The sequence below is a fragment of the Micromonospora sp. C28SCA-DRY-2 genome (assembly GCF_030519475.1).
In the GTDB taxonomy this organism is placed as follows: Bacteria; Actinomycetota; Actinomycetes; order Mycobacteriales; family Micromonosporaceae; genus Micromonospora.
Genome location: NZ_JAUMKD010000002.1, coordinates 932164 through 1144606, shown reverse-complemented (window position 1 = coordinate 1144606; position 212443 = coordinate 932164). Strand labels below are relative to the sequence as shown.

Below are 212443 nucleotides of genomic sequence, written 5' to 3'. Positions count from 1 at the left end.
GTGAGGACGGCTAGGACTCGGCGGTGTTGTTCGGTGTCGGGGGGGAGGTTGAGCTTGGTGAAGATGTTGCGGACGTGCTTCTCCACCGCGCCGTCGCTGACCACCAGGGTCCGGGCGATGGCAGTGTTGGAGCGGCCCTCGGCCATCAGCCCGAGCACCTCCCGTTCCCGGGGGGTCAGCTCGCGCAGCGGGTCGTCGCGGCGGCGCCGGGCGAAGAGCTGGCCGACCACCTCCGGGTCGAGCACCGTGCCGCCGGCGGCCACCCGGTCCAGCGCGTCGAGGAACTCGTCGATCGCGGCCACCCGGTCCTTGAGCAGGTAGCCGATCCCGCCGCCGCCGGCCCCGGTGGTGGCGAGCAGGTCGTCGGCGTACGAGACCTCGACGTACTGGGAGAGCACCAGGATCGGCGTCCGCGGCACCAGCCGCCGGGCCTCCACCGCGGCGCGCAGCCCCTCGTCGGTGTGCGAGGGCGGCATCCGGACGTCGACGATCGACACGTCGGGCCGGTGGGCCACCACCGCCTCGACCAGCGCCTCGCCGTCGCCGACCGCGGCCACCACCACGTGCCCCCGCTCGCTGAGCAGCCGGATCAGCCCCTCCCGCAGGAGGACGGCGTCGTCCGCGATCACGATCCGCATGGTGTCGTTGTCTACCACGTGCGCCCCACCGTCCCGAGGAAGCACCGTGCGGCCGGCCGGTCCGCCACCCCCGACCTGCCGCACCCCGCCGACCGCGGCGGAAGGCACGGCGTACCCGGGGACGGAGCGACCGGGCTCACAGCGGGAGTTCCGCGCGGACCTCGGTGGGGCCGCCGGCCGGGCTGATCACGTCCAGCCGGCCGCCGGCGGCGCGGACCCGGTCGGCGATGCCGACCAGCCCGTGCCCCTTGGCCAGGTGCGCCCCGCCCTGGCCGTCGTCGCCCACGGCCACCACCAGCCGCTGGTCCTGCCGGGCCACCGTGACCTGGCACTCGGTGGCCCGGCTGTGCTTGGCGACGTTGGTCAGCGCCTCGGCCACCACGAAGTACGCCGTGCTCTCCATCGCCGGGTCGAGCCGGCCGTCCGCCGTGCCGAGGTCCCGGTCCACCCGCAGCTCGATCGGGATCAGCCCGCGCCCGGCCAGCGCGGCGAGGGCGCTGGGCAGCCCGCGGTCGACCAGGATCGGCGGCGCGATGCCCCGGGACAGCGCGCGTAGCTCGGCGAGCGTCTCGCGGGTCTGGGCGACCGCCTCGTCCAGCGTCCGCCCGGCCGCCTCCGGGTCGGAGGCGAGCTGCTGGCGGGCCCGGCTCAGGTCCATCGCCAGCCGGACCAGGCGTTGCTGCGGGCCGTCGTGGATGTCCCGCTCCAGCCGGCGCAGCGCGCTCGCCTCGGCCGACACGGCGGCCCGCTTCTGCTCCTCCAGCACGGTGATCCGGTTGCGCATCTCGGCCACCCCGGTGAGCATCGCCCGGCCGAAGCTGGCCTCCATCAGCGCGCAGCCGCGGACCACGATCGGCAGGGTGATCAGGAAGAACAGCCCGATCGCGGTGTGCAGGCCGATCCGGGCGGTGGTCGAGTCGCCGAGGCCGAGGAGCTGGGGGAGCTCGACGTCCTCCGGGTCGCCGTGCGGCAGCGCCCAGTCGTACGCCCAGTAGAGCGAGCCGGCGACCGCGCCGGCCCACCAGGTCAGCGTGACCACGAAGCCGATCACGGCGACCACCAGCTTGAGGATGCCGTGCGCCAGGTCGAGCCAGGACTGGGCGTCGCCCATCGGCACGAAGATCCGCCGCCAGGCGCTCGCGCCGGGCTCGGCGAGCCGGTACTGCGGCCGGATCCGCGCCTGTCGCAGCACGGCGGGCAGCCGCAGCCGCTCGATGTCGGCCAGCCCGCGGGCCGCGTAGAGGGTGCCGCTGAGGATGGGCAGGCCGATCACGGTCACCACCAGCCCGAGGCCGGCGGCGAGGCCCACGATGAGCACCACGAAGCTGGCCAGCGCGAGCGGGAGACCGAGCAGGACGTACCCGGAGTCGATGAAGAGCTGGCGGGAGATGGTCGGGGCCAGGGCCGGCTGGTCGGCGGCGGCGGGAACGGCGGTCATGGCACGAGGCTAGGCAGCGGGGTGGGTCTCCACCCATCCCGCGGGCCGCCGTTTCCGACGTAGGGCTGGCCCTACCCGCACCTCGGCGGGCGGTCGGCGAGCCGATCGGGTCGGCGACGCGCGCTCGCGCGATTGGTCAGAGAAGTCGTAATTGAGCAATAATCGCCGAGCGGCGCCGGCACGGTGGCCGGATCGATCTTGCGGAATGGAGGGCCTGGTGGAGCCGCGTCGCGAGCTTTCAAGATCGCGATTTGTGCGTGCGTTCACAAGCGCCTACTCTGTAATTCCGACGCGCCCTGCTAGCACAGCCGGCAACCTCGGTCGCCAGCGGGAGTCCCGAAACGGCCGGCCACTGGAGCTGGACGAGGATCGCACCGCACGGAGTCTCATGAGTCAGCACCGTCACCCTGGCGCGCCCGGTCGCGCCGGTGCCGTACCGGCGCTACCTGACCTGCCCGAGGCGACGGTCGCGCGGCTCCCCGAATACCTTCGTGCCCTGCACAATCTCGCCGAAACAGGTCACGAGACGGTGTCCAGCGAGGGGCTGGCCAGCGCCGCCGGGGTCAACTCCGCGAAGCTGCGCAAGGACCTGTCCCACCTCGGCTCGTACGGCACCCGCGGGGTCGGCTACGACGTGGCGCTGCTGATCGACCAGATCGAGTTCGTGCTCGGGCTCACCCAGCGCCGGGCGGTCGCCCTGGTCGGCGTGGGTAACCTCGGTCACGCCCTGGCCGGCTACGACGGCTTCGCCAGCCGCGGCTTCCGGATCGCCGCGCTCTTCGACGCGGACCCGGCGCGGGTCGGCGAGGAGATCAACGGCCTGGTCGTCCAGCACGTCGACGAGCTGCCCCGGGTCGCCGCCGCGGAGTCCATCGCGATCGGCGTGATCGCCACCCCCGCCGCGGCCGCCCAGCGGGTCGCCGACCAGCTCGTCGCGGTCGGTGTGACGAGCATCCTGAACTTCGCGCCGTGCGTACTCTCGGTGCCGGAGGGGGTCGACGTGCGCAAGGTCGACCTCGCCATCGAGCTGCAGATCCTGTCCTTCCACGAGCACCGCAAGGCGTCGCTGACCGCGCTTCCCGCCACCGGTGGGTCCGCCCTCACCGCCCTGCCGGGCGGGCTCGCGGTGACCGACACCCAGGAGGCGATCGGCACGTGAAACTGCTCGTCGTCGGCGCGTCGTACCGCACCGCTCCGGTCGCCACCCTGGAGCGGCTCGCGGTGGCTCCCGCCGAGCTCACCCGCACCCTGGACCGCCTGGTCGCGCAGCCGTACGTGACCGAGGCCGTGCTGGTCTCCACCTGCAACCGGGTGGAGGTCTACGCCGCGGTGTCCGGTTTCCACGGCGGCCTCGGTGACATCTGCGCCGTTCTGGCCGAGCAGGCCGGCAGCCCGCCCGCCACGCTCGCCAACCACCTCTACGTGCACTACGACGCCGCCGCCGTCGACCACGTCTTCCGGGTCGCCGCCGGGCTGGACTCGATGGTGGTGGGCGAGGCGCAGATCCTCGGCCAGCTCCGTGACGCCTACCACTGGGCGAGCGGGGCGGACACCGCCGGCCGGCTGCTGCACGAGCTGATGCAGCAGGCGCTGCGGGTGGGCAAGCGGGCCCACGCGGAGACCGGCATCGACCGGGCCGGCCAGAGCGTGGTCACCGCCGCGCTGGAGCTGGCCGCCGGCCACCTCGACGGCGCGCTGACCGGCCGCCCGGCGCTGGTGGTCGGGGCCGGCGCGATGGGGTCGCTCGGCGTGGCGACCCTCTCCCGGCTGGGCGCCGGGCCGCTCACCGTGACCAACCGGGGGGCCGACCGGGCCGTCCGGCTGGCCGAGTCGTACGGCGCCGCCGCCGCCCCGATGGCCGAGCTGACCGCCACGCTCTCCACAGTGGACATCGTAGTGGCCGCCACCGCGGCCACCGAACCGGTCCTCACCCGCGACGTGGTGACCCGGGCGCTGGCCGACCGCGACCCCGAGCGTGGCCCGCTGATCCTGCTCGACCTGGCCGTCCCGCGTGACGTCGAACCCGGCGTCGCGGAGCTGCCCGGCGTCGAGGTGATCGACATCGACCGGATGGCCGCGCTGCTCGCCGACGGGCCGGCCGCCGCCGACGCCGCCGCCGTGGAGCGGATCGTCGCCGCCGAGGTGGAGGGCTTCCTCACCTGGCTGCGCGGGGCGGACGTGGCGCCGACCGTGGCCGCCCTGCGCGGGCGCGCCGACGACGTGGTCACCGCCGAGCTGCGCCGGCTCGCCCAGCGCCGCCCCGACCTGACCGACGACCAGCGGGCCGAGGTGGCCCGGACGGTGCACCGGGTGGTCCAGCGGCTGCTGCACCAGCCCACCGTGCGGGTCCGCCAGCTGGCCGCGGAGCCGGGCGGCGACCAGTACGCGGCGCTGCTGCGCGAGCTGTTCGACCTCCAGGTGCCGCAGACCTCCCCGGTCGACACCGTCCCCGACGTCGTGGACTCCGACGTCACCCCGGCGTTCGGCGCCACCGACGCCCTCCCACCCGCCGGAGGTGAGCGATGAGCACGCCCCTGCGCCTCGGTACCCGGGGCAGCAAACTGGCGATGGCCCAGTCCGGCCACGTCGCCGAGGCCCTGACCGCCGCCACCGGGCGCCCGGTCGAGCTGGTCGAGGTGGTCACCGCCGGCGACCGCTCGGCCGCGCCGGTGCACCGGCTCGGGGTCGGTGTCTTCGTCTCCGCGCTGCGCGACGCGCTCGCCGCGCGGACCATCGACTTCGCCGTGCACTCCTACAAGGACCTGCCCAGCGCGGCGGCGCCCGGGCTGCACGTCGCCGCCGTACCGCCGCGGCAGGACCCGCGCGACGCGCTGGTCGCCCGCGACGGCCGGACGCTCACCGAGCTGCCGCCCGGCGCGGTCGTCGGCACCGGAGCGCTGCGCCGCATCGCCCAGCTGCACGCCCTCGGCATGCAGCTGGAGGTCACCCCGATCCGGGGCAACGTGGACACCCGCCTGGCGCGGGTCCTCGGCCCGGAGGCCGACCTGGACGCCGTCGTGCTGGCCCGGGCCGGCCTGGCCCGGCTGGGTCGTACCGACGTGGTCACCGAGACGCTCGACCCGATGCTGATGCTGCCCGCGCCCGCCCAGGGCGCGCTGGCGGTGGAGTGCCGGGTCGACGACCCGGACCTGGTCGAGCTGCTGGCCGTGCTCGACCACGCACCGTCGCGCGCCGCTGTCGTCGCGGAGCGGGCGTTCCTGGCCACCCTGGAGGCCGGGTGCAGCGCACCCGTCGCCGCCTACGCCGAGCTCGCCGAGGGCGACGCCGGCGAAGAGATCTACCTGCGCGGGGCGGTGATCAGCCCGGACGGTACCCGTGACCTCCGGCTGTCCCGCACCGGTACGCCCGCCGACGCGGCGGAGATCGGCAAGGCACTCGCCGCCGAACTCCTCGACCTCGGCGCCGACTCGATCCTCGGCCAAGCAGGACCCACCGGCCCGGGGACCCAGCAATTTGGGAGCACAGAATGACCCGCACCCGTAAGCCCGTAGGCCGCATCGCGTTCGTCGGGGCCGGTCCCGGCGACCCGGGCCTGCTGACCCGTCGGGCGCACGACGCCCTGGTCGACGCCGACCAGGTGGTGTACGACCGGGGAGTCCCCGAGTCGCTGCTCGACGCCGTCCGCGCCCAGGCCAAGACCGACGCCCAGTTCACGCCGGCCGAGGGCGCGCCGGGTGACGTGGCGAAGGTGCTGATCTCGGCCGCCCGCTCCGGGCTGAACGCCGTGCACCTGGTCGCCGGCGACCCGTTCGGGCACGACTCGGTGGTCAAGGAGGTGCAGGCGGTGGCGCGTACCGCCGCGCACTTCGAGGTGGTGCCGGGGGTCGGTCAGGCCGAGGGGGTGGCCACCTACGCCGGTGTGCCGCTGCCGGGCGTACGCACCGCGGCCGACGTCGAGGACGTCAGCACGCTGGACTTCGAGGCGCTGGCGGCGGCCGTCGGCCGGGGCTCGCTGGCGCTGGCCGTGGACGCCGGCGACCTCGCCGCGATCCGGGACGGCCTGCTCTCCGCCGGGGTGGACGGCGCCACCGCCGTCGGGGTGACCGGCGACGGCACCGGGGAGACGCAGTACACCACCACGTCGACCGTGGACAGCTTCGTCGCCGCGGCGCTCGGCTTCACCGGCCGGGTGGTGCTCACCGTCGGCGCCGGCGTCACCCAGCGGGACAAGCTCAGCTGGTGGGAGAACCGGCCGCTGTACGGCTGGAAGGTGCTGGTCCCGCGGACCAAGGAGCAGGCCGGCGTGATGAGCGCCCGGCTGCGCGCGTACGGGGCCATCCCGTGCGAGGTGCCGACCATCGCCGTGGAGCCGCCGCGCACCCCGGCCCAGATGGAGCGGGCGGTCAAGGGCCTGGTCGACGGCCGGTACGCCTGGGTGATCTTCACCTCCGTGAACGCGGTGCGCGCGGTCTGGGAGAAGTTCGCCGAGCACGGCCTGGACGCCCGGCACTTCGGGGGCGTCAAGATCGCCTGCATCGGCGACGCGACCGCCGACGCCGTCCGCGCGTTCGGCATCCAGCCGGAGCTGATCCCGTCCGGGGAGCAGTCCTCCGAGGGGCTGCTGGCCGAGTTCTCGCCGCACGACGAGGTGCTCGACCCGGTCGGCCGGGTGCTGCTGCCGCGCGCCGACATCGCCACCGAGACGCTCGCCGCCGGGCTCACCGAGCGCGGCTGGGAGGTCGACGACGTGACCGCCTACCGGACCGTCCGGGCCGCCCCGCCGCCGGCCGAGATCCGCGACGCGATCAAGTCGGGCGGCTTCGACGCGGTGCTCTTCACCTCGTCCTCCACGGTCCGGAACCTGGTCGGCATCGCCGGGAAGCCGCACGCGCGTACCGTTGTTGCCGTCATCGGGCCCAAGACGGCGGAGACCGCGACGGAGTTCGGCCTGCGGGTCGACGTCCAGCCGCCGCACGCCTCGGTGCCCGACCTGGTGGAGGCGCTCGCCGCCTACGCCGTCGAGCTGCGCGAGAAGCTCGCCGCCATGCCGGCGAAGCAGCGCCGGGGCTCGAAGGTGCAGGGGCCGACCGCCCTCCGCTTCCGGTAGTCGCAGCAGGAGGTCCGCATGCCGTACCCCGAGATCCGGCCCCGCCGGCTGCGCCGCACGGCGGCGCTGCGGCGGTTGGTCTCCGAGACCCGCCTCGACCCGGCCGAGCTGGTCGTGCCGATGTTCGTCAAGGAGGGGCTGACCGAGCCGCGGGCGATCGCCTCGCTGCCGGGCGTGCTCCAGCACTCCCGCGACTCGCTGCGCAAGGCGGCGGTCGAGGCGGTCCAGGCGGGCGTCGGCGGGATCATGCTGTTCGGGGTGCCGGCGCAGCGGGACCCGGAGGGCTCCGGCGGGATCGACCCGAACGGCATCCTCAACGTGGCCATCCGGGACGTGGTCTCCGAGGTGGGCGACGCCACCGTGGTGATGAGCGACCTCTGCCTGGACGAGTTCACCTCGCACGGGCACTGCGGCCTGCTCACCCAGGACGGCGAGGTGGACAACGACGCCACCCTGGCGGCGTACGCCGAGATGGCGGTGGCCCAGGCCGCCGCCGGGGTGGGCGTGGTCGGGCCGTCCGGGATGATGGACGGCCAGGTCGGGGTGGTCCGCAAGGCGCTCGACGCCGCCGGGCACACCGACGTCGCCGTGCTGGCGTACGCGGTCAAGTACGCCTCGGCGTTCTTCGGCCCGTTCCGTGACGCGGTGGAGTCGGCGCTGGAGGGCGACCGGCGTGCCTACCAGCAGGACCCGGCCAACCTGCGGGAGTCGCTGCGCGAGGTGGCGCTGGACGTCGCCGAGGGCGCCGACATGGTGATGGTCAAGCCGGCGCTGCCGTACCTCGACGTGGTCTCCGCGGTCCGCGCGGCGGTCGACGTCCCGGTCGCCGCCTACCAGGTCTCCGGCGAGTACGCGATGGTCGAGGCGGCCGCCGCGAACGGCTGGATCGACCGGGAGCGGGTGATGCTGGAGACGCTCACCTCGATCCGCCGCGCCGGCGCGCAGATCATCCTCAGCTACTGGGCGGTCGAGGCCGCCCAACTGCTCCGCCAGCGCTACTGAGCCGAGCCCGCGCCGCCCTTCTCACGCGGTAGTTCGCCACCATCGATGACGGCCCGCCGCCCAGGAGGCGGCGGGCCGTCGTCTGTCGGTGCGGGTGGGTCAGTCGTCGTTCGAGATGGTGCCGGTGGCGACCGGGTCGGCCAGCCGCAGCCCCGGCACGCCGCCCACCACCAGGGTGAGCTTCTCGTCCGGCTCCGCCTTCCGGTCGCCGCGTACGGTCACCGGGAAGGCCAGCGAGGTCTGCCCGGCGGCCAGCGTGCGGCAGCCGACGTACGGGTCGTAGTCCTGGCCGGACCGGGCGGTGAGGCCGATGGTCGCGGCGCAGAGCAGCACCGGCTCGGAGAGCGGCCGGGAGACGGTCACGGTGAAGGTGAGCGGGGTGGTGCCCTTGTCGCCCTCGGCCACCGCGACGTTCCCGACGCTCAGCGCGGCCCGGGAGCGGAACCGGGCCACCTGCGGGTCGTGGTCGCTGGAGCCGCGGGTGCCGTCACCGGGGTGCGCCGCCGGCCAGTCGGCGTTGATGTGCGCGGCCCGCATCTGCACCAGGTCCCGGTGCAGCGCCTCGTTGACGAAGAGGTGGTCCAGCGTCTGCGCCTGCCCCTCGAAGCTGTACGAGTAGGCCGACGACGGCGCCTCGGCGAGCAGGTCCTCCCAGAGGTTGCGCAGGCCCGCGTCGTAGAGCGGGGCGAGCTGGTCCGACGGGGTCGGCCGGTCAGCGGTGGCGATCGGGTCGTCCGGGCGGGGGAAGACGTTCAGGTCCCCGCCGTACACCACCCGGGCGTTCGGGTCCGCCGCCTCGATCGCGGTGACGATGGCGGCCCCGTACGCGGCCTGCTCCCGGCGCTGCCCGACCCGGCTGTCCGGGCCGGACGAGTAGTGGTTGCTGGCCGCCCAGAGGGTGAACCGCTCGGTCGAACCCGGCGCCGCGGCCACGGTGAACTTGCCGAGCTGCGGGGCGCGGGTGAAGACGTTGTTGCCGTCCCGCCCGGTGGAGGTGTCCACGTCGGCCGGCAGCACCGCGTTGAGCGCCTTCGGGTTCTGCACGTCCGCGTTGCTGGCCAGCCCCGGCGCGCGGTACCGCACGGTCGGCGCCGAGCCCAGCAGCGGGTCGGTGGCGGTGGCCTCGGCCAGCGCCACCCGGTCGGTGCGGTAGAGGAAGGCGGCGGTGATGCCCCGGGCGTCCGCGCCCGTCCGGTCGTACGCGGCGGCGTAGGCGGGACCGCCGGCCGCCGCGATGGTCAGCGCCAGGTCCTGCAGGCTGTCCGGCGCGCCGTCGGCGTTGTTCGTGCCGCCGCAGGCGAGCTGCCCGCCGGCCACCGCGCAGATGTCCTGGTCCTCGGCCTCCTGCACCAGGATCAGGTCCGGGCTGTGCAGGTCGGTGGTGATCTGGTCGGCGAGCGCGGCGAGCTGGTCGCGGTACTCCTGCTCGCTGGCGGGCACGTAGTCGAACGGCGGGCTCACCCCGGCGCAGCCGGCGTTGCCGGCGAAGTCGCAGCCGTCGAACGGGTCGTCCCGGAAGTCGTACAGGTTCTCCACGTTGTAGGTCGCGACGGCGACCTCCTCCGACCGGTTGGCCGGCTGCGGCGGGTGGTTCGTCGACGGGTCGGTGCCGCCGGCGAACTCGGCCCGCTCGACCTGCACGCCGTACTTCTCGAAGGAGTAGTAGAGGCCGCCCACCGCGTCGGCGCCGAGCGTGTCGAAGGTGTGCGCCGGCGGCAGCAGCGCGCCGCTGTCCCCGGTGCTGCCCTTCACGCCCATGCTGCCGAGCATGATCCGCTGGCCGTTGCCGTCGTCGAAGCGGCGGGCGGGGTCGTTGTCCAGCGGGTGGGCGTCGCGGAACACCCGGCGGGCGTACGGGTCGGCACGGTCGAGCAGCGGGTCGTCCCGGTCGACCACCCAGAGCTCGGCGTCGGCGGTGGAGGCGAAGACGTCCCGCCCGCTGACCGCGCCGCTGCCGGCGCGCACCCGTAGCCGGGCGCCCTCGTGCCGCTCCCAGAACCGGCCCGCGGCGGCCAGGTCGGCCGGGGGCACCGCGTCGGTGACCTCGACGGCGGTGTCCACGTCGACCCCGGTGGCGATCCGGCGTACCAGCGAGGCGCTGGAGAGCTGGGTCATGCTGAAGTACTCCGACACCCGGGCGCGGAGCACCACCTCGTCGCCCACGGTCGGCACGTAGCCGCCGATCAGCGAGGTGAACGAGCCCATGAACACGAAGATGCCGTCGGAGCTGGTCGGGTCGCCGTCGGCGGCGTCGGCCCGGCTCTGCAGGAAGAAGCCGTGCTGGTCGCGCCCGGCGGAGTCCCGGGCCAGGGTCAGCTGGGTGATCACGCCGCGCACGTCGTGGAGGGCGCTGCTGGTGCCGTTGCCGCTGGCCGGCGCGTACGGGGACCGGTCGGTCGGGCCGGACTCGCCGTCGGTGGTCGGGCCCTGCACCTCGCCGACCGTCAGCTCCCGGGTGACCTGCACGGAGAGCGTGCAGGTGGCGGAGCCGCCGTCGGCGTCGGTGGCGGTCAGCACGACGGTGTACGCCCCGGCGGCCAGGTCCGCGCTCGCCGTGACGGTGGCCCGGGCGGTGCCGCCGACCGCGTCGGCCGGGGTGACCGCGGTGCGGCTGATCGAGCCGGCGGTCGGGGTCGGGGTGACCGAGGTGACCGCCAGGTCGACGATCCGGTCGTCGGTGTCGGTCGCGGTGACCTCGCGGGTCGCCGCGGTGCCGGCCGGGGTGACCAGCGCCCCGCCGCAGGTCAGGGTGGCCGGTGCGTCGACCGGGCCGCCGCCCCCGGAGTGCCCGCCGAGCCCGTCGAACGTGTCGGTGGCGAAGCCGGCCCACTGGGCGGCCGGGTCGAAGGCGTCGGCCGGGTCGGTGTCGCCGGCGGTGACGTTCGCCAGCCGGCGCAGGGTGTTGTCGGCGGTGCTGGTCAGGCCGCTGCCCCACTCGGCGCCCGGGTCGACGCCGACCTGGCCGAGCGAGTCGAGCACGGTGCCGCCGCGGCTCAGCACGACGGCGTCGTCCCCGTTGTACAGCCCGGTGGTGGTGGTCTGGTCGGCCTGGGCGAGGATCGCCGCCGCGGCGGAGGCGTGGGCGAGGACGAAGACGTCACCGGCCGGCACGCTGCCGGTCAGCGGGATGTTCGTCGGCGTGGTGGAGCCGTTGAAGTAGAGCTGGAGCTGGTATCCGCCGGCGGCCAGGTCGATGGCGGCGCCGGTGCCGTTGTAGAGCTCGATCGCCTTGTTGTTGGACGAGCCCTCGACGTACTCGGAGATGAACAGGTCGGTGGGCGCGGCGCTGGCCGCGGTGGGTGCGACGCCGACGGCCGTGGCGGTGACGGCGGCAGCTGTCGCGAGCGCGGCGAAGGTGCGGCGCGGGCGCATGGGGCCTCCACGATGGGTGGACGGGAACTAACGCACGTTAAGGGGCGTCGCTGTCCAGCGTCCATCCCCCGGCGGACTGTTTCGTGAATTCCGGTCAGCGCGCGGCGTCGAGACGGTGCACCAGGTCGGCGACGTCGACACTGTATTCGCACCAGTCGCGGTCGGGACGGTAGCCCAGTTCCGCGTTGACCTTGAGCATCGCCTCGTTGGCCTGCGCGTTCCAGGTCTGCACCTCGGCCAGCTCCGGCTCGGCGGAGCGCAGCTCCAGCAGCATCCGCGCCTTGATCGCGCGGTCGATCCCGTAGCCCCGGTGGTCCTGCACCACGATGGTGTCGTACTGGTCGGCGCGGGTGGGGTGCTGCGCCGGCACCACCACCTCGGTCAGGCCGGCCACCTCGCCGCTCTGCTCGTGCAGGGCCAGCACGATGTACGGCTTCATGCCGCGCCGGTGCAGGCAGTCCAGGCTGTCCCGGAGCCGCTCCGGGTCGTACGAGCTGGGGCGCAGTTCGCCGTCGTCGACGTCGCGCACCTCGGCCTTGGCCCGCGCGTACGCCTCGATCAGGTCGTCCGGCGGCCCGCCCGGGCAGAACTCGAGGTGGTAGCCCGCGCCGACGCCGGTGGCCATCTCGGCCAGCTCGGCCCAGTCCACCGTGGACAGGTCGAGCACGCTGCGGGTCTCGACGTACTCCCGGGTGAAGCCGAGCGCCTCGTAGAACGCCACCGCCGGGGTGTCGCCCACCACCTCGACCCCGATCGACTGGAAGCCCTCCTGGTAGACCCGGCGGGCGGCGACGCGCACCAGGTCACGGCCCAGCCCGGAACGCCGGACCGACGGGTGCACCAGCACCTCCAGCACGCCGATGTCACCGAGCAGCAGCACCTGCACCTGGCCCAGGATGGCCCCCGGCGCCCCGTTGCCGCCCGGCTCGGCCTGGGCGACCCAGGAGATGCGCCGTTCGCCGGGCATCACCTCGGAGAGGTATTCACGCAGGGAACTCTCCCGCCACGGCGGATCCTGCGGCAGATCGGCCGCGAGGACCGCGTTCAGCGTGTCCAGCAGCGACGCGATCTCGGCGGACGACGCGGTCCTGGGGTCCCACTCGCGCACCATCACCCGTCTAGCTTGCCGCTAACGGCTGCCCGAAGGAAGTGTCCAGTTCTCCAAATGTATGCGGACGATCACTTCACGTACGGCTGGCCTGCCCGTAGCGGTTGGCGGTGTCGAAGACGTCCTGGGCGTAGCGGCGGACGTCGTTGTACGACAGGATCGCGTTCCACCAGTCGCCCGGGATGGTGAGGTTCCGGCCGCCCTTGCAGAGGTAGTTGCCGGCGGCCAGGGCGGCGTCGTCCAGGTCGTGCGGGTCCTTGCGGCCGTCGTTGTCCGCGTCGGCGCCGATCTCCTGCCAGGTGGTCGGGATGAACTGCATCGGCCCGATGGCCCGGTCGTAGGTGGTGTCCCGGTCCAACTGGCCCCGGTCGGTGTCGACGATCCGCATCCGGCCGCCCTGCCCGTCCAGCGGCAGCCCGATGATCTCGGGCAGCGCCCGGCCGTCCGGGCCGAGCTTGGCGTTGTTGGCCTGGCCGTGCCCGGACTCGACGAACCCGATCGCGGCGAGCGTGGTCCAGCTCAGGCCGCAGCTGCGGTTGGTCTCGGCGAGCACCAGCTCGGCGTAGCCGTACGCCTGCATGGCGACCGGCGAGATGCCGACCTTCGGGCCGACCTGCTGGGCCCAGGCGGCGAGCGCGTCGGCCGGCCGGCCGGTGGCCACCGCTCCCACCGCCGGCCCGGTGGGCAGCGTGCCGCCCGGCGGCAGCGTCCCGGTGGGCAGCGGCGTGCCGCCGGGCAGTCCCGGCTGCGCGGGTGGCGGGGTGGCGGTGGCGCTGTCGTCGGCGGCCACCGGACGGGGCGCGCGGACCGTCGCGGGCACCACCAGGGCGCCGGCCGCGGCGGTCGCCAGCACCAGGGCGAGCAGGAACACCCCGGGCAGGGTGAGCCGGCCGCTGGAGCGCCGCGACCAGTCCCGGGTGGCCCGGGCGGCGGTCAGCGCCATCCGGTGCGGCGGCTGCCGTACGGCGTGCGCGAACGGCACCCGGCGCCGCCGGGCTCCCGCCGGCCGCCCCGTCGTCGCGCCGCCCCCGGTGCCCTCGGACGTGCCCGCGCCGTCACCGGACCTGGCGGTGCCCTCGCCCGGCTGGGCGGCGGCGCTGCTGCCGTCCGCGTTGTCGCCCGGCTTGGTAGCGGTGGTGTCCGTGCCGCCGTCCGCCGTGGCGGCGCTGTCGGCGCTGCCGTCCGGCCTGGTCGCGGCCGTGTCCGGGCGGCCGTCCGGCCGAGCGGTGCTGGCGTCGGAGTCGCCCGGCCGGGCGGCGGTGGGGTCCGCGCCACCGTCCACCGTGGTGGCCGCGTCCGCGCGGTCGGTCGGCTTCGGCCCGGCAGCGGTGGCCGGGTCGCCGGCGGCGCCGGTGTCCGGCCCGTCGGTGGCGGCCGCCGGCCGGTCGTCGGCGGGCGGGGCGGTGTCACGCCCGCCGGCCTGCGTCTCGCCCGGCTTCACGGGGGCGGCCGCAGCCGGGGCGTCGGCCGGGGCCGCGGATCTCAGCCACGGACGACGCGGGCGGGGCAGCCGGGTCGCCGGCTCGTCCGGCGCGGCTCCCGAGCCGGCGAGCGGCCCGTCGAGCGGCGCGGCCGGGCGCAGGGGTCGATGGGTCGATCTGTCCTCGCCGTCCACCACCCGTCGAGTATCACCCATGTCCCGTCCAGAGTCAGGTCCGGTCGTACCCTGGTGCCATGCCCCGGTACGAGTTCCGTTGCCGCGCCTGCGGCGACACCTTCGAGGTCAACCGTCCGATGATCCGGGCCGGCGAGCCGGCCTCCTGCCCGCAGGGGCACGACGACACGGTCAAGCTGCTCTCGACGGTCGCGGTGACCGGTCGGGGCGGCGCCGGCGCGCCCGGCGGCGGGCCCGCCGCGGGTGGCGGCGGTGGCTGCTGCGGTGGTGCCTGCGGCTGCTGATTCCGTCCGCTCGGGCCGTGGCGCTTGCCCGCGTCGAGGTCCAGTGGCACCTTGGGTCGGAACCTGCCCGGCCGTTCTCACGATGCGTGACGGCTCGGTATCAGGCAGCATGAACCCGACGTCACGGGCGGAGGTTCCACGCATGTCGCCACGGATCCACCTCCCGACCGGGTGGGTGACCTTCGTCTTCACCGACATCGAAGGCTCGACCCGGCTGGCCCAGCTGCTCGGTCCGGACTACCGCCCGGTGCTGCGCGAGCATCGCCGGCTGCTGCGCCGGACGATCGCCGCGACCGAGGGCGCGGAGCTGCTGACCGAGGGCGATTCCTTCTTCCTGGCGTTCGGCGACGCCACCGCGGCGCTCACCGCGTGCCTGACCGCGCAGCGCGCGCTGGCCGACCACGAGTGGCCCACCGCGGAGGCCACCCCCCGGGTGCGGATGGGGCTGCACACCGGCTGGGCCGAGCCGCGCGACGGCGAGTACGCCAGCCCCGAGGTGCACCGGGCGGCCCGGGTCGCCGCCGCCGCGCACGGCGGTCAGGTGCTCTGCTCGGCCGCCACCGCCCGGCACGCCGACCCGCTGCCGACCGGCGCCTCCCTGCTCGACCTCGGGCTGCACCGGTTGCGCGGCTTCGACGACCGGGAGCGGTTGTTCCAGTTGGTGGCCCCGGGCCTGGAGCGGCAGTTCCCGCGGCCGCGTACCGCTGACGCGGTGGCGCACAACCTGCCCACCCAGGTCACCTCGTTCGTCGGCCGGCAGGCCGAGCGGGCCGAGCTGCGCCGGCTGGTCGAGGACCACCGCCTGGTCACCGTGCTGGGTGCCGGCGGGGCGGGCAAGACCCGGCTCGCGGTGGAACTCGCCACCGACCTGGTGGAGACCTACCCGGACGGGGTCTGGTTCGTCGACATCGCCACCGTCACCGACCCGGGGCTGGTGGCGTTCGCGATCGCCGCCGTGCTCGGGCTGCGCCCCGAACCCGGCCGGCCCATGGTGGAGACCCTTGTCGAGTACGCCGCCGCCCGCCGGATGCTGGTCGTGCTGGACACCTGCGACGCCCAGCCGGCCGCCTCGGCCGACGTGATCTCCCGGCTGCTCGCCGGGGGCGTGGGCGTGCGGGTGCTGGCGACCAGCCGGGAGTCCTTCGGGCTGCCCGGCGAGGTGGTCTGGCGGATCCCGCCGCTCTCGGTCGACCCGCCGGTAGACGGCGCGGAGAGCGACGCGGTCGCGCTGCTGCTGGACCGGACGGCGGCGGCCCGCGGCGGCCGGCAGCCGGACCCGGCCGAGTCGGCCGACCTGCGCCGGGTGGTGCAGCGGTTGGACGGGTTGCCGCTCGCCATCGAACTGGCCGCCGCGCGGCTGCGGGTGCTCTCGGTCGGGCAGCTCGCCGAGCGCCTCGACGACGTGCTCGGCACCCTCGACGCCGGCCGGGACGACCCGGAGCCGCCCCCGGTAGAGCGTGGCTGGACGGGCAACCAGCAGGACACGGTGGACCTGGTCGCGGCGGCGGCCGGCGCCACGCCGCCGACCCCGGCCAGCCGGGCGGTGCAGCGCTCGGCCACCGAGCGGCACCTCACCATGCAGGCCACGGTCACCTGGTCCTACCGGACGCTGGGGCCGCGGGCGGCCCGGCTGCTGCGCTGGCTGGCGGTCTTCGCCGGCCCGGTGGACCTGGCCACCGTGGAGTGGCTGCTCGGCGACGACCCGCTCGACCCGCTCTCGGTGCTGGTGGACAAGTCGATGGTGCTGGCCGAGCCGCGCGCCTCGGGCAGCACCTACCGGATGCTCGACCCGATCCGGGCGTACGCGGCACGCCGGCTGGCCGAGGCCGGTGAGGAGCAGGCCGCCCGGGACCGGCACGTGGCCTGGTCGACGCACGCGCTGGAGCGGGCCCACCTCGGCCCGGACGGCCGGCCGGTCACCCTCTCCCTCTACGCCCTCGACCCGCTCGCCGGCGAGCTGCGCGCCGCGCTGCGCTGGTGCGCCACCGGCGGCAGCGCCCGGGCCGGCCTGCGGCTGGCCGGTGGGCTGGACCAGTGGTGGCGGGAGCGGGGCCTGGCCCGGGAGGGGCGGCTCTGGCTGTTCCGGCTCTACGGCCGGATCGCGGAGACCGGCGAGGCGATCCCGGAGGAGGAGCTGGCGGCGGCCTACCACATGCACTCGCTGCACGCCGGCGCGGACGGCGAGTTCGCCGAGGAGCTGCGCTTCTCGCAGCGGGCCGAGGCGGCGGCCCGGCAGGCCGGGGACGCCGGCCTGCTGGCCCGGGTGCTCGCCGGCCGGGCCGCCCCGCTGGTCGACATGGGGCAGTTCGCCGAGGCCGAGCGGGTCTGCCGGGAGGTCATCGAGTGGGCGCACGGCCAGGACGTGCTGGGCGACGCGCTGTTCGCCGTGTTCGGGCTGGCCGAGCTGCTCTGGCGGCGGGGCGCGCTGGACGAGGCGGCGGAACTGCTCGGCGCCGCCCGCCCGGTCGAGGCGGCCCGCCCGGTGGAGCGGGGCCGCCGCTCGGTGGACATGCTGCTCGGCATGGTCGCCCTGGCCCGGGGTGACCTGATCGCCGCGCACGAGCACCTGCTGGTGGCGCTCCGGTCCCGGATGAGCCACGGCTTCCACGGCCGGGCCTGCGACACCCTGAACGCGGTGGCCGTGCGCTGCGCGGCCGGCGGCGAGCCGCTGACCGCCGCCCGGCTCTTCGGCGCGGCCCAGGCGACCCGGGCCAACCTCCGCGCCACCCCGGGCATCTACGGGCCGTACTGGGCGGAGCGGCAGGCGCAGCTGCGCGGGGAACTGGGCGACGCGGCCTTCGACGACGCGTACGGCGAGGGGGCCGAGCTGGGCCTGGAGGAGGCGGCGGCGCTCGCGCTCGGCGTGGAGCACCCCGACCTGGCGGCCGACTCGACCCGGTTCACCACCGGCACCCCGACCCCGGCTCCCCGTCGCCCCGCCACCGACCCGCACCGCCATCCCACCCCGCACACCGAACACGCCTGACCCCGCCTGCCCCCGGGCCCGGCCATGACGTGGTCGAGCAAGGGGCTCGCGTCGGATTCCGGCGGGATCCGGGCGCGAACCCCTCGCTCAACGAGACGTCACCGGGCGTCAGGAGCGGGCGGCGGCGCGGCGTTCGGCGTCGGCCTTCATCCGGGCGGCGCGGTCGATGTCGGCCTGCTGGACGGCGGCGACCGAGCCGAAGATGCTGACCGCCTGGTAGTACGTCCAGGCCAGGCTGTAGCAGGCGGGCCGGACGACCGAGTTGTACCGGGCGCAGACCCGCTTCAGGTCCTCGTAGAAGGCGCTGTCCAGCCGGGACTTGTTGGCCGGGAACTGGCCCATCGCCTTGTAGTTGCGGTACCCGAAGTCGTGCCGGTAGCAGGACAGGTTGAAGGTGAACCCGAGCGGGTTGTCCGGGCTGGACGAGCAGTAGTCGGTGGACCAGTCGAACGCGTAGTCGGCCCAGGCGTTCTTGTCCAGCCGGGCGGCGTTCCAGGAGTTGTAACTGGTGGCGCTGGTCTGGGTCCAGCTGGACAGCACGGAGAGCTTCTGCTGCGGCGTGACGGCGGCGGCCGGGCTGGCGATGCCGAGCACGACCAGCAGACCGAGCGCGCCCGAGGCGAGGAGCGTGGCGAGGCGACGGGGCATGGCGGACCTCCGCGAGGGTGTGCGGAACTCTTGTTACCGGCGGGTTACCGGGTGTCGATTAGTGTCGATGAGTCGTCCGCCCCGGATCTTGTATCGCTGTGAACTATTGGTGACATGAGTTGAAACAGACGAATGCCCCGGGCGTCGGTGACGCCCGGGGCATTCGGTCGGTGGGTCAGCGCACGAAGTGCGGCGGGCTGAGCGGGCTCTCGTTCGCCAGCCGGTCGAGCGCGGTCACGTAGTACGTGTAGCGCTTGCCGGGCTCGGCGGTGGTGTCCACCCAGGACTGCACAGCGCCGGGGGTGGCCCGGACGGTGTCCACCAGGTGCGCGGCGTCGGCGACGTCGCACTTCCCGGCCAGGTCGTAGCCGTCGAAGCGGTAGATCGCGTACGAGGTGGCGGTGCCGAGCGGGCCCATCCCGTCGGCCGGCTGCCGCCAGCGCAGCCGGACCCCGGCGTCCTCCCGGGCCGACCCGGTGACCACCGGCATGAGCAGGGGCTTGGCCGGCAGGTGCGACATGGTCGGGATCAGCGCCGGGCGGGAGTAGTGCTCGGCGGCGTAGATGTCGGTGGCGCCGAGCCGGTTCGCCCGGACCTGGACCGCCGAGAAGTGCACGTTACCCAGCACCTCCGGGTGCGACCGGTTCAGCGTCAGGTGGTTCGACAGCTCCTGCGGGTTCATCCAGAACGAGCCGTAGACCGGGTCGCCGCTCTTGTAGTCGGCCTGTCCGATGTAGAGCTGCACCTTCGTGCCGCGGACGGTCTCCGCCCACCACGGCACCAGCCGGGCGTAGTCGGCGGCCGGGTACTGGCCGATGTACCAGTACAGCTGCGGCACCACGTAGTCGATCCACTCCTCCTTGACCCACTTGCGGGTGTCCGCGGAGATGATGTCGTACGACTGGCTGCCGGTGGTGTCCGAGCCGAGCGGGTCGGCGGAGGCGTTGCGCCAGATGCCGAACGGGCTGACGCCGAACTTCACCCACGGCTTCTCGGCCTTGATCTTGGCGTTCATCTCCTGGATGAGCAGGTTGATGTTGTCCCGCCGCCAGTCGGCCTTGTTGGTGAAGCCACGGTTGTACGCCGCGAACGTCGCGTCGTCGGGCACCTGGTGGGTGCCGCTCGGGTACGGGTAGAAGTAGTCGTCGAAGTGCACGCCGTCGATGTCGTACCGCTTGACCGCGTCCATCATCGCGGTCTGCACGAACTCGCGGACCTCCGGGACGCCGGGGTTGTAGTAGAGCCGGCTGCCGGCGACGCCGGCCGGCGGGTACGCGAAGGTCCACTCCGGGTGCTGCCGCGCCGGGTGGTTCGGGGCGAGCTGGTTGATGTCCGCGCCGGCGCCGCTCGGGGCCGGCATGGAGACCCGGTACGGGTTGAACCAGGCGTGGAACTCCAGGTTGCGCTTGTGCGCCTCCGCCACCACGAAGGCCAGCGGGTCCCAGCCCGGGTCCTTGCCGCGCACCCCGGTCAGGTACTCCGACCAGGGCTCGTGCGGGGACGGCCAGAACGCGTCGGCGGTCGGGCGCACCTGGACCACGACGGCGTTGTGGTTCAGCCGCTCGGCCAGGTCCAGCCAGCCCAGGTATTCCGCCTTCTGGGCGGCGATCTGGTCCGGCGCGGTCCAGGACGCCTTGGTGGGCCAGTCGATGTTCGTGACGGACGCGATCCACATGGCCCGGAACTGCCGCTTCGGCGTGGCCGGGTCGGTGACGCAGGTGGTGGTGGCAGAGACGTCGGTCGCCGCCGCTTCGGTGGCGTGCGCGGGGGTGCCGGCGACGAGCGCGCCGAGCAGTGCCGCGGCCAGCCCGGCGGCTCCGAGCCGAGTTGCCTTCATGCGGTGTGTCCCTTCGTGGGAATCCCGTGGCAGGTTTCATCGCGGCGCCCTCGGCAAGATTCGCCGTCGGCTATCTACCGCTGGTAGGAAATTTTCACACCAGGAGTGCCGCGCGCAAGGGGTCCGGGCCGGTTCGGTCCGTCCGTCGGATAGGCGGCGCTCCGCCCCTCGGCGTCACGTTTCGCCTCGTGATCGGGGGCGCACCCAACGTGCTGACCGGATTGACCCGAAGGATGGCGGTTGGCGGGATCCGCTCTGGGTGCCGACGACGGTCTCATCAGCGGGCTCTACGCCGTCCGCAATCCGGAGAAGTTGTCCCGGGTTGAGCGGGAGATCGCGGTCAGCCGCTGACCCCGCCGGAGCGACGGCCGCGGCCCGGCACCCCACTGGGTGCCGGGCCGCGATGTTCGTGCGGGTCAGCGCTGGGCGCGGTACGCCTTGATGGCGCTGTCGACGGTGTCCCAGAGCGCGACCAGCGCCGTGCCGGCGACCACCACGGTGGCCACGGTGTTCAGGTTGTCGCCCTGGTTGAGCCACTCGAAGCGGTTCACGAGGTCGGGGTTGAGCAGCCGGTCGGTGGACATCAGCCAGATCACCGGCACTGCGAAGGCCAGGTTGAGCGCGGCGTTGACCGTGACCAGCGGCCAGGTCCATCGGCCGGTGCGGTACTTGGCGATCTCCAGCCCCACGGTGGCGACCAGCACGGTGATCAGGAACGGCAGCCAGAAGCTCCACAGCGCCGGGTCGAGGATCGGTAGGTTCTTCTCACCGTCGGTGGGGACGAACGACCGGAAGTGCTGTACCGGCAGGTAGGCGATGAACAGCGTCAGGAAGCCGATCGAGGCGGCGGTGTCGGTCAGGGTGATCTGCCGGTCGACCGGGCCTTCGGGGAGTTGGTCGACGCTCCAGCGGGGCAGGTGTAGTGGGGTTTTGGTGCGTTCCAGTACCGCGAAGACCAGGGTGACCCAGAAGGCGATGTGCAGCGCCACCGAGAGAGCCGTGGCGACGCCCTCGCCGATCGCCCCGCCGGGGTTGTCGCCGTCGGCGGCCGCGAGCAGCCCGACCAGGATGCCGACCGTGGCCGGTACGAAGCTGAGCAGCAGCTTCAGCAGCCGCTCCCAGGCCAGGTAGTAGGTCGGGCCGATGAGCTGCAACCGGCGGTCGGAGTAGCGGGCGGCCAGCTGTGCCGGGTCGCCCAGTTCGGTGAGGACCTCCCGCTCCGCTGTGGTGGCGTCCTGCCCGCCGGCCGTGCGGCCGTCGATCATGTCCTCGATCGAGCCGCGCAGTTCGGTGGCGATCTCCTCGCGGCGCGCGACCGGCACCGAGCGCAGGGTCGCGGCGAGGTAGCGGTCGGTCAGGGTGGTCATCGGTCGGCTCCTTCGATCAGTTGGGTCAGAGAGGTCTGTACGGCGGTCAGGTCGGTGAGGAGTCGGTCGAGCACCGACTCGCCCTCCGGGCTGGTCCGGTAGAACTTGCGCGGCCGGCTCTCCTCGGTGTTCCACTCGCTGGTCAGCAGCCCCTGCTCCTCCAGCCGCCGCAGCAGCGGGTAGAGCGTGTTGGCGTCGACCGGGAAGCCGTGGTCCGTGAGGCGTTGCAGCAGCGCGTAGCCGTAGTCGGGTCGGCGCAGGGCGACGAGGCTCGCCACCACGACCGTGCCCCGGCGCAATTCCTGGAGGTGGGTCCGCAGGATCTCATCGCTCACCATGCATCACACGATACTGTGTGACACACACTGTTGTCCACCACCATATCGTCGTGCTGATCACTCATGGTGTGACCGACGGGGAACATGTGCCGAGCCCACGTGGCGGGTTGCAGCTCCAGACGCCGACGGCGTGAGCCTGTCCGCCATCCGATCCCACCGGGCGCGACTGACCGCTCCGCCCCGCCGCGACAGGCCACATGCTGGCGACCCGCGCCGGCCGCGCTTCGAGAGCAGCGGAATGGCAGCGGTGCTGGTCAAGTGCCCGGTTGAGGTGGTGCCGCTGTTCGCCGCTGTGCCTAGCACGGCGGGGAAGACGTCCTCGACGGCGTGGATGGCGGTCAGCATCACGAAGGGGTCGTTGAACGTCTGAGTGGCGCCGTGGAGGCTGTCAATGTGCCGGTCACAAACCGGAAGCCATGCGGTCTGGCTTGATCGCTCCGCGGGCCGGGCTCCCCGAAACCCCTCGGTGGTCGCCCCGCCGCTGGTCGGTCACGCTTTCCCTGGCGTACGCGACAGCGCGGCGCCCGATCGGGTCGGGTGCCGCGCTGTCGACTTTCTCCGCTGACCGCTCTGCCTGCTGAGTCCTGCCTTCGCGGGGACCTCGGTCAGGGCTTCTGCTGCTCCGCCTGCTGGCTGCTCCGGCCTCGCGGGGTCCTGGTCAGGGCTTCTGCTGGGGCTCGGCGGTGGGGCCGTTGACCCGGGGTTTGCCGTCCTGCCAGGTGATCTCGTCGAGCCAGACCTGGCGGCCGGGGTCGGTGCTGCCCTCCTGGCCGGGCGGCCAGGCGTGGTAGAGCAGCCAGGTGCGGCCGTCCTTGACCACCATCGAGGCGTGCCCGGGGCCGGAGGCCACCTCGTTCGACTTCAGGATCGGGTTCTCCGGGGCCTTCACGCACGGGCCGGTGGGCGACTCGCAGACCGCGTAGCCCTCGGCGTACTCGGCGCGGTCGTAGGCGTTGGCGGCGAAGAAGAGGTACAGCCGGCCGTCCTGGCGGTGGAAGAACGGGCCCTCGATCAGGTTGCCCTCCCACGGCTCGGTCTGCTTGAGCAGCTTCGTCGGCTCGCCGACCAGGCGCAGCCCGTCGTCCGACAGGCGCTGCGACCAGAGCCAGGTGTCCACCCCGATGGCGTTGCCGTCGTTCTTCCAGAGCAGCCACAGGCTGCCGTCGGTGTCCCGGAACGGGCTCGCGTCGATCGAGCCGCCCTGCTCCGCCTGGCAGATCAGCGGCCCGGTCGAGTCGTCCCGGTACGGCCCCTGCGGCGTACTGGCGACCGCCCGCCCGACGCACTGCCGGCCCGACTCGCGCCCGGCCACCGTGTAGTAGAGCAGGAACCGGTCCGGCGCGAGTTGGATCGCCTCCGGGGCCCAGGTCTTCCCGGCGTCGGCCCAGCCGGGCAGGTCGGGCAGGGCGTCGCCGACCGGAGTCCAGTCCACCAGGTCGGGCGAGCTGAGCACCGGGACGTTCCGGCCGCCGGCGTTGGTGTGGAACAGGTACCAGGTGTCGCCCACCCGGATCGCCTGCGGGTCGGGCGCGTCGGTGCGTACGACCGGGTTGGTGAACATGCTCGGGTCGCTCCCGGTGCTCGTGGGGTTCGGGTCGTCGGCGCCGCCGCAGCCGGCGGCGAGCAGCGCGGCGGCGAGGACCGCCGCCGCGCCGCGCCCTCGGGCGATCATCCCTTCAGACCGCTGCGGGAGACACCCTGGATGATGTGCCGCTGGGCGAACACGAAGAGGATCAGCACCGGCACGCTGGCCAGCACCGCACCCGCCATGATCACCGGGTAGTCGGTCACGTAGGCGCCCTGGAGCAGGCCCAGGCCCGGCGGCAGGGTGAGCATCTCGGGGCTGAACAGCACGAAGATCGGCCAGAGGAAGTCGTTCCAGTTGGTCAGGAACGACAGCACCGCCAGGGTGGCCAGCGCCGGCTTGGACAGCGGCAGCACCACCCGGAGGAAGATCTGCCACTGGTTGGCGCCGTCCAGCACCGCGGCCTCCTCCAGCTCCCGGGGCAGGGAGAGGAAGAACTGCCGCAGGAAGAACACCCCGAACGCGCTGGCCGCGCCCGGCACGATCACCACCGTGAGGGTGTCGATCCAGTCCAGCGTGTCGACGATCAGGAAGTTCGGGATGATCAGCGAGGTCGGCGGGATGAACAGCGTCCCGACGATCAGCGCGAAGGTCACCCCGCGGCCGCGGAACCGCATCCGGGCCAGGGCGTACGCGGCCATCGAGGCGGTCACCAGCACCAGCAGCGCGTGCAGGGTGGCGGCCAGCATGCTGTTGAGGAACCAGCGCAGCACCGGGTTCGCCGAGTTGTTAACGATCTGCTCGTAGCCGTACCCGGAGACCGGATCGGGCAGCCAGGTGGGCGGGATCTGCTGGGCGCCGGCGTAGGTCTTCAGCGAGGTGATGACCATCCAGACCAGCGGGGTCAGGAAGACCAGGGCGAGCGCCACCAGGGTGGCGTAGAGCGCGGCGCGGCGCAGCCCGGTGCCCGGGGCGCGCGTGGCACCGGCGCGCCGGTCGACGGCGGTGCGCGTGGGTGTCGTCATGGCGGTCCCCTCAGTCTTCCCGGTAGCGGAAGAGGCGGAAGTTGGCGATGCTCACCACCGCCAGCATCAGGGCGAACACGATGCTCATCGCGGCGGCCCGACCGGCGTCGTTGTCCCGCAGCCCCTCCTCGACGATGAACCACACCACCGTGCGGGTCTCGGTGCCGGGCGCGCCCTGCGTGATGAGGAACGACTGGCCGAACACGTTCGCCGAGGCGAGCACGGTCGTGGTGATCACGAAGAGCAGCACCGGACGCAGCCCGGGGAGGGTGACGTGCCGGAACCGTTCCCAGGCGCTCGCGCCGTCCACCTTCGCCGCCTCGTACAGCTCGGCCGGGATGTCCTGGAGGCCGGCCAGGTAGATCACCGCGTTGAAGCCGGAGGTCCACCAGACGGTGACCCCGACCAGCGACACCCAGGCCCACGGCACGTCGGTCACCCACGGGGTGTCCGCGGGCAGGCCGACCGCGCCGAGCAGCCGGTTGACCAGACCCAGGTTGGCGTCCAGCAGGAACCGCCAGAGCAGGCCGATCACCGCCACACCCAGCACGTACGGCGCGAAGTAGATCGCCCGGAAGAAGGTCCGGCCGGGGAACGAGCGGTTCAGCAGCAGCGCCAGCCCCAGCGGGACCACCACCAGCAGCGGCACCGAGAACACGGTGAAGATGGCCGTGGCCCGTACGCTCTGCCACCAGTCGCCGTAGACGGCCGAGTCGCTGGAGAACAGCTCCTGGTAGTTGTCCAGCCCGACGAAGGGCCGGTTGGGCAGCTGGAAGTCCCACTGGTGCACGCTGAGCCAGACGCCGAGCAGGATCGGCAGCAGGCCGAAGACCCCGAACAGCACCAGGTACGGGGCGAGGAAGAGGTACGGCGTCAGCCGCCCGGTCCGGCGCGCCGAGGCGCCCCGGCGGGCGGTGCCGGCCGCCGGGGGCGGCGCGTCACCACGCGCCGCCCCGACCTCGAGCACGTCCGCCACGGGTGATCAGCTCCCGTACTTCTTGCGGTTGTCCTCGAGCTGCTTGTTCGCCTTGGCCGCACCGTCGTCCAGCGCCTGCTTGGGCGACTTCTTGCCCAGCGCGGCCTCGTTGAAGGAGTTGTAGAAGGTGGTCATGACCTCGCCGAGGCCCGGGGCCGCCGGCGGGAAGGCCGCGTACTCCAGCTCCGGGGCGAGCGCGTTGACCTCGGTGAGCGCCTTGAACTCGGCGCTGTCCCGGACCGTCTTGCGGGCCGGCACCTGGCCGCCCTTGGCCCAGTCGAGGGAGTGCTGGCTGAGCCAGTTGATGAAGACCTTCGCCGCGGAGACCTTGTTGGCGTCGTTGGCCCGCTGCTTGACGATGGTGAAGTTGTGCGAGTTGGCCCAGGCCGCCGGCTGGCTGCCGATCTGCGGCAGGGGCGCCACGCCCCACTGGATCTCCGGGCTCTTCTTCAGGTCGTTGATCTGCCAGATGCCGTTCCAGTTGAAGGCGTTCTTGCCGCTCTTGAAGGCCAGGTAGTCGGCGTCCTGGCCGACGTTGGCCGGGGAGTGGCCCTGCTTGATCAGGTCGACCAGCCAGGTGCACGCCTCGACGGCCTGGTCGGAGTTGAAGACCGCCTTGGTGGCCTCGGCGTCGAACACGCTGCCGCCCCACTGGTGCACCAGCGAGTAGAAGGTCATGCCGCCGGTGAACTGGAACGGGCTGACCCAGAAGCCCTGCACGCCCGACTTCTTCAGCTCGGTCAGCGCGGCGGTGTAGTCGTCCTTGGTGGTCGGCGGCTTGTTCGGGTCCAGGCCGGCCTTCTGCATGACCGCCTTGTTGTAGTAGAAGCCGAGCGGGTGCATGTCCAGCGGGATGCCGTACCGCTTGTTGTTGTAGAGGCCGCCCTGCCAGACGGTGGGGGCGAAGTCGCCCTCGGAGAGCTCCAGGGTCTTGGCCACGTCGTCCAGCTCGGTGATCACGCCGCGCGCGGCGAAGGTGGCGAGCTGGTCCATGTGCATGACCGCGATGTCCGGGCCGTTGCCGCTGGAGGCGGCGCCGGGCAGCTTGTTGTAGTAGTCGTCCCACTGGTAGGTGGCGATCGACACGGCGATGTTCTGGTGCTCGCTGTTGAACTGGTTCACCAGCGTCTTGAAGATGTCGCCGTCGCCGCCGGTGAAGCCGTTCCACAGCTTCAGGTCCACCTTCGGGCCGGTGTAGTCCTTGCCACCGTTGCCCGCCGCCGGGCCGGACTCGTCGCCGCCGCCGCAGCCGGCCAGCGTGAGCGTGGCCGCGGCGCCGAGCCCGAGCCCGAGGCCGAGCAGCCGCCGCCGGCTCATGTCGTTCTGCATCATGGCTGGTATCTCTCCTTGGGGGACGGGGTGAAATTGTGCCTGGTCAGGGCCGGTCCGGCGTCAGGTGCCGGCAGGGGCGAAACGCAGCACGTTCCAGGAGACGGCCGGCAGGCGCACGGAGCACCGGCCGCCGTCGATGGTGGGGGTGTTCAGCTGCCGGGGCGTCACCCGGTCGGGCTCGGCCTCGGTGTTCGTCGCCGTCGGGTCGTCCCCGGCGGCGAGGCTCAGGTGGGATGAAGCGGACAGTCCTGCCAGGCCGCGCAGGTCGAGCTGGAGTTCCAGGTCCGTGTCGTCCCGGTTGACGGCGAAGACCGTCAGCTCGCCGGTCTCCTCGTCCCGCACCGCGACGGTGTCCAGCACCGGGACGTCGCCGTACCGCTTGGTCTCGTAGTGGGGGGAGACCGGCTCGGTGCGCAGCACGGTGCCCCGGGCGTAGCGGGCGGTCAGCGCGAACGGGTGGAAGATGCTCTGCCGCCAGGCCGGCCCGCCGGTCCGGGTGCGGATCGGGGCGATCACGTTGGCCAACTGCGCCTGGCAGGCCACGCCGACCCGGTCGGCGTGCCGGAGCAGGGTGATCAGCAGGTCGCCGACCACCACCGCGTCGACAGCTGTGAAGTCGTCCTCGATCAGCGCGGGGGCCTCCACCCAGCCGCGCCGGTCCAGGTCGGCCTGGAGGCGGGACTGGTACCAGACGTTCCACTCGTCGAAGGAGATCTTGAGCTTGCGGGTGTGCCGCTGCTTGGCGGCCACGTGGTCGGCGGTGGCCACCACCTCGCGGATGAAGTGGTCCATGTCGACGGCGGAGGCGAGGATGCTCGCCCGGTCGCCGTCGGACGGGTCGTAGTAGGTGTGCGCGGAGATGTAGTCGACGTGCTCGTAGGTGTGTTCCAGCACGGTCGCCTCCCAGGAGGCGAAGGTCGGCATGGTCCGGTTGGAGCTGCCGCAGGCGACCAGGCTGATCGACGGGTCGATCATCTTCATCGCCCGGGCGGTCTCGGCGGCCAGCCGGCCGTACTCGTCGGCCGTCTTGTGGCCGACCTGCCACGGGCCGTCCAGCTCGTTGCCGAGGCACCAGAGCCGCACCCCGTACGGCTCCTCGGCGCCGTGCTTGCGGCGCAGGTCGGACAGCTGGGTGCCGCCCGGGTGGTTGGCGTACTCCAGCAGGTCGCACGCCTCCTGCACGCCGCGGGTGCCCAGGTTGACCGCCATCATCGGCTCGACGCCGGCCGCGGCGGCCCAGGTCATGAACTCGTCCAGGCCGAAGGCGTTGGTCTCGATGGTCTTCCAGGCCAGGTCGAGGCGGCGCGGCCGGTCGCCGACCGGGCCGATGCCGTCCTCCCAGCGGTAGCCGGAGACGAAGTTGCCGCCCGGGTAGCGGACCACGGAGACGCCCAGTTCGCGGGTCAGCTCCAGCACGTCGCCGCGCAGTCCGCGCGGGTCCGCGGTCGGGTGCCCGGGCTCGTAGACCCCGCCGTAGACGCACCGACCCATGTGCTCTACGAACGAGCCGAAGAGACGCCGGTCGGCCGGTCCGATCGCGAAGGCCGGGTCGATGGTGAGCTGCGCGGTCCGCAAGGGGGTGCCACCTTTCCTGTTGCCGGTTCCCAGTGACCGCGGTCACCGGGTGTCCCTGGTTTCTACAACGTTGTAAGCAACGTTGTAAAGGGGCTGTAATGCGGTCGTGACACGGTAAAGTGCGGTCAGCAACTCGGGGAGGAAGTCAGTGCGGCACAGGCTCAAGGACGTCGCGGAGCGGGCCGGCGTGTCGGTGAAGACTGTCTCGAACGTCGTCAACGGCTACGTGCACGTGCGGCCGGACACCCGGGCCCGGGTCGAGGAGGCCATCGCCGAGCTGAACTACCGGCCCAACCTCTCCGCCCGCAACCTGCGCAAGGGGCGTACCGGCGTGATCGCGCTGGCGGTGCCGGAGCTGGACATCCCGTACTTCGCCGAACTGGCCCGGCACGTGGTCACCGCCGCCGCCGAGCTGGGCTGGACGGTGCTGATCGACCAGACCGGCGGCGGCCGCGAGCAGGAACGGGTGGTCGCCTCGGGGATCACCGACCACCTGATCGACGGCCTGATCTTCAGCCCGCTGGCGCTCGCCGCCGAGGATCTCGCCGGCCTGGACGGCACCCCGATGGTGCTGCTCGGCGAGCGGGTCGACCACGGCCCCGCCGACCACGTGGTGATCGACAACGTGGCCGCGGCCCGGGAGATGACCGCCCACCTGATCGGGCTCGGCCGGCGCCGGATCGCCGCCATCGGCTCGCAGCGCACCCCGGAGGGCGCCAGCGCCCGGCTCCGGCTCGCCGGCTACACCGCCGCGCTCGCCGACGCCGGCATCGACTACGACGAGCGCCTGGTGGCGCCCGCGCCGGCCTGGCACCGCGCCGACGGCGCGGCCGCGATGCGCGGCCTGCTGGCCTCCGGCGTACGCCCCGACGCGGTCTTCTGCTTCAACGACACGCTGGCGCTCGGCGCCCTGCGCGCCCTGCACGAGGCCGGCCTGCGGGTGCCCGAGGACGTCGCGGTGGCCGGCTTCGACGACATCGAGGACGGCCGGTTCTCCATCCCCACCCTCAGCACCATCGCGCCGGACAAGGAACGCATCGCCCGCCTGGCGGTCGAACTCCTGGCCAACCGCCTGGACGCCGACCCCACCGCCCCACCCCAGGAACTCTCCGCCCCCTACCACCTGACCCCCCGAGAATCCACCTCGGCTCCCTAACCCCTCCTTTCCTCCCCACCCCGACTCCCTGTTGATCATAGCGAAGGCGGCGTTTCGATCCTCGAAAGCGCCGCTAACTTCATGATCAACCCGTGCGGGGGATGGGTGGGGGTGGGGGTGGGGGTGGGGGGTTAGGCGAAGAAGCGGGAGAGGTGGGTGGGGTGGGGGGTCGGCGTCGGGGGAGGGGGGGGGGTGAGGTCGGCGAAGATGGAGGCGCCGTCGCAGCCGGCGTGCAGCGGGTACCAGCGCGGGGTGCCCGGTGGGCGCTGGAGGCAGATCCCCTTGATCGTCTGTACGTCGAGCAGCCGGACGTGGGTCGGATCGGCGACCGCGTTCACGTGCCCCCACCACGGGCTCATCACGTGCAGCACGCCGCCCGGCCGGAGCACCCGGTGGCACTCGTCCACCAGCGGCAGGAAGTCGATCAGGTGCTCCAGGATGTGCACCGCGAAGAACACGTCCACCGAGTCGTCGGCCAGCGGCAGCGAGCCGGAGAGGTCGGCCACCGCGTCCACCCCACGTGCCGGGTAGATGTCCAGCCCCAGGTTGCCCGGCCACTGCTTGGTGGCGCCGCAGCCGAGGTCGACCACCACCGGGTCGCGGCCACCGACCCGCACCCGACACCAGACGGCGAACACCCCGGCCAGCCGACCGACCAGGTCCCGGACCAGGCGCAACTGGGCCGGCTCGGCGACCTCGCCGCTGAGATGCGCCACCCCGCGGTCGAAGCGCACCTCGACCGCCAGGTCCCGCAGCCGGACATCGTGCCGGACCTGCTCCGCCCACGCCTCGGCGAGGAAACCGTCGACCGCCCGCAGCCGCTCGGCCGAGGGCGGAGTCTGTGCCATCGCGACCATCGGCCCACCTCCGGCCGCCCGTTACCCGCATCTCCGTCCGGTATGCCTGGCCGCCGCTCCGCGACCAGTCCGGGATGGGGGCGGCCGGCGGGCCACGCGCGGTCCGAGGCGGACGGCAGAGGCCAACCGAGGCCGGGCCGATGGAACCGGAACCCGGCGGCTGGCGTGCTGCGGCGGAGGCTGGCGCGCTGGGACGGCGGCTGGCGCGCTGGGACGGCGGCTGGCGCGCTGGGACGGCGGCTGGCGTGCTGCGGCGGAGGCTGGCGCGCTGGGACGGCGGCTGGCGCGCTGGGACGGCGGCTGGCGTGCTGCGGCGGAGGCTGGCGCGGCGAGGGTCAGCCGGTGACGGTGCGGCGTTGCCGACCGCCGACGCGCATCCGCTGCCGGGGCGGCGGGGCGGCCGGCTTCGGCCGCTTGAGGTGGTAGCGGTGCAGCTCGTTGTTGCCGGGCAGGGACGGGTCCTCGCTCATCGCGACCAGCTCCCAGCCCTGGTCACCGGCCCGGTTCAGGTGGGCCAGCGCGGTGTCGCCGTAGGGCGTCACGTCGACCATGGAGCCGTCCGGGCCGTACCAGACGAAGACCACTTCCCAGCCGATGTCGTTGGTGGCGGCCTGGCGTCGCCGAACCAGCAGCGCGTACTCCCACTTGAGCATGGGGTCATTCTCGCCCCGCGGCGGCCGGCCGGCACGGATCAATCCTCGGCGATCCGTCCCGCGTCCACCCGCAGCCGCCGGTTGGTCGCCACCGCGGCGAGCATCCGCCGGTCGTGGGTCACCAGCAGCAGCGTGCCGGGGTAGCTGGCCAGCGCGGACTCAAGCTGTTCGATGGCGGGCAGGTCGAGGTGGTTGGTCGGCTCGTCCAGCACCAGCAGGTTGACCCCGCGGCCCTGCAACAGCGCCAGCGCCGCCCGGGTCCGCTCGCCGGGCGAGAGGGTGGCCGCCGGGCGGAGCACGTGCTGCGCGCGCAGGCCGAACTTGGCCAGCAGGGTCCGCGCGTCCGCCGGCGACAGCTCCGGTACGGCGGCCCGGAACGCGTCGATCAGCGGCGCGTCGCCGAGGAACAGCCCACGGGCCTGGTCCACCTCGCCGACCACCACGCCGGGGCCGAGGCTGGCCTGCCCGGAGTCCAGTGGCAGCCGGCCGAGCAGGGCGGCCAGCAGGGTGGACTTGCCGGAGCCGTTCGCCCCGGTCACCGCCACCCGGTCGGCCCAGTCGATCTGGAGGTTCACCGGCCCGAGGGTGAAGCTGCCCCGGCGTACCACCGCGTCGCGGAGCGTGGCCACGACGGCGCCGGCGCGGGGCGCGGCGGCGATCTCCATCCGCAGCTCCCACTCCTTGCGCGGCTCCTCGACCACCTCCAGCCGCTCGATCAGCCGCTCGGTCTGCTTGGCCTTCGCGGCCTGCTTCTCGGTCGCCTCGGCCCGGAACTTCCGGCCGATCTTGTCGTTGTCGGTGGCCTTGCGCCGGGCGTTCTTGACGCCCTTCTCCATCCAGGCCCGCTGGGTCCGGGCCCGCGCCTCCAGCGTCGCCCGGGTCTCGGCGTACTCCTCGAAGTCGGCCCGGGCGTGCCGGCGGGCCACCTCGCGCTCCTCCAGGTAGGCCGCGTAGCCGCCGCCGAAGTGGTTGACCTGCTGCTGGGCCAGGTCCAGCTCCAGCACCCGGGTCACCGTACGGGTGAGGAACTCCCGGTCGTGGCTGACCAGCACGGTGCCGGCCCGCAGCCCGGTGACGAACTGCTCCAGCCGCTCCAGCCCGGCCAGGTCCAGGTCGTTGGTCGGCTCGTCGAGGAGGAAGACGTCGTAGCGGCTGAGCAGCAGCGATGCCAGCCCGGCCCGGGCCGCCTGGCCGCCGGAAAGCCCGGTCATCGGGTGCTCCAGGTCGACCGCGAGGCCGAGCTCGGCGGCCACCTGCTCGGCCCGCTCGTCCAGGTCGGCGCCGCCGAGGGCGAGCCAGCGCTCCAGCGCCTCGGCGTACGTGTCGTCGGCGCCGGGGGTGCCCGCGCTGAGCGCCTCGGTCGCCGCGTCGAGGGCGACCTGCGCGTCGGCCACCCCGGTGCGCCGGGCCAGGAAGCCCCGGACCGTCTCGCCGGCGCGGCGCTCCGGCTCCTGCGGCAGGTGCCCGACGGTCGCGGTGGGCGGGCTGAGCGTCACGCTGCCGGCCTCCACCGGCAGCAATCCGGCGAGGGTACGCAGCAGCGTCGACTTGCCGGCCCCGTTCACCCCGACCAGGCCGACCACGTCCCCGGGCGCGACCACCAGGTCCAACCCCGAGAACAGCGCCCGGTCCCCGTGCCCCGCGGCCAGCCCCTTGACGATCATCGTCGCGCTCATCAGCCCGCCACCCTACCCCGCCCCGCCCCCCTCCCACCCCCGGCTTTCCCGCCCACTCCACTCGGCGATCTTGCAGTTCGTGCCCGGGCATGTCGGCCGGAAAGCCGCATATCGCGGGCACAAAGTGCAAGATCAGTGCGGAGATCCGGGGTGGAGCGGGCACACTGCTCGGCGTGGTGACCACTCTGGCGATCGACTGTGGGGGCGGCGGGATCAAGGCGTCCGTCCTCGACGAGGCGGGGACGATGCGGGCACGGCCGCTGCGGGTGCCCACGCCGTACCCGCTGCCGCCCGCGCTCTTCGTGAAGACGCTGCTCGGCCTGGGCGCCCGGCTGCCCGCGGCGGACCGGCTGACCGTCGGGATGCCCGGCATGATCCGGCACGGGGTGGTGGTGGCCACCCCGCACTACGTCACCCGGTCCGGCCCGCGCAGCAAGGTCCTGCCCGAACTGCTCGCCGAGTGGTCCGGGTACGACGCGCGGACCGCTCTCGCCGAGGCGTTCGGGGTGCCCGCGCTGGTGCTCAACGACGCCGAGGTGCACGGCGCCGGGGTGGTCGCCGGGACCGGCTGCGAGCTGGTGCTGACCCTGGGCACCGGGCTGGGCAGCGCGCTCTTCGACGGCGGGGTGCTCGCCCCGCACCTGGAGCTGTCGCACGCCCCGGTGCGCTGGGGCACCACCTACGACACGTACGTGGGGGAGCCGGAGCGGCGCCGGCTCGGCGACGCGTTCTGGTCGCGGCGGATCCGGCAGGTGGTGGACGGGCTGCGCCCGGTGTTCCGCTGGGACCGGCTCTACCTCGGCGGCGGCAACTCCCGGCTGATCCGGCCCGAGCAGCTGGCCCGGATGGGCGACGACGTGGTGGTGGTGCCCAACAGCGCCGGCATCGTCGGCGGCGTCCGCGCCTGGGAGCTGGCCGCCGGCCGGCACGACGCCACCGCCTGAGGCCCGGGCCCGTCGGGGAACAGTCGCGGTACGGCCGGTGTTGTGCCAGCGTCGGAGGAGTGGCGGCGTGACACGAGGGGGTGGGTGCGATGGATCTTCTGGCCGAGTACCGGCGGGCGAACCTGTTCTTCGAAGCCGGTGACCCGACCGGAGCGGCCCGGCTGCTCGAACCGATCGTCGAGGCCGAGCCGGGCAACGCCGCGGTCCGCCAGCTGCTGGCCCGGGCGTACTTCCAGTCGGCCCAGCTCGGCCGGGCCGAGGAGCAGCTGCGGGAACTGGTCGACCGGGACCCCAGCGACCATTACGCCCACCACGTGCTGGGCCGGACGCTGGAGCGGCTGAACCGGCCCGCCGACGCGCTGCGGCACCTGCGCATCGCGGCGGCGATGCACTCGGGCAACGACGACTACCGCACCGCCCTGCGCCGGGTCGAGACCCGGGTCGCCGGCGGTCGGTGACGCGGAGACCGGGCGACGCGCCCGGGGTGTGGTCGCATGGACGGGGCAGCTCGACAGGGCTGCCCCGACCTGTCTCCGCCGCCCGCCCGATCCGCACCCGGATCAGCCGAAGCGGGCGGCCTACCATCGAGTCCATGGGACCTGACCTGCCGGTGGGTGCGGCGTGAAGCTGAAGCTGGACCTGCACGACATCTTCAACAAGGGCCACGACATCGACCGCGCGCTGCGCGGGATCATGGACGAGGCGGTGGCGAAGAAGGCCACCCTCGTCGAGATCATCCCCGGCAAGGGCTCCGGCCAGCTGAAGAAGCGGGTGCTGCGGTTCCTCGACCAGAAGGACGTCAAGCAGCTCTACCACCGGGTCGAGAAGGATTCGAAGAACTTCGGCCGCCTCTTCGTCCACTTCCGCTGGAAGTAAGGGCCGCAGCTACCTAACCTCCTACGCCTCGCCGACATAGCCCCCGACCAGCAGAAACGCCTTCCGTCACTTTCCGGCATCTTCCGCCGCTACTCGCGCTCGGTTGTGCTGGATCTGTTCCCGGCCCTGAACCCAGGATTTCCGACGTGGCGGTTGTTGACAGCTCGGCACGGAGGTCGCCGGCCATCGACCGGGTCACCGAGGTTTGTTGGCTGGCCGACGGCTCGTCCCACTACGTGGGAAGCCGCTGAAAAAGTTCAGCAGGGCGTCCGCGTAGGGGGTCGCCGAAGCCAAGCTCGAGGAGCAGCAGCAGCCTGAGCTGGTGTTCGTTCCGTCTCCGCGAACCCGACCCCACGGAGCCCGGGGGTCCCCAGCGTGCACTTGAGTAGCGCTGGGGCCTACTCGAGTAGGCGGAAGTCCTTGAAGCTTGGCCCCGAGTTCTGGTCCAATAAGGAAGCCCCAGCCAGACCTGGCTGGGGCTTCCCTCGAGTCCTAGCGGGATTCGCCAAGCTCTCTCGTTGACACCCAGAGCGTACGGCACCGCGATCCGGACCGGAACCTGAAAGGGAGGTTTGGTCACAGGTGACCACGCCACAGGGGCAGAGCCCGCCCCCGTTCATCGATCCGAGCAAGGCATCGGCCATCCCGTGCTTGGTGGTGGACGACCACCAGGTCCTCGCCACCCTCGCGCTGGGGCACCTGCTGCAGCTGGTGCCCGACCCTATGCAGTTCGAGGATAAGCGAGCCCAGCACTCGCTGTTCACGAACCCGGCCCTGGTCGACCTCGCCGAAAAGAGGGAGACCATCCAGCGCTACTTCAATGGCGCGAAAAAGTCGAACTTGCCGAAGTACGCGGATTTTATTGCGGAGCGGGTCCAGAAGAGCAAGCATCGAGGCACGCCGCCGATTTGCCTGGGCACGACGTCGAAACTTACGGTCGTTCCAAACCCGAGTGACGGCACCGCTAGGGTCGCAATTCCTTATAGCCGCTACTTCCTTGCTGTGGACGGTGAGACGCAGCGCGCAGCCTGGCAGCTCGTAACCAACAAGGTTTGGGAGCTCAGTCGGGCCGGGCTGATTGAGGAAGAAATTCTTGAGAATGTTCGAGTGCCCGTTGAAATCCATCACGGCTTGACCGTTGATGACCTTCAGGCGTTGTTCTACGAGCGCAACGTGCTGGGCGCGAAGGTTAACGTGAACGAGGCAATCGCCAAGGACCAGCGCGATCCTGCAACGCAGATCGTCCGAGCGGTGATGGCCATGGCGATCCAGCACCCAAGCGGGCAGAGGACACCTACCTCAGCGGTGGTGATGCAGCAGAGCAGACAGGTCGGGAAGAACGCGCCAGAGTGGATCACGCTTTCCGCCCTTCGGACCTTGGTGGTCACGACGCTGTACGGCCGGGCCGGGTTGCAGTACGGTGCTAAGCCGGTGCCGATGCCGGATAACGTCGACTTCGAGTCGTTAAAGGCTGAAGTCGCTAACGTCGCGCACCTGGTCCTTCAGACCTTTGCTGCTCAGTTCGCTAACCGGGACAAGTTCTTGATTGGAAGCCCTGCTATCCTGGCTGGGATTGGGGTCGCTGCGAATCGCACACTCGGCAGCATGAAGCCCGCCTCGGATAAGCCCCGCCTCACCGTGAAGCAGCTCCTTGACATGCTCTCGGAGATCAGATGGGAGCGGGACGGATTCTGGGATGGTATCGGTACACGGAAGACGCCAAAGGGAGTGACGACGGTCGCCGGCCCGAAGGAGGTTGGCTACGCGGTGTCGGACGCGATCGACGGGACCAATCCAGTGAGCGCTGCCCAGATCCGAGGTCGCCCCAGTCCGCCTCCGGCTCAAGAGCCCATGCTGATGGGGGAACTGCAGTAGACCGAGGTGAGGCACCTGAGCTTAGGTGCCTCACCTCGTTTGCGTCACAGCAGGGCGACCAGACTCGAGAAGTTGGGACGATCTCTGTAAGCTCTGGCCTGTGACGTCGCACCGCTCGTCGCCGCTTCACCCACTCAGGACGGTAGAGCGGCCAGCTTTCGAGGAGGGCGACGGGCCTCTCCGCATTGTTGATCTCTTTTCGGGCTGCGGTGGTCTTACGCTGGGTGTTGCTCAAGCTGCTGCCAGTCACGGGCTCGCCCTAGATGTGAGGCTTGCAGTCGACTTCGACGAAGCAGCCGTTGGCGTGTACAGGGCGAACTTTCCCAAGGCCCACACACAGCTTGCTGCTGTGGAGACGCTCGTGGACGCTCCGCTGGGGTCAGACCTGTCTACAGCGGAGGAAGCTTTGGCGATCGCTGTAGGGAATCCAGTTCATGCCCTCGTCGCCGGTCCACCCTGCCAAGGCCATAGCGACCTCAATAATCACACGCGCCGGTCCGACCCGAAGAATGAGCTTTACCTCCGGGTAGCCCGAGCGGCCGAAGTCCTGAGGCCCAGGGCTGTGATGATCGAGAATGTACCCGCCGTTAAGCATGACCGGGCAAACGTTGTCTCCGCGACCATCTCTCAGCTTGAACAGCTGGGCTATCAGGTCCATGACTCGGTGGTAGGTCTCGACCGCCTGGGCGTTGCCCAGCGCCGCCGGCGCCATGTTCTCGTTGCCGTGACGTCAGACATGACGCCGCCCGCAGTGTTGCTAGGCGGCTTGGGCCAAGTCGACGCCAGAGACCTCCGCTGGGCCATCGGCGACCTAGCCGACATCGCCGAGCCGCAGGGCTGGGACAGGCCGTCCCGCGTCAGCGCGGATAACCTTGCGAGGATGCGGTGGTTGCTCGACCACGACGCCTTCGACCTCCCAAATGATCTCCGGCCCCGATGCCATCAAGGTAACCACTCTTACAAGTCCATGTATGGCAGGCTGCGCTGGGATCAGCCGGCGCAGACGGTGACCAGCGGGTTCGGCAGCATCGGTCAGGGGCGCTACATGCATCCCGACCAGCCCCGTGCCTTGACGCCTCACGAGGCAGCGAGGATCCAGGGGTTCCCTGACTATTTCCGGTTCGAGCAGGTTGCTTCAAGGGGGGCGCTCGCTACGATGATCGGCAATGCGGTGCCTCCAGCGCTCGGCCTAGCAATCTTTGATGCCCTTATACCGGAAATGGGCATAACAGCACGCTGAGCGTCGAGTGCGCCGCACCGTCGGAGCGAACGTGCACTAGGGGGCTGTCTTGGCGATCAACACAGAGCTTGTCAGGGTCGCGCTGGACCGAGTCGACGGATCAACGTTCGAGCGTTTCATCAATCAGTTTTACCCCAGTGTGGTCGGGGCTGACTTCTTTCCATTGGGCGGTGTGAAGGATGGCGGCGCCGATGCCTTCGGGGGGGACCGAGTCTACGAGAAGGGCGGCTCGGCTGAGATCTTCTACCAAGCAACGGTTCAAGAAGATTTCCGAGCAAAGATTCGGCACACTGTCGCTCGCCTGAAAGAGTTCGGCCGTAATCCGAGGAGTCTTTACTACCTCACCTCTCGCTCGATCCGTCATATTGACAGAGAGGAAGATACTCTAGGCGAGGAGCTTGGAGTAACCATCCGTATTCGTGACGCTTCATATATCGTCAATCATATCAACAGCGACAAGAACACCCGAAATGCTTTCGAAGAACACCTACGGCACCTTACGGATTTCCTGAGGCACGTTGGTTCCAGCACGCTCATCACACCAACCGCCAACGTTCGCTCTCCCGCGGTCTACGTTTTCCTTCGGCAGGAGCTGGACCGTCGGGGCGGGAACGAGTCTCTCGTCAACTCGGTCATCGACAGCCTCGTGCTCTGGGCTCTTGAGGGGACAGATCCGGAGCAAGATAAATTCATGACGGCAGAAGAGGTCGAGCAAAAGATTCTTTCGGAAATACCTGCGGCGAAAGCACTTGTAGCCGGGCGTGCGCAGGGCCGCCTGGAGTCTTTGGCGACTAAGGGTAGGCCTGGGGGTCGGAAGGTTACTTGGTATAGGAGAGATCGCAAATTCTGTCTCCCCTTCCATAGTCGGGAACTGATCGAGCAGCAAAACCTGAAGGACGAAGCCCTTCGCCTGCAAGTGCTTAACGACTTCTATGCTAGGGCAAGCAAGAACTACCCGGACATGCCCGAAAAAAGCCTGCGGGCGATAGCGCATATCACGCTACGAGCCTTTCAACTGGTATTTGAACGGGAAGGACTGGAGTTCTCTCATTTCATAAGCCAAGAAGCGCCGGCAGAATACCCGACCATGTCTGATGCGGTGCGGGATGCGTTAGCGGAAGCGCGAGTTTCTGGTGCACGTTCGATCGAACTAGGGGTGGCATGCCTAGCAACGGTACGCGGTTGCTTCTACGATTCGACCCCGGAAGAGCGATCCTACCTGGGGAAACTCGCTCGGACATACACGCTGCTATTCACGCTCAACACCGAACCCAAGCTGGTTCAGTACTTCCAAGATATGGCGGCAGACTTCCATCTTCTCGTGGGTAGCGATCTGTTGGTGCGAGCCTTAAGCGAGCGCTACCTTCCAGAACCCGACCGCCTCACCAGGAACGCGTTGATTCTTGCCGCAAGGGCAGGGGCGAAGCTGATACTTACGCAGCCCGTGCTAGAAGAGGTCGTAGGACATTTGCGGGCAAGCGACTTCGAGTACAAGAACCACATCCAGCCAATAGAACACCGGATAACACCGGAAATGGCCGCGGCTGCGCCGAAGATCCTCAATCGGACGTACCTGTACGCAAAGCTTGACCCCCTACTGAGCACAACCGCTCCGGATAGCTGGCGCTCCTTTGTTGAGCAGTTCTGTGATTACGGCGCCCTGCATCGGCCTGAGGCACTAGACGAGATCAGAAGGTATCTTCAATTCACCTTCAGCATGTCCTATCAAAGTACGGATGACTTAAAGAAGGTTGTGGAAGCTGCGACAGTTGATGAGCTTACCGAACGTCTCCTAGTGACCAAGCCGGATCTCCGTCTAGCCCAAAACGACGCTCTTCTGGCTTGTTCCGTTTACGGACGGCGTGAGCAAAATGGGGAGACCTCACAGCTCACTGAATTCGGCTATAACACATGGTGGCTGACAAGGGAAACCGCGATTTTGCGGCATACGCGGGAACTCGTTGCGGCCAACCACGGCGCTCGGTACATCATGCGTCCGGATTTCCTGCTGAACTTTCTGGCTTTCGCGCCAAGCGTTGATCAGGCACGCCAAACTTTCGGCAATGTTTTTCCAAGTTCCTTGGGCATTCAACTGTCACGAAATATGGGCGAAGCAGCCTTTCGTCAGATCATGGCAGGCGTGAGGGCCGCTGAAGCCCTGGACGATGGCCGGAGGAACGCCGCGATGGCTCGCTACGCTGATCAATTGAAGAGCGACTTCGCCCGGAAGTACCTGTTCGAGCTCCCTTGACCGCACGACGTCTTCTCGACTTGCTGACAGCGAATTTCACACCATCCCGATGCTCCTATGGAGGTCAAGGGGCGAGGGCGGCGAAGTCGGCTCGTAGGGCGGTGTAGACGTCGCGGACGATGTAGCGCTTGAGGCAGCGGAGGATCTCTTGCTTGCTGAGGCCTTCCGTGGTGCGTCGGTGCTGGTAGGCGCGGGTGCGTGGGTCGTAGCGCAGGCGGCAGAGGGCGATGGTGTGGAGGGCGTGGTTGGCGCCGCGGTCGCCTCCGCGGTGGAGGCGGTGGCGGCGCACTCGTCCGGAGCTGGCGGGGATGGGTGCTGCGCCGCAGAGGTGGGCCAGTGCTGCTTCCGAGCGCAGCCGGTCGGGGTTGTCGCCGGCGGTGGTGAGCAGTTGGGCGGCGACGTCGGTGCCGACGCCGAATAGGGCGCTGGTGCGTGGTGCTGCCTGGCGGACCAGCGGTGTCAGCTGTCGGTCGAGGGTGGTGATCTCCTCGGTCAGGGTGCTGACTCGTCGGGCGAGTCCGGCCAGCGCAGCAGTGGTGGCTTGTTCCGGGTCGTTGAGCCTGGTCGGGTCGACGGTCAGAGCGGTGCAGCGGCTGACCAGGACTGCGGCGCTGAGCTTTGTCAGCTGGGCTCGCAGACTTTCGGGGGCGGCGGTGACCAGGCCGCGCATCTGATTGATCGCAGCGGTGCGGGCCTTGACCGCCCCCTGGCGGGCCACTCGTAGGGCGCGGATGGCTTCCACGGCTCCGGTGCGGGTCTTCGGCGTGCCCATGGCGGTGCCGGCGAGAGTGGCCCGGGCAGCGGCGATGGCGTCGATGGGGTCGGACTTGCCCTTGGTCCGGCGGGTCCTGCGGTCAGGGCGGTCGACCTCAACGACGGTGACCTTGTGGCAGGCCAGGTGCCGGGCCAGGCCCGCCCCGTAGCTGCCGGTGCCCTCTACCCCGATCGCGACCAGGCGGCCGAAGGAGCGCATCCAGGCCAGCAAGTCCGCATAACCAGCGGCGGTGGCCGGGAACTCGTGGTCGGCCAGGAGCCCGCCGGTGCTGTCGATCACGGCGGCGTGGTGGGTATCGCGGTGGGTGTCGACACCACCGATGACCGATCGCTTCTTGGCTGCCATGCTGGTGAGGTCCGCCTTTCTCGTATGCGTCGAGAACACGTGGACACGTCACCGGTCAGGCGGTGCGGACAACACAGTGGTGGGCGCCTCTCGCACAGGCTCCTATCAGGTCACGACGCCTGACCGGTGACATGCAGCTGCCGGGGCCACCGGGCTGGCCGACGAATCGGGATGAGGACAGTATCCGTCGGTCTGCCGGTGAGTCAGACCAACCCGGCGACCTACCCCACCATCCTCACTGTCTGCCGCCGACCCGCCCTCCTGGGGAGCGGGCCGCCGCCCGGCCCGCCACGTCAAGCGGACCTTGACGCATGTTCGGACGCTGGCGGGTCGGGCGGTGGTCTGCTCGGCTTGCTCGGGTCGGTGGCAGGCGGGGTGGCCCTGCGTCACCGCCCACGGACCGTGACCCGCCAGCGGAGCCCCGGCCATCCTGGAGCCGGAGCGCCCCCGCCGGAGGCGCAGTAACCGCAACTCCGCGACCGCCGTCAGTTCGCCGTCGCGGCCGGCGTCCGCTCCCCTACGCCGCGCGGGCTCGTGGCCGCGCGGCCCGGCCGGCTGCCAGCACCACCACCCCACCGATCAACGGTCTGTCGTTCTGCGGCGGCCCTCCGGGCTTCCCGCTGTCCGCGCCAGCCGCCGGGCGTCAGGCGTGACGGCCGCAGAGCGACAGCGGCAGCGGCCGGCGCGCGCCCAGGCGGCGGCGCGTGCGGCCCGTTGCGGGCCGCCTTGATGAGACGAACCCACGCAAACCGGTGACTCGCACGGCGAAGCTGTTGTTCACGAGCGGCCGGAGCAACCCGATCCAGCGAACCGGGTGGGCATACCCGTGGAAGAAGGCCGTGGAAGCGGTCGATGGGGTGCCGGAGGGGTTCGGCTACCACGGTCTGCGGCACTACTTCGCCACGTTGCTGATCCACGGCGGGGCAAGCGTGAAGACGGTTCAGACGGCGTTGGGGCACGCAACGCCGATCATCACCCTGAACACGTATGCGGGGGAGTGGCCAGAAGCGGTCGATCGGACGCGGAACCTGGTCGACGCGGCGCTGTCTGGCGCTCGGCTGGCGGTGGCGCGGTGATGGGCCGAGTTGTGCCCGATCTGTTCCCGCGATCGTGGGTTGCCGTTGCGTCGCAGGTCAACGGGCTGGTCCGCTCCTGTTCACGCAGTTCCGCTGGAAGTAGCGCGCCGGTATGGCCCCTGACCTGCGTCTCTGAACGGTCCGGCGCCCACGGCGGTGCCGTGGGCGCCGGAGGCTGTCAGGGGGTCGGCGTGTGCAGCCGCAACGCGGTGTGGAGGGGGGCGTCGACGACGATCTGGGCGTTGCGGTTGACGTCCATGGCGGTTCCGGTCAGTCCCACAGCGAGACGGCGACGGCGGCGATGCCGACGGGCAGCAGCAGCCAGGGCTCGGCCAGGATGAACAGGGCGGCGACGATCAGGGCCGCGTACAGCAGGGCCTTCGCGATGCGGCGCTGCCGGCGGTGCCTGAGCTTCTTGACGGTCCTGTCCTCGGCGCCGGCCAGCTCGGGCGCGGCGTCCAGGCCGACTTCGGAAGCGGTGCTCAGTTCTTCCTCCTCGTTCACGAGTGGTTGATCACTCACTGGGCTGGTGTGGATTTCTCGTGGCGCGCGCGTTGGTGCCGATCACCGTCGGTCGGCCGCCTCGGCGGTCGCCTTGAGGGCGGCGAGCCAGGAGGTCAGTGATGCGGTGAGCGCGGCGCGCATGCCTTCGGGGTCGGCGGCGATGGGTGGGCCGTCCCAGGACTCGGTGGTGTGCACGACGACTCCGTGGTGGGTCGGGGTGAAGGTCCATACGTGGACGCCGTCGATCCCCAGCGCCGGCCCGCCCCACACGATGCGCCGCAGGGGGCGGACCTCGCGGATGGTAGAGACGATGGGCAGCCCATGGGTCTCCCAGGCGAACGAGCCACCCGGGCGCAGCGGGCCGGTCAGCTCGGCCCGGTTGATGTCCTGCTGCCAGGACGGCCACTGGTCGATAGCGGTGTGCAACTGCCACACGGCCGCCAGCGGGGCGTCGATGGTGATGGACAGGTCGACGATGACCTGGGCGTCGCGGTCAACGTCGACCTGGACCTGCCGCGCCGCGACCGCGTTGGTGGCCGGGGTGTGGTCGGGATGGGCCGCGGCGGGCTCGGCCAGGGCCGCGATCGTGGTGGCGGCAACGGTCCCGTACAGCAGACCCTTGACTGCCTGGCGGCGGTTGAGTGCCGTGTTCCTGTTCATGGCGGATCTCCTCCGATAGAGTGGTTGATTACTCACTTGCTGGACATTAAGAGGTCAGGCTGCTGCCTGGGCGCGGCTCTCGGACCCGGGTGTGGTGGCAGCGAACTGGCCGCCAGGGCGAGAGCCCCGGGAGACGATGGCGGTCAGCGCGACGGCTGCGGCGACGATTCCGGCGGCCACGAGCAGCCCCGCCTGGAAGCCCTCGTTGAGGGCGATGGCGGGTACGGCGCCGTTGAGGCTGCTGTCGGTGCGGCCGGCGGCCACGGCGGTCAGGGCGGCCAGACCGAGCGCGCCGCCGATCTGCTGGGTGGTGTTGATGAGCCCGCTGGCCAGTCCGGACTCGGCGTCGGTGATGCCTTCGACGGAGCTGACGGTGAGCGCGACGAACGTCGCCGCGAGGCCGACACCGACGACGAGCGAGGGCCCGAGCAGATCGGTGACGAACCCCGCGTCGGCGGGCATCCGAGAGAACCAGACCAGACCCGCGGCGAAGGCGGCGAGGCCCGCGAGGGTCACCGGCTTGCTGCCGATGCGGGTGACCAGCGGGGAGATCAGGCCGGCGGCCACCACCAGGGTGCCGGCAACGGGGAGCTGGGCGAGGCCGGTCTGCAGCGGCGTGTAGCCCAGGACCTGCTGCATCGACAGCGACAGGAAGTAGAACAGCCCGAACATCGCGGCTCCGACGAACAGCATCGTCACGTTCGCGCCGAGGACGGTGCGCAACCGGAAGATCGCAAACGGCAGCACGGGAGAGGTCGCGCGGCGCTCGATGATGACGAACGCGCCGAGCAGAACGGCGGCGGCCGCGAAGACCCCCAGTGTCGTCGGTGCGGCCCAGCCCGCCGACTCCGCCTCGACGATCCCGTACACGGCAGCGGTCAGGCCCCCGGTGACTGTGGCCGCCCCTGCGAGATCGAAGCCGTCGCGCCCGGCGTGCCCACGGCTTTCGGGGATGAGGCGCAGGCTCAGCAGTGCGGTGGCCGCCCCGATGGGGACGTTGATGAACAGCACCCATTCCCAGCCGAGCCCGTCGGTGAGGACCCCGCCCAGCAGGACGCCTGCCGCGGCGCCGGAACCGGCGACCGCACCCCAGACGCCGAGGGCCTTGTTGCGTTCGGCGCCCGCCGGGAAGATCGTGGTCAGGATCGACAGCGCGGCGGGCGCGAGCAGCGCCCCGCCGAGCCCTTGCACTGCCCGTGCGGCGATGAGCTGCCACGCCGCGGTGGCCAGCCCACCGACCAGCGAGGCCGCGGCGAACAGCACCAGGCCGGCCACGAACATGCGCCTGCGGCCCAACAGGTCGGCCAGCCGGCCACCGAGCAGCAGGAAGCCGCCGAAGGCCAGCACGTAGGCGTTGATGACCCAGGACAGGTTCTCCGGCGAGACCCGCAGCTCGTCGCCGATCGACGGCAGGGCGATGTTCATGATCGATGAGTCGAGCACGACCGCGAACTGCGCGACGGCCAGCAACGCCAGGACGGCCCAGCGCCGCCGCCCGGCGCTGCCGACGACCGCCAGCCCGGCGGCCGGGGCGGCGACGGTGGCGCCGCTCGTCTCGGTGATGGTCTTCACTTCTCAACTCCTTGAATAGAGTGGTTGATTACTCACTACCGACGCCGAAGCGGCGCGGCGGTCAGTGGCGACCGCCGCGCCGGTCAGTGGCGCAGTCCGCTCGACAGCGTCCTGGCCCAAGGTGCGTCGACGTCGTCGGCGCCCATGGTCACCACCACGTTGCACAGCGCGCCCATGGCGATGAACTCCTGCAACTGCTCGTCCGAGGCGCCCGAGACGCTGCGGGCGTACTCCACCACCCGGGAGTAGCCGTGCCGCACGGCCTTGCGGACCTCCGGGACCGACACCGCGGCGCACTGCGCGTGCATCTGGACCAGCAGCAGGTCCTGATCTCTGATCAACTGGGCGTACGCGCCGCCCATCGCCGACAGCACCGCTTCGGGGGAGCTGCCGGTGGCGGCTGCGGCGCCCTCGGCGAGGCTCTCCCGGAACAGGTCGAAGGTCCGCTCGACCACTGCCGCGAACAGCGATTCCTTGTCGGGAAACAGCCGGTACAGGTACGCCTGCGATATCCCGGCCGCCTTCGCGACCTCGACAGTGGTGGTGCCGAAGTAGCCGCGCGCCGCGAATGCCCCGATGGCCGTCGACAGCACTTCCTGGCGGCGGTCTTCAGCGGTTGACAAGGTGCGGGACTTGGTGGAGGGCGACATGTGAGTAGTTAACCACACACCCATGTCGGACGGCAACACGGGTCCTTCCTCGTAGCGTGGTGACCGACGGGCGTCAAGGCGGCGGATGCCGCCGGGCGGGAGTGGCCACGGGTGCGACGGCCACTCCCGGTGCCGGTCAGAGCGGATAGGTGCGGGCGACCGCGAGCATCTCCGAGCTGTGCGATCCGACCACCCCGACGTCCGCCGGACGGGGCCGGAAGCCGGGCAGCGCGTCCAGGCCGTCGCTGGCGTCCATCGCGCGCAGCTCCACCCGCTCGGCCTTGGGCGCCACGGTCAGCGTCACCTCGATGCCCTCGGCCGGCGGGGCGTGGAAGACCACGCCGAAGCCCCACTTCCCGTCCCGCGCCTCGACCGGCACCGAGCGGCCGGCCACCTCGGCGCGCAGCACTGTCGCCGTCGCCGAGTCCACGTGCAGGCTGGCCAGCCGGACCGGGCGTTGCGGGGTGAGCCGCAGCCGCAGCGTGCGCTCGCCGCCGGCGGTGTTGTCGGCGAGCACGTCCAATTTCGGGGCGGGCAGGTTCGCCGCCTGTGCCGGGCCGCCGAGCAGCTCGCCGTCGCCCAGGCCGGGGAAGTCGTCGGCCACGGAGACCGGACCGTCCACGTACTGGCCGGTCCAGGGCTGCGGGTCGGCCTCGTGGCTGAGCCAGCGGGCCTGGCCGGTGCCGGCGTCCAGGGCGTACATCAGGTGGGTGGGCGCGGGGTGCGCGGCGTCGAACCGGTCGACGGCGAGCCCGACCCCGGCGAACACCACCGCGGCCAGCGCGGCGGCTCCGGCCGGCAGCGCGCCGAGCCGGCGGGCGCGCAGCGCGACCAGGCCGCGCTGGCCGCCGGCCTGCGGGTGCAGCAGGTCCACCACCGGCAGCGCGGCCAAGCCGAGCAGCACCGCGACCAGCGCGGCCACCCCGCCCATCGCCATGCCGAGCGCCGGGAAGAGCAGCACCACCGTCGGAAGCAGGATCACCACGGCCACCGCGCCGGCCACCGTCACCGCGACCACCGGCCACGGGCCGTCGAGCCGGGTGGCCAGCGCCACCAGCCCGCCGAGCGCGCCGGCCAGGGCCGGCAGGGTGAGCAGGTACGCCCCACCGGGCACCAGCACGGCGAGCAGCACCCCGAGCAGGGCCAGCCAGCCCAGCGCGCCGACCGCCAGCGCGGCCGGGCCGATCCGGCGGCGGGTCAGTGCGTACCAGGCGAACAGGATGGCGACGGCCAGCGCCACCACGGCCAGCCGGTACCAGGTCGGCCGGTACGGGTCGAGCAGCTCGGCGTAGCCCGGCCGGGTCGCGGTGACCGCCGCCCAGAGCAGTTGGGCGGCCACCGGGGCGGCCACGATCGGCACCAGCGCCAGCGCGAACCCGGCGGCCAGCTTCTTCCCGGTGGCCCGGCCGCGGCGGCGGGTGAGCCAGCCGAGCGCGACCACCGCGGCCAGCGCGACCAGGGCCAGCGGCAGGGTCAGCCAGCCGGGGTAGTGGACCAGCCCGCCGGGCACCGGGAAGTAGGTGGCGTCCTGGCCGGCGCGCAGCGTGCCCAGGTCGACCCGGCCGAACTCGCGGGCCAGGCCGAGCGCGTTGTCCCCGTGGTGCTGGAGGCTCGCCCGGTCCAGCGCGGCCGGGGTGTCCAGCGGCGTGTGGTAGATCGCCCCGCCGTCGATGTACGCCGAGTTCAGCCCGAGGAAGTCCTGGTCCAGGAACGCGGTGAAGTCGGTGTCGTTGGGCAGCGCCCGGTAGATCTCCACGGCGAACGAGGTGCCGACCGGGTGCGGCGCGGCCCGCCCGAAGACGTCCACCAGCTCCGCGTTGTTCCGGGACGTCTCGAACATGATCACCGGCCCGGTGGAGCCGCGGGCCTCCAGGTTGAGCACCACCCCGCCGTCGGCGGCCAGCGGGTGGCTGGCGGCGAAGGCCGCGGCGCCGCAGAGGCACGCCTCCTCGGCGTCGGTGAGCACGAAGACGATGTCGTTGCGCGGTCGCGGGCCGGTGGCGAGCGCCCGGGCCACCTCCAGGATGGTGGAGGTGCCGGCGGCGTCGTCGTTGCCGCCGGGCCCGGTCTGCACCGAGTCGTAGTGGGCGACCAGGAAGACCCGGCCGGTCGGGTCGGTGCCGGGCAGCCGGGCCACCACGTTGCGTACCCGGGCCAGGGTGGCGCCGCCGGCCGCGCCGCTGAGCTGTCCGGCCTCCGGCGCGACGGTGTCCTGCACCTCGGTCTCCAGGCCGAGCCCGCGCAGCACCCCCTCGACGTGGGCGCGGACCTGGTCGTTGGCCGGGCTGCCGGCCACGTGCGGCCGGGCCGCGATGACCTTCACGTTCTCGTACGCCCGCGCCGCGCTGAACTCCGCGGGCGGCGCGTCGGCCGGGCGCGGCGCCGGGGTGCGCAGGTCGAGCAGGGTGCCGGCGCCGACGGCGAGCAGCGCGACCAGGGCCGCCGCGGCGGCGAGCAACCGGCGGCGGGGCCGGGCGAACGTCCGGTCGGCGGCGAGCACGGGCGAGCCGGGCCGGGCCGGCGCGTGCTCGGCCGCGGGGGTGGGGGGTGCGCCCACGGGGACTCCTCGGGGTGGGACCAGGGTGGGCATCATCCTGCACCCCGTTGGCCGCCGGTGGCACCGGCAGATCCGGCCCAGATCCGGTTTGTCCGGCAACGGGTAGTGATCCGTCCCATCCCGCCCCGCGCCGGGTCCGTCGTGTTGTGTGCGACCGTTGTCTAATACAGGATCAGCAGGGCACTCGGAAGGAGCCCGACATCACCAGCGAACTCCCGCGTCTCGCGGCGGTGACCCGGCCGTACCGGGGGACCGGTCTGGCCGGTTCCCCCGTCGTGCCGTACCCGCACGGCGGCCTGGGACGGCACCCCAACCTGCCGCCCGGCGAGCGGCTGCGGGTGCTGCTGGTCGAGGACGACGAGGGGGACGCCTTCCTCGTCGGCGAGTTGCTCGCGGAGACCAACTCGATGATCGACCTGCTCGTCGCGACCAGCCTGAGCGAGGCCCGGCAACGGGTGATGGGCGTGGACTGCGTCCTGCTCGACCTCGGCCTGCCCGACGCGCAGGGGCTGGACGGGCTCCGGCAGGTGCTGGACATGGCCAGCGGCGCCGCGGTCTGCGTGCTGACCGGCCGCTCCGACGAGCACCTGGGCATCGTCGCGGTCGCCGAGGGAGCGCAGGACTACCTGGTCAAGGGCCAGGTCGACGGGGTGCTGCTGACCCGCGCGCTGCGCTACGCGGTGGAGCGCAAGCGGGCCGACGAGAACGCCCGCCGGCTGCGCGAGGTGGAGCTGCGCCAGGCCGAGTCGGCCCGGCTGGAGCGCGGCCTGCTGCCGCAGCCGCTGATGACCACCGACCAGGTCGCGGTGCACGCCTTCTACCGGCCGGGCCGGCACGCCGCGCTGATCGGCGGCGACTTCTACGACGTGGTGCAGACCCGCCCCGACCGGCTCGACCTGATCGTCGGCGACGTCTGCGGGCACGGCGCCGACGAGGCGGCGCTCGGCGTCGAACTCCGGGTGGCCTGGCGGGCCCTGATCCTCGCCGGCGTGCCCGACGACGAGGTGCTGCCGGCGCTGGAGCAGGTGCTGATGAGCGAGCGCCGGTTGCAGGAGATCTTCGCGACCGTGGCCACCGCCCGGCTGCACCTGGACGCCAACCGGGCCACCGTGCGGCTGGCCGGCCATCCGCCGCCGCTGCTGCTCTCCCGGGGCCGGGTCGCCCCGGTTCCCGCCCCCGGCGGCCTGCTGCTGGGCGTACGGCCGCGCCGGCCGGTCGCCTACGACCTGGAGTTCGACGCCGATGACTGGTCCCTGTTGATGTACACCGACGGCCTGATCGAGGGCCGGATCGGCGAGGGCGACGAGCGCCTCGACGTGCCCGGCCTGAACGACCTGCTCGCGGAGCCGGCCAGCCGGCAGGTGCCGCTGCCCGAGCTGCCGGCCTGGCTGGTCGGGCGGGCCGAGCAGCTCAACGGCGGCCCGCTCGCCGACGACGTCGCCATGCTGCTGCTCAGCCGGGGTGGTGGCCGGTGACCAGGGGGACCTCCAGCTGGACCCTGCGCCAGCGGGTCGTCACGCTGCTCGCCGTGGTCGGCCTGCTGCTGGTCGGCCTGGCCGTGGCCGAGGCGTTCGTGGCCACCCAGAACCGGGCCAAGACCGACGCGGTGCTGAACAAGACGGCCCCGCTGCGGGTGCAGGCGCAGGAGTTGCTCAACGCGCTGCTGGACCAGGAGACGGCGGTGCGTGGCTTCGCGGTCAGCGGCGACCGGGCCGACCTGGGCCCGTACGACGAGGGGCTGCGGCTGGAGCGGGACCGGGTCGCCTCGATGGAGCGGCTGCTGGACGACTACCCGGAGATCCGGCAGGAGCTGCGCCAGGTCGAGAGCCGGGCCGAGCAGTGGCGGCAGTCGGTCGCCCTGCCGGTGATCGCCACGACCGAGCAGCAGGGCACCGACGCCGGCCAGGGGCTGGTCACCGACCAGGCCCGCCAGCAGTTCGACCAGGTCCGGGCGGCGGTCAACGCGCTCCAGGACGAGATCGTCGCCGCCCGGGAGAAGAGTGCCCGGGACGTGCAGCGGACCGGCAACCTGCTGGTCGTCCTGCTGATCGTCGCCGCGCTGGTGGTGGTGGTCACCGGTGCGGTGCTGCTGCTGTCGCTGGACCGGATGGTGGTCCGCCCGCTGACCGCGCTCGCCGACCAGGTGCGCGAGGTCGCCGAGGGCGACTACCAGCACGGCATCACCGGCGCCGGCCCGCCGGAGTTCCGCCGCCTCGCCGACGACGTGGACGCGATGCGGCGGAAGATCGCCAAGGACCTGGCCGAGGTACGCGAGGCCCGGGAACGCATCGAGTGGGTCAACAGCCAGCTGCAGAAGCAGGCCGAGGAGCTGACCCGGTCCAACCGTGACCTGGAGCAGTTCGCGTACGTGGCCTCGCACGACCTGCAGGAGCCGCTGCGCAAGGTGGCCAGCTTCTGCCAGCTGCTCCAGCGCCGCTACGCCGGGCAGCTCGACGAGCGGGCCGACCAGTACATCGCCTTCGCGGTCGACGGCGCGCAGCGGATGCAGCGCCTGATCAACGACCTGCTGGCCTTCTCCCGGATCGGCCGGCTCACCGCCGGCTTCACCGAGGTCGACCTGAACAAGGTGATGGGCGACGTGGCCGGGCAGACCGAGGCGGCCCGGCAGTACGCCGACGCCGAACTGACCTGGTCCGAGCTGCCGGTGATCCGCGGCGAGGAGCCGCTGCTGACCAACCTGCTGGCCAACCTGGTCAGCAACTCGATCAAGTTCCGCCGTCCCGACGTGCGACCCCGGGTGCACATCTCGGCCCGCCTGGTCGGCGACGAGTGGGAGATCACCTGCCAGGACAACGGCATCGGGATCGAGCCGGAGTTCGCCGACAAGATCTTCGTCATCTTCCAGCGGCTGCACGCCAAGGACGCGTACCCGGGCACCGGGATCGGCCTGGCGATCGTCAAGAAGATCGTCGAGTACCACGGCGGCCGGGTCTGGGTGGACACCGACGTGCCCGAGGGGACGGCGATCCGGTTCACCCTCCCCGCGCTGCCCGAGGACGTCGCGGCGGCCGCCGCGGCAACCGAGGACGCCGGGACGGCGGACGGCGCGGAGAGCGCGGAGGAGGCGGGCGAGCCGACGGCGGAGGCCGGCGAGGCGGTGCCCGAGCAGGCCGGACGGGCCGAGGAAGCGCAGACGGCGGACGGCCCCCCGGGCGCGCCGGACGAGGGTAGAACGGGTGGCATGAAGGAGACCGTGGGATGACCGCGCCGGCAGACGGCAAGAGCCCGATCGAGGTCCTGCTCGTCGAGGACGACCCGGGTGACGTGTTGATGACCCAGGAGGCGTTCGAGGAGCACAAGCTCCGCAACCGGCTGACCGTCGTCTCCGACGGCGCCGAGGCGCTGGCCTACCTGCGCCGCGAGGGCCAGTACGCGGACGCGGTCACCCCCGACCTGGTCCTGCTCGACCTGAACCTGCCCAAGCGGGACGGCCGGGAGGTGCTCGAGGAGATCAAGAAGGACGAGCAGCTCTGCCGGATCCCGGTGGTGGTGCTGACCACCTCGCAGGCCGACGAGGACATCCTGCGCAGCTACCAGCTGCACGCCAACGCGTACGTGACCAAGCCGGTGGACTTCGAGCGGTTCATCTCGGTGGTCCGGCAGATCGACGAGTTCTTCGTCAGCGTGGTGAAGCTGCCGCCGCGTGGCTGACACCCTGCTCGACGACGTCGGTGGGCTGCTGCGCGAGACCGCCGACCAGGTCGTGCTGCCCCTGTTCCGCAAGCTGGACGACGCCGACGTGGCCGAGAAGGCGCCCGGCGAGATCGTCACCGTCGCCGACCGGCGGGCCGAGGAGGTGATCTCGGCGACCCTGCGCCGGTTGCGTCCGGGCTCGGTGGTGGTCGGCGAGGAGGCGGTGGCCGACGACCCGGGCCTGCTGCGCCACCTGCGCGGGTCGGGCGACGTCTGGCTGGTCGACCCGGTCGACGGCACCTCGAACTTCGCCGCCGGCCGGCGCCCGTTCGCGCTGATGGTGGCCCTGCTGACCGACGGCGAGCCGGCCGCCGCGTGGGTGCTCGACCCGCTCGCCGACACGCTGGCCAGCGCCCGGATGGGGGAGGGCGCCTGGCTCGACGGGCGGCCGGTGCGCACCACGTCGTCGGCACCGCCGGTCGGCGAGCTGCGCGGCGCGGCGATGACCCGGTTCCTGCCGCCGGCGTCCCGGGCCAGCGTCGACACCGGCGCCGCCCGCTTCGGCGAGCTGCTCCCCGGGCAGCACTGCGCCGGCCGGGAGTACCTGGACATCCTCCTCGGCGACCAGCAGTTCGTGCTCTTCTGGCGGACCCTGCCGTGGGACCACGGGCCGGGCACCCTGCTGGTCCGGGCGGCCGGCGGGGTGGCCCGGCGCTTCGACGGCACCGACTACCACCCGGCGGACGAGGGCCACGGCCTGCTCGTCGCCGCCAACGAGGAGATCTGGACCGAGGTCCGCGACGCCCTCCTCACCCCCTGACCGTCCCGCCCACGGGAGCCGCGCCCGTGCGGGGAGAGTGGCCTCCCGGCGCGGGAAGGCCGCCCCGAAGGGGCTCGGGAGAGCGGTGGGTGAGGGGGTGGGCACGGCGGGTCGATGATGCGGGGCGCCGGGGCGCGGGGGGCTGGTCAGGGCTCGGTGGTCCGGTATCCTGACCGCCGGTCTCCGCCAGCAGGCCGCCGACCGGCGCCGGCGGCGACCGCCGCCGCGCAGCGGTACCACGGGGGCCGGCGGCTGACGGAAGGATGCTGTCGTGCCCAGGACCATGCCCGCCGGGCGTCGTGGCCGCCGCCCGCTGATCGCCCTGCTCGCCGCCGTCGCGCTGGTGTTCGGCCTGGGCGCCGTGCCCGCGTACGCGGAGCCGAACGAGGGCGGCACCAAGAAGCTCCGGGACGCCCTGGAGGCCACCGCGAAGGCCCACCTCGAGGCCAAGGCGAAGCTCGACAACTCCAAGCGCCGGCAGAAGGAGCTGGTCGGGGAGCTGACCGGGCTGGAGGCGCGGCTGGGCGACCTGACCGAGCAGGTCGCCGAGGTGGCCGCGCAGTCCTACCGGGTGGGCCGGCTCACCCCGGCGTCGATGCTGCTCAACAGCGCCTCGCCGGTGGCGTTCCTGGAGCGGGCGGCGAACCTGGACCTGATGGCGCAGCGCGACGGCAAGCGGCTGCGCGAGCTGGCCGAGGCGCGCCAGCAGGCGCAGCAGGCGAAGATCGCCCTCGACACCGAGGTGCGCGAGCAGCAGAAGCAGCTCGCCATCATGGCCAAGAAGAAGAAGGAGGCCGAGGCCGCGCTGGCCGCGGTCAGCGGCGGTGGCAGCGGCGGCTTCAGCGGGGCCATCTCGACCTCGGCGAAGCCGGCGCCCCGGAACCCGGACGGCTCCTGGCCGTCGGAGTCCTGCTCGGTGAACGACCCGACCACCTCCGGCTGCATCACGCCGCGCACGCTCAACGCCCTCCAGCAGACCAAGGCGGCCGGCTACAAGCGTTACGTCTCCTGCTACCGCAGCGGCGGCTCCGGCGAGCATCCGAAGGGCCGGGCCTGCGACTTCTCCGCCGCCGCCGGCGGGTTCGAGGACCGGACCGCGACCGGCGGGGACAAGGCGTACGGGGACAGCCTGGCCGCCTGGCACGTGCGCAACGCCAGCCGGCTCGGCGTGCTCTACGTGATCTGGTACCGGCAGATCTGGCATCCCGGCACCGGCTGGCGCTCGTACAGCGGTGGCGGCAGTCCGGCCGCCGACCATACGAACCATGTTCATCTCTCGATGTACTGACCCGGACCGCCGGGTTCGCTGCGTACCATCGCGACGGTGAACTCCCCATCGCCCGATGTCGCGGTACCGCCCGCGCAGCCCGAGCCGGCCACCGGCCGGGCCCTGCCCAACGGCCTCGCCGCGTTCCTGGTCTTCTTCTCCAGCGGCGCCGTCCTGGTGCTGGAGACGGTCGCGCTGCGCCTGGTCGGTCCGTACGTCGGGGTGACCCTCCAGGTGACCAGCTCGGTGATCGGCATCGCGCTGGCCGCCATCGCGTACGGGGCGTGGTCCGGCGGCTGGCTGGCCGACCGGCGGGACCCGCGCACCCTGCTGGCCCCGGCGCTGGTGCTGGCCGGGATCGCCACCGCGGTGACCCTGCCGGTCGTCCGGTACGCGGGCGAGGTGCTGCGCGGCGGCGCGGCGACGGCCATCCTGCTGCTGGTCGCGCTCGCCGTCTTCGTGCCGGCGGCGCTGCTGGCCGCGGTCACCCCGCTGGTGGTCAAGCTGCAACTGGCCGACCTGCGGCGCACCGGGCAGGTGGTCGGCCGGCTCTCCGGCATCGGCACGCTGGGCGGCATCACGGCCACCCTGGGCACCGGCTTCGTGCTGGTCGCCGCCCTGCCCAGCACGGTCATCCTGTTCGCCCTGGCCGCCGCGCTCGGGATCACCGGGCTCGCCCTCGGGGTGTGGCTGCGCCGCCGGGACCGCACCGCCACGCCGGGCCCGGCCCGGGCCAGGGCCGCGCTGGCCGTGCTCGGCCTGGTCGGGGCGGGGCTGACCACCGTCGCCCCGAACCCGTGCGACATCGAGACGGCGTACCACTGCGCCCGGGTCGAGGCCGACCCGGACCGCGGCAGCGGACGGACCCTGCTGCTCAACTCGGCCCAGCACTCCTACGTGGACCTCGCCGACCCGACCCACCTGGAGTACGCGTACACCCAGTGGATCGGGGCGGTGGCCGACGTGGTGGCGCCGCCCGGGCAACGGCTGGACGCGCTGCACCTGGGTGGCGGCGGGTTCACCGTGCCGGGCTACCTGACCGCGACCCGGCCGGGCACCGACAACGTGGTCTTCGAGATCGACGGCGGGCTGGTCGAGCTGGGCGAGCGCGAGCTGGGCGTACGCCAGGGGCCGGCGCTGCGCGCGGTGGTGGGTGACGCCCGGATGCTGGTCGCCGGCGAGCCGGGCGACAGCCGCGACCTGGTGGTCGGCGACGCCTTCGGGCACCTGGTGGTGCCCTGGCACCTGGCCACCCGGGAGATGGCCGCGGAGATCCGCCGGGTGACCCGCCCGGGCGGCGTCTACGTGCAGAACGTCATCGACTACCCGCCGCTGCGCTTCATCCGCAGCGAACTGGCCACCGTCGCCGCCGAGTTCCGGCACGTCGCGGTGATCGCCCCGCCGGCCGCGTTCGCCGGCGAGCAGGGGTCCAACTTCCTCATCGTGGCCTCCGACGCCCCGCTGCCGCTGGACGCGGTGCGGGCCCGGCTGGACACCCTCGACGAGGCGACGAACCTGCTGTCCGGCGCGGAGCTGGCCGCGTTCGTCGGCGACGCGCTGGTGCTCACCGACGACTACGCCCCGGTGGACCAACTGCTCGCCACCGCCTGAACGGGTGACATCACTGACCGATTCCGACCGTGGAGGTGTAGTCCGGGCCCGCCGGGGCAACAACGCTGACCATGGGTGGGGTCCAGAAGGGCGCGCAACTGCTCGGTGAGCGGTACCGGCTGATCGAGCAGCTCGGCGCGGGTGGCATGTCAGTGGTCTGGCGCGGCTACGACGAGGTGCTCGGCCGGCAGGTGGCGGTCAAGGTGCTCGCCTCCCGGCTCGCCAGCGACCGCGCGTTCCGGCACCGGATCCGGATCGAGGCGCAGGCCGCCGCGCGGCTCTGCCACCCCAACATCACCAACGTGTACGACTACGGCGAGTCCGAGCAGGTCGGGCTCACCGTGCCGTACGTGGTGATGGAGCTGATCGACGGGGAGTCGCTGAGCGGCCGGCTGCGCCGCGGCGGGCAGCTGCCCTGGCGGGAGGCGGTGACGATCGGCGCCGAGGTCGCCTCGGCACTGGCCACCGCGCACGCCCGCGGGGTGGTGCACCGCGACGTGACCCCGGGCAACGTGATGCTGACCCCCACCGGGGTGAAGGTGGTCGACTTCGGCATCTCGGCGCTGGTCGGGGAGAGCGAGAAGGGTCCGGACGGGGCGCTGCTCGGCACGCCCGCGTACCTGGCGCCGGAGCGGCTGGACAACGGCCAGGTCTCGCCGGCCACCGACGTGTACGCGGTCGGCCTGCTGCTCTACCGGATGCTCACCGGCCGGCTGCCCTGGCAGGCCAGCACCACCACCGAGATGCTGCGCGCGCACATGTACAACGACCCCGAGCCGATGCCGCCGGTGCCGGGGCTGGCCGACGAGGTGGCCGACCTGGTGCGCCGCTGCCTGGCCAAGCGCCCGGAGGACCGGCCGGCCACCGCCGAGGTGGCCGCCACCCTCGCCGAGGCGGCCGGCATGATCCCGGCGGTGCCGGTCTCCCCGGCGGCCGCGCCGGCCGACCCGGCCGCGCTGGCCAGCGCCGGCACCACCATCCTGCCCTGGTCGGCGGCGACCGACGCGCTGCCGTTCTCGCGTACCCGCAACCGCCGGGCGGTGGCCCGGCGCCGGCGGGTGGAGGCCGGGGTGGCCGCCGCCGGCCTGGTCGCGGTGACCGCGTCGCTGTGGGGGCTGACCTCGCGCAGCCCGGCCAGCGGCGGCGTCGAGGAGCCCACGCCGGCCCGGATGGGGGTGGAGAAGCCCGCCTCCTGCCAGGTGGCGTACGCGCTGCGCGCCGACACCGGCAAGGACTTCACCGCCGAGTTGACCCTCACCAACACCGGTGACCGGGAACTGCGGGACTGGACGATGAGCTTCACCTTCCCCGGCCAGCAGACCGTGACGAAGGCGGTGCCCGCGCCGGTGAGCCAGCAGGGCAGCACGGTGACCGTGCGGCCGGCGCCGCAGCGGACCGCGCTGGCGCCCGGTGCGGCCGAGAAGCTCACCCTGACCGGCCGGCACACCGGGGCGAACCCGCTGCCGGTGGAGTTCCGCATCGGCGAGGAGACCTGCGGGGTGCGGGTGTCCGGTGTGGCCGGTGCGGTGCCCAGCACGGCCCCCAAGCCCGCGGCGACCAAGGCCCCGCCGAAGAAGAAGGTCACCAGCACCAGGACCGGCGGCGGCAGCACGGCGAAGACCGACGACCGCGGTGCGGGCAAGGGCAAGGGCAAGGGAGCGGGCGGTGGTCCGGGAAAAGGGCGAAACTAGGCAAGGGCAAGGGGGAGGGCGGCAAGGGTAGGTGACTCAGGTCAGCGCGGCGAAGCGCTGCACCTGATCGATGCTTCCCTCGACGATCAGCGTGCTGCCCGGCAGCACCACGGTGTCGTCGGTGGCGTAGTGGAACCGCTCGCCCGGCAGTTGCACCCCGACCACGCGTACCCCGTGCCGCTCGGCCGGCCGGACCTCGGCCAGTGACCGGCCGGCGAGGCTCTCCGGCGCGCGTACCTTGGCGATGGCGAAGTCCTCGCCGAACTCGATGAAGTTGAGCATCTTGCTGACGATCAGGTGGGCCACCCGCTCACCGGTCTCCGCCTCCGGGAAGATCACGTGGTGCGCGCCCACCGAGGCCAGGATCTTGGCGTGCTTGGTGGACGTGGCCCGGGCCCACACCTGCGGCCCGCCGAGTTCCACCAGGGCCAGCACGGCGAGCACGCTCGCCTCGACCGAGGCGCCGATGGCGACCACCGCGCTCTGGAAGTCGGACGCGCCGAGCTGGCGCAGCGCGTCCTCCTCGGTGGCGTCGGCCTGCACCACCCGGTCGAGCTGGTCGGACCAGCGCTGCACGAGATCGGGATTGCGGTCGACGGCGAGCACCTCGTGGCCGAGCTGGGTCAGCGACTCGGCCAGGTAGCCGCCGAACCGGCCCAGCCCGATCACCAGGATGCCGCCGTCGTTGCTGCGGTCAGCCGACAATGGGTTGCTCCTCCGGGTAGCGGTAGAGCCGTCGCCGGGTGTTCAGGGCGATCGCCGACCCGAGGGTGAGCGGCCCGACGCGGCCGATGTACATCAGGGCGATGAGGGCGAGCTGGCCGCTCTCCGGCAGCGTGGGGGCGACGCCGACGGAGAGCCCGGTGGTGGTGAACGCCGAGGTCACCTCGAACAGCGCGGCGTAGAACGGGACCCCCTCGGTGATCACGATCAGCCCCACCGTGCCGACCACCACCAGCGCGACGCTGATCAGCGCCACGGTGATCGCCTGCCGCTGGCTGGCGGTGGCCACCCGGCGGTGCCCGATCGTCACGTCCGGCTCGCCGCGCAGCTCCGCCCAGATCACGAACGCGAGCAGGAAAAACGTGGTCACCTTGATCCCGCCGGCGGTGCTGGCGCTGCCCCCGCCGATGAACATCAGCGCGACGAGGGTGGGGTACGTCTCCTCGCCGAGGCCGCTGGTGTCGACCACGTTGAACCCGCCGGTGCGGACGAACGCGTCCTGGGTGAACGCCGCGAGCAGCTTGTCCGGCCAGCTGAACGGGCCCAGGGTGCGCGGGTTGCCCCACTCCACCACGAGCAGGGCGAGGAAGCCGACCAGGAGCAGCACCAGGCTGCCCCAGACGGTCAGCTTGGTGCCCACCGCCCAGCGGTCCGGTTCGCGCCACTCCCGGACCGCCTCGAACAGCGCGGGGAAACCGAGCCCGCCGATGATCGCGCCGACGGCCAGCGGCAGGGTGACCCAGGCGTCGGTGGCGAACCCGACCAGGTTGTCGGAGTAGAGCGCGAACCCGCCGTTGTTGAAGCCCTGCACGGCGTGGAAGACGCCGTGCCAGAGCGCCCGGCCCAGCGGGTAGTCGTAGCTGACCGCGAGCCGGACGGTGAGGATCGTCGCGATCACCGCCTCGCAGATCAGCGAGGTGGCGGCGATGCGCATGAGCAGCCGGCGGACGTCGCCGAACCCGAACTCCTGGGTCTCGGCCTGCACCAGCAGCCGGTTGCGCAGCCCGAGGCGCCGGGCCACCACCAGGATGACCAGGGTGGCCCCGGTGACGATGCCGATCCCGCCGACCTGGGTCAGCACGGTGATCATCACGAGGCCGAACTCGGTCCAGTAGTTCGGGGTGTCGACCACCGCCATGCCGGTCACCGACACCGCCGAGGTCGCGGTGAACAGCGCGGTCATGAACGGGGTGTACCGGTGCTCGGTGGTCGCCCAGGGCAGCATCAGCAGGCCGGTGCCGAGCAGGATCGTCGCCAGGAAACCGAACGGCACCAGCCGTACGGGGTGACGAAGAAACCGGCGCACCAGACAATCTTCCTGTTCCGCCCGGATCGGGGTGTCGAAACCGGTATCCCGGAGGGTTCACCTGTCGGCCAGTCGTCGACCAACTGCCGGACAACCCGGACGGGTCTGCTGAGGGCGTTCCTCGACGACGACAGGAGACGGCGTTGCGACGTACCCTTTCCGCCCTCGGCCTGGCCGGCGCCCTGCTCGCGGCCGTGGTGGCCGTGCCCACCACCGGCGCGGCGGCCGGTCCGGCGACGGGCAGCGAGAAGGCCGGCGGCCGCCCGCTGGTGATCGCCCACCGCGGGGCCAGCGGCTACCGGCCCGAGCACACCCTGGAGGCGTACCGGCTGGCCATCCGGCAGGGCGCCGACTTCATCGAGCCGGACCTGGTCTCCACCTCGGACGGGGTGCTGGTGGCCCGGCACGAGAACGAGATCTCGGGTACCACCGACGTGGCCGCCCGCCCGGAGTTCGCCGCCCGCCGGACCACGAAGACCATCGACGGCACCCGGGTGACCGGCTGGTTCACCGAGGACTTCACCCTCGCCGAGCTGAAGACGCTGCGGGCCAAGGAGCGGCTGCCGCAGGTACGGGTGGCCAACACCGCCTTCGACGGCCGGTTCGAGGTGCCCACGCTCCAGGAGGTCATCGACCTCGCCCGAACCGAGGGGCGGGCACGGGGCCGCACCATCGGCGTCTACCCGGAGACCAAGCACCCCAGCTACTTCGCCTCGATCGGGCTGCCGCTGGAGGAGCCGCTGGTGCGGGTGCTCCGGGCGAACCGGCTGACCCGGAAGAACTCGCCGGTGATCGTGCAGTCCTTCGAGACCGCCAACCTGCGCAAGCTGGACCGGATGATCGACGTCCGGCTCGCCCAGCTGCTCGACGCCAGCGGCCGCCCGTACGACTTCACCGTCGCCGGTGACACCCGCACCTACCAGGACCTGGCGAAGCCGGCCGGCCTGGCGTGGATCGCCCGGTACGCCGACGGCGTCGGGGCGAACAAGAACCTGATCGTGCCGCGCGACGCCGCCGGGAAGCTGCTCGCCCCGACCACCCTGGTCCGGGACGCGCACCGGGAACGGCTGGTGGTGCACGCCTGGACGTTCCGCGCCGAGAACCAGTTCCTGCCGGCGGACTTCCGGATCGGCACCGACCCGAACGCCCGGGGCGACATCCAGGCCGAGTACGAACTCTTCCTCGGCCTGGGCCTGGACGGGGTCTTCGCCGACCACCCGGACACCGCCGTCGCCGCCCGCGCCGGACTCGGCCAGCGCTGACCCGGACCGCCCGCCGGCCCGTCACCGTGCCACGGTGGCGGGCCGGCGCCGTGCTCAGCCGGCGAACCCCTGCAGCTTGTCCGGATTGACCATGATCAGCAGCTGGGAGATCCGCCGGTCGGTGGCGTCCAGGGCGACCACGGCCTCCGGCCTGCCGTCGGCGTCCGCCACCAGCAGCGCCGGTTCGCCGTTGGCCTCGACGATCCGGAAGGTCGACGCACGCCAGTACTTGCGCCAGACGTTGTCCAGCAGGTTGGTGACCCGGGCGGGCCCGCTGACGTCCTTGCGCGCGGCGGGTACCCGGCCGCCGCCGTCCGAGCGGGCGACCACGTCCTCGGCGAGCAGCCGTTCCAGCCGGGCCAGGTCCCCGTCCCGGGCCGCCGCGACGAACGTCTCGACCAGCCGCCGCCGCTCGGCCCGGGACGCCGGTGCGGTCCGTCGCGTCGCGAGGTGCCGGCGGGCCCGGCTGACCAGCTGCCGCGCGTTCGCCTCGGTGGTGTCGAGGACCCCGGCGATCTCGCGGTGCGAGTAGTCGAAGGCCTCCCGCAGCACGTACGCGGCGCGCTCGGTCGGGGTGAGCCGCTCCAGCAGGAGCAGGACGGCGGCGTCCAGCGCCTCCGCGCGTTCGGCGCCGAGCGTCGGGTCCGCGCTGGTGTCCACCGGCTCCGGCAGCCACGGCCCCACGTACCGTTCGCGGCGGGCCCGTGCCGAGCCGGCGGCGTTGACGGCCAGCCGGGTGGTCGTGGTGGTCAGGAAGGCGGCCGGGTTGTCGACCTTCCGGCGGTCCGTCCCCTGCCAGCGCAGCCAGGCGTCCTGCACGACGTCCTCGGCCTCGGTGACGCTGGCCAGCATCCGGTAGGCGATCCCGAACAGGCGCGGGCGGATGGCGAGGAACTCGGTGAGGTCGTCCGCCGTCACGGCCGGGCGTCCGGGTGCGGGCGCGGCGCCGTCGGCGTCCGCCCGACCGCTCACCATGCGCCCAACGTAGCGGGCGCCGCGGTGGGCCGGCGCGGGGAGGTGGGCCCACCGCGTGCGCACCACCGCGGGGTTACGCCCGCTGGCCGGCCCGCTGGCGCCACTGCGCCACCGTCGTCGTGCCCTTCCGCGCCCCGTCGGAGGTCACCAGCGAGCGCTCCTGAAGCCGCGCGCCGAAGTACCGGGCCTCCGGGTCGGTGACCACCTCCTTGGCCTCCCCCTGGGCGGCCAGGGTGTCGCGGCCGAGTTCGTCGAGCCGGAACTGTTCCGGGCCGCCGACCTCGACGATGCCGTTCACCGGGTCGCCGAGGCTGACCTCGGCGACCGTCGCCGCGACGTCGTCGGCCGCGATCGGCTGGATGAGCGCCGGGGAGAGGTGGACGGCGTCCCCGTCGGCCCCGGCCGCGACGATGCCCGGGACGAACTCGATGAACTGCGTGGCCCGCACGATCGAGTACGGGATGTCGGCGGAGGTCACCAGCTTCTCCTGGGCGACCTTCGCCCGCATGTAGCCGCTGTCCGGGATGCGGTCGCAGTTGACGATGGACAGGGCCACGTAGTGGCCGACGCCGGCCTCGGCCCCGGCGGCCAGGAGGGTGCGGGTGGAGGTCTGGAAGAAGTCCAGCACCGCCGAGTCCTCGAACGACGGCGAGTTGGACACGTCGACGACGACGTCCGCGCCGGCCAGCGCCTCCTTGACGCCCTCACCGGTCAGGGTGTTGACGCCGGTCTTGGGGGACGCGGCGACCACCTCGTGGCCCTGCCCCTCCAGGATGGCCACCACCTTGCTGCCGATGAGTCCGCTGCCGCCGATGACGACGATCTTCATGATCGATCTCTTCCCTTCCTGCCGCGGCACCTCACGCCGCAGTCAAGCACCTACGACCGGACAGGGCGGCGATTCGTGACAACCGGCCAGCCGTTCGTGAGCTGGCCCATCCCCGCGGCGGCGACAGGTGCCCGGGGACGCTTACGAGCTGCCCCACGCACCGGACCACCGCCGGGGCGTCCCGCCGGGGGTGTCGGGGCGTCCTGCCGGGGGTGTCCCGCCGGGGGCCTCCCGCCGGAGCGTCCCGCCTGGGACTCCCGACGGCGCGTCCCGTCTGGGCGGCGCGGCGGGGGCACCCGCGAAGATCGCGCTGTTTCCTTGTTGTAGTGGCCTCGGGTGCGGTGGGAAGCCACCACAACATTGATCGAGCATGATCGTGCTGCCTCGCCGGGTCCGGACCAGGGTGGCCCGAGGATGCCCCGTCTGTAGGGGCAGCTCGACAGGACGTTATCGAGTGCGGGCCGGGGTGCCCGCGAGGTCGCCGTGCGGGCACCCGAAAGTGGTGGGCGGTCCTGCGTCGGCCACCGGCCGGGCCGCGGGACGGGTCGGCGGCGTACCGCGTTCGGCGGGGGGCGGTGGCGGGGTGCGACACATGCCCGGTTTCGGCCATGGCTGCCGCGCCCATCGCGCCGGTACGCCGTCACCGTCGCAGGTCGGAGGCTGTTACGGTCGGCCATCCCACCCCTGTTACTTGTGTGTTTCGGCCACATAGCCCGTGCGTGACGTCACTTCTAGCGTGAGCCGACAAACGAGTTCCCTTCCCTCCGAGTCCTCACGTGGAGTCGCAATGACGGTCCGGACGACGCGGCGGGTGTTCCTGTCCACCGCCACGATGATGGCCGCGGCGCTCGCCGCCACGGCCTGTGGCAGCCCGCAGGACACCGCCTCCGGTGGCGGCGACAGCGCCGCCCCGGTCAAGGTTGGCCTGGTCTACTCCCAGTCGGGAGCGCTGGCCAGCTACGGCAAGCAGTACATCGAGGGGTTCAAGGCCGGCCTCGACTTCGCCACCAAGGGCACCAACAAGGTCGGCGACCGGTCCATCGAGATCACCGAGGTCGACGACGCCGGCGACCCGGCGAAGGCGGTCTCCGCGGCCAAGGACCTGATCGGCAAGGGACACAAGATCATCGCGGGTTCGACGGCGTCCGGGGTGGCCCTCCAGGTCGCGCCGATCGCCGCGCAGAACAAGGTGCTCTTCATCTCCGGGCCGGCCGCGACCGACGCGGTGACCGGCGCGAACAAGTACACCTTCCGGTCCGGGCGGCAGTCGTACCAGGACGTGCTGACCGCCAAGTCGTTCATCGGCGACCCGGCCGGCAAGAAGGTCGTGGTCTTCGCCCAGGACGGCGCCTTCGGCGACGCCAACGAGGCGGCCGTGAAGACCGTCATCGGCGGCGCCGGCGCGACCGTCAGCAGCGTCCGGGCCCCGGCCAGCGCCACCGAGTTCACCCCGTTCGCCAGCCAGATCAAGGCCGCCAAGCCGGACCTGCTCTTCGTCGCCTGGGCCGGCACCACCGCCCCGGCCATGTGGCAGACCCTCGACCAGCAGGGTGTGCTCTCCTCCACCACCGTCGTCACCGGCCTGGACATCCGCGCCAGTTGGCCCACCTTCGGCGCGGCCGGCAGCAAGATCTCGTTCCTGTCGCACTACTTCGACGGGGCCACCGACAACGAGGCCACCAAGGCCGCCAAGGCCAAGATCCCGGGCGGCACCCTCGACCTGTTCCACCCGGACGGCTTCGCCGCCGCGCAGATGGTCGTCCGCGCCGTGCAGGAGGGCGGCGACGACGTCGAGAAGATGGTCACCGCGCTGGAGGGCTGGAGCTTCGACGGCGTGAAGGGCAAGATGACCATCCGCGCCGAGGACCACGCCCTGCTCCAGCCGATGTTCCAGGCCAAGCTGACCGGCAGCGGCACCACCTTCACGGCCACCGCGCAGAAGAGCCTCACCGGCGACGAGAGCGCGCCGCCGGCCGTGGCGATGAAGGGCTGAACCATGCTCGCCACCCGCGGTCTGACCTGGCGGATCGGTGAGGTCGCCATCGTCGACGGCGTCTACCTCGACCTGGCGCCCGGGGAGTTCCTCGGCGTCATCGGGCCGAACGGCGCCGGCAAGACCTCACTGTTCAACCTGATCACCGGCCTGCGCCGGGCCACGGAGGGACGGGTCACCCTCGACGGGCAGGACATCTCGTCCCTGCCGCCGCACCGGCGGGCCCGTCTCGGACTGGGCCGTACCTTCCAGGCGTCCTCGGTCTTCGGCTCGCTCAGCGTGCGGGAGAACGTGCGGCTCGCCGTACAGGCGCACCGCGGGGGCTCGATGAAGCTGTGGCGGCGAGCGGCGGCCGACCGGGAGGTGGCCGCCGCCGCCGACGCGGCGCTGGACCGCGTCGGCCTCGCCCACCGGGGTACGGCGCTCGCCGGCACGCTGGCCCACGGCGAGAAGCGCAAGCTGGAGATCGCGCTGCTGCTGGCCGGCGAGCCGCGGGTGATGCTGCTCGACGAGCCGATGGCCGGGGTCAGCGCCGAGGACGTGCCGGAACTGGTCGCGGTGATCCGGTCGTTGACCGGCGACAGCGGCCGGTCGGTGCTGATGGTGGAGCACCACATGGACGTGATCCTGGAGCTGGCCGACCGGATCGCGGTGATGCACCACGGCGCGCTGCTGGCCTGCGACACCCCGGAGACGGTGATGGCCAACCCCACCGTGCAAGAGGCCTACCTGGGGGAGTCACTGTAGATGGAACCCATTCTCGAGGTGGAGAACCTGTCGGTCCGGATCGCCGGGCTGCACATCCTCCAGGGGGTGTCGTTCACCGTCGCCCCGACCGGCGTCACCGTGCTGCTCGGCCGCAACGGCGTCGGCAAGACCACCACCCTGCGCGCCATCGTCGGGCTCACCCCGCGCGGCGGGGAGGTGCGCGGTGCCATCCGGATGGGCGCGCAGAGCCTGCTGGCCCGGCCGACCCACCGGCTGGTCCGCGGCGGGCTCGGCTACGTGCCCGAGGACCGGTGCGTCTTCGCCGGGCTCACCGTGGCGGAGAACCTGCGGCTCGCCGAACGGCGCGGCACCACCCCGGCGTACGACAAGGTGTACGCGCTCTTCCCCGAGCTGGACCGGCGGGGCCGGCAGCGGGCCGGTTCGCTCTCCGGCGGGCAGCAGCAGATGCTCGCCATCGGCCGGGTGCTGCTCAACGACAACCGGCTGCTGCTGGTCGACGAGCCGACCAAGGGGTTGGCCCCGAAGGTGGTGACCGAGGTGGCCGAGGTGCTCGAACGGGTCGCCGAGTCCGTGCCGGTGCTGCTCGTCGAGCAGAACCTGGCGGTGGTCCGGCGGCTCGCCCGCGGCGCCGTGGTGCTGGCCGCCGGTCAGGTGGCCTGGGCCGGGGACGCGCAGCGGTTGCTGCTGGAGACCGCGCTGACCAAGTCGTTGCTCGGCGTGGGCTCCGCCGAGGGGCACGCGCCGGCCGCGTCCGGCGGGCCGGCCGGCGGGAAGGACGGGCACTGATGGACACGATCGTCCTGCTGACGCTGACCGGGCTCGGCCTGGCCGCGCTCTACTTCCTGGTCGCCTCCGGGCTCTCGCTGGTGTTCGGCCTGGCCGACGTGCTCAACTTCGCGCACGGGCTGTTCCTCGGCGTCGGCGCGTACGCCACCTGGTGGGCGGCGGGCAACCTGCCCGGCGCCGGCGGCGACGGGTTCGGCTTCCTGCTCGCGGTCGCCTTCGGGGTGGCCGCCGGCACGCTGGTGGCGGTGCTGGTCGAGCTGGTGCTGATCCGGCCGCTCTACTCGCGCACCATCGAGCAGGTGCTGGTCACCGTCGGCCTGTCGCTGGCCGGGGTGGCGCTGCTCCAGGCCACCTGGGGCGCGGACGCCCGGCCCTTCCCGCGCCCCGACTGGACCCGGCAGGTGACCGGGGTCCTCGGCGCGCAGGTGCCCAACGGCGGCCTGCTGCTGATCATCGCCGCGGTGGTGGTGCTCGGCGCGATCCTCGCCTTCCTCCGCTGGACCCGCTACGGCCTGGTGATCCGGGCCGGGGTGGAGAACCGGGAGATGGTGACCGCGCTCGGTATCGACGTGCGCAAGGCGTTCACCCTGGTCTTCGCGATCGGCGGGGCGGCCGCGGCGCTGGCCGGCGCGCTCGGCGGCGTCTATTTCGGCACCGTCTCGCCGGGGCAGGGCGGCTCGCTGCTGATCTTCGCGTTCATCGTGGTGGTGATCGGCGGGATGGGCTCGGTGGTCGGGTCCGCGTACGCGGCGGTCGCGGTGGGCCTGCTGCAACAGTTCGTGAACTACTACGGCACCTCCGGGCTGGGCGACATCTGCGTGGTCGCGCTGCTGGCCGTGGTGCTGCTGCTGCGCCCGCAGGGCATCGCCGGAAAGGTGGCAACGGCATGACCGAGGTCAAGAGTCCCGAGGTTCCGGCGCCGCCGGCGGCGGTGCCCGCCGAACTGACGCCGGACACCGGCCGGTGGCACCGGGTGCGCCCGTTCCTGCCGCTGGTCGCGCTGGTGGTGGCGTTGATCCTGCCGTACTCGACGGTGCACCTGCCGGGCATCTTCGAGGGCCCGCTGAACTCGCCCGGCACCCTGCAACTGCTCGCCGTGTGCCTGGTCTTCGGCGGCCTGGCGGCCGGCTACGACCTGCTCTTCGGCCGCACCGGCATGCTCTCCTTCGGGCACGCGCTCTACTTCGCGGCCGGTGTCTACGGCACGGACATCCTGGTCACCAAGGCCGGGCTGCCGCTGTGGCAGGCCGCGGTGCTGACCATCACCGGCGGCACGATCCTCGCCGCGCTGCTCGGCGCCGTCGCGCTGCGCACGGTCGGCATCGCGTTCGCCATGGTGACGCTGGCCTTCGCCCAGGTGGGCGCGATCCTGGTGGCCCGGGACTTCGGCGGGCTCACCGGCGGCGAGGAGGGGCTACCGCTGGACGTCTCCGGCCTGCCCCCGGCGCTGGTCGGGGTGGCCAACACGGTCAACCTCTACTGGCTGGCGCTGGCGTACCTGGTCGTGGTGATCTTCGTGGTGCACCGGGTGAGCGGCTCGCCGACCGGGCGGGTGCTCGCCGGCCTGCGCGACGACGAGCGGCGGGTCGGGGTGCTCGGGCTCGACCCGTACCGGTTCAAGCTGGTCGCGTTCACCCTGGCCGGCGGGCTGGCGGCGGCCGGCGGGGTGGTCTACTGCCTGATCGTCGGCGGTGCCTCGCCGCACATCACCTCCTCCGAGCTGACCCTGTCGCTGCTGGTCATGGTGGTGCTCGGCGGGCCGGGCACCCGGTGGGGCCCGGTGCTCGGCGGCATCCTCTACATGTACCTGGACCACCGGCTGGTCGCCTTCGGCACCAGCGACGCGGTGGACGCCCTGCCCGCGATCCTCAGCCGCCCGCTCTCCCAGCCGCTCTTCGTCCTCGGCACCGTCTTCATCCTGGCCGTCTACTTCTTCCCCGGCGGCCTCGCCAGCCTCGCCCCCCGCCTGACCCACCTCCGCAAAACCCTCCACCCCCACCCCTAACCCAACCCCCCGGCCCCCCGCCCCCGGGCCCGCCCCCGTCGATCATGAAGTTATCGGCGCGACACGCCGATGGCGGTGACGCTAACTTCATGATCGGCGGGGTCGGGCGGGCCGGCGTAGCGGACGACGTCGCCGCCGCCGTCCGCTACCTGGCCAGCCCGGCCGCCGGCTACGTGGACCCGGTCAGGTGCTCGGGGTCAATGGCGGCTCCGTGCTCGGCCGCTGACCGCGACGCGACCGGGTGCCGCGGCCCCCCGTGCGGCCGCGGCACCCGGTCGACACGTCGACGCTCAGCCGTTGAGCATCTGGTACGCCAGCTTCGGTGCCGGCTGGGCGGCGTCGCCGCTGGGCGCGGCGAGCTTCGGCGCCGAGCCGTAGTCGGCGTACTTCACCACGTACGTCCAGGCCTCCGCCGTACCGGCGGCCGGCACCGCCAGGGTGAGCGAGGCGAGGTTCCCGTCGGCGCCCACGACGGCGGTGAAGGGCACCTGCCGGGCCGCGTCGCCGAGGGCGGCGACCTCCTCCTCGCCGACCGCCTTGGCGGCCTCGCCGCCGCTGACGTCGACGATCCCGGCGTACGTCCGGTCGCCCTTCTCCTCGACGGTGGTGGCGGCCTCGATGATCGGCCCGGCGTTGCCGATGTCCACCCCCTCGTAGGTCGGGGTGGAGTCCGGATCGGTCAGCTTGGCGCGGTCCAGCTCCATCCAGCGGTTCGGCAGCTTGGGCAGGCCGGTGAGCCCCTCGGTGCCGGTGAACTTGACCTTCATCCAGATCCGGTCCTGGACCACCAGGAACGACATGCGCGTGGTGAAGCCGTGTTCCGGGTCCTTCACGGCGGCGGTGAGGTCGATGCCCTTCGCGTCCGGGTCCACCACGCCGGACAGGTCCGAGGTGGCGTCCTTGCCGGAGAACCGGAACGCGCCCTCGCTGCCGTCCGGCACCGCCGCGAGGAGCGCCTGCTTGCCGGTGGCGGTCGGGCTCGCCGAGGCGGTCCCGCCGGCCCCGGAGTCCGCCCCGGTCGCGCCGCAACCGGCGACCAGGGTGGTCGCGGTGAGAACCGCGGCCAGGGCGCCGGCGCGGCGCCGGGCGGTGCCGGCACGGCCGGTTCCGTTCGTCATCATGATCTCTTTCCTCCACGCGGTGTGGCCTCTGCCGGACCGATGCTGCCGGCCGGTACGGCCGAACCACTGCCGCTATGCTGCGGTCCGACTGCCGTGCACTGCCGTGGCGCACGCAGCGGGGGTGTCAGGAGCGGGAAACTCGCATGTCAGGGACGCTGCGCTTCGAGATTCTCGGGCCCCAGCGGGCCTGGTACGGCGAGCGGGAACTCGACCTCGGGCCGGGCAAGCAGCGTGCCGTGCTGGCCGTGCTGCTGCTCGCCGCCGGGCGCCCGGTCACCACCGCGCAGATCGTGGACGCGGTCTGGCCGGACGAGCCGCCGGCCAACGGCACCAACGTGGTGCAGAAGTACGTCGCCGGGCTGCGCCGGGTGATCGAGCCGGAGCGGTCACCGCGCAGCCCGGGCCAGGTGCTGACGCTGACCGACGCCGGCTACCAGCTCCGCGTCGGGCCGGAGGGGGTCGACGCGGTGCGGTTCGAGCGCGGGCTGCGCCGGGCCGAGCGGCTCCGCGCGGTGGGCCGGGCCGCCGAGGCGGTCGGCGAGCTGCGCTCCATCCTGGAGCTGTGGCAGGGCGAGCCGTTCACCGGCTTCGCCGGGCCGTACTTCGAGTCGGCCCGGCAGCGCCTGGTCGAGCTGCGGGCCAGCGCCCTGGAGAGCTGGGCCGACCTGGAGCTGTGGCTGGGCCGGCATCGCGAGCTGATCGGCGAGCTGGTGGACCTGACCGCTGAGTTTCCGGTGCGGGAGCGGCTGCGGCACCAGCTGATGCTGGCGTTGTACCGCAGCGGGCGGCAGGCCGAGGCGCTGGCCGCCTACCGGGAGTTCGACGAGATGCTGCGCGACGAGTACGGCATCGAGCCGGGCGACGCGCTCCAGGACCTGCACCGGCGGATGCTCCGCTCCGACCCGGCGCTCGTCCCGCCCACCGCGGCCGCACTGCCGCCGGCTGCCGTCGAGGTAGCCCCGCCGCCGGCCGCCGTCGAGATGGCCCCGCCGCAGCAGCCGCCGGCGGCTCCCGCGTCCCCGCCGGCCGGACCGCCCCCGGCAGCACCAGCGCCGGCACCGCCCGCCGCCGGGTCACCGGCACCGCCCGCCGCGCCGGCCTCGCCCGCCGCGCCGGCCTCGCCGCTGGGATCGCCGGCTGCCGCGTTACGGCCGTCCGACCCGGCGGCCACACCGCTGGCATCGCCCGCCGGGGCGTTCCTTCCGTCGAGCCCACCGCCGGGCGCACCGCCGGGCACGACACCCCAGCCGGGAGCCACCTCGCCGGCCGCCGTGCTGTCGCCGTCCGACGGGCCGGCCGCCGTGCCGTCGCCGTCCGGTCCGTCAGCCGCCGTGCCGCCGCCCGCCGGGCCGCCGCCGGTCAGCTCGCCGCCCGGGGGCGCGCCCCTGCCCGGGTACGGTCCACCGCCGGTCCTCCCGCCCCCGCCCGCCACGGGTCCGCCCCCAGCCGGCAAGCGCCAGCGGACGCCGTCGCCGGGCTGGGCGAGCGCGACCGCCACCATCGCGGGCACCGCGCTGGTCCTGCTCTCCTTCGGCTGCTTCACCTGGCTGGTGATGCTGACCTACGCCGCCTGGCGGCGCAGTTGGCGGCTGGCGCTCGTCGGCGTCGGCTACCTGGTCGCCGTCGTGGTCGAGGTGAGCATGCTCAACCTGGAGGACCCGGACGCCGAGGTGCCCGGTACCGAGGCGGTGATCTTCCTCGGCCTGGCGCTGGTCACCTGGTTGATCGGGGCGGCGCACGTGGTGCTGCTCAGCCGCGGGGTCTGGGCGGCGCTCACCGGTGGCCAGGGCAGCGCCAGGTTCCGCGCCGAGGAGGAGCGGCGGATCCGCCGGGAACACGCCCGGTACCTGCTCTACCACTACCCGGCGGCCCGCGGTGAACTGCGGATCGGCCGGCCCGACCTGCCCCGGACGTTCGACGACGGCGGCCTGATCGACGTCAACGCCGTACCGGATCAGGTGCTCGCCGGCCTGCCCGGGCTGACCGCCGACCAGTGCCGCCAGCTCACCGTCGACCGCTGGCTGCGCGGCCCGTACGCCTCCCTGGAGGAACTCGCCGGTCGCTGCCTGCTGCCGCCGACCGCCACCGACCGGCTCCGGGAACTGCTGTTCTTCCTCCCTCCGACGCCGGCGGCCCCGGCGGCCGAGCCGCCGCCGCCGGCCGGATCGTGACCGGAACCTCCGGCGCGAACCGCGGTGCGGTCACCCGGCGCTGGTAGAAATGCCGGATGAGCCAGGATCGGGCGGCGGTACGGGAACGAGCCGAGGCGGTGCTGCGGCGGCTGGCCGGCGAGCACGCCCGGCTCCGCGAGGACCAGTGGCGGGCCATCGAGGCGCTGGTGGTCGACCGGCGGCGGGTGCTCTGCGTGCAGCGCACCGGCTGGGGCAAGTCGGCGGTCTACTTCGTGGCCACCGCACTGCTGCGGCAGACCGACGGCCCCACCGCCGACAGCCCCGCCGCCGGGCCGCGGACCGGGCCGACGGTGATCGTCTCGCCGCTGCTGGCGCTGATGCGCAACCAGGTCGAGTCGGCCGCCCGGGCCGGCATCCGGGCCCGGACCATCAACTCCGCCAACCTCGACGAGTGGGACGAGATCACCGCCGAGATCCACGCCGGCGCGGTCGACGTGCTGCTGATCAGCCCGGAGCGGCTGAACAACCCCGACTTCCGGGACACCGTGCTGCCGAGGCTGGCCGCGACCACCGGGCTGCTGGTGGTGGACGAGGCGCACTGCGTCTCGGACTGGGGGCACGACTTCCGGCCCGACTACCGGCGGCTGCGCACCTTCCTCGGCAACCTGCCCGACGGCACGCCGGTGCTGGCCACCACCGCCACCGCCAACGCCCGGGTCACCGCCGACGTCGCCGAGCAGCTGGGCGACGCGCTGGTGCTGCGCGGCACCCTGGACCGGGAGTCGCTGCGGCTCGGCGTGGTCGAGCTGCCCGGCCCGGCGCACCGGCTGGCCTGGCTCGCCGACCACCTGGACCGGCTGCCCGGCTCCGGCATCGTCTACACGCTCACCGTGGCGGCGGCGGGGGAGACCGCCGAGTTCCTCCGCTCGCGCGGCTATCCGGTCGCCGCGTACACCGGGCAGGCCGACGACGCGGACCGGCGGGCGGCCGAGCAGGACCTGCTGGACAACAAGATCAAGGCGCTGGTCGCCACCAGCGCGCTGGGCATGGGCTTCGACAAGCCGGACCTCGGCTTCGTGGTGCACCTCGGCGCGCCGCCCTCGCCGATCGCGTACTACCAGCAGGTCGGTCGGGCCGGCCGGGCCGTCGAGCACGCCGAGGTGCTGCTGCTGCCGGGCCCGGAGGACGCCGCCATCTGGCGCTACTTCGCCTCGCTCGCCTTCCCGCCGGAGGAGCAGGTCCGCGCGGTGCTGGCCGCGCTGCACACCGACCGGCCGCTCTCCACCCAGGCCCTGGAACCGATCGTCGACCTGCGCCGGGCGCGCCTGGAGCTGATGCTCAAGGTGCTCGACGTGGACGGCGCGGTCCGCCGGGTCCGCGGCGGCTGGCTCGCCACCGGCGAGCCCTGGGTCTACGACGAGGCCCGGTTGCGCCGCGTCGCCGCCACGCGCACCGCCGAGCAGCAGGCCATGCGGGAGTACGCGACCACGCCCGACTGCCGGATGCGCTACCTGCGGGAGTGCCTGGACGACAGCGGGGCGGGCGACTGCGGCCGGTGCGACCGGTGCGCCGGCCCGCTGTTCCCGCCCGAGGTGTCCGACGCCGCGCTGGCCGCCGCGCAGACCTTCCTCGGCCGGCCCGGGGTGGAGATCCCGCCGAAGAAGCTCTGGCCGACCGGGCTGGACGCGGTCGGCGTACCGCTGAAGGGCCGGATCGCCCCCGGCGAGCAGGCGCTGCCCGGCCGGGCCGTGGGTCGCCTCTCCGACCTGGGCTGGGGCGGGCGGCTGCGCGGCCTGGTCGGGCCGGAGGCCGACGACGGGCCGGTGCCGGACGACGTGGCCGCCGCCGTGGTCGAGGTGCTCAAGGCGTGGGCGCACGGCGACGACCCCTGGCCGCGCCGCCCGGTCGGGGTGGTCGCGGTCGGCTCGCGCCGCCGGCCCCGGCTGGTCGGCTCGCTGGCCGAGCGGATCGCCGCGGTCGGGCGGCTGCCGCTGCTCGGGCAGGTGACGGCGGCCGGTCCGGCCGGCGGGCCGCGCGGCAACAGCGCCCAGCGGGTACGCGCCCTGCACGGCGCGATCACCGTGCCGGACGACCTGGCCGAAGCCTTGGCCGGGCTGGACGGGCCGGTGTTGCTCGTCGACGACCTGGTCGACTCCGGCTGGACGATGACCATGGCCGCCCGCGAACTGCGCCGGGCCGGCGCCCCCGACGTGCTCCCGCTCGCCCTGGCCATCGCCGGCTGACCGGCTCGGCGGCGGGCGTTCGTGGGTTCGGGGTGTGGCCCGCGATCGCTGCGGGCGGTCGAGCTGGATCCCTGCGCCGGTCTGGCCTGGGCGACCCCGTAGCCCCGGCACCCGGGGAAGGGACCTGCGGGCCACGCCCGCAGCGTGGGCCGCTGCTGGACCTCCGCTGCGTGCCCCGCCGACGCCGACCGCCCGAGGGCTGGCCGGCGGGGAACCGCTCGGGGCCCCAGCCGGCCCGCCCGGGGCGGTCGGTGACCCGGCCGCGGGCTTGGCCTCAGCACGCCGGCCGCGACCGGCCGGAAAGTTCCCGGGCCGGGCGGATTGCGACGGTCGCCACCCCGCGCCGCCACCCGGCGATCGTCGCTGGTCACGACGGTAGCGTGGGCGCCATGACCGAGCCCGGCACGCCGGCGACGCCAGAGCGCGACCTCGCCAGACCCGACGGGAGCACCGTCCGGCTGGCGCTGGTGGTCGGCGGGCTGGTGCTGGCCGTCCTGCTCGGCTTCGGGCTGGGCCGGATCAACGGCGACGGGCCGCCGGCCGGCACCGGGCTGGACAGCGCGCTCGCCGACCACACCCACGCCCCCGGCACCGGAGCCCACGAGCACGGCGCCGACCAGAGTGCCGCGGCAGAGGCGGCCGGCCTGGCGGTCACCGCGTCCGGTTACACGCTCACCCCGCTGAGCGGGGAGTTCACCGCCGGCCGGGAAGGCGAACTGCGCTTCCAGGTGCGCGACGCGCAGCGCCGGGCGGTCACCCGGTTCGCGGTGGTGCACGAGAAGCCGATGCACCTGATCGTGGTCCGCCGGGACCTGACCGGCTACCAGCACCTGCACCCGAGCATGGCGGCGGACGGCACCTGGTCGGTGCCGCTGACCCTGCCGCAGGCCGGCGTCTGGCGGGCGTACGCCGACTTCACCGCCGTCGCCGACGACGGCCAGCAGGTCCCGGTGACTCTCGGGGTGGACCTGGTCGCGCCCGGCGACTACGCCCCGCGGTCGCTGCCCGCGCCGGCCACCTCCGCCACCGTCGACGGGTTCACCGTCGGCGTCGCGGGCACCCCGCAGGCCGGGCTGACCGTGCCGCTGACCTTCCGGATCACCGCCGCCGGCGGCAGCACCCCCGTGCTGGAGCGCTACCTCGGGGCGTACGGGCACCTGGTGGCGCTGCGTGAGGGGGACCTCGGCTACCTGCACGTGCACCCGGAGCCGGAGCTGGTCGACGGGGCGGTCCGCTTCTGGCTGACCACGCCCGGCCCCGGCCGGTACCGGCTCTACCTCGACTTCCAGGTGGCCGGCGAGGTACGCACCGCCGAGTTCACCGTCACCGTCCCCTGACGGTGGTGCCGGTTCAGCCGGCCCGGCGGATCGGGCGGCGGGCGAGGTAGCGCAGCAGGTCGCGGATGTGGTGCTTCTCCTCGAGCGGCACCGTCGGGTCGGCCAGCCGTTGCAGGATCACCCGGACGTCGGCCTCCACCGGGCCGTCATCGGTACGTCGGCGCGGGGTGGGGCCGGCGTCGGGCAGGCCGAGGGCGCGGAAGGCGGCGGCGACCGGTAGGTCGAGCGCGGCGCAGAAGCCGCGGACCTTGGCCAGCTCCGGGTAGTCCTGCCAGTCGCCGGCGAGCCAGCGGAAGACGGTCGAGCGGCCCACGCCGGTGTGCGCGGCCAGATCCGTGACGGTCCACCCGCGTTCCTCGCGGGCGTCGTCGATGGCGCGCCGCACGAACCGTGCGAACGCCATCTGTGGTGATACGTCTGCCGCGCCCATTCCTGCGGGCTCTCTCCTCCCGACCGGCACCGACGGTGCGCCTCCGAGGGTAGTACGGCCCGGCGCGGAAGCAATTGACTGATCGACCAGACCGTCCCGCCGGCGGGACTTTTCTCGCCCCGAAGCCGGCCGCCGGTGCCGCGCCGGGCGTCCTACGCGGTGTCCGCCGGCTCCCCGGTTGGCGTGTTGGCCGGCCTGGCGGCTGTCGTGCCCGCTGGCGTTCCGGTCGGCGGGTCCGCCGGCGTGCCGGGCGGCGGGTCCGCGGGCGTGCGGGCGGGCGCCGGCGGCGCTTCCGCGAGCAGGGTCTGCAGCCGTGGCGTGACCGCCCACTGGTCGACCAGCGCCCGGTAGTCGGCGCGCTGCGTCCCGGTCGGCTCGGCGCCGGTGCGGCGGGCGCGGATCAGCAGGTTGCGCGGGGTGTGTCGGGAGTCGACGAACTCCACCACCTCGGTCCGGTAGCCGTGCAGCCGCAGCAGCCCGGCGCGCAGCGCGTCGGTGAGCACGTCCGCGAAGCGCTCGCGCAGGATGCCCTGCCGGGTCAGCAGCTCGTACGGCGCCGGCGCCGGCCGGGCGCGCAGCTGGGCCGCGATGTCGTGGTGGCAGCAGGGCGCGGCGAGCACCCAGCGGGCCCGCCAGCGCACCGCCCGGGCCAGCGCCTCGTCGGTGGCGGTGTCGCAGGCGTGCAGCGCCAGCACCAGATCGGGGGCGGGCTCGACCACCGCGTCGGCGATGGTGCCGGCCACGAAGCGGACCCGGTCGGCCCAGCCGAGCCGCTCGGCCAGCTCGGTGTTGCGCTGGCGCTGGTCCTCCCGGACGTCCACCCCGACCAGCTCCACGTCGAGCCCGCGCTGGGTGAGGTAGCGGTACGCCGCGAAGGTCAGGTACGCGTTGCCGCAGCCCAGGTCGACCACGCGCAGCCGGCCGGTCAGGTCGTCCGGCAGGGTGGCCGCCAGCGCCCGCAGGAACGCGTCCACCTGGCGCCGCTTCGCCGCCGAGCCGCCGATCTCGGCGAAGATCGGGTCACCCGGGTCGAGCAGGTAGTCCTTGGCCCGGTCGTGCCCGGCCGGCTCGGCGGTCGGCCGGCTCGCCGCCGACCGGTGCACCTGCGCCTCGCCGGACTTGGTCACCCGCAGTTGCAGGGTCGCCCCGGCCGTCTCCACGTGCCAGTTGCCGAACGGCTCGGCCAGCAGCGCGTCCACCGCCTCGGCCGCCTCCGGGCCCGGGGCGACGTTGCGGGTGTACGGCCGGGCCCCGTCCGAGGTCGAGATCTGCAACCGTGGGCCGGCCTTCAGCGCCACCGGGCGCAGCTCGGCCCGGACCACCGAGGGGCGCTGGCCGCGCCGGCGTCCGGCGGCGACCGCCCGGGTCAGCGCGGGGTCGAGCAGCAGCGACCGCACCTCGGTCAGGGCGGCGTCCAGCGGTTCCGGCATTGCTCCATCTTCCTGCTCGATCGCGCCCGGCCCGAACCGGGTGCGCGTGAGTCGCGCTACGCCACACCGCTCCGCGCCTCCGGTGCGCCTCCTGTCGGTAGAGCCGAACCACCCGCACGCCAGGCCGGCCGCGTTCGGCGACGTCAAGGGCGGCAGCGCCACCGCACGCCCGATGCCGTCCGACGGGATCTCGCGCCTCTGGGTGCGTCTGTTGTCGCTAGGACAGCAACACCTGCACCCAAACGCCGGCGGCGGTGGTCAGCGGCGGGAGGCGGCAGCGCCTGATGCCGTCGTCAGGGGAGGTGGTGCGCGGGTTTGGGTGCATCTGTTGTCGCTGGAGCCGCAACAAACGCACCCGAAGATGGTGCCGCCCGCGCGACGACGGCGGGTGTCAGGAGCTGCGTGGGTGGAAGCAGAGCAAAGCGCGCGCAGCGCCGCCGTCGCCGCTTCCGGCCGGCCTCACGGCTCGGCCCGCGTTGCGGTTCGCCGGCAGCCCTCCGGCCCGTGGGCGGCCTCGCTGCTGGCGGGTGGGTGGGCTTGCGGTTCGCCGGCGGCCCTGTCGGCTGGCGGGCGGTCCTGTGGCTCGGGCGGCCGGTTCGCCGGCGGCCGGCACGTCGTGGCGAAATGGCTGCCATGCTGGCGGCGGCACGCCGCGGACGTAGTTGGGCTGGTCGGGGCGGCTGGGCGCTCAGACGGACGTCCCCGCACCGGGGACCGGTACGGGGACGTCGGGTCGTGCGCGGGTCAGTCGGCGGTCGCCTCGGCCGGCGTACTGGCGGCGGAACCGCCACCACGGCGGCGCCGGCGGCGGCGCGGCTTCGGGGCGTCGCCCTCGGCGACCGGGGTGTCGCCGGCCTCGGCGCTGATCACCGCGGTCGGCTCGCCGGCCACCACCTCGCCGGCCCGGCGGCGCCGGCGGCGGCGCGGGGTGCGGGTGGCCTCGTCGGCGGCGCCTTCGGCCGCGGGCTCGGCGGCGTCCGGCACGGCGGCCGACTCGCCGCGGCCCCGGCGGCGCTCCCGGCCGCGGCTCTCACCGCGCCGGACACCCCGGCCCTCGCCCCGGCGGGACCGGCCACCGCCGAGGTCCTCCTCGACCTCGGCCGACAGCCCGGCCCGGGTGCGCTCCGCGGTGGGCAGCGTGCCGGTGACGTCGCGGGAGATGTCCAGGTCGGTGTAGAGGTGCGGGGACGTGTGGTACGTCTCCGGCGGCTCCGGCATGTCCAGGCCCAGCGTCTTGTCGATGATCCGCCAGCGGGGCATGTCGTCCCAGTCGACGAAGGTCACCGCGACGCCGGTCGCCCCGGCCCGGCCGGTGCGGCCGATCCGGTGGGTGTAGGTGTCCTGGTCCTCGGGGCAGTCGTAGTTGATGACGTGGGTGACGCCGCTGACGTCGATGCCGCGGGCGGCCACGTCGGTGGCGACCAGGGTGTCGATCTTGCCAGCCCGGAACGCGCGCAGCGCCCGCTCCCGCGCACCCTGGCCGAGGTCGCCGTGCACGGCGGCCACCGCGAAGCCGCGGAAGTCGAGGTCCTCGGCGACCCGGTCGGCGGCCCGCTTGGTACGGGTGAAGATCATGGTCAGCCCGCGACCCTCGGCCTGCAGGATCCGCGCCACGATCTCGATCTTGTTGAGCGAGTGGGTGCGGTAGGCCAGCTGCTGGGTCTGCGGCGACGGCCCGGTCTCGGCGGTGTGGCCGGCGTGGATCGTCACCGGGTGGCGCAGGAAGCGCCGGGAGAGGGCGACGATCGGGTCCGGCATGGTGGCCGAGAAGAGCATGGTCTGCCGGTCCTCCGGCAGCATCGCGAGGATCTTCTCGACGTCGTCGAGGAAGCCCAGGTCGAGCATCCGGTCGGCCTCGTCGAGCACCAGCGCGTGCACCCGGTCGAGTCGCAGGTGCTTCTGCTTGGCCAGGTCGAGCAGCCGGCCGGGGGTACCGACCAGGATCTCCACGCCCTTGCGCAGGGCGTCGATCTGCGGCTCGTACGCGACGCCACCGTAGATCGGCAGCACCCGGACGCCCCGGGTGCGGCCGGCGGCGGCCAGGTCCTTGGCGACCTGGAGGCCCAGCTCGCGGGTGGGTACGACGACCAGCGCCTGGGGCAGGCCGTCCTCGCCGCCCTCGCCGGGGGCGAAGACCCGCTCCAGCAGCGGTACGCCGAAGCCGAGGGTCTTGCCGGTGCCGGTGGGCGCCTGGCCGATCAGGTCGCTGCCGCGCAGCGCGATCGGGAGCGCGTACTCCTGGATCGCGAAGGCGCGGGTGATGCCCGCGTCGGCGAGCGCGTCGACGGTCTCCTGACGCGCGCCGAGCTGGGCGAAGGTGGGAGCCTCCGGTCGAACCGGGGCGGTGGGGGCCAGTTCCTGGCCGTCCATGAGGTCTTGGGTCAGCTCGCTCATATGGATTTGGGGGTGCCCTCTCGTGGGTGCGCCCCGTCATGTCCTCAGGGCGCGATCGGTATGGCGCGGGCCACACGGTCGGGCGGCAGACTGCCGAGCCGGACCGGGCCGCACGCGCGCCGCGGGTCGGAGTGCGACCGGATCGAAGGCCGGCCGGATTGGCGCCCACGGCAACTGCTACATCCTACCTGAACCGCCTGCACCCCGTCCTGATTCCGGGTCCCGCCCCCGCGTCCGGGGGCCGGTTCTGTGACCTGAGTCACAAAATACCGGCGGATCGCGGCGTCCCCCACGGTTCGTCGGCGGGCGGTAGCCTGCGCTCGTGTCCGCCCCCGCCCCGCCCGGCCCCGCCGTCGTCGACCTGCTCGGCCTGGTGGCCCTCGGCGAGCTGCTCGCCTTCGAACGGATGGCCGCCGACGCGCGGCTCGCGCCCGATCTGCGCCGCCGTGCGGCGCTGGGCGAGATGGCGGCCGCCGAGATCGGCAACTACCGGCGGCTGGCCGACCGGCTCACCGCGCTCGGCGTGCTGCCCGACGACGCCATGGCCCCGTACGTCGCGCCCTTGCAGGCGTACCACGACTCGACCGAGCCGCGGGACTGGGCCGAGGCGGTCACCAAGGCGTACGTCGGCGACGCCATCACCGACGACTTCCTGCGCGAGATCGCGGGCGCGCTGGCCGAGCCGGACCGGCAACTCGTCCTCGACGTGCTGCACGAGTCGCGCTACGCCGAGTTCGCCGCCGCCGAGATCCGGGCCGCCATCGAGATCGACCCGCGGGTGGCCGGCCGGCTCTCGATGTGGGCGCGGCGGCTGGTGGGCGAGGCGCTGTCGCAGGCCGGCCGGGTGGCCGCCGCCGACCGGGGCGCGCTCACCGCCCTGATCGCCCAGGGCGACCAGGTGGACGTGCAGGCGCTGTTCCGCCGGCTGACCGCCGCGCACACCGAGCGGATGGCCGCGGCGGGCCTGAACAACTAGCTCACCGGCCCGCCGGGGTGATGGCGCGCGGTGCGTCGCAGCCCGGCGCGTCCGGGCGGAGGCTGGTGGCGTGGCTCGCCGTGTGCCGCCTCGGGCGGTGCCGCGTGGTCCGCGGCAGGTGCGCGCGGTCACCTGCCGCGGACGGAGGGCCCGCTCAGCGGACGGTGAACCCGACCGCGCGCGGCGACGCCTCGGCGATCTCCACGTAGGCGACCTTGTCGACCGGGACGACGACCCGCCGACCCTTCTCGTCGGTCAGGGACAGCGTGCCGGTGTTCTTCGCGATGGCGTCGGTCACGATCTGCTCGATCTCGGCCGGCGACTGCGCGCTCTCCAGAACCAGCTCGCGCGGCGCGTACTGCACGCCGATCTTGACCTCCACGGTGCCTCCTCAACTGGGGCGAAAAAGCCGCCGTGCGAAGGCTATCCGATCTCGGGGGTGGCGGTCAGGCTGACTCACCTTGCAGCGGGAAGCTGGCGATGCCGCGCCAGGACAGCGCCGCCACCAACGCCTCGGCCTCGGCCTTGGGCACCTGCCGGCCGCCGGCCAGCCAGAACTGCGCGGCGGTCTCGGCCGCGCCGACCAGGCCCGAGGCCAGCAGCTCGGCGTGCGCCCGGCTCACCCCGGTGTCCGAGATGATGGTGTCGGTGATCGCCGCGATGCAGCCCTGCTCGACCCGCTCCACCCGCTGCCGCACGGCCGGGTCGTTGCGCAGGTCGGACTCGAAGACCAGCCGGAACGCCTCGCTCTCGTGGTCGACGAAGTCGAAGTACGCCCGGACCGAGGCGCTGACCCGCTCCTTGTTGTCGTTGGTGCCGCGCATGGCCTCGTGCACCTTCGCCACGATGGCGTCGCAGTGGGTGTCGAGCAGGGCCAGGTACAGCTCCATCTTGCCGGGGAAGTGCTGGTAGAGCACCGGCTTGGAGACCCCCGCCCGCTCGGCGATGTCGTCCATCGCGGCGGCGTGGTAGCCCTGTGCGACGAACACCTCCTGGGCAGCGGCGAGCAGCTGCTTGCGGCGCGCGGACCGGGGTAGGCGCGTGGGCCGGCCGGCGGTCTGGGCGCCGTTCCCCACAGCGGTCATGGGAACCTCCGAGTTTCCTGTGTACGAGCCGGCACTTTTCCCCCGAACCGGTCCGGGTTCGTGACCCGTCGCGGAATTGGCCCGCCGCTGTAACTTATCGCCACTGTCACCACACGGTAGCCTCAGCGGGGGCGACCAAGGAGCGCGCGGTGAGTGAATCAGGGCAACCCGGTGCCGCCACCCCGGGAGAGCACGGCGACGGGACGGGTCAGCAGGACGACCTGGCCCGTACCGGCAACGGGTGGGCGCCCGCGCCGGCCGGCTGGGCCCGGAGCGGGGAGACCGGTGGTTCCCGGGAGCCGGCGCCGTCCTGGCGCCAACCCGACCCGGCCCTCGGCTGGGGCGCCTCCTCGCCCCGGCACGGCGACCTGCCGCCACCGCTGCCCGGCCTGCCCGCCGACGCCCCGGCGACCCGGGCAGCCAACGGCCGGCACACCAACGGCGTCGGCCAGCACCCGACCGAGCCGCCGGCCGACCGGTCGGCTCCGATCAGCGCACCGCCCGGCCGCGCGACGCCGGTGAGCGCCCCGCCCGGTCTGCTCGGCGAACCGCGCCGGGACTCCGACGGGGATCGTCTCGTGGTGCCGGCGCAGCGCCCCGCCCCGGCGGCCGAGCAGCCCGCCCCGCCGCACGGGCTCGCCGAGCCGGAGCCCGGTCCGGCCCGGCACGCGTCCGACGACCCGTCGGCCGGCCGGCCGAACCGCTGGGCGGAGCCCGGCCCACCCACGTCCGCACCGCCCGCCGTACAGGTTCCGCCGGTCGGGACGACCGCCTCGGGCTTCGAGGTGCCGCCCGGTTTCCACGCCCCGACGGTCGACCGGTCCGCGGCCGGCGAACCGCCGAGCGCCGTCGACCCCCGTGGCTGGGGCGACCCGTTCCCGCCGGAGCAGCCCGCCGCCGAGCCCCGCCCGGGCACGCCGGGAACCGATCGCACCGCCGGCCTCGACCGCGCGCTGACCGCCGGTGAGCCGGCCGGCCCGGCCGCCACGCCGCCGACCGACCGGACGCCGCCCGCCGAACCCGACTGGTCCGGTCCGAACTGGAACCGGCCGAGCTGGGGCAGCGGCTGGGCGCCGTCCTGGGCCCGGGAAGAGGCGACCGAGTCGACCGGCCGGCGCGCCCGCGACGAGTCCACGCCGGGCTGGGCCAGCGAGCCGAACCGGCCGTACGAGCCGGTACGCGCCGAGCCGGTCCACCCCTACGAGCCGCCGCGGCCCGAGCCGACCCGGCCCTACCAGCCGAGCCGCGCCGAGGCCGAGCAACGCCCGCCGGCCGAGCAACGCCCGTCGGCCGAGCAGCGTGCGGCGTACGAGCCGCCGGCCGAGCAGCGTGCGGCGTACGAGCCGCCGGCCGAACGGCGTCCGGCGTACGAGCCGCCGGCCGCTCCGGCCGAACGCCCGGCGCCCGCGCCGGCCGAGCGCCCGTCCTGGGCGGGCGGGCCGCCGGCCGCCGTGCCGTCGAGCGCGCCGCCGTCCCCGTACGCCCCGGAGGCGGCCGCGTCGTCCCCGCCCGAGGACGAGCCCCGGAACATGCGACCGTTCCGGTTCCGGTCGGCCGAGTCCGCGTCCGCCCCGCCGGAACCACCCGGCGACCCGTCGACCGGTCCCGCCACCGCGCCCGCCACGAGCGGGGACGCCCGCCGCGACCGCACTCCGCCCGCGCCCGCACCGACGAGTGCCCCTCCCTACGCGGCCCGCCGATCCGCTCCGGAACCGGTGCCGACGGCCCGGCCGGCCGAAGACGGGCTGCCGGACCGTACGTCGGCGGTGCTGCCGCAGCGCGTCCCGGCCGAGCCGGACGTGCCAGTAGTGCCGGAGCCGCCAGCCGTGGAGCCATCCGCCGAAACCCCGGAACTCGCCCGCATCGCCACCCACCTGCGCCGCGACGACGAGCCCGCGCCGATGCGGGAGCGGCCGGAGGGCTTCGACGTCAACGCCATCCTGGACGCCGTCCGCGAGGTGGCCGGCGTCCGGGACGCGGCGCTGCGCCGCACCCCGGCCGGCGCGCACAGCCTGCGGCTCGACCTGGCCGACGGCGCCGACCCGGCCGAGGTCAGCCGACAGGTCGCCCGCCTGCTCCAGGAGCGGATGGGGCTGGCCGCCGCGCCGCAGAACGTGCCCGGCCTGCCCACCACGCCGCCGCCCCCGGTGCGCCGCCGCTCGGCCGAGCCCCGCCCCGTCGAGTCCCGCTCCGCCGAGCCCCGGGCGGCCGAATCCCGCGCGGAGCGGGCTGTCGAGCCCCGCGCCGCCGAGGCGCGGAGCGCCCCGCCGGCCGCCGACCCCCGGGTCCCCGGCGCCCGGCCGGAGACCGGCCCGACCCGGGCCGAGCGCCGGGCCGAACCGGAGCCGGAGGTCACCCCGCGCCGGCGCCGGCAGTCCGCCGCCCCGCACCGGGGCCGGGCCACCGTCGAGGAGCCGGGCTCGGTCTCCGCCGCCCCGGCCGGTACGGCCACCGGCAGCCCGGCCACCGTCGGCTCCTATTCGGGCGGACAGGTGACCACCACCGAGACCGCCCCTTCCCGGCCACTGGCCACCGGTGGCACGTCCGGTCCCCGGGTGGTGATCGACCACGTGCAGGTGAGCACCTTCGGGCTGGACGCCACCGTGGAGGTACGCCTGGTGGCCGGCGGGCAGAACGCCACCGGCTACTCCACCGGCCCGGCCGTGGACGGCTTCGTGCTGCGGCTCTGCGCGGTGGCCGCCGCGGCGGCGGTGGACGAACTGCTCCGCGGCGCGGTCTCCGCGCCCGAGCGGGGGCGGTGCTTCGTCGAGCACGCGGCGGTGGTGCCGTTCGGCAACTGCGAGGTGGCCACGGTGGTGGTGTTGCTGGTCTGCGACGGCTGGGTGGAACAGCTGGCCGGGTCGGCGCTGGTCGCCGGCGACCCCCGGCAGGCAGTGGTCCGGGCCACCCTGGCCGCGGTCAACCGCCGGCTCGAGGCGCTGCTGGCCTGAGCGTTCCGGGGCAGACTGGAGCGATGAAGCGCGCCACCCTCTGGCCGGACCACCTCCTCCCGGAGCACTCGGTCCCGCCGCCCTGGCCGGGCCGGGAGGTACGCCTCGACGGGACGGTCACCTACGTCCGGGACACTCCGGCGACGGCGCCCGGCGCCGAGCCGGCGCTCTACGTGCACGGGCTCGGCGGCTCGTCGCAGAACTGGACCGACCTGGCCGGGCTGCTCGCCGACCGGCTCGACGGGCAGGCGATCGACCTGCCGGGGTTCGGCCGCAGCGAGCCGGGCCGGCGGTACACCGTGCCGGCCTTCGCCGAGCGGGTGATCCGCTGGATCGAGCACTCGGGCCGGGGGCCGGTGCACCTGTTCGGCAACTCGCTCGGCGGGGCGGTGACCGTGCACGTGGCGGGCACCCGGCCGGACCTGGTCCGCACCCTGACCCTGATCTCGCCGGCCCTGCCGTTCCTCGACTTCCGCCGCTCGTTGCAGGGCCGGATGCTGCCGCTACTGGCGGTCCCCCGGGGCGAGCGACTGGCCGCCTGGCGGCTGGCCCAGCTGGCGCCCGAGGTGATGGCCCAGCAGGTGATGGAGGCGTGCGTGGCCGACCTCAGCCGGATCTGCGACCAGCGTCGACGGGAGGCGCTGGAGGAGATCCGGATCCGCTACCAGGCCGAGCACTACGCGGCCGCGTACGTGCGCACCTTCCGCGGGTTGGTCTACAGCTTCCTGCGGGCGTACCTGCCGGGCTCGGGGTCGCTGTGGCGGCTCGCCCGCTCGGTCCGGGCGCCCACCCTGGTGGTCGGCGGCCGGCAGGACCGGCTGGTCGACGTACGGGTGGCGCCGCAGACGGCCCGGGTGATCCCGGACAGCCGGCTGCTGCTGCTGGACGGGGTCGGGCACGTGGCGCAGGTCGAGGTGCCGCGCCTGGTGGCCCGCGCCGTGGTCGGACTGCTCGCCGAAACGGAGGACACCGCCCGGCGGCCCGACATGGCAGGCTGACCAGGATGTCCTCCTCCCGCCGGTCCGCTCCCGGTCACCAGCAGCGCGCCGCGCGGACCGACGGCCGCCGTACCCGCGCTCGCCGCTTCCCGGGGCGCGCGTCCCGCCGGGCGCTGGAGGCGTTGGTCTTCGTCGTCGCGGTGGTGGCCGCGGTGGTGGTGGTGACCGACCGGCCGCGCGACGCGGACGCCGAGGTGGGCGTCGTGCCGGAGGTGGTTTCCGCGCCCACGCCGGCGGTGTCGCCGACCCCCGGCGTCGCGGCGACGTCGAGCGCCACCGCCAGCCCGCCCGCGCCGCCGGTGCTCCGGCTGCCCGGGCCGGTGCCGTCGGCCGGGCGGGGCAGCTTCGGGTACGACGACCGGGTCGGCCCGGCGCTCGGTGAGGCGGGAGTGCTGCGGCGCTACCGGGTCGCCGTGGAGGCCGGCTCCGGCGAGGACGCGGGGGAGTTCGGGGCGGCCGTCCAGACGGCGCTCGCCGGGCCGGGGAGCTGGGTGGACAGCGGGCGGCTGCGGTTGCAGCAGGTCGGCCCCCGCTCCCGGTACGACTTCACGGTCTACCTGGCCACCGCGGCCACGGCGCGGCGGATGTGCGCCGCCGGTGGGGTGGACATCCGGATCGGCGGGCGGCCGTACACGTCCTGCCGCGCGTCGGGCAAGGTGATCATCAACCTGGACCGCTGGCGGCTGTCGGTGCCGCACTTCGTGCGGGCCGGCGTGCCGCTGTCGGTCTACCGCACCTACGTGGTGAACCACGAGGTCGGCCACCAGCTCGGGCACCGGCACGAGCGGTGCCCGGGCCGGGGGCGACCGGCGCCGGTGATGATGCAGCAGACGCTCTTCCTGAACGGCTGCGTGGCCAACCCCTGGCCGTACCGGGACGGTCGCCGCTTCGCCGGCCCGCCCCTATAGCCCATTACCGGTAATGGGAGCAAAGGGCAGGAATCGGAAACAGTTCGCTGACAGGCCGACAGGGGCAGATACTCTTTGCCCCATTCGTGTTTAACGTGCGGAAATACCCGGTTAACGTGCGACGCTGACCGCATGACGTCGTCGTCCCCTTCCGACCCGACTGATCCCGGCTCCGCCCGGCCGCGCCCGCGGCCGACGCTGGTGCGGATGCGCCGACGCCGCCGCCGCACCGTCCTGCTCGGCCTGGTGCTGCTGGCCGCGGCCCTCGGCGGGGTGGCGGTGGCCAGGGCCGGTGACTCCCCGCGCCGGGCACCGTCCGTCGGTCCCGGCCCGATGGCGTACGGGGCGAACCAGCGCACCGAGCCGACCGGCTATCCCCGGGTCGGCGCGGGCAGTTTCACCACCGCCGAGGGCGAGTCGCCGGTGTTCGGGGCGGACGGGCCGCTGCACCGCTACCGGGTGGCGGTGGAGCGGGGCACCGGGCAGGACGCCCCCGCCTTCGCCGCCACCGTCGACGAGGTGCTGGCCGACCCGCGCGGCTGGACCGCCGCGGGCGAGCGGCGGGTGCAGCGGGTGGCCGACGCGGAGGTCGCCGACTTCACCATCTACCTGGCCACGCCGCGCACCTCGGAGGTCATGTGCGCCGAGGGCGGGCTGACCACCGAGGGGTACACCTCCTGCCGGCTGCCCGGGAAGGTGATCATCAACCTGGCCCGCTGGCTGGAGGCGGTGCCGGACTACGGGGCGCCGCTGGAGGTGTACCGCGCCTACGTGATCAACCACGAGGTTGGGCACGAGTTCGGCGAGGGCCACGAGGCCTGCCCGGGGCCGGGACGCCCGGCGCCGGTGATGCAACAGCAGACGTACGGCCTCCAGGGCTGCGTCGCGTACGCCTGGCCCTGGCTGGAGGGGCGGCGCTACGCCGGCGAGATCGTTCCCTGACGATCCCCCGCCCGGCCGCTTTATTCCCGCTCCCGAATGGCGGGCTACGTGTCCCTCCTCATGGCCGACCGGCCCGCCGGCGAGCGACAATGGCGCGGTTCGCCACCGCCGATCCCGGGGAGTCCACCGTGTCGTTGCCCCCGCTCGTCGAGCCCGCCGCCGAGCTGACCGTTGACGAGATCCGCCGCTACTCGCGCCACCTGATCATCCCGGACGTCGGGGTGGAGGGGCAGAAGCGGCTGAAGAACGCCCGGGTGCTCTGTGTCGGCGCCGGTGGCCTCGGCTCGCCCGCGCTGATGTACCTCGCCGCGGCCGGCGTCGGCACGCTCGGCATCATCGACTTCGACACCGTCGACGAGTCCAACCTCCAGCGGCAGATCATCCACGGTGTCTCCGACGTCGGCCGCTCGAAGGCGGAGTCCGCCGCCGCCTCGATCCGCGAGATCAACCCGCTGGTCAAGGTGGAGATCCACAACACGGCGCTGGACCGGGACAACGTCCGCGAGATCTTCGCCCAGTACGACCTGATCGTCGACGGCACCGACAACTTCGCCACCCGCTACATGGTCAACGACGCCGCGGTGCTGCTCGGAAAGCCGTACGTCTGGGGGTCGATCTACCGGTTCGACGGCCAGGCGTCGGTCTTCTGGGCCGAGCACGGCCCCTGCTACCGCTGCCTCTACCCGGAGCCCCCGCCGCCCGGCATGGTGCCGTCCTGCGCCGAGGGCGGCGTGCTCGGCGTGCTCTGCGCCTCGATCGGCTCGATCCAGGTCAACGAGGCGATCAAGCTGCTCGCCGGGATCGGCGAGCCGCTGGTCGGCCGGCTGATGGTCTACGACGCGCTGGAGATGTCCTACCGCAAGATCAAGGTGCGCAAGGACCCGAACTGCGTGCTCTGCGGCGAGAACCCCACGGTCACCGACCTGCTGGAGGACTACGAGGACTTCTGCGGCGCGGTGTCGGTGGAGGCCCAGGAGGCGACGGTCGACTCGACCATCACCGCGCTGGAGCTCAAGGAGTGGCAGGACGCCGGCAAGGACATCTTCCTGGTCGACGTCCGGGAGCCGGCCGAGTACGAGATCGTCCGGATCCCCGGCGCCACGCTGATCCCCAAGGGCGAGATCATCTCCGGCGAGGCGCTGGCCAAGCTGCCGCAGGACCGGCAGATCGTGCTGCACTGCAAGTCCGGCGTCCGGTCCGCCGAGGCGCTCGCCGCGCTGAAGGCGGCCGGCTTCCGGGACGCCGTCCACGTCCAGGGCGGGGTGCTCTCCTGGATCAAGCAGATCGATCCCTCGCTGCCCGCGTACTGACCGGTCGGCCGGGGTCGGCGGCGGCGACGCGCCCCGTCGACCCCGGCCGATTCCCCGAGGCGGAATCGCCTTTGCGCAGGTAGCGTGTCCGCCGTGGTGGATCTGGACGCCGCTATCGGCTTCGTCGTGGCGCACGGGGACGCGGTGGACCGCGCCCGGCTCTCCCGGCTGCGCACCGGCGCGGAGGTCCCGGGGGAGCTGCTCGACGCGGCCGAGACCGGGCAACTGCCCGACGGCGGCTGGCCCGCCACCCTCGACGGCGCCGTCGGTTCCGTCGACGCCACCTGTTACCGGCTGGCCGAGCTGGACGACCTGGGCGCGCTCGGCCGCCCCGCGGCGCGGCGGGCGCTGGACTGGCTCGCCGCCCGGCAACTGCCCGACGGCGGCTGGGACGAGGACCCGTCGCTGGCCGAGGTCGCGCCCGAGTGGGCCCGGCCGGGCGACCCGGAGGCCCGCTTCTACCTGACCGCCAACGCCGGATTCTGGCTGACCGTGGCCGGGCTGGACGCCCGGGCCGCCGGACCGCTCGACCACCGCGTCGGCGGGGCGTACGCCGGGGTGGTGCAGGCGGCGGCGCACGCCGTCGCCGGTCAGCTCGCCCCGGACGGCAGCTGGCCGTCCTTCCTGCCGGCCGGCTGGCTGAGCGCGGCGGTGCTGCACCGGCAGGGGATGTACGACGAGTCCGCGCGGATCCAGGCGGTGCTGGCCGAGCGGGTCCCCCGGCTCTCCCCGGCGGACGCGGCATGGCTGGCCGCGACGCTGCGCCGGGTCGAGGTGGGCGAGGAACAGTGGCTGCTGGTGTCGGCCCGCCGCCGGCTGGCCGAGACCCAGCGCAGCGACGGCGGCTGGGACAGCGACGACGGTCACCAGTTCGACGTGCACACCACGCTACGGGCGATCCGGGCCTGCCGCCCGGCGGTCACTTCAGCTGGCTGATCACCAGCGGCCACCAGGCGTTCGGGCCGAACGCGGCCGGGTCGATGCTCTCCAGGGTGGTGCGCAGCACCTCGGCCCGCTCGGCCCGGCCGGCCTTGCCCTCGTCCGCCTCGACGAAGAGCGCGAACTGGTAGAGGAACTCGACGAAGGTGCGGAAGTTGCTGTTGACCGCCTGCACGTCCCGGGCGGCCAGGTCGAACTGGAGGATCTCGCCGGTCTTCGGGTCGAGCACGTAGAGCAGGTCGGTGTTGTCGGCGACCGCGCCGACCACGATCAGGCGGATGTCCAGCGACCCGTCCTCGGTGGTCAGCTGGATCGTGTCGAACAGCTCGATGTCGCCTTCGAGGTAGGCGGTGTAGACCACCGCCACGTCGAGCGGGATCTCGTCGCCGGCGGGGAGCATGTCCGGGCTGAAGCCGCCCTCCAGCCACGCCTCGCGCGGGTACGGAACCAGCTCGTCCTCGCTCCACAGTGCGGTGAACCGGGGATCAGCTGCCATGACGGTCCTTCGTGGGGTCGACGGTGGGTCAGGAGGACAAACCGGCGGCGATCAGCAGGCGCCGCCAGTTGTCGGCGTACTCGCCGGCGTGCCGACCCTTGCGCAGCCGCTGCTCGGGGGCGGCCGGACCGAGGACGATCGATGTCAGCTCCGGGTAGCGGGGGCCGAGCACGTGCTCGTCGAAGAAGGTGGCCACATCGGGGGCGATGATGGTGAACTCGACGTCCTCGTCTGGGTGCTCGTACTGGTAGACGTAGGCGCTGGACTCCATGTAGTACACGTCCAGGTCTTCCAGGTCGAGGTAGATCGGATCGCCGCCGCGGATCTCGGCGCGGATGCCGGAGGGGACGCTGTTCATCTCGTAGCCGACGATCAGCGGGCTGCCCATCGGGTCGTTCGGGTTGACCTCGTACTCCTCCCACGCCTGCGGGGTGAGGATCTCCTTCGGCGCGTGGAACCGGAAGTTGTCGCCCTCCAGGCGCTGGAACAGGCTGTAGACCTCGGCGACGCCGGGCAGGTCGGCGATCGGCTCCAGCGGAGCCGGCCCTTCGACGAGCACGCCGAAGCCGTGCTCGGCCTCCACCCGGGTGAGCAGCTCCACCTTCTCGGCGATCCGGGCGAGGACGGCGGGGTCCGGCTGGGTCATGGCAGGACCTTCACGATGACCGGGGTGCCCTCGGGGACGTCGTGCAGCGCCACGGAGATCTCGCGGCCGAGCTCTCGGTTGGTCCAGGCGTCCATCAGCCTGAGGTTAGCGTATTCGTCCTTTCCGTCGAGTTGCAGCTCGTGGATGTGGTCCGGGTCGAGCCCCTGGCCCCGGGCGGTGATCGGCCCCCGGCCGCCGTAGAGGCGGTCGACGAGGTCCTTGTTGGCCAGGTACTGGTTGGTCGCCGGGGTGCCGTGGTTCTGGGTCAGCCGGTTGTTCCTGGTCAGCCGGCGGGTCACCCGGTCGCGGAAGACGTTGGTGCGGCTCCGGTTGCCCGGCGTGGTGCCTCGGCCGCCGCGGTGGTAGACGCTTGTCCGTTCCGACTTGGCCTTGCTCAGCCGGCCCTCCTGCCCGAGCCGGACGAGGTCCTTGGCCTTGCGGTCGAAGTCCCGCTTGTCGAAATCCGGCCGGTTGCGCAGCACCAGCACCGCCGGGCCCTTCGGCTTCGTGCCGGACTTGGCGGTCCGGAACACGTCCGCGTTCTCCAGGTACGCCGAGACGATCTTGGCGCCCTTCGCCTGCGTCTGCCGGGGTGCGGCGGTCCGCTTCTTAGCCATTGAGCACCGTGTCCACCGCCATGCCGATCAGCTGGTCGATGATCATTCCGGTGATCATCTTGAAGATCGGGATCTCCAGCAGCGACGCGCCGAAGGTGACCGCCGCCGTGGCGATGGCCTGCGCGATCTGGATGGCCAGCAGCGCCAGCTGGACGATGACCTGGATCTTCAGGGCCAGCACCACACCCGCGGCGACCATCAGCCCGATGCCGATGACGTTCGCCGGGGTGGCCACGTCGGCGATGTTGCGCGCGGCGGACTCGGCGTCGTTCCACTCGCTGGCGAAGGCGGTGAAGCTCTCCCCCCGGTTGTTGTCGAGCACCGTCCGCGCCGCCGACTCCAGTTGGGCGACCGAGCCGGAGATCTGCCCGGCCATCCCGGTCCACTCGCCGGCCAGCTGGAACAGCGCCGTCTCGTCGGACTGCGGCCACTCGTAGCCGAGCATCGACAGCAGGGAGGCGAGTTCGCCCGGCAGGGTCAGGCCCACCGTGACTCCTTTCGTGCGTCGCTCGTCCGCCCGGCGCGCCGAGCGCTCGTCCGCCCGGCGAGCCGGGTGCTCGTCCGCCCGGCGAGCCGGGCGCTCATCCGCCCAGTGCGCCGAGCATCGAGCGGAAGGACGCCGCGACGTCCTCCTCGACGGCCCGGTAGCCGTCGGCCATCTGGTGCAGCCCGTCGGCGTAGTTGCCCAGCTCGTCGATGTTGGTGCTCAGGCACTCGGTCAAGGCGTCCACGCAGGACTGGTGGGCGATGCCGAGCAGCGAGCCGATGTCGTCGCCGCCGAACGCGGCGGCGTAGCCGGCGACCGCGGCCTGGAAGCTCTCGAAGATCTGCCGGACGGAATCCCGGGCCTGTTCCAGTTCCGCCGCCCCCCGGCGCAGGGCGTCGATGTCGACGTCGAGGTTCTCCATCGTCAGCTCCGCTGCTGCAGCTTCCGCATGGTCTCGCTGATCGCCTGGCTCATCTCGCGCATCTGCCGCAGGCTCTGGTCCTGGAGGCGCTCGACGGTGGCGGTGATCGCGGCGAGGTCGGGCATCGGCTCGGCGGCGGCCGGGCCGTCGTCCTGGCCGTCGAGCGCGGCGTTCACCGCCAGGCGCAGCTCGTCGGCGAGGTAGTCCGAGCCGTCGCGGAGCACCCGGGGGTCGATCTCGATGGCGCTGACCCGACCGTCGGTGCCCAGGGTGACCCGGATCCGGCCGTCCGCCGCCTCGCCCACCGACTCGGTGCGCTCCGGCGGGGTGACCCCGCGGCCCACCTCGCGCAGCGCGGCCCGGGCCTGTGCCAGTTGCTCTTCCAGGGCGCTCTCGCCCAGCATGTCGCCTCCCCAGACAAGCCGTGCCGAACCGGCCCCAGACTATCGGCCGGCCGCAATCCCCGGCGACACCCCACCGCCGGTCCACCCGGGACGTCCGCGGGACCGGCGGGCCCGGCACGTCAGCGCAGGTGACCGTTCCCGGTCACCACGTACTTGGTGGAGGTCAGCTCGGGCAGGCCCATCGGGCCCCGGGCGTGCAGCTTCTGGGTGGAGATGCCGATCTCCGCGCCGAAGCCGAACTCGCCGCCGTCGGTGAACCGGGTGGAGGCGTTGACCATCACCGCCGCCGCGTCCACCCGGGCCACGAACTCGCGTGCGGCGGTGGTCGAGTCGGTGACGATCGCCTCGGTGTGGCCGGTGCCGTACCGCCGGATGTGCGCGACCGCGGCGTCCAGCGAGTCGACCACCGCCACCGAGATGTCCGCCGAGAGGTACTCGGTGGCGAAGTCCTCGTCGGTGGCGGGCAGCACCGCTGCGGAGTGCGCGGCCACCCGCTCGTCGCCGTGCACGGTCACCCCGGCCTCGGCGAACGCGGTCAGCATCGGCGGCAGGAAGGCGTCGGCGACGGCCGCGTGCACCAGCAGCGACTCCGCGGTGTTGCAGGTGGACAGTCGCTGGGTCTTCGCGTTCAGGGCGATCGCCACGGCCTTGGCCAGGTCGGCGGCGGCGTCCACGTAGACGTGGCAGTTGCCGACCCCGGTCTCGATCACCGGCACGGTCGACTCCTCGACCACTGTGCGGATCAGCGACGCGCCGCCGCGCGGGATCAGCACGTCGACCAGCCCCCGGGCGCGCATCAGTTCCTTGACCGAGTCGCGCGAGCCGGCGTCGAGCAGTTGCACCGCGTCGGCCGGCAGGCCGGCCCCGGCGACCGCGTCGCGCAGCACCGCGACCAGCGCCGCGTTGGAGTGCGCCGCCGACGACGAGCCGCGCAGCAGCGCCGCGTTGCCGGACTTCAGGCAGATGCCGGCCGCGTCCACTGTCACGTTCGGCCGGGCCTCGTAGATGATCCCGACCACCCCGAACGGCACCCGGATCTGGCGCAGCTCCAGGCCGTTGGGCAGGGTCGAGCCGCGGACCACCTCGCCGACCGGGTCGGGCAGGGCGGCCATCTGCCGCAGCGCGTCGGCGATGCCGGCCACCCGGCCCGCGTCCAGCGCCAGCCGGTCCAGCACGGCCGCGGTCAGCCCGGCCGATCGCCCGGCCGCCAGGTCCGCCTCGTTCGCGGCCAGGATCTCCGGCGTACGCGCCACCAGCGCGTCGGCCATCGCGTGCAACGCCGCGTCCTTGGCGGTACGGGTGGCGACGGCGAGTTGCTCCGCCGCCGTCCGGGCCCGGCGGGCCTGCTCGGTCACGCTCATCCGACACTCCTCACAGCAGCACCAGGTCGTCGCGGTGGACGACCTCCCGTTCGTACGCCGGGCCGAGCGCCGCGGCGAGTTCCCCGGTCGACCGGCCGAGCAGGCCCGGCAGTTCGACCGCGTCGTAGTTGACCAGCCCGCGGGCCACCGGCGCGCCCTCGGCGTCCACCAGGTCCACCGGGTCGCCGGCGGTGAACGCCCCGTCGACAGCGGTGATCCCGGCGGGCAGCAGAGACTTGCGCCGGTCGACCACCGCCGCCACCGCGCCCGGGTCCAGGTGCAGCCGGCCGCGGGGCGAGGTGGCGTGGGCGAGCCAGAAGAGCCGGGCGGCCGGCCGCCGCCGGCTGGGGTGGAACAGCGTGCCGACCGGCTCACCGGCGAGCGCCTCGGCGGCCTGGTCGGCGGCGGTGAGCACCACCGGGATGCCGAAGCCGGTGGCGATCCGGGCCGCCTCGACCTTGGTCACCATGCCGCCGGTGCCCACCCCGGCCCGGCCCGCGCCGCCGATGTCCACGCCGGCCAGGTCCCGCTCGTCGTGCACCTCGCTGATCCGGGCCGCGCCCGGCCGGGTCGGGTCACCGGTCCAGAGCGCGTCCACGTCCGACAGCAGCACCAGCAGGTCGGCCTGCACCAGCGCGGCGACCAGGGCGGCCAGCCGGTCGTTGTCGCCGAACCGGATCTCCTCGGTGGCCACCGTGTCGTTCTCGTTGACGATCGGCACCGCCCGCAGGTCGAGCAGCTTGCGCAGGGTCCGGTACGCGTTGCGGTAGTGCGCCCGCCGGGTCACGTCGTCGACGGTGAGCAGCACCTGCCCGACGGTGAGCCGGTGCCGGGCGAAGCTGGCCGCGTACCGCCCGATCAACAGGCCCTGGCCGACGCTGGCGGCGGCCTGCTGGGTGGCCAGGTCGCGCGGGCGCCGGGCCAGCCCGAGCGGGGCCAGGCCGGCGGCGATCGCGCCGGAGGAGACCAGCACCACCTCGCGGCCGTCGGCGGCCCGGGCGCCGAGGGCGTCGACCAGCGCGTCGACCCGCCCGTCGTCCAGCCCGCCGGCGGCGGTGGTCAACGAGGAGGATCCGATCTTGACGACCACCCGCCGGGCGGCCGTGACTACGTCGCGCACCCGCCCATTCTGCGTGGTCGAGCCGGCCGCGCCCCGCGCCGTTCCCATATCCTGGCCGGTCGTGAGCCCTGATGAATATGTCGAGGCGGTGCTCGAACTGGTCGAGCGGATTCCGGCGGGCCGGGTGATGTCGTACGGGGCGGTCGCCGACGCGCTGGCCGAGCGCTCCGGGCGGGCCTCGGCCCGGCTGGTCGGCTCGATCATGGCGCGGCACGGCGGCGGGGTGCCCTGGCACCGGGTGGTGAACTCGGCCGGCCGGCTGCCGCCCGGGCACGAGCGGGAGGCGCGGGCCCGGCTGCGGGCGGAGGGTACGCCGTTGCGCGGAGTCGGGGTGGACATGGCGGCGGCCGCCTGGTCGCCGGAAGAGGGGATGTGACCCCGGCCATAACGTGAGTAACATTCGGCCCCATGGACGCGCCGCCGGCTGGAACCGGTCCGGTCCCGGGCGGGCTACCGCGTCGGGTGCACGCCGGCTACGCGCTGGGCTCGCTGGCCACCGGGGCGTTCGGCACCGTGCCGGGGCTGTTGCTGCTGCCGTACCTCACCGACACCCTCGGCGTCGCCGCCGGGGTGGCCGCCCTGCTGGTGCTCGGGCCGAAGGCGTGGGACGTGCTGGTCAACCCGGTGGCCGGGCGGATCTCCGACCGCACCCGGTCGCGCTGGGGCGCCCGCCGGCCGTACCTGCTGGTCGCCGGGGTGGCGATGGCGCTGCTCTTCGCGGCCATCTTCGCCGGCCCGGTGGACGCCGGCCCGGCCGCCGCCGGGTACGTGGCGGTCGCCTTCCTGGCCACCGCCACCGCGTTCGCCTTCTTCCAGGTGCCCTACGTGGCGATGCCGGCCGAGCTGACCGGCGACTACGCCGAACGCACCCGGCTGATGAGCTGGCGGATCGCGCTGCTGGCGGTCGCCATCCTGGTGTCCGGGGCGGTCGCCCCGCTGGTCGTGTCGGCCACCGGCGGCGGCGTCGCCGGGCACCGCTGGATGGGGCTCTTCGTCGCGGCGCTGATCGTGCTCGGCGCGGTGGGCGCCTTCCTCGGCACCCGGGGCGCGCCGACCGGCACGGTGGCCGAGAGCGAACCGACGCTGCGCGCGCAGCTCGCGGTGGCCGCCCGTAACCGGCCGTTCCGGGCGCTGCTGCTCTGTTTCGTGGTGCAGTCCGCCGGGGTGGCCACCATCCTGGCCGGGGTCAACTACTTCGCCGGGCAGATCCTGCGCGACCCCGACGGCGGGCCGACCCTCCTCTTCGTCTGCTTCGTCGGGCCGGCGCTGCTGGTGATGCCGCTCTGGACCCGGGTCGGCGCCCGGGTGGGCAAGCTGGCCGCGCTGGTCGCCGCGTCGCTGATCCTCGCGGTGGGCGCGCTCGTGCTGGTGGCCGCCCCGGTGCTGCCGCCGGTGGCGGTCTACCTGGTGGTCGCGCTGATCGGCTGCGGCTACGCCGGCCAGCAGGTCTTCGCGCTGGCCATGCTCCCGGACTGCATCGCCTGGGACGAGGCGCGCACCGGCCGGCGGCAGGCCGGCGTGTTCACCGGGCTCTGGACGGCGGGGGAGACCTTCGGACTGGCCCTCGGCCCGGGCATCTACGGGCTGGTCCTCCAGGTCTCCGGCTACGTCTCCTCCGACACCGGGACGGCGGCCGCCCAGTCGGACAGCGCCCGCCTCGGCGTGCTGCTCGGCTTCACCGTCCTGCCCGCCCTGCTGGTGGCCGTGGCCCTGGTGGCGCTCCGCCCGTACGACCTCACCCCCGCCCGCCTCGCCGAGGCCGGACCGGGTCACCCCGGCGACCAGGCAGTCGCGGTGGGGAACGACAGCCGCTGAGCCGCACGGAAAGGGCAGCACAACTTCCATGAACGACGAGGAGCGGGACGAGCGCGCGCCGCTGGGGCCGGGGGTGCCGGCGCAGACGGTGCTGGCCGAGGTGCGGGGACTGCGCAAGCTGGACCGGCCGACCCACGGCGGGCGGCTGTTCGCGTACGTCTACGACCCGGCGGTGCCCGGGCTGGACGAGCTGGCGATCGCCGCGTACGCGGAGAGCGCGCACGTCAACGGGCTCGACCCGACCGCCTTCCCGTCCCTGCTGGCGATGGAGAACGCGCTGGTCGGCGCGGCCGCCCGGCTGCTCGGCGGCGGCCCCGGCAGCACCGCCCCGGACGTCGTCGGCAGCGTCACCAGCGGCGGCACCGAGTCGCTGATCCTGGCCGTGAAGGCGGCCCGGGACGCCCACCCGGAGATCGCCGCGCCGCGGATAGTGGTGCCGGCCAGCGCGCACGCCGCGTTCGCCAAGGCGGCGCACTACCTGCGGGTGGCGCTCGATCCGGTGCCGGTGTCGGCGGAGACGCTCCGCCCGGCGGTCGCCGACGTGGCCGCCGCGATCGGTCCGGCGACCGTCCTGGTGGTCTGCTCCGCCCCCTCGTACGCGCACGGCGTGGTGGACCCGGTGGCCGAGATCGCGGCGGTCGCCGCGGCGGCCGGGGTGCGCTGCCACGTGGACGCCTGCTTCGGCGGCTGGACGCTGCCCTGGCTGCGCCGGCTCGGCGCACCGGTGCCGCCGTTCGACTTCGCCGTGCCCGGGGTCACCTCGATCTCGGTCGACCTGCACAAGTACGCGTACGCGCCCAAGGGGGTGTCGGTGCTGCTGCACCGGGACCCGTCGTTGCGCGCCGCGCAGTACTTCGCGTTCGCCGACTGGCCCGGCTACACGATGATCAACCCGGTGATCGCCTCGACCCGCTCGGGCGGGCCGATCGCCGCCGCGTACGCCACTCTGCGGCACCTCGGCGACGACGGCTACCTGCGGCTGGCGGCGCTGACCCGGGACGCGGTGGCCGGGCTGGCGGACGCGGTGCGCGGCGTCGACGGGCTGCGGCTGATGGCCGAGCCGGAGTCGACGGTGGTCTGCTTCACCAGCACCGACCCGGAGCTGGACCTGTTCGTGCTGGTCGACGAGCTGGCCGCGCGCGGCTGGCACACCCAGCCCCAGCTCTCGTACGCCGACCTGCCGGCCAGCGTGCACCTCACCGTGACCGCGTCGGTGGCCCCCCGGGTGGCCGAGTTCGGCCCGGACCTGCTCGCCGCGGTGGCCGCCGCCCGGGCCGCCGGGCCGGTACGGCTGCCGGCCGAGCTGCGGGCCCTGGCCACCACGCTGACCCCGGAGGCGCTCACCCCGGACCTGGTCGCCGGCCTGGCCGCCGGGCTGGGCCTCGGCGCCGGGGCGGACCCCACCGGGGCGGGTGCCGGCGAAGCGGGCGGCGCGGCGTCCTCCGGCGCCGGGCCGCTGCCGGAGCGGATGGCCCTGGTCAACGCGCTGCTCGACGCCGCGCCGCCGGCGCTGCGGGAACGGCTGCTGGTGGAGTTCGTCGGCCTGCTGCAACGCCCAGCCTGGTGACGGCCCGGTGCGGCGGGAACACCCGCCGCACCGGACCCGCGCTCACCGGTAGTCGATCTTCACCAGGTTGTCGCTGTCGTAGACCTCCGCCACGAAATCGAACCGGCTGTCCATCGGCCGGGCGTCCACGTCGGCCGTGCCCTGGCCGACGGCGGCTCCCGCCGTCGCCCGCAGGCCCAGCGTGAGCCGGACCTCCGCGCCGGCCTCGACCCGGTTCAGGTCGCAGGTCACCGGCTGCCGGGTGGCCTCCGGTTCGTTGCGGCAGGCCGACCACCCGTCGCCGTCGGGGCGCAGCGCCGCCGGCAGGTCGAGCCGGAGCGCCACGTACGCGGCCGGAGCGGTGCCCGCGTTGCGGATCCGCACGGTCACCGTGCCCACCCGGGAGCCGTCCGGCAGGGTGTCGAGCACCAGGTCGGTGGCGGTGACGACCAGGTTCATCCCATGCGGGTTCGGCCCGAACGAGGTCGGCCCCTCGACCTGCGCGAACCGCCCGTCGGCCCAGCGGTAGCCGCGCCACTGCCGCTGCGACCACTCGCCGGGCCAGCCGCCGCCCGGCGCGATGTCGGCAACCTGCACCCGGACCACCCCGTCCGGCCGGACCGCCACGTCGGTGAGCCACTGCGGCGTCTCCCGCGCGGTGGCCACCACCCGACCCAGCGTGATCACCTTGCCGGCCGGGTCGCGGTCGAACACCACCACCTGTTCCGGCCCGCCGGTGCCGAGCAGGCAGTGCACCAGCGCGACCGTCTCGGTGGCGCCGTCACCGTCGACGTCGCCGTACGCCAGCCCCTGGAGCACGTTGGTCTGGTCGCGGGTCGCCGCGCCGGCCAGCCGGGTGTCGGTGACCGGGCAGCTCGGTCCGGGGCGCCAGGGCGGCAGCGACACCGGCGTGGCGAGCAGTTGCGCGCGGCTGATCCGGCCGTCCGGCACCGTCGGGGCCGGGCTGGTGCTGGTCGGTGCCGCCGACGGACTCGCCGAGGCGGTCGCCGACGGGGAGGCGGACGGGGTGCCGGTCGGGTCGACCGGGCCGGGGCGGGGAGCCGGGTCGGTCAGCGCCGCGTACCCGAAGATCGGGCCGGTGCCCAGCGCCAGGACCGCCGCGACGGCCGTGCCTAGCGTCCGGCGGCGGCGCCGCCGCACCGCCCGGCGGACCGCCGCCGGTCCCGGGGGTTCGACCTCGGCCAGCACCTCGGTGCGGTACCGGGCGAAGCGCTCGGCGAGAGCGACTGCGTCGTGCTCAGACATCGCGTGCCTCCTCGGAGTCCCGCAGGGACGCGGCGAGCGCGGCCCGCCCCCGGTGCAGCCAGGACTTGACGGTTCCCTCCGCGACGCGTTCCTGCGTGGCGATCTCGGCGACGGTCAGGTCGGCGAGGTAGTGGAGCACCACCGCCCGGCGCTGCCGGGGCGGCAGCAGGGCCAGCGCGGCGTCCAGGGCCACCCGGTCCGGCGTCGGCCCGGCCACGTGCACCTCGCGCTGCCGGTGCAGGAACGCCTGCGCGGTGCGCAGCCGCCGCCAGCGGCTGTGCGCGAGGTTCCAGGCGACCCGCCGGATCCAGGCCAGCGGGTCGTCGTAGCCGGCCACCCGGTCCCACCGGGCGAAGGCCCGGCAGAACGCCTCCTGCACCAGGTCCTGGGCCTGCCCCAGATCCCCGGTGTACGCCCGCAGCTGCACCACCAGCCCGCGGAAGTGCGCGTGGTAGAAGTCGTCGAAGAGGGGCGGCGACCCGTCGGGTGTCGCCCCGGACAGGGGGTCGGGCGGTGCCCCGCCGACCCGCGCGTCTTCCGTCACAGTCACTCGTCCTCCCCCGTGGCAGTCCGGAGCGGTGAGCCCCGACACCCGTCACACCGGTCGATGGGTGCGAAGGTTGCAGCGGGTCCGATGGCCGTACTGTCGGCTCGCCGTCTGTCCGGCCCGGGCGATCCGGCGTACCGCGGCCATGGTCCCGGCAACCGACGGCGCCGGCCGGGACGAGCCGCCCCGGCGCGCCGGCACTTCGCCAGACGCGGGCGTTCGGCGGTCGGGTTGCCGCCGCGGCGCTGTGGTTGACTGTCGGGTGGAGGACAGGAAGGGGGCGGTCGTGCAGCTGCCGGGGGTGCTCGGCGAGCCGATCCGGTTCGTGCTGAACTGGGGCCGCCGTTACTCGCTCTGGGTCTTCAACTTCGGCCTGGCCTGCTGCGCCATCGAGTTCATCGCCAGCAGCATGGGCCGGCACGACTTCATGCGGCTCGGCGTCATCCCGTTCGCCCACGGCCCGCGGCAGGCCGACCTGATGGTGGTCTCCGGCACGGTGACCGACAAGATGGCCCCCGCGATCAAGCGGCTCTACGACCAGATGCCCGAGCCGAAGTACGTCATCTCGTTCGGCGCCTGCTCCAACTGCGGCGGCCCGTACTGGGACTCCTACTCGGTGACCAAGGGTGTCGACCAGCTCATCCCGGTCGACGTCTACGTGCCCGGCTGCCCGCCCCGGCCGGAGGCGCTGCTGCACGGCATCCTGCGCCTCCAGGAGAAGATCGCCGCCGAGCAGTCCGGCGTCGGTGGGGTGCCCCGGCCGGACCTGCTCGCCGCGCCGGTGGACGCCCCGCCCCGGGACGGCACGCCGCCGCGTCCGGTCGAGTCGCTCACCGCGCCGCCGGTCCGCCCACCGGCGTCCTGACCTGCCGGACCAGCCCACCGGCCCGGTCCGCTCGGCCGAGCGTGGCACTGGCGGCCGAGGGCTAGCCTGCGCACCATGACCGACTCCGCGGAACGCCGTTCCGCCCACATCGTCGACGTGCTGACCGAGGAGTTCGGCGCCTCGATGGCGCTCGACCCGGCCGCGTTCCGGCGCAAGTTCCGCAAGATGGCGGCCTCGCCGTTCGCCTTCTACCGGGGCAGCGCCTCGCTTTTCTACGCCGACCAGCTCGGCGACTTCGCCGACGACCGGTTCCTCGACGGGCGGACCAGCCGGGTGTGGATCCACGGCGACCTGCACGCGGAGAACTTCGGCACCTACATGAACGCCTCCGGCCAGCTGGTGTTCAACGTCAACGACTTCGACGAGGCGTACGTCGGGCCGTTCACCTGGGACCTGCGGCGGCTCGCGGCCAGCGTGGCCCTGCTCGGCTACGGCAAGGCGCTCTCCGACCGGTCCATCGGTGACCTGGTGGCCGGCTTCGCCCGGTCGTACCTGACCGAGCTGCGGGCCATCGCGGCCGGCGGGGACGACGCGATCGGCTCGATCACCCTGGACACCGCCGACGGGGTGCTGCGTCGGGTGCTCCAGCAGGCCCGGCTGAACACCCGGGTGGACCTGCTCGCCGCCCAGACCACCATCGACAACTACGAGCGCCGGTTCTCCCTCGGCGACGGGGTCTTCGAGGTGGACCGGGAGACCCGGGACCGGGTGCGCGCCGCCTTCGAGCAGTACCTGGGCACCCTGCCGCCGTCCTCGGCGCGGCTGCGGCCGGTCGCCACCCGGATCAAGGACGTGGTGCTGCGCAAGGGCGTGGGCATCGGGTCGGCCGGGCTGCCGTCGTACAACCTGCTGCTGGAGGGGCACACCCAGGCGCTGGAGAACGACGTCGTCATCTACATGAAGCAGGCGCAGGTGCCGGCGGTCGCCCGGCACATCCGGGACGAGTCGGTGGCCGGCTACTTCCAGCACCAGGGGCACCGCACCGCCGAGTCGCAGCGCGCGCTCCAGGCGCACGCGGACCCCTGGCTCGGCTTCACCGAGCTGGACGGGGTCGGGCAACTGGTCGCCGAGGTCTCCCCGTACGCGGCCGACCTGGACTGGTCCGACGTCAACGAGCCGGAGGAGCTGGCCGGGGTGCTGACCGACCTGGGCCGGGCGGTGGCCCGGATGCACTCGGTGGCCGACGACGAGTCCAGCCACGACCTGGTGGACTACTCCACGGAGGAGGCGATCGTGGCGGCGGTGGGCGCCGACGAGGACGGCTTCGTCAGCCACCTGGTGGACTTCGCGCACGCGTACGGCGTCCGGACCCGGCAGGACCACCAGCTCTTCGTGGACCTGTTCCGCAACGGCCGGCTGCCCGGCATCTGACCCCCGCCGCCGGCCCGGCCGTGGCGACCGTGCCCGCCGTGCCGACCGTGCCCGGCGTAGCGGCTGTGCCCGCCGTGGCGGCCGCGCCGGCCCGACGTGGCGGCCGGGGCGGTCCGGTCAGGCGGCGAAGTCCAGCACCACCTTGATGTCGTCCGGCCCCGGCGTGTACGCCTCGGCGTAGCGCTCCACCGGCACCCGCCGGGTGATGAGCGACTCCAGCCAGGACTGGTCGGCCCGGGCCAGCGCCTCGGCGGCCATGTCCCAGTGCCGGCGGTTCGCGTTCACCGAGCCGAAGACCACGTTGTTCTCCAGCACCAGGGTGCGGTTCAGCGCCCCGGCGTCGAGGTCGATGGTCCGGCCGCCGCTGGAGACGCCGGCCAGGCAGATCACGCCGGTCGGCGCGGCCTGGCACATAACGTCGATCACCACGGTGGGCGCCCCGGTGCACTCGATGACCACGTCCGGCTCGAAGCCGATCTGGTCGACCTTCGTCGAGTGGTACGTCGCGCCGAGCGCGCTGACCAGCGCCGGCTTGGGCCCCTCGGTGGCCAGGTCGAGCACGTGCACGGCGAGTCCGCGCTGGGTGGCCAGCAGCGCCGCGAGCAGGCCGATCGGCCCGGCGCCGGTGACCAGGACCGACTGTGGCTGCCACTCGGCGCGGTGCCCGATCCGTTCGATGTGGTCCCAGGCCTTGGCCACCACGCTGGTCGGTTCGAGCAGCATGCCGACCCGGGCCAGCGCCGGGTCCAGCCCGACGGCGAACCGGGGCGGGAGCCGCCAGCGGTCCCGGGCGAAGCCCGGCAGGGCCTTGATGCCGTGCTCGGTGAACCGCCCGTTGCGGCACATGTCCCACTCGCCGACGGCGCAGTTCGGGCAGGGCACCGGGTCGGGGTAGCGGACGATCCCGGCCACCAGGTCGCCCGGCTGGAGGGTGCCGGTCGGGTCCTCCAGCACCCGGCCGAGCGACTCGTGCCCGAGCACCAGGCGGTCGAAGCCGGGCGGGGCCTCGCCGTAGTGGCCGGCGATGATCTCGTGGTCGGTGCCGCAGATGCCGACCGCCAGGGCCTCGACCAGGATCGAGCCCTCGTCGGTCGCCGGCTCCGGATAGTCCTCGACGAGCGACAGCGAGCCGGCGGTACCGGGGGTCACAGTCACAGCGCGCACGAGACTCATCTTTCCCCGGCGGCCGGCCGACCGCCGGGCAAAGCCGGCAGATCGCCCCGTCGAGGTCGGCGGGGCGTACCGCCGGTGCCCGTCCGGCGGCCCGGCTCGCCCCGGCGCGTCCGGCGGAGCAGGCCATAGGATCAGCCGCATGACTCCGGAAGAGGTCGGCCAGCGGGTGGTGGCGCTGCTCGCGCCCGCCGAGGCCACCCCGTCGGTCTCCGGCGGTCAGGCGCACGCCCGCGCCACCGTCGACGTACCGCCGGCGAGCTGGGCGGAGGCGGTCCGCGCCGCGCGCGACGACGCCGAGCTGGCCTGCGACTTCTTCGACTGGCTCTCCGCTGTCGACGAACTGGCCGAGGGATTCGCGGTGGTGGCGCACCTCTGGTCCACCACCCACCGGCACGGGTTGCTGCTGCGCACCCGGGTACCGCGCGAGGCGCCGGTGGTGGCCTCGGTGGTCGACGTCTACCCCGGCGCCGCCTGGCACGAGCGGGAGACGCACGAGATGTTCGGCATCGACTTCGCCGGCCATCCCGGCCTGCGACCGCTGCTGCTGCCGCCGGAGTTCGAGGGGCACCCGCTGCGCAAGGAGTTCGTGCTGGCCTCCCGGGTGGCCAAGCCGTGGCCGGGCGCAAAGGAGCCGGGCGAGTCCGAGGCGGGTGGCGGCCGCCGGCCGATCCGCCCGCCGGGGGTGCCCGCGCCCGGCGAGTGGGGCACCACGCCGACACCTTCCGGCGCCGGTGGGGCGGGCGAGGGCCCGCGCGGCGGCGTACCGGCCCGGCCGGCCCGGGAACGGCCCGCCCGGCCGGCCCCCGGCACCCGGCCGGCCCGTACCGCCCGCCCCGCCGGCGGCCCGGCGCCGGGCGCGACCGAGGCGGGCCCGCCGGCCGACACGGCCGAGGCCGGTCCGCTACCGGGCGCACCCGGCGGCCGCGGCCCGGGGGCGGCCCGCTCCGGCCCGCCGGCGGACCGGCCGTCCCGGGAGGGGCCGGCCGCGACCGAGCGGGCCGACGGCGACGGAGGTACGGCCTGATGCCGCTCTGGCTGGAACTGGTGATCCGGGTGGGCGGCGTGCTGGTCGCCTTCCTAACCCTGCCGCTGCTCGTCGGGCAGGCCGAGCACAAGGTCATGGCGCACATGCAGGGCCGGCTCGGCCCGATGTACGCGGGCGCGTTCCACGGCTGGGCGCAGCTCATCGCCGACGGGGTGAAGTTCGTGCAGAAGGAGGACGTCACGCCGGCCGAGGCGGACCGGGCGGTCTTCCGGCTGGCCCCCGCCGTCGCCCTGGTGCCCTACCTGCTCGTCCTGCTGGTCATCCCGCTCGGCCCCGGCGACCTGGTCGGGCAGCCGCTGGACATCGGCCTCTTCTTCGTGCTGGCCGTGGTCGGGGTCGGCGTGGTGGCGGTGCTGATGTCGGCGTGGGCGTCGGCCAACAAGTACAGCCTGCTCGGCGGGCTGCGCGGCGCCGCCCAGCTGCTCGGCTACGAGCTGCCGCTGGTGCTCGCGGCGGCGTCGGTGGCGATGGCGGCGGGCACCCTCAGCCTGCCCGGCATCGTCGAGGCATGGCAGCCGTGGTGGCTGCTCTGGCAGGCGCCCGCGATGGTCATCTTCTTCGTGGCCGGGCTGGCCGAGATCCGGCGCCCGCCGTTCGACATGCCGATCGCCGACTCGGAGCTGGTGTTCGGCTACCTGACCGAGTACACCGGCCTGCGGTTCGCCTTCTTCCTGCTCGCCGAGTACGTCGGGATCGTGGTGATCGCCGCGCTGACCACCGTGCTGTTCCTCGGTGGCTGGCACGGCCCGTTCGCCGACGCGCAGCTCGGCTGGCTCTGGACGCTGCTGAAGGTCTTCGCGGTGTCCTTCCTGGTCATCTGGCTGCGGGTGGCGTTCCCCCGGCTGCGCGAGGACCAGTTGCAGCGGCTCTGCTGGCTGGTCCTGGTCCCGGCCGCCCTGGCCCAACTGGTGCTCACCGCCGCCGTCCGGGTCGCCCTCTGACCCACCCCGCTCGGTCGATCATGAGGTTGGCGGCGTCGCCGCCGGCGGATCGCGCCGCCAACCTCATGATCAACAGGTTGGGGAACCCTCAGCGGAGGGGAGTGTGGGTGGGGTCGATGCGTTCGGCGGGGGGCGGGGGTGGCGGGGGAGTGCCGTCGCCGAACGGGCGGCCGCCCAGCGCCTCCCGGCCGTGCGGGGTGAGCCAGTTCGCCAGGTCGGGCCCCAGCGGCACCACCCCGGTCGGGTTGATGTCCCGGTGCACCTCGTAGTAGTGCCGCTTGATGTGGTCGAAGTCGATGGTGTCGCCGAAGCCGGGGGTCTGGAACAGGTCCCGGGCGTACGCCCAGAGCACCGGCATCTCGGTGAGCTTGCTCCGGTTGCACTTGAAGTGGCCGTGGTAGACCGCGTCGAAGCGGGCCAGGGTGGTGAAGAGCCGCACGTCGGCCTCGGTGATGGTGTCGCCGACCAGGTAGCGCTGCCCGGCCAGCCGCTCGCTGAGCCGGTCCAGCTGGTCGAAGAGCCGCCGGTACGCCGACTCGTACGCCTCCTGGCTGCCGGCGAAGCCGCAGCGGTAGACGCCGTTGTTGACCTCCCGGAACACCACCGCGTTGAGCTCGTCGATCTCGTCGCGCAGCCGCTCCGGGTAGAGCTCCGGCGCGCCCTCGCGGTGGTACGCGGTCCACTCGGTGGAGAGGTCCAGGGTCATCTGCGCGTAGTCGTTGGTGACCACCTGCCCGGTCGGCACGTCCACGATCGCCGGCACGGTGATGCCCCGGTCGTAGCCGGGGAACCGGGCGAAGTACGCCTCCTGGAGCCGCTCGATGCCGAGCACCGGGTCACGCCCGCCCGGGTCCAGGTCGAACGTCCAGCTGCGGGCGTCGTGGGTCGGCCCGGCCACCGCCATGGAGAGCACCTCCTCCAGCCCGAGCAGCCGGCGGACGATGATCATCCGGTTGGCCCAGGGGCAGGCGTAGCTGACCGCCAGCCGGTAGCGGCCGGGCTCCACCGGATAGCCGTCCCGCCCGTCGGCGGTGATCCGGGTGGCGATGTAGCGCTGGTCCCGGGTGAACTCGCCGCCCGGCTCGACGTACTTGCCGCCGGTCGTCCCGCCTGATTCGCCGCCCACGCCGTCTCCTCCGGTGTCCTCGGTTGCCCCCATCATCGCGGATCTCGGGGCGGCTGGCCCGCCGGCCGCTGACTACGCTGCCGGGATGACCGATGTGGAGGCGGCGGCCCGGCGCTTCATCGCCGACGTCTGGAACGCCGGCCGGGAGGAGTCCGCGTACGAGTTGGTCGCGGCGGAGTGCCCGGGGCTCGGCGGCGCCGGACCGGAGGGCACCCTGGCCTGGCACCGGGACCGCCGGGCGGCCTTCCCGGACCTGCGCTACAAGATCGTGGACCTGGTGGCGGCCGGCAACCGGGTGGCGGTGCACTGGCGGGCGGCCGGTACCCAGGCCGGCCGGTTCGGCCCGGTGCCGCCGACCGGCCGGGTGGTCAGCTACTCCGGCGCCAGCTTCCTGCGCTTCGACGACAGCGGCCGGATCGTCGACGTGTGGAGCGTCAACGAGCTGTTCCAGGTCCTCCAGCAACTCGGCGTCGAGATGCTCCCGCCCGCCCCGGGCGACCTCGGTGGCAGCGGCGGGTGACCCGGTCCCCGCCCGACCGGGTGCAGGGGGTGGTCGCGCGCGCCGCGGGCACAGGGCAGGATGGTCCGCATGAGCGACCGCAGCGAGCGCAGCGAGGCCGGCGGCGGCACCGGCGAGCGCGGCGTGCCCGGCGCGGGCCTGGTCAAGGGGCTGGCGGTCACGCTGAAGACGATGACCCGGCGCTCCACCACCCAGCAGTACCCGGACGTCGCCCCCGAGCTGCCGCCCCGCTCCCGCGGGGTGATCGCGCTGCTGGAGGAGAACTGCACGGTCTGCATGCTCTGCGCCCGCGAGTGTCCGGACTGGTGCATCTACATCGACTCGCACAAGGAGGAGGTGGCGGTGCCCGGCGCCGCCCGCCCCCGCCAGCGCAACGTGCTCGACCGGTTCGACATCGACTTCTCGCTCTGCATGTACTGCGGCATCTGCGTCGAGGTCTGCCCCTTCGACGCGCTCTACTGGTCGCCCGAGTTCGAGTACGCCGAGTACGACATCAAGGACCTGCTGCACGACAAGGACCACCTCGGGAAGTGGATGGGCACCGTGCCGCCGCCGCCCGCGCACGACCCGAGCGGCGAGCCGGCCAAGGAGGAGACCGCCGCCGCGCGCAAGGCCGCGGTCCCGGCCGCGCCCGTCGACCGGCCGGCCGCCCCGGCCGTACGCCCCGAGCCCGGGGCCGGCGCATGACGGGTGCGGACGTGCTGCTGCTCGCCCTCGGCGCGGTGGCGGTCGGCTCGGGTGCGCTGGTGGTGGGCACGAAACACCTGGTCCGGGCGGGCCTCTACCTGGTCGTCTGCCTGGGTGCGCTGGCCGGGATCTACCTGGTGCTCGGCGCCGAACTGGTGGCCTGGGTGCAGGTGCTGATCTACGTCGGCGCCGTGGTGGTGCTGCTGCTGTTCGCGGTGATGCTGACCCGGGCGCCGATCGGCGCCTCCGACGACCTGGACCGCCCCGGCTGGCCGGCCGCGCTGATCGGCGGCGGGGCCGGGGCGGGGCTGGCCGCCCTGCTGGTCGACGCGTACCGCTGGACGGCCGTGGCGCTGCCCGAGGCGGGCACCGCGGAACGCCTGGGCGACCAGATCTTCCGCGGCTGGGTGCTCCCGTTCGAGGTGCTGTCGGTGCTGCTGCTGGCCGCGCTGGTCGGCGCGATCGTCCTCTCCCGCCCCGACATCGGCCGCCCCGCCGCCGAGCGGGACCGCGCCGGCCGGCCCGCCGAGCGGGACCGCGCCGGCCGGGCCGGGCATGCCGAGCGGGGGCCGTCGCGGTGAGGCCGGTCATCCCGTACGTCACCGCCGCGCTGCTGTTCGGCCTCGGCGTCTACGGCGTGCTGCGCCGGCGCAACGCGGTGCTGGTGCTGATGGCCGTCGAGTTGATGCTCAACGCGGTCAACCTGGTCCTGGTCACCGCGGACAGCACCGTCCGGGCGGCGCTGCCGCACGGCGGGCAGGTCTTCGCGCTCTTCGTGATCGTGCTGGCCGCCGCGGAGATCGGGGTCGGGCTGGCGATCGTGCTCCAGTTCTACCGGTTGCGGGCCAGCGTCGCCGTGGACGAGGTCCCGCTGACCGAGCGCCCGATCGAGCCGGCCACCGCCGCCGGTGCCGCCGTCGAGGCCGGGGTCCGCCCCGCCGCGCGCCCCGAGGGGGAGCGGTGACCACGACCACCCTGCTCGGCGCGCTGCTGCCGGTCGTACCGCTGGTGGCGGGCCTGGTCGGCCTGCTGCTGCCACCCGCGCCGCCCGACGGTGGCGAAGGGCGGGCGCGGCGCGCGGCGATCGCCCTCGGGGTGGCCGGCGCGGCCGGCGCGCTCGTGCTCGCGGTGGCCCTGCTGGTCACCCTCGACGGGCCGGTGGAGTCGTCCGGCACCTGGGTCGACCTGGGCGGGTTGGCCGTCACCATCGGCGTCCGGCTGGACGGCGCCGCCGCGCTGGTCGCCGTCGCGGTCGCCGCGGTGGCGCTGGCCGTGCAGGTCTACTCGATCGGCTACCTCAAGCGCGGCCCGCACGACGACGTCGACGTCGACCACCGCTACCCGCCGTACGCGGCGCAGATCAGCCTCTTCACCGCCGCCATGCTGCTGGTGGTGGTCGCCGGTGACCTGATCCTGCTGCTGGTCGGCTGGGAGGTGATGGGCATCTGCTCGTACCTGCTCATCGCCCACGACCGCCGGCTGCCCGAGGCGCCCGCCGCGGCGATGAAGGCGTTCCTGGTCACCCGGGTCGGCGACGTCGGCTTCCTGCTCGGCATCGCGCTGCTCGGCGTCTCGGCGGGCAGCTTCCGGATCGCCGACGTGCTGGCCCACGACCACGCGACCGGCACGCTCACCGCCGCCTGCCTGCTGCTGCTGGCCGGGGTGGCCGGCAAGAGCGCCCAGTTCCCGCTGCACACCTGGCTGCCGGACGCGATGGCCGGCCCGACCCCGATCTCCGCGCTGATCCACGCCGCCACCATGGTCGCCGCCGGGGTGTACGCGGTCACCCGGCTCTACCCGCTCTTCGAACGCGCGCCGGCCGCGCTGGCGGTGCTCGGGGTGATGGCCGTGGTGACCCTGCTGCTCGGTGCGCTCGCCGCCACCGCCCAGGACGACCTCAAGCGGGTGCTGGCCTGGTCGACGGTATCCCAGATCGGCTACATGACCGGCGCGCTGGCGGTCGGCGCGCCCGCGGCGGCGCTGTTCCACCTGCTCACCCACGCCGCGTTCAAGGCGCTGCTGTTCCTCGCCGCCGGTGCGGTGATCCACGCGGTCGGCACCACGCTGATGTCCCGGATGGGCGGTCTGCGGCGCGGCATGCCGGTGACCTTCTGGTGCACGGTGGTCGGTCTCGGCGCGCTGGCCGGGTTGCCGCCGCTCGCCGGTTTCTTCAGCAAGGAGAGCATCCTCTACGCCGCCGAGGACGCGCTGCACGGCGGCGGTCCCGCGCCGGTCTGGGTGGGCTGGCTGGTCTGGCTCGCCGGCCTGGCCGGCGTCGCGATCACCGCCTGGTACGCCACCCGGCTGCTGCTGCGCACGTTCCTCGGCCCGGCGCGCAGCCCGCTCGTCCAGCCGCACGACCCGCCCGCCGTGATGCGCTGGCCGGTGCTGCTGCTCGCCGTCCCGGCCGCGCTGCTCGGGCTGGCCGGGTTCGCCGGCGGGTTCACCGACCTGCTGCGGCCGGTGGCCCCGGCCACCCCGGACCGGCCGTCGGACCTGCTGCCGCCGGCGCCGCTGGTGCACCTCGGCCCGGAGGTGCTGCTGCCGCTCGCCCTGCTGACGCTCGGGGCGGGCCTCGCCTGGGCCCGCTGGCGGCGCGACCCGGCCGGTGACCCGGCCGCCACGCTGGGCCCGCTGCGGCCGGTGTTCGCCCGCGCGTTCCGGCTCGACGACGTCCAGCACGCCCTGGTCGTACGCCCCACCGGCGCGGTGGCGCGCGGGGTGCGTACCGCCGACGAGGTGGTGGTGGACGGCGCGGTCACCGGCAGCGGCCGGGCCGCCGTCGGCCTCGGCGGGGGGCTGGCGGCGCTGCACCGGGCGGCGCTGCCCCGCGCGGCGGCCGGGGTGCTGGCCGGCGCGCTGCTGATCGGCCTGGCCGCCGCCCTGATCGGAGCCGCGGCATGAGCGAGCGCAGCGAGCGAATCGTCAGGCTCAGTGCGGTGCTGCCTCATGTCGGCATGGAGCGAAGCGGAGTGCCGGCATGAGCTTGGGGGAGTTCCTGCTGGTCGCGGTGCTGGCGGTGCCGGCGCTCGGCGCGGTCGCGGTGGCCGCGACGCCGCGGGACCGGGCCGCCCGGGTGGTCGGCACGGTGGCCGCCGCGGTCACCCTGCTGGCCGCGGCGCTGCTGGCGCTCGGCGACCGCACCTGGTCCGGCTACACCCCGAGCGCCCCGGCGGTGCGCCCCTGGCACCGGATCGACCTGCCCTGGGTGCCCGGTCTGGAACTGCGCTTCCACCTGGGCGTGGACGGCATCTCCTGGCCGCTGGTCGTGCTGACCGCCCTGCTCACCCTGCTCTGCTGCGGGTACACCCTGTGGCGGGTGCCCGAGGGCGGCAGCGGCCGGGCGCTGGTGGCGCTGCTGCTGGTGGTCGAGGTCGGCATCCTGGGCACCTTCCTCGCCCTCGACCTGGTGCTCTTCTTCGTCTTCTTCGAGATCGTCCTGCTGCCCATGTACGCGGTCATCGCCGGCTGGGGCGGCGCGGACCGGCGGCGGGCGGCCCGCAAGTTCGCCCTCTACACGCTGCTCGGCTCGGTGCTCCTGCTGGTCGGCGTCTACGTCGTGGTGGCCGCCGCGGGCACCGCCGACATCGTGGCGCTCACCGGCGGGGCCGGGCTGTCCCGGGGCACCCAACTGGCCGCGTTCACGCTGCTGGCGCTGGCGTTCGCGGTGAAGAGCCCGCTCTGGCCGCTGCACTCCTGGCTGCCCGACGCGCACACCCAGGCGCCCACCGTGGGCAGCGTGATCCTGGCCGGCGTGCTGCTGAAGATGGGCACCTACGGCCTGATCCGGGTGGCGGTCGGGGTGGCGCCGGAGGGCGCCCGCTGGGCCGCGCCGGTGCTCGGCGCGCTGGCGGTCGCGGCGATCCTGGTCGGCGCGCTGGTCTGCCTCGCCCAGGACGAGCTGAAGCGGCTCATCGCGTACTCGAGCGTGGGGCACATGGGCTTCGTGCTGCTCGGCGTGGCCACCCTCACCAGCACCGGCATCCAGGCCGCGCTGATCGGCAACGTCGCGCACGGGGTGATCACCGGGCTGCTCTTCTTCCTGGCCGGCGCGGTCAAGGACCGCGCGCACACCGGGTCGCTGGCCGAGCTGTCCGGGCTGCGGGAGACCGCCCCCCGGCTGGCCGGGCTGCTCGGCTTCGCCGCCGTCGCCTCGCTCGGCCTGCCCGGGCTGGCCGGCTTCTGGGGCGAGGCGTTCGCGGTGGTCGCCGCCGTTCAGGCCGGCGGGGCGCTCTGGACCACCCTGGGCGTGCTCGCGGCGGTCGGCGGGGCGCTCACCGCGGCGTACTTCCTCCGGCTGCTGCGTCGGGTGACGCACGGCCGGCCCAGCCCGGCGGTCGGGCGGCTCGCCCCCGGCCTGGCCCGCGCCGAACTGGTCGCGTGGGCGCCGCTGGTGCTGCTGGCCCTCGCGGTCGGTCTGGCCCCGACCCTGGTGCTCGGCGTCGCCGAGGCCCCGGTCGACGCCCTGGTGGAGGTGCTGCGATGAGCGCGTGGCGTGCGCCGGCGGAACCGGTCGTGGTCCGGACCGATGGGGTGCCGGCATGAGCGAGCGAATCATCGGGCTCAGCGCGGTGGTGCGTCAGGGCGGCACGCAGCGGAGCGGGGTGCCGGCATGAGCGTGGTGCAGAGCGTCGACAGCGTGGCGCTGCTGCCGGCGTACCTGGCCGCCGGCACCGCCGTCCTGGTGCTGGTCACCGATCTCGTGTTGGCCCGGCCGCGGGCCACCGTCGCGGCGGCCGTCCTGGGCGCGGCCGCCACCGCGCTCGGCTCGGCGCTGGTCGGCGCCGGCGACGAGCGGCGTACGTTCTGCGTCGGCGCGGACTGCTCGTACGTCTTCGGCGGCCGGGCCGCGCTGGTCGGCGTGGTCGTCGCGCTGCTCACCCTCGGCGTGCTGGCGCTGTCCGGCCCGGCGCTGCGGGCCGGGCAGTCGCCGGTGGGGGAGTACGCCTTCCTGCTCGCCTGCTCGATGACCGGCGGCGTGGTGCTCGGCGCGGCCGCCGACCTGATCACGCTGATCGTGGCGCTGGAGACGCTCACCCTGCCGCTCTACGTCCTGGTGGGGCTGCGCCGGGGCAGCCTGGCCAGCGCCGAGGCTGCGGTCACCTTCTTCGTGGTGAGCGTGGTCGCCACCACCCTGACGTTGCTCGGCGCCGCGCTGCTCTACGCGGCCACCGGCGCGCTGCACCTGGGCCGGCTCGGCGCGCTCTTCGCCGACCGGCCGGAACTGCTCGACCTGCCGCTGACCGGCGCCGCCGTCGCCCTGGTGGTGCTCGGCCTGGCGTTCAAGGTGGCAGCGGTGCCGTTCCACGCCTGGGCGCCGGCCACCTACGACGGCGCGCCGCTGCCGGTGGCGGCCTACCTGTCGACCGCCTCGAAGCTGGGCGGTGTGGTGGCCCTGCTCGCCGTGGTCCAGTACGCGCTGCCGGCCGAGGTGACCGGCCCGGTGCTCGCCCTGCTCGCGGTGCTGACGATGACCGTCGGCAACCTGGTGGCGCTGCGCCAGCGGCGTACCGTCCGGCTGCTCGCCTGGTCCTCGGTGGCCCAGGCCGGCTACATCCTCGCCCCGCTCGGCGCGCTGGCGCTGGCGGCCGGGCGAAGCGCCGACGCCCGCTCCGCCGCGTACGCGGCCGCCGTCGCGTACGCCGTCTTCTTCGTGGTGCTGGAGCTGGCGGCCTTCGCGGCCGTGGTGGCGCTGCGCCCGGCGGGCGCGGACGGCGGCACGCTGGACGACCTGCGCGGGGCGGGCCGGCGGCACCCGTGGCGGGCGGCGGCGCTCGGCCTGGCGCTGGTCGGGCTCGCCGGCCTGCCGCCGGGCCTGGCCGGCCTGTTCGCGAAGGTGACGGTGGTCCGGTCGCTGCTGGACGGCGGCGCGGGCTGGCTGGCCGTGGTCGTGGCCGTCAACGCGGTGATCGGCCTCGCCTACTACCTGCGCCTCACCGCGACCCTCTGGGCCGCCCCGACCACCGATGCCGCCGCCGCACTCCCGGCCGCCGATGCTGATGCGGCCGGCCCAACCGGCCCGACCGCGGGTGCCGCCGCCCCGACCGGCGCCGCCGCCCCGGCAGGGGAGGTTCCCGTCGTGCGGACGCGAACGGTCGGCGCGGTGCTGGTCGTGGCGACCGTGGTGGCCGTGGTGATCGGCTTCGCCCCGCAGCTCGTGCTCGACGTCGCCGCCCGCTGAGGCGCTCTCGCGGGCGCCCCCTCGGCAGGGCCCAGCCCTCGGCTCAGTTCAAGACCGACCCCGTCGCCCGTGACACCGGACGAGGTCGGGCGCATCGACGCCGTGCTGCTGTCCCACGACGAGCACGACGACAACCTCGACCACGCCGGCCGGCAGGTCCTCACGCGTGTCCCGCTCGTGCTGACCACCGTCAGCGGCGCTGGGCGTCTCGGTGGAACGGCTCGCAGGCTGGAGTTCTGGGAGGAGGCGACGATCACCGCCCCGGACGGCACCGTCGTCACCGTCACGGGGCTACCCGCTCTCCATGGGCCGGAGGGCGGCGAGGCGGTCGCGGGCGACGTAGTCGGCTTCCTACTCACGGCCCCAGGCCACCCCAGCGTGTACGTCAGCGGGGACAACGCCTCCTGGAACGTCGCCGAGTGAGAAGGCGTGCCCCGCATCGCACTCCGCCAGGGGGCGATGCGGGGCGCGATCCACCTGACCGCTCGGGTCAGACTCCCAGGTCGGCGAGCCATCGGGTGACCGGGCGCGGGAACAGGCCGAGCGCTTTCTGGGCGCTGTTGTCCTCGCCGATCGTGTTGCCGTTCTGAGTGTTCAGGGCCTGATAGAGGCCGACGACCGGAGCCGCGGCAGGGCCGAACATCGGGGTGATGAGGTCGCCGAACATGTCCGGGGTGATGGCCTCGAAGCGGACGTCGCGGCCGAGGTGCTCGGCGAACGCCGTGGCGAGGTCGGGACCGGTCAAACCCGGCAGGTGTCCGACCGCGACGGTGCCGGTGACGCTGGTGTCGGTGAGCAGGCGGACGACGACCTCGGCGACGTCCAGGTGCGAACTCCACGAGACCGGGAACACCTCCGGCAGCGGGTAGCGCAGCACACCGTCCTCGCGTGCGGGCCCGGCCACCACGGGCAGCAGCAGGTTCTCCAGGTACAAGCGCGGCGTGACGACGGCGGTGGACACGCCGGTGTCGGTGACCTTGCGAATCAGCGTGACGATCGGGCTGTCGTCTGCCGCCTGCAGTAGCGTTCCTGGCTGGTCGACGATCTGCCCGCTGGTGGAGATGACGACCCGCTGCGGCCGGGCGGTCGCGACGGCGGCGGCGACCGCCTCGGCCTGCGCGCTGCCCTGGCCGGGTGCACCGAGCGGCAGGTGAACGAAGACGCCATCCGCACCCGTGTAGGCAGCCGTAAGGGACTCGGCGTCGGCAAGATCGACCGCTACCGCATCGCCCCTGTCCGCAAGGTCGCCGGTGTGACGCACGGCAGCGATCGCCCGCTTGCCGGCGGCACGAAGAGCAGCGAGAACGGGCGAGCCCTGGGCGCCGGTGGCGCCGTGAACGATGTAGGTCATGCACCCATTAGTGCATACGATGCAGCAGTTACGTCAACTGCACTAACGAGGTACCGTCACTGGCATGACGAACGAGGTTGAGCTGCCGGAGTGCGGCGTAGCGCGCTTCCTGATGCTGTTCGACGGCCCGTGGGCGACGCTGATCCTCCGAGAACTCATGCACGGCCCCCAGCGCTTCGGCCAACTCCGTGAGGCACTACCAGGCATCAGTGCTCACACCCTGACAAACCGTCTACGGTTGTTCGAATCGCGCGGCATCGTCACCCGCACCTCCTACGCCGAACTCCCGCCTCGCGTCGTGTACGAGCTGACCGCCCTGGGATGGACGCTTCGTCCGGTGCTCGACGCGATGAACGAGTGGGGTGTGAACGCGCCGGCCTCCGCCTTCGTGCCGGCAGCGCCACGATGAAGCCGGGGTGCAGTGGCAGGCAGTACCCGGGCACCGCCAGCCGGGTGGAGAACAGCCAGGTCGGGGTGTTCCTGGTCTCGCCGGCGGCAATCGGGGGGCGGGCACTCCGGACGTCCCAGGCAACTCACAGCCATGAGACGGATGGTTGACGGGTACCGGGTTGTTGAACCGGTCAGCGGATCCTCGCGATCCGTGCACCGAAGGAGCGAACGTGCATCACAACCGTCTGAAGACCGCCGCGCTGCTCGGCCTGCTCACCTCGCTGATCCTGGCGGTGGGCTACTGGTTCGGCGGCAGTGGTGGACTGGTCATCGCCGTCGTCGTGTCCCTGCTGATGAACGGCTTCACCTACTTCTACTCGGACAAGCTCGCACTGCGCTCGATGCGGGCGCAACCGGTCACCGAGGCGCAGTTCCCCGAGCTCTACCGGATGGTCCGCGAGCTGGCCACCGAGGCCCGGCAGCCGATGCCGCGGCTCTACGTGAGCCCGACGTCGCAGCCGAACGCGTTCGCCACCGGGCGCAACCCGCAGAACGCGGCGGTCTGCGTGACCCAGGGGATCACCGAGATCCTCGACTACCGCGAGCTGCGTGGCGTGATCGGACACGAGCTGTCGCACGTCTACAACCGGGACATCCTCATCTCCAGCGTGGCCGCCGGCCTGGCCGGCATCATCACCACGCTGGCGAACATCGCCTGGTTCATCCCGCTGGGCGGTGGGGACGACGAGGACTCGCCGAACCCGGCCGTGCTGCTGCTCACCATCATCCTGGGCCCGATCGCCGCGACGATCATCCAGCTGGCCATCAGCCGGAGCCGGGAGTTCCAGGCGGACGCCTCCGGCGCCCAGCTGACCCGGGACCCGCTGGCCCTGGCGAGCGCGCTGCGGAAGATCCACATGGGTACCCAGCGCCGGCCGCTGCCGGCTCAGGGGCAGCTCACCAGCACCGCCCACCTGATGATCGACAACCCGTTCCGGGGTGGCGGTGTGGCGGCGCTCTTCTCCACCCACCCGCGGATGGAGGAGCGGGTCGCCCGGCTGGAGCGGATGGCCGCCAGCGCCGGCCCGGTGCAGTTCGAGCGTTGACCTGAGAACCACCGGCTCCGCCCGTACCCGGACCTCCGGGTGCGGGCGGAGCCGTGTGTACGGGCACAAACCGTTTCTCCGACGGGCGACCGAGCGTTAGGGTCAAAACGTCTTCCACTCATTACACCCCTGCGAGGAGGTCGATCGTGGCCGCACTGCGCCAGTACCTGGGCGTCTGGCGGATCCCCGGGGCCCCGATGCTGCTGGTCACCGGCATCGTCGGCCGGCTCGGGATCGGCATGACACCGCTGGCGCTGCTGCTCGTGGTCGAGCAGGTGACCGGGGGATACTCGCTCGCCGCGGTCGCCGGTGGCATCTACGCCCTCTCCGGCGCCGCGCTCAGCCCGGTCGCCGGGCGGATCGCCGACCGGGTCGGCCCCACCCCGGTGCTGCTCGGCACCGCGGTCGCCCACCCGCTCGCCCTGTTGGGCCTGCTCGGCGCGGCCCGCCCCGGCGGTGGCAACCTGTCGATGATCTTCCTGGCCGCCGGGGTCGCCGGCGCCACCTACCCGCCGCTGACCGCCGCGATCCGGGGCGCCTGGAACGACCTGACCGCCCCCGCCACCGGCCGGCACCACCTGCGCAACACCGCGCTGGCCGCGGAGACCACCCTGTTCGAGATCGTCTTCGTGCTCGGTCCGCTGCTGGTGGCCGGGTTCGTGCTGGTCGCCGACGCCCGGGCCGCGCTGGTCGGCTCGGCCGTGGTGACCCTCGTCGGCACCACGGCGGTGGCACTCGGCCGGGTGATGCGCGGCTGGCGTCCGCACCCGCACGAGCACCGGGCCCGCGGCCTCGGCCCGCTGCGCGTCGCCGGCTTCCCGGCGCTGCTGCTCTGCGTGGCCAGCCTGGGCATCGCGTTCGGCGCGGCCGGTGTGATCGTGCCGGCCTTCGCCACCGGCTACACCGCCGACGACCCGGACAGCCTGGCCGGGGTGCTGCTCGCCGTCTGGGGCATCGGGAGCGCCGCCGGTGGGTTCTGGTTCGGCGTCCGCCGGCCGTCGCCCAACATGACCCGGCAGTTCGCCTGGCTGCTCGGCGCGGTGGCGGCCAGCTTCGCCGTCTTCGCGCTGATGCCCACCCCGGCCGCGCTGGGCACCGCGCTGGTGATCGGCGGTGCCACCATCGCGCCCGCGCTCACCCTGGAGAACACCCTGGTCGGGCGGATCTCGCCGGTCAGCATGCTGAACGAGGCGTACACCTGGGTGGTCACCATGTCGGTCGGGGCGAGCGCGGCCGGCGGCGCGGTCGCCGGGCTGATCGTCGACCACGCCGGCGGGGTGCCCTGGGCGTTCCTCTTCGCCGGGGCCGCGGTCGCCGTCGGGGCCGCGGTCGCCGCGCTGCCGGGCGGCCCCATCGCCCGCGCGGAGGCCGCGACGGTACGCGTCGACGAGCCCATCCCGGCCTGACCGGGAGGTCTGGGGCCGACCCGGAACGGGTAGAAGGCGACCATGTTCGTCTTCTTCTCGAACCGGGTCGGCTGCCTCGGCTCGCTGCTGATCAGCGCGATCCTCACGGTGATCCTGCTGCTGATCTTCGCCGGCTGACCCGGATGGCCGGTCAGTGGGCACCGCCCCGGTCGCTGCCGTCGGCGAAGGGCAGCGGGCAGCGGGAACTGCCGGCGCAGGCGACGAGGTCGTCGCAGCCGGCCGAGACGGCCGCCCGCAGCGTGTCCCGGATGACCGTGAGGTCCGCCAGCTTCCGCTCCACCTCGGCCAGCTTCCGCACGGCCCGGGCCCGCAGGCCGGTGTCCGGGCGGCTGCCGTGGTGGTGCCGCCCGGCGTCGATCAGGTCGGCGACCTCGGTGAGGGTGAAGCCGAGGCGCTGCGCGGTACGGATCACCCGCAGCAGGGTGACCGTCTCGGCCGGATACAGCCGATGCCCGCCGGGGGACCGCCGCGGGGCGGCGAGCAGGCCACGACGCTCGTAGTAGCGCAGCGTCTGCGGGTTGACGCCGGCCGCCTCGGCCAGTTGACCGCTGCGCAGCCCGGCCCCGCTCACCGCGCGTCCGCCGTCGCGGCCAGGCCGTCGAGCACCTCGACGTACGCCGCCGGCACCCGGACCTCCAGCGTCAGCGCGTCCGGGCCGGACCGGGCGAGGTCGAAGGTGAAGAACGAGCAGCAGGACGACTCGCGGGCGATGAGGTCCCGCGCTGCCTGCTCCACCCGCGCCGAGCCGTCGAGCCGCAGCCGCAGGTGCCGGGCCGACGGCCGGTCGACGCCCCGCACCGCGGTACGGAAGAACTCGGTGAACTCGGCGAGCCGCAGCGGCCGTTCGGCCGTCGGCAGGGTGCACGCGTCCGGCACCCAGGCGTCGTCCGTGGTGAGGTGGTGTCCGCTCATGCCCCGACGGTAAGCCTGTACCCGGGTACCGGATGCAACCCCGATGACGGAAGCCGGGTGGTGCGGTAGCAGCCGTACCGGGCGCTGTGTCCCACGGCCTGGCCGGGGTAAGCCGGAAGGGTGGGCCGTGCCCCGGCCGAACCGCGGATCGAAAGGAAGACCCCATGCGTGGTGCCGTCCTGCACGCCCCCGGCGATGTCCGGGTGGAGGAGCGCGAGGACGCGCGGATCCTCCTCCCCACCGACGCCGTCATCCGCCTCGCCGCCACCTGCGTCTGCGGCTCGGACCTGTGGCCGTACCGCGGCATCGAAGCGGTCAACGGGCCGTCCCCGATGGGCCACGAGTACGTCGGTGTGGTCGAGGAGGTGGGCAGCGAGGTCAGGAACGTCAAGCCCGGCCAGTTCGTCGTCGGCTCCTTCTTCGCCTCCGACAACACCTGCCCCATCTGCCGGGCCGGCTACCAGTCCTCCTGCCTGCAACGGGAGCCGGTCGGCGGACTCGGCGCCCAGGCCGAGTACCTGCGCGTCCCGCTGGCCGACGGCACCCTGGTCGCCACGCCCGAGATGCCCGCGGACGACCTGGTCCCGGACCTGCTCGCGGCCTCCGACGTACTCGGCACCGGCTGGTTCGGCGCGGTGGCCGCCGAGGTGGGCCCGGGCAAGACCGTCGCGGTCGTCGGTGACGGTGCGGTGGGTCTGCTCGCCGTGCTGGCGGCCCGGCGCCTCGGCGCGGAACGCGTCATCGCGGTCAGCCGGCACGAGCCCCGCCAGAAGCTGGCGGCCCACTACGGTGCGACCGAGATCGTCACCGAGCGCGGTGACGAGGGCGTGGCGCGGATCAAGGACCTCACCGACGGGCTCGGCGCGCACTCGGTCATCGAGGCGGTCGGCACCCAGGAGTCGATGATGCAGGCCATCCGCTCCACGCGGGCGGGGGGCCACGTCGGCTTCGTCGGCGTGGCACACGGCGTCGAGGTGCCCGGCGAGGAGCTGTTCTTCTCCCACGTGCACCTGCACGGCGGCCCGGCCCCGGTGCGTCGTTTCCTGCCCGAGCTGATCGACCTGATCTGCCGCCGTGAGATCGACCCGGGCAAGGTCTTCGACCTCACCCTCCCGCTCGAGCAGGCCGCCGAGGGCTACCGGGCCATGGACGAACGTCGGGCGATCAAGGTGCTGCTCAACCCGTGAGCCGGGCCGTCGCCGCCGACCGGTGTCCCGCACGACGGCCGGTGGCGACGACGCCCGCCGGGTCGTCGACGACCACTGTCTGCTGTCGCTACCTGTCCGCCGGCTTTTCGAGGTGGACCAGCACCACGTCGGACGTCAACCGCACCCGACGAACCTCGGTGTAGCCGTGCCGCTCGTAGAGGCGGATGTTGGCGCGGCTCAGATGGCCGGTGAACAGCGTGTAGCGGTCCGCCTTACCGGCTGCCTCGCGCTCAACAGCGGTCAGCAGCCGCGTGCCGATGCCGCGGCCCTGGAGATCCGGCGCAACCACGAGGCGGCCGATATGCAGGACCGACCCCTCGAGGCGAGCGCGGACCGAGCCCACGATGCGGTGCCCCATCGTCGCCTTCAGCGCCAGATCCGACCCGAGTTCGGCGGCCAGCTCGTCGTACGTCTGAGTCAGAGCGGGCAGCGAGGCATCGCTGTAGAGCTGGGCCTCGGTGACGTAGGCGGCCCGCTGGAGGGTGAGGATCTCTCCCACGTCCACGGGCAGTACGGGAGAGATCACGACATCAACCATCGGGCGATCGTAGGAGCCGACGATGGCCCCAACAAACCGAACTGCTCTGCCGCGATGCGCGCGCCCCCGTCGCGGACCGTGAGGGGGCTCCGCGAAGCGCCTTGAGGATCATGTCGGGCCTCAGACGGGACGCGAGTGTCGAGCATTTCGCGGACACGGCAGGCCGGCTGCCGGTGATGTGGACGCTCCTGTTTGGTCGAGTGGGGAGGGCGGCCCGGCGCACAGGCTCGCTGACGAAGCTCGGAGCCAGGCCGCCGCCAGGCCGTCAGAGGGCGACGCTCACCAATGACGGCAACCGGCGGCGGCCTTTGCCCGGGCAGCGGGTCGGTACGAGCCGACCTGCGACGAAGCGCGGGCCTTACCGGTAGTTGGTGAACTGCAGGGCGACCCCGAAGTCCTCGCCCTTGAGCAGGGCGATGACGGCCTGGAGGTCGTCCTTCTTCTTGCCGGTCACCCGCAGCTGGTCGCCCTGGATCTGGGCCTGGACGCCCTTCGGGCCCTCATCGCGGATCTTCTTGCTGATCGCCTTGGCCTTGTCCGAGTCGATGCCCTGGATGACCTTGCAGTCGATCTTGAACACCTTGCCGGAGGAACGCGGGTCACCGGCGTCCAGCGACTTGAGCGAGATGTTCCGCTTGACCAGCTTCTCCTTGAAGACCTCCAGCGCGGCCCGCACCCGCTCCTCGGTCTCGGCCTGGAGGCTGATCGCCTCCTCGCCCGACCAGGAGATCTCGGCGCCGGTGCCCCGGAAGTCGAACCGCGTCGCGAGCTCCTTCTCGGCCTGACGGAGGGCGTTGTCGACCTCCTGCCGGTCGACCTTGCTCACGATGTCGAACGACGGGTTCGCTGCCATGCTCATGCTCCTGCTGTCCGGCGGTTTGTGGTCCTGTGTCCCCCGCTGACCAGCGGTACGACCCCCTGACGGTACCCGCTTGCACCTGTGCCGGGGGGAGCCGCTATCCTTGCTCTCGCTGCCGCGTCGCGACGCGGTGGGGTGCCCTGGCGGGTTGCCCGAGCGGCCAATGGGAGCGGACTGTAAATCCGTCGCGAAAGCTACAGAGGTTCGAATCCTCTACCCGCCACCAGGAGCGCCAACGGCCCCTGACCAGCAGAGATGCTGATCAGGGGCCGTTGTCTTTGAGCTAGCTGGGTCCGGCTGAGTCCAGCGGGTCGCGAGTCGTCGTGGGCATACCGTGGGCGGGTTGATCAAGCCGGGTCGCTCGTTCGATGCTCGGGTTGTCGACGGCGTTGCCTGGGCCGCTGAGACGGCCTGTGGCTGTGGGACACGGGCCGGGGGCGAGCCGATCCGGGGTTTGGACTGGCGCGGCAGACGGAAGCCCTGAGCCGGCCGTTGGCCCGCGTTGGTCGGCTTCCGTACCGCCTGCAGCTGATGCGGCGCGGGGTGGGTAGCCGGATGACGTGCAGCCAGGCCCGGGTTTGGCCGTCACACGCGTCGTGGTGGACGTGGTCAGCGCCATGCGCGTGAATATCCTGCGGTGGTGACGATTATTCACGTGCCGTACCACCAGGACCAGCGGCTGGCTGACGACAGTCTCCCGGTGTCCGGCGCCGACACTGTGACCGTCGAGGCCGCGCTACCGGACGGGACTGTCTGGCAGCGCCTCAATGTGCTGTACGACGCCGTCGCCGCCGCCGTGGCGGAGCATACCCGCGGGGGCGCGGTACCGACCGTTGTCTCCGGTGACTGCCTGGTCGCCCTGGCAACAATCGCCGGCGTTCAGCGGGCTGGCGCCGAGCCCGGCGTCGTGTGGTTCGACGCGCACGGTGACGTGCACACCCTGGAAACATCGACGTCGGGATACCTCGGCGGTCTGGCACTGCGTCTGGCCATGGGCGCGCACGACGAGTTGCTGGCCAAGCCTCTCGGCCTGCGTCCGATCGCCGAGGACCGGGCCATCCTCGTGGACGCGCGCGACCTGGATCCGGCCGAGGTCGCATACCTGGCCCAGAGCAGGCTGGTGCGGCGAACCGTCGATGAGGTCGACGACGTGGTCCTACCCGGAGGACCCATCGTCCTGCATGTCGACGTCGATGTCGTCGACGCCGACGAACTGCAAGACCTGCGGTTTCCAGCGTCGGGCGGGCCGTCCACTGACGCGGTCCTACGGGCAGTCCAGCGGGTGCTCGCGACCGGCCGCGTCGTCGCCTTGAATATCGCGTGCCCGTGGCACCCCGCCCGTGCCGAACGCGACCGTGCCGTCCGCACGGCGCTCCTCACCGCGCTCACCGACGCCTGACCGCACAAGCATGGGTCACCGTCCCGCACCGTGGAATTACCTACTAAGCCGATAGATATTGCCGGAGACTGCCGGCATGGCGGATGTGACGGGAGTCGGAGCCGACGTTTCGCCGGGGTCGCCTGCGGCGCCGGCGGTTCCGGTACGGGATGTGGTGCCGTTCGGGCAGGCGGTCCGCGCCTGGTTCTCGATCTCGCTCCAGACGTTCGGCGGCCCGGCCGGGCAGATCGCCGTGATGCAGCGCCACCTGGTCGACGAGCGCCGGTGGATCGGGCAGCGGCGGTTCCTGCACGCCCTGAACTACTGCATGCTGCTGCCCGGCCCGGAGGCCCAGCAGCTCGCCATCTACGTGGGATGGCTGCTCAACGGGCTGCGGGGTGGCCTGATCGCGGGGATCCTGTTCGTGCTGCCCGGCGTCGTGGCCCTGCTGGCGTTGTCGGCGCTGTACGTGGGGTTCGGCGACACCCGGATCGTGACGGCGTTGTTCGCCGGCCTGGCGCCGGCGGTGGTGGCGATCGTCGCCCAGGCGGTGTGGCGGGTCGGCAGCCGCGCCCTGGCGCACCCGGTCCTGCTCGGCTTCGCCGTCACCGCGTTCGCCGCCCTGGCGGTGTTCGGGGTGCCCTTCCCGATCGTCGTGGCGTTGGCCGCGCTGGCGGGGTGGGCGGTCCACCGGTGGCGCCCGGCGTACCTCACCTCCGCCGGCCACGGCTCCGGCGGGACGGCCGGTCCCGCCCCGCTGATCTCGGACGACGCGCTGCACCATGGCCGGCCGACCGCTCGGCGTGCCCTGACGGTGCTGGTGGTCGGCCTGCTCGCCTGGTTCGTCCCGGTCGCCGCGGTGGCGGCGCTGACCGGGGTCGGGAGCGTCTACACCCAGCAGAGCCTGTTCTTCTCCGGGACCGCCGTGGTGACGTTCGGCGGCGCGTACGCGGTGCTCGCGTTCGTCGCGCAGCGGGCGGTGGAGGAGTACGGGTGGCTGACGGCCGGGGACATGGTCCGGGGACTGGCGCTGGCCGAGACCACCCCCGGCCCGCTGATCATGGTCGTGCAGTTCGTCGCCTTTCTGGGCGCGTACCACAATCCGGGCAGCCTCGATCCCTGGGTCGCGGGCGTCGTCGGCTCACTGTTGACGACCTGGGTGACCTTCGTGCCGTGCTTCCTCTTCGTCCTGCTGGGCGCGCCCTACGTGGAGCGGCTCCGGGGCAACCACACGCTGTCCGCCGCGCTGACCGGGATCACCGCCGCGGTGGTCGGCGTCATCGCCAACCTCGGCCTCTACTTCGCCGCGCACACCCTCTTCGCCCGGCAGCACCTGGTGACGACCGGCCCGCTGCACCTCGAACTGCCCGTGCTGACCAGTTGGCGGCCGGTGCCGCTGGCCATCGCCGCGATCTCGGCGGTGCTGGTCTTCGGGCTCCGCTGGTCGGTGCTGCGCGTCCTCGGCGTCAGCGCCGCGCTCGGCCTGGCCGCCGGCCTGGCCGGCCTGCCCGTGTCCTGAGGCCCGCGGCCGGCCGTTGCTGATGTGGTCAACTGTCCGGGTGACCCGACCTGTCCCGACACGTCTTCCGCCCGGCGTGGAGGTCCGGCTGGCCGACGAGTTGAACGTGTGGCTGTGCACCCTGCGTCGCGACGGCTCGCCCCACGTGACGCCGGTCTGGTTCGTCTACGCCGACGACGCCTGGTGGATCGGCTGCGACGATCGCAGCGTCAAGGTCCGCAACGTGCTGGCCGACCCGCGGGTCTCCCTGGCCCTGGAGGACGGCACCAGTCCCGTCGTCGCCGAGGGCGTCGCCCAGGTGCACCGCGGCGACTTCCCGACCGGGGTCGTCGCGGCGTTCGCCGGCAAGTACGGGGGATGGGACGTCCGGCAGCGGGCCGCCGGGGGCGGTGGCCGGGTGCTGCTGGAGATTCCCGTCCGGCGCTGGCTGCTCGCCGGCACGGCCCAGTGAGCCCGAGGCGACGCGGGCCGGTGACGTGACACCGCGACGGAAGGGGTGGGAGTTGGCGCCGGAGGTTTCGCCGCGCCGGGCCTGGGCGGCGCTGGTCGTGCTGTCCCTCGCCGCGTTCGCGTTCATCACGACCGAGCTGCTGCCGATCGGCCTGCTCACCCATATGGCGCCGGATCTCGACCGGTCGCGGTCGCAGGTGGGTCTGCTGGTCAGCGGCTACGCCGTCGTGGTCGTGCTGGCGTCCGTACCGCTGGCCCGGCTGACCCGGCGGATCCCCCGCCGCGCGCTGCTCGGCGCCACGCTGGGGCTGTTCGCGGTCGCGAATCTGGTGGCCGCGCTCGCCCCGACGTACACCGTGCTGGCCGGCGCGCGGGTCGTCACCGCGCTCGCCCAGGCCCTGTTCTGGTCGATCGTCTCGCCCGCGGTGACCGGCCTCTTCCCGGTCGCCGTGCGCGGCCGGGTGGTGGCGCTGTTCGCGGTCGGCGCGGCGCTCGCCCCGGTGCTCGGCGTCCCCGCCGGCACCTGGCTGGGACAGCAGGCCGGCTGGCGCGCGGCGTTCGCGGTGCTGGCCGCCGTCGGCGCGGCCATCGCCGCCGTGGTCGTCGCGCTGATCCCGTCGTACGCCCCGGCGGCCGGCGGCGCCGCCCGGGGCACCGCGCCGGACGGTCGCCGTTTCCTGATGCTCCTGGTCGCCACCGCCGTCGGCATCGGCGGCTTCATGACCTTGCAGACCTACGTCACGCCGCTGCTGCTCGACGTCAGCGGCTTCGCCGACGCCGCGCTGGCGCCCCTGCTGTTCGTCTCCGGCGCGACCGGCGTGGTCGGCACGATCCTGGTGGGCCGCACCCTCGACGCCCACCCGATCGGGTCGCTGCTGGTGCCGCTGGGCGTCGGCACCACCGCCCTGCTCGGCCTGTACGCGCTCGGCACGCTGCGACCCGCCACAGTGGTCCTGCTCGCCGGCGTCGGCTTCGCCTACGCGGCGTTCGGCACCGCTGTGCAGAGCCGCATGCTGCAACTCGCCCCCGGCAGCACCGACATCGCCTCGGCCGGCGTCAGCACCGCGTTCAACGTCGGGATCGCCGGCGGGTCGGTGCTCGGCGGCGCCCTGCTGCCCGGCCCCGGCCCGCGGCTGCTCGCCCTCGTCGGTGGACTGCTGACCCTGGTCGCGCTCGCGGTGCTCGTCGTCGACGCGCGACGGCGCGCGGCCCGACCCGGTGCCCGGTCCGCCCCGTCGGCGGTCGACCTCGGCAGGACCGGGGACGACGAGACGGCCGCGGCCACCCGGTGAGGTGGGCCGCCGTACGGTTGCGGCGGCCCACCCGACGGTCGCGGGGGTCGGTCGACGGCCGCGCAGGCCCGCCCGGCCCCGGCCGGCCGGGCAGACCGCTGCCAACGTGCCGACCCCTCAGCCGGCGAACAGGGCCAGCGAGCCGACCACCGGCGCCGCGTACAGCAGCGGGAACGGGACGTGCGCGTACGACCGGGCCCGGAGCACGGTGACGACCGCGCCGGTGAAGTACAGCGCCAGGCCGACCCCGGCCAGCACCCCGACGACCGGCACGACCAGGCCGACCAGCAGGCCCAGGGCGCCCGCGGCCTTGGCGGCGCCCAGCCAGGGCCACCACGAGCGGGGCACGCCGTAGTCGGCGAGCGGCTCCACTACCCACTTGGCGCCCAGGAACACCGAGGCGGCGGAGAAGCCGACCATCGCGGCGGCCAGGACGGTGACGACAACGTAGCTGGTGGACATGGCGCTGCTCCTCATCGTGCGGATGCCGGTGACCCCGGCTGACTGACTTCCTCACCGCGTTGACCCGCCGCGCCGCGCGGGTGTGACAGGAGACCGGAAGAACTTTTCCCGGGTGCCCGCCGCGATCCGGTCGCGTGCGGGGCCGGCGGGTTCCGTGGCTCGGCGGCGGTTACGCAACGGAGGGTGGCGGGGTGCTGGCGTCGGGGAGCGGACGATGTATGGTGGTCGATGTGCCCGCCGCGCTGACGTACCGTCGTGTGGGGAAGCCGATGGTATGGCGGGGTGTGAACCGATCCGTCGGGTACGAGTCGATCAAGCAGTTGCCACGGATTGCCGTGAAGGTCGTAATCCGCAGGGTGCGAAGTGGCCGGTGACCCGCGACCCCCGTGATCTGGGCCGGCTCGACGATGGCGGTGGCCCGAACGGCGCAACCTGGTCAACGCTCGGGCGGGGCGGGTTGGCGCGGCTTTTCCGTGCGCCCGCTCGTGTGGCACGATCGTGGAACCTCCACCATCCCTGTGACACTTCCCCGACAGGAGCAAACATGTCTGGTCGATGGCTGGGCCGACTGGCTGGCTCGCTCCTCGTGCTTGCTGCCGCTGCCGTGATCGTCTACACCACCGGTCTCTACGCCGTCGCCGGCAACTACCAGGCCGCCGACATCATCTGGACCATCAGCCCGGGAGACTCCGCGACCTACCTGGCCGGCGACATCATCTGGACCGTCAGCCCGGGAGACGCCGCCGTCGGCAGCGGTCTCTGAACGGAGCCATGAGCATCACCGGCTGACGGCCGAGGCCGCGCCGGTTGTAGGGGAGCGGCATGGCGCAGCGTGAGCGCCCGCGACGGCGGTCGACCGACCATGCCTGGCTCATCACCGGGCCGCTGGCGCTGTTCGCCGTCGTCTGCGCCACGGTGACCGCGCTGGTCGCCGACGAGGCGGTCGGCGAGTGGCCGCAGGCGGCCCTGCTGCTGGTCGTCATGGTCGGCGTCGGCATCCCGGTGCTCAACTTCGTGGTCCGGCGCCAGTCGTTCGGCGTGACGCTCACCGAGATACCGCTCGTCGTCGCGCTGTACCTGCTTCCGCCGCTGACCGTCGTGGTCATCTACACGGTGGCGTCGGTGGTCACCCAGACCCGGCACCGCTTCTCACCGGCCAAGTTCTGGTTCAACGTCGCCAAGGCGGCGGCGGGCACCTCGCTGGCCGGGCTGGTCCTGCAGGCGCTGCCGCCGATGGGGGTGGTGGGCCCCGGCACCTGGCTGAGCCTCTTCGCCGCCGTCACCGCGGTGATCCTGGTCAGCCTCGCCGCGGTGGTCGGCGTGCACACCCTGTTGCAGGGGTGGCAGGCCGGCCGGGACGCGCTCCGTACCGCTCCGCCGGCGCTGCTGACCGCGGCGATCAACGTCTCGATGGGCCTGATCATCCTGATCGCCGTGACCGCCACCTGGTGGTCGTTGGTGCTGCTGGCGGCGCTGGCGGCGGCGCTGGTCCTGGTCTACCGCTCCTACGCCCAGTTCTTCCGCCAGCACCGCACGCTCGCCGAGATGTACGACCTGACCCGGGCGATCGCCGAGCGCGGCCAGGACGGCAGCCTGGTCGACGCGCTGCTGGGCCGGGTGCGCGCCCTCATGCAGGCCGAGTACGCGACGCTCTGGCTGCCCGCCCAGGGCCGGCACCCGGAGGTCCTGCTCACCGCCCGGGTGGACGACCCGGGCCTGCTCGACGTCGTGCCGACCCCGGCCACCCTCCGCGAGCAGGCCGCGGCCGAGGGCCGGACGATCGCTGTCGGCCGGGCCTTCGACGGCGCCCAGGAGGCGCGCCGGACGCTGAGCGACGGCAAGATCAAGGATGTCGTCGTGGTGCCGCTCCGCTCCGGCCAGGCGGTCATCGGCACCCTGGAGGTCGCCAACCGGCTCAGCGACGTCGGCCACTTCAGCCCGGGTGACATCCCCATCTTCGAGACGGTCGCGGCGCACGCCGCGGTCGCCCTGGAGAACTCGCGGCTGGTGGACCGGCTGCGCCACGACGCCTACCACGACGCGCTGACCAAGCTGCCCAACCGCCGCCGGATCGTCGGCGCGCTGGACGAGTCGGTCCGGATCCGGGCACCCGGCGAGGTGGTGGCGCTGCTGCTCTTCGACGTCGACGGCCTGCGCCAGGTCAACGAGTCGCTCGGCCACGCCGCCGGCGACAAGGTGCTCGCCGAGGTCGCCGAGCGGCTGCGGGCATCCGCGCCGTCGGCGGCCCTGGTCGGCCGGGCCGGCGGCGACGAGTTCCTGGTGACGCTGCGGCTGGAGAGCGTCGACGCGGCCCTCGAACTCGCTGCCCAGCTGCGGGAGCAGATCCGCGACGAGATGGTCTTCGACGGGCTCACCCTGGACGTCGACACGGCGGTCGGCGTCGCCGTGCACCCGGATCACGGCAGCGACGCGGCCTCCCTGCTGCAACGGGTCGACCTGGCGGCGACCGCGGCGAAGTCGGTGCCGGGCAGCGTGCAGCTGTTCAACCCGGCGCTGGAGTCCCGGTCGCTGCGCCGGCTCGGCCTCGCCGGCGACCTGCGGCGGGCGCTCGACGACGGCGAGCTGGAGGTCTACTTCCAGCCGAAGGTCACGCTGCGGGACCGCCGGCTGGTCGGGGTGGAGTGCCTGGCCCGCTGGGAGCACCCGGCGCACGGCACCGTCGCCCCGGAGGACTTCGTCGCGGTGGCCGAGCACACCGGCCAGCTCGGCCGGTTCACCGAGTTCGTGCTCCGGGAAGGGCTGCGGCGCAGCCGCGACTGGGCGCCCGGCGGCCAGCCGCTCGCCGTCGCGGTCAACCTCTCCGCCCGTACGCTCACCGACCAGCACTTCCCGGCCCGGGTCGCCGAACTGCTCGACGAGTACGGCGTACCGCCGCAGCGGCTCACCCTGGAGATCAAGGAGTCCGGGGTGCTGGACGGCACCGACCGGCCCATCCCCACCCTGCGCCGGCTGCGCGACCTCGGCGTACGGCTCTCGGTGGACGACTTCGGTACCGGCGACTCGTCCCTGGCCCACCTGCGCCGGCTGCCGGTGCACGAGGTCAAGGTCGACCGCTCGTTCGTGCAGGGCATGGCGACCGACCCGGGTGACCTGGCGATCGTGAACGCGGTGGTCACCCTCTCCCAGCAGTTCGGGCTCGCCGTGGTGGCCGAGGGCGTGGAGAGCGAGCTGACCCTGGAACTGCTCCAGGACATCGGCTGCGAGATCGGGCAGGGCTTCCTGTTCAGCCGCCCGCTGCCGTACGAGCGGCTGGAGGCCTGGTTCGGCGCCCAGGTGGACCCGGAAACGATCACCGCGGGCGAGCTGCCGCGCCTGCGTGTGGTGCCCTGACCTGGGGGAACGGCCCGGTGCGGGGTGGGCGGGGGATCCGATTTCACCTCCGGCGTGGGGCCGTGTAGTCTTACCCCTGCGCGTCACCCCCCGGGGAGATCGCGCAGGCCCCCTTAGCTCAGTCGGCAGAGCGTCTCCATGGTAAGGAGAAGGTCTACGGTTCGATTCCGTAAGGGGGCTCGAGGGTTCAGCTGGACCCACCGCGGCGGTGTAGCTCAGATGGCAGAGCAAGCGGCTCATAATCGCTGTGTCGCCGGTTCAAGTCCGGCCACCGCTACTCTCGTCCTCCGGGCGTGCTCCCGGTGGTCGGTAGGACGGGCGCCACTGGCGCCCACTTTGCATGTCCGCGTAGTCAGCGCGTAGGCTGATGCGCCGTAGTTGTTACCCGTAGCGAGGAAGGCACTCCGCCGTGGCGAAGGCGACCGATGTCCGGCCGAAGATCACTTTGGCGTGTGTGGAGTGCAAGGAGCGCAACTACATCACGCGCAAGAACCGTCGTAACGACCCGGACCGCATCGAGCTGAAGAAGTTCTGCCCGCGCGACGGCCGGCACACGGTCCACCGCGAGACCCGCTGACCTGCGGCCGGCCCCGCCGGCCCGGTCCACAGCACCTCCGAGCGCCGATCTGTACGGCATGGCGCGGCCTCCCGCCGCCGCCGACCGCGCAGATCGGCGTTCGCGTTCTGCGTGTAGGTTCGCGGCATGTCCCTGGACCCGTCCTTCGTCGGCCGGAGCTACCCGCCGACCGCCCCGTACCAGGTGGGCCGAGAGAAGATCCGCGAGTTCGCGACGGCGATCGGCGCCACCGACCCGGCCCACCACGACCCGGAGGCCGCCCGCGTGCTCGGCCACCCGGACGTGGTCGCCCCGCCGACCTTCCCCGTGGTGATCACCATGGCCGCCAGCCGGCAGATCATCGAGGACCCGGCGCTGGGGGTCGACTACAGCCGCGTCGTGCACGGCGACCAGCGCTTCGCGTACACCCGGCCGGTGGTGGCCGGCGACGAGCTGGTCTGCGTGAACACCGTGGAGGACATCACCTCCCGCGCCGGGCACGGCTTCCTGACCACCCGCACCGACGTCAGCACGGCCGCCGGCGAGCCGGTGGTCACCGTCTGGTCCAAGATCGTCGTACGGGGGGAGGGCTGAGATGGAACTGCCCGCGAAGACCTTCCGGGTGACCCGGGCGGACCTGGTCCGCTACGCCGGCGCCTCCGGCGACTTCAACCCGATCCACTGGAGCGACCGGACCGCCACCAAGGTGGGCCTGCCCGGGGTGATCGCCCACGGCATGTTCACCATGGCGCTGGTCGGCCGGGCGGTCACCGAGTGGGCCGGCGCGCCCGACGCGGTGGTCGACTACGGCGTCCGTTTCACCCGGCCGGTGGTCGTCCCGGACGACGACCAGGGCACCGAGATCGAGGTGACGGCGGTGGTCCGGGAGGTCACCGAGGACGGCCTGACCAGGCTCGACGTGACCGCCACCTGCCTCGGTGAGAAGGTGCTGTCGCAGGCCAGGGCGACCGTCCGGACGGCCCGCTGACCGGGCTCGCGACGCGCGATGGGCAGACCGGTTGGGAAAGTCGTGCCGCTACCCGTACACTGGTCCGCCGTGGGGCAAACGACCCCTGCCCGGCCGTGCGCGGTGGGGTGGGGCGAGCGTTGCCGCACAGGGGTGTAGCTCAATTGGCAGAGCAGCGGTCTCCAAAACCGCAGGCTGCAGGTTCAAGTCCTGTCACCCCTGCGCCTCAGGCCTGACCGTTCCCGTGGGTCGCGCCGCCGTCCGGCGGCGTTCGGCCCGTGGTGGTGGCATCGGCGGGGTGGCTCCGAGGCATCGGGCCCCCCGGTTGATCCGCCGGCCGCGGCCCGTCGCGGGACGGTTGGTCCGGCCGGCGTGACCAAGCGCCGCGCACGCCGACGGCGTGCGACCCGACATCCCGCACGGAGGGCGAAGTGGCCGACAACAAGCGGCGCGGCGAGGACGCCGGCGACGACCGTCTGCACGACGAGGTCGTCGACGACGTGGCCGACGACGACGCCACCGACGCGGAGGAGCCGGTATCCCGGGGCGGTGGCACCGCCACCCGGTCGCGGGCCAAGGCGGAGTCGGCCGACCGGCCGAAGACCCGGGCCGAGACCGACAAGGTGGGGCTGTTCGGCCGCATCGCCCGATTCATCCGCGAGGTCGTCGCCGAACTGCGTAAGGTCATCTGGCCGACGCGCAAGGAGCTGCTGACCTACACCGCGGTGGTGGTCGCCTTCGTCGCGGTGATGCTGACGATCGTGGCCGGCCTGGACTACGCCTTCGCCAAGGGCGTGCTGTGGGTCTTCGGCAACCCCAGCTGACCGGCTGACTGTGCCGATAGTGACGGAAGTGAGCGAGCGTGCCTGAGTACGACGAGACCGCCGGACCCGAGGACGAGCAGTCCACGGTCGCGACGGCGGCTGGTGACGAGTCGGTCGAGGCCGCCAGCGAGCCGGAGTTCCCCACCAGCGAGCCCGCGCCCGACGAGGACTACGACCCGGTCGCCGAGCTGCGCCAGAAGCTGCGCTACGCGCCGGGCGACTGGTACGTGGTGCACTCGTACGCCGGCTACGAGAACAAGGTCAAGACCAACCTCGAGACCCGGATCACGTCCCTCGACATGGAGGACTACATCTACCAGGTCGAGGTGCCGACCCGGGAAGAGGTCGAGGTCAAGAACGGCAAGCGGTCCCAGGTGCAGGCCAAGGTCTTCCCCGGCTACATCCTGGTCCGGATGGAGCTGACCGCCGAGTCCTACTCCTGCGTGCGCAACACGCCGGGGGTCACCGGCTTCGTCGGCGCCACCGACCGGGCCGACCGCCCGGCGCCGCTCTCCCTCGACGAGGTGCTGAAGTGGCTGGCGCCGGCCGTCGAGACCGAGCAGAAGAAGGCCAAGCCCGAGGTCAAGGTCCTCGACTTCGAGGTCGGCGACTCGGTCACCGTCACCGACGGTGCCTTCGCCTCGCTGCCGGCCACGATCAGCGAGATCAACGCCGACCAGCAGAAGCTCAAGGTGCTGGTGTCGATCTTCGGCCGGGAGACGCCGGTCGAGCTGAACTTCAACCAGGTCGCCAAGATCTGACGTACGTCCGCACCGGCGGTGGGCCTCCCGGCCGGCCGCCGGTGCGCCGTCTGGCCGCCCGCCCGACCTCGGCGGGAGGGCGGCGGACGGCTGCGCTACCCTAGAACGTCGGCTGTCCGCACCGCGCTGACCGTGCGCGCCCGCAGGCCGGCGACATCCCAGTTCCAAGCCCCAGGAAGAGACATGCCTCCGAAGAAGAAGCTCGTCAAGACTTTCACGCTTCAGCTGCCGGCGGGCCAGGCCACCCCGGCGCCGCCGGTCGGCCCCGCGCTCGGCCAGCACGGCGTGAACATCATGGAGTTCTGCAAGTCCTACAACGCGCAGACCGAGTCCCAGCGGGGCGACATCGTCCCCGCCGAGATCAGCGTGTACGAGGACCGGACCTTCACCTTCGTGCTGAAGACCCCGCCCGCCGCCCGGCTGCTGATCAAGGCCGCCGGCGTGCAGAAGGGCTCCGGCGTCCCGCACAAGGAGAAGGTCGGCTCGGTCACCCGCGCCCAGCTGCGCGAGATCGCCGAGAAGAAGATGGCCGACCTGAACGCCAACGACATCGACCAGGCTGAGAAGATCATCGCCGGCACCGCCCGGTCGATGGGCCTCAACGTCACCGACTGACCCCGGTCACCGCCAGATCCAGTTCGTGGGAGGGCGCGCGGAACCCGCGGCCCGCCATAGACCACAGGAGTACCAGAACATGCAGCGCAGCAAGAGCTACCGCAAGGCCGCCGAGGTCATCGACCGGTCGAAGCTCTACACCCCCGCCGAGGCCGTGAAGCTGGCCAAGGAGACCACCAACGTCAAGTTCGACGCCACGGTCGAGGTCGCCATGCGCCTCGGCGTCGACCCCCGCAAGGCGGACCAGATGGTCCGCGGCACGGTCAACCTGCCGCACGGCACCGGTAAGACCGCCCGCGTGATCGTCTTCGCCGCCGGCGCGAAGGCCGAGGAGGCCGCCGCGGCGGGTGCCGACGAGGTGGGCACCGACGAGCTCGTCGCCCGGATCCAGGGCGGCTGGCTGGAGTTCGACGCGGCGATCGCCACGCCGGACCAGATGGCCAAGATCGGCCGGATCGCGCGGATCCTGGGCCCGCGCGGTCTCATGCCGAACCCGAAGACCGGCACGGTGACCATGGACGTCACCAAGGCGGTGCAGGACATCAAGGGCGGCAAGATCACCTTCCGGGTGGACAAGCACTCGAACCTGCACCTGATCATCGGCAAGGCGTCCTTCTCGGAGGCGCAGCTGGTCGACAACTACGCGGCCGTCCTCGACGAGGTGCTGCGGGCCAAGCCGTCCGCGGCGAAGGGCACGTACCTCAAGAAGGTCACCCTCACCACCACCATGGGCCCGGGCGTCCCGGTCGACCCGAAGCTGGTGAAGAACCTGCACGAGGCCCCGGCCGAGGGCTGAGCACCCGCTCCCGCAACGGGGCGTCGCCACACCGTGGCGGCGCCCCGTCCGCGTCCGCGGCATGGCAAGCTCACCGCATGCGGCTGGAGAACGTCTGGTTGCGGTACCGCCGGCGGGGGCCGTGGGTGCTGCGGGGCACGCAGGCCCGGATCGGCCCGGGCGAGGTGGTGGTCGTGCTCGGCCGCAACGGCGCCGGGAAGTCCACCCTGCTCCAGGTCGCGGCGGGCGTGCTGCGACCGGTCCGGGGCCGGGTCGCCGAACGCCCCGGCCGGGTCGGCTGGGTCCCCGAGCGGTTCCCCGCCGACCAGCCCTTCACCGTGCAGCGCTACCTGACCGCGATGGCGCGGGTCGCCGGCCTCGACGCCCCGGCCGCCGGCCGGGCGGTGGCCGACTGGACCTCCCGGCTCGGCCTGTCCGCGTTCCGCGCGGTCCGGCTGCCGGAGCTGTCCAAGGGCACCGCCCAGAAGGTCGGCCTGGCCCAGGCGATGCTCCGCCCGCCCGGTCTGCTCGTGCTCGACGAGCCGTGGGAGGGGCTGGACGCCGGCGCCCGCGAACTGGTCCCGGCGGTGATCGACGAGGTGCTGGCCACCGGTGGCTCGGTGCTGGTCAGCGACCACCGCGGCGAGACGGTCCGGCTGCCCGGCGCGCGGCACTGGACGGTGGCCGACGGCACGGTCACCGAGGAGGCGCCGTCGGCCGCCGCGGCGATGGCCGTGGTCGAGGTCGCGGTGCCCGCCGCGCGGGTCGCCGGCGCCGTCGCCCGGTTGCGCGCCGAGGGCCACCACGTCCTGCGGGTACGCCCCGGCGACCCGCCCGCCGAGCCCGCGTCCACCGGCCCCGGCCAACCCGACACCGACCCCGCGCTGCCCGGCCTCGGCCAGCCCGGCGCCGACCCTGCGCCCGGCCCCGGCCAGCCGGGCACCAACCCTGTGGTGCCCGGTCCGGGCGGCCCGCTCGGCTCGGCGCCGGCGTCATCCGGTCCGGCTCCGGGCGGGGCGCCGGAACCCGCGCCGGCCGCCGGGGTGGCCGCCGAGGGCGGTCCGGCCACCGGGGCGTCCCGGTGATCGCGCTGGTCCGGCTGCGCCTGGCCGGCTTCCTGCGTACCGGCCGGGCGCTCGCCCCGGTGCTCGCCGGCCTGGTCGCGCTCGGCGTGCTGTACGGCGGCGGCCGGGCCCAGCCCGCGGAGGCGTACGGCGTCTCGGCGGCGGTGCTCTTCCCGGTGCTCGCCTGGCAGACCAAGGTGCTGCTGGACGTCGAGCCGGACGGCCAGCGCCGGCTGGCCCGGGTGGTGGCCGGCGTCCGGGCCGAGGAGGTGGCCGGGCTGCTGGCGGCGGGCGTGGCGGCGCTCGGCACGGTGGCCGTCGCGCTGGTCTTCCCCTGGCTGGTGGGCGGCGTCACCGGTCCGGTCGAGCCGGGGGACCGGCCGGTGGTGATCGGCGTCGCCCTGGGCGCCTGGGCGCACCTGCTGGTCGTACCGGCGGCGGTGGCGCTCGGCGCGCTGGCCAGCCGGGCCAGTACGGGCAGCGCGGGGTACGGCGTCGCGGTGCTCGCGCTCGGCGGGGTCGGCGCGGTCGTCCTCGGCCTGAGCGGCTCGGTGGTCCCGTGGCTGGCGCCACCGGTGATGGCGACCGCCCGGGCCGTCGCCGGCGACCTGACCCTGCCGACCGGTGCGCTGCTCACCGGGTGGGCGGCCGCCTGGAGCGCGGTCGCCCTCGTCGGCTACTCCTGGCGCCGCCGCTCCCGCCCCTGACGATTCGGGGGCTGCCGGCGCCGACCGATCGTTTGTCCAGCCTCCCCGGCCGGGCGCAGCCCGGCCCGACCCGGACCGGCTCGGTCGCTGCCCGGGCGAGCCGGCGGTACCCGGGCCCGGCCCTTCGCCGAGGCGAGCGTTCGGGCAGGTCGGGGCCGCCGCTTCGGTGCCGGATCCGGGGCCGGAGCCAGGATGAGCCGGGGGAGTGAGCCGGGCCACCCGGGGGGCGATTTGGCGGGCGCGACCGGGTCGCGTAACCTTGGCCGCGAAGTTCCACCCAGAGACCGCTGGTCACCGTGCCCCGGCACGGTCGAAGGTCCCGCGATGACGGGCGACCCGCGCAGGGCGGCAAGCGAAAATCGGCAGTTCAGCATGGTCCGCCGACCGTGCCCGCGGCTGCCGGCCCTCGCCCCGTGCGCCCTGCGCCGGGGCTTTTCTCGTTGTCGTGTCGCCTCCGCCACCGTCGACAGCCTCCCGCTGCCCGACGGTGACCAGCCTCGAGCAACGAGAGAGGAGGGACATGGCGGACAAGCCGATCCGGGCCGACAAGGCCACGGCCGTCGCTGAGCTGACCGAGAGCTTCCGCACCGCGGGCGCCACGGTGCTGACCGAGTACCGCGGTCTGACGGTTTCCCAGCTCACCCAGCTGCGGCGCTCGCTCGGCAAGGAGACCACCTACACCGTCGCGAAGAACACGCTGGCCAAGCGTGCCGCGACGGACGCGGGCATCTCCGGCCTCGACGAGCTGTTCACCGGTCCTACCGCGCTGACTTTCGTTTCGGGCGACGTCGTCGAGGCGGCGAAGGGGCTTCGCGACTTCGCGAAGGCCAACCCGAAGCTCGTCATCAAGGGCGGTGTCTTCGAGGGCAAGGCCATTTCCGCGGCCGAGGTCACGAAGCTCGCCGACCTGGAGTCCCGTGAGGTGCTGCTGGCCAAGCTGGCCGGCGCGATGAAGGGCAACCTGAGCAAGGCCGCGGCCCTGTTCCAGGCTCCGCTCTCCAAGGCCGCCCGTGCGGCGGCCGCCCTGGCGGACAAGCGCGAGAAGGAGGGTGCCGAGGCGGCCTGAGGCCCTCTCGCGCATCCGGTCAATTCTTTGTAATTCCAGTTGGAAAGGACGCCAGACATGGCGAAGCTCAGCACCGAAGAGCTGCTCGACGCGTTCAAGGAGATGACGCTGATCGAGCTCTCCGAGTTCGTGAAGCAGTTCGAGGAGACCTTCGAGGTCACCGCCGCCGCCCCGGTCGCCGTGGCCGCGGGTGCCCCGGCCGCCGGCGGTGCCGCCGCCCCGGCCGAGGAGGAGAAGGACGAGTTCGACGTCATCCTCGAGGCTGACGGTGGCAAGAAGATCCAGGTCATCAAGGTCGTGCGCGAGCTGACCGGCCTGGGCCTGAAGGAGGCCAAGGACCTGGTCGAGGGTGCGCCCAAGGCCGTCCTGGAGAAGGCCAACAAGGAGACCGCCGAGAAGGCCAAGGCCAAGCTCGAGGGCGAGGGCGCCAAGGTCACCCTCAAGTGACCTGAGGTACCACCAGGCGCGCGTCCGGCTCACGTGAGCCGGGGCACACCGCGTCGCGGCGGGCGGTGATCCGGAATCGGATCGCCGCCCGCCGTGTTGGTGTACCCGGCCGGCAGCGGCGTGAGCAGGGCGTCCGTCGCCCGGTGCGGAGCGTGCGGCGCCCCGGTGTCGGTAGTCCGTCGGTGGGAAAGACACGCGACCCGGTTACCGGCCCTTGACGCGGCACCGGCCTGCCAGGCACGCTGACACCAGCAAGACCTTCCGCGCTTGCAACGGCCACCACTTGGGTAATGGCAGCGGCAGCACCATCGGCCGCCGCACCCGAGCGGCCCGGCGGGAACGTTGCGTTCCGAGCGGCCCGGTCGACCCGGTTTCCCGGGGTCCCGAGGCACGTTCCGCAACGACCTGCGGGGTGGGCTGGACAGCGGTTAGCCTCTCGGCTACACTGCTAGTTTGCGCTGCCTTCCGACTTGACCCCTGCTCGGAAATGTCCGTTTGCGGATATTTCTGGTGGGGTCATTGGAGTGCACGCGTACCAGCCGTTCTGCAGCACCGGTCCTCGGAAGGACGCATCTTGGCAGCTTCCCGCCCTGCGAAGACCAGTCGTACGTCGAGCGCTTTCGCTCCCCGCCGAGTTTCATTCGGCAGGATCACCGAACACCTCGAGGTCCCCAACCTCCTCGCCATCCAGAACGAGTCCTTCGACTGGCTGGTCGGCAACGAGGCTTGGCAGGGCCGGTCGGCGGACGACCCGCACGCACGCTCGGGTCTCGCGGAGATCCTCGACGAGATCAGTCCCATTGAGGACTTCTCCGGCACCATGTCGCTCTCCTTCTCGGCTCCGCGCTTCGACGAGGTCAAGGCCTCGATCGAGGAGTGCAAGGAGAAGGACCTCACCTACTGCGCGCCGCTCTTCGTGACCGCGGAGTTCACCAACAACACCACCGGCGAGATCAAGAGCCAGACGGTGTTCATGGGTGACTTCCCGATGATGACGCCGAAGGGCACCTTCATCATCAACGGCACCGAGCGCGTCGTGGTCAGCCAGCTCGTCCGGTCCCCGGGCGTCTACTTCGACAAGCAGCCGGACAAGACCTCCGACCGCGACCTCTCCAGCGTCAAGGTCATCCCGAGCCGGGGTGCCTGGCTGGAGTTCGACATCGACAAGCGCGACACGGTCGGCGTCCGCATCGACCGCAAGCGCCGGCAGGCCGTCACGGTCCTGCTCAAGGCCATCGGATGGTCGGCCGAGCAGATCCGTGAGCGGTTCGGCTGGTCCGAGCTGATGATGACCACGCTCGAGAAGGACCACATCGCCGGCCAGGACGAGGCGCTCCTCGACATCTACCGCAAGCTGCGCCCCGGCGAGCCGCCGACGCGCGAGAACGCCCAGACCCTGCTCGACAACCTCTTCTTCAACCCGAAGCGGTACGACGTCGCCAAGGTCGGTCGATACAAGTTCAACAAGAAGCTCCAGCTGGACGTGCCGATCACCACCGGCACGCTGACCGAGGACGACATCGTCGCCACCGTGGAGTACCTCTGCCGGCTGCACGCCGGCGAGGAGGGCTACGAGGCCGACGACATCGACCACTTCGGCAACCGGCGCCTGCGTACCGTGGGCGAGCTCATCCAGAACCAGGTCCGGGTGGGCCTGTCCCGGATGGAGCGGGTCGTCCGCGAGCGGATGACCACCCAGGACGTCGAGGCGATCACGCCGCAGACCCTGATCAACATCCGCCCGGTGGTGGCGGCGATCAAGGAGTTCTTCGGCACCTCGCAGCTGTCCCAGTTCATGGACCAGACCAACCCGCTGGCGGGCCTGACCCACCGGCGCCGGCTGAGCGCGCTCGGCCCGGGTGGTCTGTCCCGGGAGCGGGCCGGCTTCGAGGTCCGTGACGTGCACCCGTCCCACTACGGCCGGATGTGCCCGATCGAGACGCCGGAAGGCCCGAACATCGGTCTGATCGGCGCGCTGTCCACCTTCGCCCGGGTCAACCCGTTCGGCTTCATCGAGACGCCGTACCGGAAGGTCGTCGACGGTCGGGTCACCGACCAGATCGACTACCTGACCGCGGACGAGGAGGACCGCTTCGTCAAGGCGCAGGCCAACGCGCCGCTGAAGGCGGACGGCTCGTTCGCCGAGGACCGCGTCCTGGTCCGCCGTAAGGGCGGCGAGACCGAGGACGTCCCGCCGGCGGCCGTGGACTACATGGACGTCTCGCCGCGGCAGATGACCTCGGTCGCGACCGCGATGATCCCGTTCCTGGAGCACGACGACGCCAACCGGGCGCTGATGGGCGCGAACATGCAGCGCCAGGCGGTGCCGCTGGTCAAGGCCGAGGCCCCGCTGGTCGGCACCGGCATGGAGTACCGGGCCGCGGTCGACGCCGGCGACGTGGTGGTCGCCGAGGTCGGCGGTGTGGTCGAGGACCTCTGCGCCGACTACATCACCGTCCACCAGGACGACGGCCACCGCCGTACCTACCTGCTGCACAAGTTCCGCCGCTCCAACGCCGGCTCCTGCGTCAACCAGAAGCCGGTGGTCTTCGAGGGCGACCGCGTCGAGGCCGGCCAGGTCATCGCCGACGGTCCGTGCACCGACGAGGGCGAGATGGCGCTCGGGCGCAACCTGCTCGTGGCGTTCATGACCTGGGAGGGCCACAACTACGAGGACGCGATCATCCTGTCGCAGCGCCTCGTGCAGCAGGACGTGCTCACCTCGATCCACATCGAGGAGCACGAGGTCGACGCCCGGGACACCAAGCTCGGCCCGGAGGAGATCACCCGCGACATCCCGAACGTCAGCGAGGAGATGCTCGCGGACCTCGACGAGCGCGGCATCATCCGGATCGGCGCCGAGGTCGTCCCCGGCGACATCCTGGTCGGCAAGGTCACGCCCAAGGGCGAGACCGAGCTGACCCCGGAGGAGCGGCTGCTCCGCGCGATCTTCGGTGAGAAGGCGCGCGAGGTCCGGGACACCTCGCTGAAGGTGCCGCACGGTGAGACCGGCACGGTCATCGGCGTGCGTACCTTCTCCCGGGAGGACGGCGACGAGCTGCCGCCGGGCGTCAACGAGCTGGTCCGGGTCTACGTCGCCCAGAAGCGGAAGATCCAGGACGGTGACAAGCTCGCCGGCCGCCACGGCAACAAGGGCGTCATCTCCAAGATCCTGCCGATCGAGGACATGCCGTTCCTGGAGGACGGCACCCCGGTCGACATCGTGCTCAACCCGCTGGGTGTGCCGAGCCGGATGAACATCGGCCAGGTGCTGGAGACGCACCTCGGCTGGGTGGCCAAGACCGGCTGGAGCGTCGATGGCGACGACGCCGAGTGGAAGCGCCAGCTCCGCTCGATCGAGGCGCACGAGTCGGAGCCGGACACCAACGTGGCCACGCCGGTCTTCGACGGTGCCCGCGAGGAGGAGATCTCCGGTCTGCTCGCGTCGACCCTGCCCAACCGGGACGGCAAGCAGCTGATCGGCTCCAGCGGCAAGGCGCAGCTGTTCGACGGTCGCTCCGGCGAGCCGCTGCCGGACCCGATCGCGGTCGGCTACATCTACATCCTGAAGCTCAACCACCTGGTCGACGACAAGATCCACGCCCGGTCGACCGGCCCGTACTCGATGATCACGCAGCAGCCGCTGGGTGGTAAGGCGCAGTTCGGTGGCCAGCGCTTCGGTGAGATGGAGTGCTGGGCCATGCAGGCCTACGGCGCCGCGTACGCGCTGCAGGAGCTGCTGACCATCAAGTCCGACGACGTCCTCGGCCGGGTCAAGGTCTACGAGGCCATCGTCAAGGGCGAGAACATCCCGGAGCCGGGCATCCCGGAGTCGTTCAAGGTGCTGCTCAAGGAGCTGCAGTCGCTGTGCCTCAACGTCGAGGTGCTCTCCAGCGACGGTGTGGCCCTGGAGATGCGCGAGACCGACGACGAGGTGTTCCGGGCCGCGGAGGAGCTGGGCATCGACCTGTCCCGGCGCGAGCCGAGCTCGGTCGAAGAGGTCTGAGGTGAGCGGTCGGGAGCCGGCTCGCCGGCTCCCGACCCCACCCACTAGCTAAGCAGTACAGACGACGACATAGGGGACATAGTGCTCGACGTCAACTTCTTCGACGAGCTGCGTATCGGCCTCGCCACCGCCGACGACATCCGTCAGTGGTCCCACGGCGAGGTCAAGAAGCCTGAGACGATCAACTACCGCACCCTGAAGCCGGAAAAGGACGGGCTCTTCTGCGAGAAGATCTTCGGTCCGCAGCGGGACTGGGAGTGCTACTGCGGTAAGTACAAGCGGGTCCGGTTCAAGGGCATCATCTGCGAGCGCTGCGGCGTCGAGGTGACCCGGTCCAAGGTCCGTCGTGAGCGCATGGGGCACATCGAGCTGGCCGCTCCGGTGACCCACATCTGGTACTTCAAGGGCGTGCCGAGCCGGCTGGGCTACCTGCTGGACCTCGCCCCCAAGGACCTCGAGAAGATCATCTACTTCGCCTCGTACGTCGTGACGAGCGTGGACGCCGAGGCGCGTCACCGCGACCTCTCGACCATCGAGAACGAGATCCTGGCCGAGAAGCGGCAGGCCGAGAACAGCCGCGACTCGGAGATCGAGAAGCGGGCCGCCAAGCTCGAGGCCGACCTGGCCGAGCTGGAGGCCGAGGGTGCCAAGGCGGACGTCCGGCGCAAGGTCAAGGAGGGCGGAGAGCGCGAGATGCGCCAGATCCGCGACCGGGCCCAGCGCGAGATCGACCGCCTGGACGAGGTGCTGGACACCTTCCGCAAGCTGGAGCCGAAGCAGCTGGTCACCGACGAGCTGCTCTACCGCGAGCTGCGCGACCGGTTCGGTGAGTACTTCACCGGCGGCATGGGCGCCGAGGCGATCAAGGCGCTGGTCCAGAACATGGACCTGGACGCCGAGGCGGAGAGCCTGCGGGAGACCATCCGCTCCGGCAAGGGCCAGCGGAAGATCCGTGCGCTCAAGCGACTCAAGGTCGTCGCGGCGTTCCTCAACACCCGCAACTCGCCGCTCGGCATGGTGCTGGACTGCGTCCCGGTCATCCCGCCGGACCTGCGCCCGATGGTGCAGCTCGACGGTGGCCGCTTCGCGACCTCGGACCTGAACGACCTGTACCGCCGGGTGATCAACCGGAACAACCGGCTCAAGCGGCTGATCGACCTCGGCGCGCCCGAGATCATCGTCAACAACGAGAAGCGGATGCTGCAGGAGGCCGTCGACGCGCTGTTCGACAACGGCCGCCGCGGTCGGCCGGTCACCGGCCCGGGCAACCGTCCGCTGAAGTCGCTCTCCGACATGCTCAAGGGCAAGCAAGGCCGGTTCCGCCAGAACCTGCTCGGCAAGCGCGTCGACTACTCCGGCCGTTCGGTCATCGTGGTCGGCCCGAAGCTGAAGCTGCACCAGTGCGGCCTGCCCAAGCAGATGGCGCTGGAGCTGTTCAAGCCGTTCGTGATGAAGCGGCTGGTTGACCTCAACCACGCGCAGAACATCAAGTCCGCCAAGCGGATGGTCGAGCGGCAGCGGCCGGTCGTGTGGGACGTGCTGGAAGAGGTCATCGGCGAGCACCCGGTGCTGCTCAACCGGGCGCCGACCCTGCACCGGCTGGGCATCCAGGCATTCGAGCCGCAGCTGGTCGAGGGCAAAGCCATCCAGATCCACCCGCTGGTCTGCACCGCGTTCAACGCCGACTTCGACGGTGACCAGATGGCGGTGCACGTGCCGCTGTCCGCCGAGGCCCAGGCCGAGGCGCGGATCCTGATGCTGTCGTCGAACAACATCCTCAAGCCGGCCGACGGCAAGCCGGTCACCATGCCCACCCAGGACATGGTCATCGGTCTCTACCACCTCACCCACCTCACGCCCGACGAGAAGGGTGCGGGCCGGGCGTTCAGCTCGGACGCCGAGGCGCGGATGGCGTACGACAACGGCGAGCTGCACCTGCAGGCTCCGGTGAAGATCCGGCTGCGGGGCGTGGTCGGGGTCGACAACGGCGCCGGCGCCGAGCCGTGGACCGCGCCGGAGGGCTGGGTCGAGGGCGAGCCGCTGACCGTGGAGACCACCCTCGGCCGGGTGCTGTTCAACGAGACGCTGCCGCAGGGCTACCGCTTCGTGAACTACGAGATCCGCAAGGGTCAGCTCTCCGCGATCGTCAACGACCTCGCCGAGCGCTTCCCCAAGGTGGCCCTGGCGGCCACCCTGGACGGGCTCAAGGAGGCCGGCTTCCACTGGGCCACCTGGTCCGGCGTGACGATCGGCATGGAGGACGTCATCGCTCCGCCGCGCAAGGCGGAGATCCTGGAGCGGTACGAGAAGGAAGCCGACCGGATCGACAAGCAGTACCAGCGTGGTCTGATGACCGCCGAGGAGCGTCGCGGCGAACTCATCGAGATCTGGACCAAGGCGACCAACGAGGTCGCCAAGGAGATGGACACCGCGCTGCCGCAGGAGAACCCGCTGTGGAAGATGATCAACTCGGGTGCCCGCGGTAACCTGCTCCAGCTCCGGCAGATCGCGGCGATCCGTGGTCTGGTGGCCAACCCGAAGGGTGAGATCATCCCGCGGCCGATCAAGGCCAGCTACCGGGAGGGTCTGTCCGTGCTGGAGTACTTCATCTCCACGCACGGTGCCCGTAAGGGTCTCGCCGACACCGCGCTGCGTACCGCCGACTCGGGTTACCTGACCCGTCGTCTGGTGGACGTCTCGCAGGACGTCATCATCCGCGAGGAGGACTGCGGCACCGACCGGGCGATCCCGATGCAGATCGGCCAGCGCACCGAGGACGGCCGGCTCGTCGTGCACGAGCACGCGGAGACCAGCGTGCACGCCCGTACCCTGGCCGACGACATCAAGGGGCCGGACGGCACCGTGGTCGCCGAGCGGGGCGCGGACATCAACTCGATCCTGGTCGACAAGATCGTCGCCGCCGGGGTGGAGTCCGTCCGGGTGCGCAGCGTGCTCACCTGCGAGTCGAAGCTGGGCGTCTGCGGTGCGTGCTACGGCCGCTCGCTGCCGACCGGCAAGACCGTGGACGTCGGCGAGGCGGTCGGCATCATCGCCGCCCAGTCGATCGGTGAGCCGGGTACGCAGCTGACGATGCGTACCTTCCACACCGGTGGTGTCGCGGGTGAGGACATCACCCAGGGTCTGCCGCGTGTCCAGGAGATCTTCGAGGCCCGGATCCCGAAGGGTAAGGCGCCCATCGCCGACACCCCGGGCCGGATCCGGATCGAGGACGGCGAGCGGTCGCGGAAGATCATCGTGGTGCCGGACGACGGCAGCGACGAGATCGTCTACGACAAGATCTCCAAGCGGGTCCGGCTGCGGGCCCACGACGGCGATCACGTCGAGGTCGGGGAGAAGCTCACCGAGGGCACCATCGACCCGCACGAGTTGCTGCGCATCCTCGGCCCGCGCGCGGTCCAGGTCCACCTGACCCAGGAGGTCCAGGAGGTCTACCGCTCGCAGGGTGTGCTCATCCACGACAAGCACATCGAGATCATCATCCGCCAGATGCTCAAGCGGGTGACGGTCATCGACTCCGGCTCGACCGAGTTCCTGCCGGGTGTGCTGGTCGACCGGGCGCTGTTCGAGTCGGAGAACCGCCGGCTCGTGTCCGAGGGCGGCGAGCCCGCCGCCGGTCGCCCGGTGCTGATGGGTATCACCAAGGCCTCGCTGGCCACGGACTCCTGGCTGTCGGCGGCCTCCTTCCAGGAGACCACCCGGGTGCTGACGGACGCGGCGATCCACGCCCGCAGCGACTCGCTGATCGGCCTCAAGGAGAACGTGATCATCGGTAAGCTCATCCCGGCCGGTACCGGTATCAGCAAGTACCGCAACGTCCGGGTGGAGCCGACCGAGGAGGCGAAGGCCAAGGTCTACTCGATGACCGGCTACCCGGAGACCGACTACGGCTTCGGGCCGGCCAGCGGCCAGGCGGTGCCGCTGGACGACTTCGACTTCGGGTCGTACCGCTAATCGCACGAGCGAACGAGGCCCCCGGCAGTCGCCGGGGGCCTCGTCGTTTCCGGGCCGGGAGTGCCCGCCGGTGACGGACGGCCGGGGCATGATGGTGGGCATGACGACAGCACCCGGGCAGGTGCCCGTCGCCCCGCAGCCGCTGCGCCACCCGCTCGACCCGGATCCGGCCCGGGCCACCAAGGCCAGGGCGGTCTTCGCGCTGGGGCTGATCGGCGCGTTCACCGGCCTCTTCCTGGGCGGGGTGGTGCCGGCCACGGTGGCGCTCCAGCTCGCCCGGCAGGCGCGCCGGGAGGCGTACGCCTCGGGTGGTTTCCTGACCGGCGCGGCCTGGCTGCGGCGGGGTGAACGGCTGGCCTGGACGGGCCTGGTGCTGGTCGCGGTCAGCCTGGTGGCCGCCGTGGTGATCGGCGTGGTCCGGCTGGCCGACGCGCCCTTCGGGCAGGACTTCGCCCCGAACGTGGACTGACGCCGGCGAGGGAACCCGTCCCCGCCGGGCACGGCCGCCGTGCGTCGCGGCGGTAGCCTGGCCGGTGTCCGTCGCGCGGCGGTGGACGCCGACGGCCGACAGGAGGAGTTCGTGACGGAACCGGCGCGCCCCACCGGCGGTGACCCCGGGCAGCCCGCCGCCGGCAGCGCGGAGACCGCGCCGGAGGGCGGCAGCGGGTGGGTCCGCCCCGATGCCGGGCCCGAGGCCGCCCCGCCGGCGGGCCTGCCCGCCGGGCAGCCGCCGGCGCCGTCCTCGCCGTCCGCCGCGCCGGAGTCGACGTCGGCCCGGCCCGGGGAGTACCCGTCCCCGCCGTCCCCGGCGTTTCCGGCGCCCTCGCCGTTCCCGCCGTCCCCGACGCCCTGGCCGTCCGCGGCGTCCCCGGCGTCCTCGTCGTCCTGGCAGTCCTCTCCGCCGCCGGCATCCGGTTCGTCGTCTCCGCACCCGGCGTCGGGTCCGGCCGGATCGTCCGAGCCGCGCATCGAGGGAGCGGGGCCGGCGCAGCGCGCGGCCGACGGCGCCGGCACGCCAGCCGACCAGCCGGACACGAGTCCGTGGGGTGCCTCGCCCGGCCAGCCGCCGGTCGGCGGCGCGAGCACGCCATCGGAACAGCCGGCCGCGAGCCCGTCGGGTGCTTCCGGCCAGGTGCCGGCCGGTCCCTGGGGTGCTCCTTCGGGCCAGCCGCCCGCGAGCGCCTGGGGGTCCCCGCCGGGCCCGGCGCCGGCCAGTCCGTGGGCCGCGCAGCCGGGTCAGGCGCCCGGAAGCCCCTCGGGCACACCGTCGGGGCAGCCGGCCGTGACTCCGTGGGGTGGCCCGGGCGGCCAGCCGTCGGGGGGTCACCCCGCCGGGTGGGGAGCGCCCGCGCCGGGCTGGGGTGGGCCGCCGCCCGGCGCGCCGGGGCTGCCCCCGCCACCCCGGGAGGTGACCCGCCCCCGGCGGGTCGACCCGGTGCCCGGTACGCCGTTCGCCGTCGTGCACCTCGACGTACCGCCGGTCACCTCGGGACTGGCGGTGGGCTCGCTGGTGGCCGGGGTCGCCGCGATCCTGGTTTCGGTGCTGGTGTTCTGCTTCGGCGCGACCGGGGCGTCCGCCGGCGGCGTCTGGGCCTCCGGCGCGTTCACCGTGCTGGGCGTGCTGGCCGGGGCCGGCGCCGTGGTGGCCGGCCTGCTCGGCGTGCGGCAGATCCGCCGCCCGGCGGCGCCGCCCGGGGTCCGGTTCACCGGCCGCGGCCTGGCCGTGGCGGGGATCAGCTGCGGTGCGGCCGGGCTGGGGCTCTGCCTGCTCGGGTTGGGGCTGGCGGTGCTGCTGGCGCTGGGCTGAGGCGGCCGGGGCCGCCGGCCGGCCCGGCGTCCAGCAGGTGGGACCGGTCGGTCGGGGCCGACGGGCCGCGCCGCCGAGAAGCCGGTACACTTGTGTCCGTAGGTGCCCATCACGGGCGGTCGGGCACGACGGAGCGATCAACGGGCGGTGACACGTCCGGGTGAGCCACTCCGTTTTGACCTGCGCGGCTGTGGTAGGTACTCTTTCCCCTTGTGCCCGGGCCAGCCCGGGCAACTCGTGCGTGCGCTGGTTCCGGTGAGCCGGAGAGCGGCCGACAGCACGACAGAGCCAGAAGACCCGGCGCGCGGAGAGCCGTGTGCCGGCGACAGACCCCGGTACGTGCGCGAGCGTCCGCACCGGGACCGTGATCTGGGCGACACGCCCGACCGCGGGTGCCGGGACCTCCACGTGGGGCCCTGGTCGGAAGGTAAGAGGGTCGATCACCAGATCGGCTACGGCAGACGGCGCGGCCGCAACACCCTGCGGCCGAAGGGAGCGGAGAAACCCGGTGCCCACGATCCAGCAGCTGGTCCGAAAGGGCCGCCAGGCGAAGACGAGCAAGACCAAGACCCCGGCGCTGAAGGGTTCCCCTCAGCGGCGCGGCGTGTGCACCCGCGTGTACACCACCACCCCGAAGAAGCCGAACTCGGCCCTGCGCAAGGTCGCTCGTGTCAAGCTCAGCAGCCAGATCGAGGTGACCGCCTACATCCCGGGTGTCGGCCACAACCTGCAGGAGCACTCGATCGTGCTCGTCCGCGGCGGCCGGGTGAAGGACCTCCCCGGCGTGCGGTACAAGATCGTTCGCGGTTCGCTGGACACCCAGGGTGTCCGCAACCGCAAGCAGGCGCGCAGCCGTTACGGCGCGAAGAAGGAGAAGAGCTGACATGCCGCGTAAGGGACCCGCTCCGCGGCGGCCGCTGGTCGCTGACCCGGTGTACAACTCGCCGCTGGTCACCCAGTTGGTCAACAAGATCCTGCTGCGCGGCAAGCGCCAGCTCGCCGAGCGCATCGTCTACGCGGCCCTCGAGGGCTGCCGGGAGAAGTCCGGCACCGACCCGGTCGTCACCCTGAAGCGGGCGATGGACAACGTCAAGCCGACGCTGGAGGTGCGCAGCCGCCGGGTCGGTGGCGCCACCTACCAGGTGCCGGTCGAGGTGCGCCCGGCCCGGGCGACCACCCTGGGCCTGCGCTGGCTGGTCACCTACTCCCGCGCCCGGCGCGAGAAGACCATGGTCGAGCGGCTGATGAACGAGCTGCTGGACGCGAGCAACGGCCTCGGTGCCGCCGTCAAGCGGCGCGAGGACACGCACAAGATGGCCGAGTCCAACAAGGCCTTCGCGCACTACCGCTGGTAACACCCTGGTTCCGGCGCTCACGAGGCGCCGGAACCGCCACCAGTTGTGTCGAGACGACGATAAGTAGGGATTGAAGTGGCCGCCGCAGACGCGCTCGCCAACGTACGCAACATCGGCATCATGGCGCACATCGATGCCGGTAAGACCACTACCACCGAGCGGATCCTGTTCTACACCGGTATCACCTACAAGATCGGTGAGGTCCACGAGGGCGCTGCCGTCATGGACTGGATGGAGCAGGAGCAGGAGCGCGGTATCACCATCACTTCCGCCGCCACCAAGTGCGAGTGGAAGGGCCACACGATCCAGATCATCGACACGCCCGGCCACGTCGACTTCACGGTCGAGGTCGAGCGGTCGCTGCGGGTCCTGGACGGTGCGGTCGCCGTCTACGACGGCGTCGCCGGCGTGGAGCCCCAGACGGAGAACGTCTGGCGGCAGGCGGACAAGTACAACGTGCCCCGGATGTGCTTCGTCAACAAGCTCGACCGGACCGGCGCGGACTTCTTCCGCTGCGTGCAGATGATGATCGACCGGCTCAACGCGACCCCGCTCGTCCTGCAGGTGCCGATCGGCGCCGAGTCCGACTTCGTCGGTGTCGTGGACCTCGTCGGCATGCGTGCCCTCACCTGGCGTGGGGAGACCCAGAAGGGTGAGGACTACGCGATCGAGGAGATCCCGGCCGAGCTGGCGGACACCGCCGCCGAGTGGCGCGAGAAGCTCCTGGAGACCCTGGCCGACGTCGACGACTCGGTGATGGAGAAGTACCTCGAGGGCGAGGAGATCTCCGTCGAGGACATCCAGGCCGGCATCCGCCGCGCCACCATCGCGGGCAAGGCCAACCCGGTGCTGTGCGGCACCGCGTTCAAGAACAAGGGCATCCAGCCCATGCTCGACGCGGTCGTCGCCTACCTGCCGTCGCCGCTGGACATCCCGGCGATCGAGGGCACCGCGACCGACGGCGAGACCCCGATGCAGCGGAAGCCGTCGACCTCGGAGCCGTTCTCGGGCCTGGCCTTCAAGATCCAGACCGACAAGCACCTCGGCAAGCTCACCTACGTCCGGGTCTACTCCGGCGTGGTTGAGTCCGGGTCCCAGGTGGTCAACTCCACCAAGGACCGCAAGGAGCGGATCGGCAAGATCTACCAGATGCACGCCAACAAGCGGGAGGAGCGCAGCTCCGCCAAGGCTGGCGACATCATCGCGGTGCAGGGTCTCAAGCAGACCACCACCGGTGACACCCTGTGCGACCCGGCGAACCCGGTCATCCTGGAGTCGATGACCTTCCCGGAGCCGGTCATCGAGGTCGCCATCGAGCCGAAGACCAAGGCTGACCAGGAGAAGCTCAGCACCGCCATCCAGCGGCTGGCCGAGGAGGACCCGACCTTCCGCGTCAAGCTGGACGAGGAGACCGGCCAGACGGTCATCTCCGGCATGGGCGAGCTGCACCTGGACATCCTGGTCGACCGGATGCGCCGCGAGTTCAACGTCGAGGCCAACATCGGTAAGCCGCAGGTGGCGTACCGCGAGACCATCCGCCGCACGGTGGAGAAGGTCGAGTACACCCACAAGAAGCAGACCGGTGGTTCCGGCCAGTACGCCCGGGTGATCATCAGCCTGGAGCCGCTGCCGCTGGACAACGACTCGCCGACCTACGAGTTCGCCAACGCCGTCACCGGTGGCCGTATCCCCCGGGAGTTCATCCCCTCGGTGGACGCGGGCGCCCAGGACGCCATGCAGTACGGCATCCTCGCCGGCTTCCCGCTGGTGGGTGTCAAGCTGACCCTGGTGGACGGCCAGTACCACGAGGTCGACTCGTCCGAGATGGCGTTCAAGATCGCCGGTTCGATGGCGCTGAAGGAGGCGGCCCGCAAGGCCGACCCGGCGCTGCTCGAGCCGATGATGGCCGTTGAGGTCACCACTCCGGAGGAGAACATGGGTGACGTCATCGGCGACCTCAACTCCCGCCGTGGCATCATCCAGGCGATGGAGGAGCGCGGCGGTGCCCGCGTCGTCCGCGCCCTGGTGCCGTTGTCGGAGATGTTCGGCTACGTCGGCGACCTGCGGTCGAAGACCCAGGGCCGGGCTAGCTACAGCATGCAGTTCGACTCCTACGCCGAGGTTCCGGCCTCGGTGGCCAAGGAGATCATCGCCAAGGCGACTGGTGAGTGACGCTCGCCTGAGCTGATCCGATGAACCGGGTCTGGTCGCGGGAGGGTTCTCCCGCCCGCGGCCACCTCGGTCGGAATGTGTGAATCCGGGCCTGTAGGCTTCATCGCCGCAGAACCCACAAAGGCTCTCCGGCCGTCAGGTCGGAAAGGCTGTCGACAGAGTCCTAAGCGCCGACCGGCGCACCGGGGCGAACGAACCAAGAAAGTCCACAGGAGGACACCAGTGGCGAAGGCGAAGTTCGAGCGGACTAAGCCGCACGTCAACATCGGCACCATTGGTCACATCGACCACGGTAAGACGACGCTGACGGCGGCCATCACCAAGGTCCTGCACGACCAGTACCCGGACCTGAACCCGTACACGCCGTTCGACGAGATCGACAAGGCGCCCGAGGAGAAGGCCCGCGGCATCACGATCTCGATCGCGCACGTCGAGTACCAGACCGAGGCGCGGCACTACGCGCACGTCGACTGCCCCGGTCACGCGGACTACATCAAGAACATGATCACCGGTGCCGCCCAGATGGACGGCGCGATCCTGGTGGTCGCGGCGACCGACGGCCCGATGCCGCAGACCCGCGAGCACGTGCTGCTGGCCCGCCAGGTCGGCGTGCCGTACATCGTCGTGGCGCTCAACAAGAGCGACATGGTCGACGACGAGGAGCTCCTGGAGCTCGTCGAGCTCGAGGTCCGCGAGCTGCTCTCGTCGCAGGAGTACCCGGGTGACGACCTGCCGGTCGTGCGGGTCTCGGCGCTGAAGGCCCTCGAGGGTGACCCCGAGTGGACCGGCAAGCTGATGGACCTGATGACCGCTGTCGACACCGCGATCCCGCAGCCGGAGCGCGAGACCGACAAGCCGTTCCTGATGCCGATCGAGGACGTCTTCACGATCACCGGTCGTGGCACCGTCGTCACCGGTCGCGCGGAGCGCGGCGTGCTCAAGCCGAACGAGGAGGTGGAGATCGTCGGCATCCGCGAGAAGTCGATCAAGACCACCTGCACCGGCATCGAGATGTTCCGCAAGCTGCTCGACGAGGCCCGCGCGGGTGAGAACGTCGGTCTGCTGCTGCGTGGCATCAAGCGCGAGGACGTCGAGCGCGGCATGGTCGTCATCAAGCCGGGCACCACGACCCCGCACACGGAGTTCGAGGCGACCGTCTACATCCTCTCCAAGGAGGAGGGCGGCCGGCACACCCCGTTCTTCCAGAACTACCGTCCGCAGTTCTACTTCCGGACCACGGACGTCACCGGTGTCGTCACGCTCCCCGAGGGCACCGAGATGGTCATGCCGGGTGACAACACCACCATGACGGTGAAGCTGATCCAGCCCATCGCCATGGAGGAGAACCTCAAGTTCGCGATCCGCGAGGGTGGCCGCACCGTCGGCGCCGGGTTCGTCACCAAGATCATCAAGTGAGCTAGGTAACCCCGATTAGACCCGCCGCCGGTCGTGCGGCATACTAGTCAGGTTGCGTAACGACAGTTCGTCGCTCGTGTTCGGCCTTCACCGAACCGCCGAGCGGTAGGACAGTCGGGCGTAGGGTGGTTGGCGGCCAGTCCGCCAACCACCCTCGCACGGCGTTCAGGTCGCGGTAGTGCGATCGGCGCCTTGACCCACCGCGCGGTCAGAATCGCTCCGGAGTCCCGGGGCGGAGCCTGGCCCGAGGGCGCGACACGCCCGACCGCGGGGGTCGGCGAAGTGGGCCTGTGCCAGCCGGTACAGGCGCCCGCAACACAGCGGCATCGAGAGAAGGAACAGAAGCCACCATGGCGGGACAGAAGATCCGCATCCGGCTCAAGGCCTATGACCACGAGGTCGTCGACTCCTCGGCTCGGAAGATCGTCGAGACGGTGACGCGCACCGGGGCGCAGGTCGCAGGCCCGGTGCCGCTGCCCACGGAGATCAACCGTTTCTGCGTTATCCGCTCGCCGCACAAGTACAAGGACTCGCGCGAGCACTTCGAGATGCGCACGCACAAGCGGCTGATCGACATCATCGACCCGACCCCGAAGACGGTCGACTCGCTCATGCGCCTCGACCTGCCGGCTGGCGTCGACATCGAGATCAAGCTGTAGGGACCGGACAAATGGACAGGCAAGTTAAGGGGATCCTGGGCGCGAAGCTCGGCATGACCCAGGTCTGGGACAACAACCGTGTTGTCCCGGTGACCGTGGTTCAGGCCGGCCCCTGCGTCATCAGCCAGGTTCGTGACGCCGACAAGGACGGTTACTCCGCGGTCCAGCTGGCGTACGGCACGATCGACCCGCGCAAGGTCAAGAAGCCGATCAGCGGGCACTACGCGAAGGCGGACGTGGCGCCGCGCCGGCACATCGTCGAGCTGCGCACCACCGACGCCGCGGACTACTCGCTGGGCCAGGAGGTCACGGTCGAGCAGTTCCCGGTCGGCATGTCGGTCGACGTGACCGGCAAGACCAAGGGCAAGGGCTACGCCGGCCCGATGAAGCGGCACGGTTTCCACGGTCTGCGCGCCAGCCACGGTGTCGAGCGCAAGCACCGCTCGCCCGGCTCGATCGGCGCCTGCGCCACCCCGGGTCGCGTCTTCAAGGGCACCCGGATGGCGGGCCGGATGGGTGGGGTGCGCTTCACCGTCCAGAACCTGACCGTCCAGGCGGTCGACACCGAGAACAACCTCCTGCTCGTCCGCGGCGCCATCCCCGGCCCCAAGGGCGCGCTGGTCCTGGTCCGCAGCGCGGCCAAGACCAAGGTGAAGAAGGGCGGTGTGGCCAAGTGACCACCGTTGACGTCCTCAACGTCGAAGGCGACAAGGCGGGCTCCGTCGAGCTGCCGGCCGACATCTTCGACGCGCAGGCCAACGTCGCGCTGATGCACCAGGTCGTGGTGGCTCAGCTCGCGGCGGCCCGGCAGGGCACGCACAAGACCAAGACCCGCGGCGAGGTCGCCGGCGGCGGCAAGAAGCCGTACAAGCAGAAGGGCACCGGTCGCGCCCGGCAGGGCTCGATCCGCGCGCCGCAGTTCGCCGGCGGTGGCGTGGTGCACGGTCCCGTGCCGCGCGACTACAGCCAGCGGACCCCGAAGAAGATGAAGGCCGCCGCGCTGCGGGGTGCCCTCTCCGACCGGGCCCGCGCCGGGCAGGTGCACGTCGTCGAGGCGTTCGTCTCGGGCGAGAAGCCGTCGACCAAGGCCGCCCTGGCCACGCTGGCCAAGCTGACCGACGCCCGCCGGGTGCTGGTCGTGCTGAGCAGCACCGACGAGCTGAACTGGGTGTCGCTGCGCAACGAGCCGCGGGTGCACCTGATCGAGGCCGGCCAGCTCAACACGTACGACGTGCTGGTGGCCGACGACGTGGTCTTCACCAAGGACGCCCTGGACGAGTTCCTCGGTGTTCCCGCCGAGACCACCGAGGAGGGTGGCAAGTGAGCACGATCGCCGACCCGCGCGACATCATCGTGGCGCCGGTCGTCTCGGAGAAGAGCTACAGCGAGCTGAACCGCAACTGGTACACCTTCCTGGTGCACCCGGACGCGAACAAGACGGAGATCAAGATCGCGATCCAGCAGATCTTCAACGTCCGCGTCCTGACGGTCAACACGCTCAACCGCGAGGGCAAGCGCAAGCGGACCCGCACCGGGTTCGGCCAGCGCAAGGCCACCAAGCGGGCGATGGTGAAGCTGGCTGACGGTGACCGTATCGAGGCCTTCGGCGGCCCGGTCAGCTGAGGGGTGTAGACAATGGCTATCCGTAAGTACAAGCCGACGACGCCGGGCCGGCGTGGCTCGAGCGTCGCCGACTTCGCCGAGATCACCCGGTCGACGCCCGAGAAGTCGCTGCTGGCTCCGCTGCCCAAGAAGGGCGGTCGCAACGCCCACGGCCGGATCACCACCCGGCACCACGGCGGCGGCCACAAGCGGCAGTACCGTCTGATCGACTTCAAGCGGGTCGACAAGGACGGCGTGCCGGCGAAGGTCGCGCACATCGAGTACGACCCGAACCGCACCGCGCGCATCGCGCTGCTGCACTACGCCGACGGCGAGAAGCGGTACATCCTCGCGCCGAAGGACCTGAAGCAGGGCGACACCGTCGAGTCGGGTCCGGGCGCGGACATCAAGCCGGGCAACAACCTGCCGCTGCGCAACATCCCGGTCGGTACCACGATCCACAACGTGGAGCTGCGTCCCGGTGGTGGCGCCAAGCTGGCCCGCTCGGCCGGTGTCGGCATCCAGCTGCTCGGCCGCGAGGGCGCGTACGCGACCCTGCGCATGCCGTCCGGCGAGATCCGGCGGGTCGACGTCCGCTGCCGCGCCAGCGTCGGCGAGATCGGCAACGCCGACCAGTCGAACATCAACTGGGGTAAGGCCGGCCGGATGCGGTGGAAGGGCAAGCGCCCGACCGTCCGTGGTGTCGCGATGAACCCGGTCGACCACCCGCACGGTGGTGGTGAGGGTAAGACCTCCGGTGGTCGCCACCCGGTGAACCCGCAGGGTAAGCCCGAGGGCCGCACCCGTCGTAAGGGCCAGCCGAGTGACCGGCTGATCGTCCGCCGCCGCTACGCCACGCGTAAGCGCGGCTGAGGGAGATAAGACATGCCTCGCAGCCTGAAGAAGGGCCCGTTCGTCGACGACCACCTGCTCAAGAAGGTGGAGACGCAGAACGACAAGGGCTCGAAGAACGTCATCAAGACCTGGTCGCGGCGCTCGACGATCATCCCCGAGATGCTGGGCCACACGATCGCGGTGCACGACGGACGCAAGCACGTCCCGGTGTTCGTGACCGAGGCGATGGTCGGGCACAAGCTCGGCGAGTTCGCGCTGACCCGCACGTTCAAGGGTCACGAGAAGGACGACCGGAAGAGCCGTCGGCGCTGACGCCGCGGGCATACGGATAGAGGAACAAGGGGTTACAGCGATGCCAGGAAAGGGCGACGCTCCGGTGCTTCCGGGCGCGCGGGCGGTTGCGCGGCACGTGCGCATCTCGCCGATGAAGGCGCGCCGGGTGGTCAACCTCGTCCGCGGTTTGCCCGCGAAGGAGGCGCTCACGGTGCTGCAGTTCGCGCCGCAGGCCGCGAGCGAGCAGGTGTACAAGGTGCTCGCGAGCGCGATCGCCAACGCGGAGAACAACGAGCGGCTGGACCCCGACGCGCTGCTCGTCAGCGAGGCGTACGTGGACGAGGGCCCGACCATGAAGCGGTTCCAGCCGCGGGCGCAGGGCCGGGCGTACCGGATCCGGAAGCGCACCTGCCACATCACGGTGGCGGTCGAGGCCGTCGCGCCGGCCGCCCCGCGTAAGGCCGCGAAGAAGACGGCCCCGGCGAAGCAGGCCGCGCCGGCCGAGACGCAGAGCAACACGGAGGGCGCGGAGTAATGGGTCAGAAGGTTCACCCGCACGGGTTCCGGCTCGGTATCTCGACCGACTGGAAGTCCCGCTGGTTCGCGGACAAGCTCTACAAGGACTACATCGGCGAGGACGTCAAGATCCGCCGGATGATGTCCAAGGGCCTGGAGCGCGCCGGCATTTCCAAGGTCGACATCGAGCGCACCCGGGACCGGGTCCGGGTCGACATCCACACCGCCCGGCCGGGCATCGTCATCGGCCGGAAGGGTGCGGAGGCCGACCGGATCCGCGGCGAGCTGGAGAAGCTGACCGGCAAGCAGGTGCAGCTCAACATCATCGAGGTGAAGAGCCCCGAGTCGGACGCTCAGCTGGTCGCGCAGGGCGTGGCCGAGCAGCTGTCCAGCCGGGTCAGCTTCCGTCGGGCGATGCGCAAGGCCATGCAGTCGGCGATGAAGAACCCGGTCTGCAAGGGCATCCGGGTGCAGGTCTCGGGCCGCCTCGGCGGCGCCGAGATGAGCCGGACCGAGTTCTACCGCGAGGGCCGGGTCCCGCTGCACACGCTGCGGGCCAACATCGAGTACGGCTTCTTCGAGGCCCGTACCACCTTCGGCCGGATCGGCGTGAAGGTCTGGATCTACAAGGGCGACGCGGTGCCGGGTCGGGAGACCCCGGCCGAGGCTCCGTCGCGCCCGCGCCGTGAGCGCGGCGACCGCCCCGAGCGGCCGCGCCGTGGTCGGTCCGGCTCGTCCGGCACGACCGCCGGCGGCACCGAGGCCGGCCGGGCCGCCGCGACCACGCTCGCGCAGCAGGCCGAGACGCCGAGTGGTGACGCGGTGGATCCCGCCGCCGTCGCCGCCGCGGCAGAAACGCAGCAGGAGGGCTGACAGATGCTGATGCCGCGCAAGCCCCCGAAGGGCTTCCGCAAGCCGCACCACCCGGACCGCAGCGGCGCGTCCAAGGGCGGTAACCGGGTGGTGTTCGGCGAGTTCGGGATCCAGGCTCTCGAGCCGGCGTACGTGACGAACCGCCAGATCGAGTCGGCGCGTATCGCGATGACCCGCCACATCAAGCGTGGTGGCAAGGTCTGGATCACCATCTTCCCGGACCAGGCCCTCACCAAGAAGCCGGCGGAAACCCGGATGGGTTCCGGTAAGGGTTCGCCCGAGTGGTGGGTCGCCAACGTGAAGCCGGGACGGGTGCTCTTCGAGATGTCCTTCCCCAACGAGCAGATCGCGCGAGAGGCGATGCGTCGCGCGATCCACAAGCTCCCGATGAAGTGCCGCATTGTGACGCGCGAAGTGGGTGAATCCTGATGGCAGCGGGCGTTAAGGCCGCCGAGCTGCGTGAGCTCTCCGAGGAGGAGCTGGTCACGCGGCTGCGCGAGGCCAAGGCGGAGCTGTTCAACCTCCGCGTGCAGGCCGCAACCGGGCAGCTGGACAACAACCGGCGGCTGCAGGTCATCCGTCGGGAGATCGCCCGGATCTACACGATCATGCGTGAGCGCGAGCTGGGGCTCTCGGCCGCGCCGACTGAGGTGACTGCATCATGAGCGAGAACACCACCGCCACCGCGCGGGCCCGCCGCAAGGTGCGTGAGGGCCTCGTGGTCAGCGACAAGATGGAAAAGACCGTCGTGGTCGAGGTCGAGGACCGGGTCAAGCACGCGCTGTACGGCAAGATCATGCGCCGGACCAGCAAGCTGAAGGTGCACGACGAGCAGAACTCGGCCGGCATCGGCGACCGGGTCCTGATCATGGAGACCCGGCCGCTCTCCGCGACCAAGCGGTGGCGGCTCGTGGAGATCCTCGAGAAGGCCAAGTAGCGAAGGCTCGAGCTCGGCCGGCCTCGGTCGGGCGCAGGTTCCGCCAGGCTCCGGCCGCCGCGGTGCGGCCGGAGAACCGGCAGACATAGGAGATAGACGTGATTCAGCAGGAGTCGCGACTGCGCGTCGCCGACAACACGGGTGCCCGGGAGATCCTGTGCATCCGGGTTCTCGGTGGCTCCGGTCGGCGCTACGCGAGCATCGGCGACGTCATCGTGGCCACCGTCAAGGACGCGATCCCGGGTGCCGGTGTGAAGAAGGGCGACGTCGTCAAGGCGGTCGTCGTTCGCACCGCCAAGGAGAAGCGGCGCCCGGACGGCTCGTACATCCGCTTCGACGAGAACGCCGCCGTCATCATCAAGGACGGTGGGGACCCGCGCGGCACCCGTATCTTCGGCCCGGTGGGCCGGGAGCTGCGGGACAAGCGGTTCATGAAGATCATTTCTCTCGCGCCGGAGGTGTTGTGACCGTGAAGGTCAAGAAGGGCGACACGGTCGTCGTCATCGCCGGCAAGGACAAGGGTGCCAAGGGCAAGGTCATCGCGGCCTACCCGCGGCAGGACAAGGTCCTGGTCGAGGGCGTGAACCGGGTCAAGAAGCACACCCGCATCAGCACCACCCAGCGTGGCGCCAAGACCGGTGGCATCGTCACCCAGGAGGCCCCGATCCACGTCTCGAACGTGCAGGTCCTGGACTCCGACGGGAAGCCGACCCGCGTCGGCTACCGGATCGACGAGAACGGCCAGAAGGTCCGCATCGCGCGTAGCACCGGTAAGGACCTGTGATGAGCACGGCTACCGAAACCAAGACCATGCCGCGCCTCAAGGAGCGGTACCGCAACGAGATCGTGGCCCAGCTGCGCGAGCAGTACAACTACGGCAACCCGATGCAGGTGCCGCGGCTGGTCAAGATCGTCGTCAACATGGGTGTCGGCGAGGCCGCCCGGGACGCCAAGCTGATCGACGGCGCCGTCCGCGACCTGGCCACCATCACCGGTCAGAAGCCGCAGGTGCGGCGGGCGACCAAGTCCATCGCGCAGTTCAAGCTGCGCGAGGGCATGCCGATCGGCGCGAAGGTGACCCTGCGCGGCGACCGGATGTGGGAGTTCCTGGACCGGCTGCTGTCGATCGCGCTGCCGCGTATCCGTGACTTCCGCGGTCTGGACGGGCGCAAGCTCGACGGGCACGGCAACTACACGTTCGGTCTGACCGAGCAGTCGGTGTTCCACGAGATCGACCAGGACAAGATCGATCGGCAGCGGGGCATGGACATCACGGTGGTCACCACCGCCACGACCGACGACGAGGGCCGGGCGCTGCTCAAGCTCCTGGGCTTCCCGTTCAAGGAGAACTGAGATGGCCAAGAAGGCGCTGATCCTCAAGGCGGCCGCGAAGCCGAAGTTCTCGGTTCGCGCGTACACCCGCTGCCAGCGGTGCGGGCGTCCGAAGGCGGTCTACCGCAAGTTCGGTCTCTGCCGGGTGTGCATCCGGGAGATGGCCCACCGCGGTGAGCTGCCCGGCGTGTCCAAGGCTTCCTGGTAATAGCCCGGCGCGCTTCGCGCGTCAGCTGAACTGTCTCTTCGCCGTAGGCCCCGGGCCGTGCCCGGGGAACCCCGGCGAGAAAGGTTGACGAATTTCATGACGATGACCGACCCGATCGCAGACATGCTCACGCGTCTGCGTAACGCCAACCAGGCGTACCACGACCGGGTGACGATGCCGTACTCCAAGATCAAGGCGAACATCGCCGAGGTCCTGAAGTCCGAGGGTTACATCTCCACCTGGTCGGTCGAGGAGCCCGAGGAGGGCGCCGTCGGCAAGCGACTGGTCGTCGAGCTGAAGTACGGCCAGAACCGGGAGCGGAGCCTGGCCGGCATCAAGCGCGTGTCCAAGCCCGGTCTCCGGGTGTACGCCAAGTCGGACGGGCTCCCGCGGGTGCTCGGCGGGCTGGGCGTGGCGATCATTTCGACGTCCCAGGGGCTGCTCACCGACCGGCAGGCCCGCAAGCGGAGCGTTGGCGGGGAAGTCCTCGCCTTCGTCTGGTAACGGGAGACAGGTAGAAATGTCGCGTATTGGACGTAAGTCGATCCCGGTACCGTCCGGTGTCGATATCACCATCGACGGCCAGACCGTCAAGGTCAAGGGCCCGAAGGGCGAGCTGTCGCACACCCTGGCCGAGCCGATCACCATCGAGCGGGCCGAGGACGGGCAGCTGAACGTCAACCGCCCGAACGACGAGCGCAAGGCCAAGGAGCTGCACGGCCTGAGCCGGACCCTGGTCGCCAACATGATCGTCGGCGTCACCGAGGGCTACCGTAAGAGCCTGGAGATCGCCGGTACCGGTTACCGGGTCACGGCCAAGGGCAAGGACCTGGAGTTCGCGCTCGGGTTCTCGCACCCGGTCACGGTGCAGGCGCCGGACGGCATCACCTTCACGGTGGAGAAGCCGACCCTGTTCCACGTGGCCGGCATCGACAAGCAGCTGGTCGGCGAGGTCGCCGCCAACATCCGGAAGATCCGTCCGCCGGAGCCCTACAAGGGCAAGGGTGTCAAGTACCAGGGCGAGGTCATCCGCCGCAAGGCTGGAAAGGCAGGTAAGAAGTGAGCGCCACGCTGCTCAAGCGCCGCCGCGGCGTTGCCGCCAAGCGCGCCGTCGGGCGTGCGCGCCGGCACTTCCGGGTCCGCAAGAACGTCAGCGGCACCGCCGAGCGTCCCCGCCTCGTGGTCACCCGCTCCCTGCGGCACATCGTCGCCCAGATCGTGGACGACACCAAGGGTCACACCCTGGCGTCGGCCTCGACCCTGGACGCGTCGCTGCGCGGTGCGGAGGGCGACAAGAGCGCCCTGGCCGGCAAGGTCGGCGCCCTGCTCGCCGAGCGGGCCAAGGCCGTCGGCGTCTCCAAGGTCGTCTTCGACCGCGGTGGCAACCGGTACGCGGGGCGGGTCGCCGCGCTGGCCGATGCCGCCCGCGAAGCCGGGCTCGAGTTCTAACAACCCCGTCACGAGAGAGAAGGAAGGCTGCTGATGCCAGGTCAACAGCGCCGTGGCGGCGGGTCCGGTGGCAACGAGGGTGGTCGCCGCGACAACCGCCGTGAGGGCGGCCGCGGAAACGCGCCCGTCGAGAAGACCCCGCACCTCGAGCGGGTCGTCGCGATCAACCGCGTCGCCAAGGTCGTGAAGGGTGGTCGTCGCTTCAGCTTCACCGCCCTGGTGATCGTGGGCGACGGCGACGGCACGGTCGGCGTGGGCTACGGAAAGGCCAAGGAGGTGCCCGCGGCGATCGCCAAGGGTGTCGAGGAGGCCAAGAAGCACTTCTTCAAGGTGCCGCGGATCGGTCAGTCGATCCCGCACCCGGTCCAGGGCGAGGACGCCGCCGGCGTCGTGCTGCTCAAGCCGGCCTCCGCCGGTACCGGTGTCATCGCCGGTGGTCCGGTGCGTGCCGTGCTGGAGTGCGCGGGCATCCACGACGTGCTCTCCAAGAGCCTCGGGTCGTCCAACCCGATCAACATCGTGCACGCCACCGTGGCGGCGCTGAAGGGGCTGGAGTCCCCCGAGGCCGTCGCCCAGCGTCGTGGCCTGCCGGTGGAGGACGTCGCGCCGGCCGCCATGCTGGCGTCGCGGGCGGGGGTGGCTTCCTGATGGCACGTCTCAAGGTCACCCAGGTCCGGTCCGAGATCGGGACCAAGCAGAACCAGCGTGACTCGCTGCGCTCGCTCGGTCTCAAGCGGATCAACGACGTGGTGGTCAAGGAGGACCGGCCCGAGATCCGCGGCATGATCTTCACTGTGAACCACCTCGTGAAGGTCGAGGAGGTCGAGTAATGACGATCAAGGTCCACCACCTGCGCCCGGCGCCGGGTGCCAAGACCGCGAAGACCCGGGTGGGTCGCGGTGAGGGCTCCAAGGGCAAGACCGCCGGTCGCGGTACCAAGGGTTCGAAGGCCCGCAAGAACATCTCCGCGGCGTTCGAGGGTGGGCAGATGCCCATCCACATGCGCCTGCCGAAGATGAAGGGCTTCAAGAACAAGTTCAAGGTGGTCTTCCAGGTGGTCAACCTGGACCGGCTCGCCGAGCTGTTCCCGAACGGCGGCCAGGTCGGCCCGCTGGAGCTGGTCGAGGCCGGCGCGGTCCGCAAGGGCCAGCCGGTCAAGGTGCTCGGCACCGGCGACCTCGGTGGCGTGGCTCTCCAGGTGTCGGCGCACGCGTTCAGCGCGTCGGCCAAGGAGAAGATCACCGCTGCCGGTGGCTCGGTCACCGAGCTGTAAGGACTGTACGACCCGTGGCGCCCGTCCAGTTGCCCGCAACTGGCGGGCGCCACGGTCTACCTGGGCCCTGTGCGCCGGGTAACATCAAACTCGGTTTATGTAGCCGGGCACATCTGCCCGGACCGGGATCGGGCTGTTAGAGTCCCTTCCCAGCTATGGATATCGGGCACTCGCCCGGCACCCACCCCGACCCGCCAGGGATCACCGGCGGCCCGCCTCGCGCAGGAGGAAGAAGTTGCTGTCCGCCTTTCTCAGTGCGTTCCGTACGCCTGACCTGCGCAAGAAGCTGCTGTTCACAGTAGGCATCATCGCGATCTACCGGCTCGGCGCCACGCTGCCGAGCCCGGGCGTGTCCTACGGCAACGTGCAGAAGTGCCTCGACACCATCCAGGGCGACTCCACGAGCGTCCTGAACCTGCTGAACCTCTTCTCCGGCGGCGCGCTGCTGCAGCTCTCGGTCTTCGCGCTGGGCATCATGCCCTACATCACCGCGTCGATCATCCTGCAGCTGCTGACCGTCGTGATCCCGCGGCTGGAGCAGCTCCGCAAGGAGGGCCAGGCCGGCCAGGCGAAGATCACCCAGTACACCCGTTACCTGACCCTGGGCCTCGGTGTCCTGCAGGCGTCGGCGTTCGTCGCGCTGGCCCGCTCCGGGCAGCTGTTCAACAACCAGTGCGACCAGTTCCCGATCATCCCCGAGGGCACCGGCATCCCGGACTGGCTGACCCTGACCATCCTGGTGATGACGATGACCGCCGGCACCGGTGTGGTCATGTGGCTCGGTGAGCTGATCACCGACCGCGGCGTCGGCAACGGCATGTCCGTGCTGATCTTCACCTCGATCGCCGCCCGGCTCCCCAGCGAGGGCTGGCAGATCAAGCAGAGCCAGGGCTGGTGGAAGTTCTTCCTGGTCATCGCGCTGGTCCTGGTGGTCATCACCGCTGTCACCTTCATCGAGCAGGCGCAGCGCCGGATCCCGGTGCAGTACGCCAAGCGGATGATCGGCCGGCGGATGTACGGCGGCACCTCGACCTACATCCCGCTGAAGGTCAACCAGGCGGGTGTCATCCCGGTCATCTTCGGGTCGTCGCTGCTCTACCTGCCGCAGCTGGCGCTCCAGTTCTTCGACCAGACCAACCCCGGCAAGACGCAGGCGTGGATCCAGAACAACCTGGTCGACCCGACCAGCCCGATCTACATCGCTGTCTACTTCCTGCTGATCATCTTCTTCACGTACTTCTACGTCTCGATCACGTTCAACCCGACCGAGGTCGCTGACAACATGAAGAAGTACGGCGGCTTCGTGCCGGGCATCCGCCCCGGCAAGCCGACCGCCGACTACCTCGACTTCATCCTCAGCCGGATCACCCTGCCGGGCGCCCTCTACCTGGGCATCATCTCGATCCTGCCGAACTTCTTCTTCATCTGGCTGGACAAGCAGCAGTACATGAACTTCCCGTTCGGCGGTACCGCTGTGCTGATCATGGTTGGCGTCGGTCTGGAGACCACCAAGCAGATCGAGAGCCAACTGATGCAGCGGAACTACGAAGGGTTCCTGCGGTAGATGAGACTCGTTCTGGTTGGCCCGCCGGGCGCGGGCAAGGGCACGCAGGCCGAGTTCATCGCCGCGCACCTCTCGGTGCCGAAGATCTCGACCGGAGACATCTTCCGGGCCAACGTGTCCCAGGGGACCCCGCTCGGCGTCGAGGCGAAGCGCTACATGGACGCCGGCAAGCTGGTGCCGGACGAGGTGACCATCAACATGGTTCGGGACCGGCTCGCCGAGCCGGACGCCAGCGAGGGCTTCCTGCTCGACGGCTTCCCCCGCACGACCCCGCAGGCGGCCGCGCTCGACAAGCTCCTCGCCGACCTGGGCACCGCGCTCGACCTGGTGCTCGAACTGGTCGTCGACGACGACGAGGTGATCCGCCGGCTCTCCGGCCGGCGGACCTGCCGGGGCTGCGGCAAGATCTGGCACGTCGAGTTCGACCCGACCACCCGGGACGGCATCTGCGACCGCTGCGGCGCCGAGCTGTTCCAGCGCGACGACGACAAGCCGGAGACCATCGCCGCCCGGCTGCGGGAGTACGCGGAGAAGACCGCGCCGCTGGTCGACTACTACGGCGCCCAGGGCAAGCTCGTCGGCATCGACGCGACCGGTCCGGTGGAGGACGTCACCGTCCGCGCCATCGACGCCCTGCGCTCCTACAGCGGCTGACGTCCCGCCCACGGCGGATAGAGTGCGAACAGCGGGGTACGTCCGGCGTGCCCCGCTGTTCGGCAACGAAAGGTAACGGCTCCATGCGTCGTCCCCAGCTGGACATCCAGCTGAAGACCCCCGACCAGATCGAGAAGATGCGCGCCGCCGGTCTGGTGGTCGCCGAGGCCCTGCGCCGGATGCGTGCCGCGGTCGCCCCCGGGGTCAGCACCGCCGACCTGGACGCGATCGCCGAGTCGACCATCCGCGAGGCCGGGGCGGTCCCGTCGTTCAAGGGCTACCACGGCTTCCCCGCCTCGATCTGCTCCTCGGTCAACGAGCAGGTGGTGCACGCGATCCCGGCACCCGAGCAGGTGCTCCACGAGGGCGACCTGATCTCGATCGACTGTGGCGCGGTGCTGAACGGCTGGCACGGCGACGCCGCCATCACCGTCGGCGTGGGCGAGGTCGACCCGACCCTGCTGAAGATGGCCACGGTGGCCGAGGACGCCATGTGGGCCGGTATCGCCGCGGCGGCGCGGGGCGCGGCCAGCGGCAAGGGCCGGCTCACCGACATCTCGCACGCGGTGGAGGACGCGGTCCGCCGGGGCGGGCGGTACGGCATCGTCGACGGCTACGGCGGGCACGGCATCGGCACCGAGATGCACCAGGACCCGCACGTGCTCAACCACGGCCGGCCGGGTAAGGGCCCCCGCCTGGTGCCCGGCATGGCGCTGGCCATCGAGCCGATGATCACGATGGGCTCGCCGCGCACCGTGGAGCTGGCCGACGGCTGGACAGTGGTGACCCGGGACGGCTCGGTCGCGGCGCACGTCGAGCACACGATGGCGCTGCTGCCCGACGGGGTGTGGGTGCTGACCGCCGAGGACGGCGGCCGGGCCCGCCTCGGTGACCTGGTCACCGCCCGCCAACCCGCCCCGACCCCCTGACCCAGCCCTCGCTCCACCCGCCCCCGTCCCATCCGCCCCCGTCCCACCCGGGTGGGGCGGCCGGTTCGGGGGTTCGTGGGGGTGGTGGGGCGGTGGCATGCTTGCGGGCATGGAGGGGCGGGACGGGATGCGGGCCGCCGATGCCGACCGTACGGCGGTGGCCGACCGGCTGCGGGTGGCGCTCGACGAGGGCCGGCTGAGCCTGTACGAGTACGACGAGCGGTTGCAGCAGGCCTACGCCGCCCGCACGTACGCCGAACTGGACGCGCTGGTGAGCGACCTGCCGGCGGTGACGCCCCCGGCCGCGTCCGCGCTCGCGGAACCGGCGGACGCCGTCCCGGCGCCGGCCCACCCGGCTGCCGCCCGCCGGGCGGCCGCCCGCTGGCTGGCCGAGGTCTGGCTGCCCTACCTCCAGGTGGTGCCGATCGTGGTGGCCATCTGGGCGATTTCCTCCCTGTACGCACGCGATCTGCTGTATTTCTGGCCGGGCTGGGTGGCCGGGCCGTGGGGCGCGCTGCTGCTGGTGCGCACCGTCACCGGCCTGGCCGGGGGTGAGCCGCGGCGGTGGGAGGCCGAGCGGGAGCGCCGGCGCCGGCGGAAGCTGGCGAAGCGGGCCCGCCGGCGGGCGCTGGAGGCCGGCGGCCCGGACGAGTAGCCACTCACCCGGCGGGATGGGCGGATTTGCCCGGTACGGTGAATCCGCTGGTGGCCGGTTTGGCGACGGCGTGCAGGCGCGCGTACACTGACTGATCGGCGCACAGCGTCCACTCCGGCATGCCCACCAAGCGCTTCGGTGGGACTCGGAGCCGCGGCTGGCGCGGGCTTACTGATCATGGTCAGTCACCCGTGTAAGACGTTGTGGGCCGTCCGGAGCAACCGACGTCAGGACAGCGGAGGACATGCCGAAAAAAGACGGAGCCATCGAGATCGAGGGTCGGGTCATCGAGCCCCTGCCGAACGCCATGTTCCGGGTGGAGCTCGCGAACGGCCACAAGGTGCTGGCTCACATCAGCGGCAAGATGCGGCAGCACTACATCCGCATCCTGCCGGAGGACCGGGTCGTCGTCGAACTGTCGCCGTACGACCTGACCCGCGGGCGCATCGTCTACCGCTACAAGTAAGCCTGACGACGGCCGGGTCGTCCCGTGTCCGTCTTCGACGTCCGGGTCGCACGTCGCGACTCCGGGCCAGATGGGAAGTAAGGCAACCGTGAAGGTCAAGCCGAGCGTCAAGAGGATCTGCAACAAGTGCCGGGTGATCCGCCGGCACGGCCGGGTCATGGTCATCTGCACCGACCCGCGCCACAAGCAGCGCCAGGGCTGAACCAGTCCCACCGGTCGTGACACGGCCGGTCGGATCGGTCCGGGCCGCAGATCCAGACAACACATCACCTAGCTCGTCCCAGCCGCGAGCGGTACGCAGCGCGTACTCCCTCGTGGTTGACCCCCGGTCGGAGGCCGGGGCCCGCTCGGGCAGCGACCGATCCCGGTCGCCGGCGCGGTAAGCGCCGGAAGGACGGGACGGTCGGTAGCGGGGTGGGACGGGTCCACACCTCCGCCAGAACATCACGAGGAGTACGCCCGCACATGGCACGTCTAGTCGGCGTCGACCTCCCCCGCGAGAAGCGGATGGAGATCGCGCTCACCTACATCTTCGGCGTGGGTCGCACCCGCGCCCTGGAGACGCTCGCCGCCACCGGCATCTCGCCGGACAAGCGCGCCCGGGACCTCACGGACGAGGAGCTGGTCCAGCTCCGCGACCACATCGAGGCCAACTACAAGGTTGAAGGCGACCTGCGCCGCGAGGTCGCCGCGGACATCCGCCGCAAGGTCGAGATCGGCTGCTACGCCGGTATCCGGCACCGCCGGGGTCTCCCCGTGCGTGGCCAGCGGACGCGGACCAACGCCCGCACCCGCAAGGGCCCGAAGCGGACCGTCGCCGGCAAGAAGAAGCCCGGCAAGAAGTAAGACGAAAACCGGAATCCGGGTCGGCGTCCGCCGAGGTAGGCCGGACTCCAACCTGTTTCGGTAAGTCAACTAGGAGCGCACAGACTTATGCCACCGAAGGCTCGTGCCGGAGCCGCCGTCAAGAAGGTCCGGCGCAAGGAACGCAAGAACGTCGCCCACGGGCAGGCGCACATCAAGAGCACCTTCAACAACACCATCGTGTCCATCACGGACCCGACCGGTGCGGTCATCTCCTGGGCCTCCGCGGGCCAGGTGGGCTTCAAGGGCTCGCGCAAGTCGACCCCGTTCGCCGCGCAGCTGGCCGCCGAGGCCGCCGCGCGCCGGGCGATGGAGCACGGCATGCGCAAGGTCGACGTGTTCGTCAAGGGCCCCGGCTCCGGCCGGGAGACCGCCATCCGTTCGCTGCAGGCCGTGGGCCTGGAGGTCGGTCAGATCTCCGACGTGACCCCGCAGCCGCACAACGGGTGCCGTCCGCCGAAGCGTCGCCGGGTCTGAGAGGTAGAGAGAGATGGCTCGTTACACCGGTGCTGACTGCCGCCGTTGCCGGCGGGAGAAGATGAAGCTGTTCCTCAAGGGCAGCAAGTGCGATGGCCCGAAGTGCCCGTTCGAGTCCCGGCCGTTCCCGCCCGGGCAGCACGGCCGCGGCCGCACCAAGGAGACGGAGTACCTGCTCCAGCTCCGCGAGAAGCAGAAGGCCCGCCGCGTCTACGGCGTGCTGGAGAAGCAGTTCCGCGGTTACTACGAGGAGGCCGTGGCCAAGCAGGCCAAGACCGGTGAGGTCCTCCTGCAGATCCTCGAGTCGCGGCTGGACAACGTGGTCTACCGGGCCGGCTACGCCAGCTCCCGCGACCAGGCCCGTCAGCTGGTCAAGCACGGCCACTTCACGGTGAACGGCAAGAAGGTCGACATCCCGTCGTACCGGGTCAAGGAGCACGACATCATCGAGGTGCGGGAGAAGAGCAAGCAGCTCACCCCGTTCCTGGTGGCGCAGGCTCAGGCCGGTTCGCGGTCGGTTCCGGCGTGGCTGGAGGCCATCCCGAGCCAGATGAAGATCCTCGTGCACTCGCTCCCGGCCCGCCAGGTGATCGACACCCAGGTCCAGGAGCAGCTGATCGTCGAGCTCTACTCCAAGTAAGGGCTCGTTGCGGTGGCCCGCCCTCCGGGGCGGGCCACCGGAACAGTTTGTGTCGTGGGCGTCATATAGCGGGCGCCCCGGAAGAGAAGAGAAGACATGCTCATCAGCCAGCGACCGTCTCTTTCCGAAGAGTCGATCAACGAGACCCGCTCCCGGTTCACCATCGAGCCGCTGGAGCCGGGCTTCGGCTACACCCTGGGCAACTCGCTGCGGCGTACGCTGCTGTCGTCGATCCCGGGTGCGGCGGTGACCTCGATCAAGATCGACGGCGTGCTGCACGAGTTCACCACGATCCCCGGGGTCAAGGAGGACGTGGTCGAGCTCGTCATGAACATCAAGGAGCTCTGCGTCAGCTCGGAGCACGACGAGCCGGTCAGCATGTACCTGCGCAAGCAGGGCCCGGGCGACGTGACCGCGGGTGACATCCAGCCGCCGGCCGGCGTCTCGGTGCACAACCCGGACCTGAAGCTCGCCACCCTCAACGGCAAGGGCCGGCTCGACATGGAGCTGACCGTCGAGCGGGGCCGGGGCTACGTCACGGCGGCGCAGAACAAGCAGGCCGGCGCCGAGATCGGCCGGATCCCGGTCGACTCGATCTACTCGCCGGTGCTGAAGGTCACCTACCGGGTCGAGGCGACGCGTGTCGAGCAGCGGACCGACTTCGACCGGCTGATCATCGACGTCGAGACCAAGCCGTCGATGGGCCCGCGCACCGCGCTGGCCTCCGCCGGGTCGACGCTGGTGGAGCTCTTCGGGTTGGCCCGGGAGCTGGACGAGACCGCCGAGGGCATCGACATCGGGCCGTCCCCGCAGGACGCCCAGCTCGCGGCGGACCTGGCCCTGCCGATCGAGGAGCTGGACCTGACCGTCCGCTCCTACAACTGCCTCAAGCGCGAGGGCATCAACACCGTTGGTGAGCTCATCGGGCGTACCGAGGCCGACCTCCTCGACATCCGCAACTTCGGCCAGAAGTCGATCGACGAGGTCAAGATGAAGCTCGCCGGGATGGGGCTGGGGCTGAAGGACTCGGCTCCGAACTTCGATCCGGCGCACGTCGTGGACGCCTTCGGCGAGGCCGACTACGACACCGACGACTACCGCGAGACCGAGCAGCTCTAGTCCGCGCTGCCGCCACACCTGAGGAGCACCAAGCATGCCCACGCCCACCAAGGGCCCCCGCCTCGGCGGCAGCCCCGCGCACGAGCGGCTGATGCTGGCCAACCTGGCCACCGCGCTGTTCCAGCACGGCAAGATCCAGACCACCGAGACGAAGGCCCGGCGGCTGCGTCCGCTGGCCGAGCAGCTCATCACCAAGGCCAAGCGCGGCGACCTGGCGTCCCGCCGGCGGGTGCTGGGTGTCGTCAAGGACAAGGACGTGGTCTACGCCCTGTTCGACCAGATCGCGCCGCGGTACGCCAACCGCAACGGCGGCTACACCCGGATCGTGAAGACCGGTCCGCGCAAGGGTGACGCCGCGCCGATGGCGATCATCGAGCTGGTCGAGGAGCTTCAGGCCGCCGAGCCGAAGGCGAACAAGAAGACCGCCGCCCGCAAGGCGGCCCAGCAGGACAAGGTCGAGGCGCTCGCCCCGGCGGAGGAGACCCCGCGGTCGAACTCCGGCGACCAGGACGCCGAGCCGCCGGTGTCGGCGTCCGGCGACACCCCGGCCGCGCGCGAGGACAGCGACGAGGCCGGCGAGAACGACAAGGCCTGAGCCAGGCCACCATCGGGCCCGGCATCCCTCACGGGGTGCCGGGCCCGACCCGTGAGGCGGAGGTACGAGTGGACGAGCGCACCCGGCTGCGGTTGGACGTCGCGTACGACGGCACCGACTTCTCCGGCTGGGCCGCCCAGCCGACCCGGCGCACGGTCGCCGGGGTGCTCGTGCAGACCCTCGACCTGGTGCTCGGCGCGGGTGTCGCGACCGGGCTGACCGTGGCCGGCCGGACCGACGCCGGGGTGCACGCCACCGGCCAGGTCTGCCACCTCGACCTGCCCACGGCGGTCTGGCGGGAGCGGGCGGGGACGCTGCTGCGCCGGCTGGCCCGGCTGCTCCCCACCGACGTGCGGGTACGCGCGATGACCGAGGTGCCGGCCGACTTCGACGCCCGGTTCTCGGCCACCTTCCGCCGCTACGAGTACCGGGTCACCGACGCCCCGTACGGCGCGGAGCCGCTGCGCCGGCACGAGATCCTGGCCTGGCCGAAGCCGCTCGACCTGGACGCGCTGAACGCCGCGGCGGCCGGGCTGGTGGGGGAGCACGACTTCGCCGCGTACTGCCGGCGCAAGGAGAACGCCACCACGCTGCGCGAGGTGACCCGGCTGGACTGGCGGCGCGACCCGGACGGCGTGCTGGTCGCCACCGTCCAGGCGGACGCGTTCTGCCAGGCGATGGTGCGCAGCCTGGTCGGCGCGATGCTGGTGGCCGGGGACGGCCGCCGGCCGGTGGACTGGCCGGCGGGCCTGCTGACCCGGCGGGAGCGGTCCAGCGAGGTGACCGTCGCGCCGGCGCACGGGCTCACCCTGGTGGCGGTCGGCTACCCCGACGACCCGGCCGAGTACGCCCGCCGCGCCGACCTCACCCGCCGGCTCCGGGTACCGACCGAGTCCTGACCGGTCGCCCGGGCGGCCGCACGCCGGACGTCTCGCCCGTCGGTAGTCCGCCCGCCCTCGACCAGGATCACCGCGAGCGCGCCGCTGAGCCCGCCCGCACATGCGAACGGGTGCGCGGCCCGCGGCCGCGCACCCGTGCTCGTCGCAGCGGTCAGTCGCCCGACCGCTCGTCCTCCTCGGCGCGGCCGTTGTCGGCGCCGGTGCCGTCGTCGGTCGGGCCCGCCGTCGGCTGGCCGGCCACGCCGCCGTCGGCCCGCCGCTCCAGCACCCCCTGGTTCAGGTGCAGCTCGATCATGTCGAAGAGGATCTCGCGGACCGCCGTGTCACCGGACCGGATGCTCTCGCCGTCGGCCCGGACGACCACGGCGTAGGCGAGGTAGTGGCCGCGTACCTGCCAGCCCACCCGGGCCGGGGCGGTGGCCATCGCCTCGGTGCCGGCATCGGCGGCCATGCCCCGGAACCGGCCCTGCCGCTCGTCGAGCAGCTGCCGGATCCGGTCCCGGGCCCGCTCGGCGCTGGCCCGGTCGGTGAGGTTGAACAGCCCGGCGGTGACCAGGTGGTCGCCGTCCGGGGTGCGCAGCGTGGCCCGCACCACCTGGCTGCACCCGAGCCGGACCAGCAGGTCGGCGACCTCGTCGGTGGCCGCCACCGCGCAACTGGCGCTGGACTGGGTCTTCAGCACCTGGTATGCGGGCTGCCCGTCGGCGACCGCCAACTGCTTGCCGGGGAAGACCTCCTTGGCGGTGAGCGGCGCCTGGTCGGTGTCCCGGGAGTCGAGGTAGTCGGACTCGGGCGCGGCCGACTGGGCGACGCCCGGCTGGGTGGTGGCCTCCGGTGTCGGGTTGCCGGTGCGGTCCATCAGCAGGGCGGCGGCCCCGAGGCCACAGAGAGCGAGCAGCACGAGGACGGCGGCGCCGCCGATCAGCACCTGCCACATGCGACCGCCGCGCCGGGCCGCCGGCAGCGGCTCGGCCGGTCCGGCGGCGGTGTACGCGCCGGGCGGTTCGGTCGGCGGCGGCGAGTACCGCTCGGCCGGCGTCGACTCGGCCGGCGGCGGGGGGCAGGTCTCCGGGCGGGATCGCTCGACCGGCGAGGCGGCGTAGCTCGGTTCGGCCGCCGGCACCAGGTCGCTCGACGGCACCGGGTCATGCGACGGCACCAGGTCATGCGACGGCACCGGGTCATGCGACGGCACCGGGTAGCGCGGCGGCGCGGGGTCGTCGGCGGGCGGCGACGCCACCCGGGTGACCCGGGGCAGCGACGGGGTGGGGAAGCGGGACGGGGAGGGCCCAGCCGGCGGTGGCGGACCGGCGCCGAGCACCGACCGGTCGGACCCGGACCCCGGGTACTCCACGTATGCGTCCTCATCGGACTCGTACCGATACACCATGTCGCCCAGACTAGGAGTGATTGTCCCTTTAGGGGGTAATAATGGGAAATTGTCGTGCGGGGTGTTTCGGGTCGTGCTGCGTCCGCACCCCGGACGACCCCGGGAGACCCTCGACGACCCCGGGACACGACCCCCGACGGCCCGGGCCGGGAGCGCGCACCGGCGGTGCGAGAATTGCCGGCGTGACCGGCGACCACTACTTCACCGCTGAACCCGCGACCGCCGCCGCGCCCCGCGAGGTCGAGTTCTCCGTCGCCGGCCGCGACTACACGCTGGCCTCCGCCGGCGGCGTCTTCTCCGCCGACCGGCTCGACCCCGGCACCGCGGTGCTGCTGCGCAAGGCCGACCTGCCCGCGCCCGGCACCACCGGCGACCTGCTCGACCTCGGCTGCGGGTTCGGGCCGATCACCTGCGTGCTGGCCGACGCGGCACCGGCGGCCACGGTCTGGGCGGTCGACGTCAACGAGCGGGCCCGGGCGCTCACCGCCGCCAACGCCGCGCGGACCGGCGCGGCCGACCGGGTACGCGTCGCCGCCCCGGACGCCGTGCCGCACTCGGTGACCTTCGCCCAGCTCTGGTCCAACCCGCCGATCCGGATCGGCAAGGACGAGCTGCACCGGCTGCTGCTGCGCTGGCTGCCCCGGCTGGCCCCGGACGGGGTCGCCTGGCTGGTGGTCGCCCGGCACCTGGGTGGCGACTCGCTGCACCGCTGGCTGGTCGAGCAGGGTTGGCAGGTCGAGCGGCGGGCCAGCCAGAAGGGCTACCGGGTGCTGCGCGTCACCCGGTAATTGGTTGGGCCGCCCGGCGGGTGCTCGGGCAGGATGCCGGCGTGGGATACGTGGACGTGGCAGCGGTCGGGCACATCCTCCCCGACGGCCGGGAACTCTTCGCCGACGTGTCGTTCCGGGTCGGCGAGGGCGCCAAGGTCGCGCTGGTCGGGCCGAACGGCGCCGGCAAGACCACGCTGCTGCGGATGATCGCCGGCGACCTGCCGGTGCGGACCGGCGCGATCGCGCGTACCGGGGGGCTGGGCGTGATGCGCCAGTTCATCGGGATGATCGGCGACGAGTCCACGCTGGCCGACCTGGCGCTGTCGCTCGCCCCGCCGGCGCTGCGCGACGCCGGTCACCGGCTGGCCGCGACCGAGGCGGCCATGCGGGCGGCCGAGGTGCGCGGCAAGTACAGCACCGCCGCCGGCAAGGCCCAGCTGGCGTACGCGGACGCGCTCGCGGCCTGGGGTGAGGTCGGCGGGTACGACGCCGAGGTGCTCTTCGACACCGTCGCCACCATCGTGCTCGACCTGCCCTGGGACGCCGCCCGGGAGCGTCCGGTGCGCACCCTCTCCGGCGGCCAGCAGAAGCGCTTCGCGCTGGAACTGCTGCTCCGCGGTCCGGACGAGGTGCTGCTGCTGGACGAGCCGGACAACTTCCTCGACGTGCCCGGCAAACGCTGGCTGGAGGGGCGGCTGCGCGAGTCGGGCAAGTCGGTGCTCTACGTCTCGCACGACCGGGAACTGCTGGCGCACACCGCCGACCGGGTGGTCGCGGTGGAGGGCGGCAGCGCCTGGGTGCACCCCGGCGGCTTCGCCAGCTGGCACTCCGCGCGGGTGGCCCGGCACGCCCGCCTCGACGAGCTGCGCCGGCGTTGGGACGAGGAGCACCAGAAGCTCAAGGACCTGGTGCTGATGTACAAGCAGAAGGCCGCGTACAACGACGGGATGGCCTCGCGCTACCAGGCCGCGCAGACCCGGCTGCGCAAGTTCGAGGAGGCCGGGCCGCCGCCCGTACCGCCGAAGGACCAGGACATCCGGATGCGGCTGACCGGCGGGCGGACCGGCAAGCGCGCGGTGATCTGCGACAAGCTGGAGCTGGACGGCCTGACCTACCCGTTCGACCTGGAGATCTGGTACGGCGACCGGGTGGCGGTGCTCGGCGCCAACGGCACCGGCAAGTCGCACTTCCTGCGGCTGCTGGCCCGGGGCGGCACCGACCCGGACCCGGCCAACGGCCCGGTCGACGGCGCCGCGGCGCTCGCCCCGGTGGCGCACGACGGGGTGGCCCGCCTCGGCGCCCGGGTGCGGCCCGGCCACTTCTCGCAGACCCACGACCGGCCGGAGCTGATGGCGAAGACCCTCGTGGAGATCCTCTGGCGGGGCGACGAGCACCGGGCCGGCATGGACCGGCACGCGGCGATGGCGGCGCTGTCCCGCTACGAGCTGGCCGGGCAGGGCGACCAGCGGTTCGGCACCCTCTCCGGCGGCCAGCAGGCACGCTTCCTGGTGCTGCTGCTGGAACTCTCCGGGGCGACCCTGCTGCTGCTCGACGAGCCCACCGACAACCTGGACCTGGCCAGCGCGGAGGCCCTCGAAGCCGGGCTGGCCGCGTTCGAGGGCACGGTGGTCGCCGTGACCCACGACCGGTGGTTCACCCGCTCGTTCGACCGGTTCGTGCTCTTCCGCGGCGACGGCGAGGTGGTGGAGACCCCCGAGCCGGTGTGGGACGTCGGGTGAACCCGGCGGAGCTGGCCGGCCGGCTCTGCGCCGTCGACGGGGTGGTGGCCGTGGCGCTGGGCGGCAGCCGGGCGCGCGGCACCCACCGGCCGGACTCCGACTGGGACCTGGGTCTCTACTACCGGGGTGAGCTGGACGTGCCGGGGCTGCGCGCGGTCGCCGCGTCCGTCGCCGACGAGCCGGTCACGCTGACCGAACCGGGCGGCTGGGGACCGTGGGTGGACGGTGGCGGCTGGCTCCGCGTCGGCGGGGTGGCCGTCGACTGGATCTACCGGGACCTCGACCGGGTACGCCGGGTGTGGGCCGACTGCCGGGCCGGCCGGTACGAGGTGGGCGTGCAGGCCGGGCACCCGCTCGGCTTCTACTCCCACGTCTACGCCGGCGAGGTGGCGCTGTGCCGGGTGCTCGCCGACCCGACCGGTGAACTGGCCGCGCTGCGCGAGGAGACGCGGGCGTACCCGCCGGCACTGGCCGACGCCCTGACCCGCGGCGGCTGGGAGGCGGGGTTCCTGCTCTCCGCCGCCGAGAAGGCGGTCACGGCCGGCGACAGCGCGTACCTGGCCGGGTGCCTGTTCCGGGCGGTCGGGGTGCTCGTGCAGGTGCTGCACGCCCGGGCCGGGCAGTGGCTGCTGAACGAGAAGGGCATGGTCGCCTCGGCCGGGCGGCTGCCCGGCGCGCCGGCCGACTTCGCGCCCCGCGCGCAGGCGCTGCTCGGCGCCGTGGGACGGGCACCGGCCGAGCTGGCCGCCACCCTCGACGCCGCCCGCCGGCTCTGCGCCGAGGTGCTCGGCTGAGTCCCGGGTCCGCCACCGGATGGGCGGCTGACCCGACCCGCTCCGCCGGTCGGGCATAGGGTTGATCTCGTGACTGAGATGACCTACCGCCGGCTGGGCGACTCCGGGCTCGTGGTGTCCGTGGTCGGCATCGGCTGCAACAACTTCGGCCGCAAGCTCGATCTCGACGGCACCCGGGCGGTGGTCGACGCCGCGCTGGACGCCGGGATCAACTTCTTCGACACCGCCGACATCTACGGCGAGCCGCAGGGCGGCTCGGAGGAACTGCTGGGCCAGGCGCTCAAGGGGCGCCGGGACGACGTGGTGGTGGCCACCAAGTTCGGCATGGACATGCACGGCCTGAACGGGCCGGACTTCGGCGCCCGGGGCGCGCGCCGCTACATCGCGCGGGCGGTGGAGGCGTCGCTGCGCCGGCTCGGCACCGACCACATCGACCTGTACCAGATGCACGAGCCCGACCCGGGCACCCCGATCGACGAGACCCTCGCCGCGCTGGACGACCTGGTACGCGCCGGCAAGGTGCGCTACCTGGGCAACTCCAACTTCGCCGGCTGGCAGATCGCGGACGCCGACTGGGTGGCCTCGTCCAACGGGCGGTCCCGGTTCATCAGCGCGCAGAACCACTACAGCCTGCTGGAGCGCTCGGTCGAGGCCGAGGTCATCCCGGCCTGCGAGCGGTTCGGCCTCGGTATGCTGCCGTTCTTCCCGCTGGCCAACGGGCTGCTGACCGGCAAGTACCAGCGGAACCAGGCCCCGCCGCCGGGCAGCCGGCTCTCCGCCGGCGGCCGGTACGCGCAGCGCCTCGCCGCCGCCGACTGGGACACCATCGAGGCGATCGAGGCGTACGCGGCCGAGCGAGGGCTGTCGATGCTCCAGGTGGCCATCGGCGGGCTGGCCGCCCAGCCGGCGGTGACCTCGGTGATCGCCGGCGCCACCACGCCGGAGCAGGTGCTGGCCAACGCCGCCGCGGGCGCCTGGCAGCCCAGCGACGAGGACCTGGAGGCCCTGCGCGCCATCCTCTGACCGACCGGGGTGGCGGCATCCCCGGCAGCGGGACGCCGCCACCCCGGCGCGGCGACGAGCCCACCGGCGTGCCCGGCGCGCCGCCGCGGCCGCCGGGTCGACGCGACCGGGAGCGTGGGCGTCAGGCGCGGCGGCGCCGGACGAGCGGCACCGCCACCGCCGCCAGGACGGCGAGCCCGAGACCGGCCAGCGCGAGCGGCCACCAGCCGGTACCCCCGTCGCCGGCGGGGGCTCGGGTGCCGGCCGCCGGGGCGGTCACGGCGACCGGGGCGGGGTCCGGCGGGGGCGACTGGGCACCGCGCGCCTCCACCTGGGCGGCGGCCTCGCCCCGGTGCGGCGCGGGGGCGCTCACCGTGACCCGCCACCGGCCGGGGGAGAGGATCGGGCCGCTGGCGTAGAAGCCCTGCCCCTCGGCGGCCGGTTCCAGTTGCACCGGCCCGACCCGCCGGCCGTCCGGCCCGGTGGCGGTGAGGGTCAGCCGGACCACCTTGTCGAGGCGGTGCCCGTCGGCGTACACCGCCTGCACGGTCACCCCGTCGGCGCCGTCGCCGGCCACGGTGAGCTTGAGTTTCCCGGTGTGTGCGGCGGCCGGGGCGGTGGACAGGAACGCCAGGGCCAGTCCGACGAGCGCGGCGGCGACCGCCTGCCAGGTACGCGTCACGGGCGTCTCCTCGATGGAATCGCGGGAGGGTCCCTTCCCGCCGCCGGGGCGGCGGGAAGGGACCCGCGGATCAGAGCCGGCGACCGGGGGCGATCCGGGTGGGATCGCCGCCGAGCCGGCCGGCGCCGTCGACCGGTTCGCCGTCGTTCGCCCGGACGCCGGCCCGGCTGGCCGTGCCGCCGAGCCGGACGATCATGGCGTCGGCGTCCCGGACCAGGGTGTCCCGGATCTCGGCCTCCGGCACCAGGGTGGCGTCGGCCGCGAGCGTCCGGAAGGCGGTCAGCGCCTTGATCGCCTTCTGGTCGTTGCCGGCCGCCTCGGCCTGCCGGGCGTCGCTGAGCTTCGCCGACAGTTGCTTGTGCGCCTTGGCCGAGAGCCGGCTCGTCACCTTGAACCGGTCCAGCAGGTTCTGCATGTCCCGGAACGAGGTGGTGACGAAGAACCGGACCTCCGAGGTGGTGACGTTGCCCGCCTTGTCGGTCGCGGTGACGGTCAGCTCGTGCAGGCCGAGCGGCAGCTCGTACATGGCCTGCAGGGTGCCGCTGGCGTACGGCCGGCCGTCCAGGTCGCCGACCACCGAGGCGATGCCCGAGGTCGGGTCGACCGCCTGCCAGGACACCCGGACGTCCTGGCTGTCGCCGTAGAGCTGGCCGTCGGCGATCCCGGACACCAGCAGCGTCGGCCTGGTGCCGTCGATCCGCAGCACCGCCGACTTGAGCGTCTCGGCGTTGCCCGCGTTGTCGGCGGCCCGGAACAGCAGTTCGTGCTGCCCGTCGCCGGTCACCTCGACCGGCGCCGAGTACGGCGTCCACGCGCCGCCGTCCAGCGACCACTCCACCGTCTTCACCCCGGACCCGGCGTCGGTCGAGGTCAGCACGACCGGGACCGTCCCGTCGTGCCAGCCCTCGTCGTTGGCCGGCGCGAACGTCGCCGAGGTGACCGGCGCGGTGGCGTCGATCCGGACCGGCACGCTCTTCGTCGACTCCACGTTGCCCGCCCGGTCGGTCGAGCGGAACCGCAGCTCGTGCTCGCCGTCGCCGCTGACCGGCACCGGGCCGGTGTACGCGGTCCAGGTGGCCGCCCCGTCCAGCTGGTACTCGGTGCCGGCCAGCCCGCTGCCACCGTCCTCGTCGGCGGCGGTCAGCGTGACGGTGACCGGGCCGGTGTGCCAGCCCCCGGTCGGGGTGCCGGAGACCGTGGCCGTGGTCACCGGGGCGGTCCGGTCGGCCGCCTCGGTGGTGAGCCGGAAGTAGTCGAACGCGGCGGTCTTCGACGCGGTCTGGTTGGCGCCGAGGGTGAACAGGCCCACCTTCGGCGTCGCCCCGACGGCGCTGTTGGTGAGCGCCGTCAGCGGCGTCCAGGCCGTCCCGTCGGCCGAGTACGACGCGGTGAAGGTGTCGCCCGTGCGGGCCAGCCGCAGGTACCACACCGAGGCGGTCAGGTTGCCCGCCTCCGGTTGCGGGTTCTGCACCGCGCCGCCGATCTCGCTGCGGAACTCGATCCGCCGCGTCACCGGCTGGCCGGCCTGGTTGTCCACGATGTAGTCGAACTTCAGGTAGTTGTCGTCGTCGGCGTGCACGATCAGGCCGGCCTGCTGGTACTGCTCGTTGAGCAGGCTGCCGTCGACCTTCGTCTCCAGGGTCCAGTCGCCGGTCGGGGCGTTCTGGAGGATGAAGTTCGCCGGCCCGGAGTTGCCGGAGCCGTAGATGTCGCCGTTCGGCACGTCGATCCGCAGCGCGCCGCCGGTGACCCGGTAGCCCGTCGGGTTCTCCCGCAGGATCGCGTCCCAGCGGCACTTGTCCAGCGTGTCGCCGGTGAACTCGTCCGACGGGTCCACCGGTCCGGCCGGGGCGTCCGGCGAGACCTGGAACCAGTCGAAGGCCGCCTCCACCACCGGCGCGTCGGTGCCGCCGTTGAGCGCGAACAGCCCGATCCGCGGGTTGGTGATGCCGGCCAGCGCGGCGGACCGGCCGACCGGGGTGAAGGTCTGCCCGTCGGCCGAGACGGCAGCTGTCAGGTTCGTCCCGTCGCTGGTGAGCCGCAGGTGCAGGGTGTCACCGGCCGGTGCGGCGGTGCTGTCGGCGGCCTCGTTGCGCGGCGCGCCGGCGGTCTCCCGGATGAACTCCACCCGCCGGCCGCCCGAGTAGAGCAGGTCCAGCTTGGCGTAGTTCTCGTCGTCGCCGTACACCAGCAGGCCGGCCTGCTGGTAGTTGGCGGTCACCGGCAGGGTGACCCGGGTGGTCGCCTGCCAGGCCCCGGCCGGCGCCGGCTGGAGCACCAGGTTGGTGGCGTCGTTGCGGCCGCCGTAGAGGTCGCCCACCGCGGTGGGCAGCCGGAGCGCCCCGTCGGAGACCGAGTAGAGCTGGTTCTCCCGGACCACGCCCCAGCGGGCCTTGTCGAGGCCGGCGCCGGTGAAGTCGTCCGAGCGCGCCCCGAAGCAGGACGTGTTCGGCGCGTCCACCCGCACCGGGACGGTGGCGTACGACCTCGCGCCCCTGCTGTCGGTCACGGTCAGGGTGGCGGTGAAGGTGCCCGGGCTGGTGTAGGTGTGCGTGGCGTCCGGGGTGGACGCCGTGCCGCCGTCGCCGAAGTCCCAGGCGTACGTCAGCGGGGTGTCGCCCTCGGCGTCGGTGGCGGTGCCGTCGAAGGCCACGGTGACCGGCGCGGTGCCGGTGGCCGGGCTGGCGGTGGCGGTGACCACCGGCGGCGCGTTCTCGGTGACGCCCCGGCCGAGGAAGTCCATCCAGTTGACGTTGAACAGCGCGCCCGCGCCGCCGGCCGGGTCGCGGGCGACGAAGTACAGCGTGCCGCCCGCCGGGCCGGTCACCGGCGCGGTCACGTCGGCGTACGTCTGCCAGGCGCCGGTGCCCGGCACGGTGCCCGAGGCGACCAGCGGCCCGTCGGGCGCGCCGGCGCGGACCTCGATCCGGCCGCCGCTGGTGGCCGAGGCGGCCCGGAACCGGATCGACGTGATGTTGGTCAGGTCCGCCGGGGCGAGCGACCACCAGTCGCCGTCCTCGATGAACCCGATGTTCTGGCCGCCGCCGGCGGTGTCGCCGGTGGTCTCGCGCTGCACGCCCGGGTCCCCGCCGCCGGTCGCGCCCGGCACCCGGCCGGTGGCGGTGAAGAACTCGGCCTGCTTCCGCTTGGGCTGGAGCTGCTCGATCGCCCGGCCGGTGAGCGGCCCGGCGCCCTCGGCGCCGCCCAGGTCGGTGTAGGTGGCCTCGAAGACGGCGAAGACGTTCGCCTCGGCGCCGTGCCCGGAGGCCAGCGACGTCTGGACCGTGCCGGTGCAGCCGGTGTGCTGCTCCAGCGGGTGGGCGTGCTCGTCGTGGCCGAGCAGCACCTGGAGCCGGACCCGGTCGCAGTCGATCTCCGCGTCCTCGGGGTCGGTGACCGTGACCGTGTAGCGGACCTGGTCGCCCCAGTCGAAGAAGCCGCCATCCGGCGGGAACTCGATGGTCACCGTCGGCGCGGTGTTGCCCACCGTGACCGGTACGTTGGCCACCGCTGTCCGGCCCTTCGGGTTGGTGACGGTTAGCTGCGCGTTGTACGTCCCGGCGCTGGTGTAGGTGTGCGTCGGGTTCGGCTCGGTGGCGGACTGCCCGTCGCCGAACGTCCAGGCGTAGCTGAGCGTGCCGCCGTCCGGGTCGCGGGAGCCCGCGCTGGAGAAGGCGACGGTCAGCGGCGCCGGGCCGGAGGTCGGCTCGGCGCTGGCCTCCGCGATCGGGGCCCGGTCGCCGGCGATGTAGTCGATCCGGTAGACGCCGGAGTTGTCGTTGTTGCCGCCGAAGCCACTGCCCCACTCGATGAGGTAGAGCGCGCCGTCCGGACCGAACTCGAAGTCCATCGGCCGGAGCATGGTCATCCCGGTGAGGAGCTGGTTGATGTCGACGAGGCTCCTGCCGTCACCGGTGAGCTGCATCGTGTACATCTTCGACTGGTTCCACTCGCCGAAGAGCGCCTTGCCGTCGTAGTACGCCGGCCACTTGCGGTACGAGTTCAGCTCGGCGTCGTACCGGTAGACCGGGCCGCCCATCGGCGCACCGCCGCCGCCGATCTCCGGGAACCGCGGGTTGCCGCTGTAGTCGTAGTCGACGGTGGCCGGGATGGCCGGCGGCAGGTTGGTGAGGCCGGTGTTGTTGGGCGAGTCGTTCACCGGCGCGGCGCAGTCGAACTTCGGCCCGCTGGGGCCGGACGGGAACGTGTAGTCGTTGTAGGCGTAGTTCGCCCCGGTGCAGTACGGCCAGCCGTAGTTGCCCGGCGTGCCGACGATGTTCCACTCGACGGTGCCCTCGGGGCCGCGGTCGGGGTTGGCGGCGCTGGCGTCCGGCCCGTAGTCGGCGACGTAGAGGGTGTCGGTGGCCGGGTCGATGCCGATCCGGAACGGGTTGCGGAAGCCCATCGCGTAGATCTCCGGCCGGGTCTTCGCGGTGCCCGCCGGGAACAGGTTGCCGGTCGGGACGGTGTAGGTCCCGTCGTCCTCCGGGTGGATCCGGAGCACCTTGCCGCGCAGGTCGTTGGTGTTGCCGGAGGTGCGCTGCGCGTCGTAGTCCTGCCGCCCCGGCCGCTCGTCGATCGGGGTGAACGCGTTGGACTCGAACGGGTTGGTGTTGTCGCCGGTGGCCAGGTAGAGGTTGCCGGCGCTGTCGAAGGCCATGCTGCCGCCGGCGTGGCAGCAGGTGTTGCGCTGGGTGTCCACCCGCAGCACCTGCTTCTCGCTGGCCGGGTCGATGCTGTCGCCGGTCACCGTGAACCGGGAGAGCAGGTTGCGGGCGATCCCGTCGTTCGGGGCGTAGTAGAGGTAGACCCAGTTGTTGGTGCCGAAGTCCGGGTCGAGCCGGATGCCGATCAGGCCGTCCTCGTTGCCGGTGAACACGTCCAGGTCGAGCGCGGTGACCGTGTTGCCGGTGTCCGGCTTGACGATCTGCACCCGGCCGTCGCGCTCGACGTAGAAGACCCGCCCGTCCGGGGCGACGTCCAGCTCCATCGGGTTGCTGGTGTTGCTGTCCAGGGTCACCTTCTCGAAGCTGGCGGTCAGCGACGCGCCGCAGTCGGCGTCCGCCACCCCGGCCGCGGAGCGGATGCCGCCGAGCAGGTGGGCCAGGAACTGCGGTTCGGCGTACGACTCCCGGGTGTGCCCGCCGCCGGTGTACCAGGCGCGGCCGCCCTGGAAGTCGTGGCACCAGGCGATCGGGTGGTCGGCGCCCATCGCCCCCGCGCCGGGGGAGTAGCTGGTCTCGTCCAGGCTGGCCAGCACGTGTACGTCGGGGCGCGGGTTGGACTGGTAGTTGTACCACTCGTCGAACCGGGACCAGCGCTCCGGCAGCCCGGCGGTGGCCGGGTGGGCGTGGTCCTCCACCTTGACCGTGGCCTGCTGGTTCGCCGGGTGGCTGGCGAAGTACGCGCCGACCAGGTCGCCGTACCAGGCCCAGCTGTACTCGGTGTCCGAGGCGGCGTGGATGCCGACGTAGCCGCCGCCGGCGCGGATGTAGCGCTCGAAGGCGGCCTGCTGCTCGCCGTCGAGGACGTCGCCGGTGGTGGAGAGCCAGATCACCGCGCGGTACCGGGCGAGGTTGTCGTCGCTGAACGCGGCGCCGTCCTCGGTCGTGTCGACGGTGAACCCGTGCTCGGCGCCGAGCTGCTGGATGGCGGCGATGCCGGTCGGGATGGAGTCGTGCCGGAAGCCGGCGGTCTTCGAGAACACCAGCACCGAGAACGGCTCGTCGGCCGCCGGCGCGGCTGCGGCCGGCGGCGCGGCGGGTGCCGTCCGTGGCTGGGTCTGCGCGGCGGGCGCCGTCAGCGGCGCGGCCTGCGCGGCGGGTGCGGCCTGCGCGGCGGGTGCGGCCTGCGCGCCGGGGACGCCGAACAGGGTGGTCGCGGTGAGCGCGAGGGGTAGCAGGGTGGCCAGGACGGGTAAACGGGCACGACGAGATCGGGACACGCCGCCTCCTATGTCGCTGTGGACAGGGATCGCGGGGGCCGGCTCGCCGAAGACCGTCCCGGATGGACCGGAGCGGACACCGTGCCAGGATGTCCGCGCCAGCATTTTGTCGAATCGCTGAACAAATTAATCCCGCTGGATCCGTTGCGGGCAAGATGCCGGCTGGTAACGGTTTGGCAACGGCGAGCGACATTCCGAACAGGACCGTACGAAGCGCTCCGTCGCCAGGAGGCATCGAGGGTCGTTCACCGCGCCGGACCGGCGTCCTGCGATTGCCGAACCCCGTCTTGGCAGGCCGGCGGATCTGTCGTACGGTGACACCGACGTAACCCACGGGAGCCCGGTGGACCGGGCTGAGAGGGGGGCTGGAAGCCCCCGACCGTCGAACCTGATCCGGGTAATGCCGGCGCAGGGAGGAGTGTTGCCGTGCCGTCCCTTGGGCGACTGCATCTGGTCACCGACACCCGACCCGGGCGGGATCCGCTCACCGTGGTCCGGGCCGCCCTCGCGGTGGCCCGCGCCGAGCTGGTGGTGCAGGTCCGGGTGGCGGACTCCGCGACCGACCGGGAGGCGTACGACCTGGCCCGCCGGGTGGTCGCGCTCTGCGCCGGGTACGGCGCGACCTGCCTGGTCAACGACCGGCTGCACGTGGCGCTGGCGGTGGGCGCCGCGGGCGGCCACGTCGGCGCCGACGACCTGCCGGTCGGCGCGGCCCGCCGGGTGCTCGGCTCCGCCGCCGTGCTCGGCGCCACCGCGCGGCACCCGGGCACCGCCACCGAGTCGGTGGCCGCCGGCGCCAGCTACCTCGGCGTCGGCCCCTGCCACCCGACCAGCACCAAGATCGGCCTGCCGGACCCGATCGGCCCGGCCGGGGTGGCGGCGGTCGCCGCCGCGGTGGACGTGCCGGTGATCGCCATCGGCGGGGTCACCGCCGCGACCGTGCCGGCGCTGCGCGCCGCCGGGGCGTACGGGGTGGCGGTGGTCGGCGCGCTCTCCGGTGCCGCCGACCCGGGCCGGGCCACCGCCGAACTGCTCGGGGCGTTGACGTGCTGACCACCGGCCGCCCCGACGTGGCGGTGGTCGGCGCCGGGCCGATCGGGCTGGCCGTCGCCTGGCGCTGCGCGGCGCGCGGGCTGCGGGTGGTCGTGCACGACCCCGACCCGGGCTCGGGAGCGTCGGCGGTGGCCGCCGGGATGCTCTCCCCGGTCGCCGAGGCGTACTTCGGCGAGCGCGAGCTGACCGGGCTGCTCTGCGCGTCCGCGGCGCGCTGGCCGGCGTTCGCCGCCGAGCTGACCGAGGCGACCGGGCTGCCGATCGGCTACCGGACCGAGGGCACGCTGATGGTCGGGCTCACCGCCGACGACCTGGCCGAGGCGGGCCGGCTCTGGGCGTACCAGCAGGGGCTGGGGCTGCCGGTGACGCCGCTGCGCCCGACGCAGCTGCGTGACCGCGAGCCGGCGCTGGCGCCCCGGGTGCGCGGCGGCGCGCTGGCCCCCACCGACCACCAGGTCGACCCGCGGCTGCTGGTGCCGGCGCTGCGGGCGGCCGCGACCGCGGCCGGCGCGGTGCTGGTGCCGCACGCGGTACGCGACCTGTCCGCGCTGGACGCCCGGGTCACCGTGGTGGCGGCCAGCTGCGGCGCGGCCGCGCTGACCGGGCTGCCGGTCCGGCCGGTGAAGGGGCAGGTGCTCCGGCTGCGCGCGCCGGGCGGCGAGCCGCCGGGCTTCCGGCACGTGATCCGGGGGTACGCCGACGGCGAGCACGTCTACCTCGTCCCCCGGTCCGGCGGCGAGGTGGTGGTCGGGGCGACGGTCGAGGAGCGCGCCGACCGGAGGGTCACCGCCGGCGCCGTGCTGCGGCTGCTCCGCGCCGCCGTCGACCTGCTCCCCGAGCTGGCCGAGTACGACCTGGTGGAGACGGTGGCCGGGCTGCGCCCCGGCACGCCGGACAACGCCCCGATCCTCGGCCCGCTGCCCGGCCGGCCGGACGTGCTCGCCGCCACCGGCCACCACCGGCACGGCATCGTGCTCACCCCGGTCACCGCCGACCTGATCGCCGAGTTGGCCGCCGGGGGCGAGCCGGACCCGCTGCTCGCCCCCTTCGCGCCGGACCGCTTCGGACCGGCCCACCCACCCGCGCCGGCGCCGCCGGCCGGCTCACCCGGGCAGACGACGGAGGAGGACAGGTGGAACTGACGGTGAACGGCGCCGGGCGGACCGTGCCCGGCGGTGCCACGGTGGCCGACCTGGTCGGCGAGGTCACCCCGCAGCGGCGCGGCGTGGCGGTGGCGGTCAACGGCGAGGTGGTGCCGCGCAGCGGCTGGCCGGCGACGGTGCTGCGCGACGGCGACCGGGTCGAGGTGCTCAGCGCCGCCCAGGGCGGGTGAGCGCGGTGACCTTCGACCTGGGCGGTGTCCCCCTCACCTCCCGGCTGATCCTGGGCACCGGCGGCGCGGCCAACCTGCACGTGCTGGAGCAGGCGATCCGGGCGTCCGGCACCGAACTGGTCACCCTGGCGCTGCGCCGGGTGGACACCACCCCCGCCGGGTCGGGCGGGCTGCTGGAACTGCTCGACCGGTGCGGGGTGCGGCTGCTGCCGAACACCGCCGGCTGCTACACCGCCGGCGAGGCGGTCAAGGTGGCGCACCTGGCCCGGGACGCGTTCGAGACCGACTGGGTCAAGCTGGAGGTGATCGGCGACGAGCGCACCCTGCTGCCGGACGGCGTCGAACTGCTGCGCGCCGCCGAGCAACTGGTCGCCGACGGGTTCACCGTGCTGCCGTACACCAGTGACGACCCGGTGCTGGCCCGCCGGCTGGCCGACGTGGGCTGCGCGGCGGTGATGCCCGCCGGGGCGCCGATCGGCTCGGGGCTGGGGGTGTCCAACCCGCACCACATCCGGCTGATCCGGCAGAGCGTTGACGTGCCGGTGATCCTGGACGCCGGGATCGGCACCGCCTCCGACGCCGCGCTGGCCATGGAACTCGGCTGCGACGCGGTGCTGCTGGCCAGCGCGGTGACCCGGGCCGCCGACCCGGTGGCGATGGCCACCGCCATGCGGTTCGCGGTCGAGGCCGGGCGGCTGGCGTACGGGGCGGGCCGGATCGCCCGCCGCTTCCACGCGCTCGCCTCCACCCCCGACGAGGGAAGGCCCGACCTGTGACCGCGCCGCCAGGGCTGGCCGCCGGTCCGCCCGAGGCAGCAGCGGCCCGGCCGGCAGCCGGTCGGCCAGATCTTGGAAGGAAAGGGCCCCCGGAGGGGCCGGAATCTTCCAAGATCTCGGCGGGCGCCGAGTGGGTGCCCGCCGGGGTGGTGGTGATGACCGATCGGCGGCTCGCGCGGCGGCCCCTGGTCGAGGTGCTGGCGGCGGCCGTGAGTGGGGGAGTTCGTTGGGTGGTGCTGCGGGAGAAGGACCTGCCCCGCGCCGAACGGTTGGCGCTCGCGGCGGAGCTGCGCGCGATCCTCGGCGACGTCGGCGGCACCCTGGTCGTCGCCGGGCCGGACCCGCTCGGCGGTGATGCGGTGCACCTGCCGGCTGCCGGCCCGTACCCGCCGCCGCGCGTCGGCCTGGTCGGCCGCTCCTGCCACGACCGGGCCGAGCTGGGCCGACTCACCACAGAGGACTACGTCACCCTCTCGCCGGTACACCCGAGCAGCACCAAACCCGGCTACGGCCCACCCCTGCACCCCCGGGGACTGGCCGAGCTGACCAAGGTAAGCCCGGTGCCGGTCCTTGCTCTCGGCGGCATCGAAACCCCCGACCAGGTGCACGCCTGCGTCCAGGCCGGCGCCCGGGGAGTCGCGGTGCTGGGTGCGGTCATGCGCGCCGACGACCCCACCGAAACAGCCACCACCCTGACCAGAGCTTTCGCGGCGGCGGCCGCCGCGCCGCAGCCACCAACCGCGACCACTCGAGGAGCGACGTGACCCCCACCACCGTCCTCACCGTCGCCGGCTCCGACTCCGGGGGCGGTGCCGGCATCCAGGCCGACCTCAAGGTCTTCGCCGCCCTCGGCGCGTACGGGACCAGCGTGCTCACCGCGGTCACCGCCCAGAACACCCGGGGCGTCGACGCCGTCCTGCCGCTGCCCCCGCGCACGGTCACCGACCAGCTGGAGAGCGTGCTGACCGACTTCGACGTGCGCGCGGTCAAGACCGGGATGCTCGGCAGCCCGGCGGTCGCCGACGCGGTGGCGGTCGCCGCCCGGGACGGCCGGCTGCCGCACCTGGTCGTCGACCCGGTGCTGGTCGCCACCAGTGGACACGCGCTGGGCGTGGTCGCCGCCGTCGAGCGGCTGCTGCCGTACGCCGAGGTGGCGACGCCGAACTGCGCGGAGGCCGCGGCCATCACCGGACGCCCGGTGACCACCGTCGAGGAGATGGTGGCCGCCGCCGAGGCGCTCGCCGCGGGCGGACCGGCGCACGTGGTGGTGACCGGCGGCGACGTGGACACCGACGGCGAGGCGGTCGACGTGCTGCACGGCGGCGGGGTGACCACCCTGCTGCGGGCGCCGCGGGTGGCCACCCGGCACAACCACGGCACCGGGTGCTCGTTCTCGGCGGCCGTCGCGGTCCGGCTGGCGCTCGGCGACCCGGTGCCGGCGGCGGTGCAGGCCGCCAAGGAGTACGTGACCCGCGGGCTGGCCGGCGCGCGGGACTGGACGTTGGGCGCGGGACGCGGCCCGCTGGACCACTTCGGCTGGTCCGCTTGATCACCAGGGAGGCTGTCATGCAGGCACGTCGCAAGGTGTACGTCGAGGGGTCCCGGCCGGACGTGCGGGTGCCGTTCGCCGAGGTGGACCTGACCGGGGACAACCCGCCGGTGCGGCTCTACGACACCTCGGGGCCGGGCGCGGACCCGGCGGTGGGGCTGCCGCCGCTGCGTGGCCCGTGGATCGCCGAGCGCGGGGACGTCGCGCCGGTGCGCGGCCCGGGTACCCCGCTGGCCGGGGTGGCCGGGAAGCGGCCGACCCAGCTCGCGTACGCCCGGGCCGGGATCGTCACGCCGGAGATGGAGTTCGTGGCGATCCGGGAGGGCATGGCGCCGGAGTTCGTCCGCGACGAGATCGCGGCCGGGCGGGCGGTGCTGCCGCTCAACGTCAACCACCCGGAGTGCGAGCCGGCCATCATCGGCAAGGCGTTCCTGGTGAAGGTGAACGCCAACATCGGCACCTCGGCGGTCACCTCGTCGGTCGCCGAGGAGGTGGAGAAGCTGACCTGGGCGACCCGGTGGGGCGCGGACACGGTGATGGACCTGTCGACCGGCAAGCGGATCCACGAGACCCGCGAGGCGATTGTCCGCAACTCGCCGGTGCCGATCGGCACCGTGCCGATCTACCAGGCGCTGGAGAAGGTCGGCGGCGACCCGGTGAAGCTGAGCTGGGAGGTGTTCCGGGACACCGTCGTCGAGCAGGCCGAGCAGGGCGTGGACTACATGACAGTGCACGCCGGGGTGCTGCTGCCGTACGTGCCGATGGCGGTGGACCGGGTGACCGGGATCGTCTCCCGGGGCGGCTCGATCATGGCGGCCTGGTGCCTGGCGCACCACGAGGAGAACTTCCTCTACACCAACTTCCGGGAGCTCTGCGAGATCCTGGCCCGCTACGACGTGACGTTCTCACTGGGTGACGGGCTGCGCCCCGGGTCCATCGCGGACGCCAACGACGAGGCGCAGTTCGCCGAGCTGCGGACGCTCGGCGAGCTGACCCGGATCGCCTGGGAGTACGACGTGCAGGTGATGATCGAGGGCCCCGGGCACGTGCCGATGCACAAGATCAAGGAGAACGTGGACCTCCAGCAGGAGTGGTGCCACGAGGCCCCGTTCTACACGCTCGGTCCGCTGACCACCGACATCGCGCCCGCGTACGACCACATCACCTCGGCGATCGGCGCGGCGATGATCGGCATGTTCGGCACCGCGATGCTCTGCTACGTGACGCCGAAGGAGCACCTCGGGCTGCCGGACCGGGACGACGTGAAGGCGGGCGTGATCGCGTACAAGATCGCTGCGCACGCGGCCGACCTGGCCAAGGGGCACCCCGGGGCGCAGGCCTGGGACGACGCGCTGTCCAAGGCGCGGTTCGAGTTCCGCTGGGAGGACCAGTTCAACCTCTCGCTGGACCCGGAGACCGCCCGGTCGTACCACGACGCGACGCTGCCGGCGCAGCCGGCGAAGACCGCGCACTTCTGCTCGATGTGCGGCCCGAAGTTCTGCTCGATGAAGATCACCCAGGAACTCAAGGAGTACGCGGCCCGCGGCATGCGGGACAAGTCGGAAGAGTTCGTCTCCTCGGGCGGCCGGGTCTACCTGCCGCTGGCCTGAGCCCGCCGCGCGGGCCGGCCGGTCGCGGCGACGCACGTCGCGCCGCCGGCGGGGTGACGGCCGGTGAAAGTGGTTCTCCGTGGTGGAGCCGGCTGCCGACCGTGTGACCGGCGTTGTGGGTGCGGTCGTTGTCGCTCCAGCGACGACAACCGCACCCACACCACGTCAGTCGCGGTGGTGGCGGCCGCTGGAGCGCAGCGAGCGGCGGCCGCTCTCCTGCTCCGGCTCGTTGTCCGCCAGCGGGCGGCCCAGCCCGGCCACCCAGTCGACGTACTCCTCGTCCTGCGCCGCCAGCGGCTCCGCCTCGGTCTCGCCGGCGCCGCTCTCGTCGGTCGTCCGGGCCCGGTTGCGCCGGAACAGCCCGAGCCGGCCGCGGAGCCGCCCGCCGTTCTGTTCGCCCGCGCCGGCCGCCGCGCCATCGGGCGTCGTGTCCTCGCCGCCGGCCGGTCCCTCCGATGTGGCGTCCGTGGGTGCCGTCGGGCCGGCGCGCCGGGCGGTGGCCAGGGCCTCCCAGCTCGCGGCCCGGTCGAGGTCGGGCAGGGGGGCGCGGTGCCGGGGCCGGTGCCCGGTCGTGTCCTCGGGTACGGCGGTCGCCTCGTCCCGCTCGGCGGAGGTGGGCCGGGGCGGCGCCGACCACGCCGGTGCGACCGGCCAGCTGGAGCGCGGGGCGGCCGGCCGGTCGGCAGTGGGCGTGGCGGGTGCCGGTACCGGCTTGAGGACCGGTCGGGCCGGTTCGCGCGTCCCCTCGCGCCGCTTGCCGGCCGCCGGTGCGCCGTCCCCGGTCGGGGGCGTGGGCCCGGTGGCGGGGTCCGCGCCGGCGGGCGTGGGTTCGGTGGTGGGCCCGGACGGCACCGCGGTCGCCGCCGCTTCGATGCCGGTGATCGGGGTACCGGTGGCGTCCGCGCCGCCGGTCGTGGCCGGGTCGGCCGTGGCGCCGAGCGGTGCGGCCGGCGCCGACCCGGTCGAAGCACCGCCCGGTGCCGCCGGGCTGGTCGGTACGCGGCCGGACGCGGCCGGGCTGACCGAGGCCCTGCCGGACGCCGCCGGGCCGGTCGAAGCGCCGCCGCCGGCCGGGCTGGTCGGGGCGCTGTCCGGTGCCGGTCCGGTGGAGGCGCCGCTGAACACCGGGCTGACCGAAGCGCCGCCGCCGGCCGGAGCGCCGTCGGGTGCCGGTCCGGTCGAAGCGTCACCGGACGCCGGACCGGCCGACGTACCGCTGGACGCTGGGCTGGTCGCGGCGCCGCCGGGCGCCGGCGTCCCGGCGGACGGGGCGCCGGCCGCCGCCGGGTCGGCGGTCGGGGTGGTCGCGTCGGCACGCTTGGCGGTGGCCTTCGCCTTACGGGTCCGGCGGGGCCGCGGGGCGGGCTCGGCGGGCGTCGCGGCGACCGCGTCCGCGTCGGTCGACGCGGCGGTCGCCGGCTCCTCGGCGGCGGTTGCCCGGCGGGTCGACCGGCCGGCCGCCGGGGCCGCCGTGGCGCGGGACGACCGCCCCTTCCTCGTCCGCCCGGCGCCGCCGGGCTGCTCGGCCGCGTCGTCCGCCGCGACGGGCTCCGACTGCCCGCCCGCCGGGGTGCCGCTCGCCGGGTCGCCCGGCGCCCTCGTCGCCATGCCACCGGCGTGCGCGGCGCTGGCCGGTGCCGGGTCGCCCGGCAGGTCACCCGTCACCGCCGTCACCGCCGTCACCGGCTCGGCCGGGTGTGCGGGGCGTGGGGCGGGGGCCGGCGCGGCCACGGCATCCACCCCGGTCGCCCGGTCCGCCGCCGGGTCGGTGGCGGCGTCCGCGCCGCGGTCGGCGGTGCGGGGCGGGACGCCGGTCGCGCCGGTCGTGCCGGTCGCCGGCCAGTCCCAGTGCGGCGGGGTGGCCTGACCCGCTGGTTCGGTGCCGGGCGCGGTGCCCACCGCGCCCGCCTCGGGCCGGGCGGCCAGGTCGGCGCCGGCCACCCGGACACCGGCCGGTCCGCCGGCCCGGTCGGCCCGCTCCGGTCCCGCCTCGGCCGCGCCGGGCAGGGCCGGGCCGGCGGGCAGCGGCCGCAGGATGTCGGTCGGCTCGATGGCCCGGGGCGCGGGAGCGGCCGCGCCGGACGGCCGGCGCGCCAGCGCGGCGGCGGCCGAGCCGAGCGCGCCGGCGGCGACCGCGAGCAGGGCGCCGTAGTAGGGCGCGAGCTGGTAGCGGTCGACGGCGTCACCGGGACCGGCGGCCAGGTAGCCGAACGCCACCAGCACCGGTCCGGCCACCCCGGTCGCCCCGGCCACCAGCGGCGGGTGCCCGCGCCAGCGGGCCAGCGCCCCGGTCGCCGCGCCGGCGAGCAGGGCGATGGTGGGCAGCACCAGCATCGCCAGGCGCTGGGCCGCGTCCGCGTCGAGCCAGGCGGGCTCGAAGACCCCGAGCCGGACCAGCGGCAGCGCGCCGGTCGCGGAGAACGACGGTACGGCCGACAGCAGCGCGAGCAGCCAGAGCGTCCCGGCGACCGCTGCCATGTTCCAGCCGACCGGCGGCTTCAGCAGGACGGCCAGCGCGGCACCCGCGCCCACCACCGCGCCGAGGACGGCGCAGATGCCGACCGCCCAGACCGGGTCGACGGAGATGAGCTCGGCGGCCCGGGCGGGCTGCATGCACAGGGGCGCGACCACGGTGGCGCCGAGCGCGGCGGCGGCCGCGACGGCCAACTGCCGTCCGGTGCCGGTGAGCGCCCCGTCCCGCCGGGCGACGCGTTCGGTGAGGACGGCACCGATCACCGCGGCGTTCGCCGCGCACCAGCCCACCCAGACGAGCTGGGCCGGCCACTGGTTGACGGTGACACCGGTGAAGCTGCCGGTGAGCCGCAGGATGCCGAAGCCGTACGCGAGGCCGAGCTGACCGGCGCCGGCCAGCAGGCTCACCCCGAGCGCCGTGAGCAGCAGTCTGCTCCAGGTCCGAAAGGCCATGTCCGGCACGTTACGGTCCGGTGCGCCCGATCGCCACCGGCGCGCCGTGCGGCGTGGCGGCCCTGCTCGCGGCGGGTCTACTTGAGTTCGACGAGGCGAGCCAGGTAGGTGGTGTCCCCGACGTTGGTGAGCATGTGGATGGCGCCCGGGTCCCGGTAGACCACGCCGCCGGTCGGCTCGTCGGCGTCGATCCGGGTGCCGTCGATCGTCTGCACCACGTTCTTCGCGCCCTGGATCGCCACCACCAGGTACGGGTGGTCGTGCCGGTGCAGCGGCTGCCGCTCGCCGGGTTCGAGCCGGATGTGCCACACCCGTACCCGGTCGTTCTCGTACACGATCTCCTGGCCCACCGGCCCGAGCTCGTGCTCCTCGATCACCTCGGTCATCGGTCTCCGTCCAGGTGGGGGAGCACCTCGGCGGCGATGAGCTCGAGGTGGTCCAGGTCGGCGAAGTCGATCAGGCGCAGGTGCACCCGGGTCGCGCCGGCGGCGGCGAACTCGCCGATCCGGTCGACCAGTTGCGCCGGCGAGCCCACCACCGGGTCCTCCGGCGGGAGGGCGCTCTTGACGTGCAGCGGGGCGGCCCGCCGCTGGGCCTCGGCGTCGGTGCGGCCGATCGCCACCACGATCCCGGCGGAGAGCACCAGCGGCGCCCGCCCGGACGTGGCCCGTCCGGTCCGGTCGCTGGCCTCCCGCACCCGCTCGTACGCGTCGGCGGTCTCGGCCACCGACTTGAACGGCATGTTGAACTCGTCCGCGTACCGGGCGGCCAGTTCCGGGGTGCGCTTCGGACCGCGCCCGCCGATGATCACCGGCGGCCCGGGGCGCTGCACCGGCTTCGGCAGCGCTGGCGCGTCCACCAGCCGGTAGTGGGCGCCGGTGAAGCTGTACGTCTCGCCGGGCGGGGTCCGCCACAGCCCGGTGATCACCTCTAGCTGTTCGGCCAGCCGGTCGAACCGCTCGGTCACGCCGGGGAACGGGATGCCGTACGAGGTGTGTTCCCGCTCGTACCAGCCGGCGCCGATGCCCAGCTCGACCCGGCCGCCACTCATCTGGTCGACCTGGGCCACCATCACGGCCAGCGGGCCGGGCAGCCGGAAGGTGGCCGAGGTGACCAGGGTGCCGAGCCGGATCCGGGTGGTCTCCCGGGCCAGCGCGGCCAGGGTCAGCCAGGCGTCCGTGGGGCCGGGCAGGCCCGGGTCGTCGCCCATCGACTGGTAGTGGTCGGCCCGGAAGAAGCCCTCGAAGCCGCCCGCCTCGGCCAGCCGGGCGAACCGGAGCTGGTCGTCGTAGCTGGCGCCGCGGTGCGGCTCGGTGAAGACGCAGACCCGCACGGTTATCGCCCCTCCGCGCCGGCGGGCGCCGGCGCGTCCCGCTCCATGAGCAGCTCGTGCAGGTCTGCACTGACCTGGGCGACGTCGGCCAGGTGCGCGTTGCGGCCCAGGGTGCGCGGCCGCGGGATGTTCACGTCCAGGATCCGGCGGATCCGGCCGGGGCGGGGGCTGAGCACCACCACCCGGTCGGCCAGCAGGACCGCCTCGTCGATCGAGTGGGTGACGAAGACGACGCTGGGCGAACTCTCCATGTGGATCCGCTGGAGCTCGCCGGCGAGTTCCTCCCGGGTGAGCGCGTCGAGCGCGGAGAACGGCTCGTCCATCAGCATCACCCGCGGCTCGCCGATCAGCGACCGGCACAGCGAGACCCGCTGCTGCATGCCGCCGGAGAGCTCGTGCGGCAGGCGCTTCTCGAAGCCGCCGAGGCCGGCCAGGTCGAGCAGTTGCCGGGCCCGCTCCCGGTGCTTGGCCCGCTTCCAACCGAAGATCTCCACCGGCAGCAGGACGTTGTCCAGCACCGTGCGCCAGGGCAGCAGGGCGGGCCGCTGGAAGAGCATCGCGATGTCCCGGCGCGGGCGGGTGATCGGCGTACCGGCCACGGTGATCTCGCCGCTGGTCACCGGGAGCAGGCCGGCGATCAACCGGAGCAGGGTGGACTTGCCGCAGCCGGAGCGGCCGAGCACGGCCACGAACTCGCCCTCCGCGACGTGGAGGTCGATGCCGCGCAGCGCCTCGACCCGGCCGCTGCGGCCGTCGAAGGTGCGGGACACCCCGGACAGTCGGATCATCCCCGGCGGCCCTCCCTGAGTGGGCGATCAGTAACGCGGCACAGGGTATCCGGCTCGTGTCCATGACGCACCGTCCGGGGTGGACGTCACTTTGTTTCCGTTCCGCAACCCGGTACGCCTGGCATCACAAAGGTCTGGTTCTCGTACGCTGTGCCCGCGAAGAGTCCCCTCACGACGGTGGTGTCGGCTTCACCCCCTCCGCCGACGCCGTCAGACAACCCCTCCGGTGGCCCGCCGGCCCCGGTCGGAAAGGACATGGTGCACTGATGAGAAGGCTGACCCGTACGGTCGCCACGGCCGCCCTGGCCACCGCGCTGGCTCTGGTTTCGGCATGCGGCGGTGGTTCGGACAACGGCGACGACGCCAAGGGCCCCGAGGGCGCGGCGCTGGAGAAGGTGACCTACCTCACCTCGTTCGGCAACTTCGGCCGCGACTCCTACGCCTGGGTCGCGAAGGAGAAGGGCTTCTTCAAGGACGCGGGCTTCGACGTCGAGATCAAGCCCGGCCAGGGCACCGGCGCCGTCATCCAGACGATCGTCGGGGGCCAGGCTCAGTTCGGCCCGATCGACCTGACCGGTGGCCTGCTCCAGCTCGGCAACGGCCAGGCGAAGGACTTCGTCGCGGTGGCCGCGATCCAGCAGCGCACCATGGCCGCGATCGCCACCGTCGAGGGTAAGAACGTCGCGTCGCCGAAGGACCTGGAGGGCAAGAAGCTCGCCGACACCCCCGGCTCCGTGGTCCGCAACCTGTTCCCGACGTACGCCCGGATGGCCGGCGTGGACGCCAACAAGGTGACCTGGGTCAACGGTGATGCCCAGGGCCTGATGGGCATGCTGGCCAGCGGCCAGGTGGACGGCATCGGGCAGTTCGTCGTCGGGCAGCCGACCATCGAGGCGGTCACCAAGAAGAAGGCCGTCCTGCTGCCCTACAGCAACGTGATGCAGGACCTGTACGGCAACGTGCTGATCACCTCGGCGAAGATCGCCAAGGAGAAGCCGGAGATGGTCAAGCGGTTCACCGCCGCCCTGCTCAAGGGCCTGGAGTACAGCCTGACCAACCCGAAGGAGGCGGCCGAGCTGCTGAAGAAGAACGTGGACGCGACCAACATCGACGCGGCCGCCGCCGAGCTTCAGCTGATGGCCGGCTACGTCCGGTCCAGCAACTCGGGCACCGCGATCGGCACCCTGGACAGCGGCCGGGTCGCCAAGAGCATCGCGATCCTGCAGGGCGCCGGGTCGCTCAAGCAGAACATCACCCCCGACCAGATCATCGACTTCAACCTCGCGCCGAAGGCCTGATCGACGTCGAGCGTGCCGCGGGGGTGCGGCCCACCGGGATGCCCCGGGGGCGCACCCCCGTCGCGTGCCGGCCGCGGCCGGCAGGAGAGGAGGACCCGTGACGGAGACGACCGGTACCCGATCCGGCCCCACCGGGGCGGGGCGGGCGACGGACCCCGGCGCACCCCCGGGGGCGTCCACCACGGCGCCGGCGGTCCCGGCCGCCCGCCGGTCGGACGTACGCCCGGGAGCGGTGGGCCTGCCGCTGCTCGGCCTGGTGATCGCGCTGACCGCCTGGTGGCTGGTCACCTCGGTGCTGGAACTGGTGCATCCGGCGTCCCTGCCGCCACCGCAGGCGGTGTGGAGCTCGCTGACCTCGACGGTCGACGTGCTGCTGCCGGCGTTGGGCTGGACCACCCTGATGACGCTGGTCGGCTTCCTGCTCTCGGCGGTCGCCGGGGTGCTGATCGGGATGGCGCTGGCCGCCTCCCGCCGGGTCGAGCGGATGTTCGCGCCGCTGCTGGTGGCGGTCAACGCGGTGCCGAAGATCGCTCTCGGCCCGCTGCTGGTGGTCTCGGTCGGCTGGGGTGAGAAGCCCATCCTGACCATGGTCTTCCTGCTCTGCTTCTTCCCGATCGTGCTCTCCACGGCGACCGGTCTCACCACCACCCCGGCGGACCTGGCCGAGCTGGCCCGGTCGCTGAACGCCTCCTGGTGGCAGGCGTTCCGCAAGGTGCGCTTCCCGGCCGCGCTGCCGCAGATCTTCGTCGGGCTGAAGGTGGCGATGCCGCTGGCCGCGATCGGCGCGGTGATCGGCGAGTTCTACTCGGACCTGCCGGGCCTGGGCTACCAGATCCTCCAGTACAACGGCATCGGCGACACCGCGACCGCCTGGGCCGCAATCGTGCTGATCGCGGCGATGAGCATCCTGCTCTACAGCGCCCTCTCCCTGGTCGAGCGCCTGGCCCTCCCCTGGCTCCGCGAAACCACCAGCAGCCGCTGACCGACAACGGATACGTCGACACGGGACGGTGGGAGATCCCCCACCGCAACGTGTGGCGGGCCGGCCCCCCGAATGGGAGACCGGCCCGCAGCCGTCCACGACGCCCGGCACCCACGGGGTGTGTGGCCTACCGTGCCCGGCGCAGGGATCAAGCCTGACCGGCCGGAGCCGAGCACGGTAGGCCACACCCCACCGCGCCCACGACGAAACCAGCCAGCGGCAGAACCACCAGAGGCCCGAAGATCAGCCAGCCAACCGCCAACGCCCGTTCCGCGCCACCAGCGTGGTGAGCGCCTGCGGCATCAGCCCGGAGTGGTTGTCCGGGGTCATCCGGATCGGCCCGGACAGGCCGTCCATCTGCGACGTCTCCAGTACGTCCCGGATGCCGTCCCGGTTGACCTGCCCGGCCGGCCCGCCGGCGCGCAGTTCGGCGTCGGCGATGAGCTGCACCGCGTCCGCGGCGAACGACGACGAGCCGTGGTAGCCGCCGAAGCGGGCGGTGTAGTCCTGGAACCACTGCCGGCGGGCCGCCTTCGCCGGAGTGGTGGCGATCACGTCATCGATCACCATGGTCTGGGTGAAGATCAGCGTGGCCCGTTCGGTGGCCCGCGCCGCGGTGCCGAGGAAGAGGTCGCCGGCGGCCGAGGCGTCGAAGAAGAGCGAGCCCTCGAAACCGGCCTGCTGGGCCGCGGTCGCGGCGAGCATCGCCTGCTCCGGCGGGGTCCACACGACCAGCGCGTCCGGCTCGCGCGCGGTGAGGACGCCGATCTGCTGGCCGACCTCGGTGGCGGTGTTCCGCACCGCCACCTCGCGCTGCGACTTGATGTTCGCCTTGGCGAACTCGCGGTTCAGCGCGGCCAGCCCCTCGCGGCCGTAGTCGTCGTCGCTGTGCAGCACGCCGACCTTGCGGACGCCGGCGCGGCGCATTTCGGCGGTGAGGGCGGCGGCGCTGTCGGCCGCGTTCGGGGCCAGCTTGAACACGTACCGGCGCTGGGCCACCGGGTCGGCCACCGCACCGGCAGCGGCGAGGGCGATGGTGGGGACGCGCTTCTCGTCGATGGTCCGGGCGGCGCCGACGGCGCACTCGTTGCAGCCGCCCATGATGATCGCGCTGACCCGGGAATCGTCGCTGAATTCGCCGATGTTGCGCAGCGACTCGCTCGCGTCGGACCGGTTGTCCTTCACCTTCAGCTCGATCTTCCGGCCGTTCAGCGCACCGGACGAGTTCAGCTGGTCGACCTTGAGTTCCAGGGCCCGCTGGTACGCCTTGCCGACCGGCGCGGCCGCCCCGGAGAGTTCGAGGTCCGCACCGATGACGATGGGGCTTGTGTCCTGCTCCTCCGCGCCGAACTGGCAGCCGGTGAGTGTGGTGGCCAGCACGGCCGATGCGAGCGCCGCGGCGGTCGCGGAGCGGATGGGGCTCAACTCAGTCCTCCAGGTGCGGCCCGGGCACTACTGCCCGGTCACCGCCGGGTAATCCGTCCTCAGTGGAGGGACGGTATGGTTTCTGCCGTACGGTGTGCGCGAAGCCTGCAAAACCATGCCAACGCCGCGCGCTGCGGTCAAGCGGCAGTGGCCGGAGGCATTTCGGGATACGGATCCCACATGTTGGGGTCACGAGATGTTTGCAAACGCTCACGCTACCGGCACGTATGACCACTCTGAAGTCACATGCCCTGTTCACGGGCTTGGGGAAATGTAGGTATCAGTTGACCGGATCACGGGTTGCGTGCCGTGCGACCGTTTCCTGCCCGCCTGCGGCTTCCCAAAAAACTTCTCGTCTGATGAAATCTCGCCCGTGCCGCGCGTGGCGCTGGCCGCTGCACCAGGCACGGGTCGGTGGGTCAGGCGTGGGAGAAACGACGGAGGCGATGTCGTGAGCACCGGACCGACGACCCTGCCCGAAAGTGGCGACAAGCGTTCGCGCACCCGCCGGCGAATGCCCCGCCTGCGCGACGTCCGGATCCGGTCCAAGCTCGCGCTGATCCTCGTGGTGCCGGTCGCGGCCGTGATCGCGCTCGCCACCGTCCGGCTGGTCTCCGTGGGTGAGGGGGCCTTCGACGCCACCCGGGCCCGGGCCCTCACCGCGCTCTCCATCGACGTCTCCGCGCTCACCCAGGCCGTGCACGCCGAGCGGATGGCGGCGTCGGCCTTCCTGGCCAGCCCGCAGCAGCAGGCCGACGCGTTCAACCTGCGGGTGCGCCAGACCCAGCAGCGGGTCGACGAGTACCGCGCGGAGCGGGAGCGCATCGGCACGCCGCCGGCGGCGGTCCGGGACCGGCTGGCGACCATCGACAGCCACCTGGAGACGCTGGACAGCACCCGGCAGGAGGTGCTGGACCGGCAGCAGATGGCGGTCGCCGAGGCGGCGCTGCGCTACGGGGTGATCGTCGCGGACCTGGTCGCCTACGGCGACGGGCTCGCCCAACTCCCCGGCGACGAGGAGTTGTCGGACAGCCGGCGGGCGGTCGCGGCCTTCGCCCGCGCCAAGGCGGCGGTCGCCGAGCAGGAGTCCGTCGCGTTCACCGCGCTCAGCAGCGGCGAACTCGACGAGGAGCAGTTCTCCTCGTTCGTGGCCACCCAGACCAGCCAGCAGGAGGCGCTGATCGCCTTCTCGCTGGCCGCCGACCCGGCCCAGCGCGCCCTGGTCGACAGCACCGTCTCCGGCGACGCGGTCGTGCTGGCCGACCGGCTGACCGCCGACATCACCCGCTCGGTCGGGCAGCGTCCCCTGGTCAGCGCCCAGGACGCCACCACCGCCATCGGCGCCGTCAACGACCTGATGCGGTGGGCCGAGATCCGGCTGCAGGACCGGCTGCTCGCCCAGGCCGAGGACGCCCGCTCGGCGGTGATCCGGCAGGCCGTCATCGAATCGGTGCTGGTGCTGCTCACCCTGCTCATCGCGGTCACGCTCGCGGTGGTGCTGGCCCGCTCGCTCAACCACTCGCTGCGCCGGCTGCGCGAGGGCGCGCTCTCGGTGGCCAACCACGACCTGCCGGACGCGGTGCAGCGGCTGCAGAACATGGGCAGCGTCTCCGATGGCGGCGTCGACGAGATCGTCCGCGAGGTCCGGGATCCGATCAAGCTGGACAGCCGGGACGAGGTGGGCCAGGTCGCGCTCGCCTTCAACGTGGTCCACAAGGAGGCGGTCCGGGTCGCGGCCGAACAGGCCGCGCTGCGCACCAGCGTCTCGGCGATGTTCCTGAACCTGGCCCGCCGTAGTCAGACCCTGGTCGACCGCATGATCGGCGAGCTGGACGCGATCGAGCGCGGCGAGGAGGACCCGAAGCGGCTGGCCCAGCTCTTCGAGCTGGACCACCTGGCCACCCGGATGCGCCGCAACGACGAGAACCTGCTGGTGCTGGCCGGCGCCGACTCCGCCGTGCCGCGCCGCGACGACGCCCTCCTGGTGGACGTGCTGCGGGCCGCGCAGTCCGAGGTGGAGCTCTACAACCGGATCGAGTTCGGCACCGTCGACACCGACGTCTCGGTCGCCGCGCACGCGGTCAACGACGTGGTCCGGCTGGTCGCCGAACTGCTCGACAACGCCACCCGGTTCTCGCCGCCGAACACCGTCGTGGTGGCGGACGGCCGACGGATCCGCGACTACGTGCTGATCCAGGTCGAGGACCGCGGTCTGGGCCTCTCCGACGAGCAGCTCGACTCGCTCAACCGGCGGCTGGCCGCCCCGCCGAGCGTCGACGTCGCGGCCTTCCGGCTGATGGGTCTGGCCGTGGTGAGCCGGCTCGCGGCCCGCTACGGCATCCGGGTGGACCTGCGGCGCAACGTCGAGGGCGGCACCGTCGCCCAGGTGACGCTGCCCGCCGCCACGGTGGTGCTGCCGAGCCTGCGCAACCGCGAGCAGGCCATCACCCGGCCGCGCCAGCCGCTCGCGGTCGAGCAGAGCCCGCTGACCACCGCCGGGCTCGGCGAGCCGCTCGCCGGGCGTACCGCCGCGGCCACCCTGCCCGACCAGTGGCGCACCGAACCGGCGGCGCCGGCGCCGTGGCCGGCCCGGGAGCAGGCCCGGGAGACGGCCGCCCCGGTGCAGGCCGGTGGCCTGCCGGCCACCCACCCGACGCTCCCCCCGCCGCCGCCGGCCATCCCGGGCTTCGGCGCCGACCAGGCCGGCACGCCGGCCGGCGGTCGCTCCACGCTGGACCGGCTGCCCCGGCGTACCCCGGGCGCGGCGGCCGAGGGCGGGCCGCTCCTGCCGGCCGGCCCGGTCGCCGGCACCGCCGCCACCACGCCCGCGACGAGCCCGATCGCGGCGACCGGCGGCGCCCCGGGCGGCGGCGTCCCCAGCGCCGGCTTCGGCCGGGGGCTGGGCGCCGACCTGGCCGCCACCGCGCCCCTGGCGCCGCCTCCCGCGCCGATCACTCCGCGCCCGGAGCAGCCGGCCGAGGCGCCGATCTTCCGGGAGATGGAAGCGGTCTGGTTCCGCTCGCACGGCGACGACGTGACGACCATCTTCGCCCGGCCCAACTTCGACCAGGACCCGTCCGCCACCGCGGGGGCCGGGGCGCAGCAACCGGCGGCGGCCACGCCCGCGCGGCCACCGCTGCCCACCCGCTCCCCCGGGGCGTCGGCCACGCCGCCGCCCGCCCAGCCCCCGCCACCGTCGTACACTCCACCGGCCGCGGACGCGTCCACCCCGGCGGCGTCGGCCGCCGCGCCGGACCCGGAGGCCTGGCGGACGGCGGCCGACGAGGGCTGGTCCCGGGCCAGCCGGGCGGCCGAGCCCACCGCCGGCGGAACCACCCGGTCCGGGCTGCCCAAGCGGGTCCCGCAGGCGCAGCTGGTGCCGGGCGGCATCGAACCGCGCGGTGGCCGGGCACGGACCCGGCGCACCCCGGACGACGTACGCGGCCTGTTGTCGGCCTACCACCGCGGCGTACAGCGCGGCCGGTCGGCCGGGACGGACCAGAACAGCACCTCGACCAAGGAGACGAGCCGATGAACAGGCCAGCTGCGATGCAGGACATGGGTTGGCTGCTCACCAACTTCGCCGACAGCGTGGCGGGTATCGCCCACGTGGTGGCGGTGTCCGCCGACGGGCTGCTGCTCGCCTCCTCCCGGGACCTGCCGGCGGACCGGGCGGACCAGCTGGCGGCGATCACCTCCGGCGTGGTCAGCCTGACCGAGGGCGCGGCGCGGATGTTCAGCGCCGGCGGCGTGCTGCAGACGGTCATCGAGATGGACAGCGGCTACCTGTTCCTGATGTCCATCAGCGACGGCTCGTCGATGGCCGTGCTCGCGGCCCGCAGCTGCGACGTCGGTCAGGTCGGCTACGAGATGGCACTGCTGGTCGAGCGGGTCGGCGCCGCGCTGGTGCCGCTGCCCCGGGACGCGGTGCGGTCGTAGCCGGCGGCGACGCGCCGGCTCGCGCGTCGACCAGGGACACGTGATCCGGGGCCGTCGGGCTCCGGTCGGGGAGAGGAGGTGACCGCGGATGGACCACCGCCGTGCGGACCCGCGTGGCGAGCTCGTGCGCCCGTACGCGGTCACCCGCGGTCGCACCGAGCCCCGGCAGGTCATCGCCCTGGAGGCGGTGCTCTCCGCCAGTCCCACGGCGGTGGCCGAGTCCCGGTTCGCCGGGCACGACAAGCACCGCATCGCCACGGTCTGCGAAGGCCGGGCGCAGTCGCTGGCGGAGATCGCCGCGTACACCCGGATGCCGTTGGGGGTCGCCCGGGTGCTGGTCGCCGACATGGTGGCCGAGGGCCTGCTGACGCTACACACCGCCGCTCCGGCCGAGGGCTACGAGGAGCGGATGAACCTGCTTGGAAGGGTGCTAAGTGGACTTCGCGAACTATGACCCCGCCGGGGCGAGCCGCAGCCGGGAGATCATCTCCGCGAAGATCGTGGTCGCGGGCGGCTTCGGCGTGGGCAAGACGACCCTGGTCGGCGCGATCTCCGAGATCACTCCGCTGACCACCGAGGCGGTGATGACGGCGGCCGGCGTCGGCATCGACGACCCGTCGAAGGTGCCCGGCAAGGAGACCACCACGGTCGCCATGGACTTCGGCCGGATCACCATGGCCCAGGACCTGATCCTCTACCTCTTCGGCACGCCGGGCCAGACCCGTTTCTGGTTCATGTGGGACGAGATCATCCGGGGCGCGGTGGGCGCCGCGGTGCTGGTGGACACCCGCCGGATCACCGACGCCTTCGCGCCGCTGGACTACTTCGAGAACCGCAAGCTGCCGTACGTGGTGGCGCTGAACCGGTTCGACGGCGCCCCCGAGTACGAGCTGGGCGAGGTCCGCGAGGCGCTGGCGATCCCGCCGGACGTGCCGCTGGTGATGTGCGACGCCCGGCGGCGCGAGTCGGTGAAGCAGGTGCTGGTGACCGTCGTCGAGCACGCCATGCTGCGGTTGCAGGCGGAACACGGTCGCGGCTTCCCGACCCCGGTCGGCTGACCCGGCCCGGCCGGGACTAGTCGACGCGGAGCCGGTAGCCGCGCTTGACGACGGTCTGCACGACGCGGGGAGCGCGCAGGCCGGCACGGAGCCGGGCCACCGCCATCTCCACGGCGTGCTCGTCCGCGCCGCGGGGCAGCGTGCGCAGCAGCGCGGTGCGGGACAGCACCCGGCCGGGGGAGTGCGCCAGCGCCCGCAGCACCGCCATCGGGGCGGGCGCCAGCGGGCGCAGTTCGCCGTCGACCACGGCGGCGTGCCCGCGCAGGGTGAGCAGGTGGCCGGCCGCCTTCAGGCTGACCGTCCGGCGGGGCAGCTCGTCGACGATGGTCCGCACCAGCGCGCCCAGCCGGGCCCGACCGGGCGCACTCACCGGCACCCCCCGGCGCAGCAGCGGCTCCGCGGTCACCGACCCGACGCAGCTGGCCAGCACGTCGCTGCGGAACGCCGCCAGCACCGCCTCGGTGCGGTCGCCGGCGGCGCGCAGCAGCGCCTCCGCCGCCGGGGCCGAGGTGAAGGTGACCGCGTCGACCAGCCGCGCGGCGACCAGGTCGATCAGCCGGTGCAGCGGGGCCGGGTCGGTGGGCGGCGCCCACCGGTAGACCGGCACCTCGATCACCGTGGCCCCGGCCGCCTCCAGGGCGAGGGTGCACTCCGGCTGCCGCTCGCCGTGCAGCTGCATGGCGATCACCTGCCCGGCCACGCCGCGCCGGCGCAGGTGGTCGACCACCTCGTCGCAGCTCTCCGAGGCCGGTGACCACTGGTCGTGCAGGCCGGCGGCGCGGATCGCCCCGCGTGCCTTCGGCCCCCGGGCCACCACGTACGCCTCGGCGAGCACCGAGCGCAGCGGCTCGGCCAGCCCCCAGCCCTCGGCCGCCTCCAGCCAGCCGCGCATCCCGATGCCGGTGTTCGCCATTACGATGTCCGGCGGCCGGTCCAGGCAGGCCCGGGTGGCCTCGCGCAGTTCGGTGTCGTCGGCCAGCGGCACGATCCGCAGGGCCGGGGCGAGCACCACCCGGGCCCCCCGCCGTTGCAGCAGCGCGGCCAGTTCGTCCCGCCGCCGGTCGGCGGTCACCCCGATGGTGAAGCCGGCCAGTTCGTCGCGCATTCACCCCTCCTGTCGCAGCCGCACCTCGACCACGCCGGCCCGGCACCGCACGTCGTGCCGCGGCACGGACACCCCCGGCAGGTCGAGGCAGGCCCCGGTACGCAGGTCGTAGACCTGCTTGTGCAGCGGCGAGGCGACGGTCGGCACCCCGCCCCGGCTGCCCACGATCCCCCGGGAGAGCACGTACGCCCCGCCGACCGGGTCGAGGTTGTCCACCGCGAACAGTTCGCCGGCGGTGCGGAAGAGCGCCACCTGCACGCCGTCGACCAGCGCGGCGACGCCCCGGTCCGGTTCCAGCCGGTCCAGCGGGCAGACCGGGATCCAGCTCAGCAGCATCGTGGTCATCGGCGCACCTCCGGCAGTCCCAGCGCGACCGGCTGCCGGGCGGCCGGCGGCGGTCCGCCGGCCGGCACCGGCTGGCCGCGTTCGAGGGTGAAGCTGATGGACGGGTCGGGCACGTCGGGAGCGTTGACGAAGGAGGTGAACCGGCGCAGCCGGTCCGGGTCGTCGAGCACGTCGCGCCACTCGTCCGAGTAGGACTCGACGTGCCGGGCCATCGCGGCGTCCAGTTCGGCGCAGAGGCCGAGCGAGTCGTCCACGATCACCGAGCGCAGGTGGTCCAGGCCGCCGTCCATCGCCTCGATCCAGGCGGCGGTGCGTTGCAGCCGGTCGGCGGTGCGGATGTAGTACATGAGGAACCGGTCGATCAGCGTGGTCAGCGCCTCGGTGGACAGGTCGGTGGCGAACAGGTCGGCGTGCCGGGGCCGGAAGCCGCCGTTGCCGCCGACGTAGAGGTTCCAGCCGGTCTCCGTGGCGATGATGCCGAAGTCCTTGCTGCGGGCCTCGGCGCACTCCCGGGCGCAGCCGGAGACCGCTGACTTGATCTTGTGTGGGGCGCGCAGTCCCCGGTAGCGCAGCTCCAGCGCGATGGCCAGCCCGACCGAGTCCTGCACCCCGTACCGGCACCAGGTGGATCCGACGCAGGACTTCACCGTCCGCAGCGCCTTGCCGTACGCGTGCCCGGACTCGAAGCCGGCGTCCACCAGCCGCCGCCAGATCCGCGGCAGTTGCTCGACCCGGGCGCCGAACAGGTCGATCCGCTGCCCGCCGGTGATCTTCGTGTAGAGCCGGAAGTCCCGGGCCACCTCGCCGATCACGATGAGCTTCTCCGGGGTGATCTCGCCGCCCGGGATCCGCGGCACCACCGAGTAGCTGCCGTCGCGTTGCAGGTTGGCCAGGAAGTGGTCGTTGGTGTCCTGCAACGACGCCTGCTCGCCGTCGAGCACGTGCCCGCTGCCGAGCGAGGCGAGGATCGAGGCGACCACCGGCTTGCAGATGTCGCAGCCGCGACCCCGGCCGTGCTCGGCGACCAGCCGGGAGAAGGTGCGGATGCCGCGGACCCGGATGATGTCGAACAGCTCCTGCCGGCTGGCGTCGAAGTGCTCGCAGAGCGCCGTCGACTGCTTCACCCCGGCCGCGCCCAGCAGCTGCTTGAGCATCGGCACGCAGGAGCCGCAGCTGGTGCCGGCCCGGGTGCACGCCTTGAGCGCCGGCACGTCCGCGCAGCCGCCGGCGATCGCGTCGTCGATGTCGGCCCGGGTGACCGCGTTGCACGAGCAGACCTGGGCGCCGGCGGGCAGCGTGCCGGCCCCCGCGCCCGCCGCGCCCTCGGGGGCGAGCAGCGCCAGCGGGGGAGCCGGCAGCGGCCCGCCGACGCTGGCCCGCAGCGTCGGGTAGGCGCTCGCGTCGCCCACCAGCACCCCGCCGAGCAGGGTCTTCGCGTCGTCGGAGAGGACCAGCTTGGCGTAGACCCGGGTGGCCGGGTCGGTGAACGTCACGTCCAGGCAGCCGGGGGTGGTGCCGTGCGCGTCGCCGAACGAGGCGACGTCGACGCCGAGCAGCTTGAGCTTGGTGGCGGTGTCCGCGCCGGGGAAGGTGGCCGCGCCGCCGACCAGCCGGTCGGCCACCACCTCGGCCATCGCGTAGCCGGGGGCGACCAGGCCGTGGCAGGTGCCGTCCACCGCCGCGCACTCGCCGACCGCCCAGATCCGCTCGTCGGCAGTGCGGCAGGTGCCGTCGACCAGCACCCCGCCGCGCGGGCCGAGCGGCAGGCCGGCCGCCCGGGCCAGCTCGTCGCGGGGGCGGATGCCGGCCGCCACGACCACCAGGTCGGCGTCGACGCTGCCGCCGTCGGCCAGCTCCAGGCCGGCGACCGTGCCGTCGGGGCCGGAGCGGATCGCGGTGGTGGCGGTGCCGAGGTGGGTGGCCACGCCCAGCTCGTCGACGTAACGGCGGAGCATCGCCCCGCCGGCCGTGTCGACCTGCACCGGCATCAGCCGGGGCGCGAACTCGACAACGCTGGTGGCCAGGCCGAGCAGGCGCAGCGCGTTCGCCGCCTCCAGCCCGAGCAGGCCACCACCGATCACCGCGCCGGTGCGCCGGCCGCGGGCGTGCTCGCGGATCGCCTCCAGGTCGTCCAGGGTGCGGTAGACGAAGACCCCGGGCAGCGCCGCGCCGTCGACCGGCGGCACGAAGGCGGACGACCCGGTGGCCAGCACCAGCACGTCGTACGGGTACTCGCCGGCCGCGGTGGTGACCACCCGCCGGTCCCGGTCGATCGCGGTGGCCGGCTCGCCGAGACGCAGCTCGACCCCGGGGTGCGGGGTGTGCAGGTCGAGCTCGTCGGCGCCCACCCCGTCGAAGAACGCCGAGAGCCGCACCCGGTCGTACGCCGGGCGGCGCTCCTCGGCGAGCACCGTCACCCGCCACCGCCCCTGCGGGTCCCGGGCCCGCAGCGCGTCGACGAAGCGCTGCCCGACCATGCCGTTGCCGACCACGACCAGCCTGCCGTCCCGCGGCACCGTCGCACCGAGCCGGCTGGTTCGCTCGCTCATCGCGCCACCTCCACTGAGTCCACTTCGGAGAGCCAGTCGACGATGCCGGTGACCGCGTCCCGGCAGCCGCCGCAGCCGGTGCCGGCGCGGGTGGCCGCCACCACCGCGTCGGCCGTCCGGGCCCCGGAGCGCCAGCAGCTCACCAGCGCGCCCTTGCTGACGTTGTTGCACTGGCACACGGTCGCCGCGTCCGGCATCAACGCCGGGGAGGCGGCCGGCGCCGCGGCGGGTGCGCCGAAGGCCCGGCCGAGCAGCAGGGACCGCCGGTCGGCCGGCACCGGCTGCCCCCGGTCGAAGAGCTGGATCACCGTGCCGACCGCCGGGTTGTCGCCGAGCAGGATCGCGCCGGTCAGCCGCTCGTCGCGGATCCGCAACCGGGCGTACGTGCCGCGGGCCGGGTCGGCGAAGGTCAGCTCCTCACCAGCCTCGCCGCCCTCCGGCTCGCCCATCGCGGCCAGGTCGATGCCGGCGGCCTTGAGCCGGGTCACCACCGGCCGGGGCCGGTAGCGGGCCAGCCGGTCCTCCCCGGTGAGCACCTGCGCCACCACCCGGGCCTGCGCCCAGGCCGGCGCGACCAGCCCGGTCAGCGTGCCGTCGTGCTGGGCGCAGTCGCCGATCGCGGAGATCCGCCGGTCGCTGGTGCGCAGCCGGTCGTCCACCAGCACGCCGCGTTCCACGGCCAGCCCGGCCGCCGCGGCGAGCGCGGTGTCGGGGCGTACGCCGCAGGAGAGCACCAGCAGGTCGGCGGTGAGCGTCCGGCCGTCGGCCAGCGTCAGCGCCACCCCGTCGGCGTCCGCCGCCAGCCCGGTGGCGGCCACCGCAAGGTGGGTGGTCACGCCGAGGCCGGCGAGCGTGTCGGCGAGCACCGCCGCGCCGGCCGGGTCGAGCTGCCGCTCCATCAGGTACGGCACCGGGTGCACCACGCCGACGTCGAGCCCCCGGGCGGCGAGCCCGCGGGCCGCCTCCAGGCCGAGCAGCCCGCCGCCGAGCACCAGGGCGCGGCGTGCGCCGCGGGCCGCGGCGAGGATCCGCCGGCAGTCGTCCAGGGTGCGGAACGCGGCCACCCGCGGGGGCAGCCGGTCGCCGTCCAGCCCGGGCAGCGGCGGCACGATGGCCCGGCTGCCGGTGGCCAGCACCAGGTGGTCGTAGCCAATCCGGTCGCCGTCGGCGGTGTGCACCGTGCGCGCCGTCCGGTCGACGGCCGTCACGGTCACCCCGGTGCGCAGGTCGACGCCCTGGCCGGCGACCTCGGCCAGCTCCACGTCCGGCTCGCCGACCTTCCCGGCGAGCAGGGTGGACAGCATGATCCGGTTGTACGCCCGGTGCGGCTCAGCGCCGAGCACGGTGACCTTGCGGTCCCCGCCCCGGGCGTGCAGCTCGCTGGCGAGCCGCGCCCCGGCCATCCCGTTGCCGACGATCACCACCCGGTCGGTCACGGTTCCACCCTCTCCACCCGTACGGCGCAGATCTTGAATTCCGGCATCCCCGAGACCGGGTCCACCGCGTCGTTGGTGACCGAGTTGGCCCGCCCGGCGCCGCCCCAGTGGAACGGGGCGAAGACGGTGTCCGGCCGGATGCCGGGGCTGAGCCGGGCCGGCGCCCGCAGCTCGCCCCGGCGGGAGACCACCCGGACCGGCTCGCCGTCGGTCACCCCGAGCCGGTCGGCCAGGTCGGGATGCAGCTCGACGAAGGCGCTCGGGGCGGCCCGGCGCAGCGCCGCCACCCGCCGGGTCTGGGTGCCGGACTGGTACTGGGCGAGCACCCGGCCGGTGGTGAAGTACAGCGGGTACTCCGGGCAGACCTCCTCGGCCGCCGGCCGGTGCTCGACCGGGTGGAACCGGGCCCGCCCGTCCGGGGTGGCGAACCGGTCGGCGAAGAGGCGGGGGGTGTCCGGGCCGTCCTCGTCCGGGCAGGGCCACCAGACCCCGTCGGCGGCGTCGATCCGCTCCCAGCTGACCCCGGCGTAGTCGGCGGGTCCGCCGGCGGAGGCCCGCCGCAGCTCGGCGAAGACGGTCCGCGGGTCGGTCGGGAAGCGCGCCGCCGCGCCGCTGGCCGCCCCGGCCCCGCCACCGCCGCCGTCCTCGCCGGGGGTGGCGAGCCGGGCCGCGAGGTCGGCCAGCACGGCCAGGTCGGTACGGACGCCCGGGGGCGGTTCGCGCAGCGCCCGGCGGCGCAGCACCCGACCCTCCAGGTTGGTCATGGTGCCGTCCTCCTCGGCCCACTGGGCGGTGGGCAGCACCACGTCGGCCAGCGCGGCCGTCTCGGAGAGCAGGAAGTCGGCCACCACCAGCAGGTCGAGGTCGCGCAGCCGGCGCTCGACCCGGGCGGCGCGGGGCGCGGAGACCACCGGGTTGGAGCCGAAGACCAGCAGCGCCTTCGGACCGGCCGGGGTGCCCAGCGAGTCCAGCAACCGGTACGCCGGCACGCCCGGCCCGGGCAGCTCGCCGGCCGGCACCCCCCACACCCCGGCGACGTGCTCCCGGGCCGCCGGGTCGTCGATCCGCCGGTAGCCGGGGAGCTGGTCGGCCTTCTGCCCGTGCTCCCGTCCGCCCTGTCCGTTGCCCTGGCCGGTGAGGCAGCCGTAGCCGGAGCCGGGCCGGCCGGGCAGGCCGAGGGCGAGCGCCAGGTTCACGAAGCCGGTGACCGTGTCCACGCCCTTGGCGTGCTGCTCGGCGCCGCGCGCGGTGAGGATGACGGCCCGCTCGGCGGTGCCCAGCGCCCGGGCGGTCGCCTCCAGGTCGGCCACCGGCACCCCGGACAGCGCCTCGGCGCGGGCCGGCCACCAGCCCGCCACGCTGCGCCGGACGGCCGGGAAGCCGGTGGTGCGGGTGTCGACGTACGCCCGGTCGACCCAGCCCTCGGTGAGCGCGATGTGCAGCAGCGCGTTGGCCACCGCCAGGTCGGTGCCGGGCAGCGGTTGCAGGTGCAGGTCGGCCAGCCGGGCGGTGGCGGTGACCCGGGGGTCGACCACGATCAGCCGGCCGCCCCGTTCGCGCTGCTCGGTCAGCCAGCGCACCAGCGGGGGCATGGTCTCCGCCGGGTTCGCCCCGACCAGCAGCAGCGTGTCGGCCCGCCCGAGGTCGGCCAGCGGGAACGGCAGGCCCCGGTCGACGCCGAAGGCGCGCAGCCCGGCGGCCGCCGCCGAGGACATGCAGAACCGGCCGTTGTAGTCGATGTGCCGGGTACGCAGCGCCACCCGGGCGAACTTGCCCAGCGCGTACGCCTTCTCGTTGGTGAGCCCGCCGCCGCCGAAGACGGCTACCGCGTCCGGGCCGTGTCCACGCTGGACGGCGCGGATGCCGGTGACGATCCGGTCCAGCGCGGCTTCCCAGCTCGCCGGGCGCAGTTCGCCGGTGCCGGGGTCGCGCAGCAGCGGCGTGGTCAGCCGTTCGGGGTGGTCGAGCAGCTCGGCGGCGGTCCAGCCCTTCTGGCACAGGCCGCCGCGGTTGGTGGGGAACTGCCGGGGCAGCACCGTCACCCGGCCGGCCTCCTCGCGCAGCGTCATCCCGCACTGGAGGGCGCAGTACGGGCAGTGCGTCGCCACCTCCCGGGGCGCTGACCCCCGCCCAGTCGCCGACCGCGCACCGTCTGTCATGTCGGCAAAGCGTGCCGGCGGGCGGTTTCCGGGCCGGGTCCCGTTTGTTTCGGTCCTGTCAAGAGCGGCTCACACCGCACGGGAGTGACGGGCCGGACCGCAGCGTCTATGATGTGAGACGAAAATCCTATATTTTGGGAGGCATGGATGAGCGTCGCGGACGCCTTCGACGCGGTGGCGGGCAGCTACGACGAGGCCCGCCGGCGCCTGGTGCCCTGCTTCGACGACTTCTACGGCACCGCTGTCGAGGTGGCCGCGCCACCGCTGCGGGCGGCCCTGGCGGCGGGGCGTACGCCCGAGGTGCTCGACCTGGGCGCCGGCACCGGACTGCTCTCGCTGCTGCTCACCGCCGCCGTCCCCGGCGTCCGGGTGACCCTGGTCGACGCCGCCCCGGCGATGCTCGCCGTCGCCGCCGACCACCTGCGCGCCCGGGGCGTGCCGCACCGGACGGTGCGCGCCGACCTGACCGACCCGCTGCCCGACGGGCGGTACGACGCGGTGGTCAGCGCGCTGGCCATCCACCACCTCGACGACGCCGGCAAGCGCCACCTCTACGCCCGCGCGGCCCGGGTGCTCACTCCCGGTGGCGTGCTCGTCAACGCCGAACAGGTCGCCGGGCCGACCCCGGAACTGGACCGGCGCTACCACGAGGTGTGGCTGGCGCGGGTCGCCGAGCTCGGCTCCGACCCGGCCGAGATCGACGCCGCGCTCGGTCGGATGGCCTACGACCGGCCGGCGCCGGTGGCCGACCAGTGCGGCTGGCTGGCCGAGGCGGGCCTGGTGGACGTGGACTGCTTCTTCAAGCAGTGGCGGTTTGCCGTCTTCGGCGGCCGGCGCGAATCGGTACCCCAGCTGGGATGACTACGGGTCATACCGCTGGGTAGTCTGGCCGGCATGACAGCCAAGGTGACCCTGTCGTTCTCCGACGAGACGATCGAGGAGGCCCGCCGGTTCGCCAAGCGCGAGGGCCTCTCGCTCTCCGCGTGGATGGACCAGGCGGCCCGGGAGAAGGCGCTGCGCGAGGTCTTCACCGCGCACGCCGCCGCCGTCGGCCGGGCCGGGCTGGATTTGGAGTCCGCCGCCCTGGCCGACGCCCGCGAGGTGGGCATGGTCGACGACGCGCTCTTCGGCGGGCGTCCGAGTGCTGCGTAGGGGCGAGGTCTGGCGCATCTCCGGCGCCCGCGAGCGGTTCGGTCTGGTGATCAGCTCCGACGTCTACAACTCCACCGACGTGCCCATCGTGATCGTCGCCGAGGTGGTCGAGGAGTCGCTGCTGCGTGACTCGCCCCTGGCGGTGCCGATGGGCGGCTTCGTGGTGATGCCCGACCGGCTCTCCTCGCCGATGAAGAAGTGGTTCACCGAGTGCGTCGACGTCGCCGACACCGAGACCATGCAGCGGGTCGGCCGGGCGCTGCGGATCCTGCAACAGCTCTGACAGCTCTGACAGCTCTGACAGCTCACCGGCGGCCCGGGCCGGACGTGCGATCTCCGTTTCCGGCCCGACCCGCGACGGGCACCGCCGGGTAATCCCGGGTTCCTAGCGTTCCTCCAGGTCAATCGACG

General features: G+C 73.0%; 195 protein-coding genes, 4 tRNA genes, 6 pseudogenes and 1 riboswitch. Of the genes and pseudogenes, 140 read left to right on the top strand and 65 right to left on the bottom strand.

What is annotated here, in order from left to right:
* Both Q3W71_RS13760 and Q3W71_RS13755 read right to left on the bottom strand, forming a co-directional pair.
* On the bottom strand, positions 1-638 hold a 638-nt coding region (locus Q3W71_RS13760; RefSeq protein WP_302919697.1), incomplete at its 3' end, for a response regulator transcription factor.
* Positions 639-774: 136 nt separating this feature from the next.
* A complete protein-coding gene (locus Q3W71_RS13755) occupies positions 775-2076 on the bottom strand; it encodes a sensor histidine kinase (protein ID WP_302919632.1) in 1302 nt (433 codons plus the stop codon).
* 388 nt (positions 2077-2464) lie between these two features.
* On the opposite strand from Q3W71_RS13755, the gene Q3W71_RS13750 reads away from it, so the two are divergent.
* The 5 genes from Q3W71_RS13750 to hemB are packed head-to-tail and all read left to right on the top strand — an operon-like array spanning position 2465 to position 8146.
* A complete protein-coding gene (locus tag Q3W71_RS13750; protein ID WP_302919631.1) occupies positions 2465-3235 on the top strand; it encodes a redox-sensing transcriptional repressor Rex in 771 nt (256 codons plus the stop codon).
* Entirely contained in the window at positions 3232-4602 is a 1371-nt protein-coding gene (locus Q3W71_RS13745) for a glutamyl-tRNA reductase (protein ID WP_302919630.1), read from the top strand. The genes Q3W71_RS13750 and Q3W71_RS13745 overlap by 4 nt, the downstream gene beginning before the upstream one ends.
* Positions 4599-5567 carry a hydroxymethylbilane synthase gene (gene hemC / locus Q3W71_RS13740; protein ID WP_302919629.1) on the top strand — a complete coding sequence of 323 codons (969 nt, stop codon included), beginning with the start codon at positions 4599-4601 and terminating at the stop codon, positions 5565-5567. Before Q3W71_RS13745 ends, hemC begins: the two co-directional genes overlap by 4 nt.
* Positions 5564-7144 carry a uroporphyrinogen-III synthase gene (locus Q3W71_RS13735; RefSeq protein ID WP_302919628.1) on the top strand — a complete coding sequence of 527 codons (1581 nt, stop codon included), beginning with the start codon at positions 5564-5566 and terminating at the stop codon, positions 7142-7144. Before hemC ends, Q3W71_RS13735 begins: the two co-directional genes overlap by 4 nt.
* An 18-nt stretch (positions 7145-7162) precedes the next feature.
* Entirely contained in the window at positions 7163-8146 is a 984-nt protein-coding gene (gene hemB / locus Q3W71_RS13730; RefSeq protein WP_302919627.1) for a porphobilinogen synthase, read from the top strand.
* Between the two features lie 99 nt (positions 8147-8245).
* On the opposite strand, the gene Q3W71_RS13725 is transcribed toward hemB, so the two are convergent.
* The 3 genes from Q3W71_RS13725 to Q3W71_RS13715 all read right to left on the bottom strand — a co-directional run bounded on the left by Q3W71_RS13725 (position 8246) and on the right by Q3W71_RS13715 (position 14262).
* On the bottom strand, positions 8246-11518 hold the full coding sequence (locus Q3W71_RS13725; protein ID WP_302919626.1) for a lamin tail domain-containing protein: 3273 nt from the start codon (positions 11516-11518) through the stop codon (positions 8246-8248).
* A gap of 94 nt (positions 11519-11612) precedes the next feature.
* Positions 11613-12629, bottom strand: a complete 1017-nt coding sequence (locus tag Q3W71_RS13720) for a GNAT family N-acetyltransferase (RefSeq protein WP_302919696.1) — start codon at positions 12627-12629, stop codon at positions 11613-11615.
* Between the two features lie 73 nt (positions 12630-12702).
* Entirely contained in the window at positions 12703-14262 is a 1560-nt protein-coding gene (locus Q3W71_RS13715; protein WP_302919625.1) for a lytic transglycosylase domain-containing protein, read from the bottom strand.
* A 38-nt stretch (positions 14263-14300) separates the two neighbouring features.
* Here Q3W71_RS13715 and Q3W71_RS13710 point away from each other — a divergent pair, with 38 nt between their 5' ends.
* Positions 14301-14525, top strand: coding sequence for a zinc ribbon domain-containing protein (locus tag Q3W71_RS13710; RefSeq protein ID WP_302919624.1), 225 nt, complete (start codon positions 14301-14303; stop codon positions 14523-14525).
* A gap of 142 nt (positions 14526-14667) precedes the next feature.
* The gene (locus Q3W71_RS13705) at positions 14668-17511 is read left to right on the top strand and encodes an adenylate/guanylate cyclase domain-containing protein (protein ID WP_302919623.1); all 2844 of its coding nucleotides are present in this window, start codon (positions 14668-14670) and stop codon (positions 17509-17511) included.
* 108 nt (positions 17512-17619) lie between these two features.
* Here the strand turns inward: Q3W71_RS13705 and Q3W71_RS13700 are convergent, their stop codons facing one another.
* From Q3W71_RS13700 to Q3W71_RS13660, 9 genes are all read right to left on the bottom strand, one after another.
* Positions 17620-18159 (bottom strand): phospholipase, encoded by a 540-nt coding sequence (locus Q3W71_RS13700; protein WP_302919622.1) that lies wholly within the window; start codon positions 18157-18159, stop codon positions 17620-17622.
* 175 nt (positions 18160-18334) lie between these two features.
* Complete coding sequence (locus Q3W71_RS13695) at positions 18335-19996, bottom strand: glycoside hydrolase family 10 protein (RefSeq protein WP_302919621.1); 1662 nt, start codon at positions 19994-19996, stop codon at positions 18335-18337.
* A gap of 416 nt (positions 19997-20412) precedes the next feature.
* The gene (locus Q3W71_RS13690; protein ID WP_302919620.1) at positions 20413-21363 is read right to left on the bottom strand and encodes a permease prefix domain 1-containing protein; all 951 of its coding nucleotides are present in this window, start codon (positions 21361-21363) and stop codon (positions 20413-20415) included.
* The gene (locus Q3W71_RS13685; RefSeq protein ID WP_302919619.1) at positions 21360-21701 is read right to left on the bottom strand and encodes a PadR family transcriptional regulator; all 342 of its coding nucleotides are present in this window, start codon (positions 21699-21701) and stop codon (positions 21360-21362) included. The genes Q3W71_RS13690 and Q3W71_RS13685 overlap by 4 nt, the downstream gene beginning before the upstream one ends.
* A gap of 658 nt (positions 21702-22359) precedes the next feature.
* Positions 22360-23373, bottom strand: coding sequence for a glycoside hydrolase family 43 protein (locus Q3W71_RS13680; RefSeq protein ID WP_302919618.1), 1014 nt, complete (start codon positions 23371-23373; stop codon positions 22360-22362).
* Positions 23370-24251 carry a carbohydrate ABC transporter permease gene (locus Q3W71_RS13675; RefSeq protein WP_302919617.1) on the bottom strand — a complete coding sequence of 294 codons (882 nt, stop codon included), beginning with the start codon at positions 24249-24251 and terminating at the stop codon, positions 23370-23372. Before Q3W71_RS13675 ends, Q3W71_RS13680 begins: the two co-directional genes overlap by 4 nt.
* A 10-nt stretch (positions 24252-24261) precedes the next feature.
* Positions 24262-25227, bottom strand: coding sequence for a carbohydrate ABC transporter permease (locus Q3W71_RS13670; RefSeq protein ID WP_302919616.1), 966 nt, complete (start codon positions 25225-25227; stop codon positions 24262-24264).
* Between the two features lie 6 nt (positions 25228-25233).
* On the bottom strand, positions 25234-26559 hold the full coding sequence (locus Q3W71_RS13665) for an ABC transporter substrate-binding protein (protein WP_302919615.1): 1326 nt from the start codon (positions 26557-26559) through the stop codon (positions 25234-25236).
* Between the two features lie 60 nt (positions 26560-26619).
* Entirely contained in the window at positions 26620-28134 is a 1515-nt protein-coding gene (locus Q3W71_RS13660; RefSeq protein WP_302919614.1) for an alpha-N-arabinofuranosidase, read from the bottom strand.
* 148 nt (positions 28135-28282) lie between these two features.
* Here Q3W71_RS13660 and Q3W71_RS13655 point away from each other — a divergent pair, with 148 nt between their 5' ends.
* The gene (locus tag Q3W71_RS13655; protein WP_302919613.1) at positions 28283-29290 is read left to right on the top strand and encodes a LacI family DNA-binding transcriptional regulator; all 1008 of its coding nucleotides are present in this window, start codon (positions 28283-28285) and stop codon (positions 29288-29290) included.
* A 131-nt stretch (positions 29291-29421) separates the two neighbouring features.
* On the opposite strand, the gene Q3W71_RS13650 is transcribed toward Q3W71_RS13655, so the two are convergent.
* The 3 genes and pseudogenes from Q3W71_RS13650 to Q3W71_RS13640 form a co-directional block, all read right to left on the bottom strand.
* The gene (locus Q3W71_RS13650; protein WP_302919612.1) at positions 29422-30147 is read right to left on the bottom strand and encodes a methyltransferase domain-containing protein; all 726 of its coding nucleotides are present in this window, start codon (positions 30145-30147) and stop codon (positions 29422-29424) included.
* Positions 30148-30554: 407 nt separating this feature from the next.
* Positions 30555-30800, bottom strand: a pseudogene (locus Q3W71_RS13645) (hypothetical protein); the annotation flags it as partial.
* Positions 30801-30838: 38 nt separating this feature from the next.
* Complete coding sequence (locus Q3W71_RS13640) at positions 30839-32476, bottom strand: ABC-F family ATP-binding cassette domain-containing protein (RefSeq protein WP_302919611.1); 1638 nt, start codon at positions 32474-32476, stop codon at positions 30839-30841.
* A gap of 173 nt (positions 32477-32649) precedes the next feature.
* Between Q3W71_RS13640 and Q3W71_RS13635 the strand changes: the two genes are divergently transcribed.
* The 6 genes from Q3W71_RS13635 (at position 32650) to Q3W71_RS13610 (ending at position 39662) form a co-directional block, all read left to right on the top strand.
* Entirely contained in the window at positions 32650-33420 is a 771-nt protein-coding gene (locus Q3W71_RS13635; RefSeq protein WP_088996160.1) for an ROK family protein, read from the top strand.
* An 89-nt stretch (positions 33421-33509) separates the two neighbouring features.
* Positions 33510-33878 carry a M48 family metallopeptidase gene (locus Q3W71_RS13630; protein WP_302919610.1) on the top strand — a complete coding sequence of 123 codons (369 nt, stop codon included), beginning with the start codon at positions 33510-33512 and terminating at the stop codon, positions 33876-33878.
* A 163-nt stretch (positions 33879-34041) separates the two neighbouring features.
* Positions 34042-34296 carry a Smr/MutS family protein gene (locus Q3W71_RS13625; protein WP_013736060.1) on the top strand — a complete coding sequence of 85 codons (255 nt, stop codon included), beginning with the start codon at positions 34042-34044 and terminating at the stop codon, positions 34294-34296.
* A gap of 582 nt (positions 34297-34878) precedes the next feature.
* Positions 34879-36171 (top strand): DNA sulfur modification protein DndB, encoded by a 1293-nt coding sequence (locus Q3W71_RS13620; RefSeq protein ID WP_302919609.1) that lies wholly within the window; start codon positions 34879-34881, stop codon positions 36169-36171.
* Between the two features lie 100 nt (positions 36172-36271).
* Entirely contained in the window at positions 36272-37411 is a 1140-nt protein-coding gene (locus Q3W71_RS13615) for a DNA cytosine methyltransferase (RefSeq protein ID WP_302919608.1), read from the top strand.
* A 49-nt stretch (positions 37412-37460) separates the two neighbouring features.
* Positions 37461-39662: a hypothetical protein gene (locus Q3W71_RS13610; protein ID WP_302919607.1), complete on the top strand. Its 2202-nt coding sequence runs from the start codon at positions 37461-37463 to the stop codon at positions 39660-39662.
* A 64-nt stretch (positions 39663-39726) separates the two neighbouring features.
* On the opposite strand, the gene Q3W71_RS13605 is transcribed toward Q3W71_RS13610, so the two are convergent.
* Entirely contained in the window at positions 39727-40821 is a 1095-nt protein-coding gene (locus Q3W71_RS13605) for an IS110 family transposase (RefSeq protein WP_302917410.1), read from the bottom strand.
* Between the two features lie 665 nt (positions 40822-41486).
* Between Q3W71_RS13605 and Q3W71_RS13600 the strand changes: the two genes are divergently transcribed.
* Positions 41487-41858, top strand: a complete 372-nt coding sequence (locus tag Q3W71_RS13600; protein WP_368050600.1) for a tyrosine-type recombinase/integrase — start codon at positions 41487-41489, stop codon at positions 41856-41858.
* A 270-nt stretch (positions 41859-42128) separates the two neighbouring features.
* Here the strand turns inward: Q3W71_RS13600 and Q3W71_RS13595 are convergent, their stop codons facing one another.
* The 5 genes from Q3W71_RS13595 to Q3W71_RS13575 form a co-directional block, all read right to left on the bottom strand.
* Complete coding sequence (locus Q3W71_RS13595; protein WP_302919606.1) at positions 42129-42362, bottom strand: hypothetical protein; 234 nt, start codon at positions 42360-42362, stop codon at positions 42129-42131.
* A 60-nt stretch (positions 42363-42422) separates the two neighbouring features.
* Entirely contained in the window at positions 42423-43022 is a 600-nt protein-coding gene (locus Q3W71_RS13590) for an SRPBCC family protein (RefSeq protein ID WP_302919605.1), read from the bottom strand.
* 54 nt (positions 43023-43076) lie between these two features.
* Positions 43077-44594, bottom strand: coding sequence for a DHA2 family efflux MFS transporter permease subunit (locus Q3W71_RS13585; protein ID WP_302919604.1), 1518 nt, complete (start codon positions 44592-44594; stop codon positions 43077-43079).
* A gap of 83 nt (positions 44595-44677) precedes the next feature.
* Positions 44678-45244: a TetR/AcrR family transcriptional regulator gene (locus tag Q3W71_RS13580; RefSeq protein WP_302919603.1), complete on the bottom strand. Its 567-nt coding sequence runs from the start codon at positions 45242-45244 to the stop codon at positions 44678-44680.
* A 136-nt stretch (positions 45245-45380) separates the two neighbouring features.
* Entirely contained in the window at positions 45381-47801 is a 2421-nt protein-coding gene (locus Q3W71_RS13575; protein WP_302919602.1) for a M28 family peptidase, read from the bottom strand.
* A 275-nt stretch (positions 47802-48076) separates the two neighbouring features.
* Between Q3W71_RS13575 and Q3W71_RS13570 the strand changes: the two genes are divergently transcribed.
* The 7 genes from Q3W71_RS13570 to Q3W71_RS13540 all read left to right on the top strand — a co-directional run bounded on the left by Q3W71_RS13570 (position 48077) and on the right by Q3W71_RS13540 (position 56844).
* Positions 48077-49276, top strand: coding sequence for a PP2C family protein-serine/threonine phosphatase (locus Q3W71_RS13570; protein ID WP_302919601.1), 1200 nt, complete (start codon positions 48077-48079; stop codon positions 49274-49276).
* Entirely contained in the window at positions 49273-51024 is a 1752-nt protein-coding gene (locus Q3W71_RS13565) for an ATP-binding protein (protein WP_302919600.1), read from the top strand. The genes Q3W71_RS13570 and Q3W71_RS13565 overlap by 4 nt, the downstream gene beginning before the upstream one ends.
* Entirely contained in the window at positions 51021-51473 is a 453-nt protein-coding gene (locus tag Q3W71_RS13560; protein WP_109947086.1) for a response regulator, read from the top strand. Before Q3W71_RS13565 ends, Q3W71_RS13560 begins: the two co-directional genes overlap by 4 nt.
* Positions 51466-52275, top strand: a complete 810-nt coding sequence (locus tag Q3W71_RS13555; protein WP_302919599.1) for an inositol monophosphatase family protein — start codon at positions 51466-51468, stop codon at positions 52273-52275. The genes Q3W71_RS13560 and Q3W71_RS13555 overlap by 8 nt, the downstream gene beginning before the upstream one ends.
* 283 nt (positions 52276-52558) lie before the next feature.
* On the top strand, positions 52559-53563 hold the full coding sequence (locus Q3W71_RS13550; RefSeq protein ID WP_302919694.1) for a hypothetical protein: 1005 nt from the start codon (positions 52559-52561) through the stop codon (positions 53561-53563).
* A 36-nt stretch (positions 53564-53599) separates the two neighbouring features.
* On the top strand, positions 53600-55153 hold the full coding sequence (locus tag Q3W71_RS13545) for a fused MFS/spermidine synthase (protein WP_302919598.1): 1554 nt from the start codon (positions 53600-53602) through the stop codon (positions 55151-55153).
* A gap of 71 nt (positions 55154-55224) precedes the next feature.
* Positions 55225-56844 carry a serine/threonine-protein kinase gene (locus tag Q3W71_RS13540; protein WP_302919597.1) on the top strand — a complete coding sequence of 540 codons (1620 nt, stop codon included), beginning with the start codon at positions 55225-55227 and terminating at the stop codon, positions 56842-56844.
* 36 nt (positions 56845-56880) lie between these two features.
* Here the strand turns inward: Q3W71_RS13540 and Q3W71_RS13535 are convergent, their stop codons facing one another.
* Positions 56881-57549 carry a TrkA family potassium uptake protein gene (locus Q3W71_RS13535; RefSeq protein ID WP_302919596.1) on the bottom strand — a complete coding sequence of 223 codons (669 nt, stop codon included), beginning with the start codon at positions 57547-57549 and terminating at the stop codon, positions 56881-56883.
* Complete coding sequence (locus tag Q3W71_RS13530) at positions 57539-58873, bottom strand: TrkH family potassium uptake protein (RefSeq protein ID WP_302919595.1); 1335 nt, start codon at positions 58871-58873, stop codon at positions 57539-57541. Before Q3W71_RS13530 ends, Q3W71_RS13535 begins: the two co-directional genes overlap by 11 nt.
* 143 nt (positions 58874-59016) lie before the next feature.
* On the opposite strand from Q3W71_RS13530, the gene Q3W71_RS13525 reads away from it, so the two are divergent.
* Entirely contained in the window at positions 59017-60135 is a 1119-nt protein-coding gene (locus Q3W71_RS13525) for a glycerophosphodiester phosphodiesterase (RefSeq protein ID WP_302919594.1), read from the top strand.
* Between the two features lie 54 nt (positions 60136-60189).
* Here Q3W71_RS13525 and Q3W71_RS13520 read toward each other — a convergent pair whose 3' ends face one another.
* Positions 60190-61110, bottom strand: coding sequence for an RNA polymerase sigma-70 factor (locus Q3W71_RS13520; RefSeq protein WP_302919593.1), 921 nt, complete (start codon positions 61108-61110; stop codon positions 60190-60192).
* A gap of 73 nt (positions 61111-61183) precedes the next feature.
* Positions 61184-61939 (bottom strand): SDR family oxidoreductase, encoded by a 756-nt coding sequence (locus tag Q3W71_RS13515; protein WP_302919592.1) that lies wholly within the window; start codon positions 61937-61939, stop codon positions 61184-61186.
* A gap of 787 nt (positions 61940-62726) precedes the next feature.
* Here Q3W71_RS13515 and Q3W71_RS13510 point away from each other — a divergent pair.
* The 6 genes and pseudogenes from Q3W71_RS13510 to Q3W71_RS13485 all read left to right on the top strand — a co-directional run.
* Positions 62727-63932, top strand: coding sequence for a substrate-binding domain-containing protein (locus Q3W71_RS13510; RefSeq protein WP_109906123.1), 1206 nt, complete (start codon positions 62727-62729; stop codon positions 63930-63932).
* A gap of 3 nt (positions 63933-63935) precedes the next feature.
* Positions 63936-64679 carry an ABC transporter ATP-binding protein gene (locus tag Q3W71_RS13505; protein WP_302919591.1) on the top strand — a complete coding sequence of 248 codons (744 nt, stop codon included), beginning with the start codon at positions 63936-63938 and terminating at the stop codon, positions 64677-64679.
* Entirely contained in the window at positions 64680-65447 is a 768-nt protein-coding gene (locus tag Q3W71_RS13500; protein ID WP_302919590.1) for an ABC transporter ATP-binding protein, read from the top strand. It abuts the gene before it with no gap.
* The gene (locus Q3W71_RS13495; protein ID WP_302919589.1) at positions 65447-66337 is read left to right on the top strand and encodes a branched-chain amino acid ABC transporter permease; all 891 of its coding nucleotides are present in this window, start codon (positions 65447-65449) and stop codon (positions 66335-66337) included. The genes Q3W71_RS13500 and Q3W71_RS13495 overlap by 1 nt, the downstream gene beginning before the upstream one ends.
* The gene (locus tag Q3W71_RS13490) at positions 66334-67452 is read left to right on the top strand and encodes a branched-chain amino acid ABC transporter permease (RefSeq protein WP_302919588.1); all 1119 of its coding nucleotides are present in this window, start codon (positions 66334-66336) and stop codon (positions 67450-67452) included. The genes Q3W71_RS13495 and Q3W71_RS13490 overlap by 4 nt, the downstream gene beginning before the upstream one ends.
* Positions 67453-67553: 101 nt before the next feature.
* Positions 67554-67678 (top strand): annotated as a pseudogene (locus Q3W71_RS13485) (SDR family oxidoreductase); the annotation flags it as partial.
* A gap of 64 nt (positions 67679-67742) precedes the next feature.
* On the opposite strand, the gene Q3W71_RS13480 reads toward Q3W71_RS13485, so the two are convergent.
* Positions 67743-68570, bottom strand: a complete 828-nt coding sequence (locus Q3W71_RS13480) for a hypothetical protein (RefSeq protein WP_302919587.1) — start codon at positions 68568-68570, stop codon at positions 67743-67745.
* Positions 68571-68716: 146 nt separating this feature from the next.
* On the opposite strand from Q3W71_RS13480, the gene Q3W71_RS13475 reads away from it, so the two are divergent.
* The 3 genes from Q3W71_RS13475 (at position 68717) to Q3W71_RS13465 (ending at position 74285) form a co-directional block, all read left to right on the top strand.
* Positions 68717-70744: an AfsR/SARP family transcriptional regulator gene (locus Q3W71_RS13475; RefSeq protein WP_302919586.1), complete on the top strand. Its 2028-nt coding sequence runs from the start codon at positions 68717-68719 to the stop codon at positions 70742-70744.
* A gap of 56 nt (positions 70745-70800) precedes the next feature.
* Positions 70801-72948, top strand: coding sequence for a RecQ family ATP-dependent DNA helicase (locus tag Q3W71_RS13470; protein WP_302919585.1), 2148 nt, complete (start codon positions 70801-70803; stop codon positions 72946-72948).
* A gap of 389 nt (positions 72949-73337) precedes the next feature.
* Positions 73338-74285, top strand: a complete 948-nt coding sequence (locus Q3W71_RS13465) for a hypothetical protein (RefSeq protein ID WP_302919584.1) — start codon at positions 73338-73340, stop codon at positions 74283-74285.
* 13 nt (positions 74286-74298) lie between these two features.
* Here Q3W71_RS13465 and Q3W71_RS13460 read toward each other — a convergent pair whose 3' ends face one another.
* The 3 genes and pseudogenes from Q3W71_RS13460 to Q3W71_RS13450 form a co-directional block, all read right to left on the bottom strand.
* Complete coding sequence (locus Q3W71_RS13460) at positions 74299-74715, bottom strand: helix-turn-helix domain-containing protein (RefSeq protein ID WP_302919583.1); 417 nt, start codon at positions 74713-74715, stop codon at positions 74299-74301.
* 278 nt (positions 74716-74993) lie between these two features.
* Positions 74994-76145, bottom strand: a pseudogene (locus Q3W71_RS13455) (SAM-dependent methyltransferase); the annotation flags it as partial.
* A gap of 744 nt (positions 76146-76889) precedes the next feature.
* Positions 76890-78539: a DEAD/DEAH box helicase gene (locus Q3W71_RS13450; protein ID WP_302919582.1), complete on the bottom strand. Its 1650-nt coding sequence runs from the start codon at positions 78537-78539 to the stop codon at positions 76890-76892.
* A gap of 322 nt (positions 78540-78861) precedes the next feature.
* On the opposite strand from Q3W71_RS13450, the gene Q3W71_RS13445 reads away from it, so the two are divergent.
* Positions 78862-79515, top strand: coding sequence for a ferritin-like fold-containing protein (locus Q3W71_RS13445; protein ID WP_302919581.1), 654 nt, complete (start codon positions 78862-78864; stop codon positions 79513-79515).
* 154 nt (positions 79516-79669) lie between these two features.
* Here Q3W71_RS13445 and Q3W71_RS13440 read toward each other — a convergent pair whose 3' ends face one another.
* Both Q3W71_RS13440 and Q3W71_RS13435 read right to left on the bottom strand, forming a co-directional pair.
* A complete protein-coding gene (locus tag Q3W71_RS13440) occupies positions 79670-79897 on the bottom strand; it encodes a DUF3107 domain-containing protein (protein WP_088997316.1) in 228 nt (75 codons plus the stop codon).
* 64 nt (positions 79898-79961) lie between these two features.
* Positions 79962-80600: a TetR/AcrR family transcriptional regulator gene (locus Q3W71_RS13435; RefSeq protein WP_088997317.1), complete on the bottom strand. Its 639-nt coding sequence runs from the start codon at positions 80598-80600 to the stop codon at positions 79962-79964.
* A 149-nt stretch (positions 80601-80749) separates the two neighbouring features.
* Here Q3W71_RS13435 and Q3W71_RS13430 point away from each other — a divergent pair, with 149 nt between their 5' ends.
* From Q3W71_RS13430 to Q3W71_RS13405, 6 genes are all read left to right on the top strand, one after another.
* A complete protein-coding gene (locus Q3W71_RS13430) occupies positions 80750-83551 on the top strand; it encodes a hypothetical protein (RefSeq protein ID WP_302919580.1) in 2802 nt (933 codons plus the stop codon).
* 23 nt (positions 83552-83574) lie between these two features.
* On the top strand, positions 83575-84549 hold the full coding sequence (locus Q3W71_RS13425; protein ID WP_302919579.1) for an alpha/beta fold hydrolase: 975 nt from the start codon (positions 83575-83577) through the stop codon (positions 84547-84549).
* A 5-nt stretch (positions 84550-84554) separates the two neighbouring features.
* Positions 84555-85457 (top strand): DUF3152 domain-containing protein, encoded by a 903-nt coding sequence (locus Q3W71_RS13420; protein WP_302919578.1) that lies wholly within the window; start codon positions 84555-84557, stop codon positions 85455-85457.
* Between the two features lie 207 nt (positions 85458-85664).
* Positions 85665-86399: a DUF3152 domain-containing protein gene (locus tag Q3W71_RS13415; RefSeq protein WP_302919577.1), complete on the top strand. Its 735-nt coding sequence runs from the start codon at positions 85665-85667 to the stop codon at positions 86397-86399.
* Positions 86400-86488: 89 nt separating this feature from the next.
* Positions 86489-87709, top strand: a complete 1221-nt coding sequence (moeZ, locus tag Q3W71_RS13410; RefSeq protein WP_302919576.1) for an adenylyltransferase/sulfurtransferase MoeZ — start codon at positions 86489-86491, stop codon at positions 87707-87709.
* Positions 87710-87793: 84 nt separating this feature from the next.
* A complete protein-coding gene (locus Q3W71_RS13405; RefSeq protein WP_368050590.1) occupies positions 87794-88645 on the top strand; it encodes a prenyltransferase/squalene oxidase repeat-containing protein in 852 nt (283 codons plus the stop codon).
* On the opposite strand, the gene Q3W71_RS13400 is transcribed toward Q3W71_RS13405, so the two are convergent.
* The 8 genes from Q3W71_RS13400 to proB all read right to left on the bottom strand — a co-directional run bounded on the left by Q3W71_RS13400 (position 88629) and on the right by proB (position 94200).
* Complete coding sequence (locus tag Q3W71_RS13400; protein WP_302919574.1) at positions 88629-89144, bottom strand: SUKH-4 family immunity protein; 516 nt, start codon at positions 89142-89144, stop codon at positions 88629-88631. The genes Q3W71_RS13405 and Q3W71_RS13400 overlap by 17 nt on opposite strands.
* Before the next feature lie 28 nt (positions 89145-89172).
* Positions 89173-89790, bottom strand: a complete 618-nt coding sequence (locus Q3W71_RS13395; RefSeq protein WP_302919573.1) for a hypothetical protein — start codon at positions 89788-89790, stop codon at positions 89173-89175.
* Entirely contained in the window at positions 89787-90407 is a 621-nt protein-coding gene (locus Q3W71_RS13390; protein WP_302919572.1) for a hypothetical protein, read from the bottom strand. Before Q3W71_RS13390 ends, Q3W71_RS13395 begins: the two co-directional genes overlap by 4 nt.
* Entirely contained in the window at positions 90400-90894 is a 495-nt protein-coding gene (locus Q3W71_RS13385; protein ID WP_302919571.1) for a hypothetical protein, read from the bottom strand. The genes Q3W71_RS13390 and Q3W71_RS13385 overlap by 8 nt, the downstream gene beginning before the upstream one ends.
* A 94-nt stretch (positions 90895-90988) precedes the next feature.
* Positions 90989-91315 carry a hypothetical protein gene (locus Q3W71_RS13380; RefSeq protein ID WP_302919570.1) on the bottom strand — a complete coding sequence of 109 codons (327 nt, stop codon included), beginning with the start codon at positions 91313-91315 and terminating at the stop codon, positions 90989-90991.
* 2 nt (positions 91316-91317) lie between these two features.
* Positions 91318-91719, bottom strand: coding sequence for a YbaB/EbfC family nucleoid-associated protein (locus Q3W71_RS13375; RefSeq protein ID WP_302919569.1), 402 nt, complete (start codon positions 91717-91719; stop codon positions 91318-91320).
* Positions 91720-91838: 119 nt separating this feature from the next.
* Positions 91839-93080, bottom strand: coding sequence for a glutamate-5-semialdehyde dehydrogenase (locus Q3W71_RS13370; protein ID WP_302919568.1), 1242 nt, complete (start codon positions 93078-93080; stop codon positions 91839-91841).
* 10 nt (positions 93081-93090) lie between these two features.
* Complete coding sequence (gene proB / locus Q3W71_RS13365; RefSeq protein ID WP_302919567.1) at positions 93091-94200, bottom strand: glutamate 5-kinase; 1110 nt, start codon at positions 94198-94200, stop codon at positions 93091-93093.
* A gap of 61 nt (positions 94201-94261) precedes the next feature.
* Here proB and Q3W71_RS13360 point away from each other — a divergent pair, with 61 nt between their 5' ends.
* Genes Q3W71_RS13360 through Q3W71_RS13350 form a run of 3 tightly spaced genes read left to right on the top strand, consistent with a single transcriptional unit; the run spans position 94262 to position 97582 of the window.
* Positions 94262-94576 carry an MGMT family protein gene (locus Q3W71_RS13360; protein ID WP_302919566.1) on the top strand — a complete coding sequence of 105 codons (315 nt, stop codon included), beginning with the start codon at positions 94262-94264 and terminating at the stop codon, positions 94574-94576.
* Between the two features lie 32 nt (positions 94577-94608).
* Positions 94609-96015, top strand: coding sequence for an MFS transporter (locus Q3W71_RS13355; RefSeq protein WP_302919565.1), 1407 nt, complete (start codon positions 94609-94611; stop codon positions 96013-96015).
* Positions 96016-96043: 28 nt separating this feature from the next.
* Entirely contained in the window at positions 96044-97582 is a 1539-nt protein-coding gene (locus tag Q3W71_RS13350) for an aminotransferase class V-fold PLP-dependent enzyme (RefSeq protein ID WP_302919564.1), read from the top strand.
* A gap of 42 nt (positions 97583-97624) precedes the next feature.
* On the opposite strand, the gene Q3W71_RS13345 is transcribed toward Q3W71_RS13350, so the two are convergent.
* On the bottom strand, positions 97625-98827 hold the full coding sequence (locus tag Q3W71_RS13345) for a hypothetical protein (protein ID WP_302919563.1): 1203 nt from the start codon (positions 98825-98827) through the stop codon (positions 97625-97627).
* Complete coding sequence (locus tag Q3W71_RS13340; protein ID WP_302919693.1) at positions 98820-99329, bottom strand: RNA polymerase sigma factor; 510 nt, start codon at positions 99327-99329, stop codon at positions 98820-98822. Before Q3W71_RS13340 ends, Q3W71_RS13345 begins: the two co-directional genes overlap by 8 nt.
* A gap of 331 nt (positions 99330-99660) precedes the next feature.
* Here Q3W71_RS13340 and Q3W71_RS13335 point away from each other — a divergent pair, with 331 nt between their 5' ends.
* The gene (locus tag Q3W71_RS13335) at positions 99661-100239 is read left to right on the top strand and encodes an NADH-quinone oxidoreductase subunit B (RefSeq protein WP_302919562.1); all 579 of its coding nucleotides are present in this window, start codon (positions 99661-99663) and stop codon (positions 100237-100239) included.
* 75 nt (positions 100240-100314) lie between these two features.
* On the top strand, positions 100315-101631 hold the full coding sequence (locus Q3W71_RS13330; RefSeq protein ID WP_302919561.1) for a DUF2252 domain-containing protein: 1317 nt from the start codon (positions 100315-100317) through the stop codon (positions 101629-101631).
* A gap of 117 nt (positions 101632-101748) precedes the next feature.
* Here Q3W71_RS13330 and Q3W71_RS13325 read toward each other — a convergent pair whose 3' ends face one another.
* Positions 101749-102795 (bottom strand): glucose 1-dehydrogenase, encoded by a 1047-nt coding sequence (locus tag Q3W71_RS13325; RefSeq protein ID WP_302919560.1) that lies wholly within the window; start codon positions 102793-102795, stop codon positions 101749-101751.
* 148 nt (positions 102796-102943) lie between these two features.
* Here Q3W71_RS13325 and Q3W71_RS13320 point away from each other — a divergent pair.
* A pseudogene (locus Q3W71_RS13320) lies at positions 102944-103591 on the top strand (NADH-quinone oxidoreductase subunit C); the annotation flags it as partial.
* Positions 103592-103827: 236 nt separating this feature from the next.
* Positions 103828-104790 carry a complex I subunit 1 family protein gene (locus tag Q3W71_RS13315; protein WP_302919559.1) on the top strand — a complete coding sequence of 321 codons (963 nt, stop codon included), beginning with the start codon at positions 103828-103830 and terminating at the stop codon, positions 104788-104790.
* Positions 104791-104878: 88 nt separating this feature from the next.
* Here the strand turns inward: Q3W71_RS13315 and Q3W71_RS13310 are convergent, their stop codons facing one another.
* Complete coding sequence (locus Q3W71_RS13310; RefSeq protein ID WP_302919558.1) at positions 104879-105916, bottom strand: glutathione S-transferase family protein; 1038 nt, start codon at positions 105914-105916, stop codon at positions 104879-104881.
* Between the two features lie 85 nt (positions 105917-106001).
* Here Q3W71_RS13310 and Q3W71_RS13305 point away from each other — a divergent pair, with 85 nt between their 5' ends.
* From Q3W71_RS13305 to Q3W71_RS13270, 8 genes and pseudogenes are all read left to right on the top strand, one after another.
* Positions 106002-106436 carry an ester cyclase gene (locus tag Q3W71_RS13305; protein ID WP_302919557.1) on the top strand — a complete coding sequence of 145 codons (435 nt, stop codon included), beginning with the start codon at positions 106002-106004 and terminating at the stop codon, positions 106434-106436.
* Positions 106437-106496: 60 nt separating this feature from the next.
* Positions 106497-107123 carry an NADH-quinone oxidoreductase subunit I gene (locus tag Q3W71_RS13300; RefSeq protein ID WP_302919556.1) on the top strand — a complete coding sequence of 209 codons (627 nt, stop codon included), beginning with the start codon at positions 106497-106499 and terminating at the stop codon, positions 107121-107123.
* Positions 107120-107704 (top strand): NADH-quinone oxidoreductase subunit J, encoded by a 585-nt coding sequence (locus Q3W71_RS13295; protein ID WP_302919555.1) that lies wholly within the window; start codon positions 107120-107122, stop codon positions 107702-107704. Before Q3W71_RS13300 ends, Q3W71_RS13295 begins: the two co-directional genes overlap by 4 nt.
* Positions 107701-108087: an NADH-quinone oxidoreductase subunit NuoK gene (gene nuoK, locus Q3W71_RS13290; RefSeq protein WP_302919554.1), complete on the top strand. Its 387-nt coding sequence runs from the start codon at positions 107701-107703 to the stop codon at positions 108085-108087. The genes Q3W71_RS13295 and nuoK overlap by 4 nt, the downstream gene beginning before the upstream one ends.
* Entirely contained in the window at positions 108084-110027 is a 1944-nt protein-coding gene (locus Q3W71_RS13285) for an NADH-quinone oxidoreductase subunit L (protein ID WP_302919553.1), read from the top strand. The genes nuoK and Q3W71_RS13285 overlap by 4 nt, the downstream gene beginning before the upstream one ends.
* 76 nt (positions 110028-110103) lie before the next feature.
* On the top strand, positions 110104-111609 hold the full coding sequence (locus Q3W71_RS13280; protein WP_302919552.1) for a NuoM family protein: 1506 nt from the start codon (positions 110104-110106) through the stop codon (positions 111607-111609).
* A 126-nt stretch (positions 111610-111735) separates the two neighbouring features.
* Positions 111736-113304 carry an NADH-quinone oxidoreductase subunit N gene (locus tag Q3W71_RS13275; RefSeq protein ID WP_302919551.1) on the top strand — a complete coding sequence of 523 codons (1569 nt, stop codon included), beginning with the start codon at positions 111736-111738 and terminating at the stop codon, positions 113302-113304.
* A 42-nt stretch (positions 113305-113346) separates the two neighbouring features.
* Positions 113347-113727: pseudogene (locus tag Q3W71_RS13270) on the top strand (MBL fold metallo-hydrolase); the annotation flags it as partial.
* 67 nt (positions 113728-113794) lie between these two features.
* On the opposite strand, the gene Q3W71_RS13265 reads toward Q3W71_RS13270, so the two are convergent.
* Positions 113795-114655, bottom strand: a complete 861-nt coding sequence (locus Q3W71_RS13265; protein WP_302919550.1) for an NmrA family NAD(P)-binding protein — start codon at positions 114653-114655, stop codon at positions 113795-113797.
* 64 nt (positions 114656-114719) lie between these two features.
* Between Q3W71_RS13265 and Q3W71_RS13260 the strand changes: the two genes are divergently transcribed.
* The 3 genes from Q3W71_RS13260 (at position 114720) to Q3W71_RS13250 (ending at position 117557) form a co-directional block, all read left to right on the top strand.
* Positions 114720-115064, top strand: coding sequence for a helix-turn-helix domain-containing protein (locus Q3W71_RS13260; RefSeq protein ID WP_302919549.1), 345 nt, complete (start codon positions 114720-114722; stop codon positions 115062-115064).
* 211 nt (positions 115065-115275) lie between these two features.
* Positions 115276-116151, top strand: a complete 876-nt coding sequence (gene htpX / locus Q3W71_RS13255; protein ID WP_302919548.1) for a zinc metalloprotease HtpX — start codon at positions 115276-115278, stop codon at positions 116149-116151.
* A 146-nt stretch (positions 116152-116297) separates the two neighbouring features.
* The gene (locus Q3W71_RS13250) at positions 116298-117557 is read left to right on the top strand and encodes an MFS transporter (RefSeq protein WP_302919547.1); all 1260 of its coding nucleotides are present in this window, start codon (positions 116298-116300) and stop codon (positions 117555-117557) included.
* Positions 117558-117596: 39 nt separating this feature from the next.
* Here the strand turns inward: Q3W71_RS13250 and Q3W71_RS30965 are convergent.
* The 3 genes and pseudogenes from Q3W71_RS30965 to Q3W71_RS13240 form a co-directional block, all read right to left on the bottom strand.
* Positions 117597-117704, bottom strand: a pseudogene (locus Q3W71_RS30965) (DUF1275 domain-containing protein); the annotation flags it as partial.
* A 4-nt stretch (positions 117705-117708) separates the two neighbouring features.
* Positions 117709-118149, bottom strand: a complete 441-nt coding sequence (locus tag Q3W71_RS13245; RefSeq protein ID WP_302919546.1) for a MerR family transcriptional regulator — start codon at positions 118147-118149, stop codon at positions 117709-117711.
* Positions 118146-118490: a hypothetical protein gene (locus tag Q3W71_RS13240; protein WP_302919545.1), complete on the bottom strand. Its 345-nt coding sequence runs from the start codon at positions 118488-118490 to the stop codon at positions 118146-118148. The genes Q3W71_RS13245 and Q3W71_RS13240 overlap by 4 nt, the downstream gene beginning before the upstream one ends.
* A gap of 164 nt (positions 118491-118654) precedes the next feature.
* Between Q3W71_RS13240 and Q3W71_RS13235 the strand changes: the two genes are divergently transcribed.
* On the top strand, positions 118655-119677 hold the full coding sequence (locus Q3W71_RS13235; protein ID WP_302919544.1) for a zinc-dependent alcohol dehydrogenase family protein: 1023 nt from the start codon (positions 118655-118657) through the stop codon (positions 119675-119677).
* Positions 119678-119765: 88 nt separating this feature from the next.
* Here the strand turns inward: Q3W71_RS13235 and Q3W71_RS13230 are convergent, their stop codons facing one another.
* Complete coding sequence (locus tag Q3W71_RS13230) at positions 119766-120236, bottom strand: GNAT family N-acetyltransferase (RefSeq protein ID WP_302919543.1); 471 nt, start codon at positions 120234-120236, stop codon at positions 119766-119768.
* A 358-nt stretch (positions 120237-120594) separates the two neighbouring features.
* Positions 120595-121089: a YajQ family cyclic di-GMP-binding protein gene (locus tag Q3W71_RS13225; protein WP_167179840.1), complete on the bottom strand. Its 495-nt coding sequence runs from the start codon at positions 121087-121089 to the stop codon at positions 120595-120597.
* A gap of 148 nt (positions 121090-121237) precedes the next feature.
* On the opposite strand from Q3W71_RS13225, the gene Q3W71_RS13220 reads away from it, so the two are divergent.
* The 5 genes from Q3W71_RS13220 (at position 121238) to Q3W71_RS13200 (ending at position 125734) form a co-directional block, all read left to right on the top strand.
* Positions 121238-121321: transfer RNA gene (locus Q3W71_RS13220), tRNA-Tyr, on the top strand.
* 414 nt (positions 121322-121735) lie between these two features.
* Positions 121736-122494 (top strand): arginase family protein, encoded by a 759-nt coding sequence (locus Q3W71_RS13215; protein ID WP_302919542.1) that lies wholly within the window; start codon positions 121736-121738, stop codon positions 122492-122494.
* A gap of 154 nt (positions 122495-122648) precedes the next feature.
* Positions 122649-123992, top strand: coding sequence for a chromate efflux transporter (gene chrA, locus Q3W71_RS13210; RefSeq protein WP_302919541.1), 1344 nt, complete (start codon positions 122649-122651; stop codon positions 123990-123992).
* A gap of 40 nt (positions 123993-124032) precedes the next feature.
* A complete protein-coding gene (locus Q3W71_RS13205) occupies positions 124033-124443 on the top strand; it encodes a nitroreductase/quinone reductase family protein (RefSeq protein ID WP_302919540.1) in 411 nt (136 codons plus the stop codon).
* Positions 124444-124495: 52 nt separating this feature from the next.
* Entirely contained in the window at positions 124496-125734 is a 1239-nt protein-coding gene (locus Q3W71_RS13200) for an MFS transporter (RefSeq protein WP_302919539.1), read from the top strand.
* A gap of 117 nt (positions 125735-125851) precedes the next feature.
* Here the strand turns inward: Q3W71_RS13200 and Q3W71_RS13195 are convergent, their stop codons facing one another.
* Positions 125852-126196 (bottom strand): DoxX family protein, encoded by a 345-nt coding sequence (locus Q3W71_RS13195; protein ID WP_302919538.1) that lies wholly within the window; start codon positions 126194-126196, stop codon positions 125852-125854.
* 544 nt (positions 126197-126740) lie between these two features.
* Between Q3W71_RS13195 and Q3W71_RS13190 the strand changes: the two genes are divergently transcribed.
* The 57 genes from Q3W71_RS13190 to truA all read left to right on the top strand — a co-directional run bounded on the left by Q3W71_RS13190 (position 126741) and on the right by truA (position 170896).
* On the top strand, positions 126741-126959 hold the full coding sequence (locus tag Q3W71_RS13190) for a hypothetical protein (RefSeq protein ID WP_302919537.1): 219 nt from the start codon (positions 126741-126743) through the stop codon (positions 126957-126959).
* 59 nt (positions 126960-127018) lie between these two features.
* Positions 127019-129547, top strand: a complete 2529-nt coding sequence (locus tag Q3W71_RS13185) for a bifunctional diguanylate cyclase/phosphodiesterase (protein WP_302919536.1) — start codon at positions 127019-127021, stop codon at positions 129545-129547.
* 107 nt (positions 129548-129654) lie between these two features.
* Positions 129655-129727, top strand: a tRNA-Thr gene (locus tag Q3W71_RS13180).
* Between the two features lie 24 nt (positions 129728-129751).
* Positions 129752-129824, top strand: a tRNA-Met gene (locus Q3W71_RS13175).
* 132 nt (positions 129825-129956) lie between these two features.
* Positions 129957-130124 (top strand): 50S ribosomal protein L33, encoded by a 168-nt coding sequence (gene rpmG, locus Q3W71_RS13170; RefSeq protein ID WP_007073056.1) that lies wholly within the window; start codon positions 129957-129959, stop codon positions 130122-130124.
* 126 nt (positions 130125-130250) lie between these two features.
* Complete coding sequence (locus tag Q3W71_RS13165; protein WP_302919535.1) at positions 130251-130697, top strand: MaoC family dehydratase N-terminal domain-containing protein; 447 nt, start codon at positions 130251-130253, stop codon at positions 130695-130697.
* Position 130698: 1 nt separating this feature from the next.
* The gene (locus Q3W71_RS13160; RefSeq protein WP_302919534.1) at positions 130699-131091 is read left to right on the top strand and encodes a MaoC family dehydratase; all 393 of its coding nucleotides are present in this window, start codon (positions 130699-130701) and stop codon (positions 131089-131091) included.
* Positions 131092-131219: 128 nt separating this feature from the next.
* Positions 131220-131292 (top strand) — tRNA-Trp (locus Q3W71_RS13155).
* A 209-nt stretch (positions 131293-131501) separates the two neighbouring features.
* Positions 131502-131894: a preprotein translocase subunit SecE gene (secE, locus tag Q3W71_RS13150; RefSeq protein ID WP_109898168.1), complete on the top strand. Its 393-nt coding sequence runs from the start codon at positions 131502-131504 to the stop codon at positions 131892-131894.
* Between the two features lie 38 nt (positions 131895-131932).
* A complete protein-coding gene (gene nusG, locus Q3W71_RS13145) occupies positions 131933-132655 on the top strand; it encodes a transcription termination/antitermination protein NusG (protein ID WP_088997360.1) in 723 nt (240 codons plus the stop codon).
* A gap of 183 nt (positions 132656-132838) precedes the next feature.
* Entirely contained in the window at positions 132839-133270 is a 432-nt protein-coding gene (rplK, locus tag Q3W71_RS13140) for a 50S ribosomal protein L11 (protein WP_302919533.1), read from the top strand.
* A 79-nt stretch (positions 133271-133349) separates the two neighbouring features.
* On the top strand, positions 133350-134066 hold the full coding sequence (rplA, locus tag Q3W71_RS13135) for a 50S ribosomal protein L1 (protein ID WP_302919532.1): 717 nt from the start codon (positions 133350-133352) through the stop codon (positions 134064-134066).
* 77 nt (positions 134067-134143) lie between these two features.
* Entirely contained in the window at positions 134144-135130 is a 987-nt protein-coding gene (locus Q3W71_RS13130; RefSeq protein ID WP_302919531.1) for an ATP-binding cassette domain-containing protein, read from the top strand.
* Complete coding sequence (locus tag Q3W71_RS13125) at positions 135127-135816, top strand: hypothetical protein (RefSeq protein WP_302919530.1); 690 nt, start codon at positions 135127-135129, stop codon at positions 135814-135816. Before Q3W71_RS13130 ends, Q3W71_RS13125 begins: the two co-directional genes overlap by 4 nt.
* 520 nt (positions 135817-136336) lie before the next feature.
* Positions 136337-136882 carry a 50S ribosomal protein L10 gene (gene rplJ, locus Q3W71_RS13120; protein WP_109898162.1) on the top strand — a complete coding sequence of 182 codons (546 nt, stop codon included), beginning with the start codon at positions 136337-136339 and terminating at the stop codon, positions 136880-136882.
* A gap of 57 nt (positions 136883-136939) precedes the next feature.
* Positions 136940-137329: a 50S ribosomal protein L7/L12 gene (gene rplL / locus Q3W71_RS13115; RefSeq protein WP_167179825.1), complete on the top strand. Its 390-nt coding sequence runs from the start codon at positions 136940-136942 to the stop codon at positions 137327-137329.
* Between the two features lie 574 nt (positions 137330-137903).
* The gene (locus tag Q3W71_RS13110; protein WP_109898160.1) at positions 137904-141335 is read left to right on the top strand and encodes a DNA-directed RNA polymerase subunit beta; all 3432 of its coding nucleotides are present in this window, start codon (positions 137904-137906) and stop codon (positions 141333-141335) included.
* Positions 141336-141416: 81 nt separating this feature from the next.
* Positions 141417-145307: a DNA-directed RNA polymerase subunit beta' gene (locus tag Q3W71_RS13105; protein WP_302919529.1), complete on the top strand. Its 3891-nt coding sequence runs from the start codon at positions 141417-141419 to the stop codon at positions 145305-145307.
* A gap of 100 nt (positions 145308-145407) precedes the next feature.
* On the top strand, positions 145408-145776 hold the full coding sequence (locus Q3W71_RS13100; RefSeq protein WP_302919528.1) for a hypothetical protein: 369 nt from the start codon (positions 145408-145410) through the stop codon (positions 145774-145776).
* Positions 145777-146742: 966 nt separating this feature from the next.
* Positions 146743-147114, top strand: coding sequence for a hypothetical protein (locus Q3W71_RS13095; protein WP_302919527.1), 372 nt, complete (start codon positions 146743-146745; stop codon positions 147112-147114).
* 508 nt (positions 147115-147622) lie between these two features.
* Positions 147623-147997 carry a 30S ribosomal protein S12 gene (gene rpsL, locus Q3W71_RS13090; RefSeq protein WP_014440718.1) on the top strand — a complete coding sequence of 125 codons (375 nt, stop codon included), beginning with the start codon at positions 147623-147625 and terminating at the stop codon, positions 147995-147997.
* A gap of 1 nt (position 147998) precedes the next feature.
* The gene (gene rpsG / locus Q3W71_RS13085) at positions 147999-148469 is read left to right on the top strand and encodes a 30S ribosomal protein S7 (protein WP_046567226.1); all 471 of its coding nucleotides are present in this window, start codon (positions 147999-148001) and stop codon (positions 148467-148469) included.
* 75 nt (positions 148470-148544) lie between these two features.
* The gene (gene fusA, locus Q3W71_RS13080; protein ID WP_302919526.1) at positions 148545-150641 is read left to right on the top strand and encodes an elongation factor G; all 2097 of its coding nucleotides are present in this window, start codon (positions 148545-148547) and stop codon (positions 150639-150641) included.
* Between the two features lie 222 nt (positions 150642-150863).
* On the top strand, positions 150864-152057 hold the full coding sequence (gene tuf, locus Q3W71_RS13075) for an elongation factor Tu (protein WP_088997372.1): 1194 nt from the start codon (positions 150864-150866) through the stop codon (positions 152055-152057).
* 350 nt (positions 152058-152407) lie between these two features.
* Entirely contained in the window at positions 152408-152716 is a 309-nt protein-coding gene (gene rpsJ, locus Q3W71_RS13070) for a 30S ribosomal protein S10 (protein WP_007073037.1), read from the top strand.
* A gap of 11 nt (positions 152717-152727) precedes the next feature.
* Positions 152728-153393, top strand: coding sequence for a 50S ribosomal protein L3 (rplC, locus tag Q3W71_RS13065; RefSeq protein ID WP_302919525.1), 666 nt, complete (start codon positions 152728-152730; stop codon positions 153391-153393).
* A complete protein-coding gene (gene rplD, locus Q3W71_RS13060; RefSeq protein ID WP_302919524.1) occupies positions 153390-154040 on the top strand; it encodes a 50S ribosomal protein L4 in 651 nt (216 codons plus the stop codon). Before rplC ends, rplD begins: the two co-directional genes overlap by 4 nt.
* Positions 154037-154339 carry a 50S ribosomal protein L23 gene (gene rplW, locus Q3W71_RS13055; RefSeq protein WP_088997375.1) on the top strand — a complete coding sequence of 101 codons (303 nt, stop codon included), beginning with the start codon at positions 154037-154039 and terminating at the stop codon, positions 154337-154339. The genes rplD and rplW overlap by 4 nt, the downstream gene beginning before the upstream one ends.
* 12 nt (positions 154340-154351) lie before the next feature.
* Entirely contained in the window at positions 154352-155191 is an 840-nt protein-coding gene (gene rplB, locus Q3W71_RS13050) for a 50S ribosomal protein L2 (RefSeq protein WP_302919523.1), read from the top strand.
* A 12-nt stretch (positions 155192-155203) separates the two neighbouring features.
* On the top strand, positions 155204-155485 hold the full coding sequence (gene rpsS / locus Q3W71_RS13045) for a 30S ribosomal protein S19 (RefSeq protein WP_007073032.1): 282 nt from the start codon (positions 155204-155206) through the stop codon (positions 155483-155485).
* Between the two features lie 40 nt (positions 155486-155525).
* Positions 155526-155981, top strand: a complete 456-nt coding sequence (gene rplV, locus Q3W71_RS13040) for a 50S ribosomal protein L22 (protein WP_088997377.1) — start codon at positions 155526-155528, stop codon at positions 155979-155981.
* A complete protein-coding gene (gene rpsC / locus Q3W71_RS13035) occupies positions 155981-156835 on the top strand; it encodes a 30S ribosomal protein S3 (protein ID WP_088997378.1) in 855 nt (284 codons plus the stop codon). The genes rplV and rpsC overlap by 1 nt, the downstream gene beginning before the upstream one ends.
* A 3-nt stretch (positions 156836-156838) precedes the next feature.
* On the top strand, positions 156839-157264 hold the full coding sequence (gene rplP, locus Q3W71_RS13030; protein ID WP_007465292.1) for a 50S ribosomal protein L16: 426 nt from the start codon (positions 156839-156841) through the stop codon (positions 157262-157264).
* On the top strand, positions 157264-157500 hold the full coding sequence (gene rpmC, locus Q3W71_RS13025) for a 50S ribosomal protein L29 (protein WP_088991888.1): 237 nt from the start codon (positions 157264-157266) through the stop codon (positions 157498-157500). Before rplP ends, rpmC begins: the two co-directional genes overlap by 1 nt.
* Positions 157497-157772 (top strand): 30S ribosomal protein S17, encoded by a 276-nt coding sequence (gene rpsQ, locus Q3W71_RS13020; RefSeq protein ID WP_088991889.1) that lies wholly within the window; start codon positions 157497-157499, stop codon positions 157770-157772. Before rpmC ends, rpsQ begins: the two co-directional genes overlap by 4 nt.
* 98 nt (positions 157773-157870) lie before the next feature.
* On the top strand, positions 157871-158239 hold the full coding sequence (gene rplN, locus Q3W71_RS13015; protein WP_007073026.1) for a 50S ribosomal protein L14: 369 nt from the start codon (positions 157871-157873) through the stop codon (positions 158237-158239).
* The gene (rplX, locus tag Q3W71_RS13010; RefSeq protein WP_172896341.1) at positions 158236-158556 is read left to right on the top strand and encodes a 50S ribosomal protein L24; all 321 of its coding nucleotides are present in this window, start codon (positions 158236-158238) and stop codon (positions 158554-158556) included. Before rplN ends, rplX begins: the two co-directional genes overlap by 4 nt.
* Complete coding sequence (gene rplE / locus Q3W71_RS13005) at positions 158556-159125, top strand: 50S ribosomal protein L5 (protein ID WP_088997379.1); 570 nt, start codon at positions 158556-158558, stop codon at positions 159123-159125. Before rplX ends, rplE begins: the two co-directional genes overlap by 1 nt.
* Before the next feature lies 1 nt (position 159126).
* Positions 159127-159312, top strand: a complete 186-nt coding sequence (locus Q3W71_RS13000) for a type Z 30S ribosomal protein S14 (RefSeq protein ID WP_007073023.1) — start codon at positions 159127-159129, stop codon at positions 159310-159312.
* 96 nt (positions 159313-159408) lie between these two features.
* Positions 159409-159816, top strand: a complete 408-nt coding sequence (rpsH, locus tag Q3W71_RS12995) for a 30S ribosomal protein S8 (protein ID WP_088997380.1) — start codon at positions 159409-159411, stop codon at positions 159814-159816.
* 16 nt (positions 159817-159832) lie between these two features.
* Complete coding sequence (gene rplF, locus Q3W71_RS12990; RefSeq protein WP_088991890.1) at positions 159833-160375, top strand: 50S ribosomal protein L6; 543 nt, start codon at positions 159833-159835, stop codon at positions 160373-160375.
* Positions 160372-160761 (top strand): 50S ribosomal protein L18, encoded by a 390-nt coding sequence (gene rplR / locus Q3W71_RS12985; protein ID WP_132393096.1) that lies wholly within the window; start codon positions 160372-160374, stop codon positions 160759-160761. The genes rplF and rplR overlap by 4 nt, the downstream gene beginning before the upstream one ends.
* A gap of 33 nt (positions 160762-160794) precedes the next feature.
* Positions 160795-161409 (top strand): 30S ribosomal protein S5, encoded by a 615-nt coding sequence (rpsE, locus tag Q3W71_RS12980; RefSeq protein ID WP_088997381.1) that lies wholly within the window; start codon positions 160795-160797, stop codon positions 161407-161409.
* On the top strand, positions 161409-161591 hold the full coding sequence (gene rpmD / locus Q3W71_RS12975; RefSeq protein WP_012015110.1) for a 50S ribosomal protein L30: 183 nt from the start codon (positions 161409-161411) through the stop codon (positions 161589-161591). Before rpsE ends, rpmD begins: the two co-directional genes overlap by 1 nt.
* Positions 161591-162034 carry a 50S ribosomal protein L15 gene (rplO, locus tag Q3W71_RS12970; protein ID WP_088991891.1) on the top strand — a complete coding sequence of 148 codons (444 nt, stop codon included), beginning with the start codon at positions 161591-161593 and terminating at the stop codon, positions 162032-162034. The genes rpmD and rplO overlap by 1 nt, the downstream gene beginning before the upstream one ends.
* A 235-nt stretch (positions 162035-162269) precedes the next feature.
* The gene (gene secY / locus Q3W71_RS12965) at positions 162270-163598 is read left to right on the top strand and encodes a preprotein translocase subunit SecY (RefSeq protein WP_302919522.1); all 1329 of its coding nucleotides are present in this window, start codon (positions 162270-162272) and stop codon (positions 163596-163598) included.
* Positions 163599-164252: an adenylate kinase gene (locus Q3W71_RS12960; RefSeq protein WP_302919521.1), complete on the top strand. Its 654-nt coding sequence runs from the start codon at positions 163599-163601 to the stop codon at positions 164250-164252.
* 83 nt (positions 164253-164335) lie between these two features.
* On the top strand, positions 164336-165181 hold the full coding sequence (gene map, locus Q3W71_RS12955; protein ID WP_302919520.1) for a type I methionyl aminopeptidase: 846 nt from the start codon (positions 164336-164338) through the stop codon (positions 165179-165181).
* Between the two features lie 109 nt (positions 165182-165290).
* Positions 165291-165836, top strand: a complete 546-nt coding sequence (locus tag Q3W71_RS12950; protein WP_302919519.1) for a DUF1707 domain-containing protein — start codon at positions 165291-165293, stop codon at positions 165834-165836.
* Positions 165837-166080: 244 nt separating this feature from the next.
* Positions 166081-166302, top strand: a complete 222-nt coding sequence (gene infA / locus Q3W71_RS12945; RefSeq protein WP_007073013.1) for a translation initiation factor IF-1 — start codon at positions 166081-166083, stop codon at positions 166300-166302.
* A gap of 88 nt (positions 166303-166390) precedes the next feature.
* A complete protein-coding gene (rpmJ, locus tag Q3W71_RS12940; RefSeq protein WP_012184307.1) occupies positions 166391-166504 on the top strand; it encodes a 50S ribosomal protein L36 in 114 nt (37 codons plus the stop codon).
* 263 nt (positions 166505-166767) lie between these two features.
* Positions 166768-167148: a 30S ribosomal protein S13 gene (gene rpsM / locus Q3W71_RS12935; protein ID WP_007073012.1), complete on the top strand. Its 381-nt coding sequence runs from the start codon at positions 166768-166770 to the stop codon at positions 167146-167148.
* An 87-nt stretch (positions 167149-167235) separates the two neighbouring features.
* On the top strand, positions 167236-167643 hold the full coding sequence (rpsK, locus tag Q3W71_RS12930; protein ID WP_007073011.1) for a 30S ribosomal protein S11: 408 nt from the start codon (positions 167236-167238) through the stop codon (positions 167641-167643).
* A gap of 13 nt (positions 167644-167656) precedes the next feature.
* Complete coding sequence (gene rpsD / locus Q3W71_RS12925) at positions 167657-168283, top strand: 30S ribosomal protein S4 (RefSeq protein WP_155330244.1); 627 nt, start codon at positions 167657-167659, stop codon at positions 168281-168283.
* Positions 168284-168379: 96 nt separating this feature from the next.
* A complete protein-coding gene (locus tag Q3W71_RS12920) occupies positions 168380-169402 on the top strand; it encodes a DNA-directed RNA polymerase subunit alpha (RefSeq protein ID WP_120684293.1) in 1023 nt (340 codons plus the stop codon).
* 34 nt (positions 169403-169436) lie between these two features.
* The gene (rplQ, locus tag Q3W71_RS12915; protein ID WP_302919518.1) at positions 169437-169997 is read left to right on the top strand and encodes a 50S ribosomal protein L17; all 561 of its coding nucleotides are present in this window, start codon (positions 169437-169439) and stop codon (positions 169995-169997) included.
* Between the two features lie 68 nt (positions 169998-170065).
* A complete protein-coding gene (gene truA, locus Q3W71_RS12910) occupies positions 170066-170896 on the top strand; it encodes a tRNA pseudouridine(38-40) synthase TruA (protein ID WP_302919517.1) in 831 nt (276 codons plus the stop codon).
* A gap of 151 nt (positions 170897-171047) precedes the next feature.
* Here truA and Q3W71_RS12905 read toward each other — a convergent pair whose 3' ends face one another.
* Positions 171048-172286 carry a hypothetical protein gene (locus Q3W71_RS12905; protein WP_302919516.1) on the bottom strand — a complete coding sequence of 413 codons (1239 nt, stop codon included), beginning with the start codon at positions 172284-172286 and terminating at the stop codon, positions 171048-171050.
* Positions 172287-172468: 182 nt separating this feature from the next.
* Between Q3W71_RS12905 and Q3W71_RS12900 the strand changes: the two genes are divergently transcribed.
* The 4 genes from Q3W71_RS12900 (at position 172469) to Q3W71_RS12885 (ending at position 176612) form a co-directional block, all read left to right on the top strand.
* Entirely contained in the window at positions 172469-173074 is a 606-nt protein-coding gene (locus Q3W71_RS12900) for a class I SAM-dependent methyltransferase (RefSeq protein ID WP_302919515.1), read from the top strand.
* A 41-nt stretch (positions 173075-173115) separates the two neighbouring features.
* Complete coding sequence (locus Q3W71_RS12895) at positions 173116-174795, top strand: ATP-binding cassette domain-containing protein (protein ID WP_302919514.1); 1680 nt, start codon at positions 173116-173118, stop codon at positions 174793-174795.
* On the top strand, positions 174792-175589 hold the full coding sequence (locus tag Q3W71_RS12890; RefSeq protein ID WP_302919513.1) for a nucleotidyltransferase domain-containing protein: 798 nt from the start codon (positions 174792-174794) through the stop codon (positions 175587-175589). Before Q3W71_RS12895 ends, Q3W71_RS12890 begins: the two co-directional genes overlap by 4 nt.
* Before the next feature lie 78 nt (positions 175590-175667).
* Positions 175668-176612 (top strand): aldo/keto reductase, encoded by a 945-nt coding sequence (locus tag Q3W71_RS12885; protein ID WP_302919692.1) that lies wholly within the window; start codon positions 175668-175670, stop codon positions 176610-176612.
* A gap of 121 nt (positions 176613-176733) precedes the next feature.
* Here the strand turns inward: Q3W71_RS12885 and Q3W71_RS12880 are convergent, their stop codons facing one another.
* Together Q3W71_RS12880 and Q3W71_RS12875 are read right to left on the bottom strand one after the other, a co-directional pair.
* A complete protein-coding gene (locus tag Q3W71_RS12880; RefSeq protein WP_302919512.1) occupies positions 176734-177273 on the bottom strand; it encodes a hypothetical protein in 540 nt (179 codons plus the stop codon).
* 70 nt (positions 177274-177343) lie between these two features.
* Entirely contained in the window at positions 177344-183217 is a 5874-nt protein-coding gene (locus tag Q3W71_RS12875; protein ID WP_302919511.1) for a ThuA domain-containing protein, read from the bottom strand.
* A 323-nt stretch (positions 183218-183540) separates the two neighbouring features.
* Positions 183541-183649: riboswitch (TPP riboswitch) on the top strand.
* On the opposite strand from Q3W71_RS12875, the gene Q3W71_RS12870 reads away from it, so the two are divergent.
* The 7 genes from Q3W71_RS12870 (at position 183644) to thiC (ending at position 189538) form a co-directional block, all read left to right on the top strand.
* A complete protein-coding gene (locus tag Q3W71_RS12870) occupies positions 183644-184270 on the top strand; it encodes a thiamine phosphate synthase (protein ID WP_302919510.1) in 627 nt (208 codons plus the stop codon). Its footprint overlaps the riboswitch before it by 6 nt.
* Positions 184264-185412, top strand: coding sequence for a glycine oxidase ThiO (thiO, locus tag Q3W71_RS12865; RefSeq protein WP_302919509.1), 1149 nt, complete (start codon positions 184264-184266; stop codon positions 185410-185412). The genes Q3W71_RS12870 and thiO overlap by 7 nt, the downstream gene beginning before the upstream one ends.
* On the top strand, positions 185403-185603 hold the full coding sequence (gene thiS, locus Q3W71_RS12860) for a sulfur carrier protein ThiS (RefSeq protein WP_302919508.1): 201 nt from the start codon (positions 185403-185405) through the stop codon (positions 185601-185603). Before thiO ends, thiS begins: the two co-directional genes overlap by 10 nt.
* Positions 185600-186379 carry a thiazole synthase gene (locus tag Q3W71_RS12855; RefSeq protein WP_302919507.1) on the top strand — a complete coding sequence of 260 codons (780 nt, stop codon included), beginning with the start codon at positions 185600-185602 and terminating at the stop codon, positions 186377-186379. Before thiS ends, Q3W71_RS12855 begins: the two co-directional genes overlap by 4 nt.
* Positions 186380-186534: 155 nt before the next feature.
* A complete protein-coding gene (locus Q3W71_RS12850; RefSeq protein WP_302919506.1) occupies positions 186535-187143 on the top strand; it encodes a thiamine phosphate synthase in 609 nt (202 codons plus the stop codon).
* Positions 187140-187928: a bifunctional hydroxymethylpyrimidine kinase/phosphomethylpyrimidine kinase gene (thiD, locus tag Q3W71_RS12845; protein ID WP_302919505.1), complete on the top strand. Its 789-nt coding sequence runs from the start codon at positions 187140-187142 to the stop codon at positions 187926-187928. The genes Q3W71_RS12850 and thiD overlap by 4 nt, the downstream gene beginning before the upstream one ends.
* A gap of 17 nt (positions 187929-187945) precedes the next feature.
* Entirely contained in the window at positions 187946-189538 is a 1593-nt protein-coding gene (gene thiC / locus Q3W71_RS12840; protein ID WP_302919504.1) for a phosphomethylpyrimidine synthase ThiC, read from the top strand.
* A 165-nt stretch (positions 189539-189703) separates the two neighbouring features.
* Here the strand turns inward: thiC and Q3W71_RS12835 are convergent, their stop codons facing one another.
* The 4 genes from Q3W71_RS12835 to Q3W71_RS12820 all read right to left on the bottom strand — a co-directional run bounded on the left by Q3W71_RS12835 (position 189704) and on the right by Q3W71_RS12820 (position 194584).
* Positions 189704-192463, bottom strand: coding sequence for a hypothetical protein (locus tag Q3W71_RS12835; protein ID WP_302919503.1), 2760 nt, complete (start codon positions 192461-192463; stop codon positions 189704-189706).
* 77 nt (positions 192464-192540) lie between these two features.
* The gene (locus tag Q3W71_RS12830) at positions 192541-192849 is read right to left on the bottom strand and encodes a cupin (protein WP_302919502.1); all 309 of its coding nucleotides are present in this window, start codon (positions 192847-192849) and stop codon (positions 192541-192543) included.
* Positions 192846-193796, bottom strand: coding sequence for an LLM class F420-dependent oxidoreductase (locus tag Q3W71_RS12825; RefSeq protein ID WP_302919501.1), 951 nt, complete (start codon positions 193794-193796; stop codon positions 192846-192848). The genes Q3W71_RS12830 and Q3W71_RS12825 overlap by 4 nt, the downstream gene beginning before the upstream one ends.
* Before the next feature lie 2 nt (positions 193797-193798).
* The gene (locus Q3W71_RS12820) at positions 193799-194584 is read right to left on the bottom strand and encodes an ABC transporter ATP-binding protein (protein WP_302919500.1); all 786 of its coding nucleotides are present in this window, start codon (positions 194582-194584) and stop codon (positions 193799-193801) included.
* A gap of 266 nt (positions 194585-194850) precedes the next feature.
* On the opposite strand from Q3W71_RS12820, the gene Q3W71_RS12815 reads away from it, so the two are divergent.
* Positions 194851-195882 carry an ABC transporter substrate-binding protein gene (locus Q3W71_RS12815; protein ID WP_302919499.1) on the top strand — a complete coding sequence of 344 codons (1032 nt, stop codon included), beginning with the start codon at positions 194851-194853 and terminating at the stop codon, positions 195880-195882.
* Positions 195883-195979: 97 nt separating this feature from the next.
* Complete coding sequence (locus tag Q3W71_RS12810; RefSeq protein WP_302919498.1) at positions 195980-196864, top strand: ABC transporter permease; 885 nt, start codon at positions 195980-195982, stop codon at positions 196862-196864.
* A 243-nt stretch (positions 196865-197107) separates the two neighbouring features.
* On the opposite strand, the gene Q3W71_RS12805 is transcribed toward Q3W71_RS12810, so the two are convergent.
* Positions 197108-198289, bottom strand: a complete 1182-nt coding sequence (locus Q3W71_RS12805) for an ABC transporter substrate-binding protein (RefSeq protein ID WP_302919497.1) — start codon at positions 198287-198289, stop codon at positions 197108-197110.
* Between the two features lie 451 nt (positions 198290-198740).
* Here Q3W71_RS12805 and Q3W71_RS12800 point away from each other — a divergent pair, with 451 nt between their 5' ends.
* From Q3W71_RS12800 to Q3W71_RS12785, 4 genes are all read left to right on the top strand, one after another.
* Positions 198741-201824 (top strand): sensor histidine kinase, encoded by a 3084-nt coding sequence (locus tag Q3W71_RS12800; RefSeq protein WP_302919496.1) that lies wholly within the window; start codon positions 198741-198743, stop codon positions 201822-201824.
* A complete protein-coding gene (locus Q3W71_RS12795) occupies positions 201821-202228 on the top strand; it encodes a roadblock/LC7 domain-containing protein (protein ID WP_030329975.1) in 408 nt (135 codons plus the stop codon). The genes Q3W71_RS12800 and Q3W71_RS12795 overlap by 4 nt, the downstream gene beginning before the upstream one ends.
* An 88-nt stretch (positions 202229-202316) precedes the next feature.
* A complete protein-coding gene (locus Q3W71_RS12790; RefSeq protein WP_302919495.1) occupies positions 202317-202682 on the top strand; it encodes a DUF742 domain-containing protein in 366 nt (121 codons plus the stop codon).
* Complete coding sequence (locus tag Q3W71_RS12785; RefSeq protein WP_302919494.1) at positions 202663-203286, top strand: ATP/GTP-binding protein; 624 nt, start codon at positions 202663-202665, stop codon at positions 203284-203286. The genes Q3W71_RS12790 and Q3W71_RS12785 overlap by 20 nt, the downstream gene beginning before the upstream one ends.
* Before the next feature lie 16 nt (positions 203287-203302).
* On the opposite strand, the gene Q3W71_RS12780 is transcribed toward Q3W71_RS12785, so the two are convergent.
* The 5 genes from Q3W71_RS12780 to Q3W71_RS12760 are packed head-to-tail and all read right to left on the bottom strand — an operon-like array spanning position 203303 to position 210880.
* Complete coding sequence (locus Q3W71_RS12780; protein WP_302919493.1) at positions 203303-204391, bottom strand: uroporphyrinogen-III synthase; 1089 nt, start codon at positions 204389-204391, stop codon at positions 203303-203305.
* On the bottom strand, positions 204392-204736 hold the full coding sequence (gene nirD / locus Q3W71_RS12775; protein WP_302919492.1) for a nitrite reductase small subunit NirD: 345 nt from the start codon (positions 204734-204736) through the stop codon (positions 204392-204394).
* Positions 204733-207285 carry a nitrite reductase large subunit NirB gene (nirB, locus tag Q3W71_RS12770; RefSeq protein ID WP_302919491.1) on the bottom strand — a complete coding sequence of 851 codons (2553 nt, stop codon included), beginning with the start codon at positions 207283-207285 and terminating at the stop codon, positions 204733-204735. The genes nirD and nirB overlap by 4 nt, the downstream gene beginning before the upstream one ends.
* Positions 207282-208721 (bottom strand): FAD-dependent oxidoreductase, encoded by a 1440-nt coding sequence (locus Q3W71_RS12765; protein ID WP_302919490.1) that lies wholly within the window; start codon positions 208719-208721, stop codon positions 207282-207284. Before Q3W71_RS12765 ends, nirB begins: the two co-directional genes overlap by 4 nt.
* Complete coding sequence (locus Q3W71_RS12760) at positions 208718-210880, bottom strand: molybdopterin oxidoreductase family protein (protein WP_302919489.1); 2163 nt, start codon at positions 210878-210880, stop codon at positions 208718-208720. The genes Q3W71_RS12765 and Q3W71_RS12760 overlap by 4 nt, the downstream gene beginning before the upstream one ends.
* Positions 210881-211027: 147 nt before the next feature.
* On the opposite strand from Q3W71_RS12760, the gene Q3W71_RS12755 reads away from it, so the two are divergent.
* From Q3W71_RS12755 to Q3W71_RS12745, 3 genes are read left to right on the top strand one after another with little or no spacing between them, the layout of a single operon-like run.
* The gene (locus tag Q3W71_RS12755) at positions 211028-211741 is read left to right on the top strand and encodes a methyltransferase domain-containing protein (RefSeq protein WP_302919488.1); all 714 of its coding nucleotides are present in this window, start codon (positions 211028-211030) and stop codon (positions 211739-211741) included.
* A gap of 33 nt (positions 211742-211774) precedes the next feature.
* Positions 211775-212032 (top strand): DUF6364 family protein, encoded by a 258-nt coding sequence (locus Q3W71_RS12750; RefSeq protein WP_302919487.1) that lies wholly within the window; start codon positions 211775-211777, stop codon positions 212030-212032.
* Positions 212022-212315: a type II toxin-antitoxin system PemK/MazF family toxin gene (locus Q3W71_RS12745; RefSeq protein ID WP_088991920.1), complete on the top strand. Its 294-nt coding sequence runs from the start codon at positions 212022-212024 to the stop codon at positions 212313-212315. Before Q3W71_RS12750 ends, Q3W71_RS12745 begins: the two co-directional genes overlap by 11 nt.
* Positions 212316-212443 lie beyond the last annotated feature (128 nt).

Excerpts from the sequence above, each read along its gene's own strand:
- Q3W71_RS13755 (WP_302919632.1), bottom strand. The coding sequence starts at position 2,076 with ATGACCGCCGTTCCCGCCGCCGCCGACCAGCCGGCCCTGGCCCCGACC.
- Q3W71_RS13750 (WP_302919631.1), top strand. The coding sequence starts at position 2,465 with ATGAGTCAGCACCGTCACCCTGGCGCGCCCGGTCGCGCCGGTGCCGTA.
- hemC (WP_302919629.1), top strand. The coding sequence starts at position 4,599 with ATGAGCACGCCCCTGCGCCTCGGTACCCGGGGCAGCAAACTGGCGATG.
- Q3W71_RS13735 (WP_302919628.1), top strand. The coding sequence starts at position 5,564 with ATGACCCGCACCCGTAAGCCCGTAGGCCGCATCGCGTTCGTCGGGGCC.
- hemB (WP_302919627.1), top strand. The coding sequence starts at position 7,163 with ATGCCGTACCCCGAGATCCGGCCCCGCCGGCTGCGCCGCACGGCGGCG.
- Q3W71_RS13725 (WP_302919626.1), bottom strand. The coding sequence starts at position 11,518 with ATGCGCCCGCGCCGCACCTTCGCCGCGCTCGCGACAGCTGCCGCCGTC.
- Q3W71_RS13720 (WP_302919696.1), bottom strand. The coding sequence starts at position 12,629 with ATGGTGCGCGAGTGGGACCCCAGGACCGCGTCGTCCGCCGAGATCGCG.
- Q3W71_RS13715 (WP_302919625.1), bottom strand. The coding sequence starts at position 14,262 with ATGGGTGATACTCGACGGGTGGTGGACGGCGAGGACAGATCGACCCAT.
- Q3W71_RS13710 (WP_302919624.1), top strand. The coding sequence starts at position 14,301 with ATGCCCCGGTACGAGTTCCGTTGCCGCGCCTGCGGCGACACCTTCGAG.
- Q3W71_RS13705 (WP_302919623.1), top strand. The coding sequence starts at position 14,668 with ATGTCGCCACGGATCCACCTCCCGACCGGGTGGGTGACCTTCGTCTTC.
- Q3W71_RS13700 (WP_302919622.1), bottom strand. The coding sequence starts at position 18,159 with ATGCCCCGTCGCCTCGCCACGCTCCTCGCCTCGGGCGCGCTCGGTCTG.
- Q3W71_RS13695 (WP_302919621.1), bottom strand. The coding sequence starts at position 19,996 with ATGAAGGCAACTCGGCTCGGAGCCGCCGGGCTGGCCGCGGCACTGCTC.
- Q3W71_RS13690 (WP_302919620.1), bottom strand. The coding sequence starts at position 21,363 with ATGACCACCCTGACCGACCGCTACCTCGCCGCGACCCTGCGCTCGGTG.
- Q3W71_RS13685 (WP_302919619.1), bottom strand. The coding sequence starts at position 21,701 with ATGGTGAGCGATGAGATCCTGCGGACCCACCTCCAGGAATTGCGCCGG.
- Q3W71_RS13680 (WP_302919618.1), bottom strand. The coding sequence starts at position 23,373 with ATGATCGCCCGAGGGCGCGGCGCGGCGGCGGTCCTCGCCGCCGCGCTG.
- Q3W71_RS13675 (WP_302919617.1), bottom strand. The coding sequence starts at position 24,251 with ATGACGACACCCACGCGCACCGCCGTCGACCGGCGCGCCGGTGCCACG.
- Q3W71_RS13665 (WP_302919615.1), bottom strand. The coding sequence starts at position 26,559 with ATGATGCAGAACGACATGAGCCGGCGGCGGCTGCTCGGCCTCGGGCTC.
- Q3W71_RS13650 (WP_302919612.1), bottom strand. The coding sequence starts at position 30,147 with ATGGTCGCGATGGCACAGACTCCGCCCTCGGCCGAGCGGCTGCGGGCG.
- Q3W71_RS13640 (WP_302919611.1), bottom strand. The coding sequence starts at position 32,476 with ATGAGCGCGACGATGATCGTCAAGGGGCTGGCCGCGGGGCACGGGGAC.
- Q3W71_RS13630 (WP_302919610.1), top strand. The coding sequence starts at position 33,510 with ATGGATCTTCTGGCCGAGTACCGGCGGGCGAACCTGTTCTTCGAAGCC.
- Q3W71_RS13590 (WP_302919605.1), bottom strand. The coding sequence starts at position 43,022 with ATGAACAGGAACACGGCACTCAACCGCCGCCAGGCAGTCAAGGGTCTG.
- Q3W71_RS13580 (WP_302919603.1), bottom strand. The coding sequence starts at position 45,244 with ATGTCGCCCTCCACCAAGTCCCGCACCTTGTCAACCGCTGAAGACCGC.
- Q3W71_RS13560 (WP_109947086.1), top strand. The coding sequence starts at position 51,021 with ATGACCGCGCCGGCAGACGGCAAGAGCCCGATCGAGGTCCTGCTCGTC.
- Q3W71_RS13550 (WP_302919694.1), top strand. The coding sequence starts at position 52,559 with ATGCCCGCCGGGCGTCGTGGCCGCCGCCCGCTGATCGCCCTGCTCGCC.
- Q3W71_RS13540 (WP_302919597.1), top strand. The coding sequence starts at position 55,225 with ATGGGTGGGGTCCAGAAGGGCGCGCAACTGCTCGGTGAGCGGTACCGG.
- Q3W71_RS13520 (WP_302919593.1), bottom strand. The coding sequence starts at position 61,110 with ATGGTGAGCGGTCGGGCGGACGCCGACGGCGCCGCGCCCGCACCCGGA.
- Q3W71_RS13515 (WP_302919592.1), bottom strand. The coding sequence starts at position 61,939 with ATGAAGATCGTCGTCATCGGCGGCAGCGGACTCATCGGCAGCAAGGTG.
- Q3W71_RS13510 (WP_109906123.1), top strand. The coding sequence starts at position 62,727 with ATGACGGTCCGGACGACGCGGCGGGTGTTCCTGTCCACCGCCACGATG.
- Q3W71_RS13505 (WP_302919591.1), top strand. The coding sequence starts at position 63,936 with ATGCTCGCCACCCGCGGTCTGACCTGGCGGATCGGTGAGGTCGCCATC.
- Q3W71_RS13500 (WP_302919590.1), top strand. The coding sequence starts at position 64,680 with ATGGAACCCATTCTCGAGGTGGAGAACCTGTCGGTCCGGATCGCCGGG.
- Q3W71_RS13495 (WP_302919589.1), top strand. The coding sequence starts at position 65,447 with ATGGACACGATCGTCCTGCTGACGCTGACCGGGCTCGGCCTGGCCGCG.
- Q3W71_RS13490 (WP_302919588.1), top strand. The coding sequence starts at position 66,334 with ATGACCGAGGTCAAGAGTCCCGAGGTTCCGGCGCCGCCGGCGGCGGTG.
- Q3W71_RS13480 (WP_302919587.1), bottom strand. The coding sequence starts at position 68,570 with ATGACGAACGGAACCGGCCGTGCCGGCACCGCCCGGCGCCGCGCCGGC.
- Q3W71_RS13475 (WP_302919586.1), top strand. The coding sequence starts at position 68,717 with ATGTCAGGGACGCTGCGCTTCGAGATTCTCGGGCCCCAGCGGGCCTGG.
- Q3W71_RS13470 (WP_302919585.1), top strand. The coding sequence starts at position 70,801 with ATGAGCCAGGATCGGGCGGCGGTACGGGAACGAGCCGAGGCGGTGCTG.
- Q3W71_RS13465 (WP_302919584.1), top strand. The coding sequence starts at position 73,338 with ATGACCGAGCCCGGCACGCCGGCGACGCCAGAGCGCGACCTCGCCAGA.
- Q3W71_RS13460 (WP_302919583.1), bottom strand. The coding sequence starts at position 74,715 with ATGGGCGCGGCAGACGTATCACCACAGATGGCGTTCGCACGGTTCGTG.
- Q3W71_RS13450 (WP_302919582.1), bottom strand. The coding sequence starts at position 78,539 with ATGAGCGAGCTGACCCAAGACCTCATGGACGGCCAGGAACTGGCCCCC.
- Q3W71_RS13435 (WP_088997317.1), bottom strand. The coding sequence starts at position 80,600 with ATGACCGCTGTGGGGAACGGCGCCCAGACCGCCGGCCGGCCCACGCGC.
- Q3W71_RS13425 (WP_302919579.1), top strand. The coding sequence starts at position 83,575 with ATGAAGCGCGCCACCCTCTGGCCGGACCACCTCCTCCCGGAGCACTCG.
- Q3W71_RS13420 (WP_302919578.1), top strand. The coding sequence starts at position 84,555 with ATGTCCTCCTCCCGCCGGTCCGCTCCCGGTCACCAGCAGCGCGCCGCG.
- Q3W71_RS13415 (WP_302919577.1), top strand. The coding sequence starts at position 85,665 with ATGCGCCGACGCCGCCGCCGCACCGTCCTGCTCGGCCTGGTGCTGCTG.
- moeZ (WP_302919576.1), top strand. The coding sequence starts at position 86,489 with ATGGCGCGGTTCGCCACCGCCGATCCCGGGGAGTCCACCGTGTCGTTG.
- Q3W71_RS13400 (WP_302919574.1), bottom strand. The coding sequence starts at position 89,144 with ATGGCAGCTGATCCCCGGTTCACCGCACTGTGGAGCGAGGACGAGCTG.
- Q3W71_RS13395 (WP_302919573.1), bottom strand. The coding sequence starts at position 89,790 with ATGACCCAGCCGGACCCCGCCGTCCTCGCCCGGATCGCCGAGAAGGTG.
- Q3W71_RS13390 (WP_302919572.1), bottom strand. The coding sequence starts at position 90,407 with ATGGCTAAGAAGCGGACCGCCGCACCCCGGCAGACGCAGGCGAAGGGC.
- Q3W71_RS13380 (WP_302919570.1), bottom strand. The coding sequence starts at position 91,315 with ATGGAGAACCTCGACGTCGACATCGACGCCCTGCGCCGGGGGGCGGCG.
- Q3W71_RS13375 (WP_302919569.1), bottom strand. The coding sequence starts at position 91,719 with ATGCTGGGCGAGAGCGCCCTGGAAGAGCAACTGGCACAGGCCCGGGCC.
- Q3W71_RS13370 (WP_302919568.1), bottom strand. The coding sequence starts at position 93,080 with ATGAGCGTGACCGAGCAGGCCCGCCGGGCCCGGACGGCGGCGGAGCAA.
- Q3W71_RS13355 (WP_302919565.1), top strand. The coding sequence starts at position 94,609 with ATGGACGCGCCGCCGGCTGGAACCGGTCCGGTCCCGGGCGGGCTACCG.
- Q3W71_RS13350 (WP_302919564.1), top strand. The coding sequence starts at position 96,044 with ATGAACGACGAGGAGCGGGACGAGCGCGCGCCGCTGGGGCCGGGGGTG.
- Q3W71_RS13345 (WP_302919563.1), bottom strand. The coding sequence starts at position 98,827 with ATGTCTGAGCACGACGCAGTCGCTCTCGCCGAGCGCTTCGCCCGGTAC.
- Q3W71_RS13330 (WP_302919561.1), top strand. The coding sequence starts at position 100,315 with ATGACCGACTCCGCGGAACGCCGTTCCGCCCACATCGTCGACGTGCTG.
- Q3W71_RS13315 (WP_302919559.1), top strand. The coding sequence starts at position 103,828 with ATGCCGCTCTGGCTGGAACTGGTGATCCGGGTGGGCGGCGTGCTGGTC.
- Q3W71_RS13305 (WP_302919557.1), top strand. The coding sequence starts at position 106,002 with ATGACCGATGTGGAGGCGGCGGCCCGGCGCTTCATCGCCGACGTCTGG.
- Q3W71_RS13300 (WP_302919556.1), top strand. The coding sequence starts at position 106,497 with ATGGTCCGCATGAGCGACCGCAGCGAGCGCAGCGAGGCCGGCGGCGGC.
- Q3W71_RS13295 (WP_302919555.1), top strand. The coding sequence starts at position 107,120 with ATGACGGGTGCGGACGTGCTGCTGCTCGCCCTCGGCGCGGTGGCGGTC.
- Q3W71_RS13280 (WP_302919552.1), top strand. The coding sequence starts at position 110,104 with ATGAGCTTGGGGGAGTTCCTGCTGGTCGCGGTGCTGGCGGTGCCGGCG.
- Q3W71_RS13275 (WP_302919551.1), top strand. The coding sequence starts at position 111,736 with ATGAGCGTGGTGCAGAGCGTCGACAGCGTGGCGCTGCTGCCGGCGTAC.
- Q3W71_RS13265 (WP_302919550.1), bottom strand. The coding sequence starts at position 114,655 with ATGACCTACATCGTTCACGGCGCCACCGGCGCCCAGGGCTCGCCCGTT.
- Q3W71_RS13260 (WP_302919549.1), top strand. The coding sequence starts at position 114,720 with ATGACGAACGAGGTTGAGCTGCCGGAGTGCGGCGTAGCGCGCTTCCTG.
- Q3W71_RS13240 (WP_302919545.1), bottom strand. The coding sequence starts at position 118,490 with ATGAGCGGACACCACCTCACCACGGACGACGCCTGGGTGCCGGACGCG.
- Q3W71_RS13235 (WP_302919544.1), top strand. The coding sequence starts at position 118,655 with ATGCGTGGTGCCGTCCTGCACGCCCCCGGCGATGTCCGGGTGGAGGAG.
- Q3W71_RS13230 (WP_302919543.1), bottom strand. The coding sequence starts at position 120,236 with ATGGTTGATGTCGTGATCTCTCCCGTACTGCCCGTGGACGTGGGAGAG.
- Q3W71_RS13225 (WP_167179840.1), bottom strand. The coding sequence starts at position 121,089 with ATGGCAGCGAACCCGTCGTTCGACATCGTGAGCAAGGTCGACCGGCAG.
- Q3W71_RS13195 (WP_302919538.1), bottom strand. The coding sequence starts at position 126,196 with ATGTCCACCAGCTACGTTGTCGTCACCGTCCTGGCCGCCGCGATGGTC.
- Q3W71_RS13190 (WP_302919537.1), top strand. The coding sequence starts at position 126,741 with ATGTCTGGTCGATGGCTGGGCCGACTGGCTGGCTCGCTCCTCGTGCTT.
- Q3W71_RS13185 (WP_302919536.1), top strand. The coding sequence starts at position 127,019 with ATGGCGCAGCGTGAGCGCCCGCGACGGCGGTCGACCGACCATGCCTGG.
- Q3W71_RS13165 (WP_302919535.1), top strand. The coding sequence starts at position 130,251 with ATGTCCCTGGACCCGTCCTTCGTCGGCCGGAGCTACCCGCCGACCGCC.
- Q3W71_RS13160 (WP_302919534.1), top strand. The coding sequence starts at position 130,699 with ATGGAACTGCCCGCGAAGACCTTCCGGGTGACCCGGGCGGACCTGGTC.
- rplK (WP_302919533.1), top strand. The coding sequence starts at position 132,839 with ATGCCTCCGAAGAAGAAGCTCGTCAAGACTTTCACGCTTCAGCTGCCG.
- rplA (WP_302919532.1), top strand. The coding sequence starts at position 133,350 with ATGCAGCGCAGCAAGAGCTACCGCAAGGCCGCCGAGGTCATCGACCGG.
- Q3W71_RS13130 (WP_302919531.1), top strand. The coding sequence starts at position 134,144 with ATGCGGCTGGAGAACGTCTGGTTGCGGTACCGCCGGCGGGGGCCGTGG.
- rplJ (WP_109898162.1), top strand. The coding sequence starts at position 136,337 with ATGGCGGACAAGCCGATCCGGGCCGACAAGGCCACGGCCGTCGCTGAG.
- rplL (WP_167179825.1), top strand. The coding sequence starts at position 136,940 with ATGGCGAAGCTCAGCACCGAAGAGCTGCTCGACGCGTTCAAGGAGATG.
- Q3W71_RS13100 (WP_302919528.1), top strand. The coding sequence starts at position 145,408 with ATGACGACAGCACCCGGGCAGGTGCCCGTCGCCCCGCAGCCGCTGCGC.
- rpsG (WP_046567226.1), top strand. The coding sequence starts at position 147,999 with ATGCCGCGTAAGGGACCCGCTCCGCGGCGGCCGCTGGTCGCTGACCCG.
- rpsJ (WP_007073037.1), top strand. The coding sequence starts at position 152,408 with ATGGCGGGACAGAAGATCCGCATCCGGCTCAAGGCCTATGACCACGAG.
- rplC (WP_302919525.1), top strand. The coding sequence starts at position 152,728 with ATGGACAGGCAAGTTAAGGGGATCCTGGGCGCGAAGCTCGGCATGACC.
- rplB (WP_302919523.1), top strand. The coding sequence starts at position 154,352 with ATGGCTATCCGTAAGTACAAGCCGACGACGCCGGGCCGGCGTGGCTCG.
- rpsS (WP_007073032.1), top strand. The coding sequence starts at position 155,204 with ATGCCTCGCAGCCTGAAGAAGGGCCCGTTCGTCGACGACCACCTGCTC.
- rplV (WP_088997377.1), top strand. The coding sequence starts at position 155,526 with ATGCCAGGAAAGGGCGACGCTCCGGTGCTTCCGGGCGCGCGGGCGGTT.
- rpsC (WP_088997378.1), top strand. The coding sequence starts at position 155,981 with ATGGGTCAGAAGGTTCACCCGCACGGGTTCCGGCTCGGTATCTCGACC.
- rplP (WP_007465292.1), top strand. The coding sequence starts at position 156,839 with ATGCTGATGCCGCGCAAGCCCCCGAAGGGCTTCCGCAAGCCGCACCAC.
- rpmC (WP_088991888.1), top strand. The coding sequence starts at position 157,264 with ATGGCAGCGGGCGTTAAGGCCGCCGAGCTGCGTGAGCTCTCCGAGGAG.
- rpsQ (WP_088991889.1), top strand. The coding sequence starts at position 157,497 with ATGAGCGAGAACACCACCGCCACCGCGCGGGCCCGCCGCAAGGTGCGT.
- rplE (WP_088997379.1), top strand. The coding sequence starts at position 158,556 with ATGAGCACGGCTACCGAAACCAAGACCATGCCGCGCCTCAAGGAGCGG.
- Q3W71_RS13000 (WP_007073023.1), top strand. The coding sequence starts at position 159,127 with ATGGCCAAGAAGGCGCTGATCCTCAAGGCGGCCGCGAAGCCGAAGTTC.
- rpsH (WP_088997380.1), top strand. The coding sequence starts at position 159,409 with ATGACGATGACCGACCCGATCGCAGACATGCTCACGCGTCTGCGTAAC.
- rplF (WP_088991890.1), top strand. The coding sequence starts at position 159,833 with ATGTCGCGTATTGGACGTAAGTCGATCCCGGTACCGTCCGGTGTCGAT.
- rpsE (WP_088997381.1), top strand. The coding sequence starts at position 160,795 with ATGCCAGGTCAACAGCGCCGTGGCGGCGGGTCCGGTGGCAACGAGGGT.
- rpmD (WP_012015110.1), top strand. The coding sequence starts at position 161,409 with ATGGCACGTCTCAAGGTCACCCAGGTCCGGTCCGAGATCGGGACCAAG.
- rplO (WP_088991891.1), top strand. The coding sequence starts at position 161,591 with ATGACGATCAAGGTCCACCACCTGCGCCCGGCGCCGGGTGCCAAGACC.
- Q3W71_RS12960 (WP_302919521.1), top strand. The coding sequence starts at position 163,599 with ATGAGACTCGTTCTGGTTGGCCCGCCGGGCGCGGGCAAGGGCACGCAG.
- map (WP_302919520.1), top strand. The coding sequence starts at position 164,336 with ATGCGTCGTCCCCAGCTGGACATCCAGCTGAAGACCCCCGACCAGATC.
- Q3W71_RS12950 (WP_302919519.1), top strand. The coding sequence starts at position 165,291 with ATGGAGGGGCGGGACGGGATGCGGGCCGCCGATGCCGACCGTACGGCG.
- infA (WP_007073013.1), top strand. The coding sequence starts at position 166,081 with ATGCCGAAAAAAGACGGAGCCATCGAGATCGAGGGTCGGGTCATCGAG.
- rpsM (WP_007073012.1), top strand. The coding sequence starts at position 166,768 with ATGGCACGTCTAGTCGGCGTCGACCTCCCCCGCGAGAAGCGGATGGAG.
- rpsK (WP_007073011.1), top strand. The coding sequence starts at position 167,236 with ATGCCACCGAAGGCTCGTGCCGGAGCCGCCGTCAAGAAGGTCCGGCGC.
- rpsD (WP_155330244.1), top strand. The coding sequence starts at position 167,657 with ATGGCTCGTTACACCGGTGCTGACTGCCGCCGTTGCCGGCGGGAGAAG.
- Q3W71_RS12920 (WP_120684293.1), top strand. The coding sequence starts at position 168,380 with ATGCTCATCAGCCAGCGACCGTCTCTTTCCGAAGAGTCGATCAACGAG.
- rplQ (WP_302919518.1), top strand. The coding sequence starts at position 169,437 with ATGCCCACGCCCACCAAGGGCCCCCGCCTCGGCGGCAGCCCCGCGCAC.
- Q3W71_RS12905 (WP_302919516.1), bottom strand. The coding sequence starts at position 172,286 with ATGGTGTATCGGTACGAGTCCGATGAGGACGCATACGTGGAGTACCCG.
- Q3W71_RS12885 (WP_302919692.1), top strand. The coding sequence starts at position 175,668 with ATGACCTACCGCCGGCTGGGCGACTCCGGGCTCGTGGTGTCCGTGGTC.
- Q3W71_RS12850 (WP_302919506.1), top strand. The coding sequence starts at position 186,535 with ATGACCGATCGGCGGCTCGCGCGGCGGCCCCTGGTCGAGGTGCTGGCG.
- thiC (WP_302919504.1), top strand. The coding sequence starts at position 187,946 with ATGCAGGCACGTCGCAAGGTGTACGTCGAGGGGTCCCGGCCGGACGTG.
- Q3W71_RS12835 (WP_302919503.1), bottom strand. The coding sequence starts at position 192,463 with ATGGCCTTTCGGACCTGGAGCAGACTGCTGCTCACGGCGCTCGGGGTG.
- Q3W71_RS12830 (WP_302919502.1), bottom strand. The coding sequence starts at position 192,849 with ATGACCGAGGTGATCGAGGAGCACGAGCTCGGGCCGGTGGGCCAGGAG.
- Q3W71_RS12820 (WP_302919500.1), bottom strand. The coding sequence starts at position 194,584 with ATGATCCGACTGTCCGGGGTGTCCCGCACCTTCGACGGCCGCAGCGGC.
- Q3W71_RS12815 (WP_302919499.1), top strand. The coding sequence starts at position 194,851 with ATGAGAAGGCTGACCCGTACGGTCGCCACGGCCGCCCTGGCCACCGCG.
- Q3W71_RS12795 (WP_030329975.1), top strand. The coding sequence starts at position 201,821 with ATGAACAGGCCAGCTGCGATGCAGGACATGGGTTGGCTGCTCACCAAC.
- Q3W71_RS12790 (WP_302919495.1), top strand. The coding sequence starts at position 202,317 with ATGGACCACCGCCGTGCGGACCCGCGTGGCGAGCTCGTGCGCCCGTAC.
- Q3W71_RS12780 (WP_302919493.1), bottom strand. The coding sequence starts at position 204,391 with ATGCGCGACGAACTGGCCGGCTTCACCATCGGGGTGACCGCCGACCGG.
- nirD (WP_302919492.1), bottom strand. The coding sequence starts at position 204,736 with ATGACCACGATGCTGCTGAGCTGGATCCCGGTCTGCCCGCTGGACCGG.
- nirB (WP_302919491.1), bottom strand. The coding sequence starts at position 207,285 with ATGAGCGAGCGAACCAGCCGGCTCGGTGCGACGGTGCCGCGGGACGGC.
- Q3W71_RS12760 (WP_302919489.1), bottom strand. The coding sequence starts at position 210,880 with ATGACAGACGGTGCGCGGTCGGCGACTGGGCGGGGGTCAGCGCCCCGG.
- Q3W71_RS12755 (WP_302919488.1), top strand. The coding sequence starts at position 211,028 with ATGAGCGTCGCGGACGCCTTCGACGCGGTGGCGGGCAGCTACGACGAG.
- Q3W71_RS12750 (WP_302919487.1), top strand. The coding sequence starts at position 211,775 with ATGACAGCCAAGGTGACCCTGTCGTTCTCCGACGAGACGATCGAGGAG.